We start from the raw sequence: 230686 nt of genomic DNA, 5'->3' as shown, positions 1-230686 counted from the left end.
GGAATAAGGTTGAAACAATCGGTCTGAAAATAACAAAAAAGAACCCCGTTTTCAGAGGTTCGCATCCATTGGTTACATGTATGACCTTATAATCGCTCAATCTGCCATGTACGACGGCGATACAACAACTGTCCTTTTAAGGCGATGGATTCTTTCTTCGCATCGAAGTCCTCTTCAAGAACGGACATGTCTTCATAGCGACCCGCTACATAGAATGAGATGACGATTTGGCGATTGAACAAACTGCGTTTCGTATGATCGAAATCGATGATCAGACCTTGAGGTGCCAACTCGAGTAATTCATCAATGACAGGAAGTGGAATCGGAACAAAACTGATGTTACGAATATCACGATCAAGCTTACTTTGCAACATGTTTTGAACGAAACGATTGATTGTCGACCAATCGCGAATATAAAGACTGCTATGTCGATCGTTTGCTTCATTGAAGAACACAATCTCATTATCGAGCGAATCCAAGAACGGCTTCTTGATTCCGCGTTCCATATGACTTAAAAACAAGATTTCTGCAATTTCATGATCGGACAGAGTTTCGAGCGTGTTGTAGTCCGGAAAATCGATCGCTGTGAATGTTGTTTGGTTATTCAAATACTTAGACGAGAACGAAGATAGTTCATGCGCTTCAATATAACGAAAACGCGACCTCGAGGATTGTCTCATCCCTTTGATATCCGTTCGACAAATAATCATCGGTCTCGTCACGGAAAGCGCTTCTGTTACATCCGCCAACGTCACACCATGGAGTGTGAAGCGTTGGACGTCCCGGTCTTGCTTCAAATAAAAGAGTTGTTTTGACATATGGTATCCCCTCAGTTTGACATACTACGATTATAGTAGCAAAAACACATGCTTTCCGCCATCTTGAGACGGTACCAGAGGGTTGAGTTCGATACATTTGGGAAAATAGAAGTATAATTGAGGAAACGAATAGGAAAGGCGGGTTCCACATGTGGGGATTAAAACGGAGTTTTCCTGAGCTCGCTACGCCCCGGTTTATCCTGCGAGAGCTAGAACCGCGTGATGCTAGAGCACTATATACCATTCTATCCACTGAGGAAGTGATGCGATATTATGGGTCGGACCCGTTGCTTGCCGTCTATGAGGCGAAGAACGTGATCGCTTACTTTAAAGATCAATTTCAGCAAGGGAAGGCCATTCGCTGGGCGATATGCGATCGGATGACGAATGAATTGGTTGGAACGATTGGATTCCATAATTGGACGCCCCAATATTATCGCGCCGAAATCGGGTTTGAGGTTTCCCCTCACTATTGGAGACAAGGGGTGGCTTTCGAAGCCGCTTCAGCTGTCATTCAATACGGTTTTGAAGAATTCAAGTTTCATCGAATCTCTGCGTTGGTCGCACCAGGGAATGAAGGGTCGAATCGACTCGTTCAAAAATTGGGATTTATTGAAGAGGGACTTCTACAAGATTATGCATATAGCCATGGTCGATTCATGGATTTGACTATGTATCGGCTACTCAAAACAGAATGGGAAGAAAAGGAGCACTCGATGATATGAAAGCACTCGTATTGTTACATGGGTTGTGCGGTTCTCCAAAGTACTTTGAACAATTGGAACCGTTATTGAATGCCGAAGTCCACACGCTCACATTACCCGGTCATGCTGGGACGGACGTGGGGCCGGAAACGATGGATCATTTTGCGGACTGGGTCATCGAAGAAATTCGTCTTCGAGGCCTTGAGCGTCCCCTTGTATGTGGGCATTCTTTCGGAGGCTACGTGACGACTAACCTCGTGCGTCGCTATGGAACAGAAATATCAGGATTTGTATTGATTCACTCGACGGCTGCCGCGGATACAGAAGCGGCGCGGGAGAAGCGAAACGGTGCCATTCATCAAGTCATCGAAGAAGGGGTCGAGCCGTTTATTGACGGAATGATTCCAAATGTCTTCTCAAGTGATTCCGACCCGGCGCTCGTTCAACAAGCGATTGCAATCGGATATGAGATGACGGTCGAGGGAATCGTGAAGGCGCAACAGGCGATCCGGGATCGTGAAGACGAAGTGGACACCGTCGAAACGACTGACCTCCCCGGCCTATTCATTTACGGCTCAAAAGACCCGAATATGAATGAGGAGCGGGCGTTTTTAGGTGCGTCACGACATACTAAAGCAATCGTTCCGTTCAGTCATATGGGGATGATGGAATCCCCTGAAGAAGAAGCAAAAATCATGAACGAATGGATGCAGGAGGTGGATCATGGAAAAGTATAAGTTAATCGCTATGTCAGGAAGTCTTCGAAAGAAATCTTTTAATACCGCTCTTTTGCATTCGATCATTGAACTGGCTCAAGATGATTTCGACATTGAAGTCGTCTCCATCGAACTTCCACTGTTCAATGATGATTTGATTGATCCAGATGAACCAGAGGTTGTGGCTACTTTGAAGCAAGTCGTTCGGGAAGCTGATGGATTATTGATTGTCACCCCCGAATATAACCATAGCATCCCGGGCGTCCTAAAGAATGCGATCGACTGGCTTTCGCTCGAGCCAGGGACGCCACTTCGGGATAAACCGGTCATGATCGCCGGGGCCTCGCCTGGCATACTTGGAACCGCCAGATGCCAAATCCATCTCCGACAAGTATTTGCCACAAATCGTGCAAATGTTTTACCGGGAAATGAAATTTTCATCACGCATTGTAAAGAAAAGATTGGTGATAGTGGGTTGCACGATGAGAAGTCGATTAATCAAATTAACAAAACATTATCGGAATATCGTAAATGGATAGAATTTTGGAAGCGTAACACAAAAAATTAACTTGAAGTCGCTCATGTTGTTTGATAGAAAGGAATTGTGAAAACAAACACAAGAGGAGCGACACCAAAATGGAAACTTACATCGAACTGTACAATGGCGGCGAATTAGGTGATCGGGCGGTAATGAACGATGGGATGACATTTGGACGAATGACGATTGTTGAATTGTTCTATCAATCCAATCATATTTTTGGTTACGTGAAAGAAGATGGTGAAAAACGTTTCTTCCTTGAACCGATTTCAGAGGACGACACATTTACTGTGGATGGGACGACGTATTCACTCCAACAGTTTATCGCGTTGTTTTAAGTAAAATAGAGGATTGATCGAACGCAAGCGACTCGCTTGCGTTTTTTTGTCATTTTCGTCACGATGAAAAGTGAGGTGATGAGGATGAAACTAGTAGCAATCGAACCGACACCAAGTCCGAATAACTTGAAAATCATTGTGGACCCTCCGTTCGAAGGGAGAGGCATAACGTACGATAAAGCGAGTACAGATGCCCCAGCCATCATTCAAGAAATCATTGGGCTTCGAGGCGTCAAATCCGTTTACGCCGTGTCTGATTTTCTCGCTGTCGAGCGACATCCGAAACATGATTGGCATGACGTCATGAATGAAATCCGACGGGCGTTCGGGGAACAAGTTGAGGAAGTCGAATCCACAAAGATGGATACGGACTATGAACCAGTCCATGTATCCGTCCAGTTCGTGCTCGATGTACCGATGCAATTAAAACTCGTCAAAGGGGACGAAGAAAAACGAATCGGGCTGTCGAAACGATTTGTCGATGCAGCGATGGAAGTTCAAGCACAAGTGAAGAATGTCATTCAAGACCGTCGTTGGGTAGAGCAAGCCCCACGCTATGGTGAATTGGATGAAGTCAGTGTCATCGCGCAAGAAGAATTGGAAGCGGCGTATCCTGAAGAGCGCATCGAACGGATCGTGGCCCGTGCGTTTGGTCGTGAAGCAGATTTTGAGGCAAACGCGAACCATTTGCAGTCGGAAAATTGGAAAGATCGGATGGCATTCCTGGATGAACTCGAAATCCATCATGAGAATATGCCCTATTTCCGTCGTGCCTTGGAAGATTCCGTGATGGCAATTCGTCGACAAGCGGTCGTCATGATCGGGATGTTTGAAGAACGACGTGAGGAATATGTCACATATATTGAACAAGCTTTAGTGGACGCTTCTCCTATTGTACGACGAACAGCTGGGGATACGGTCTCCGATTGGGCATTACCTCAGTCACAACCTTCAATGATTGAGGCGCTGAAAGATAAAAACAAACTCGTACGTTGGCGAGCGGCTCGTTTCTTATTCGATTGTGGAGATGAACGTGCTGTACCTGCCTTGTCAATCGCGGAGGAAGATCGCGAGTTCGAGGTCTCTTTACAAGCGCGACTTGCGAAAGAGCGGATCACGAGCGGCGAGACAGCACTCGGGACGGTATGGCAACAAATTTCGAACCGCTCGAAATGAGGTTTCGTTCGACATGTGTCGAATCATTTTGATTTACAATTTAAGGTAAAGAGGAGCATCTGCATTGCGGATTGCTCCTTTTTTTCACAAAAACACATGCACATTTCCCCAATTGACTAACAATTGATGTAAACGTTTCGACAATAGGTAAAATGTCATTGTTGTGCTGTCGAACGATAGGACATATATCTTGGTTTCAGATTGGTACACTAGATTTATCACAGATGAACAAAGGAGCCATACTTATGATATTGTTTGCAGAAACGCCTGAACTTGTAGCTTATAAGGAAGTAGTAGGAGAAACGATGGTCGTCACGTTTGAATCGATGCACAGTGAGACGTTCTCTGTCACGGCTCAAGTCCGGTCTGATCTCGATATCGCAGATTCATTGTTCATGACCGGTTGGCAACAATACATGGAACAAACTAAAGTTTCGTAAAAAAGGTAAATAATATAAGGGAAATCATTACAAACGTCTGCACATTGTATACACTAGTGCTATAGACGTTTTTTATTTTGTTGAGGAGAGTGGGATCCATGAAGAAAACTTGGTTGCTCGCCGTAGTGACGGCAATCTTATTAGTCGTAGCGGGATGTGGGAAAGAAGAGGCGAAACCGAGTCAAGTAAACAGTGATTCGTCTGAACCACCGGCTCCATTGACGCTCGACACGGAAATGGCATACGATTCAGTAGCCCAAGCATTATCAGCAACAATCAAAATGACGAACCCAAATGAGGAAGCCGTGGATGTGACATTCAATACGTCACAGCGCTATCAGTTGATTATCAAACAAGGTGACAAAATCGTGTTTGATTATGGTAGCGAATTTATGTTCACGGAATCGATTATCGAAGAAAAGTGGGCAGCGGATGAACAAAAGATCTTCGATGAGGTCTTCCTGTTAGATGAATTAGAGGCTGGCGAATATTCGGTCGAAGTGATTGGGCTCGGTCAAGTTGATGGGGCACCTGAAATTGCTGTGACAGATGAGACGACGTTCACGGTTGAATCTGCTGCAACAGAAACTCCGGATGAAGGTACATCAGAAACACCGGAAGAAACACCAGCAACAGAGCCGCAATCGGACGGTGCGTTCAGTGATGTACAAATTGATTTGAATGACACGATGATTCAAGTGAGCGGGTATACGGATGAAGTCGAGTTCGAGTGGTCTGTGTCAGACGGACATAATATTTACGCTCAAGGCGCAGCCGAAGTGACCGGCGGTGGCTTCACGTTTGGGGTATTGCTCGATGAAGCACCGGCGAAAGATCAACCGTTGTTCTTAGAAATGACACCAATCGGTGGAGAGGTCACATCATTTAAAGTTCAATAAAGCCATGGCGGAAACTGTTGTTTCCGTCTTTCTTTTTGAGACGCTAGTTGACGGGGTATAAGGATTATCAGACAATAAAGCAAAATGAGAGCATAGTGGGAGGGCAATCCATGCAACAACATATCATTGAATCAACACATGTCAAACCGACCATCAACCCGAAAGAAGAAATTCGTCAACGCATCGACTTTTTGAAAGCATATGTGAAACGAGCCGGTGCGAAAGGACTCGTCCTAGGTATCTCAGGTGGGCAAGACTCAAGCCTTGCCGGAAAGCTATGTCAACTCGCCATGGAAGAGCTTCGTGAAGAAACGGGTGGCGAGTATACATTTTATGCGATCAGATTGCCATATGGTGAGCAACACGATGAGCATGACGCGCAACTTGCGCTTGAGTTCATTCGTCCGGACAAATCGTTCACTGTCAACATTAAGCCTGCTGTTGACGCATCCGTTGAAGCGTTTAACCGTGCAACGGGTCTCGAATTGAGTGACTTCCATAAAGGGAACACGAAGGCACGTGAGCGGATGAAGGCACAATACGATATCGCGGCAACATTCGGTGCCCTTGTGGTCGGAACGGATCATGCTGCGGAATATGTGACAGGATTTTATACAAAACACGGTGACGGAGCTTGTGACCTCACACCGTTGACCGGTTTGAACAAACGTCAAGGGAAAGCACTTCTCCATGAACTTGAAGCGCATGAGCGTGTGATTTATAAGGTGCCGACGGCTGACCTTGAAGATGGTCGCCCTGGACTTCCTGACGAAGTCGCACTCGGTATGACGTATGATCAGCTTGACGACTATTTGGAAGGGAAGACAATCGACCCAACAATCGCCGAGCGAATCGAGACAATTTTCAAACGTTCACGCCACAAGCATCACATGCCTGCCTCGTTGTACGACGAATGGTGGCAATGAAAAAAGGAGGAGCTGTCTCGAGACAGCTTCTCCTTTGTTGTCTCACGCTTTCTTAAGCGGGACGAACTGAACGATCAGGATGCAGGTAAAGGCGATAAAACTGAGGAGTGGGATGGTGATGAATCCAAAATAGTTGACCCAACGAATCAGGCAGTCGTTCGTACAGAAGGCTTCACCGTTCGGGATACGTTCTAAAATAACGTGATACAGACTGATACACCATCCGGCACCGGCCATAATCCCTACGAACAAACGGTTGACGTCTCGTGCAGTCAACATGATAGTCAAGTAGTAGATGGCTAGTGGATACATAAAGATGCGTTGGAACCAACACAACTTACAAGGTAAAAAGAGCATGATCTCTGAAAAATAAAGGCTGCCGAGCGTCGCGACGGTCGCAACGATAAAGGCGAAATGATGACGTTGCATCAGATTTCCTCCTAACAATCAAATTGATGATTAAACATGATATGATACATTGAAACAAATACTTATTCAGTATACAATCTTTCAAACGATAGAGAAACAGGTGACGTGATGCAAGTTTCGGAAGTAGAAGTGTTAATTATTCTTGCGGAAGAATTGAATATGCGGAAAGCAGCCGAGCGGTTGTTTGTCTCACAACCAGCGCTCAGTCAACGGCTCGTGACCATCGAACATCAGTGGGGAAAGAAGATTTTCGTTCGCTCCACAAGAGGGCTCGCATTGACGCCAGATGGTGAGAAAATCATCGAGTTCGCCAAAAAGATGTACAGCGAAGAACAAGAACTGAGGGGTGAACTGACTGCCAACCAAGGGGAAGTGTACGGGACGTTGAAAATTGCCGTCGCCTCCATCATGGGACAATATTGGTTACCCAAGGTATTGAAGACGTTCGTCGAACGCTATCCGTCTGTCCGTGTCAAATTGGTCACCGGATGGTCGAGCGAAATGATGCGTTATATGCTCGAAGAGAATTTTCATATCGGAATCATTCGAGGGAATCCTGATTGGCGAGGAGAACGGATGAAGTTGTTCTCCGATTCCTTGCATTTGGTCGATCTAAAAATGACCGACCTCTCCCAACTAAAAAACAATGAGCGCTCGTTTATTCAATTCAAGAGTGACTCGACTTATTACCAGGAAATATTAGAGTGGTGGCAGGAACGGTTTTCGAGTCCACCTCTGACGACGCTGGTCGTCGATCAAATCGAGACATGCAAACAGATGGCGTTACACGGAATCGGGTTCGCGATTCTCCCTGAATCGACCATCAAAGATGTGAATGAGATGAATAAGATCCCATTGACGTCGTCGGGTGGTGTGCCACTCGTACGGGACACATGGATGCTTTCGACAGAATCGATGTTGGAGTTGGCGCAAGTTCAAGCGTTTTGGAAGATCGTTGAAGAAATTACGAAGGAGACTGAATGATGAATTGGGCAATTGAAGCGAGAAGACAGCTGCATTTAATTCCGGAAGCCGGATATGAAGAGTTCAAAACACAAGCGACACTTGAGCAATTGATTCGATCGCTCGATTCACCACGTGTTCACATCACACACTGGCGAACAGGTCTTTTCGTCCGGGTAGATGGTCTCGTCGGTGAGAAGACGATTGGATATCGAGCCGATATGGATGGACTGCCCATCACGGAAGAGACGGGGCTAGAATTCGCATCGATTCACGAAGGAATGATGCATGCATGCGGACATGATGTGCACATGTCGATCGCGCTTGGGTTAATTAAACGAGCGGTCGAGGAACCGCTTAACCATCACCTTGTCGTCTTTTTCCAACCGGCCGAAGAGGGCCCGGGAGGAGCCGAACCGATGGCGAAATCAGAATTGTTCTATCACTTCCGGCCGGATGCACTGTTCGGCTTGCATGTCGCGCCTGAATATCCTGTCGGCATGGTCGCTTCAAGACCGGGCGTGTTGTTTGCGAGTGCGCGAGAGCTTCATATCACCATTCATGGAAAAGGGGGGCATGGTGCTTTCCCTCACGCAGGGATTGACGCTGTTATCGTTCAGGCCGCCCTCATCATGCAACTGCAAACGATTGTGTCACGGAACATTGACCCGATGGGAAGTGCGGTCGTCAGTATCGGAAAAGTCGCAGCAGGAACGAAAGAAAATATCATCGCTGATACGGCCAAATTGGATGGGACGGTCCGTGCATTGTCCGACAAAGAAATGGTCGTGCTTGAAAGCCGGATTCGTCAAATCATTGCCGGTGTCGAGATGACGTATAACGTTCAGATTGACCTTGAATTTGGTAATCGCTATCATGAGGTCGTCAATGACGAACGTTACCTCTATCAATTCGAGGAAGCGGTGGAAGAGGTCGGCTATTCTTATAAAACGTGTGTCCCTGCCATGACGGGTGAAGATTTTGGATATATGTTGAAACAGGTCCCTGGATTCATGGTTTGGTTAGGCGTAAACGATATGGGATCAGGACTTCATCAATCGACACTCAACCCGGATGAACGTTCGATTGAAGTAGCCATCGATTTATTCGACCACTACTTCCGTAATGTCATGATTCAATAACACGAAGCGGTCTCGATTGAGTCCGCTTTTAGTGTGCCCGAAAAGGAGTGAACGAGGGTGAAAAAGGGAAACATTTATTCATGTAAAGCGACGATTTTGTGGCGATTGCTCAAATGTGAACATTTTGCGAACTCGAGCATTGAGACATTACAGCGCAATATAAAATCATTATGATGTAAGTATCGAAGGGTATTCATCTGTGATTGTCGTTTCATACATGGGTTCGAAGCGATAGAGAGAGATAGGAGGTAATCAATAGATGTTTCAAGATCCTGTCCTGATGAGTCGAGCATTGACGGCACTCACATTAGGTTTTCATGTGATTTTTGCCACACTCGGCGTCGGGGTTCCACTTTTAATTTTATTGGCAGAATTTTTAGGAATACGTAAAAAAGACCCGAAATACACGCTCATGGCTCGCCGTTGGTCGCGTGGCTATGTCGTGACGGTAGCAGTTGGGGTTGTGACAGGTACGGCCATCGGTCTGCAGCTTTCACTTCTCTGGCCGAATTTGATGCGCGTTGCGGGTCAAACGATTGCGCTCCCGCTTTTCATGGAAACGTTCGCCTTTTTCTTTGAAGCGATTTTCCTTGGTATTTACTTGTACACGTGGGATCGATTTAAAAATCCGTGGCACCACATGCTTCTCGGGATACCGGTTGCAGTCGGTGCATTGTTCTCAGGGTTCTTTATCACAACGGTAAACAGTTTTATGAACCAGCCTGTAGGGTTTGATATTGTCGATGGTCGATTGGCAAATGTCAGCCCACTCGAGGCGATGTTCAGTCCGGCCATGCCGACTAAAATGGCACACGTGTTGACTTCAGCTATTTTAACATCCGCGTTCATTCTAGCTGCGATTGCAGCCGTTCAGTTGTTACGTCAACGTCGAAATCAACTCGACAAGATGTCGATTGAATATCACAAGAAAGGTCTCCGTCTGACGATGACGGTCGCTTTGATCTTTGCGATTGCGACAGCGCTCGTCGGTGACTTCTCAGGTAAATATTTGGCTCAGTATCAACCAGATAAATTAGCCGCGGCAGAATGGCATTTCGAAACCTCCTCCGAGGCTGAATTGATTTTGGGGGGATGGTTAGAAGATGATGGTCAAGGTGGCTATGAAGTCCGAGGCGCCTTGAAGATTCCTTACGCGCTCTCTATTCTTGCAGGTGGAGTCCCGAACTACGAGGTGACGGGTCTCAATGAGTTTGCGAAAGAAGATCAACCGCCGCTCTTCGTTCACTATCTATTTGATGCGATGGTCGGAATTGGGATGCTTCTCGCACTCATCTCCTTCCTGTTTGTACTCGGCCGCTATATTAAACGTTTGAACCAGTTCAGCAAGCCGATGCTCTTTGCGATTGCAGCCGGTGGACCGCTAGCCATGGCAGCGATTGAGTTTGGGTGGTTCTTCGCTGAATTCGGTCGTCAACCTTGGGCGTTATATGAGTTAATGCGTACGAGTGAGGCAGCTACGACTTCAGCGAACGTCGGTTGGATGCTTGTCGCTTTCGCGATCCTCTACGCGGTACTCGGAACAGTGACTGTGGTTGTCCTATCACGCCTGTTCAAAGAGAATCCGGTAGGGAAAGAACTAAAACAATCCGAGCATCGTGGTGAAGCGATGTTTGCGGATGAAGTGTGATCGGAGGGTATGACATGCAAATTCAAGAATTAGGGATTGCCGTCTTATGGACGTTCCTATACGGCTATCTCATCGTCGCATCGATTGACTTCGGTGCAGGCTTCTTCGCTTTCTATAGCCGCTATACGAAACGTGATCACTTAGTGAACCGACTCGTCAAACGGTATTTGTCACCGACATGGGAAGTGACGAACGTATTCTTCGTTTTCTTCTTTGTCGGGATTGTCGGATTCTTTCCGGACACCGCTTATTACTATGGTACGGCATTGCTCGTTCCGGCGTCTGTCGTGTTAATTCTGCTTGCGATTCGTGGTAGTTTTTATGCGTTCGCTAACTATGGCTCAAAGGAAAGCACGCTCTATATGTTCCTTTATGGAGCGACGGGATTACTCATCCCAGCTTCGATGTCGACGGTACTGACGGTCAGCCAAGGAGGTTTCATCACGGAAACAGAGAACGGGGTCTTCTTTGACGGAGCGAAGTTGTTCACCAACTTCTACTCCTGGACGGTCGTCATCTTGGCGATTGTCTCCGTCCTCTATATTAGTGCCATGTTCCTCTTGTTCTACGCGGACAAGGCACGTGACCAAAATGCCGTCGAACTCGTTCGGAAATGGGCTCTATTCTGGAGCGTCCCGACGATTATCGCATCGGGTCTCGTCTTCTTTGGATTGAAGTCGCAAGCTGCGTGGCATTACGAAAGCATCCTAGGAGGGAACTGGTGGTGGTTTGCGATGAGCTTCTTGTTCTTCGTCATCGCCGTCTCCTTCGTGTATATGAAACGAAATTACGGGATTGCCTTCTTGATGGTCATGGGACAGTTCTTCATGGCATGGTTCGGATACGGATATTCTCACTTACCTTACATCCTGTATCCGTACATCGACATTAATGGAAGTGTCGTCAACGAGTCGATGGCGGTGGCGCTTGTCATCGTGTTCATCTTAGGATTGCTCCTACTCGTTCCGGCACTCTACCTCTTGCTCCGTTTGTTCTTGTTTGACAACGACTACGTACGAGGGAAACGCTCGAGTGGAAAAGCATAATGGCGAGAACGGGATTTCCTTTATTTAAAGGGAATCCCGTTTTGTATTTTGTATAGAGTTTTGAAGTGGAATCAGTTACACTGAACGAAGAATCAAGAAGTGAACATGTGTAGGAAAGGGATGTAGCATCATGACAGGTGAATTTGCAGTCATCGGATTGGGACGATTTGGTGGGTCGATCGTCCGTGAATTGTCTTCAAATGGATATGACGTCCTCGCCATCGATTCAGATGAGGAGCGTGTCAATGAGTTTATGGGATTGGCAACCCATGCCGTGATCGCCGATACAACAGATGAAAATGTGTTGAAGAGTTTGGGGATTCGTAACTTTGAACATGTCATCGTCGCCATCGGGGAGAATATTCAAGCTTCTATTTTGACGACGTTGATTTTAAAGGAACTTGGTGTTCAAATCATCACGGTGAAAGCAACGAACGATTACCATGAAAAAGTACTTCGTCGAATTGGGGCAGACAATATCGTCCACCCGGAGCGTGACATGGGCGTTCGAATTGCGAATGGATTGATGAGCCAAAGTATCCTCGACTACCTCGAATTATCGAATGAACATTCGATTGTCGAAATAAAAGCATCGGACAAGTTATCTAACAAATCACTCATCGATTTGGACTTGCGGGCGAAGTACGGGGTGAACATCGTGGCGATTCGTCGCGATGACGATGTCCTGATTTCTCCTCAAGCGGATGAGATGATTTTATCGGAAGATATTTTGATTATCATCGGGAAGGATACCGATTTGGATAGACTAGAGCGTACACTTCGTTCGAGATAAAAGAAAAAGACCTTTGGAGCGATACCGCGATCGTTGAATCGATTGATCAACTCGACGGTTTGACTCCAAGAGGTCTTTTTTAAATGAGTTTCATCGCTTTCAAGCCGTACTCGATTCCATCTTCAAGGATGGATTTCGTGACAAAATCCGCCACGTCTTTCGTTTCGGTGCGACCATTGCCCATGGCGATTCCAGTACCTACATACTGAAGCATGGCCAAGTCGTTCAACGCATCTCCGAAAGCGTACGTATTCTCAAGACGGTAGCCATTGGTCTCAATAAAGTGACGGATGCCATCTGCCTTACTGGCCCCTTTGTTGATCACGTCCATTGCATGAGGATGCCAACGGATAAAATCGAACTCACGGTAGGCGTTGATATAATGATGCTCGTCTTCAGGCGTGCAATACAGTAACGTCTGATACACATCTTCTTTTGTATGGAAGTTCGGTTCGAATGAAGGAATCGGCATGTCGAGTTCACCGAGCGATTGTTTGACGATGGCATCATTCGGTCTTGAAGCACCACCACGGTCTTGTCCCAAATAGACGAGAGTATGATCATTTGAAGCGGCGTGCGTCGTCAATCGGCCGAGTGCATCTTTTGAAAGCGTGTTACGATAGACGATTTCACCTTTATGCACGACAATCTGACCATTATAGCAAACAAGACTATCAATCCCGACACGTTCTGGGATATCGGATAGCATGGCCGGTCCTCGTCCCGTCGCGATGAATGTCTCGACGCCGTTTTCTCGCAATGCCTGAATTGCTGAAATCGTGGAAGGCGGTATATAACTACCTTCATGTAAAAGCGTGCCGTCAATGTCGAAGAAAACAACCTTTTGATCTTCCATTTGATTCACCATTCTTTCTCTTTATCTAAAAAATATGTTTTCTGAACCCACTAAAAGGATAACACGAAATAGGGAAACTACCACGAATATCACATCGTTAGTGAAATATTGTCATGATATGAGCTATAATGAAAAAAGAATCTTACGGGCATATTCGAGAATCACTTATGTTTCACATAGATGTATTAATAATTGAAGTAAGGAGAGATTAAATGAAGTTTGTTAAGAACCACCAAACAGCCGTGTTCGCATTGGGCGGACTCGGAGAAATCGGGAAGAACACATATGTTGTTCAATTCCAAGATGAAATCATCGTCATCGATGCGGGAATCATGTTCCCAGAGGATGACTTGCTTGGAATCGACTATGTGATTCCTGATTACTCGTACCTGATTAAAAACAAGGACAAAGTAAAAGGGGTATTCATCACTCACGGTCACGAAGACCACATCGGGGGAATTCCATTCTTATTGAAGCAAGTGCAATTGCCGATTTACGCGACGAAGCTCGCGCTCGGATTGATTAAAGTTAAACTTGAGGAGCATGGGTTGCTTCGTGAGGCGGAACTCCATGAGATTGATGAGGATTCACTCATCAAGTTCCGCAAGACGAGCATCTCGTTCTTCCGCACGACGCACTCGATTCCGAACTCACTCGGTGTCGTCGTCAAGACGCCACAAGGGAACATCGTCCATACGGGTGACTTCAAGTTCGACTTCACTCCGGTAGGTGAGCCGGCAGACCTCGCCAAGATGGCGGAAATCGGAAAAGAAGGCGTGCTTTGTCTCTTGTCCGATTCGACAAATGCAGAAGTGGAAGGCTTCACGATGAGTGAGAGCGTTGTCGGTGGGACGATTAGTGAAACGTTCCGGAAAGCGGATGGTCGAATCATCTTTGCAACATTCGCATCGAACATCTATCGCTTGCAACAAGTGGTCGATGCGTGTGCCGAGACAGGTCGCCATCTCATGATTTTCGGTCGTTCGATGGAGAAAGTCATGACGATTGGACAAGAACTCGGTTTCATCAACGTTCCGAAAGGGATGATCATTGAGGCGAATCAAATGCGTCACTACGACCCGAATGAAATCGCGATTCTTTGTACCGGCTCGCAAGGAGAACCGATGGCAGCACTCAGCCGTATTGCGAATGGTACCCATCGTCAAGTGTCAATCATTCCTGGGGATACGGTCATCTTTTCTTCTTCTCCAATCCCAGGAAATGCCATCTCCGTCGGGAAGACGATTGACCAGTTGTATAAAGCGGGAGCGGATGTTGTCTACGGTAAGTTGACGAACATTCATACATCAGGTCATGGTTCGCAACAAGAGCAGTTATTGATGATTCGTCTGTTGAATCCAAAATTCTTCATGCCGATTCACGGTGAGTACCGCATGTTGAAAAAGCATGCTGAGCTTGCTGAATCGGTAGGAATCCCGAAAGAGAACAGTTTCGTTATGGATAATGGTGAAGTGCTTGCTGTCGACTCGGAGTCGGCTGCGGTCACTGGCAAAATTTCTGCGAACGCTGTGTATATCGATGGGAATGGAATTGGTGATATCGGGAATATAGTATTAAGGGATCGCCGAATTCTGTCTGAAGATGGACTCGTTGTCGTCGTCATCAGCATCGATGGCAAGACGCGCAAACTCGTCTCAGGACCAGATATCATCTCACGTGGATTCGTCTATATGCGTGAATCAGGTAGTCTGATTCGTGACGGCGAACGATTGTTGAAGAAAACCGTCGAACAAGGATTGTCCAATAAGCAGATGAAGTGGTCGGAGATGAAACAACTCGTCTCAGACACCCTCACACCTTATTTGGCCCAAAAGACGCGGAGACACCCGATGGTCCTGCCGATTATTATGGAAGTATGATTTGACGGGCTGTAGGAGACTACGGCTCGTTTTTTTCACCAGCAAATGAGGAGGGGGAGCTTATGGCGAAGAAAAAGGGGAAGAAAGGGTGGCTGAAATGGGGAGCTGCAATCGTAGCGGTCATTTTTCTCATCACGCTCGTATATCATCAAGTCAAACCATTACCTGAAGGCGTGTCGAGACAATCTGAACCATATCTCATCACAGATGACCAAATCGATTTTCTCCACGATTTGACCTATCAAGGGGAAGATACGGAGATTGTCGAACAAGAGATATTTAGTGAAGTTGAACGAGCAATACGTGAGGCAAAGGAATACATCGTCATGGACTTTTTCTTATTCAATCCTTATTCGAATGAAGACCGACAATATCCGGACATCACATCGCGCCTGTCATCGGCATTACTTGAGCAAATGGAGCGATATCCGGACTTGAAAGTCGTTTTTATTACAGACGATATCAATACGACTTATAACGGGCACGTTTCCGACCACTTCGATGTACTGGAGGAGGCAGGGGTAGAAGTCGTGTACACAAATCTCGACGAACTTCGTGACCCAAATATTCTTTACTCCACGTTTTATCGAATGGCGCTTCAATGGTTCGGTGATAGTCAATCCGGCTGGTTGCCGAATCCGATGGCCTCTTCGGCACCGGACATTACGGTTCGTGCTTATTTGAGGTTGCTCAACATCAAAGCGAACCATCGGAAGGTGATGGTCACTGAAAATGAGGGATTTGTACTATCCGCCAATCCACATGACGCTAGCGGATACCACTCGAATGTCGGTGTCCGTTTAAAAGGACCGATTTTAAAAGAAATCGTTGAAGGTGAGCAAGCGGTCGCGACGTTCTCGAAAGGAGATGCACGCCGATTCCCTGATGATGAAGCGTTGTCGAAGATTGAAAATGCGCCGAGCGAGGCACCAATGGAGATTCGTTACGTCACCGAAGGGAAAATTCAAGAGTCAGTGCTCGATGCAATGAATGGGGCGGACGATGGAGATACCATTTGGATTGGAATGTTTTATTTGGCAGACCGGAATATCATTCAAGCAATCGAGGATGCCGCAGGGCGCGGGGTGACTGTGAACTTGATCCTCGATCCGAACACGAATGCGTTCGGTCGATCGAAATCAGGGTTACCGAACTTACCGGTGACGGCAGAACTGAACACCGTCAACCCGGAGCATATCGAGATTCGCTGGTATGATGTCGGTAAGGAACAATATCATCCAAAAATCCTCTATGTGGATGGTGAGGAGAAAACCGTTGTCTTAGGATCGGGGAACTATACGACCCGTAACATGAACGATTACAACCTAGAGGCAGACGTCGAAGTGACAGGAGAAGTGGATACAGCCTTCTTTGATGAGGTGGACGAGTATTTTAATCGTCTATGGAACAATGAGAACGGCGCGTATACGGTAGCATATGATGAGATTCAAACGGATCTCCCGCTCGGAAAGTATATGATGTATTGGCTCCAAAAAGTCACATGGACGATGACCTATTAAAAAACAGCTATCCTCAAAGTTTGGGGATAGCTGTTTTGACGTTAGTTCGTCTCGATTGGATTAAACTCATTCGTGTATTCATATAAGAATTTCCCGGTCTCTTTCAAGACGTCACTTTTACGGTGAAGCGAGAAATGGTCGTACGGCACAGTTTCTGTCTGAATGTTATTCGTATACTCTTCAAGTAACAGCGAACTTGCCGGCTCAATCAAATTGAATTCGCCACCACGTCCAGAGAAGGAGAGTACCTGAACGGACCTCGGCCATGTCTCGAGTTTAGACTGGAAGGCTTGCAGTCCGTCTGAGTTAGGAGACAAATCACGGATGGCAGGGCTTCCGGTATTAATGCCGAAGTTACTGGCAGATAAACCGAAGTTTGCAAGGCGCGTCCCGCCGAACGGGCTATCGAACGTCACAAACTTATCGACAATGTATGTCTCTTGATTCAGGATATAGTTGGCAGCGGCTACGCCACCCATGCTATGGCCAATGATATACATCCGATCGAATGATCGATTTCTCGTTTTTTTATATGTTTCAATGGCTGCATTCAACCACTTTGTCTGATTGTTTAAAGAAGCCTCTGCATCTTCGAACTCGATTCGGACAATCGGACGAGTTGAACTAAAATCATATATTTCACAGTCGGTCTTGCCTTTGACAGTCACGGTACAAAGCGCCCCATCAGTCGCTTGACCACTTTGTTCCATCGCTTGAGAGAAGCGGAGAAACGTCCGGTCTGTCCCGAGTAGTCCATGAACTGCAAACGTAGGGATGAACTCATTCGTTTGAGAAGCTTGACGTATCGCCTCGGATTGACGCTCGTTTGTCAACTCTTGTCGGAAGGTGACGATGATGAGAGCGAGTGAAAGTGAGACAATCAACAGTCCGAGAAGACGTGAACGAATGGATGTCTCTTTTGGGTTGCCAACATTCCGACGATATTTGCGCCAAATGAAGTAAGTCAATACGGCCGCTGCAATCAAAACGATTCCCGTCACGATCCAAGCGTTGACGTTCGGTACATGGGCAACGAGCTTCACGTTATTTTGCCGACCGCCGTAGACTTGCCACTCGACATGTTTCATAGAACGGAGGTCTAGGCCAGTTCCATCCTCAACGAATACGCCGGTCGGAACAGTCAAGTTAAAGCGAATGTCGGCTTGGCGGATATATCGTTCAGCCAATTTTTTGGGGGAGCCGGTTAGTTCAACACCGGGTAAGTCGACCCGATCGAGTCGGAGGTCGAGATTGGTTTGGAGTGTATATGAATCAAACCAAATGCCTTCCTGTTGTTCGATGTCGAACTGAATATCCGGAGGGACTAAAATACCGGCTGGTCCCGTTTTCCATTCCTCTTTAATCTGTTGCAACTCGTCCACATTTTTAAATGTCTTCTTTAAGACCATGCCTTCGTAGTCATCAGGACTCGAATAATCTTCCGTCTCATATCCGTTCGCTTCTGCTTGCTCTTTCCACGTATCCCAGTCGAGTCTGAGATTGAGCAATTTCATGACTGGATGATCACGGAACGCGTAAGTCGTTTCAAGCGAAACAGATTGGTCATAGTGGACGGTCGCATCATAATTGATTCGCACACATCCACCGATTAAAAGAAATAAAAATGGGAATAGTAACAACAGTGCCCTTTTTCTCGAACTAAACATGTTAAATCGGTTCGCCGTATGTTTCTAACGGGTTCGACATATTGATCCGGTCATAGAACATGATCCCGTCTAAATGATCGAGCTCGTGCTGACATACGACAGCGCGCATTCCGCGCAGACGAAGCTTAATCGGCTTCCCGTCGCGATCGAACCCTTCTAACGTGATTCGACGAAAACGAGGTACATTTCCTTTGACCACGCGATCGACCGATAGACAGCCTTAGCCGCCATTCAAAAATGTCTGTTCGACGGAATGACTTGTAATTTTAGGATTGAAGATGGAGAGTTTAAACGTCTCTTCCTCTTCTTGTAGCAATACTGTGAAGAAACGGCGATTTACACCGAGTTGAGGTGCGGCGATTCCGACACCACCTCGTAACTCGTATTTCTCGCTCATCTCTGGGTCTTGACTATTGACAAGAAACGTCTCCATCTCGTCGAGTAACGCCAAATCTTCTGTTGTTGGCGGAATCGAAACTTCGGCTGAACGCGCGCGAAGTCGCTCGTCTCCTTCGCGGATGACATCTTTCATGGTTAACATACACAACTTCCTTTCTATCGAACTTATATGATTGATTATATCATATTTAAACAGGAAGGAATGTGGATGGTACAGAAGGTGAAATGAAAATAATACAGTGGTGAAAAGGATGTCATATCCCTTGAATGTAAGCGTTTTATTTCGGTAAGCATATTTTTTGTTTTTTTGAAACAACCCGTTTTATACTAACAAGGAAACGTCAGGAGAGGATAACTTTTCTGAATCACGTTAATACAGATTGCTTTTTTGGACAGATACACGTAAGATTTGAGATAGTGATTGATCACAAAAAAGACAATTGTCTCATAGTTGAAAGGATGAGGTGAAACGAATGAACAACGTTCAGGTACTTCAAAACGTGGAAGAAAACTTCCAAACGTTCCGTATTCTCGACGAGAAGGGTGAGGTCGTCAACCAAGACGCAATGCCTGACCTAACGGACGAGCAACTTCAGGAACTCATGCGCCGCATGGTCTATACTCGAATCTGGGACCAACGCGCCATCTCACTTAACCGTCAAGGTCGCTTAGGATTCTACGCGCCAGTGGCAGGTCAAGAGGCGACGATGATCGGGACGCAATACGCGCTCGACAAAGAGGACTGGATCCTTCCAGGATACCGTGATATCCCACAGCTCGTATTCCACGGACTTCCGCTTTATCAAGCGTTCTTGTTCTCACGTGGACACGTGGCAGGAAACCGCATCCCTGAAGGTGTCAACGTATTGATGCCACAAATCATCATCGGTGCACAAATCATTCAAACTGCGGGTGTGGCAATGGGCCTCAAACGCAACGGCAACAAAAATGTCGCCATTACTTACACAGGTGACGGTGGCTCATCACAAGGTGACTTCTACGAAGGATTGAACTTTGCAGGTGCATTCAAATCACCAGCAATCTTCGTCGTTCAAAACAACCGTTTCGCTATCTCAACTCCTGTTGAAAAGCAAACTGCAGCTAAAACGATCGCGCAAAAAGCTGTTGCAGCTGGAATCAACGGAATTCAAGTAGATGGAATGGACGTTCTTGCAGTGCTCGCAGCGACTCAACAAGCTCGCGTCGACGCACTCGAGGGAACACCGACACTTATCGAGTCACTCACTTACCGTTACGGACCACATACGCTCGCTGGGGATGACCCAACACGTTACCGTACAAAAGAACTCGACACAGAGTATCAAGAAAAAGATCCACTCGTACGTTTCCGTCTCTTCCTTGAGAACAAGAAACTCTGGAACGAAGACATGGAGAACGAAGTGATCGAGCAAGCGAAAGCTGACGTGAAAGAAGCAATCAGCCAAGCAGACAAAGAACAAAAACAAAAAGTTTCGGACTTCATCAACAACATGTTCGAAGAACTTCCTTCAAACTTGAAAGAACAGCTTGAAGAATATACTGCAAAGGAGTCGAAGTAAGTTATGGCTCAAATGACAATGATCCAAGCGATTACTGATGCGATGCGCGTTGAAATGAAACGCGACGAGAAAGTACTTCTTTTCGGAGAAGACGTTGGTAAAAACGGTGGGGTATTCCGCGCGACGGAAGGTCTCCAAGACGAGCTCGGCGAAGACCGTGTCTTCGACACGCCACTCGCTGAATCAGGGATTGGTGGTCTTGCGATCGGTCTAGGTCTTACTGGATTCCGTCCGATTATGGAAGTTCAATTCTTCGGATTCGTATTCGAAGTTTTCGACTCAATCGCAGCTCAAATGGCACGTATGCGTTACCGTTCAGGCGGCGCTTACAGCCAACCAATCACAATCCGTTCACCATTCGGTGGTGGAGTTAAGACACCTGAGCTTCACGCGGACAGCCTTGAAGGCTTGATGGCTCAGACACCTGGTCTTAAAGTTGTTATTCCATCAACTCCTTACGATGCAAAAGGTTTGTTGATCGCGTCAATCCGTGACAACGACCCAGTCGTGTTCCTCGAGCACATGAAATTGTATCGTTCATTCCGTGGCGAAGTACCTGAAGGTGATTACACAATCGAACTCGGTAAAGCAGATGTGAAACGTGAAGGTACAGACGTTTCAATCATCACTTACGGTGCGATGGTGCATACTTCACTTAAAGCAGCGAAAGAACTTGAAAAAGAAAACATCAACGTTGAAGTAATCGACCTCATGACAGTGAGCCCGCTTGATATCGACACAATCGTAGAGTCTGTTAAGAAAACAGGTCGTGCGATCGTCGTTCAAGAAGCACAACGTCAAGCAGGTATCGCAGCGAACGTTGTAACTGAAATTCAAGAGCGCGCAATTCTTCACCTCGAAGCACCAGTTCTTCGAGTAACTGCACCAGACACAGTCTTCGCATTCGCACAAGGTGAAGACATGTGGTTACCTGACCATAAAGATGTCGTTGCAAAAGTTAAGGAAGTTGTGAACTTCTAAGATCGTGTCGAATAAACGATGAGGGAGAATTGTCTCCCTTGTCGTGTTTACATGATGAAATGATGGGAGGAAAAACCAGTGGCAGTATTTGAATTTAAATTACCAGATATCGGTGAAGGTATTCACGAAGGTGAAATCGTCAAGTGGTTCGTAAAAGCAGGGGATACGGTCAAAGAGGACGATGTTCTTTTAGAAGTACAAAACGACAAAGCAGTCGTTGAAATCCCAGCTCCAGTCGACGGTACAGTCAAAGAAGTTAAAGTTTCTGAAGGTACAGTTGCAGTAGTCGGCGACGTCCTCATTACGTTTGACATCGAAGGCGATGCACCAGCAGGTGAAGAAGAAACACCTGAACAACCGAAAGCAGAAGAGAAGACAGAAGACGTAAAAGAAGATGTGAAAGAAGACGCGCCACGCGACGTTCAACTTCACAAATCTGAGCGTGTTATCGCTATGCCATCTGTCCGTAAATATGCACGTGAAAAAGGTGTCGACATCCGTGAAGTAAACGGTTCTGGCGACAACGGCCGTGTATTGAAAGAAGACATCGATGCATTCGCGAACGGCGAAGCACCGTCTGCAGAAGCTACAACAGAGAAAACAGAATCTGTAGCACCAGCAGCTGCTGCGAAAACGGAAATCAAGCCTTACGAGTCAGCGACTCCTGAACTTGAAACACGTGAGAAAATCCGTGGAATCCGTAAAGCCATCTCGAAAGCTATGGTTAACTCGAAACACACTGCACCACACGTTACACTCATGGACGAAGTCGACGTTACAAAACTCGTTGCACTCCGTAAAGATTTCAAACAAGTCGCGGCTGACCAAGGCGTGAAACTCACGTACTTGCCATTCGTCGTGAAAGCATTGACTGCTGCAGCGAAAGCATTCCCAACAATCAACGCTTCAATCGATGACGTGAACGAAGAAATCGTCTACAAAAACTACTACAACATCGGGATTGCAGCTGACACGGACAACGGACTCGTTGTACCAGTCGTAAAAGATGCAGACCGTAAATCAATCTATGCACTTGCTACAAACATTAACGAACTTGCAGGTAAAGCTCGTGAAGGTAAGCTCGCTGGGGAAGACATGAAAGGCGGATCGATCACAATCACAAACATCGGTTCAGCTGGTGGACAATGGTTCACACCTGTCATCAACCACCCAGAAGTTGCGATTCTCGGTATCGGCCGTATCGCTGAGAAAGCTGTCGTGAAGAACGGTGAAATCGTTGCTGCGCCAGTACTTGCACTTTCATTCAGCTTTGACCACCGCCTCATCGACGGTGCGACTGCACAAAACGCTCTTAACATGGTGAAACGCTTGCTCGAAGACCCAGCACTTCTAATGATGGAGGGATAAGAACATGGTAGTAGGAGAATTCGCACAAGAAACTGATTTGCTTGTCATCGGTGCCGGTCCTGGTGGATACGTTGCCGCAATCCGTGGCGCACAGCTCGGAATGAAAGTAACTATCGTTGAGAAAGGCAACTTCGGTGGTGTCTGCTTGAACGTCGGATGTATCCCATCGAAAGCGTTGATCACAGCAGGACACAACTTCCAACACGCTAAAGGTCATGATTCAATGGGAATCACGTCTGACAACGTGTCAGTGGACTTCACAAAAGTTCAAGATTGGAAACAGTCAGTCGTTAACAAATTGACTGGCGGTGTTAAAGGTCTCCTCAAAGGAAACAAAATCGAGATCGTTCAAGGTGAAGCGTTCTTCGCGTCTGAAGACACAGTTCGTGTCATCACTGAAGACAGCTCAACTCCTTACAAATTTAAAAAAGCGATTGTCGCGACTGGTTCTACACCAATCGAGATTCCATCGTTCAAATGGTCTAAACGCGTCCTTTCTTCAACTGGCGCTTTGGCACTTCCTGAAGTACCGAAGAAACTCGTCGTTATCGGCGGTGGATACATCGGTATGGAGCTCGGTACTGCATACGCTAACTTCGATACAGAAGTTGTCGTTGTAGAGGGCGCTAGCGACATCTTGTCTGGTTTCGAACCACAAATGACGCAAATCGTTAAGAAGAAAAAAAAGCAAAAAGGGAACGTCACAATCCACACGAATGCACTTGCTAAAGGTGTTGAAGAAACGGAAGACGGCGTAACCGTTAAGTTTGAAGTAAACGGTGAAGAACAATCTGTTGAAGCGGACTATGTCCTCGTCACAGTTGGTCGTCGTCCAAACACAGGTGACATCGGTCTTGAGAACGCGGACGTTAAAATCAGCGACCGCGGAATCATCGAAATCGATGACCAGTGTAAAACATCGAACGAAAACATCTATGCAATCGGTGATATCGTTCCTGGACCACCACTTGCACACAAAGCATCTTACGAAGCGAAAATCGCAGCGGAAGCAGCAGCAGGTAAGCCAGCTTACCTCGACTACTCTGCAATCCCTGCAGTCGTCTTCACAGATCCTGAGCTCGCAACGGTTGGTTACACAGAGCCACTCGCAAAAGAAGAAGGACTCGAAATCACAGTTTCGAAATTCCCATTCGCAGCGAACGGTCGTGCACTTGCACTTGACGAGCCGGACGGCTTCATGAAGCTCATCACACGCAAAGAGGACGGTCTCTTGATCGGTGCTCAAATCGCGGGTACTGGCGCTTCAGATATGATTGCTGAGCTTGGTCTTGCAATCGAGGCTGGTATGACTGCTGAAGATATCGCACTTACAATCCACGCTCACCCATCACTCGGTGAGATGGCAATGGAAGCTGCTGAAATCGCAATGGGTATGCCAATCCACGTCGTAAAATAAGAATACTCATAAAAGCTCTCTCACTTTTCGTGAGAGAGCTTTTTCATGTAGGTGACGACACGCTCGACTTCCTTGAATCCAATTTTCTCGTGAAAGCGTTGACTATCCTCGTTTTCAAGCTCGGTATCTGATGCCAGTTCGATACAACCATGACGCGCCGCGAAGGTCGACGCAGCATCGACCAAACGAGAGGCAACACCTCGATGACGCTCTGATTCAATGACATAGATTCCTTCCATATAGGCGGTCGGTGACGTGCTAGAACCTGGCACGTAGTCATGTCGGAAACTGAGCTGACAAAAACCAACTGCCTCCCCATGTTCATTTGATGCGATGAAATAATGCATCTTTTTTTAGGCGAGACCGAGTTTGACTTCCATTCGTAATTCTTCAATAGGGGCATCTGGCCATAGGTCGTGCATGAACTGGACAAGAGTTTCTACGTTTAACTCCGTTGCATAATCAATCTTCATTGTCATTCTCTCCTTAGGTTTCATACTAGTAGTATAAAGGAAAATACATGTGAAGAGAGAAGGGAGGGAATCCTGATGGCATTCGATGAGGAGTTATTATACACCGTATCCGAGACGAGTCGTGTCCGATTTACCGGTATTGAAACAGAAGCCGCTCGTTATGATTTTGGTTTCGTCTATACACAGCAATTCATGGGCAAGGTGTTAGTCGTCTGTATGCAAACGGGTCAATCGGCCCTTCTTGATTTGCATGCGCTAGAAGAGCCACGTCAATTGTATCCGATGCTTGGCATTAACTTGAACGACACGGAACACGTCGCCGAATTTTTACGACTTAGCTTGGTCGAAAAAACACAAGCATCTGAAGAAAATGATACTTGAAAAAATGTAAGCGTTTTCTTATAATAGGCACTAGGGGAAGCAATTCGATCATCTACAGCCACCTTTTCTGAGATGACATAAAAAATGAGCCGGTCACGATGACCGGCTCATTTTTTATTTAGCGAATCGCTTTTGTTTGTTGGATGACTTTAATCATTTGCAGTGACTCATCTTCAAGACCTTGAACCGGAAGGCCCGCTTCAATGTTGGCCATAATGTACTCGAGTGTCGAAGTCGTAATCAATTCACCTGGAATGATGATCGGAATCCCTGGCGGATACACCATAATGAATTCCGCTGAAATACGGCCGACTGCGTTTTCGAGAGGAATCGTTTCCGTCTCTTCATAAAACGCATCACGAGGGCTGAGCGCAAGAGGTGGAATCTCTGGGAGCATGATCGATAGTGAATCGTTACCAGACTTCTGATAAACGGAGACGACGTCTCGCATCGCTTCAATCAATGCTTGAATCGTGGACTCATCATCCGCTGATGTGACGATAAAGAGCACATTCAATAAATCGGACATCTCGACTTCGATACGGTGTTTGTCCCGAAGAAATTTCTCGACTTCAAATCCTGTTATTCCAAGTTCGCGCACGGATACGAGTACTTTCGTTTCGTCGAGCGCGTATGTCGATTCAGAATGCAATTCGGCATGACCGTATACCGACAAGTTCGGCATGTGGTTGATTGCTGTACGAGCCGTTCTCGCAAGCTCAAGTGCACGTTCATTCATCATGTGTCCCTTTGTCGCTAACTGTCGACGTGCCGCGTCGAGAGAAGCGAGGAGCAAGTAGGACGTCGAAGTCGTTGTAATCATGGAAAGCATCGCATGAATTCGTTCTGGCGAGACGAGACCGCGGCGTACGTTCAAAATCGAACTGCCTGTCATTGAACCACCAAGCTTGTGTACACTCGTCGCCGCCACATCTGCTCCCGCTTGCATCGCCGAGAGTGGGAGTTTATCGTGAAAAGGGAGATGAACGCCGTGTGCCTCATCGACAAGTACAGGAACGTCTTGCTCATGAGCGACAGACACGATACGCTCTAAATCACCTGCGACACCGAAATAAGTCGGATTAATGACGAGAACGGCTTTTGTGTCCGGGTGAAGTTCAAGTGCGCGTTCTACGGCACTAGCTGTGATTCCGTGGGCGATGCCGTATGTTTCGTCAAATTCCGGGTGGATGAAGACCGGATGAGCACCCGTTAAGACGAGCGCGGACATGACGGATTTATGGACGTTCCGTGGCACAATGATTTTTTCATTCTGGCCAACGACACCCATGATCATCGCCATGATGGCACTCGATGTTCCCTGGACAGAGAAAAAGGTCTCGTCAGCACGGAACGCCTCTGCCGCCAAGCGTTCCGCTTCAGCGATTGCCGCTTTTGGATGATGGAGGTCATCGAGTGGGGCAATGTTAATCAAATCAATTTTTAGGGCGTTTTCACCAATAAAGTCACGAAACTCTGGGTCCATCCCTTTTCCGCTTTTATGACCAGGAATGTGGAACGCAATCGGGTTTGAGTCGACATGTTCAAGCAACGTGTCAAATAGTGGCGTTTCGAGCTGAATAGCACCTTTTAATTTCAATCGTAAATCCCCCTTGAATCAGTTTATTTATAAGATGAATAGGATCGTTATGATATATGTTGTTTTTAAAAAAAAAAAAAACAAAAAAACTATAGAGATTTCTGGCTCAACTTGCAATAGTTTTTTTTTTTGTTACAATGGGTGTCGAGGTGAAACAATATGCAAATTAACTATCCGATCAATCCGGATTGGACGACAGACGAATTGATTGAAGTCGTCGAGTTTTATAACGTTGTCGCACAAGCCAATGAAGGTGGAGTCGAACGAGAGGTTTTTTTCGATTCCTATCGTGCCTTCAAGCAAATCGTAACATCTAAGTCGGAGGAGAAACAACTGAACGCGGTTCACGACGAGCAGACGGGCTATTCCACATATCGTACGGTTCAGGCGGCAATGAAGTCCTCGAGTAAAATGATTAAACTGTAAGACCGAGCATGCCCGAGCAAATTCAGGCATGCTTTTTTTTTTTTTTTCCTATAAATCGGGTACAGTTCATTAACACCAAATCAGGTTTAGGGACCTCGGAATTGGGAATATATACATTAAGATAAAAAATTCAAAATAGTCAGACAATTCTCTTTCTTTTTCGAATTTTATCTGATATACTCAATTCAACTCACTAAACCGTAACTTGTAGCCCAACAAAAGGAGTGTGGCATCTTATGAAACAAGTGATTGAGGCATTCAAAAGAAAAGACGCAGAAAAACGGATCCCGGTGCTGCGCTTAGAGATTGATTATGAATTGGCAACCCTCTTCGATGCGATGGCGTCACAAGATGATGCTACAGTTCAGGCTAGCAAGCATCGGTTAGAGAAGTACCGCCAAGAATTATTGCGTCTCGAAGCCTAACCATTACACACACATTCAACCAGTATTCCGAGCGGATACTGGTTTTTGTTTGGTACAATACAGTTGAGGTGATCACAGATGATAGAATGGTTTGCAGTCGACTTAATCAAACAAGCGGGAGAACTGATTCGTCGCGAGATTGATCAAAGTTATGAAGTGGAACGAAAGACGGGAAAAGGGGACTTGGTCACTGAAATCGACCGAGCGGTGGAACAATTGATTGTCCGTCGAATCCAACAAACATTTCCGGAACATCAGATTATGGGGGAAGAAGGGACGACAAATCAGCCAGAACAATTGACTGGTACCGTCTGGTTTGTCGACCCGATTGATGGGACGTTAAAATTTATTCATCAAAAACGTATGTTTGCCATCTCTATCGCGATCATGATAGATGGAGTCGTGGAATATGGATTCGTCTATGACGTCATGGCGGATGAGATGTTCATGGCACGGAAAGGATACGGGGCGACGTTGAATGGTCGGACATTGACGACTCTTCATGAACATCATGTCCGAGACGCATTTTTAAGTATGAATGCGACGTGGGTCACGCCGAACCACCAGATTGCCCCGGAAATACTCGCTCCGATTGTACGAGACTCGATTGGGACGCGAGCCCATGGTGCTGCATCGCTTGAATTAGCCTGGCTTGCCGCCGGTCGCGTGGACGGCTACATCACAATGCGCAATATGCCATGGGATTATGCTGCTGGCAAATTACTCGTAGAAGAAGTAGGGGGACGTGTCGTTTCCTTATATGGTGAGCCGATTCGCTATGACGGAAAAACATCTGTCCTGGCAGGGAGTGACTCATTTGTAAATGACGTCATCAAACATTACGTCATCGCAAAAGGGGTCACGGCTGAAGCAAAACCTGACTTACACATCGTGGAACATGATTCGTATGAAGAAATCCGCGATCTACTCGTCTTGGCGAATCCGAATGAAACGATGGTCCGGGAACAATTCGAGGAAGGGCGTACGTACAAAGCGTTACTCGGTGGTGAGATTGTCGGTGCATATATGCTCGTCTCACACGGAGACGAGCGGGTTGAACTCGTCAATATCGCAGTGAAACCGGAACGCCAAAACCAAACAATCGGTCAACGCATGTTACAAGACGCAGTGAAGCGGGCTGCCTTGATTGGTGGAAAAGAACTGCTCGTCTGTACAGGGAATTCAAGCATCATGCAACTGCGCTTTTACCAACAAGCTGGATTCCGATTCGATTCGGTGGACCGCGATTATTTTCGTAATCACGGGTACGATGACATCGAAGAAGATGGGCTCATTTTACGCGACCGCATCTGCTTGACACGTCCGCTATAAACGCAAGTAAAAGGGTTACTCCGAAATGATACCGGAGTAACCCTTTTTTTATGATTGATGGTCTGAAAGAATGCGGCGACGCAATTGAATACCAAAGTATGTCGCTACGCCACTTAACACGAGGCTGCCCAAGATAATGGCGGCGCTTCCCTCGGCCACCCCGATTCCAATGCCGACGAATCCTGCGACAACGGCCGTTGCGATCAATACAAACATTAGCTGCATGGAGGTTCCTCCTTATTTTCTCTTCTCTTCCCTATTGTATGATAAAAAACACGAGATGAAAACGTTCACAGTCGATTCCACTCGACAAAGGTACTGTGACGTGTGCTATACTCTTAAAGTTGAAGAAAAGTTGAAATTTTTTAAATAAGAGAGGAATAACTACATGAACGTAAGAACAAACCTTCGTAACGTAGCCATCATCGCGCACGTTGACCACGGTAAAACAACGTTAGTCGATGAATTATTGAAACAGTCTGGTACTTTCCGGACGAACGAGGCAGTCGCAGAACGCGCGATGGACTCGAACGATATCGAGCGTGAGCGCGGAATTAAGATTCTCGCAAAAAACACAGCAATCGATTATAAAGAGACTCGCATCAACATCGTAGATACACCAGGTCACGCAGACTTCGGTGGAGAAGTTGAGCGAATCATGCGTATGGTAGACGGCGTTATTCTTGTTGTCGATGCGCGTGAAGGCTGTATGCCACAAACTCGATTCGTATTGAAAAAAGCACTCGACCAAGGACTTCGTCCGATTGTCGTCGTCAACAAAATCGATAAGCCGATGGTTCGTCCACTCGACGTTGTCGATGAAGTTGTTGATCTCTTGATCGACCTTGGCGCAGATGAAGATCAACTTGAATTCCCTGTCGTCTATACATCAGCAGTCAGCGGTTCAAGTTCGTTCGATCCTGACCCAGAAAAACAAGAAGATACAATCACTCACGTGCTCGACACGATTCTCGAAAACACGCCGGCTCCAGTGGACAACTCAGACGAGCCACTTCAATTCCAAGTGACGATGCTCGACTATGACAACTACCTCGGCCGTATCGGCGTAGGTCGCGTCTTCCGTGGGAAAATCAAAGTCGGTGAGCAAGTATCGCTTTGTAAGACAGACGGTACGGTGAAGCAACTTCGTGTCACGAAATTGTTCGGTTACTTCGGCCTCAAGCGCGTCGAAATCGAAGAAGCAAAAGCAGGTGACTTGATCGCTATCGCCGGGATGGAAGATATCAACGTCGGTGAAACGGTAACGCCAGTCGGTAAAGAAGAGCCACTTCCGCTCCTTCGCATCGATGAGCCAACGCTTCAAATGCGTTTCATGACAAACAACTCTCCATTCGCAGGACGTGAAGGCGATTTCGTGACGGCACGTAAAATCGAAGAGCGTTTGATGAAACAACTCGAGACGGACGTTTCACTCCGTGTCGAAAACACAGATTCACCAGACCAATGGATCGTATCAGGACGCGGTGAGCTTCACCTCGGGATCTTGATTGAAAACATGCGTCGTGAAGGTTACGAGCTCCAAGTATCGAAACCACAAGTTATCATCCGCGAAGACGAAAGCGGCACAAAAGTTGAGCCGTTCGAGCGTGTCATCATCGACGTACCTGAAGAGTACACAGGTTCAGTCATGGAATCGATTGGTCTCCGTAAAGGTGAGCTTGCGAACATGAACACGAATGACAACGGTCAGACACGTATGGAATTCCTCGTGCCATCACGTGGTCTTATCGGTTACCGTAACGAATTCTTGTCAGCGACACGTGGATACGGAATCTTGAACCATACGTTCGAAGAGTACCGTCCATATATCGCTGCTGATATCGGTGGTCGTCGTAGCGGTGTTATGGTTTGTATCGAAAACGGGAAGTCGACGGCCTACTCAATCGGTGCCCTTGAAGACCGTGGGACAATCTTTATCGAGCCAGGTACAGATGTGTATGAAGGAATGATCATCGGGGAATGTAACCGTGATGTTGACCTTGCCATTAACGCTGTTAAAGGGAAACAATTGACGAACATGCGTGCTTCTGCAAAAGACTCGACACAAGTCTTGAAACGTCCGCGCGTCTTCTCACTTGAAGAGTCACTCACGTTCTTGAACGATGACGAGTACTGTGAAATTACACCGGAGTCGATCCGTCTCCGTAAGAAAATCTTGAACAAGAACGAACGCGAGAAAGCAGACAAGCGTCGTAAACTTGGTAAAGAATAAGTTATAAGAAAGGGGACGCTTCGGCGTTCCCTTTTGCATGGAATAGTGTAGAATGGATGTGTATGAAATAAAGGGGGACTCTTTGTCTTGAAAGCTTCTCAAACAATCGATATCACACAAATTGACGTTCCGTGGATCGCTTCGATGCTAGGTGTCGGCAGTGACCCGAACGACTTTTCCGTTGGGTTCAATGCACTCGTTGTCACGGTCATCTTACTGACAATCCTTGTCTTTAAACTTGGTTTTGCGAAACAATTGGCATGGTGGAAGTCGCTCATCGTCTATATTCTCCTTTCACTTGGAGCAGGTACGATGGCACTCGTCTTTTTCACATGGCCAATCCCGGAAGTGCTTGCCGTCATGGCAATCGTGTTAGCCATTTATCGTGGCCGCCTCTGGTGGAATCGTCGTCAAGATGCGGAAAAATCATAAAAAATACGGGCGTCTCTTCGGAGGCGCCCGTTTGCATTACCAGTTTCGTTTTTGTCGAAATGTAGGATATAACTTGAATTGTCCAGATGCGGCGCGTTCAGCCGTTCGTTCGCTGATTCGCTCCTGACACTCTTGACACATATACGTTTTCGCCGGTTTGTTACGCAAGCGTTTTGCTTCAAACGACCATGAGTCGATCGTCTCGACTTTATCGCAAAGAGAACATTTTACACGCATCTTTTCACCTTCCTCTATACGATGAGTATAGCATGATTTCAACCGTTAAAAGCAGGGAATTGAACCGGTAAGGGAGAATGGTACAACCATACCCGGTGAAAAGGAGGGGAGTTGAATGGCGAGCAAGGCAACGTTTGAACTGACAGCTGCGCAAGAGCGCTTGTTGAATGACATGCCGTTAACATTTCTCGTTGGTTTTGACGAGGCGAAGCGTTGGCCGATCAGCCATGCCATCAGTTGGGTGCAAGCGTTAGATGCTGTCACGGTCCGGTTCGCATTAACGAGAAATTCCCATATCGTGACCATCTTGACGACTGAAAAGACGGCTGGCCTCATCTTTATCGAAGATGGTCAGTCTTATCATGTTTTACTCTCATCAATTCGAGAGTTCGACCCGGCGGTCAAACCAAGCCTTCATCTTCGTTTTTTTGAAGGACATGTCGAAGAAGTGAGGAACATCTCGTTTTATGGAGCAGCTTACGCACAGCCCGAAATCACGAAAACATACGATATTCGTGCGGCGGAAAAGCTTGACCGTGAAGTGAAAGAAAGTCTTCATTCTTGAATACCATCCTATATTCGAGGGGCGGCAAAGTCTATGAAAAAAACGTATGTACTCGATACGAACGTACTCCTACATGATCCGCTATCCTTATTTCAATTTGAAGAACACGACGTGGTCATTCCAGCCATCGTCCTAGAAGAGTTAGATGGAAAGAAACGAAACATGGATGAGGTCGGGCGGAACGCCCGTGAAACGTCACGTGTCCTCGACCAGCTCCGAACATCGGGAAAACTCCATGACGGGGTCCCGCTTGAAAACGGAGGACGTCTGTTTGTCGAAATCGGTCATGAACACCAGGTCGATATTCCGTTCGATGTCATGACAAACGATAACCGTATCCTACTCGTTGCCTTAAAGTTAATGAAACAATTCGAGCATGACGCAGGTCGAAAGGTCGTCGTCGTCTCAAAAGATATATTGGTCCGTGTCAAAGCGGACGCCATTGGAATTGATGCAGAAGACTATCTGACAGATCATATCGTTGATACGACGGACTTATACGCCGGCTATCGAGAGATTGAAGTCGATCAGTCGCTCATCGATGAATTTTATAAAGTTCGTCAATTGCCGACGACGGCCTTGACGAAACAAGTGCTATATCCGAATTCATTCGTCGTCTTGAAAAGTAATGTGTCGAAAGCGAGTGCGCTTGCTGTGGTCGATTCGCTTCAACCGATTTTACGACCGCTGGCACTCGATGCAGATCATATTTGGGGAATTCATCCGCGAAACGTTCAACAGCGGATGGCCCTCGACCTGTTGCTTCGAGATGACATTCCGTTTGTCACCTTACTTGGGAAAGCCGGTACCGGGAAGACGCTCCTTGCCCTAGCAGCAGGGCTCTCGCTCGTCGAGGATGAACAGCGTTACAATAAGCTCGTCGTCGCTCGTCCGGTCGTGCCGATGGGGAATGATATCGGTTATTTGCCTGGGGAGATGGAAGAGAAGCTTCGCCCATGGATGCAACCGATTTATGATAACCTAGAATTTTTATTCAATGCGAATTCAAAAGACGAGCTCGGCAATATTCTAGCCGGTATGAAATCGATTCAGCTCGAGGCGCTCACCTATATTCGAGGTAGAAGTATGCCGGACCAGTTCATCATCATCGATGAGGCGCAGAACTTAACGAAGCATGAAATCAAAACGATTCTTACTCGCGTTGGAGAGAACTCGAAAATCGTTCTCGTCGGTGACCCGTATCAGATCGACCATCCGTATTTGGATGAATACTCGAACGGCTTGACGTACGCGGTGGAACGCTTCAAAGGACAAAACGTCTTCGGACACGTGCAACTCGTGAAAGGGGAACGTTCATCCCTTGCACGATTGGCGGCTGATTTACTATAAGCGATATACACAAATAACGCCGAGCTTCGTGCTCGGCGTTATTTTGTATCGAGTTGTAGTGACTGGACGTTCGTCCGTTCTAAAAAGGCATTTGAGATCATAATCAATCCCGTGAGGATGAACAGGGCAGAAAATCCGAAGTGTGCCACGATTTGGGATCCAAATAGCGGTCCGAGTAGATTCCCCATGAACTGAGCGGACTGATTGTATGAAAAGATGCGCCCTGTCGCAGAGACCGGCGTATGCTGGCGCAGTAGCGATTGAACGGACGGCATCAAGGCGGCCGTTGCGAACCCGATTCCGAAACGCAACAAGATGAGTTGAGTCGTTGAGGTAACGAATGCTTGCGGAATCAAGAAGAGGCTATAGAGGAGCAGTGCCCAAAACAAGATGCGCTCTGCTCCGTGTCTGTCCGATAACCGTCCGAGACGCTGCGCCGAAACGAGAGCGGCCAGTCCCGGAGCAGAGGCGACAATCCCTGCCATGAAGGCGAGCGCGGTAGTGTTCGGATTCAATTCACGTACGTATAATGTCAAGAGTGGTCCGATAGATTGTGTCGAGAACTGAATGAGGAACGTTGTCACAAACAGACCGACAATCAACTGTGGATGTAGCAGTGAGGCAAAAATCGATTTCATCGACGCGAGTTCTTCGCGTTTCACTGGGACAAAATCTTCTTTTACGAACCAAAGCGTGATGAGGAACGTCAGGAAGAGTGCACTTCCGGTAAAGAGAAAAACGGATCGAAGCCCAATCCAGTCTGCGAGCAGTCCGCCGATGAGGGGACCGAGTAGACCACCAGTGATTCCACCGGTTGACAGGGTACCGAGCGCCCAGCCACTTTTCTCTTTTGGTGTTTGAGATGCGACCAACGTGATGCCGGCTGAAATAAATCCAGACACGGCCCCCATGAGTAAACGCAACCCGACGAGTTGATATACGTCTTGGACGAAGCTGATGAGGAACATGACGATGGCCATCCCAAGACTGGCTCGGATGAGCATCAGCTTTCTTCCTTTTCGGTCAGCCAAGCGTCCCCACATCGGAGAGACGATGGCGGCCACGAGGAACGTGGCGCCGAAGGCGATCGCAGACCAAGTGACGACGTGGTCCGGATCCTTTACCCCGAGTTGTTCGATGAACAATGGGAGGAATGGAAGGACGAGACTCATCGACGCGGCGGTCAAGAAGCTACCGATCCAAACAACCATTAAATTTCGTTTCCATAGAGGTATCGTAAGCGTCACGACCTTTCTTATTCAATTTGTAGTCAACACTCTATATACTACACTTTGTGAAATAAAAAAAACAAAAAAAGAGAAGGTGTGACCCTTCTCATTGATTGCTTAATACGGTGATATGATTGACTTGGCGAATGACCTGATCCTCATACAATACATAGACAGGTCCGTCAGTAAGTACTTTTCCATCTTTTGAAAATTGTAAATATACGCTCGATGCCTCGCTGAGCGATAGAGTCAATATGGTCTCCCCGTAAAAACGGACATGTGTCGCGAGCTCAATCGGTTCGGCATTGTTTAAAAAAGGCGCGAGCGGCATGGCGAACGAGTCGCGTAATGCTGCATCCTTGTCTTGTCGTGACATCGGTTTGTTGTGGTCGATTCGAGTTCCTTGTGACAATCCGTCATCCCATGCTTTCCCCATTTTCGCATAGTATGCCTCACGGTCATTCTCCGTCACCGAGTCCAAATCTTCAATCTTTCGTTTTCGTTCGTCAAAAATCCATACGGTCGGGTCAATCGTCAGACTGTGGCGAACCGCTCAATCAAGTGGAAAAATCATGCTTATATCCCCCTTCATACACATTACACGTTTCATTATAGCGCTCTTTCTCGTAAAATGGAAAAGAGGAAGAATGTCGCGTTCATTCATACTGTACATTGAATTATGATGAAAGATAATGTACAGTTGAGTTATGACAAACAGTCTGTCATCGTACGGAGGAGGGGTCGTAGTGGCGACAAATTTGGCTGCAATCCAACGGGAGCAAGCGCTTCAATTACTCGAGGCGGATGCTGAAAAAATCCGTTGTCTGATTGAAGTGCAGTTAGAAAACCTAAAAATGCCGAAGTGCCCGCTTTATGAAGAGGTGCTTGATACACATATGTTTGGACTATCGCGCCAAATTGATTTTGCGGTTCGTCTTGGACTCATTTCAGACATTGAAGGTAAAGGACTGCTCGATTCATTGGAACAAAAGTTATCTGCCTTGGCAGAAGCTTCAGAATTATGAACCTTATACTCAAACTGTGCAAGTGGCGCTGTTTGAGTATTTTTTTTTAAGGGTTGTCGGATTGTTTTACATAAGGAAGTGAATACATGAAAACACGGTTTCGGTATTTTGATTTTGCGTTGTTTTTGTCAGTGCTCTTGCTCGTCGGGCTAAGCTCCATCATGATTTATAGTGCGAGTGTTTGGAATCGTGGGGATTACGCGAATAGTAGTTTATTCTATCGCCAGCTCGTCTACGTTGGCATTGGAATCTTTGTCTATTTGATTGCGACATTGTTCCGATATGAAATGTTTCGGAAAAAAGGCATTCGCCTCGGTCTTTATGCGCTCTCTGTCATCTTGCTGTTTGTCACGTGGGCGATGCCTCCATTGAATGGGGCGAGAGCTTGGCTCATCATCGGAGGAATGACCATGCAACCGGTCGAGATTGCGAAGTTCGTTCTCATCATACTGCTTGCGAACTACTACCATGAACTATGGAATAATGAGTTGAAAGGACTCCCTGGTCGATTGGCGCGGGCAAATATCACGAAAAAAGGGTTGCGTGCACAAATCGGCGCCTTCTTTTTAGTGCCTGTCCTCTTTTACTTTTCGTTTTATGCGATCGCAATCAATGGACAGCCGGATATGGGGGGGCTATTCGTCCTCGGTTCCATCATGTTGCTCATGTGGTTCGGTGTCGGGGCGCCGCTTCGAATTTTGATTCCAGGGATTTTAGCTGGGGTTGGTACTGTATTCGTATTGTTCACGACCATCTTTTCGGAGAATCAACGAAGTCGGATTGAAGTCGTGTTCAACCCGTTCATGGACCCGGAAGGATATGGACACCAATTGCTCATGTCGATTATCTCAATTGTACATGGTGGATTGACTGGAGTCGGACTTGGGAACAGTTTTCAAAAGTATGGATATTTGCCAGAACCAGAAACCGACTATATCATGTCGATCATTGCGGAGGAGTTAGGATTCCTCGGTGTATTGACGGTTTTAGTCCTACTCTTCTTCATCGCCTTTCGCGCGATCCATATCGCCAATCATGCGGATAGTCACTTTGCGATGTTCGTATCGTTTGGGATTGCATCACAAATCATTATCCAGACGGCCATCAACATCGGTGCGATGTCCGGTTGGTTTCCAGGGACAGGCGTAACCTTGCCACTGGTCAGTTATGGAGGAACATCGCTCATCATGATGATGGGTGTTCTCGGGGTGCTCAGTAGTATCTCGATGCGTAACCGTCATCGAGAAGCGACACGACGAGAAGAAATTCGGGTGAAGTCAGAAGAAAACGTTCAACGCTCATCGCTTCACGTTGTCAGGTAAGGAAACGAACAAACTTCATTAACGGGGGGATTTCATTTGAAACCAATTAAAAAGTTACTTGTTGCAAACCGTGGGGAAATTGCCATTCGCGTATTTCGCGCGGCGACAGAGTTAGGCATTCGAACGGTAGCTGTCTATTCGCAAGAAGATAGCGGCTCCTTACATCGCTTTAAAGCTGATGAAGCCTACTTGATAGGTGTAGACAAAAAACCGATCGATGCGTACCTCGATATCGAAGACGTGATTCGAATCGCTAAGGAGTCAGACAGTGATGCGATTCACCCAGGGTATGGTTTCCTTTCAGAGAACATTGAACTCGCACGACGTTGCCGTGAAGAGGGAATCATCTTTGTCGGACCGCATGAGTCACATTTACATGCGTTCGGGGATAAAGTACGAGCACGTCAGAGTGCGATTGCTGCGGGTCTTCCTGTCATCCCGGGTTCGGATGGACCGCTCACATCATATGAAGATGCTGAAGCATTTGCGAACGAGCACGGATTCCCGCTCATGGTCAAAGCTTCGATGGGTGGCGGAGGACGCGGAATGCGTGTCATTCGAACAGAAGCGGAAATGAAAGATTTGATTGAACGTGCAAAGTCAGAAGCAAAGCAGGCGTTCGGTTCTGACGAAGTGTACATAGAAAAACTCGTCGAACGTCCGAAACACATCGAGGTGCAAATTCTTGGGGATGAGCACGGTCACATCGTTCACTTATTCGAGCGTGACTGTTCGGTTCAGCGCCGTCACCAAAAAGTTGTCGAAGTGGCGCCGTGTGTGACATTGTCTGATGCATCGCGCCAAGCGATTTGTGATGCGGCGGTCCAACTCATGCGACACGTCGGATACGTCAACGCCGGTACAGTCGAGTTCTTGGTGACAGAGGATGAGTCGTTCTACTTCATCGAAGTCAACCCGCGCATTCAAGTGGAACATACGATCACAGAGATGGTGACGGGCTTTGACATCGTTCAAACGCAATTGATGATCGCGCAAGGTGAGTCGCTCCACGGCGATATGATTCAAATGCCGAAACAGGAAGAGATTAAACTTCTCGGTTATGCAATCCAATCACGTGTTACGTCTGAAGACCCAGGCAATAACTTCATGCCGGACACAGGGAAAATCATGGCTTACCGTTCTCCGGGTGGCTTTGGTGTTCGTCTTGACGGTGGGAATGCGTATGTCGGTGCAGAGATTTCACCGTACTACGATTCACTTCTCGTGAAATTGTCCACACATGGCATGACATTCGAACAAGCGGCCTCGAAGATGGTTCGAAACTTGAACGAGTTCCGGATTCGTGGAATCAAGACGAACATTCCGTTCTTGATTAACGTCATGAAGCACCCGAACTTTATCAGTGGAGATTACAACACGTCATTCATCGATGAGACGCCAGAACTGTTCGTCTTCCCGAAACGAAAAGACCGCGGGACGAAACTGCTGAACTATATCGGGGATGTGACAGTGAATGGATTCCCAGGTGTTGGTCTGAAAGACAAGCCGATCAGCCGTTCGGTGCGAATCCCGCACGACCTCCCGGCAGAAGCGAAGCCAGGGACGAAACAAATTCTTACAGAGCTTGGACCGGACGGCCTCGCCGACTGGATCAAACGTCAACCGGAACTGTTGTTGACGGATACGACGATGCGAGATGCGCATCAATCGTTGCTCGCGACGCGCATGCGCACACAGGATATTCTAAATATCGCCGAACCGACAAGCAAACTCATGCCAGAATTGTTCTCGGTCGAGGCATGGGGCGGAGCGACGTTCGACGTCGCCTACCGATTCTTATCCGAAGACCCATGGGTACGTCTCATGAAGCTTCGTGAGAAGATGCCGAACGTCCTAATTCAAATGTTGCTACGCGGTGCGAATGCGGTCGGATATAAAAACTATGCAGACAACGTCATCGAGAAATTCGTACACGAAGCGGCATATGCCGGAGTCGACGTGTTCCGAATCTTTGATAGTCTCAACAACCTTGAGTCGATTCAATTGGCAATCGATGCGACGCTTCCAACTGGGAAAGTGGCAGAGGCAGCCATCTGTTATACGGGAGACTTGTATGATGGTAACCGTCCGAAGTACCATCTTCCGTATTATATCGACCTCGCGAAGAAACTTGAGGCGAGTGGTGCGCATATCTTGGCAATCAAGGATATGGCAGGTCTATTGAAGCCGGAATCAGCCTATGCACTCGTATCGGCATTAAAGGACGCCGTGGACTTACCAATCCACTTGCATACACACGATGCTTCCGGTAACGGGATCTTCACATATGCTCGCGCGACAGATGCCGGTGTCGATATCGTTGACGTTGCCGCGAGTTCGATGTCAGGGATGACATCACAGCCTTCAGGTGGAAGTTTGGTTTATGCGCTCAACCACCACGAACGTCAGCCGAAAGTCGACCCGAAACAATATGAAATCATCAGTGACTACTGGCAAGACGTGCGTCACAACTATGAACCGTTTGAAAGTGATATGCGTGCATCGAATCCATCCGTGTACGAACACGAGATGCCAGGTGGGCAATATTCAAACCTCCAACAGCAGGCGAAAGCGGTCGGACTTGGAGACCGCTGGGCAGAAGTCAAGGCGATGTATGCCCGAGTCAACATGTTGTTCGGGGACATTGTCAAGGTGACGCCGTCATCTAAAGTTGTCGGTGATATGGCGCTCTTCATGGTCCAGCATAACTTGACGGAAGAAGATGTGATGACACGAGGACATCAGTTGGACTTCCCAGACTCGGTCGTCGAAATGATGCGTGGTGAATTAGGAACGCCTCCAGGTGGATTCCCGAAAGATGTGCAACAAGTCATCTTGAAAGGGGAAGAGCCATTAAACGTTCGTCCTGGTAAATTGATCAAACCGTATGACTTTGAATCGGCACGCCAAGAACTATTCGAAAAATTCGAGCGACCGGTGACGGACTTTGAACTTCTTGCTCATGCGCTTTATCCGAAAGTGTACGAAGACTATATCAAACATACAACGACATACGGGGACGTCTCAGTGCTCGACACGTTGACATTCTTCTACGGATTAAACGTCGGTGAGACAATCCAAGTTGAAATCGAGACTGGAAAAACGTTAATCATCAAGCTCGTACAAGTGAGTGCAGCGAATGAAGATGGCATCCGTCTCGTCTCGTATGAGATGAACGGGGTACCACGTGAAATCGAGATTAAAGATGTCAATGTCAAATCGGCAACGACAAGCCGTCCGAAAGTCGATCGTTCGAACGCCAAACAAGTCGGTGCATCGATGCCGGGGTCTGTCTTGAAAGTATTGGTCGAACCAGGAAGTCGAGTTCATCGTGGGGAGCAGTTACTCGTCACAGAAGCGATGAAGATGGAAACGACGATTCAAGCGGCACAAGATGGTGAGATTAAGGCCATTCATATTAAAGAAGGCGACACAATACAAAGTGACGACTTGTTGATTGAATTTGTATAATCAAAAGAAGCATAGCGCGCTATGCTTCTTTTTTGTAGATGGGAGTGGAGATCATGAGACGAGTATGTTGGTTTCGTTCGGATTTTAGACTGACCGATAATCATATGTTACACCGTGTATTGAAAGATATGGAGGAAGGCGATGACCTAGATTTCGTCTTTTGGTTGAATCCGAAATACTGTGACCCGTTCGAGGTACGGCATGACTATTTCTTCTCGACGATGCGAGCGTTCATGTATGATTTAGATGCGAAAGGGTTAGGGCTTCGCGTCCTTGTCGCAGAGACGGAGGATGCGTTCGTGAAACAGCTCGGGGAGATGGATGTGCTCTATTTTAATGCGGAGTACGTGGAACCGTTCAAACAGCGGGATGACCGTGTGATTGAAGCACTTGGTGAAGAAGTAAAAGTTGTGCGACTTCTGGATCGTCACCTGTTTCATCCCGATGCGTTCCGTACAAAAAGTGGCGATCCCTATAAAGTTTTAACCCCGTTCAAAAAAGCGGCGTATGCCGAACAGCCGCCCGCACCGTATGAGGTTGATGTCGATCGTTTATCTCAGTACATCCGTTCAAAGAATGAACAACCGAGTGAACTGAAAGATCTATTCAAACGATGTAATCGTGAATGGAAAGGGCTAGGGGAAACGGAAGCGAAGAAACGATTGACCCACTTCGTCAATGATCGCATGGTCGATTATGACGAGAAGCGTGACATTCCGAGCATCGCCGGGACGAGTCGACTATCTCCTTATTTACGGACAGGTGTGTTGTCGATTCGCACCATCACCGAACAAGTGTTGTCGGCGAGACGATCAAAGGGGCGTGACACGTATTACGATGAGCTGTTATGGCGTGAATTTTATTACATGGTCATGTCAAAGTTCCACGGATTGAAAGATCAACCGTTCAATGATAAATACAAGTCACTTGAATGGGAGGACAATGAAAAGCAGTTCGAAAAGTGGTGTAACGGGGAAACGGGGTATCCAATCGTCGACGCGGCGATGCGTCAGTTGAACGAGACCGGGTGGATGCACAACCGCCTACGCATGATTGTCGCATCTTTCCTATCGAAACATCTCCTTCTCGATTGGCGAAAAGGGGAACGGTATTTCGAGCAAAAGCTGATCGATTATGAGGCAGCGTCGAATATCGGGGGATGGCAATGGGCGGCCTCAGTCGGGACGGACGCTGTTCCGTATTTCCGTATTTTCAATCCGACGACGCAATCCGAGCGATTTGACCCTGATGGGACGTTCATCCGGAAGTATGTGCCGGAGCTGAAACATATAACAGATAAATCGATTCACTTTCCGGACCCGTCAGAGCGAGACAACTATGCCATGCCAATCGTCGATCATAAAGAAGCGAGAGAGCGTGCCCTCGAACGATTTAAAGCATTGTAAACTAAAAAGCGCCGCGGCGCTTTTTAGTTTGGTTATCCGTTCATGTTTTTCAATTGTGCCCCGTCTTGTCGCGCTGTCGACCGATACGCGTGATAAGAGAGGTATGACAGGATACCGAAGTAGCATGTGATCAAGAATGCGTGAAGGAGCGGAACGTAAGTCGCGTGTCCCCCAAGAACGATCCAAGCACCTGTACCGACTTGAAGTAGGATGAAGAAAAGAGACGCCCACATACCGCGCTCAATCAATCGGTTCATTTCTTTTCGGGCAAGATAGAGTACATACAACGTGTACAAAACGAGAATACCCGCCATGATGCGATGTCCCATCTGCACATACGACTCGAACGTCCAGACGTTCTGCTCACAAATCGGCCAACCGACACATGCGTATGTAGCACCGAGGTGACGGACGTAGGCTCCTGTGTACACGACGATCATCGTATAAATTGAAAGACCGTAAAGATGAGATCTTAATCGTCTCGATACGACTTGATGTTCCCGGTCACCTTCGAATAACAGAATCGTCAAAATGAGTAACGATGCGAACGACACGAGAGAAATTCCAAAATGAAGGGCCAGGATGGCATCCGACTGTTGCCAAATGACCGCGCCCGCTCCAATGATTGATTGGATGAGCATAAAGATAAATGCGAGAAACGCAAAGATTTTCACATCGACCCGATGTTTGACCGCGATGAACGTCCAAATAGCGAGCGCAATGATGAGAAGACCTTCAATACCGGAGACTACCCGGTGACTGTATTCAATCATCGTTTCAACACTGGGATTGGTTGGGATTAATTTTCCATGACAGAGTGGCCAGTCCGTCCCACAACCATCTCCTGAATCCGTCTTCGTCACGGTTCCACCCATGATGAGGACAAGCATCATCCCGAGGGTGAAAAAACCTGAGAAAAACGCGAGTTTTTTATGCATGTAATACCACCTGCTTCTAATCGAAATCCGTTAAAAAATGTACCTTGTTTATTTATATTTTTTTCGCCATACTTATTATACGGCTTTCTGTTCAAAAAACGAAATGGAAAAGCTTGCAATCGTTATCAAAAACGTTATTCTAATATTAGTAAAGCACATAAGGTGTGACAAATATCACACTATTGACACAAAAAACTCGCTATTTTACAAGCATAAAGGGCAATTTTATAAAAAAATATGGTATCTTTGTAGAGAGTTAAGTGTATTTTGTTCATATTGTGTTTTTTCTGTGAAGAGAATGCGAGGATTTCGTGATTATGTGGGGGGGTCAGTATGACAAAAGTCAACCCAGGGATGACGGTAGATGTAGAGTATACAGAATCAACGTCATTCCGAGATTACGTCGCCTTAGCGAAAATGGGAATTGTTCGCGCCAACCTGTTGTTGGTGTTTGCAGGATTCTTCGTGGCAGCGACGTACCAGAGCGATACGCCAGTCCTTTACTTGTTTGAAGTTTGGCCACAGCTCTTATTAACGATGTTAGGAAGCGCACTCGTGATTTCGGGGAGTTGTTACCTAAACAACTTTGTGGACCGAGATATCGATTACTTAATGGATCGTACGGACAATCGACCGAGTGTAACCGGCAAGATTTCAGGAGAGAAGATTTTACTCCTTGGATTGACACAACTTGCAATCGGAACACTACTATTGCTCCTTGTATCGTACGTCGCCGCAGTATTCGGTTTAATCGGGGCATTTTTTTATGTCGTGATTTATACGATGTGGCTGAAGCGTACGAGTACGCTCAATACAGTCGTCGGTAGTATTTCGGGAGCCGTTCCACCGCTCATCGGTTGGGCAGCACTAGATCCGGCACTTCATATTGATGCGTGGCTCATGTTCCTTGTCATGTTCTTATGGCAACCACCTCACTTCCTGGCGCTCGCCATGCGACGGACGGAAGAGTATCGAGCGGCAGGCATTCCGATGCTTCCGGTCGTGAACGGATTTGCCATTACGAAACGGCAAATCATCTGGTGGATTGCGACGCTGATTCCGGCATCGCTCTTATTTATGCACTATGGTCTTGTTTACTTGACAGTCGCAGCCGGTTTAGGGGGCTACTGGTTGTATCTCGGATTGAAAGGATTCAACGCCGAGGACGAAATCAAGTGGGCAAACAAAATGTTCTTCTATTCATTAATTTATTTAGTCGTGTGGATTATCGCGCTGATTTTGACAGCACTCTGGTGATCGCACTCACTATATAGAAAACCATTACACATCATTTTGGGAGAAAGTGGGGATTGTTGTGAAATCATTTAAGAAGCTTCTGTTTGGCATCGTCCCGATGATGATGTTCGCAGTCCTGTTATCAGGTTGCGGTCAAGAGGGATTGTCTGCATTGAAGCCGATGGGAGAAGGGGCTGAGCTTCAGCTCCGCATCATTCTCATCAGTTTGGCGATCATGCTCTTCGTACTCATCATCGTATCGGTCATTTACGTGTACGTGCTCATGAAGTTCCGTCGGAAAGATGAATCGATTCCGAAGCAAGTTGAAGGTAGCAGTACACTCGAGATGATTTGGACAGTCGTTCCGATTATCCTTCTCATCATTCTCGCTGTTCCGACAATCACGACGACTGTCGAACTCGCGAAAGAAAAAAAAAAGAAAAAAGAAGAAGAAATCAACGTTACAGCTAACTTGTACTGGTGGGAATTTGAATATCCAGAAGCAGGTGTTGTGACAGGGCAAGAGCTCGTCATTCCAGTCGGAAAACGAGTCGGCATCAACTTGACGTCTAAAGATGTCATTCACTCATTCTGGGTACCGGCTTTATCTGGTAAGACAGATACGAACCCAGGACTTGATAACGAAATGTGGTTACATGCAAATGAACCAGGTACTTACTACGGGAAATGTGCTGAGCTTTGCGGTCCGTCACATGCCCTTATGGACTTTAAAGTCATCGCGCTCGAGCAAGAAGAATATGATCAATGGCTCGCTGACATGAAAGCTAAGCAAGACGAGAACGGTGAGAATCTCGTCGCAGACAACACAAACTTGACTACAGGTGAGCAAGTGTATGTCGAAAGCTGCTTGAGCTGTCACGGCGGCGGTAAAGTGGCACCAAGTTTAACGAACTTCGGTGATCGTGAATGGCTCGCAGGTTACCTCGAAAACAACGAGGACAACTTGAAAGAGTGGATCCGTGACCCGCAAGAGAAGAAACAAGGGGCTCTTATGCCAGGATTCAATGAAGGTCAAATCAGCAACGAAGAATTAGATGCACTCGTTGACTTCTTGTATGAGCAGAAGATTGACTAACGGGAAAAGGGGGATTTCACGTGGCACAGACCACTGCAATGCAGCAATCGCGTAAATACAATGGCATCATGGATTGGATTACGACGGTTAAAAACAAAAAAATCGGTATTTTGTATTTGTTCTCAGGAATCTTCTTCCTCCTTCTCGGTGGAATTGAAGCATTACTGATTCGTTGGCAACTCGTCAAACCAATGAACGATTTCGTCAGCGGTGAGACATTTAACCAGTTGATTACGATGCACGGGACGACGATGATCTTCCTAGCGGCCATGCCGATGCTATTCGGTTTTATGAACGCCGTCGTACCACTTCAAATCGGGGCACGCGACGTTGCGTTCCCATTCATTAACTCATTAGGTTTTTGTTTTTTTTTCTTCGGTGGAGTCATGCTTAACTTGAGCTGGTTCTTCGGAGCAGCACCAAACGCAGGGTGGACGGCTTACGCTCCACTTTCAACACAACCGGAAGCGACAGGGGTAGACTTCTACGCTCTCGGTCTTCAGATTTCAGGTTTCGGTTCATTGATGGCCGGGATTAACTTCCTCGTTACCATCTTGAACATGCGTGCGCCAGGAATGAAACTAATGCGTATGCCACTCTTCACATGGACGACTTTCGTTGCATCGGCATTGATCGTCTTCGCATTCCCACCACTTACGGTCGGATTGTTCATGTTGATGTTCGAGCGACTCTTCGGAGCTGCTTATTTTGACCCGGCACTTGGCGGGAACGTTGTCATCTGGGAACACCTTTTCTGGATCTTCGGTCACCCGGAAGTATACATCTTGATCTTACCGGCATTCGGTATTTTCTCGGAAATCATTCCGACATTTGCGCGTAAACGTCTCTTCGGTTACACGACGATGGTCTTCGCGACAATGCTTATCGGTTTCCTTGGATTCATGGTTTGGGTTCACCACATGTTCACAGTCGGTCTTGGTCCAGTTGCCAACTCGATCTTCGCTGTTGCAACGATGGCGATTGCCGTACCAACTGGTGTTAAAATCTTTAACTGGCTCTTCACACTGTGGGGCGGTCAAATTAAATTCAACGTGGCCATGCTTTACTCTGTCGCGTTCATTCCTTCATTCCTCGTTGGTGGGATGACAGGGGTTATGCTTTCAGTCGCACCGGCTGACTATCAGTACCACGACAGCTACTTCGTTGTCGCTCACTTCCACTACGTTATCGTAGGTGGGGTTGTATACGGTCTCTTCGCAGGACTTTACTACTGGTTCCCACTCATGTTCGGAAAAGCCCTTTCTGAAAAGCTTGGATACTGGCAGTTCTGGTTGTTCTTTATCGGGTTCCACTTGACGTTCTTCCCGCAACACTTCCTCGGATTGTTCGGTATGCCACGTCGAGTCTTCACATACCTCGATGGTCAAGGTTGGGATACACTCAACATGCTCTCGACAATCGGTGCATTCTTCATGGGTGTGTCAACGATTGTCTTGCTCATCGCTGTTGTGAAAGCCTTCTTGTCAAAAGACCGCGTCAAACCAGACCACTGGGGAGACGGACGTACGCTTGAGTGGACACTTCCTGTTCCGACTCCAGAGTACAACTTTGCACAAACACCACTCGTCAAAGGACTTGATACGTTCTGGCTCGAGAAAATGGCAGGCAACAAACGCGTGTCAGTCGCTGAGGAAGTTTCGGACATTCACATGCCGAATAACTCGCTCATTCCGTTCTTCATGTCACTCGGCCTCTTTATCGCAGGACTCGGTGCCATCTTCCAGATGGATAACACGGTCGTCGGTTGGTCATTGATTGGATTTGGATTAGCGATGACGTTCGTCTCGATGTTCCTACGTTCTTGGATTGACGATCACGGCTACTACATTCCGAAGTCACAAGTCGAAGCAGACTTGAAAGCGATTCGTGAGAAAGGAGAACAATAAATGGCACATGCAGTTGAAAAACACCCAGTGACCGGTATCCCGGCCAATCCAGAGAAAGCAACACTGGAAGGGAAAAATAAATATGTGGCCTTCTGGTTCTTCCTTGGTGGAGAGACAGTCCTCTTCGCCTCGCTCTTTGGAACATACGTTGGTCTCTTGAACTCTGGTGCGCCAGAGGAATTACGTTCGTATAACATTTTCGAAATGGAGCTCGTCTTCATCATGACGATGCTCCTCCTCACAAGTTCACTTACAAGTGTCCTTGCGATGATGAACATGAAGGCAAACAATCCAGGGCGTATGAAGCTTTGGTTGATTGTGACGCTCCTTCTTGGTGCCGGATTCCTTGGTGCTGAGATTTACGAGTTCATTCACTACTACCACATCGGTCACACGTTCACGTCGAGCGCATTCGGTTCAGCCTTCTATACGTTGGTTGGTTTCCACGGCGCGCACGTAACGTTCGGTCTTCTTTGGATCACGACGCTCTTGATTCGTAACTGGAACCGTCCGATTGATGTATACAATGCACCAAAGTTTTATGTATCGAGTCTATATTGGCACTTTATCGACGTTGTTTGGGTCTTCATCTTCTCAATCGTCTACCTCTTAGGGATGGTGAACAAAAAAGGAAAAACGAGTAATGAACGAATCTCACAAGCAGTTAGAGCTTGAAGTAAAAGCAGAGTCGAAACGTGAGTATCAGCTTCAACTAATCAGTTTCGCGATGATGATTTTACTCACATTCGTGGCATTCGGCGCCGTCTATGCGGAATTGATGCCGGTGTGGGCAGCAGGTGGTTTTTTAATCATCTTGGCGGTCATCCAAGTCTTCCTACAGTTATATATCTTCATGCATATGAATAACCGTGGGAACACGTGGATCGTTGGCATGATGTGGCTAGGTATATTTGTTGCCATCATCACGGTCGCTGCACTCCGCTTACTCATTTGGTAATTGTGACAAAGGATTGAACATCTGTGGAAACACGGATGATTCGGTCCTTTTTCCTTTATTTCAAAAATGAATGAATAGTAATCTTGAAGTGAACGGTTTCAAAGGTTAGGGAGAGAAAGAAAAGGGGTGAACGGATGCTCTGGAATACGTCGGAGCTGCTCAATCAATTTGATTGGCTCACGTTATGGAGTCCGCTGTTCGGATTGCTCATGGTCGGGATTTATGTGTTATACGCCGTCGTGACAGAGAGAATGGCGAAGCGAGGATATGCCTCGACCACGTTATTACAAAAGTTTAGTATGTTGTTTGCGATTGTCTTGTATTACATCGGTTTTGGAAGTCCAATCGATGTCATGGCACATATCATTTTATCGGTGCATATGTTCCAAATGGTGCTCGTCTATATTTTGGCACCGGCACTCGTCGTTTACGGTCTACCGTAAAGGGTGTTTGAAAAAGTACTTAGCTTCAAATGGATTGGGCCGATGTTCAAGTTTTTGACGAAGCCACTGATCGCGCTCATTTTATTCAACGCATTGTTCTCGATTTACCATATGCCGGTCGTATTCGACTACGTCTTGACGAACTACGGCGTTCACCGTATTTTCCACGGTGCCCTTGTCGTCTTTAGTTTGACGATGTGGTATCCGGTCATCGTTCCACTCGTTTCAGACGAAGAGGAAGGCATGTCCGATTTGAAACGAATGGTGTACATTATCGCCAACGGGGTCTTACTGACACCTGCCTGTGCGCTCATCATCTTTAGTCAAACGACGCTCTATAATGCATACACGGACCCACAGACGTTTGCGACGGTCCTTGGATACTGTCTCCCGAATGGTGACGTTTCCGGAATTGATTTAGAGGCGTTGATGGGAGCGACGAACAGTGCGCTCGAAGATCAACGTTTCGGTGGGGTCCTCATGAAACTCGGTCAAGAGATCGTGTACGGCTTCTTCTTCGGCTGGACGTTCTTCGGCTGGGTGCGTCGGACGAAGTCACTTGCTCTTGATGAAGGCATGTCATTTACTCCGCAAGAAACAAATGAAAAAAATTAAACAGAACATAAAGGGGAAACATTGATGAACTATCTTGCCTTAATTAGTGTGTCATTCATCGTCATCAGTGCGATTCTTGTCGCCATCGGATGGGTGATTATCGCAAAAGACCGAAGCAACATCGAAAAACATAAAAAGGTGATGACGGCCGCAGCGATTGCAGCGACGACGTTCTTTATCCTTTACGTCTCGCGTACCATTTTTGTCGGTAACACGGCATTTGGGGGACCGGATTCAGTGAAGCCGTTCTATCTTGGTTTTATGATTTTCCATATTCTTCTCGCAACCACAGGTGGTATCCTCGGATTGATTACGCTCTATCTCGGTTATAAAAACAAAATCGAGAAGCACCGGAAAATCGGTCCAAAAGCGTCAGTCGTCTGGTTCTTCACGGCCATTACGGGGGTGACGGTTTACATTCTTCTCTATGTGGCATATGACCCAGGTGAAACGACGAACGTATTCCGCGCGATAATCGGAGGATGATCCATAGAGAGGGAGAGCTGTATGAAACGGAATAGCTATTTGACGGTCGGTTTGACCGTCTTGACGCTTGTCGTCATCGGAGTAGCCGTGTATTTTGTTTTCTTCAATCAAGACGACCTACCCGTCATTCAAGAGCCAACCCCGTTCACATTAACGAACGCATTAAATGAAGAGACCTATAATTCCGACAACGGAAAAGTGAAGATTGTGACGTTCTTCTATACGAACTGTCCAGATATTTGTCCGCTCACGTTACGTGATTTTATGAAACTCGAAAAAAAAATGAAAAAAGAGAACTTATACGGCTCGGACGTAGAACTCGTCGCGATCACGGTTGACCCGGAGGTGGACACCGTGCCCGTTCTGAAAAATTACGGGGAAGCATTCCAAGCAGAGCCGACTGGATGGAAGATGTTGACGGGAGACCAGGTAGACATTGACCGAATCACACGTCAGCTACAGTTCTATTATTCGAAGGCGAACAGCGGACTCGTGACGCATGCGACGACGATGTACGTCATCGACCGCCATCATGATGTCCGTGCTGTCGCGCAGATGGCGACGGCAGGGGATGAACCGGTCGATATCGAATCTATCATGGAGGACGTTAAAGTGCTCGCGAATGAAAAGGAGTGATCACCATGAACGATACGATGGCTGTGATTGGGAATGACTATTCATACGGAGACGTGACGATTGCGGAACGGGCGATTGAAGATTTGATCGCGTGTAGCGCAATCGAATTCGGCTTGAAAGAAGTGAAAGTCGTCTCTCGCTCGAAAGACCACTATGATTATCAAATCATTGCACCATTAACACTCGTCGAGGCAGAGCGATTGTACCGCTATGTTCGAGACCAATTCGATTTATTGCTCGGTCAAGTCGATGTGACATTGACCGTCATTGCGGCATGATATAAGGGAGGACCCGTAAAGGGCCTCCTTTTTTATATGCTCGACGCTACGTTTCTTATGACTATATCTTCCAGAAGCGAACTTTGCTATACTAAATAGCGGAGTCGAACTAACGTTCGCTTTTTTAGAAATGGAGGAGGACTAATTATGCAGAACCAAGCCTTAGTCGTTATTGACATTCAAAAAGACATCACGAAAAATTACAAAGCAATCATCGACAACATCAATAAAGCGATTGATTGGGCGGTCGAAAAGAAGTTACATATTGTCTATATCCGTCATGAGAATTTATCAGCAGGGACGAGAACGTTGAAAACAGGAACGCGAGGAGCGGAATTAGCACCAGATTTGAAGCTCGCGTCCGACCACGTGTTCACAAAGTACAAGGGCAACGCCTTGACGAGCGAAGCGTTTGTGACGTTCATTGCCAAGCATCACATCGATACGTTTTATATCACTGGGGCTGATGCGACCGCCTGTGTGAAGTCGACTTGCTACAATCTGCGGAAATCTGACTATGCGGTTAGCGTCTTGTCGGATTGCATTACGAGAAACGATTTGAAAAAACTAGAAGATATGATTATGTATTATAAGAGTAAAGGTTGCGTGATCATCGAATCAAAGGACTTGTCGGCGTAAGTTGCCTAACAACGTTTAACTCGCCCATAAGAAAAACCCCTTCGCTTATGCAAGGGGTTTGACTTCTAATGTTTCTGCGAGTGCTTTTAGACGGCGCTCACAGTCGCGGACGATTTCTTCTGGGAAGACTTCATCGTATTCAACACCGTGTGGATAATAATGCTTTCCTAAAATCGGTGTAAGCATTTTGACAACAGCGTGACGATCTTCGATTTGACCTTCGATCGCGTATACAGGTAAGCGAAGATAGAATGTTTCGCCAGTCGATTGTTTCTCATATTTCATGTCATACGTGGCACGCTCGTAATCCCAAGCACCTTCACGGATGAAATGATGATGATCCATGATCGTCTCGAGCAAACCAAAACGGATTTCTTTTCCCTCGATGTGGAACTGCTCAAATTTCATCATAATCCCCCTTTTCGAATAAACCTCATATGTCATCATACCATATTCAAAAACGTTCTTGGAATAACGTGTGTTCAAATTGTGAAAAAAAGATGAACGATTAATCAGCCGAGTGAATTTAAGTATTCCTCGATTTTTTGAGGGAGTTTCACGCCAAGAGGTAGCAGTCCTTCTGATCCGAAAAAGACGTTGAATTCCAAAATGTAAAATCCTTCTTCCGTCACGATAACGTCAAACGCTGCGTGATTGATAGATAACGTGTTGGCAATCGATTGAACTTCTTTGATGACGTCTTCCGGGATGTCTTCGTACGAGAAGTTAGCCCCTTGAGCGACATTGTTTAAAAAAGCCTCGCTGACACGCCAATAGGCACCGACTACCTCTTCTCCAATCACGATGATGCGTAAGTCGCGATCATTCGGGATGAACTCTTGGACATAGAACGTATCATGATTCTCGACGTATTCTAACCAGTCTTGGTCATTTTTGATTAACCATACCCCTTGACCCATTGAGGATTTGGCTTTTTTGGCGACGAACGGGTAGTGGAATTCTTCCAACACGCGTTCAATCGTGTATGGGTTCTTTCCATAAATCAATGTCTTCGGAATCCGGTGCGGATATGTCGCTTTAAAGGCGCGCGTCATCTCGATCTTGTCGTGCCCGAGGTGATAAGTCGCAGGTGATGGGAAGATTGCTTTATTCATCCCGTAGATGATGGAATTGACCATCCAATACTCAGGGAACAGGACGAGGTCGGCAGCGCGAACCTTATCGAGCTGATCGAAATAATATTCGGGTTTCGCATAATCCGTCTTGATCCCGGCCGATCGGATCATATTAAAAGAAACTTTTTTCATACGTAGACGCATAGGTTGCGTCTGTTCACTTCCTTTCTACATGGAACGCCTTTCGGTCAACTTCAATTATAGTGTGGATTGCTTACATAGGGAAACAATTGTGGTAAAATCATGGCAGAAAGGGTGAGGGGTATGATAATCACTGAACAGACGATTGCCCTGCTCGATCAAACAGAAGAATTGACCGATTTGATTGAAGCAAGCGAATCGTTTCAAACATATATTCAAACGAAAGCGGCACGTCTCGCATCACAAGAAGCAAAGGAAATCGAGCGTGAGTTCTTGAAGATGAAAGAGGACTATGAGTATGTCCAGCGATTCGGAAAGCATCATCCGGACCAAAACCGCATCAAAAAAGAGATGCATCTCATCAAACGTCGTCTCGATGTTCAGCCGGAAATAACTGCGTTCAAAAAAGCGGAACGAAGCTTGGATAAGTTGTTAGGGGAAGTGAGTGAACTATTGGCTCATTCAGTCTCTCCTAAAATCAAGGTCCCGACCGGTAATCCATTCTTTGATGAAGGTGGATGTTCTGGTGGAGGTAGCTGCGGAGGAGGCGGAAGTTGTGGATGCGCCGTCTAAGTTGAATGAACGGATTGGCTTCGTCGTATACGTGAATTCCTTAAAACAAGTGAAAGCGTTAAGACGTTATGCGAATCTTTACTTTGTCTCAAAACGAGAAAAGTATGCGTTTCTTTATACTGACCTCGAAGGTCATGAAGCCGTACTCGAACAAGTGAAAACATTGCCGTTTGTGGAAGCGGTCGTTCGAAGCGAACGCCCATTCATTTCCGAAACGTACGAGACAAAATCGAAATAAACAAAAAGATGAAGGTGGCATCACCTTCATCTTTTCTGCTGGAGGGAAAGACATGCGTGTCATATCTGGAGAACGAAAAGGGACCCGTTTAAAAGCGGTCCCAGGAACGGCGACACGGCCGACGACCGATAAAGTGAAGGAATCGTTATTCAACATTATCGGACCTTATTTTTCAGGCGGGAAAGCACTAGACCTTTACGCGGGCAGCGGTGGGCTCGGAATCGAGGCGTTATCACGAGGTTGTGACGAAGCTATTTTTGTCGATCGTCAACCGAAAGCCGTCCAAACGATTCAAGAGAACTTGCGAGCGACCCATTATGAAGTAAAAGGGAGAGTATATCGTCAAGACGCCAAGGCGGTACTCGAACAACTCAAGGTTCAACAGGAACAATTCAAGCTCATCTTTATGGATCCTCCTTATCATGCGGAAGAACACGTGGCGTTCTTACAGCTGATCGATGAATCAGATTTGTTGATCGATATCGGCGTAGTCGTCTGTGAACACGGTAGTGACGTGACATTACCGGAGCGGGTGGGACGATTTGAACGAATTAAAGAACAGCGATACTCAGATGTCATCACCATCAGTTTCTATGAGTACGCATCGGAGGAGTGACACGATGAAACGGATTGCGATTTGTCCGGGTAGCTTTGACCCAATCACAAACGGACATCTAGATATTATTGAACGAGCGGCGGCCATTTTTGACGAAGTCATCGTGGCTGTCCTTGAAAATTCAAGCAAAGCCCCATTATTTGATGTGGAGGAAAGACTTGGACTGATTCGAGATGTGACGACACATCTGCCAAACGTGTCGGCTGACGCGTTCGGGGGATTGCTTGTCGAGTATGCCGCAGAGCGGGAAGCGGCGACGATCGTCCGTGGGCTCCGTGCAGTCTCAGATTTCGAATACGAGCTTCAAATCGAATCAATTAACAAAAAGTTGAATGAGAACGTCGAGACGTTGTTCATGATGACGAATAGTCAATATTCGTTCCTCAGCTCGTCGATTGTCAAAGAAGTGGCGAAATATGGTGCATCGGTCAGTGAACTCGTACCGGAACAGGTTGAAATTGCCTTGCGTAAAAAGTATCAAGTGAGTTCGGGACAATGAAATCGTTAAAAATCGGTCTCGGTCTACTCGTTACAGTGCTTCTCTTCCTGTTCGTCCCACTTCCTTACTATATCTCTTCACCCGGAGCGGCGACCTCAATTGAAGAGTTCCTGACCGTCCAAGGTGGCGAAAAAGAGGATGGGGAACTGATGATGGTGACAATCTCCCAACGCCGTGCGACTCCGTTTTGGTTAGTTGAAAGTTGGGTAACCCCGTTCACGGAAGCGAATTTATCCAGTCGTTATTTATACGATGGGGAGAGTGAGGCAGACTATGAACGTCGCCAACAATTATTGATGGACTCTTCTCAACAAGCAGCAATCCAATACGCCTATCAATTAGCAGATCAAGACGTGACGGTTGATTTCGAGGGAATTTATGTATCTGCTCCGATTCCTGGGTCCCTTGCGGCCAATGTGTTGAAGCCGGGTGATGTCATCACGGCCATCGATGGGATGTCCTTTGCCACTCGCGTCGACTTTTTGAATCGCATATCGGAATTTGAGGCGGGCAATGAAGTGGAGTTGACGATTGAACGAGACGGCGAAGAACGTGTCGTGCAAACGCTCATTCAGCCGATCGATCAAAGCGGGGATCGTGTCGGAATTGGAATCTATGAACCACTTCCCGTTCAAGAAATCACGGCTGATCCTGAAGTCGATGTCGCTTTGACGAATGTCGGCGGTCCATCTGCAGGATTGATGTTCACGTTAGAAATTTATGATCAATTGACGCCAGGTGACTTGGCAAATGGAAAACGGATTGCCGGAACCGGAACGGTCGATGAGGAAGGGAATGTCGGACCTATCGGAGGTGCATGGCAGAAAATTGTCGCCGCCGACGAGGAAAGAGCGGAAGTCTTCTTTGTGCCGGCCGGTTCAAATTATGAAGAGGCGCTGGAATCACGAGACCGCCTAAACAGTGACATTGAAGTCGTCCCTGTAAAGACGGTCGAGGATGCGATTCGTTATTTAGAAGAGATGAACTGAGGGCGTTGCCGGTGCTCGATCAATGCATCATCTTGAAGCGGGAGTCGATATGCTTCGGTGACACGAGCTTCAAAATCGAGCCGGGCATCGAACTTACTGACGAGTTGTACGTCTTCCTTCACATCTCGTAACGCATGTCGTCCGAGATCGTTGAAGGCGAGCGGTCTCACGTAAGGGACTTCATCAAAGCGTGTCGGTGCCTCGACTTTTAACCAGTGAAGCAGTACGGCGACGAACGCCCGCTGAATGGCGGTACGCGTGTAGCGACGTGTTGACACGACAGCAAGTGCACGTTCGAATGAAGGCTCGACTCCCGCCTGCTTAAGACGAGGTGCGAGAGAAGCATCAATTCCTACGAGCTCCGTCAATGTGTGGAGTGGCAAGGTTCTCAGTTTGAATTGTAAGACGGGCCAATAGTGTTCCCAATGTGTCATCGGTTGTGTCCGAAACATCGCTTCAGTCGATGCCGGAACGGCACGAACTTCACCGGTGTCTAGGTAATGAGCCCGAATACCCGTTGCCGACATGACGTCCATTAATGAAGGATCATGATAATCAGCCCCGAGCCGTTTGACTGTATGTAACTGAATCATCTTTGCTGCTTTGGCGTAATGATAGCCCAAAATGTTGTTTGGTCGCGTCAAATCAAATGAGGGATAAACGGTCCGGAAAGCTCGACTCGAAGCTTGAGCGGACGAGTGTCCTTCATGTAATGCTTCTTGAAGCGCCTCTTTGTAACGTGACGTCTCTTCGACATGTGAACGGGCTGCATGGAGGATTGCATCTATATCCCCGCTCTCACTCCCGAACGATAGCGTCTGGCAACGGAGCTGTTCAGCAATCGAGACGGAGGCTTTAGCGAAACGGTCGGCGCGTTGGACCCCATATTGGGTCGGTAGCTCGATGACAAGATCGATCGCACCGCTCTCGACGGCAGCCTTAGCCCGTTTCCACTTGTCGAACGAGGCGGGTTCGCCCCGTTGAGTGAACTGGGCACTCATGATGGCAATCATGACATCAGCTCCGGTTTCGTGACGTGCAGTTTGCGCTTGATAATAGTGCCCGTTGTGAAACGGGTTGTACTCTGCAATAATGGCCGTCTTTTGCATGATTTACTCCTTTGCATTGTCGTATGGATTGGTGTAAGATGAGTAAGTACGCTTTGGCAAAGCGCCGTCGTCAACTGATTATAAAATAAAGAAAAAACATTGACAAAACAAGTTGGCCTATCTATAATTCATATTGTTGCAATTGAGGTGATTCGGATGAAATGGTCTATTGCACAGCTACTTAAGCTCCGAAACCAGGGTGACGGTTTTACAATCGATGAGATGGTAGAACTACCAGAGCTAACTCAGCTCCATCCGGATATCCGTTCGATTCGCCCGGTGCATGTGCACGGGGATGCATCGTTCACATCTAATCAAGTTACATTCAATCTGAAGATTCAAGGTGACCTGACGTTGCCAGATGCGCGAACGTTAGAAGATGTCACTTATGAATTCGATATTGAATCGCTCGAGCCTTTCTTTTTGGAGAATGGGCGTTATACGGAGCAATTCGATGACGTGAATTTGCCAGAAGGAAATACAATCAGTCTTGTACCGATTGTAAAAGAGCTCATCATGTTAGACGTCCCGATGCAAGTTTATGGGAACGAAACAGACAAAACTCAGGTTGAAGGAGAAGGCTGGACGCTCACTGACGAACAGCCCGAAAAAAAAACAAAAATTGACCCGCGTTTCGCGGGACTAGCCGAACTGTTCTCGAAAAAAGAGAACGAGGAAGGTTAACTTATCAAGGAGGTGGACAACGATGGCAGTACCATTCCGTAGAACGTCGAAAACTCGCAAACGTCTTCGTCGTACTCACTTCAAACTCAACGTACCTGGTATGAACGAGTGCCCGAACTGTGGCGAAATGAAACTTTCACACCGTGTTTGCAAATCTTGCGGACATTACAACGGTAAAGAAGTAACAAGCAAATAATGCTTGAAGGAGTGACCTGTTCTCAGGTTACTCCTTTTTTTTTTGTCATTTTTGGGTCATGGTGAAAAGATGTGGTAAACTTTTTGTGCGAAAATAGTTCGAATAGGAGGAGGGCCATGATGAACTCCATCAAACGAATTGGTATCATCGGAAACGGAGCGGTCGGATTATTGTTGGCATCTGTGCTCGCAGACGATTACGACGTGACGCTCTACGGAAGAAGCGGGTCATCTGATCCACTTTTCATCACACGTATCGGTGTGACGGAAGGGACGGCACGTGTGTCGTTACGGTCAAGTCAGACGCTTCAGGAAACGGACGAGGATCTTTTTTTTGTCTTAACGAAAGCCCATCAAGTCGAGGAAGCGACGGCCCGACTCTCGGGTAAGGTGCCCGTCTTTATTTGTTCGAATGGGATTGCCCATCTGGAATATGCGAAACGTCGAGGGTTTCATTTAGGTGTCGTCGAGCATGGGGTGACGAAGCGTGGTCATGAGGTTGAGCATCGTGGACTCGGACGGATTCGAATTGGAAGTACGTCGGGGCTCCATCCTCTATCATTTCAAGAGAGCCCACTTCACATCGTGTGGGAAGAAGATATTGAACAAGTCGTCATTGAAAAATTGTTTGCTAATGCCATCATCAATCCCATCACGGCATTATGCCGGGTCCCGAATGGAGCCCTCGCCGGCTCACCATATCGCGAAATCGCACAATCGATTTACGATGAGTTGGTGCCTTTGTTTGCGCAGCAAGTCTCATTTTCCTACATCGAGACGATTATCGAACGTACCGCACAGAATCGCTCCTCGATGTTGCGCGATCTTGAAGAAGGTCGGCCGACAGAGGTGGATGCGATTTTGAAACCGGTGATTGAGAAAGCCGAACAGATGCAGATTTCTCTCACTGTCATTCCGCTATTACATAAACTGATTCTAGGAGCGAGCGCATCGTGTTAGTGTATATCGTTTCATTTCCACTCATCTTATGGTTTATGGTGTATATGATACTTAGAAAAATTATGCCGAAATCAATCAACTCATTCAAACTCGCATGCGATGCCGGGGTCATCCTTTGGTTTTACGCTTGCAGTATTTTACTTGAGGCCATCGTCGGGACGGATATGTTGCTATTATTGCTCGCAGCCTGCTGTGCGATTTTCCCCATCAACGCGATTTGGCAGCGGATTCGTTATGAGGAAGTGTTGTTCACGAAGATGTTCGTCCATGGTTGGCGGTTACTCTTCTTGCTACTTGTTCCGACCCACGCCATTTTATTCGCAATCGGTGTAGCCCAAGGCATGATTCGTTGATTGATTGAAAGGAAGTTGTTATACGTGAAGGTAGAAGCATTTGATGCTCTATATGCATCCACATCACCGATGATTCAAATCGATCATGAATATGGTCGCTGGCTCGATTATCGAGGGATGAATGAAATCGAAAAACGTGCCGAGGAGGTCTCAGGGCGCACCTATGAGCATCTGTCGGAGCTCGTCGAGATAATAAAGGGACAACAAGAACAGTTCGGGGAACTTTCGGAAGAGTTGGAAGCGAATCTGGAGTTACTCGCTCAGCGAAAAGCGTACGTGATGGTGACGGGGCAACAGGTCGGCGTATATGGAGGACCTTTGTTTGCCGTATACAAACTGTTAGCGGTCATCAAACGGGCGAAACAGGCTGAAGCGAAATTAGGGAAACCGGTCCTTCCTGTCTTCTGGATGGCGACGGAAGATCATGACTTTGCTGAAATCAACCATGTCTTCACGACACAGGCGTTTTCAAGGACGTTGAAAAAAGATGCCTTGTCATCGTTACCGCTTGCAGGAAAAGCATCGATAGGGGACTTAGAGTTCGAACGGGTAAAGCTCGAACTTGTTCAAATGGCGCAACGTCTTCTACTGAACGAAACAGAGACACCGTATACTTCACATTTGTATCATGAGCTGATTGACCTCATTCAAGTGAGTCGTTCGTTCGCTCACTTTTTCGGTGGAATGATGCGGCGATTCGTCGGATCTGACTTTTTATTGTTTGACCCGCACGCGAAAGACGTACGGGCTCTCGAACGACCGATGTTCCGAAGTCTCATCGAGCATCATGACAAGCTCCATGAAGCGCTCGGTCATGCATATGAAGAAGGGATGCCATCGGTCGACTTGAACAGAGACGCGGCCCATCTGTTTTATCACGATGGGACACGAGAGCTGCTCACGAAGGTCGATGGGGTGTTCACGACAAAGCGAGGACATCGCTTCACTGAAGACGAACTGCTCACAGAGATAGAGGCGCATCCGGAACGTTTCTCAAATAACGTGGTCTCCCGTCCGCTCATGCAGGATTTCCTGTTCCCGACTGTTGGGTATGTGGCAGGTCCCGGTGAAATTGCCTACTGGCTCCAGCTTCGACCGCTCTTCCACGAGATGAGATGGAAGATGCCGCTTCTCTTGCCACGTCTTGGTGGGTTGATCGTGTCAAGAAATGATGAGAAGAAGCTTCGTCAAGAAAGCGTGACATTGGAGCAGTATATGAAGCGACCGCTCCCGGATCATGCATTTGACGATGAAGCGTTTGAAGAAAAGCTATATGCGTATCGGACGCTCACAGAGGCCGTCAGTCATGAGGCAGGGAAACAAGGAAGACGATTTGAGGCGAAGTCGAGACATGTGCTCGAGCGATTGGCGGATGAGATGCGTGCTGAATCGAAGCGAGAACAATATCGCTTGAATGCACGAAGGATTCATCTGTCGACCCGGCTGTTCCCGATGGATGCCCCTCAAGAGCGCATCATCTCGATGGTTCCGATATTAAATCGTCACGGACTAGACGTGTTCAAACGATTGAAACAGGTTTATGAACAATCTGATACGGAGCGATGTTTGTTCTATGTATAATCTTTTTTTGAGAGCTCTTGACATTTGTCGAGAGCTTTTTTTTGTTGTTACCTTTTTTTTTCCTCTTTTCACTAAAAACCTGTACGGACCTTGACATTTTTATGATAAAGTAAGTGTAATAAAACAGTTGAAATATGTAGGTTGAGAGGGTTTTTTGAATGTTTGAGCATAAAACGGTTTTAAAAATGGAGTCCATTGAGGGATTGAACATCAAACCAGATGGGGTATATGTCGATTGTACGTTAGGTGGAGCGGGTCATAGTGAAGAAATCGCAAAGCGTCTAACGACGGGTCAACTATATGCGTTCGACCAAGATGACGTCGCGCTCGCACATGCGAAAGAGCGATTGGCTCCTTATGAAGGCCGTGTGACGTTTATAAAGAGCAATTTCGTTCACTTGAAGGAAGAACTTGCCCAACGTGGTGTGACAAAAGTGGACGGTGTACTATTCGACCTAGGCGTTTCTTCGCCACAGCTAGATGAGGCGGAGCGCGGGTTCAGTTACAACTATGACGCACCGCTCGATATGAGAATGGACCGGTCACGGGACTTTTCAGCCTATCATGTTGTGAACGAATGGTCGTTCGGAGAACTTGCTCGTATTTTCTTTACATACGGGGAGGAAAAGTTTTCAAAGCAAATCGCACGAAAGATTGAGCAAGCCCGTGCCGATAAACCGATTGAGACGACATTCGAGCTTGTCGACTTGATTAAAGAAGCGATTCCTGCACCAGCTAGACGAAAAGGCGGACACCCGGCGAAGCGGACGTTCCAAGCGATTCGAATCGCCGTCAATGACGAGTTGAACGTATTCGACCGCGCCGTTCAAGATGCGATTGATTTACTTGCATTGAATGGACGCATCTGTGTCATCACGTTCCATTCGTTAGAAGACCGCATTTGTAAACAAGTGTTCAAAGAGCGAAGCCAGCATCCACCATTACCACCGGGGTTGCCGGTCATTCCGAAAGAATTTGAACCGGAACTCAAACTCATCACGCGTAAGCCGATCGTGGCGAGTGAGGGAGAACTTGAAGATAACCGTCGTTCACGCTCTGCTAAGTTGAGAGTGAAAGAAAAACAAAAATAACCGAGAGTGTAGGAGGGATACCTGATGCCAGAAGCTGCCCGTAAGGCGTTGCAGCCTCAAGTAACACCGAATCGAAATCCGATTCCGCAAGAACGACCAATACCTGCTCCAAAACGACGCACGTTGACCTTGTTTGAATCGATCCTGTATCCAGTGATGATTGGTTCAGTGGTCATGTTCGGTGGCATCACGGTGTCGAAGCACAATGAAGCGTATAATATTATGCGTGATACAGCAACCGTCAATCAGCAGGTCGACGGGGTTGCAAAAGAAAACGAAGAACTAAAGTATGAAATCGCCCAATTAAGCTCGCCCGAAAGAATTTATGCGATTGCCGAGAAGCTCGGAATGAAATTCAATGAAAAGAATGTCAAGGTGATTGATTGATGAATTCTTTAAAAAAGAATAAAAAAAGAGTGGCGTGGGTAGCGATTGTCTGCTTCACCCCGCTCTTTTTATTTTTTGTCGGATGGTTCCTTTATTTATCCGTCACCCATACGTACAAAGGGGAGAACATGCTCGCATTCGCGGAAGAGCAACGGTGGAAAGCGGTTAGTACGTTAGAAGCGGAACGGGGCGAGGTGTATGATCGCTTCGGTCAACCGATTGCCATCAACATTCCATCATACCGGCTCGTTGCCGTTTTGAAACTCGGTGGTGAGCGGGTCAAAGGGAAGACGCTTATGCCTGATGAGTTCGCCGAAGCGGCGAAGCAATTGTCGACCGTGCTGCCTATGACAGAAGCCGATTTATTGAAACGGCTTGAACAAAATGCCGACCTTGGACAGATCGAGTTCGGTGTTCCCGGTCGTGACTTGACAAAAAAACAAAAAGAAGAGATCGAAGCATTCGACCTAAACGGCATCACGTTTGTCGAGGAACCGAAGCGCTATTACCCGAACAAAGTATTTGCTTCCTCGGTAATCGGATATGCTCAGAAAATTGACCAGAACGGTCGTATCGAACTCGTCGGTGAATTAGGGATTGAAAAGTCTCTGAATGATATTTTAAGTGAATCGTACGGTCTGTATCGATTTGAGAAAGATTTGGCAGGTCGTGAACTCATATCGAGTGACGAGCAGTTGAAGATTGAACCGGAAGACGGGGCGGACGTCCAATTGACAATCGACCACAGAATCCAACAGTTGCTCGAAACGAAGATGAATGAGTTGTATGAGGAGTATGAGCCGAAACATGCGACGGCCATCATCATGGACCCGAAAACGGGAGAGATCATCGCACTATCGGACCGACCATCGTTTGATCCGAACACACGCGAGATTTCTTCGTACAGTAACTTCTCTGTTTCGTCTCGATTCGAACCTGGATCGACGATGAAGATCTTTACGCTCGCGGCAGCCATCAACGAAGGCGTGTACAATCCGAATGAGCTGTATGAATCCGGTTCATACAAATATGGCAAGACGGTCTTCAATGATTACAACATTACGGGATGGGGTACCATTCCTATGGTAGAAGGCGTCTGGCATTCGTCGAACGTCGCATTCTCGATTTTAGCGAACGAACGACTTGGTCTCAGTCGATATGAAGATTACTTTAAAGCTTTCAAGTTTGATCAACGGACAGGAATCGATTTGCCTGGAGAGGTCAATAGTCAATTCGATTTCGAAAGTCCGATGAACGTCTTGATTACGGCATGGGGACAATCGACAGCGGTGACACCGATGCAAATTTTGCAAGCGACATCGGCCATCGCAACGGATGGGACGATGAAGCAACCGCACCTCATCAAGAAAATCGTCAACAGCGAGACCGGCGAAACCATTCGGACGACCAATCCGAAAGAAGTCGGTCAACCGATCACGGAAGAGACAGCCAAAAAGACACGTGAAGCGCTCGACGGTGTCGTCAATAGCGATGTGGGAACCGGGCAACTGTATGCGTTAGACAACTATCGCGTCGTCGGAAAGACCGGTACCGCTCAAATCGCCGAGAACGGAAAATATTTGAGTGGACAGTATATTCACTCGTTCGTCGGGATGGCTCCGGAAGACGATCCGGAACTTGTCATGTATATCGCGGTGGACAGACCGAACAGTGACTCGTCTACGACCGGGCCACGAATCATGGCGCCACTTTTCAAAGACGTGATGGATGTCGCATTACGTTACCGGAGTGTCGAGCCTGAAAAACAAGAAAAAGCAGTCGAAGCCTCGACGAAGACAACGTCTTCGTATATCGGTCAAAACCGTGAAGAGGCAGTGAACGCATCGACGGAGAATTCCTTCAATCCGATCGTGTTAGGTGATGGAGACGAAGTGATTGCGCAGAGTCCTGTGAAAGGACAATCTTATGTCGTCGGTGAACGATTGTTGCTAAAAACGAGCGAGTCGTTTACGATGCCTACATTAAAAGGTTGGTCGTTGCGTGACGTAAAACGTTTAGCGACCCTATATCAATTAAATTTAGAAATCGACGGTACCGGATTTGTCACATCGCAATCGATTGGCAAAGGGAAACCGGTCAAAACAGGTGCCTCCTTGAAAGTGAAATTGGAGACCCCGTCGAATTAACGCACGAGATGAAGAGGGCTGCGGCTCTCTTTTCCTATGTAAGAGGAGGAAGTTTGTATGGAACAAATGACAGTTCAAAAATTGGCATCATGGTTTGGCATGGATCTAAATGACGAACGTCTCGTCGAACGGGTCGCCACAGATTCAAGAGATGCAAACGAGGCGGGCCTCTTCGTCCCAATCGTTGGGGCGCGAGTCGACGGTCATGATTACATCGAGGCGGCCGTTGAAAAGGGTGCGATTGTCACGTTCTGGGAAGAAGGTCGTCCTCAACCAGACAACCTGGTTGTCATCCCTGTGAAATCGACGATTGAGGCATTGCAAACGGCAGCGGCGCGATATTTAGAAGAAATCAATCCGCTCGTCGTCGCCATTACAGGCTCGAATGGGAAGACGTCGACAAAAGACATGGTCGCTGTCGTGCTCGAGGAGAAGTTCAAGACGCATAAGACGGCCGGTAACTTCAACTCGGACGTCGGCTTGCCACTTACCGTTCTCAGAATGCCACGGGATACGGAAGTAGCCGTCCTAGAGATGGGAATGAACGGATTCGGTCAAATCGAGACGCTGTCAAAACTCGCCAAGCCTGATGTGGCGTTTGTGACGAATATCGGGGAGTCCCACGGTGAACAAGTCGGCGGACGGACAGGTATCGCCAAGGCGAAACTTGAGATCAAGGCCGGTCTCAAAGCAGACGGTCGCTTGATCGTCGATGCGGATGAGCCACTTCTTTCCGGTCAAGGCTATCGCGTCGGATACGATGAAACGGCGGATGGGAAAATTGAAGTGATCGAAACGACATTTGACGCATCGATCTTTAAATACAACGGTGACTTGTATGAACTAAAGGTGCTCGGTGCCCATCAGATTCGAAACGCAGCCTATGCAATCGCGTGTGGACTTGCGTTCGGTCTCGATCATGCGATGATTCAACGTGGCCTAGACCGAATCAAGTTGACATCGATGCGGATGGAAAAACAGATGTTCGGCGAAGCTCACCTCATTAACGATGCCTACAACGCAAGTCCGACGTCGATGATTGCAGCGATTGAGACGGTCAAGTCGCTTGAAGGATTCTCGAAGCGTGTGCTCGTCCTTGGAGATATGTACGAGTTAGGAATGGATGAACAACTGCAACACGAACAAGTCGGTGGCGCGGTGACATCTCCCGTGACCGATTGTATTCTCGTCGGAGACAAGGCAAAATGGATCGCGGATGGGATTCAAGATTCACGAGTGAGCGTTAAAATGGTCCCGACGGTTGAGGAAGCGAAGGCGCTCCTTCATCATTATCAACGACCGGATACTGTGGTATTGTTAAAGGCATCTCGAGGACTGGCGCTTGAGCGTCTTGTTCAATAAATAGAGTAGTGAGGTAGCAACATGTTAATTAGTTTAATCGTATTAATCAGTTCATTATTAAGTGTCTTGATCGTGATGCCGCGAGCCATCCCAGCATTGCGTCAATTAAAGTTCGGACAAGAGATTCGTGATGAAGGTCCAGGTTGGCACCAGAAGAAGTCAGGTACACCGACGATGGGTGGGATCGTCATCCTGCTCGCCATCCTTGTCGGATTCATCGTATCCGTCATTTTTGGCGAAGCGGTCGCTGGATTCGGGTCTCTTCTATTCGTTACGATGGCATTTGGTGTCATCGGTTTCTTAGATGACTACATCAAAGTCGTCAACAAACGAAACCTCGGATTGACGTCCCTTCAGAAGTTGATTGGTCAAATCGTGGTATCGGTATTGTTTGCATGGTTCTTGTCACTCGGGGGAGACCTCGATACATCGATCTCGATTCCATTCACGTCGATTTCATTCGATACAGGATGGTTCTATATCGCCATCGTCATCTTCTGGCTCGTTGGATTCTCAAACGCCGTCAACTTGACAGATGGATTAGACGGACTCGTCTCCTTCTCGGCCATCCCGACGTTCACATTCTTTGGGATTTACGCCCTTACACAAGATGAACTTGGGATTGCTTGGTTCGCGTTTGCGGTCGTCGGTGCCTTGATCGGGTTCCTAGTCTTCAATAAGTATCCGGCTAAAATCTTCATGGGTGACACCGGTTCGCTCGCACTAGGCGGAGCCGTCGCTGGACTCGCTTTGATGTTGAAGCTCGAATTGCTTCTCGTCTTTGTCGGAATCATTTTCGTCATCGAGACATTGAGCGTCATCTTGCAAGTCATCTCGTTTAAAACGACGGGGAAACGACTCTTCAAGATGAGTCCGATCCATCACCACTTCGAAATGGTCGGGTGGTCAGAATGGCGCATCGTACTCACGTTCGGAGGCATCAGTTTAATTACAGCAGGTTTATCATTACTACTCATGTAAAAGGGTGAGACAGATGGAAAAGCAATGGCACGGTAAAAAAGTTCTTGTCCTCGGTGCTGCGAAGAGCGGCATTGCAGCGGCGACATATCTGCATCATGCAGGAGCAGATGTGACGATCAATACGGGGAATATCCCTCCGGAAGACGAACAGGAAAAAATTCAGGCGCTTGGGATTCAATCGGTATTTAACGAACATCCCCTCGCTCTGTTGAATGAGACAGAGTTGATTGTCAAAAATCCAGGCATCCCGTATCAGATTCCATTGCTTCAAGAAGCGATGTCTCGAAACATCCCAATCTATACCGAAGTGGAACTTGCTTATTTGGCAACGGAGGCGGAATTTGTTGCCATCACCGGCTCAAATGGGAAAACGACGACCACGACACTCGTCTATGAATTGCTCAAAGGTGGGGAACGTCCGGTGCATCTTGCGGGAAACATCGGATTCCCGGCGATTGAAGTGGCATCTCAGGCGAAGATGGGCGATTTGATTGTGATTGAATTGTCGAGTTTTCAATTGATGGGGATTGAGTCATTCCATCCCCGCTCGGCGGCACTACTCAATCTATCGGAAGCCCATCTGGACTATCATGGGGATTTTGATGCGTATGCGGATGCAAAAGGAAACCTGTTCCGTCAAATGAAGAATGCAGACCAAATCGTCGTGAAAGTGACGGATCCGGAAGTGATGAAACGCGTCCCGGGAGAGATTGAACCAACTACGTTCAGCTTTGACCGTGGTGATGCTTCTGTCGTCGATGGATGGGTCACAGTTCGTGGTGAAAAAATCATGCAAGTAAATGAGTTGGCACTAGGTGGGGCGCACAACGTGGAAAATGTATTGGCTGCACTACTCTTAGTGGAACCATTTGCTATTCCACGTACGCATATCGAACGTGTGTTACGAAACTTCGGTGGCGTTGCGCATCGGACCGAGAGTCTCGGTGATGTGCTTGGACGTGCTGTTTACAATGATTCGAAAGCGACGAACAACGTAGCAGCGGAAGCGGCGTTACGGGGGTTTGACGCCCCAATCGTTTGGCTTTGTGGTGGTCTCGAACGCGGTGCGGACTTATCTTCGCTCGCCTCTGCTCTCTCAAAAGTAAAAACTGTCGTCGCGTATGGTGAGACGGCTGAACGATTTAAAGAGCTCGGCGAGTCCCAACAGATTCCATCATTCACGGTCGAGACGTTGGCAGACGCCGTTCCGCTCGCGTTTGAGAAATCCGAGACGGGAGACGTCATCTTACTCTCACCCGCCTGTGCTAGCTGGGATCAATTTAAAACGTTTGAAGAACGAGGCGAGCAGTTCGTTCAACTCGTCCGTTCATATGAGGAGGCGAACCGATGAAAATCATGATTTCTGGTGGTGGTACCGGTGGTCATATTTATCCGGCACTCGCATTGATTGAAACGCTACAAAAACGTCACCCGGATTTACAGGTACAATACATTGGAACGGAGAATGGATTAGAAGCCGATCTCGTACCGCGAGCCGGTGTCCCGTTCAAGTCGATTCAAATCGCAGGTCTGAAGCGTTCGCTTTCACTCGAGAATCTGAAGACCGCCTACTGGTTTTTGAAAGCCGTTCGGGCATTGAAGAAAGACATGGCGGCGTTTAAGCCGGACGTCGTGATTGGCACGGGTGGTTTCGTATCCGGTCCCGTCGTTTATACGGCACAACAGCTTGGGATTCCCACGATTCTGCATGAACAAAACAGTATCCCGGGATTAACAAACAAATTCTTATCGAAGAAAGCCGATCGGGTCGCCCTCTCGTTCAAAGGATCGGATGTCCATTTTCCGGGCGCGAACGTTCGCTTGATTGGAAACCCGCGTGGTAGCGAAGTATTGCAGACGGAAGTCGATGAGGCGTCTATCCGCGAACAGTATCGTTTAGATGACCGTCCGATTGTCTTGGTTTATGGTGGAAGCCGCGGAGCCGAGGCCATTAACCGAGCGGTCGTGGAAGCAATCCCAGCGCTCTCAGAATTGCCGATCAACGTCCTTTACGTCACAGGGAAAGTGCATTTCGATGCGGTGTCGAAACAGGCACCATCCTCTGACAATGTACACATTCATCCGTACGTGTACGATATGCCATCTCTACTCGCTTGTACGTCACTCGTCATCTCACGAGCTGGCGCTTCAACGATTTCAGAATTGACCGCACTTGGCTTACCGAGCATTTTGGTCCCAAGTCCGTACGTGACAGCTGACCAAAAAAAGAAAAATGCTTCGGCCCTCGTCGAGAACGGGGCGGCCCTCCTTGTCAAAGAAGAAGCATTGACGGGTGTTTCGCTCGTAGAGACGATTCGTCAAGCACTCGAACAGCGTGAAGAGATGGCGAACGCATCGCGTGCGCTCGGTTTCCCGAACGCGTCAGATGCATTGGCCGACCTGGTAGAAGAAGTCATTCAATAAAGGAGTAGAACCCGATGGAACCAAGCCAACAAACGGTACGCAGTCTCGAAGACCGTATTCCATACATGAAAAAACAACGGCGTAAAAAAGCGAACCGTCGGATGTTCTCTGTACTCTCACTGTTTGGAATTCTCATCTTACTCGTGGTCTACATGCAGACTTCGATGTCGAACGTGAAAGAAGTGAAGGTATCGGGTCTATACTGGTTAGAAGAAACGTACGTGTTTCAGGATATGGAGCTCGATTCATCGACGAAGTTTGTCAGTCTTTCCCCAAACAAGATGAGTGAACAGATGGAAAAGTTGCCTGGTATCAAACGGGTAGAGATCGATCGTTCTTGGTATAACAAGGTTCATATCTCTGTGACAGAAGAGAAAATGATTGCTTATGCGAAAGCCGAAAAAGGAGATGTCGTCGTGTTAGCCGACGGTTCACTCCATCCGACCGGAGCCATCACCGATCCGCAAAAGCTAAAGGACGGACCGCTCTTGCGAGAGTTCAACACGGAAGCAGAACTTGAAAAGATTGCAAGTGAACTCGAACGGGTGGATGATGCGACTCGGGCCCGTATGTCAGAAGTGATTTTATCAAAACGAAAAGATGAGCCGACGCGATACGAGATTTTTATGAACGACGGCAATACGTTACTCACACCGACATTGAAGTTAAGTGAGACCGTATCGAAGTACGGAGAAATTTATGAAAACATCCCGAAAGGTGAGCGTGGGACCGTCGTCATGGATGGTGGGTATTACTTTGTTCCATACGAGAAAACGAATGAATAATCAGTTATATTACAGTCCTTAGACACATAAGGGCTGTTTTTTTGTCGTTTGTAAACGAATTGATAACGCGAAACCGCTTAAATTGTAGGATTCTACCTTTTCTCACTATCTTATTTGTTGTAAACTTAGACGTGAGATATCTTGTCGAAACCAACAATTTTTTTGGATATCTGTATACGTGTCAGGCAATTGGAACAGGAAAATTATAGAGCGGAGGTGTTTCCCTTTTGGAAGCGAATGGTTATGTGGCCGCATTAGATATTGGAACGTCAGAGATTAAGCTCGTCGTCGGTGAATTGCTCGGCGGAACGCTTAATATTTTGGCAGAAGGGTGTGCACCGTCTGCGGGTGTAAAACGTGGCGCTGTCGTAGACATCGATAAAACAGTCCAAGCGATCAAACAGGCCGTTGAGCATGCTGAGACATCGCTAGGTGATCAAATTCGATCTGTATACGTTGCCATCGAAGGAGAGCATATCCAAATTGCCCCATGTCACGGAATTGCATCCGTGAAGCGGGAAGATCAAGAAATTACCGACGCAGACGTTATGGAAGTCATCAACTCGGCACAAGTAATGCGATTACCGGACGAGATGAGTGTCATCGATGTGATCCCATCTTCATTCACGGTTGATCAACAAACAGGTGTTGTCGATCCACGGGGTATGTTAGGCTATCGACTTGAGATGCATGGGAAAATGGTGACCGGGTCGAAGACCATTTTACATAGTATTCGTCGTTCGATTGAACGGGCTGGATTACAACTCGAAGGTTTTATTCTAGGAAACCTTGCACTCGGCATGAGTGCAGCTTCTGTAGATGAAATCGATTTAGGAATCGGGCTCGTCGATGTCGGACATGAAAAGACGACGGTCTCCGTATTTTATCGGGGAGATCTCGTCTACTCGTATATCCTCCCGGTCGGTGGAGATCATATGACAAGAGACTTGGTCTATAAACTCAATTGTAAATATCAAGACGCCAAAGTGGCGAAAGAAGAATATGGTCTCGCTCTTGAAGAAATGGCTGATGAGACAGAAGGTTTCTCCTACACGAACATCAATGGGGAAGTGGCGTTCGAACCACAGTCAGAAATTAGCTACGTTTTAGAAGCGAGAATAGAGGAAATGTTTACCCTAATGTTGAAAAAAGTACAAAAAGTAGGTGTTCCGATGCTGAATGGCGGATACTTACTTTGCGGTGGGGCAGCTGCTCTACCGGGTATTCAGGAGTTGGCGACTCGCATTATGGGCCAAAAGACGAGATTGTATCAACCGTCGTCGATTGGTGTCAGACATCCAAAATACGCGACAGCCGTCGGTGTATTGAAATATGTCTTGATGAGTGATCATCACGTTTCGAAATCTCAACTTGAAAAACCGGAAGTTCGCCAGGAAACACTTCACACGAAGCCGGAAGCGACCGATATTCATGTAGGAGAGAACGAATACGAGAGCGAAAAAAAAACGAAAAAAGGATTTAGACGTTTGATGGAAAAATTATTTGGCGTTTAAGCTGACGATGTAATACAACTTGGAAAATACGTAGGGGGATACCTGAATGATGTACTTTGATGAGGCGATTGACGCCGTAGCAAAAATTAAAGTAATTGGAGTCGGTGGCGGCGGGTCAAACGCCGTTAACCGCATGATTGAACATGGGGTACAAGGAGTCGAGTTCATCGCAGTCAACACGGATGCACAAGCGTTGAACATGTCGAAAGCCGACGTGAAGCTTCAACTTGGTGCAAAATTGACACGCGGTCTCGGTGCAGGTGCGAACCCGGATATCGGTAAAAAGGCGGCTGAAGAAAGCCGTGAACAGTTGATTGAAGCACTTGACGGTGCAGATATGGTATTCGTCACAGCTGGAATGGGTGGCGGAACGGGAACAGGTGCTGCTCCGGTCATCGCCGAGATTTCAAAAGAAATCGGCGCACTCACGGTCGGTGTCGTGACAAAACCGTTCATGTTTGAAGGACGGAAACGTATGCAACACGCACAGCACGGTATTCAAGCGTTCAAAGAAAAAGTAGATACCCTCATTGTGATTCCGAACGATAAGCTTCTTGAAATCGTGGAACGCAACACACCGATGATCGAAGCGTTCCGTGAAGCGGATAACGTCCTTCGTCAAGGTGTACAGGGAATCACAGACTTGATCGCCATCCCGGGTCTCATTAACCTCGACTTCGCGGACGTGAAAACGATCATGACGGAGAAAGGGTCTGCCCTTATGGGTGTCGGTGTCGCGACAGGTGAAAACCGTGCCGTTGAAGCAGCGAAGAAAGCAATTTCGTCACCACTTCTCGAATCTTCAATCGAAGGAGCGAAAGGTGTCTTGATGAACATCACTGGTGGACTTAGCCTTAGCTTGTTTGAAGTGACGGAGGCGGCTCAAATCGTTCAAAGTGCGGCTGATGAAGAAGTGAACTTGATCTTCGGTTCGGTCATCAACGAAAACTTGAACGATGAAATCATCGTTACCGTGATCGCAACTGAATTCGCTGAAGAAGCACAAGGAACGAACCCGTTCCTTCAGCAGACGAAAAAACAGCCTGAGGTTGAGAACAAGGAACCCCAACCAAAAGCAAATGAAGCGGCTCAACAAGACGAAGGGAACTTCCATCGCCCAGTGTATGGAGGAGACGTCCCAGACGAGACGATCAACATCCCTGCGTTTGTGAGACAACGCCGTAACTAAACAACTAGGGGTGCCGGTACTCGGCATCCCTTTTTCTAAAAGGAGAGACCGATGCAACTGCTACATACTTGGGAAACCGAAACAAACCGTTATCATGCTTACGCGACGACACGAACGGACGGACACAATGCTGGAAACGTCGGATTACATGTGGGCGATGAAATTGACCGAGTCGTCGAAAATCGGCAACAGTTCTTTCAACAAGCCGGGCTCTCGTTAGAGGACTCCGTGTGGGCGGATCAAGTACATGGTACGACTGTCCAAGTCGTCGATTCGTCGGACAAAGGTAAGGGGGCATTCCGATATGAAGAGGCGATTCCGAAAACAGATGGGCTTCTCACAACCGAAGACGCGTTACCGTTAGCCCTCGTCTTTGCTGATTGTGTACCGCTCTTCTTCTGTGCGAAAGATCATGGGGTCATCGGCATCGCTCATGCCGGGTGGAAGGGAACGGTCGGAAACATCGTTAAGACCATGATGCAGACGTTTGCTGAGCAAGGAATCGAGGCGACCGATGTAGACATGCTCGTCGGTCCCTCCATCTCAGGAAGTGACTATGAGGTCGATGGTCGTGTTCTCCAGGCCGTCCGGGATGTTTCGCCGATTGCATATGAACGGTCAGTGCGAAACGAGTCGGGTGAGCACGCGCTCTTGTCCCTCCAAACCGTCAATGAAGTATTGGCAAAAGAACATGACACTGAGGTCATGCAATCGAATTTAACAACTGGCGCGGACAGCCCGTTTTTCTCCTATCGAGATGGAGAGACGAAACGTCGGTTTGCGGCAGTCATTGTCAAGGAGCGGAAATCGTGAGTATTTCAGATAATGTAAAACAAGTTCAATCCATCATTTCATCACACGTTCAAGAAGTTGAGCCGACACTCATCGCTGTCACGAAATCCGTAGGCGTAGATGTGGCCAACGCTCTCTACGCAGAAGGAATTCGTGATTTCGGAGAAAACCGCCCGGATTCACTGCTCGAGAAAGTTGAAGGGATGCCGAAGGATGCAAGATTTCATTTTATCGGTACGTTACAGACACGAAAAGTGAGACAAATCATTGATTACGTCGCGGCCATCCACTCTCTAGACCGGTTGTCTCTCGCAGCAGAGATTGACAAGCGCGCGAACGGGACAATCGATTGTTTCGTTCAAGTGAACACGTCAGGAGAAGATTCAAAACATGGTCTTGAAATAGAGGAAGTCGTGCCCTTCATCGAGAACTGTAAACAGTATCCTCATATTCGAATCATCGGGCTGATGACGATGGCACCGTTCACTGAAGAAGATTCCGTCCTTCGTGAAACGTTCCGCCGTCTCCGTCATCTACGTGATGAAGTGAAGGCAAATGCGTATGACCACGCACCATGCACGGAGCTGTCGATGGGGATGTCAAACGATTATCCAATCGCGATTGAAGAAGGCGCATCGTTTGTTCGTATTGGTACCGTACTTGTGCAATAATATATCTTAAGGAGGAATCCGTTATGTCAATCAAAAACAAAATGAAAGATTTCTTTGGACTCGAAGAAGATCCGAACAGCACATATGAAGAAGAAGAGTATACTGTGGCAAATGCAGCAGCTCCTTCTACAACCGAAACATCTGTCGTCAGACAGGATGATCGTCCAAAATCAGCGAATAATCTCGTGGAAATAAATTCGAAAAAGAAAGACCGTTCAAAAGTCGTATTGGCTGAGCCGCGTGTGTTCGCTGAGGCGCAAGACATTAGCGATCATTTGAAAGAAAACCGTGCTGTCATCGTCAACCTTCAGCGCATGTCAAAAGAGCAATCGCGTCAAGTCGTCAACTTCCTCTCAGGTGTCGTATACGCCCTTGAGGGATCGATGACTTCGATTGGACATAACACGATTCTGTGTACTCCGAACAACGTCGAATTGACTGGTTCAATCTCAAACTTGATCTCGGAGGATGAACTTCACAGTAAAGGGTGGTAACTGAATGGAAAACGTAATCCCTGCCTTAGGCAACACGTTGAGCGATCTACTTGGCATCTATAGTTGGGTCCTCATCGGCTATATCTTATTATCATGGTTCCCGAACGCACGCGAATCTAAATTTGGTCAAATCTTATCGTTTTTGTGTGAACCGTTCTTGGCGCCGTTTCGCCGGATCATCCCACCGATTGGTGGTATGCTTGATATCTCCCCAATCGTTGCGCTGTTCGTGCTTCGTATGGCCCAAGCCGGAATCGCTGCGATCTTTGGGTGACGTATGAGCGTCTATGACCATTATCGACCAAGTGAACGCGCGTTCGTTGAACAAGTGCTCGACTGGGTACAACAAGTGGAGAATAGCTATGTGTTGAAATTGACGGATTTTCTAGACCCACGTGAACAGCAAATCGTCAAACAACTCGTCGGTAAACAACTTGTCATTCATGATGATGGCGGATTTGAAGGCGCGGAACGACGTCGTCTGATTTTAGCGCCGGATTACTATGAACTCAATCCAGATGATTTTGAGATTGAGATCCGTCGAATCGAGTACCCAACAAAATTCGTGGACTTGACGCATCGACAAGTGACAGGAACATTGCTGAACGCTGGACTGAAACGTCAAAAGTTCGGAGATGTCGTTCTTGACGATGAGATTGTACAATTTGCGACGACGCGTGAAGCGGTCGGGTTCATTGAAATGAATCTTGAACGTGTCGGAAAAGCGAGAGTTCGCATTTCTTCCGTGCCAAAAGACGAGGTTCTTGTCGTCCCTGCGACCGAATGGATCGAAGGGTTCGGCATCGTCTCTTCCTTACGATTTGATACGGTCGCAAGCGAGGTGCTTAAAAACTCTCGGCAAAAAGCGCAGGCGCTCGTCAAACATGGCGACTGTAAAGTGAATCATAAAGTCATTGAAGACGCGAGCTTCATCCTTGAACCGGATGATCTACTATCCGTCCGTGGATATGGTCGCATCAAATTGATGGAGATTCTCGGATCGACCAAACGTGAAAAAATTAAAATCCAGTATGGCACCATACGTTGAAATTAGGAGGAAAGTCGAATGGCGTTGACACCGATTGATATTCATAATAAAGAATTCTCTTCCCGTTTTCGTGGGTACGACATCGATGAGGTCAATGAATTTTTAGATCAAATCATTAAAGAGTTTGAACTATTGATTCGTGAGAATCGACGGTATGAAGAACTTGTCAACGATATGCAAGCCCGCATTGACTACTTCTCCTCGATGGAAGATACGTTGAACAAATCGATTATCGTCGCGCAGGAAGCGGCGGAAGAAGTGAAGAACAATGCTCAAAAAGAAGCGAGTCTCATCTTGAAACAAGCGGAACGTGAAGCGTTCGCTCGTGAAGAGGAAGCGGCGCGCAAAGAGCAACTTGCTGAACGAGAAGTCGTTCAAATGCTCAAGAAAGTAGAGTTGTATCGGACACGCTTCCGCGTCCTCGTCGATGCGCAAATGGAACTTCTCAACAGTACGGAATGGGAAACGATTGTCGGGGAACCGCCTGTGCAGACGGTTCTTGACGATAGAACAGAACTTGCGTATAATGACGACGAAGTCACACGTAATGAAGAACAACACGGATAAATGATCAACACGTTGAGTAGGACGCGTCGATCGAGTCATACCTACGAAGCGACTTAGGGACGGTGAGAGCCTAGGAGAAAGACTTGAATCGGTATCCCCTATGAGTCGTCACGCTGAACTGAAGTAAGCGTGACCGCCTGACCTCGTTATCGGTTACCGAGAGCGGTCTCATGATGATGAGACTAGTAGGGTGGTACCGCGAGTCAACCAACTCGTCCCTATCAGGGATGGGTTGGTTTTTTTTGTTTTCTAAAAAATGTTGATGGAGGAGTTTCGATGAACTACAAAGACACGCTATTAATGCCAAACACAGAATTCGCGATGCGTGGGAATTTACCAAAGCGCGAGCCAGCGATGCAAACAGAATGGGAAGATATGGACCTTTACAACAAGGTACAAGAAAAAAATGCTGGGAAACCACAATATATCTTACATGATGGACCTCCATATGCGAACGGTGACATCCACATGGGACACGCGATGAACAAAGTATTGAAAGACATCATCGTTCGTTTCAAAGGGATGAACGGCTATCAGTCTCCAATGATTCCAGGATGGGACACGCACGGTCTTCCAATCGAGAACGCCCTTCAAAAAGCAGGCGTCAATCGTAAGGAAATGACAGTCGCGGAATTCCGTGAAAAGTGTGCAGAGTATGCGATGGAGCAAGTGAACTCGCAACGCGAACAATTCAAACGTCTCGGTCTTCTCGCAGACTTTGAGAACCCATACATCACGCTCCTTCCTGAATACGAAGCGGCACAGATTCGTTTGTTCGGGTCGATGGCTGAGAAGGGTTATATCAACAAAGGGAAAAAACCGGTTTACTGGTCACCATCTTCCGAGTCGGCACTCGCGGAAGCAGAGATTGAATATTACGATAAAAAATCACCGGCTATCTACGTGGCGTTCCGTGTCGTGGACGGTAAAGATACGTTGACGTCAGACGATCACTTCGTCATCTGGACGACGACGCCTTGGACAATCCCGGCGAACCTTGGAATCGCGGTAAGTGATGAGTTGACTTACACGCGTATCGAACATGAAGGAAAAGGCTATATCGTCGCGGAAACGCTCGTTGAAGAAGTGACGGCAGCGCTCGGATGGACGGATTACACAGTGAGTGGGTCTTGGAACGGACGTGACTTCGAGTACATGACGGCCCAACATCCATTGTATGACCGGACGTCACTCGTCATCCTTGGCGACCACGTCACTGCGGATGCGACTGGACTTGTACACACAGCACCTGGACACGGGGAAGATGACTATCGCGTCGGACAGGCTTACGGATTAGACGTCCTTTGCCCGGTGGATGACCGTGGCTATATGACAGACGAAGCCCCTGGTTTCGAAGGTCTCTTCTACGAAGATGCGAACAAACAAATTGGTATGAAGCTTGAAGAGAACGGCTACTTGCTCAACTTGAAGTTCATCAAACACTCGTACCCGCATGACTGGCGTACGAAGAAGCCGGTCATCTTCCGTGCGACACCACAATGGTTCGCGTCCATCAAAGATTTCCGTGAAGACATGCTCCGTGAGATCGAGGAAGTGAACTGGGTCCCTGAATGGGGAATGACACGTCTCTACAACATGGTCCGTGACCGTGGAGATTGGGTCATCAGCCGTCAGCGTGCCTGGGGAGTTCCAATCCCAATCTTCTATGCGGAAGATGGAACGGAAATCATCACGAACGAGACAATCGACCATATCGCCAACTTATTCCGTGAGCACGGTTCAAACGTTTGGTATGAGCGTGAAGCGAAAGACCTTCTCCCTGCAGGGTTCACTCACCCGAACAGTCCGAACGGTGAATTCCGTAAAGAGCTCGACATCATGGACGTCTGGTTCGATTCAGGTTCTTCACACGCTGGTGTATTAGAAGAACGCGAAAACCTTCGTCGTCCGGCTGACCTTTACCTTGAAGGATCGGACCAATATCGTGGTTGGTTCAACTCGTCACTCTCGACGGCCGTTGCGACGACTGGGAAAGCACCGTACCGGAATGTCTTGAGTCACGGATTCGTCCTCGATGGGGACGGACGCAAAATGTCGAAATCGCTCGGTAACACGATTGCACCGAACGATCTTGTGAAGCAGTATGGCGCAGAGATCGTACGCCTTTGGGTCGCATCCGTCGATTACCAGTCGGACGTACGTGCGTCACACGATAACTTCAAACAGGTGTCAGAAGTTTACCGGAAGATGCGTAACACGATTCGCTTCTTACTCGGGAACTTGAACGGGTTCGAGCCATCGATGCGTGTCGCATTCGACGATATGCCGGAAGCGGACCGCTTCATGGCGACGAAGCTCAAACAATTGCAGACAAAAGTTGTCAAAGCATATGATGAGTTTGACTTTATGGCCGTGTATCACCTCGTTCATAACTTCTGTGTCAACGAGTTGTCATCGTTCTACCTCGACTTCACAAAAGATATCCTATATATCGAACGTGAAGACGATCTCCGTCGTCGTGCCGTTCAGACGGTCATGTACGATGCCGTCGTCCTCTTGACGAAACTATTGGCTCCAATCCTTCCACACACTGCCGATGAGGCATGGAAAGAAGTGCCTGGAAAGTCAGAAGCAAGCATCTTCTTGACGGATTTAGAAGAAGTGAGCGCGCTCACAGGAGACGAAACGGCATTACTCGAGAAGTGGTCGAAGTTCCTCGTCTTCCGCGACGACGTCCTCAAAGCGATTGAAATCGCACGTGGAGAAAAGTTGATCGGGAAACCGCTCGAAGCGAAGTTGATTCTCGCACCAAAAGCAGAGACTGCCGACTTGTTGAACACGATCGACAATGTCAGCCAACTGCTTCAAGTATCGCAAGTGGAGTGGGCTGAGACGGCAGACGTCGATTATGCGACGACGAAAATCACAGTCATGAAAGCGGATGGAGCCGCTTGTGCACGTTGTTGGACATACTCGACAGAGCTTGGACAAAACGAAGAGCATCCAGAGCTTTGCCCACGCTGTGCATCAGTAATCGGTTAAGACGAACCGGAGTGGCGTCCCCACTCCGGTTTCTTAACGGCTTGAAAGGAGACGCATATGAAACGATATTATGGATTGGCGCTCATCTTGATTTTGATCGATCAACTCACAAAATGGGTAGTCGTTCAAACGATGACAATTGGTCAATCGATTGAAGTCATCCCGAACTTGTTATACTGGACGTCCTACCGCAATAAAGGAGCGGCTTGGGGGATGTTAGAAGGACAGATGGCGTTCTTCTTTATCATCACCATACTCGTCGTTGCCGGACTCGTTTACTTCTTGCACAAAGAGGTGAACGGCTATCAACTCCTCGGATATAGTGTCGGATTACTGTTGGCCGGTGCCATCGGTAACTTTATTGATCGCTTGTTCCGTGGCGAAGTCGTCGACTTTGTCGATACGTATCCGTTCGGATACAACTTCCCGATTTTTAACGTGGCTGATATGGCACTCACGTTTGGTGTCATCTTGATGGTCATCGGGATTTTATTTGAAGAAAAATTAAACAAAGAAAGGGGACAATCGTAATGGAATCGTATACTTTTGTCGCCGATGAAAAGGCAAGGATTGATAAGTGGGTCAGTGACCGTGGTGAATGGTCACGCTCTCAAGTACAGGAATGGATCAAGACGGGAGCCCTCCTCGTCAACGGTAGTGCCGTGAAAGCGAACTACAAGCTTCAAGTGGGGGATGAAGTGGAAGTGAACGTGCCGGAAGCGGTCGAACTCGAAGTGTTGCCTGAAGACATCCCGCTCGAGATCGTCTTTGAAGACGAGGACGTCATCGTCGTCAACAAGGCACGCGGGATGGTCGTTCACCCTGCAGCCGGACACACGTCAGGGACGCTCGTCAATGCGCTACTTTATCATTGTGATGACCTCTCGGGTATCAACGGTGTCAAACGTCCAGGAATCGTCCATCGGATTGATAAGGACACGACGGGTCTTCTAATGGTCGCCAAAAATGACTTGGCCCATGAATCGCTGGCGAGCCAGTTGAAGGACAAGACCATCAAACGCGAGTATATCGCGCTCGTCCATGGCGAACTCGTCCACGAACTTGGAACGATTGAAGCACCGATTGGTCGCGATACGAATGATCGTCAGCGAATGACCGTGACGGACCGGAACGCAAAAGAAGCCGTGACGCACTTCCGTTTACTCGAACGTTATAAAGACTTCACGCTCGTGGAGTGTAAATTAGAGACTGGACGCACGCATCAGATTCGCGTTCATATGCGTTATATCGGTCATCCGCTCGCCGGTGACCCGAAATATGGTCCACGCCGCACGATTGATTTGGCCGGTCAAGCGCTCCATGCGGCAACACTCGGATTCCACCATCCACGTACGAAAGAATGGATGGAGTTTGAGGCACCATTACCAGAAGACTTTAATGCGGAACTCGCAAAATTAGATAAAATCGAGAAAACTCGTTGACTTCTGTCACGTTCCGATTTATAGTCTAGGAAGCATAACACCTTTAAACCCAGTCCAGAGAGGCTGTGAAAGGATTGTGACCGCGGTCACATGTACGTCAATTCAACCCCGGCATTCGTATGCCGTTTTTGATGAAGACTCCCTTTCCAGCCGGATGAGGGAGTCTTCTTTTTTAGTGAAGCTTGGAAGGAGGAATCACGTGAAACAATCAGTCATTTTAGATGAGTCAGCAATCCGTCGTGCTTTGACCCGAATCGCACACGAAATCATCGAGCGAAACAAAGGAATCGATGACGTCGTCCTCGTCGGAATCAAGACGAGAGGTGAGACGCTCGCTGACCGACTCGCTCGCCGAATCGAGGAGATTGAAGGCAAGCCGGTCGCACTCGGCAATCTCGACATCACCTTGTATCGCGACGATCTATCGAAGAAGTCGTTAGACCCTGAAGTCAAAGCGACGGAACTACCCCATGATATCAATGGAAAGACCGTCGTCCTCGTCGATGATGTCCTTTACACAGGTCGTACAGTTCGTGCCGCAATGGACGCGCTTGTCGACCATGGTCGTCCGGATTACATCCAACTTGCTGTCTTGATTGACCGAGGCCATCGGGAACTCCCGATTCGACCAGATTTTATCGGAAAGAACGTTCCGACGTCCAAGTCCGAGCAAGTCGTTGTGAGACTCAGTGAAGTCGACACGGCGGATGAAGTCACGATCCATCAGCAATAAACTCATACCTTTAAGGTGGTCCAGAGAGGCCAGGAAGGAGAATTCAATATGAAACAACCTGTTCTACACATCCACGAGCGTCCAGCTCACTTTCCACAATGGCTATTATTCAGCCTTCAACACGTCTTCGCCATGTTCGGAGCGACGATTTTAGTCCCGATTTTGACAGGATTAAATACATCGGTCGCCCTCGTCGCTTCCGGTGTGGCCACGCTCTCATTCTTAGCGATTACCCGCTTCAAAGTCCCAACATACTTAGGTTCAAGTTTTGCCTACATCGCCCCGATCATAGCGGTCAGCCAGCAATGGGGTGTCGAAGCCGCACTCTTCGGCGGAATCGTCGCCGGGTCTGTGTACGGTGTCGTCTCCTTGATTATCTATAAGACAGGCGTCAACTGGTTGCTCCGACTGCTCCCACCGGTCGTCGTCGGACCGGTCATCATGGTCATCGGACTCTCGCTCGCACCGGTCGCCATCGACATGTCGATGAATCAAGATGGTGCCTATAACGGGACGTTCATGACGATTGCCCTGCTTACACTTGGAATCACGATGCTTGCCATGACGAAACTGAAAGGTGTTTGGGGAGCGGTCCCAATCCTCTTTGGAATCGTGGGAGGATACGCAGTCGCAGCGGCATTCGGCATCATCGATTATTCGCCGATTCAACAAGCCAGCCTGTTCCAACTTCCTGACTTCACGATGGTGTTCGTCAACTACATGCCGATGTGGCAAGTCGGTGCCCTTCTCGCCATCGTTCCGGTCGCACTCGTCACGATGACGGAGCACATCGGAGATCAGATGGTCACGTCAAAAATTATCGGACGAGAAACGATGAAAGATCCAGGTCTCCATCGCACGCTACTTGGAGACGGAGTGGGAAAAGCCGTCGCCTCTGCACTCGGTGGACCACCATGTACGACTTACGGTGAGAACAACGGCGTCATGGCCATCACACGAGTCTACAGTGTCTACGTCATCGCTGGCGCAGCACTCATGGCCATCAGCTTCGGATTCCTCGGTCATATCGAAGCGTTCATCTCGACCATCCCGAACCCGGTCAAAGGTGGAATCTCGATCCTCTTGTTCGGTGTCATCGCCTCGAACGGATTACGGACGATGGTGGAGAGCAAAGTCGACTTGGCAGAAAAACGCAACTTGATCATCTCGTCGGTCATCCTCGTCATCGGACTCGGAGGTGCGATGGTTCAAATCGGGAGCTTCCCGGTACAAGGCATGGCACTCGCGACGGTCGTCGGCATTTTGTTGAACGCCATCTTACCGCATGAAGAAGACGACACAGCAGTCGAAGTCAGCACAACTGAAGAAACGAAACAAGCAAGTAACTTTTAATTCGATCCCGTGAGGTCGGCAAAGTGAAGGCTCGTTTATTTGGGTGTACCCTGCCCAGATAAAGGCGTCCCTTCACATCGGTGAAGAGACGCCTTTTCTCTTTGCCTCTAATAAAAGGAGGAGACGAACATGAATACGATGCAAACAAACGTGAAACCGGTCAAACACTTCGTCAGTTTGGACACACTTTCCCTTGAAGAGATCATGGGCATGATTGAAGAATCATTGCGCTACAAGCAAGGAGATCTTCCTCCACTGTTTGACGGGAAGACCGTAGCGAACCTGTTCTTTGAAAACTCGACACGTACGAAAAACTCGTTTCAAATGGCCGAACGCCACTTGAACATGCAGGAGATTCCGTTCGATGTGACGACGTCATCGGTCACGAAAGGCGAGACGCTATACGATACGTGTAAAACGCTCGAAGCCATCGGTGTGGATGCACTCGTCATTCGACATCCGGAAGCGGGCTATTATCACGAACTCATCGAAAAGTTGAATATCCCGGTGTTGAACGGAGGGGACGGGAGCGGGGAACATCCATCTCAATCGTTGCTCGACCTCGTTACCATCTTTGAAGAGTTCGGAACGTTCCAAGGATTGAACGTCGCCATCTGTGGTGACCTCGTCCATAGTCGGGTCGCTCGCTCAAACGCAAGCGTCTTGAAGCGCCTCGGAGCAAACGTGGTCGGTTGTAGTCCTGCCTCTTGGTGGGACGATTCGATGGGGCTAGAGCGAAAAGAACTCGATGACATCATAGGCGAATGTGACGTCATCATGTTGCTCCGTGTACAACACGAGCGCCATATCATGGGAGACGTCTTCTCGAAAGAAGAGTATCACACACAGTTCGGTTTGACGGTCGAACGCGTCGAGCGAATGAAGGCAGGCGCCATCATCATGCACCCGGCTCCGGTCAATCGGGATGTGGAGATTGCGGGAAGTCTGATCGAGCATGAACGGTCACGCATCTTCCCGCAAATGAAGAATGGGGTGTATGCCCGGATGAGCATCTTAAATCGAGCATTAGGAGGACAACAATGATACTTCAAAACGCGACATGGTATGACAAGGGAACGAAGCGTACGACATCCATTCAAGTGAAAGACGGAAAGATAAAATCACTCGACTATAAAGGGGAGACCGAGGGACAAGAAGTCCTCGATGCATCAGGCTATCTGCTCGCACCAGGACTCGTCGATGTCCACGTCCACTTGCGTGAACCAGGGGGCGAGGCGAAAGAGACGATTCAGACAGGAACGATGGCGGCAGCGGCAGGCGGATTTACGACCATCTGCTCGATGCCGAACACGAGACCGGTTCCTGACAATCGCGAAACAATGGACGTCCTCCTTCAAAAAATCGAACAAGATGCGGTCGTACGTGTATTACCTTACGCCGCCATCACGAAACGACAACTCGGGGAAGAACAGGTCGACATGGAATCGCTCGCAGATGCTTTCGCCTTCACGGATGATGGGGTCGGTGTCCAATCGGCGGCGATGATGCGACAAGCCATGCGTGAAGCGAAACGATTGAACAAAGCGGTCGTCGCCCACTGTGAGGACAATACGTTAAAGGCCGGGTCGGTCCACGAGGGCAAATTCAGTGAGGCGCATGGCATTCAAGGAATTCCGAGCCTTGCGGAAAGCATCCATATCGCTCGCGACGTTTTGATTGCTGAAGAGACAGGGTGTCATTATCATGTCTGTCACGTCTCATCCCGCCAATCGGTTCGTGTCATTCGGGATGCGAAACGAGCCGGCATCCACGTGACCGCTGAAGTGACGCCGCATCATCTCGTCTTGAGCGAGGACGATATCCCTGGACTCGATGCAAACTTCAAGATGAACCCACCGCTACGAAACGAGGATGATCGACAGGCCCTCCTTGAGGGATTGTTTGACGGGACGATCGATATGATCGCAACGGACCATGCCCCCCATACAGTAGAAGAAAAAGCACAAGGGATAGAGCGGGCTCCGTTTGGGATTACCGGTTTCGAGACGGCCCTTCCACTTCTGTACACGACGTTTGTAAAAACTGGCGTCATGGAGGAGCATCAGTTGCTCGACTGGATGACGAAACGTCCGAGCGACGTATTTGGTTTATCAAGAGGGGACCTGAAAGTTGGAGCGGATGCGGACCTGATTCTCATCGACACGAAAACGTCTCGGACGGTCGATCCTACGACATTTTACTCAAAAGGAAAGAATACACCGTTCGCAGGGAAAGAGCTTGTCGGATGGCCGGTCATGACGATGGTCGGTGGCGAAATTGTATATAAGGGGCGATTTGATGAAACGAACATTATGGCTTGAAGATGGAATGAAATTTATCGGTAAAGGATTTGGGGCACCGGCTGATACGATGGGGGAAGTCGTTTTCCAGACAGGAATGACAGGATACCAAGAAATCTTATCGGATCCATCATACTGCGACCAAATGATTGTATTGACGAACCCATTGATCGGGAACTATGGCATCAATCGTGAGGATTTTGAAACGACGATTCCGATGGCAAAAGCGTTGATTGTAAAAGAAGTATGCGATACGCCTTCGAACTTCCGTTCAACGGCGACACTCGATGCGACACTCACCCGCTTCGGCATTCCGGGGCTCTCGGATATCGATACACGGATGTTGACACGTCATTTACGAGCGAAAGGAGTCATGCGCGGTGTCCTCATCGATGGAGAGTTGACGTGGGACGAGGTACGGGTCCGCTTTGATGAAGAATCGCCGAACGATCAAGTCGCACGCGTATCGACGAAGCGGACATATGTGAGTACGGGAACCGGCCCTCGCATTGCTTTGATCGACTTCGGGGCAAAGCTTGGAATCATGCGCGAGTTGATGAAACGAGATTGTGAGGTCGTCGTCTTCCCGCACGATGTGACAGCAGAGGACGTATTACGGTATGAGCCGGACGGCATCATGTTGTCAAATGGACCAGGAGATCCTAAAGACGTTCCGACGGCACTGCCGCTCATCGAGCAACTGATGCCGACGACACCGATGTTCGGGATTTGTCTCGGTCACCAACTGATTGCTCTCGCAAACGGTGCGAACACATTCAAGCTTCCGTTCGGACATCGTGGCGCGAATCATCCGGTGCTCGAGCTTGAGACCGGTGCCGTGACCATCACCTCTCAAAACCATGGATATGCGGTTGAGGAAACGTCACTGCTCGATACACCGCTCATCGTCACACACCGTGCGGTCAATGACGGAACGATCGAAGGGGTAAGACATCTCCATCACCCGACCTTCTCGGTACAGTATCATCCGGAGGCAGCACCGGGACCGTTCGACGCCAACGACTTATTTGACCGATTCATGCAACTCGTACAAGAAAACAAACAGAAAGTGGGAATTTGACATGCCAAAACGACCAGATATTCAGAAAATCCTCGTAATCGGATCAGGACCGATTGTAATCGGACAAGCAGCGGAGTTTGATTATGCTGGTACACAGGCATGTCTTGCCTTGAAAGAAGAAGGCTACGAAGTCATCCTCGTCAACTCGAATCCGGCCACCATCATGACAGATCCGACGACGGCGGACCGTGTCTATATCGAACCGCTCGAACCAGAATTCGTCGAGCGAATCATCCGGCAGGAACGTCCGGATGCACTCCTTGCCACGCTTGGCGGGCAGACGGGTTTGAACTTGGCTTTTGAACTCGACAAACGGGGCGTCCTGCGGGATTGTGGCGTGGAACTTCTTGGAACAAAATTGTCTGCGATCGTTCAGGCGGAGGACCGGGAACAGTTCCGTAACTTGATGTTCGAACTCGGTCACGGCGTACCTGAAAGTGAGATTGTCCATACGCTCGAGTCTGCCTGGGGATTTGCGGAACGGATCGGATACCCGATCATCATCCGACCTGCGTACACGCTCGGGGGAACTGGTGGCGGGATTGCCCATGACCGGGAATCGTTCGAGCAAATCGTTGAATCTGGATTAAAGGCGAGTCCTGTTACGCAAGTCTTGTTGGAGAAATCGATTGCCGGGATGAAAGAAGTCGAGTTCGAGGTCATGCGTGACTCGAGTGACCAAGCCATCATTGTCTGTGCGATGGAAAACTTTGACCCGGTTGGAGTCCACACCGGTGACTCGATCGTATTCGCCCCTACGCAGACGCTATCAGATCGGGATTATCAGATGTTACGCAGCGTCTCGCTCGATATCATTCGGGCACTCGGTATTGAGGGTGGGTGTAACATCCAATTCGCACTCGACCCAGACAGTTTCACGTACTATGTCATCGAAGTGAATCCACGTGTTTCACGGAGCTCAGCGCTCGCATCAAAAGCGACAGGCTATCCGATTGCCAAGCTTGCTGCGAAAGTCGCTGTCGGTTACAAGTTGTCAGAACTAAAAAACCCGGTCACAGAGACGAGCTACGCCTCGTTCGAACCGGCGCTCGATTACGTCGTCGCTAAAATCCCACGCTTCGCCTTCGATAAGTTTGAGTCCGCGGATCGCCGCTTAGGCACACAAATGAAGGCAACGGGTGAGGTCATGGCCATCGGTCGGAATTTAGAAGAGGCTCTGCTAAAAGCGGTTCGCTCGCTTGAACTGGGTATGGAAGAACTCCACCTTCCACAACTTCAAGCATTAGACACAGAACATCTCGAGAATGGACTCATTCATCCGACAGACGAGCGTTTGTTCATCGTCTATGAGGCCCTTCGTCGCGGATACACGGTAGAAACGCTAAAAAAAAAAACAAAAATCGATCGATTCTACTTACAGAAATTGAACCGGATCTGGCAGGCAGAGCAACAACTGATCAAGGAGCCGTTGACGTCAGAACGTCTACTGGATGTGAAACGTCTAGGGTTCAGTGATGTGGCAATCGCCCGTATGCTGTCGATGGATACAGAAGCGGTTCGCACGAAACGGAAAGAATGGAGCATTCGTCCCGTCTATAAGATGGTCGATACGTGTGCGGCCGAGTTTGCTTCTGAGACACCATACTTTTATGGGACATATGAAGTGGAGAACGAAGCGGTGAAGACAGACCGGGAGTCCATCCTCGTCCTTGGATCAGGTCCGATTCGAATCGGACAAGGTGTCGAGTTCGACTATGCGACCGTTCACTCAATCGAAACGATTCGAGATGCAGGATATGAAGCCATCATCATCAACAACAACCCGGAAACGGTCTCGACAGACTTCTCCATCTCCGATCGATTGTACTTCGAACCTTTGACGACAGAAGACGTATTAGAGGTCATCGAGAACGAAAACCCGTTAGGTGTCATCGTCCAATTCGGTGGACAGACTGCCATTAACTTGGCGGCATCGTTAGAAGCGAACGGCGTGAAAATTCTTGGGACGACGCTGGAAGATATCGACCGTGCCGAAGACCGAAAGGCGTTCGAAGCCACATTGTCAGCGGAACGATTAGCTCAACCACCAGGAAAGACTGCGACAAACGTGGAAGAGGCCGTCACATGTGCGAATGAGCTCGGCTATCCGGTACTCGTTCGACCATCGTACGTCCTCGGTGGACGGGCGATGGAAATCGTGTATGAACAGTCAGAGCTCGAGCGGTACATGCGACATGCGGTCATCGCCTCGAAAGATCGACCGGTTCTCATCGATCGCTACTTGACAGGAATTGAGATTGAAGTCGATGCCATCTGTGACGGGACGGACGTCTACATCCCAGGGATCATGGAGCATATCGAACGTGCCGGCGTACACTCAGGCGATTCCATTGCCGTCTATCCGCCTCAACGACTCAGTGAAAAACAGAAACAAAAAGTCGTCGATTATACAATCAAGTTAGCGAAAGCGTTCCGCATCAAAGGCCTTCTCAACATCCAGTTTGTCTATGCGGATGACCTGTATGTGATCGAGGTAAACCCACGTGCGAGTCGGACGGTCCCATTCATCTCGAAAGTGACGGGGTTACCGGTCGCACGGATTGCAACACAAACGATTCTTGGGACGAGTTTGAAAGAACTAGGTCTTGGGACAGGCATTCATCCTGAGTCGGACAGTATTTCGGTCAAAGTACCGGTCTTCTCGTTCGCGAAATTGAAAGAGGTAGACCCATCGCTCGGTCCCGAGATGAAGTCGACAGGAGAGGTCATGGCGACAGAAAGGACGCTCGAAAAAGCGCTCTATAAAGGGCTCGTTGCAGCAGGGATGAACATCGCCTTGAAAGGGAACGTGCTCATGACGATTGCCGACCATGACAAAGACGAGGCCATCGCCTTGGCGAAACGATTTGACCGCCTCGGTTTCCGCCTCATGGCAACGAGTGGGACGGCTGATAGTCTTGAAGTGGAACAGATGCGTGTTCGTCGAGTCGGGAAAATTCAAGAAGACGGTGAGACGATGCTCAGTGTGATCGAGCGTGGAGACGTCGACTTGATCATCAATACGACGAGCCGCGACGCACTCGTCACGAAAGACGGGTTCTTGATTCGAAGAACGGCCGCCGAACAGGGCACGCTTTGCCTGACCTCGCTCGATACGGTCGAAGCCTTGTTACAAGTCATTGAAAGCCTGTCGTTCCAGACGGTCAGCATCCCGGCATTCACAACGTTCGGGGTGATGGTATGAGACATGACGTGACGATTGTGAGCAACCGGCAAATCGCCAAAGCGACGATGGAAATGAAAGTACGTTGCCCTGGGGTGGAGGTCGCCCCTGGGACGTTCTTTCACATCAAGACGTCCGGTCTGTTACGTCGGCCGTTATCGGTGGCGAACGTCGAGGGGGACGAAATCACCTTCTTATACAAAGTGATTGGGGAAGGGACAACTGAGCTGGCAGGGAAACGAGTGGGGGACACGCTAGACGTCCTTGGTCCGCTCGGGAACGGTTTTCTACTGGCGCAACATGGAAAGCGAGTCGTCCTGGTCGGAGGTGGGATTGGGGTCCCACCGCTTTACTACGTCAGACGTCGACTACATGAGATGGGGATTGAAACGATTGCAATTCTCGGGTTTGATTCAAAAGAAAGCGTCTTTTATGAAGAAGCCTTTCGTGAACTTGGTGAGACGATCATCACGACAGTAGACGGTACTCACGGGGAGCTTGGCTTCGTCACTGGCCCCCTCGCACGCATCCAAGCCGATGTGTTGTTCAGTTGTGGTCCGGAAGCGATGTTAAAAGCAGTCGCCGCTTCACCAATTCCTGAACGATATCTCTCGATCGAGAATCGGATGGGTTGTGGCATAGGTGCTTGTTTTGCCTGTGTCTGTCAAGCGCCGGACGGCTATGTGAAAGTCTGTAGTGACGGTCCGGTATTCAATGTGGAAGAGGTGCTGTTATGAGATTGAATGTCGAGTTACCAGGTCTTCGTTTAAAAAATCCAATCATTCCGGCTTCCGGATGTTTCGGATTTGGGGAGGAATTCGCGAAGTTGTACGACCTCTCGATTTTGGGAGGCATCATGATCAAGGCAGCGACGGAGGAGTCGAGATTCGGTAATCCGACCCCACGTGTTGCCGAAACGGCACAGGGTATGCTCAACGCGATCGGTCTTCAAAATCCGGGAGTCGATGCGATCATCGAAGAAAAGTTACCATTTCTCTCGACGTTCGACACGGAAATCATCGCCAACGTTGCCGGTTCGACGCCAGATGAATACGTGGAAGTCGCCCGTCGAATCAGTGCCGACCCGACGATTAAAGCCATTGAATTGAACATCTCGTGTCCGAACGTGAAATGTGGAGGCATGCAGTTTGGGACGGACCCGGTGATGGCCGCAGAACTTACACGACTCGTCAAAGCGGCTTCAAGTAAGCCGGTCTATGTCAAACTGTCTCCGAACGTCACGTCAATCACCGACATGGCGCGAGCCGTCGAAGCAGCCGGGGCGGACGGCTTGACGATGATCAACACACTCGTAGGGATGCGAATCAATATCGAGACAGGTCGACCGATTTTAGCGAACCGAATCGGTGGGTTATCCGGTCCAGCCATCAAACCGGTAGCGGTCCGGATGGTGTATGAAGTCGCACAAGCGGTCGACATTCCTATCATCGCCATGGGCGGGGTTCGGACGGTCGACGATGTGCTCGAGTTTATTTACGCGGGGGCTTCTGCCGTTGCCGTCGGGACGGCGAACTTTGAAAATCCATACGTCTGTCAGGAAATCATTGAAGCGTTACCGGCACGACTTGATTCACTCGGAATCGAACATATTTTGGATGTGAGGGGGAAGGCCTATGCGCAACTTGTATCTCGCCCTTGACGTTGAAACGCGGGACGAAGCGTTTCATTTGTTAAAACGATTTTCAAACCGACCGGCTGTCAAAGTCGGGATGGAACTCTTTTATCGGGAAGGCGCACGCTTTGTCGAAGAATTGGTCGACGAGGGTTATCCGGTCTTTCTAGATGTGAAAGTACACGATATCCCGGAGACGGCACGCCGTACGATGCGACAAATCGGAAAGCTCGGGGTGGCTGTGACGAATGTCCACACATTAGGCGGCGAAAAGATGATGCGTTATGCGTTAGACGGGTTACGTCAGGCAAACGATACGACTCGATTGATCGGGGTCACACAGTTGACGTCGACAGATGAACGAATGATGCAGACAGAGCTCGGGATTGCTGGACGACTCGATCTAGCCGTTCTCAGACAAGCGACACTTGCGAAGCAGGCAGGACTTGACGGAGTAGTCGCATCCGTTCAAGAAGCGAAAACGATTCATCAAAAACTAGGGAACACGTTCATGACGGTCACACCTGGCATCCGACTCGGTGCAACCGAGGATGATCAAGTCCGTATCGCGACGCCACAGGAAGCGAGATTGGCGGGCGTTCACTCAATTGTCGTCGGCCGACCGATTACACGTGCGACTGATCCGATGGCCATGTACGACCAATTTATGAAGGAATGGGGACAAATGAATGAAACAAATCGCTGAGGCACTTTTACAGATTGAAGCCGTCACACTATCACCGACTGAGCCGTATACATGGTCGAGCGGATTGAAGAGTCCGATCTACTGCGACAATCGACTCACACTCAGTTATCCGAAAGTGCGTCAAGTCATCGTCGATGGATTGGTGAAGTCAGTGAATCCGACCGATGTCGATGTGATCGCAGGGACGGCCACGGCAGGTATCCCTCACGGGGCATTGCTCGCTGACCGACTCGGGCTTCCATTCATTTATGTCCGTTCGAATGCAAAAGGGCATGGGAAAGGCAATCAAATTGAAGGAAGACTCGAGGCAGGCGCTCGAGTACTCGTCATCGAGGATTTATTGTCGACCGGGATGTCGAGTATCGATGCGGCGAAGGCGATTCGTCAGGCGGGTGGTGACGTCATTGGGATTCAAGCCATCTTCTCGTACGGATTACCGGTTCTTCAGAAGAATCTAAGCGATGCAGATCTGACGGCAACATCGTTGACAACGTTCTCAGAATTGATTGAAGTGGCAGAGAGTACGGGCGTTCTAAACCGTTCGGAGCTCGATTCGCTTCGCGACTGGCAAGAAGATCCTCGTGCCTGGAGCGACCTCGTCACCTCTTAAGAATCCACCTTCGGGCGGATTCTTTTTCGATTCGGCATATGTCATACTTCATGGTAAAATAACGGAAGTGATTCGAAAAGGAGAGGCATATGGCGTATTCAAGAAGCAAAGAGAAGACATGGAACGCACGATTTCGTGCAATTCCAAAACATCGTAAAGTCGCCTTCGGTCTCGTCTTGATAATCATCCCAGCGCTCTTTTTAGTGAATTTATTTGTGTTCAGCCATTTATTAGCGCTAGGAGACCAGTATGAAGACCGATATCAAATGAAGAAATTGCGACTCGAAACAGACCATGGGAATGTGGAATTCGTTCGTAGTCCAAATGAAAAGGTACAGATTGAAGTGATGCAGACTAATTCGAAAGAACGCCGCATCAAAGTCAAGTCAGTCGGGGATACCATCTACGTCGTCGAGCGATATGGATGGTTCAGCTATTTCGGAAGTCGAGCGAGCGATGAACCGTCGCGCTACAAAATTAAAGTCGCTTTGCCGAGCTCGATGACATCGGTTCATCTGGGAGCGGAGCAGGTGACAGGACAAGGATTGAATGCGAAGACGATTGTTATGGATGTGAATGCCGTCAATTTGAAACAGATTGATAGTGATCGTCTACGGATTGAATCGAAAAGCGATACGACTATCGAATCGGCACGACTTGTGAACGGTGACATTCGCTCTTATCGTCATGCGACCGTCAGCGATGTTGTCGTCAATCAAGCGATGACCATCCAAACGGAAGCTGGGACGCTTAGTTACGCGCCGAAACATGCGACAGGACAAGTGAACGTGACGACGACCGGAAAAGTCTCGAGTAGCGACCGTTACGAAGAAGTCGAACCGGGTGTGTATCAATTGTCGACATCGAATCGACCGGTGGTGGAACTGATTTCTGAGACAGGAAAGGTCGAACTCAAATGAATGGACAACGATACATCCCGAAAATCGGGTTACGTACGTTAAAAACTGGAATTGCCGTCGCCATCACCGTTGCCATCTCGTGGTATATCTTCGGGATTTATTCAGGGATGGGAGCCATCGCAGCAGTTGTGGCGATGCAACCGACCGTCAAGCGATCGTCTAAAATCGTATTCAGTCGCATATTCGGAACGGTCGTCGGTCTTATGTGCGGGCTCTTCATCGTCTATTTGTTCGGTGTCAATCCGCTCTCGATTGGATTAGCCGTCATCGTTTCGCTCACGCTTAACACGACGTTCGATAAAACCCACATGTCGACGTATGCGGCATTTGCCATCGTCATGATGCTCGAAAGTCCTACATCGGACTTCTTCCATTATGCGTGGACCCGTTCTCTATTAACGGCGGTTGGTGTATTTGTTTCACTCGGTGTCAATTACGCGTTCATGCCTCCTCGTTATGAGGACCGGTTATTGAACGAGGTACGTAAGACTTCTTCTTACTTGTTCCATCACTGGCGAGAACTCGTCGGTTCCCCGGCAGAGCTGCTAGAAACGCGAGCCCGCATCCTTGGCCATCAGGAGCTTCATATGATGCTCCAAGAGGACATGAAAGTGACGAACGTCAAATTGAAATATATGACGATCAAACAATACCGTTTGTTGATTCACCTTGAAGACAAGCTGGTCTTGTTGCTAGAGAGCCTCGCCGAGCATCGAGAAGCTTTCCTGTTGATGAGCGAGGAAGAGCGTCAGGCATTTGAGTCAGAATTTTTATATTTACTAGCGCATCATCACGACATTCTCTATACATGTGACAAGCCCTATTCGCTCTTCAAACTTCCACATGAAGATTTATCCGTTTCAGAAATTTTACACGGGCATTTGCTCGACTATCATGAACAGCTCGAGGCGTTTAAGCATGATCCGAAAATCTGAACTCTATACGTAGAAGACCCGCCATGATCATGACGGGTCTTCATGTTTACGATTGTTTCAATGACTTCATCAATTGCTCATTCGGAGTCACGTAGACGGTCTGTTGATCTGTATAGATGACAAATCCCGGTTTCGCACCGCTCGGTTTTTTCACGAAACGGGCGCGTGTGTAATCGACAGGTACGCCACTTGATGCACGTGCCTTCGAGAAGTAGGCGGCGACTGATGCGGCTTCTAGTAATGTCGTCTCGTCTGGTTCCGTCGAGCGGATAATCACGTGAGACCCAGGAATATCTTTGACATGAAGCCAAATCTCATCACGTCGTGCGAACTTGAACGTCAGATGGTCGTTTTGCGTATTGTTCTTCCCGACAAAGAATTCTGTTCCGGTCGAGGACGTGTACGCTTCAAGCGAAATTTTCGGATTCACTTTTTTCTTTTGACGTTTTTGACGGATGTAGCCTTCTTCTGCAAGTTCCTCGCGAATCTCAAGAAGGTCTGACGGGGAAGCGACGTCGAGTTGGGCGATGAGCGTCTCTAAATATTCGATTTCTGCATCGTTCAACTCCATCTGTTTCTTCACTTCGACTTTGGCTACTTTTAGTTTGTTGTATTTCTTATAGTATTGCTGCGCATTCTCATTCGGTGTTTTGAGTGGGTCGAGCGGAATGGAGAGGATTGCACCGTTCTCGTCATAATAATCGACGACTTCGGCGACGCGCATCCCTTTTTCGAGTTGGAATAGATACGTCGTCAACAGCTCGCCGTATTTTTGTAACTCATCCGCCCGCTCCGTCGCCTTCATGTCGTCTAAGAGACGACGCCGTTTTAATTGATTCTTTTCGAGTTCTGATTTAAGGAGACGTTCGACATCGTGCGCTTGTTGTCTCACACGGTCACGGTTCGCTTTTTCATAGTAGAAACGGTCGAGCACTTCTTTACTCGATTCATACGTTTCCTCGGTTTCGATGTCCCCGGCTGTCAATGCAATCGGAGCGAATCGTTCTTTACCATTCGCAAGTTGTTGGAAAACGTAGGGACCATCGAGTTGACGAAGGACGTTCTCAAATGCTTGCTGTAAGGAATCTCGATTCGGCGTTTTTGCGAGATGAACCACTTCCTGTGCGATTTGCGGACTGACACCGGCGAACGTGGAGACTATCTGTTTATCGAGCTTGCCGGCATTCCAATCGATTCGTTTCAATCCTTCTGTCATCTCGGTCAATGGATCGAACTTATGTTGTTCCGGAGGAAGGAGATAGTCACTACCCGGCATGATGGTCCGATACGTGTTTTGAGAAGGAGGTAGATGCTTGATTGCATCTAATATTTTGCCTTCTTCCGTCGTCAAGACGACGTTCGAGTGGCGCCCCATCAATTCGATGTATACTTTCTTCGATTCTTCATCGCCGAGCTCGTTACGAGAGCGGACCGATATGACGATGACACGGTCCCTTCCGATTTGTTCGACCGCCGTGATGAATCCACCTTCCACATGTTTGCGGAGCATCATGCAAAACATCGGCGGTTCTTGTGGGTTTTTAATCGGTGTATCCGTCAACTGAAGACGGGCATACATCGCGTTTGCTGATATCAAGAGTTGCGCGTTCTTACGATTCGAGCGAATTTGAAGCATCAAATCGAGCGAATACGGTTGATGTACCTTGTTGATTCGCCCTCCGACGAGCGATTGTAATTCTTGTACGACACGATATGTCATTAATCCATCATAAGCCAATGATCTCATCACCTTTGTTCATTTTCTGTCTCTACGTTATCAGAAAAACAGAAAATATGGTACGATGGAGTAGGAAATCCGAACTTCTTCTTGCCGGGACAATTGATTGACTGCTATTATAATTAAATGTGATGTTAGAAGATGGAGGGCTTGCAGTGAATTTTAAAGAACGAGGATTATTAATCGTTTTGTCTGGACCGAGCGGTGTCGGAAAAGGGACCGTTTGCCGTGCTCTTCGCGAGGAAGAGGACAACAACCTTCAATATTCGGTGTCGGCGACGACCCGAAAACCACGTGAAGGGGAAGTTGAAGGAGTGCATTACTTCTTCAAATCGAGAGAAGAGTTCGAACGGATGATCGAACAAAAAGAACTGCTTGAACATGCCGAATTTGTCGGTAACTATTACGGGACGCCTGTAGAGTGGGTGCGTGAAACGCTCGAAAGCGGCCAAGATGTCATTCTTGAAATTGAGGTGCAAGGGGCGTTCCAAGTGAAGGAACTTCTCCCAGAAGCCGTCTTTTTATTCTTGGCACCACCAAGTCTTCAAGAACTTCGCAATCGTCTCATCGGACGAGGCACGGAGTCAGAAGAAGTCATTAAGCAACGCCTGCTCGTCGCGCGTGAAGAAATCGAGTTGATGGACGCCTACGATTATGTCGTCACGAACGACGAGGTCGACAAAGCCATCGATCGAATTAAAGCGATCGTGACAGCCGAGCATTGTAAACGTGAACGTGTTGAAACACTCTATAAAAAAGCCATGATGGAGGTCATTTAATGTTATACCCTTCGATTGATGCCTTACAACGTACTATCCCGTCAAAATACACGATCGTTACGGTCGCTGCAAAACGGGCGCGTCAGATTCAAGATGGAAAAGCACCGAAAGTCGCCGAGCCAAAATCATATAAGCCGGTCGGTCAAGCGTTAGAAGAACTATTTTCGGGTGATACGACAATCATCGTGAACGAAAAAAACAACGGATGAAGTGTGACCCAAGTCGTTTGCGACTTGGGTCTCATTGTCTATAAGGGGGAGTTTGGGAATGGTGAAGGATCGTACTATTTTATTATGTGTGAGTGGTGGCATCGCCGCCTACAAGGCGTGTGCGCTCACATCGAAATTGGTTCAAGCCGGAGCGAATGTTCGCGTCGCGATGACGAAATCGGCGGAACAATTCGTAGGTCAGACGACCTTCCAGGCGCTCAGTCGCAACCCGGTCTATACGGACGTTTTCGAAGAGCATGACCCGACAAAGATTGCTCATATCGATGTCGTCGACTCGAGCGATTTGATTGTCGTGGCTCCGGCGACGGCAAATACGATCGCAAAATTGGCGAACGGGATTGCGGATGACTTCATTACGACGTCCGTTTTGGCTGCGAAATGCCCGGTCATCATCTCACCGGCGATGAATGTGAACATGCTCGAACATCCTGCCACTCAGCGGAACATCGAGACGTTAAAATCATACGGCTATCAGTTGATTGAACCCGGTGTCGGCAACTTGGCTTGCGGATGGATTGGCGGGGGACGTCTGCCTGAACCGGAAGACTTAGTTCGCATCATCGAAAGCCAATTCGTTCCGAAACTATATCTTGGAAAAGATGTCTTGATCACGGCTGGCCCGACTGTCGAACGCATCGACCCCGTCCGTTACTTATCCAATGATTCGTCAGGGAAAATGGGCGTCGCACTCGCTGAGGTGGCTCGGGACATGGGTGCCCGTGTCACGCTCGTCCACGGGCCGCTCCAAGTTCCTGTCCCGGAAGGCGTGACAGCGGTTCCCGTCAAGTCAAGTGAGGAGATGCTGCGCGAAGTGACAAGCCGTTTTGAGGATTCAGACCTCGTCGTGAAATCAGCGGCAGTTGCGGATTATCGTCCAAAAACGATTCATTCGAAAAAAAATAAAAAAGTCCACGGTCCACTTACGATTGAACTTGAAGAAACGACAGACATTTTAAAATCACTCGGTGAAAAGAAGACCCATCAAGTGTTGGTCGGATTTGCTGCTGAGACGGAACGACTCGAGGAGCACGCGGCAGCTAAAATGAAGCGAAAAAACGTCGATTACCTTGTGGCGAACGATGTGTCTGGCAGTGACGTCGGATTCGGGGCGGACGACAATGAAGTCGTCTTGTTCCAAGCTGACGGGACGTCACTTAGACTTCCGAAACAATCGAAGAAAGCGTTGGCGTTCGAGTTGCTCACACATTTTAAGGAAGCGGTCCAATGATTGCACATGTACATGTCGATGCACCGGTGATCACGATTGACCGTCCGTTTGATTATGAAGTACCTGAACAATTTGAAGCATTGATTGAACCGGGCATGCGCGTCTCCGTCCCATTCGGCTCACGACGTCTCCTCGGAATCGTTGTTGGTACGTCAGATGGGACGAGGGAAGGATTGAAACCGTTAGAAGCGCTGTTAGATGAGGAATCTTCACTCACTGACGAACTGCTCGCTTTATCCATCCATGTGAAAGAGACGACACTTTGCTTTCGTTCATCCGCCTTGCTTGCGATGCTTCCGGCCGCGCTCAAGGTCAGTTATGACAAAGAAATCAAAGAAGGACAAGTCCCTGATGGGGTCCGTCTCGGAACGCATTTATCGGAGTATCCGAAAGAAGTTCAGTCAGTCATTCTAGGACTCGCTAAAAAAGGGGAGCTGACCTTAGCACCCGTCTTAAAAGAAAAGAAGACCGTTAAGACAGACGTCGTCGTCGAACTCCTCGATGCGACAGTCGTCTCGAAACGTGCGAAAAAACAACTAGAAGCGGTCCGCCAACTTGAGGAGACCCCACGCATGTATTGGTCGGCACTTCGCCAAATTGGGCTGACTCGCCCACAACTGCAGAAACTTGCGGAACTCGGAGCGGTTCGATTGACCGAGGTCGAGTTGAATCGTGACCCGTACGCGACAATCGAGCAAGTCGAGGAATCGGTTCAATTGAACGACAGTCAAGCCAACGCGGTTCGGGCCATTCATGAGGCTGACGCGGGTGAGACGTTACTCGTCCACGGTGTGACGGGAAGCGGGAAGACCGAAGTCTATTTAGAATCAATCGGACAAGTCATCGATGAAGGGAAACAAGCCATCTTACTCGTTCCCGAAATCAGTTTGACTCCGATGATGGTCAAACGCTTCAAACGTCGTTTCGGCGATCGGGTCGCCGTGTTGCATAGCGCTCTGTCTAAAGGTGAGAAGTACGACGAGTGGCGTAAGATTAAACGAAATGAAGTCGACGTCGTCGTTGGTGCCCGTTCTGCAATCTTTGCCCCGCTCGACCGACTCGGTCTCATCATCTTAGATGAAGAGCACGAGACGACGTACAAGCAAGAGGAAAATCCTCGTTATCATGCGCGCGATGTTGCCATCTGGCGGTCCCGCTATCATGGGTGTCCCGTCGTGTTGGGCAGTGCGACCCCTTCACTTGAATCGTAAACTCGGGCACAAAAAGGCGTCTATCACTATTTGCATTTGAAAGAACGGTATGGTGGAGAGATGCCACCGGTCCACATTATCGATATGCGACGTGAATTGGCGAAAGGCAATACGACGATGTTCTCGGAAGAATTGTTCCAAGGGATTCTCGACCGGATCGAGAAAAAAGAGCAGTGCGTCATTTTATTGAACCGTCGTGGATTCACGACGTTCGTCATGTGCCGGGACTGCGGGGAAGGCATGACATGTCCGCATTGTGCCGTCAATTTGACATATCATCAATATGGAGATCGGTTGAAGTGTCACTACTGCGGTTATGAGGTCAGTATGCCGTCGACGTGTCCATCCTGCAATAGTAAGAAAATCAAACAGTTCGGGTCGGGCACACAAAAAATCGAGACGGAACTGTTGAACAGGATTCCAGAAGCGCGCATCATCCGAATGGACCAGGATACGACGTCTCGAAAAGGTTCACATGAGCAGTTGTTGCGTCGTTTCGAAGAAGGGGAGGCCGACATCTTACTTGGCACGCAGATGATTGCCAAGGGGCTCGATTTCCCAAACGTCACACTCGTCGGGGTACTCGCGGCGGATGCGACACTCGGGATGCCTGATTTTCGGGCGACCGAACGCACCTTCCAACTCGTCACCCAAGTGGCAGGAAGAGCCGGGCGCGGAAAACTTCCGGGTGAGGCGTTCGTTCAAACGTATAACCCGGACCATTATGTGATCGAGACTGCGAGTGAACATGATTATGAGACATTTTTTTTCAAAGAGATGGGACTCAGACAAGTCGGGAACCATCCGCCTTACTGGTTTTTGACGCTCGTCACGTTTTCGGCGGAAAATCCCCTTGTCGCCAAGGCAGAGGCAGAATTGTTCGCATCAGACTTTTTACAAGCGCACGTGGAGAACAGCCGCCTGAATGGACCGATGCCCGCGCCGTTATCGAAGTTGAAGAACGCCTATCGTTATCAAGTATTCATTAAAACAAAACAACCCGAAGCACTCTATGTGGAGCTGGCACGATTACAGCAAGCGAGAGCCAAAGCAATCAGCAAGAAAGAATATCAAATGAGTATCGATGTGAACCCATACGTATTCATGTGAGGTGGAGAGACATGTATAAAGTAGTAGAAGTACCTAATGACATTTTGCGCGTAACGTGCGAACCGGTGAAAAAGTTTGATAAAAAATTGCGTCAGACTGTCGACCGATTGTTTGATACGATGTATGAGTATGACGGAGTTGGTGTCGCGGCACCGCAAGTCAATTTGAACCAGCGGCTCGCGGTCGTCCATACCGATGATGAGACGGGACCGCTCGTCTTGATCAACCCGGAAATCATTGAAACATCCGGTCGAGAAGTTGGACTAGAGGGATGTTTGAGCATCCCAGGCGAATTCGGATTCGTGGAACGACACGAGTCGATCGTCGTCAAGAATCAAGATTTGAAAGGGCGGACACATACGATTCAAGCGAGCGGCTTTTTCGCTCGTGCGATTCAACATGAGATGGATCATTTGGATGGCGTCTTGTTCACAGACAAGCTCGCCGTCCCGAACCCTGGAAAAGACAAACGCATCGTCTTCATGGGGACGCCGACGTTCGCCGTATCGGTACTTGAGCGACTGCTTGAAGAAGGATACAATGTCGTAGGTGTCGTATCGCAACCGGATAAACCGGTCGGGCGAAAACGTGAACTTAAGCCGACTCCAGTAAAAGAGTGTGCGCTTCGTCACGGTATTCCCGTGTTGCAGCCTGAAAAAGTGCGCACAGACTATGCAGAAATTTTAGAGCTGAAGCCTGATTTGATTGTGACGGCGGCGTACGGACAAATCGTGCCGACCGCCTTACTAGAAGCCCCGCCTCACGGAGCCATCAACGTACATGCCTCCCTCCTTCCGAAATATCGCGGAGGTGCCCCGATCCATCAAGCCATTCTTGATGGGGAGTCGGAGACAGGTGTGACGATCATGTACATGGTCGACAAGTTAGATGCAGGGGACATGATTGCCAATACCATCGTACCTATTGAAGAGACGGATACAGTCGGGTCTTTATTTGATAAACTGGCTGTAGCAGGAAGCGATCTTCTCATCCGTACGCTTCCGGCCTTCTTGGAAGGGTGGATTGAGGCGGTGCCTCAAGACGAGCGAGACGTGACGTTTGCTCCGAACATCAGCCGTGAGCGTGAACAGATTGATTGGACGAAGCATGGCGAGTCCATCTACAACCATATTCGAGGAATGAATCCATTCCCGACGGCCTATTCAACGCTTGAAGGCGAACGAGTGAAATTGAAAATGGGAGAAAAAACGACAGGAACGGGACAGTCGGGAGAAGTCATTCGTCTGGAAGAAGACGGATTTGTCGTGGCGACAGGGAACGACGTAGCAATCAAAGTGACCGATTTGCAACCCGCAGGTAAGAAACGGATGGATGGTGCAACCTTCATGCGTGGCGCCGGACAAAAGCTACGGATTGGCGACCGATTAGGAGGAACTCATGAACGTACGTGAAGCAGCGCTTGATACGCTGATGAAAATTGAACAAGGCGGCGCGTATTCGACGATTGCCGTCAATGATACATTGAAACAAAAAAAAGTTGCCCCAAAAGATGTCGGTCTCTATACCGAACTCGTATATGGGACGCTCAGTCGCAAAGGGACGCTCGATTATATTTTGAAAGACCGCATCCGTTCGCCGAAGAAGCTAGACAAGTTTGTCCTCCCGCTTCTTCGGATGAGCGTTTATCAACTCTTCTATCTTGATAAAGTACCCGACCGGGCCGTCCTACACGAGGCGGTAGAAATCAAGAAAAAACGAGGTCATCACCTCGGAACGAGCAAATTCGTAAACGGGGTGTTACGAAATGTGCTTCGGGAAGGGTTTCCGGACTTTAGTGGCTTGACCGATGCAGAACGAATCGCCATCGAGCACAGTCATCCGGAATGGCTCGTATCAGATTGGATTGAGTTATATGGTGTGGAAACGGCAGAAGCGATTTGCCGATTAAACAATGAACCTGCTCCTGTTACGATTCGGGTCAACCGAAAGCGTATTTCAGTGGATGAGATGATGAACCGGTTGGCTGACGCTGGCGTCATGACGTCACGTTCTGAACTATCTGCTGATGGACTTGTCGTAGAGTCTGGCAATGTTCATGCGACCCCGTTTATCGAGGAAGGTCTTCTATCGATTCAAGATGAGAGCTCCATGATTGTCGCGGATGCACTCAACGTGTCGAAAGACGATGTCATCCTAGACGCATGTGCCGCGCCAGGCGGCAAGGCGATGCATACGGCAGAGCGAATGCAAGGTGGATCGCTCACCGCGCTTGACCTTCATCCACATAAAGCAAAATTGATTGATCAACAAGCCAAACGTCTACACATCAATGGAGTGACCGCACTTGCCCTTGATGCTCGTTTAGCAGGTGAACGGTTTGAAGAAGAAAGTTTTGACCGGATTCTTTTAGATGTCCCTTGTTCGGGCCTTGGCGTCATTCGTCGAAAGCCGGATATTAAATGGACGAAGGACAAAGCTCAACTCGAAAACTTACCAAAGATACAAAGACAAATCATTGATGCCGTATTGCCACTGCTCAAACCAGGTGGTACGCTAGTTTACTCGACATGTACAATCGACCCGTCTGAAAATGAGACGCAGGCTGACTATATTCTGTTGAAAGGGTTGATGTGGGACGAAACGCTCAAAGGTCGTCTCCCACAATCTGTTCGTCCGATGATGGAATCGGACCGTGCTGAACTAAAATTATTACCGACGACATTCGGGACCGACGGCTTCTATATCGCCGCATTTAAGAAAGAGGTATAAAACATGAATCCAAAAGCAGTAGAAAAGAATCCACTCGTAGGCGCAAAACCGTCACTCTATTCGTTGACGTTTCCAGAACTTGAGGCATGGGTGATCGAGGCAGGAGAAAAGGCATTCCGTGCGAAACAATTATATGATTGGATGTATGTCAAACGGGTCACGACTTTTGATGATATGACCAACGTTCCGAAAGCGCTTCGCGACAAATTAGAGGCATCGTTCCAATTGACGACGTTAAAAGAATTGGTCAAGCAGGAATCCCAAGACGGCACAATCAAGTTCTTGTTTGAACTTCAGGACGGGTACTCAATTGAAACGGTACTCATGCGTCACGAATACGGAAACTCGATTTGTGTCACGACACAAGTCGGTTGCCGGATCGGATGTACGTTCTGTGCCTCGACACTCGGCGGCTTGAAACGAAACTTAGAAGCCGGGGAAATCACAGCTCAAGTGCTCGACGTACAACGTGCATTAGACGCGACAGGAGAGCGCGTCGACTCTATCGTCGTCATGGGAATCGGCGAACCGTTCGATAACTACGATGAGTTAATGCGTTTCTTACGTACTGTCAACCATGACAATGGACTCAACATCGGAGCACGACACATCACGGTATCGACGAGTGGGATTGTTCCGAAGATTTACAAGTTTGCCGATGAAGGTATGCGAATCAACTTCGCCATTTCACTTCACGCACCGACGACGGAATTGCGTACCAAGCTCATGCCGATCAACCGTGCCTTTGACTTGGACAAGTTGATGGATGCGGTCCGTTATTACACAGAGAAGAGCGGACGTCGCATCACGTTTGAATATGGACTCTTTGGTGGTGTCAACGATACGGAAGAATATGCCCATCTCTTGGCAGACCTGTTAAAAGGAATCAAATGTCACGTCAACTTGATTCCCGTCAACCATGTACTCGAACGTGACTATGTACGGACACCGCGAGCTCAAATATTTGCCTTCGAAAAAGTGCTCAAAGACCGCAATGTGAATGTGACAATCCGTCGCGAGCAAGGGTCGGACATCGATGCCGCTTGTGGACAGCTTCGAGCGAAGGAGCGCGAACAAGAAACGAGGTAATCAGAAAGATGGAATTAGCATTTCGAACAGATCGTGGACAAGTACGCACACAAAATGAAGATGCAGTTTTAATCTTAGGTGATGCCATAACCGGGATTGCCCTGGTTGCAGACGGAATGGGTGGGCATGCAGCGGGAGAGGTTGCGAGTCAAATCGTGATTGAAGAATTTAGACGGGCGTTCCCGTCTCTCCCGACAACCCCTGTCGAAATCGAACGATGGTTCCGCCACCACATCGATTTGGCGAACGATCAAGTGTTGCAATTTGCGAAGCAGTCCAATCTTGTCATGATGGGAACGACTGTGGCAGCTGTTTGTTGGAATGAAGAGACGGTGGTCATCGTCCATATCGGAGATAGTCGCGTCTATGCGCTCCAGGCGAATGAGTTAAGACGTCTTACGGAGGACCATTCTTACGTCAATGTGCTCAAACAACTCGGTGAATTGACGGAAGAAGAGATGCGGGTTCATCCGAAACGAAATGTCATCACCCGGGCAATCGGTTCAAGCGAACAAGTCGAACCTGACGTGCAAGTGCTCGCTGACCCTGAGTTTGATGTGATTTTAATTTGTACGGATGGATTGACGACACACATGACCGATGTGGCGATTCAACACGTATTACAACAAACGGCATCCGCCGAACAAAAAGCGGAGCAACTCATTGCAGAAGCCAATCAATTGGGAGGGAGCGACAATATCACGGTCGCCCTCGTTCAATTCACAGATAGAAAGAGAGGATGAATCCGATGCGAAGCGGAGAACGAATCAACGATCGTTATCGGATCGAACAACAAATCGGCAGCGGAGGCATGGCAAATGTCTACCGGGCTCATGACGAGATCTTAAACCGAACCGTCGCCATCAAGGTGTTGCGATCTGAATTCTCACATAACGAACAATTTATACGTCGGTTCGAGCGAGAAGCCCATGCGGCTACGAGTCTGAACCATCCAAACATCGTGGCGATCTATGACGTCGGCGATGAAGAAGATTTGTACTATATCGTCATGGAACACGTCGATGGGGTGACGTTAAAACAATACTTGCAAGAGGAATACATATCTGTCGATGAAGCGCTACGCATCATGGGACAGATTTGTGATGCGATTGACCATGCCCATGCGAATCGAATCATTCACCGTGATATCAAGCCGCAGAACATGATGATTGATCAGCACGGTAACGTGAAGGTGACTGATTTTGGGATTGCCGTGGCGATGTCGAATGCGACGTTGACGCATACGATGTCTGTGCTGGGCTCGGTCCATTATTTCTCACCTGAGCAAGCACGCGGTAAATTTGCTGATGAAAAGTCAGATATTTATTCGCTCGGTGCCGTACTGTACGAATTGTTGACAGGTCGTGTCCCGTTCATTGGCGAGACACCGGTCGCCGTTGCGCTTCAACATTTGCAAGATGACCCGATTCGACCGATGGACTTGAATCCGAATATTCCACAGGCACTCGAAAACTGCGTCATGCAAGCATTGTCGAAGTCACCAGGTGCCCGTCATGTTTCGGTCGCAGCCTTTAAGAAAGACTGCATGACGGCATTAAGCCGTGAACGCGCCAATGAGCCGAGACGTGTTCCGGCCAGTCAGGATGAGTTCGATCAAACGCTCGTCATGGCTCCGGTCATGCCTGAAGAAAAACCAGAGACACCGGTTCAGACCCCGGTCACAGCGTCTAGCGAGCAAGAACCTGAAGCGGTGACTCCGGTCAAAAAGAAGAAACGCAAATGGTGGATTTGGATTTTACTCGTGTTGCTCCTGATTGGGGGGAGCATTGCGGCATACGTGGTCGCCGATGAAATGTCACGAGCCGTCGTTCCGGATGTCGTTGGAATGAGTATCGGAGATGCCACGTCTGAACTTGAGAATGCCGATTTCGTCGTCGAAGTGACGGAGCGGGCGAGCGATGACGTCGAAGAAGGCGAGGTCATTTCGCAAAACCCACAAGAAGGGCGTAAACCAAAACGAGGCACGACGGTGACCATCGTCGTTTCGGCCGGGAAAGAAACCGTCGAAATGCCAAATGTGGAAGGATTGTCCCAAACAGCAGCTGAACGCATGTTAAAAGATTTGGCGTTCAGTGACCTTGAAATCAAAACAGAAGCTTCGGAAACAGTCGCTAGCGGAGATGTGATTTCGCAATCGCTCGACCCAGGCGAGGAGGTCGTTCCTTCAGAAGTGACGGTGACGCTCGTCGTGTCGACAGGAAGCAACAAAGTCGAACTGTCGAATCTCGCGGGATATACGTTTGACGAGGCATCGACTTATGCCGATCAAAACAAGTTAAAAATCGTGAGACGGGATGAGTTTTCGACAAGTGTTCCTAAAGGTCAAATCATCCGTCAACTTCCAACGGCGGGTACGGCAGTCGATCCGGGAACGGAACTTACGGTCATCGTATCGGAAGGGGTTGAACCGACGGACGTCTCCATCGAACGTGAAGTGAGCGTCGAAGTCGAGCAACCGGAAAAAGACAAGAAACCGAAAGCCGTGGAGGTCGTGATTCGTACGGTCGATGCGCGTGGTGAAATTGAAGTGTTACGGGATAAAATCACAGAGACGACAACATACTCGTATACGCTCGTCATTGCTCCGGACGAAGTCGGGACCGCAACGATTGAAGTCGATGGTGAGATCGTCCGAACGGATTCAGTCACATATGCACAGGCCAAAGAGGCACAATAAAGAGGTGACGGTGTCGTCACCTCTTTTTTAAGGGAGGTAGTCATATTGAAAGGAACGATTATTCGTTTACAAGGCGGGTTTTATGATGTGATGACCGAGTCGAATCAAGAGATTCGGTGTCGGGCGAGAGGGAATTTTCGGAAACGAAACATCTCACCTGTCGTCGGCGATGACGTTGTCATTCAAGATCAAGAAGATGGGACAGGCTATATTTTAGAGGTGGAGGAACGTCAAAACCATCTCGTCCGCCCACCAATCGCCAACATCGATCAGGCATTTCTACTTTTTTCTGTGAAAGAACCGGCGTTTTCTTATCATTTGCTTGACCGATTCCTCGTATTGATCGAATCCAAACAGATTCATCCAATCATCGTGTTAACGAAGATGGACCTACTCAGTGAAGAAGAGACCGGACCGATTCAAGAAGCGGTCGCCCGCTATCGTGCCATCGGATATGACGTGATTGAAACGTCGACGGAGCTTTCGGATGGGGTCGATCAAGTACGGGGACTCTTCAAAGAGAAGACGAGCGTGTTTGCCGGTCAAACAGGTGTCGGGAAGAGTTCGCTTTTAAACGCAGTCGCGCCTGAACTCGAATTGGCCACAGGGAAAATTTCCAAATCACTCGGTCGTGGGAAACATACGACGCGTCACGTCACGCTCATTCAATTGGCCGACGGGCTTGTGGCGGATACGCCAGGATTTTCTAGTCTCGAGTTTCCTCAAGAACTCGAGGCGGATGAACTAAGATGGTGCTTCCCAGAATTTGTGGAACGTCACGACGATTGCAAGTTCCGGGGATGCGTCCATATCAATGAACCGGGCTGTGCCATTAAACAAGCCTTAGAAGATGGCAAAATTGCTTCAACTCGTTATGAGAATTATGTTACCTTTATGGAGGAGTTAAACGATCGTAAACGGAGGTATTGACAGATGATTAAAATCGCACCATCAATTTTAGCAGCCGACTTTGCCAATTTGGAGGCTGAAGTGAAAGCCGTTCAAGATGCGGGGGCGGATTATATCCATTTTGACGTGATGGATGGGCAGTTCGTGCCGAACATCTCGATTGGACTACCAGTCCTCGCAAAATTGCGCAAAAAATCAGACATGGTTCTCGATGTGCATTTGATGATTGATCAACCGGAACGCTATGTCGAAGATTTCGTCAAGGCGGGGGCAGACATTGTGACTGTTCACGTGGAAGCAACGAACCATTTACATCGAGTCTTGCAGCAAATCAAAGCGGCAGGGGCGAAATGTGGGGTCGTCTTGAACCCGCACACACCGCTCTCTACGATTGAACATATCCTTCAAGATGTCGATATGGTATTGCTCATGACCGTCAATCCAGGGTTTGGTGGACAAGCGTTCATTGAATCCGTCGTACCGAAAATCTCGGCGCTCAGTCAGCTTCGCAAAGACCGTCAGCTCGATTTTGAAATTGAGATTGATGGTGGTGTCAACGAAGAGACGGCGAAACGTTGCATTGATGCAGGGGCAGATGTCCTAGTTGCCGGTTCGGCCATTTACAATCAACCGGATTATAAAGCAGCCATCGATAGCATTCGTGGCGCATCTCGTGTATAATCGACGGTAGAACAACAAGATAGAGTCGCAAGGGGTGTCACATGATGTGGCTGAGAGGCATACGCTAACCCTTTGAACCTGTTCCGTTCACACGGACGTAGGGATGTGGCGAAAATGCACGTTGCGAATCCAAGCAGCATGGCGTTTACGTCATGCTGCTTTTTGTCGTTCACACAATAAAGGAGGAAGAAAGATGAAATCACGTTTTAAATTACAAGCACTCATCGAAATTTCATTGTTCGCAGCGCTTGGGCTAGTTTTTGATTTACTCATCCCATATCGTTTGCCACAAGGGGGATCAATCAGTCTGGCGATGCTCCCGATCTTTGTGATGGCGTTTCGTCACGGATTGAAAGGGGGACTTGCGACTGGTGCGCTCGTCGGGACGCTTCAACTCTTGTTCGGAGCCTATATCTTTACGCCAGTTCAGTTCTTGCTCGATTATACGGTTGCGTACGGACTTGTCGGCGTGGCCGGTGTCTTTGCCGGACGTGTGAAACAGACCGCTGGTCAAGGCGCGACGAAGACGCTCGCTACCTATTTGGTGCTCGGCGCATTGATCGGGTCGGCGTTGCGTTATGCGGCTCACGTCATCTCAGGGATTGTCTTTTTCGCTGAGTATGCGGAGGGTCCGGTCGTGGCTTATTCACTTGGCTATAACGCAACTTATATGGTTCCGTCGTTTGTCATCTCAGCCATCGTATTAGTCTTACTCTTCACGACAGCTCCGCGATTCACGCGTGTCGCGACACGGGACATTCGTCAATGAACATCTTGATCGTCGCGGCGAGTCCGGAACCTATTCCGGACTTACCGCGTGATGCCGATTTTGTCATCGGTGTCGATGGCGGATATCAGAGATTATTAGATGAAGGGATTGATGTCGACGTCGTGGTCGGGGACTTTGATTCGTTTGTCGGAACACCTCCTGAGGAAGCGCTACGTTATCCATCTGAAAAGGATGTGACCGACCTCGAGATTGCGCTTCAGTTGGCAATCGATCAAGGGGCGACCCAGATGGACGTGTACGGGGCACTCGGTGGTCGAGTTGATATGACGTTCGCGAACGTCGGTCTACTCGAATCGTATCCGGGGATGGTTCTTCATGGGACGGGTCAAACGATTTTTTTCGCTCGGCCAGGAAGTTATGAGATTAAAAAACTAGATGAACATTACTTGTCTTTCATGCCTTGGAAAACCGCTACGATTTCAATTGATGGGGTCAAATATCCACTCGAGCGTCATCCGGTCCATAGCGCGCAAGCGTTGACCATTTCAAATGAATGGAGCGAAGAGCTTGCCTTGTTGACGGTTCATGAAGGAATGGCCCTCGTTATGCTCGTCAAAAAATAAACAAAAAAAAATCCCATCGGCGAATGCCGCTGGGATTTATTCGTTCGTGTATAAGTATTATACGCGTTCAACGAGACCTGATTTAAGTGCGCGAGCTGAAACCCAAACGCGTTTCGGTTTACCGTCAACGAGAATACGAACTTTTTGTACGTTTACACCCCAAGTACGTTTTGTCTTGTTGAGTGCGTGCGAACGGTTGTTACCTGATTTAGGTGATTTACCTGTTACGTAGCATTTACGTGCCATGCGTTTCCCCTCCTTTTTTATGTGGGTTCGTCCTAATAGACACTCGTTTATATTAGCACGGCTTTTTTCCCGATGCAACTAGAAAATCATACAATGACAAGAAAAAAACTTGACATTACTCTCAAGGATTTGAATAATGAATGAGGTTATCGCGTTAATTGACCGAGATTCTGGAGCAGGTTCTTTTAATAACTAGGTACTTATTGTAGAATGTACATTAGGAATCATTCCGAATAAAGGAGGCTACTCCATATGGCAATTGAAATGAAGACAACATATGGCAATATTGACATCACAAGTGACGTCATCGCGACACTCGCAGGTGGTGCGGCGATGGAATGCTTCGGTGTGGTCGGCATGGCTTCACAGGCACAATTGAAAGACGGCATTGCTGAATTGTTAAAACGTGAAAATTACGCGCGTGGTGTCGTCGTACGTCAAGAGGATGAGGACGTACATATCGACATGCACATCATTGTAAGCTACGGGACGAAAGTATCTGAAGTCGCATACAACGTGCAAAGCCGAGTGAAATATACGCTCGGAGAAACTTTAGGATTAAACGTTTCGTCGGTAAATATATTCGTTCAAGGCGTTCGTCTGACGAATGACTGACGAAAACGGAGGAGGATTTGGTGTGGGTTTAAATCGTTTAGATGGCGTGGCGCTCTCAAACATGATCGCAAACGGAGCGGCCAACTTGAGCCAAAACGCAGATTATGTAGATTCGCTTAACGTCTTCCCGGTTCCAGACGGAGACACGGGAACGAACATGAACTTGACGATGACGTCAGGTGCGAAAGAAGTAGCAGCCATGAACTCATCTGATATCGCAGAGGTATCATCAAAGTTCGCTCGTGGACTCCTGATGGGAGCACGTGGAAACTCAGGCGTTATTTTAAGCCAATTGTTCCGCGGCTTCGGGAAAGCCGTTGAAGGTAAGACGGAACTCACGACAGTTGATTTTGCAGAAGCGCTCAAACGCGGTGTCGACACGGCATACAAGGCGGTTATGAAACCGGTTGAAGGAACGATTTTAACGGTTGCTCGTGAAGCGGCTGATGAAGCGCTCCTTGCGTCTGAGTCGACAAGTGATTTCACAGAGTTCATGAAACGTGTCATCGTCGAAGCAAAAGCTTCGTTAGACCGTACACCGGACTTGTTACCGGTGTTAAAAGAAGTCGGGGTCGTCGACTCAGGTGGTCAAGGACTTCTCGTCATTTACGAAGGATTCCTTGCGAGTCTTGAAGGAAAAGAACTCGAAAAACCACATACTCCGGTGATGGATGCATTGATTGAAGCAGAACACCATGCGCATGCGGCGCAAGGATTCATGTCAACAGAAGATATCGAATTCGGTTACTGTACGGAAATCATGGTCCGTTTCCAAGAGGACAAGTTGAAAGATGCACCGTTCAACGAAGATGCATTCCGAAACGAGTTGTCTGAACTCGGGGACTCTCTTCTTGTCGTCGCGGACGAGGAGCTCTTGAAAGTCCACGTTCACGTCGAGACGCCAGGTGAGGTCATCACGAAAGGTCAGCGCTTCGGTGAACTTGTCGCAGTCAAAATTGAGAACATGCGTCAACAACACTCGACGATTCTTGAAGAAGAACACGGTGCCAACCAACACGGTGTTCAACAAGCGGAGAAGCCGAAAGCACCATTTGCCATCGTAACGGTCGCAATGGGTGAAGGCGTCAGCGAACTGTTCCGTTCACTCGGGGCGGCCCACGTCATCGAAGGTGGTCAGACGATGAACCCGTCGACGGAAGATATCGTCAAGGCGATTGAATCGGCACATGCGGAACACGTCTTCATCTTCCCGAACAACTCCAACATCATCATGGCGGCTGAACAAGCGGCGTCTGTCGCACCGTGCGGCGTGTCGGTCATTCCGACGAAGACCGTCCCACAAGGTCTTGCGGCAGCCATCGCATTCAATCCTGAAGCGGATGTCGAGATGAATGAACAAGCGATGAAAGCGGCAGCGGCGACAGTGAAGTCCGGTCAAGTAACGTACGCTGTTCGTGATACGAGCATCGATGGAATAGAAATCAAAAAAGATGAGCACATGGCGATTGCTGAGAAGAAAATCGTTTCTTCGTCTCCATCGAGCTTAGAAGCGGCTAAACGATTAGTCGATGCGCTCATCGACGCAGACGACGAAATCGTCACGATCTTAACAGGAGAAGGCTCTTCTGCATCGGACGTAGAAGCGTTGACGTCATATATCGAATCGGTGAACGACGAGATTGAAATTGAAGTTCACGACGGTAAACAACCGCTTTACTCTTATATTTTTAGTGTGGAATAAGCTGTTTCGAATCCCTACCTTCTGTATAATGAAGGTAGGGATTTTTGAAAGGGGGAAAAATTGATGAAATATCGTAGTGTGTTTGACATTATTGGCCCGGTCATGGTCGGACCGTCGAGTTCGCATACAGCAGGTGCTGCCCGCATCGGCTTGATGGCTGGTAAGTTGTTCGGGAGAACGCCGCGTACCGCGCACATCACATTTTATGGGTCGTTTGCTGACACGTATCGGGGACACGGTACGGATGTGGCCATCGTCGGTGGAATCATGGGATTCGATACATTCGATCTGAGAATCCCACAAGCGTTAGAAATCGCCCGTGAAAAAGGGATCGAGGTCATTTTTGAGACGAGTGATCTGTTGACGGATCACCCGAATACGGCCCGGGTCTTACTCGAAGATGAATTGGGCACATTTGAGATTGTCGGGATCTCAATCGGCGGGGGAACGATTGAAATTACCGAACTGAACGGATTCCCGTTGAAACTGACAGGTGGGGGGCCTGCACTCGTCGTCTTGCACCATGATCGATTCGGAGCCATCGCGGCTGTGACCGGTGTGTTGGCGAATCACCAATTAAACATTGGTCATATGGAAGTGAGCCGCCATGAAAAAGGGATGCAGGCGTTGATGGCGATTGAGATTGATGAGACCATTCCTGCGGAAGTGTTAGCAGAGCTGGAACGGTTACCGCAAATCGAACGGATAGCTATTTTTGGGGAATGAGGAGAATGTGTGATGTTTAAATCAGTAGAGGAATTAGTGACGATTGCAACAGAACGGAATATCCCGATTTCTGAAGTGATGATTGAGCAAGAGATGCACGTCAGACGCGCCAGTCGCGAGGACATCATCGGGATGATGGACCGAAATCTTGAGGTGATGGAAGAAGCGGTCGAACGTGCACTCCAAGGTGTCACGTCGGTTACGGGATTGACGGGTAATGATGCCGTACTCATGCAAGAGTATATTCGTTCGGGCAAGTCGCTCGCTGGGGATCTCATTTTAGATGCGGTGTCGAAAGCGATCGGGACGAACGAAGTGAACGCGGCGATGGGACGAATCTGTGCGACACCGACAGCGGGGAGCGCGGGCGTCGTACCGGGAACATTGTTTGCGGTAAAAGATCGCCTTGAAATGGACCGCGACGCGATGATCCGTTACTTGTTCACGTCAGGTGCGTTCGGATTCGTTGTGGCGAACAACGCCTCGATTTCAGGGGCGGCTGGTGGATGTCAGGCCGAGGTCGGGTCGGCGACGGGCATGGCAGCCGCGGCCATCGTTGAAGCAGCTGGCGGGACACCGGACCAGTCGGCTACGGCATTTGCGATAGCCCTAAAAAATATGCTCGGTCTCGTCTGTGATCCTGTGGCGGGGCTGGTGGAAGTTCCATGCGTCAAGCGAAACGCCATGGGCGGTGCCAACGCTATTGTCGCAGCAGATATGGCGCTCGCGGGGATTACCTCACGTATTCCTTGTGACGAGGTCATCTCGGCGATGCATGAAGTGGGCCAAATGATGCCGACGGCCTTAAAAGAAACCGCTAAAGGTGGACTTGCCAATACACCGACGGCTCGTCGCCTCGAACGAAATATATTTGGAGCGAAAGAAGATGCAAAACAATGATCAACTGACGACGCTGAAAGGGGTCGGGCCAGAGATGGCCAAAAAGTTAGAAGTGATGGGACTTGTTCGAATCGAGGACGTGCTTGAGCACGTCCCGTTTCGTTATGAGAATTATAATAGTGGGACGGTGACGACGGCTGTGCACGGCGACCTCGTCAAATGGAGCGGGACAGTCCAAGGCGAACCGCTCGTTCGTTACTATAGTAAAGGGAAAAATCGTCTCCAGTTCCGGTTGTTACTCGAAGACCGATACGCCGTCCAAGTGACGATGTTCAACCGTGCCTTCTATAAAGAAAAATTGGTGATTGGGGAGACGGTGACGGTCAAAGGGAAATGGGACATGAACCGGATGACGATCAGCGCGACCGACCTTGAATTTGGTGCCCCGTCAGGCGGACTGCAACCGATTTATTCATTGCGTGCCGGACTGACACAAAAGAATTTCAGTCGAATCGTTAAACTCGCTTTTGAGCAGGTGAACGATCTGCCCGAACAGGTCCCGCATACTATTCGCGACCGATATCGATTAGTTGACCGGATGACGATGCTTCGTGGGATGCATTTCCCGGATACGGTTGAGACCTATAAACTGGCGAGACGAAGCTATGTCTATGAAGAGTGTCTCATGTATCAGTTAAAATTACAGGCGTTTCGTAAAATGGAGCGGTCAGGAAACGGTCGGGCCCTTCACCTCGATAAGCATCAATTGAATGAATTCGTCAAACGGCTCGCATTCCCGTTAACAGGAGCCCAGACACGGGTCATCCGTGAAATCGTATCTGACCTTGAAAAACCAGAACGGATGAACCGATTGTTACAAGGGGATGTCGGGAGCGGGAAGACCGTCGTTGCCGCGATTGCCTTGTATGCGACTGTAACGGCAGGGTATCAAGGGGCCTTGATGGTGCCAACAGAAATCCTTGCCGAACAACATGCGACATCGTTACAGGAATTATTTGAACCGTTTGGCATCACGATTGCCCTCCTGACGAGCTCAGTGAAAGGGAAGGCGCGCGAAGCGCTTCTGACGGCAATTCGATCGGGTAACGTCGACATCATCGTCGGGACGCACGCGCTCATCCAAGGACCGGTCGAATTTTCGAATCTACATTTGGCGATCACGGACGAACAGCACCGGTTTGGTGTCGAACAGCGGAAGAAGCTACGAGACAAGGCCGAATTCGCCGACGTATTATATATGACCGCGACGCCGATTCCGAGGACGCTTGCCATCAGTGCGTTCGGAGAGATGGATGTCTCCACGATTGATGAGATGCCAAAAGGACGAAAGCCGATTGAAACGTATTGGGCGAAACATGATCAAATCGATCGTGTGCATGCAATGGTCGATCGGGAACTCGCACTCGGCCGTCAAGCGTATGTGATTGCACCTCTCATCGAGGAGTCGGATACATTAGAAGTGGAGAGTGCGACGGCACTGTATGAGCTATTGAAAGAACGCTTCTCGAACTATGGCGTTGGCCTGATGCATGGAAAGCTAACGAGTACAGAAAAAGACGAGATTATGAAATCATTCGCAGATAATGCGACACAGATTCTCGTCTCCACAACAGTCGTCGAGGTAGGGGTGAACGTCCCGAACGCCTCTCTAATCATCATTCATGATGCCGAACGTTTCGGTCTCGCGCAATTACACCAGTTGAGAGGGCGTGTCGGTCGTGGTGCGCATCAATCGTTCTGTATCCTCGTCGGGGACCCAAAGTCAGATGTCGGGAAAGTTCGACTGAAAACGATGACGGAGACGAACGATGGGTTCGTATTGGCGGAGAAAGATTTAGAGTTACGTGGGGCTGGTGATTTCTTCGGGACCGCACAAAGTGGTCTCCCAAGTTTCCGAGTCGCCGATCCTGTTCTCGATTTGAAAGTGATGGAAGTGGCCATGCAAGATGCCGTGAAACTTCTTGGAAGCGACGCCTTTTGGCATGACGCCCAATATGAAGGATTACGTGGCTATTTGAAACAACTCGACCTTCTCGTTGGGGAAAGGTTAGAATAGTACTTGAAAATGACGACTAAAGAATATATACTGCTATTAGTACCAGGTATTAAGTTCTTTAGCGATTAGTTTAGGAGGGAACTGAATGCGGGTACCTAAGAAAGAGCGGCAACGCTTGTTACAAGAAACGATTGAGCATAACCCGTTCATCAAAGACGAAGAACTGTCAAAACAGTTTTCTGTCAGCATCCAGACGATTCGACTCGACCGGATGGAATTAAAAATTCCGGAAGTGAGGGAACGGATCAAACATGTGGCTTCCGAACATCTCGATGAAGTCAAATCGCTTTCAATGAGCGAGGTCATCGGTGATATGATTGACTTGAAGCTAGATGACTCGGCGATCTCAGTCCTCGATATAGAAAAAGAACACGTCTTTAGCCGCAACGAGATTGCCCGTGGACATGTCTTGTTCGCGCAAGCCAACTCGTTAGCGGTGGCGCTCATCAATGATGAATTGGCGTTGACCACTAAAGCGGATATTCGCTTCAGTCGCCAAGTCCATCTTGGAGAGCGAGTCGTTGCCAAGGCTCGTGTGATGAAACTAAGAGGGGACGGGAGAACGGACGTCACAGTTGAAAGTTATGTCGGTGAGGAGTGCGTCTTTGATGGCGACTTCACGATTTACCGACGTGGTGAGGAGGAGCAAGCATGAAGTTAGCGATTGATGCAATGGGTGGCGATCACGCACCGAAGGCGATTGTAGAAGGTGTGAAACGGTTCATCGCGCAATATCCGAATGAACCGATGGAACTCTTTTTAGTTGGTGATGAGGTGAAAATTGCCTCATACGGTCTTGATGATCCTCGTGTGACGGTTGTCCCAGCCAGTGAAATCATCACAGGTGAAGACGAACCGGTACGGGCGGTGCGCCGTAAAAAGGATAGCTCGCTCGTCGTGGCAGCTCAGCTTGTCAAAGAAGGAAAAGCGGATGCTCTCGTGTCTGCCGGGAATACCGGCGCATTGATGGCGGCGTCTCTTTTCATCATCGGGCGAATCCCAGGAATCGAGCGTCCGGCATTATCTCCGACGTTCCCTACATATACTGGTAGTGGTGTCGTCGTACTGGATGTCGGAGCGAATCCGGATGCAAAAGCTGAACACCTCGTGGATTATGCGATTATGGGTTCGCTGTATGCGGAACATGTCCGTGGCATCAAGACACCGCGTGTCGCTCTTCTCAATATCGGGACGGAAGCCGGTAAAGGAAATGCGCTGACAAAAGAAGCGTTCCCCCTCCTTGAACAGGCACCTGTCCATTTTGTTGGGAATGTCGAGGCGCGTGAAGCGATGTCAGGTGATGTGGATGTCATCGTGACCGAAGGATTTGCCGGAAACATCTTGTTAAAGGGTGTGGAGGGCTCCTCTTCGATGCTCATGAAGATGATGAAAGAACAATTCACGAGTGACCTTGTATCCAAACTCGCCGCTCTCATCTTAAAACCGAAATTGAGACGATTAAAAGAAACGTTGGATTATCGCGAACACGGGGGAGCCGGATTATTCGGGATCAATGCACCGGTCATCAAGGCGCATGGGTCGAGCGATGCACTCGCCATCATGAGTGCGTTGAAACAGGCGAAAATCATGGTAGATCACGATGTCGTTGAAAAAATCAAGCGTGCCAAAGCGATAGACTAAGCGAAAGCAGGTGAAGATATGGGGAAAGTAGCATGGGTGTTTCCAGGGCAAGGTTCCCAAGCCGTTGGGATGGGACAAACCTTTTTAGATCATCCTGAAACGCTTCAAGCAATCGGACGTCGACTCGGATTTGACCTTCTTGAAGTCATGTCATCCGGGTCGAAGGAAGACCTACAAGAAACGGAAATTGCACAGCCGGCCATCGTGGCGCACGCTTCGCTCCTCGCGCAAGCCTATGCGAAGAGCGGTGCGGCACCAGATGTCGTCATCGGGCATAGTGTCGGTGAATATGCGGCGCTCGTCAGTGCGGGTGTCATCGATATTGAAGAAGCGACCGTTCTCGTCCGGGCGCGTGGACAGTTGATGTCTGAAGTGAAGGATGGAACGATGGCAGCAGTCGTCGGGATGACCGATCTTCAAGAAGCGCTTAAAATCACTGAAAAAATCAGTGCGAGTGGGAATTTAGTTCAAATCGCCAACTTGAATTGTCCTGGTCAATTCGTGATTTCAGGGCATGTCGACGCGGTCGAACAAGCAAGCGTGGAATTGAAGGCTGCCGGTGCGAAGCGGGTATTGCCGTTAAACGTATCTGGAGCGTTCCATAGTTCCTACATGATGCCGGCAGCAACACGTTTCCAAGACGTTCTTGCCTCGTCGCCATTTAAATCGGCTTCCATCGACTTGATTTCGAACGTGGACGCGGCGGTACATCGTGACCCTGAACAGTTGAAGGCGTTATTGACGAAACAACTGTATTCGTCTGTCCGTTTTGAAGAATGTGTGCGCAAGGCGATTGCAGACGGCGTAGACACGTTCATCGAGTTCGGCCCATCTTCACCGCTTTCAGGATTGATTAAACGAATCGACTCGAACGTTTCGATTCAAAAGGCGACCACGTTGGAAGAAGTCGCCTCGTTAGGAGGAGAAGTACGTGCATGATCAAGTGGCGATCGTGACAGGGGCGTCCCGGGGAATCGGGGCGGCCATCGCGAAACGTTTAGGGGAAGACGGCTTTCGGGTCGTCGTGAACTACTCGGGTAGTGAACAAAAGGCGAATGATGTCGTGGCCATGATCACGGATGCAGGCGGCGAAGCCATCGCCGTGAAAGCAGATGTATCCAATGCTGACGATGTCAAAGCGCTCGTCAAGACGACAGTCGATACGTTCGGACGCGTCGATTGTCTCGTCAACAATGCAGGGATCACGCGTGACGGGTTACTCATGCGAATGAAAGAAGCCGATTTCGAAGATGTGCTGTCGACGAACTTGAAAGGCGCCTTTCTGACATCGCAAGCCGTCACGAGACCTTTGCTCAAGTCGAAAGCAGGTCGAATTATCAACATCGCCTCGGTTGTCGGGATTACCGGCAATGCAGGACAAGCGAACTATGCGGCTGCAAAAGCAGGGTTGATCGGATTGACAAAATCAGTGGCGCGCGAACTCGCGGGACGTCACGTGACTGTCAATGCCGTCTGTCCAGGGTTCATTCAAACGGATATGACCGATGCCTTGACAGATGCGCAACGAGAGGCTACACTCGAGCAGATTCCGTTCAACCGTTTCGGACAGGTGGAGGATGTGGCGAACCTTGTCTCCTTCCTCGCTTCGGAACAAGCCGCTTATGTGACCGGACAGACGATTGCCGTCGATGGCGGCATGACGATGGCGTAAAAGAGAACTTTACCAACAGACTGACATTTAATATACTTACCTTTGGAGGGATTTTATCATGACAAAAGAACAAATTTTAGTAGACGTACAAGAAGCAGTTGCTGAGAAACTCGGGAAAGACGTATCTGAGATCACAGCAGACAAATCGTTCAAGGATGACCTTGGTGCGGATTCACTTGAAGTAATGGAAATGGTGATGGACCTCGAAGACAAATTCGACATCACGATCGAAGACGAAGACGCTGAGAAGCTTGCGACTGTTGGCGACGTAGTGGCTTACATCGAAACAAAATTGTAATCAAGCCATCCCACCGCTCGGTTCCGGGCGGTGGGCTTGTGCTTATTCATGGAGGGAACTATGACAAAAGACAAACGACGGTTTGACCGTCAAGGGTCGGCGCAACGGCGTCGGCGTCAGGAGATGGAACGAGCACGCATCTTGGAACTATTTAAATCATTGGAAGAACGGTTGAACGTTCAATTTTCGAATCACGACTTGTTGATGCAGGCGTTCACACACTCATCTTATGTGAATGAGCAACGCGGGTTACGAAAAGACAATGAACGTTTAGAATTTTTAGGGGATGCTGTTTTAGAACTGACCGTATCTCGCTTCCTTTATGAGACTTATCCGGAGCGCTCCGAGGGGGAATTGACGAAATTACGAGCGGCGATCGTATGCGAACCGTCACTCGTGAATTTTGCGGAAGCTTATGCTTTCTCTGACTTCATCTTGCTTGGGAAAGGTGAAGAGTTAACCGGTGGACGAAAACGTCCGGCACTGCTTGCCGATGTGTTCGAATCCTATATCGGTGCTCTTTATTTGGACCAAGGAATTGAGGCCGTCGAACGATTCCTCGCCGAAGCGGTTTTTCCGAAAGTCTTAGCGGGAGTATTCGAAGAACAGACCGATTTCAAAAGCCAGTTACAGGAGAGCGTCCAACGGGAAGGGCTCGGACCTGTATCGTATGAGATCATTGAGGAACGTGGGCCGGCGCATAGCCGGGAATTCGTCGCACATGCACGCCTCAGCGACGACATCGTCGGTGAAGGGGTAGGACGTTCGAAAAAAGAAGCCGAGCAATTGGCTGCAAAAGAAGCGCTTATTGCCTTTAATCGGCGCTACGCAGATTTATAAACGAAAGGAGTGGACCGCTTGGGGGTCCACTCCTTTTCATGTCAATTGACCGAGTTCTTCGACGATACCATCGACTTCCGACAAAGAGAGCGAAGAGCGTGTCATCACGTACTCGTAAATCTCTTTCACCGCTGACGGATCAGCCGCATTATATTCTTCCGCTTTGATCGCACCGCGGTTAATAATGTTCATTTTATCCAAAATGGCTTCAATCATCTGTTCATTCGTCATCTGTATTCCCCTTTCTACAGTTCTTTTTAGAATAGCATGATTCGGGCATTTTGACGAACTGTTAACTGTGGTAAAATATACAGATGAATGCTTACTGCGGATAGGATGGTCACGATGCACTTAAAACGAATCGAACTCGCTGGCTTTAAATCATTTGCCAAGCGAATTGAATTAGATTTCCGTCCCGGCGTCACGGCTGTAGTAGGGCCGAACGGGAGCGGGAAATCCAATATATCGGACGCTGTTCGCTGGGTACTCGGAGAACAGTCGGCCAAATCACTTCGTGGTGCCAAGATGGAAGATGTCATCTTTGCCGGAAGTGAAGGAGAGAATCACCGAAATGTCGCCGAGGTCACCCTCGTTCTCGATAATCGAGACGAACAGTTGCGTCTCCCATATGAAGAAGTGAGTGTGACCCGTCGCGTGACCCGAAGTGGGGACAGCGACTATATTATGAATAAAAAACCATGTCGGTTAAAAGATGTGATTGATTTATTTATGGATACAGGTCTTTCACGAGATGCATTCGCCATCATCGGTCAAGGGCGGGTCGAACAAGTCATTTCTGGGAAACCGGAAGATCGACGTGCCGTCATCGAAGAGGCAGCCGGTGTATTGAAATAACGTCAGCGGAAAAAACAGGCTGAACGCAAGTTACAGGACACCGAATTAAACTTGTCCCGGGTCGATGACATTTTATTCGAGTTGGCGGACCGAGTCGAACCGCTCCGTGAACAAGCGGCGCTCGCTCGGGAGTACAAAGTCGCCAAAGCGAGACATGATGAACTCGAAACAGGAATCATGGGCGCAGAAATTCAGTTGCTCCAACAGGAGATTGAGCAAGTGTCCGCACGTCACGTGGAATCTGTTCAACAGTTATCTGACTGTGACCGTTCGTTACGTGACCTCACGGAGGAACGTAGCGGGCTCGAAGTGAAGCTCGCCGAGTTACGCGAAGAATTGACAGAGCTGAACCAAAAAGAACGGGAGCATTCGACCTATGTCGAGCGTTTGACGGGTGACATCAAGCTCGCAAAAGCACAAGAAGAACACGGTGCCGAGATGAAAGAACGACTCATCCGACAACGTGAAGAAGTACGTGCAGAGATGACCGAGCTTGAAGCGCGATTGAAGGTCGTTCATGAAAAAATTGACCAAAAAGGAAACACGTTGAAACAAACGACTGCGACGAGAGAGTCACTTCAACAACAGTTGAAAGCCGCCTCTCGTGATTTCAATGCTGAAATCGAAGCGTTACAAAGTGAGGCGTTCGAACTCGCGACAACGAAAGCGACAATCGGTAACCAACAAAAGCGGGAACAACGGGATATCGATGTCGCCGTCGAGTCGAAAGAACGCCTTCTACGCGAGAACAAACATCGTCTCGATGATCGTTCCTCACAGGAAGCGACACTTTTGGCGACTCGAGAGCAGTATGAAGCGGTACAAAGTCGCTTTGAAAAACTGAGTCAAAAAGAGACGCAACTTCGGGACGAAGAGACGGCAATTCGTGAAAAACGTACACGAGCCGAATCGTCTTTCTACGACCTCGAACGCCGCCGTCAGAAGACGGAAGACCGAATCGAGATGCTCGAACGGATGAAGCAATCGTATGAAGGCTATTTCCATGCGGTCAAATTCGTCTTAAAAGACCGTTCATCAGGTGTCCTTGGTGCTGTCGCGGAACTGATCCGTGTCCGTCCTTCGTATGAAGCGGCCATCGAAACGGCACTTGGGCAGACACAGCAGCATGTGGTCGTACAAGATGAGACGGTGGGACGCCGTGAAATTGACAAATTACGAAAAGCCAACGCAGGACGAGCGACATTCTTGCCGTTGACGACGATCAAACCGAGATTCGTGCCGAGTGAGGTGTTAGATCGACTCGACTCGATGAACGGATTTGTCGGTGTGGCGTCGGAACTCGTCGAAACAGATGCATCATACGAGACGTTGAAAAAGTCGTTGCTCGGTTCCGTGCTTGTGGCGGAGACACTTGAAGTCGCGAACCGTATCGCCCAATCGACGGGATATCGTTTCCGTGTCGTCACGTTAGAAGGGGATATCGTCAACGTTGGCGGATCCATGACGGGTGGTAGTCGCAAGCAAGGCGTGGCCCTGTTCACTCAGTCGCGCGAATTAGATGATTTGAAACATGGTCTCACTCAAGGCCTCGCCATGTTGCATGAGCAAAAAACACGTCTTCAAGAGTACACAGAACAGTTGGAGGACATTACGCAGCAGTTGTCTGAACTTCGGGATGAGAAACGTTCCGTTGAAACGAGCCTCCGTGAAGTCGAATCGGCCTACCGTACTGCGGAACGTGCCTCCCTCGATGCCAAGTCACAACTGGAACTGTTCGATCATGAAATGATGCGCTATGAGCGGACGATCGAGACCTCGACTGCTGAATTAGAGCGATTGACGATTGAATTGGCCGACACGGACCGCGCCCAAGCTGACATTCGTTCACGCCTCGAATCGCTTCGGGCAGAGCAGGCGAAAAGTGCTGAGAGCACGGGTCAACTGGAATCGTTGCTGCGTCAAAACGAGCTCGATCTTCAGCGGCACACGCTCGAAGAAGAGCGGGTCCAATATGAATTGGACCGTCTGATGACCGACCAAAGTCGTTTGCAGGAACGTAGCGATCAGATGGAGCGTGAATTGACGCGGCTCGAGAGTGGAGAAGTCGTGTCATCTGCAGAACTCGAGGCGACGCTTGCTACTGCCAAACTGGATTTCAAAGAAATTCAAGAGCGGCTTCAAGGAGCGTCAACAACACTCAAGACGAACGAAGAGGCGTATCGGATCATACGTCAACGGGTCGATCAGGCAACGGAGGCAAGACGTCAAGCTGAAGCTGTCGTTCGAAAACTTGAAACGGCGAAACAAGAGTTCGAGCTGAAACGACAATGGAAGCTCGATGTGTTAGAAGAGAACGGACTCGTCGCAGAACTATTGCCGGCACTCGAAATCCCGTTAGAAGAGGCGAAAGAGGAGTTTAAGTTGCTCGTTCGTCAAATCGAAGAAATCGGACCGGTCAATCTAAATGCGATCGAAGAGTTTGATAGTGTCCACGAACGGTTCACGTTCCTGTCTGAACAGCGGGATGACCTCGTCAGTGCAAAAGAAGATTTATATGAGATCATCGCCGAGATGGACCGCGAAGTGACACGCCTCTTCAAAGAGACGTATACGAGCGTCCGGGCGCATTTCAAACAGACGTTCACCGAGCTTTTTGGTGGCGGGGAAGCGGATTTGAAATTGGTAGACGAATCGGATTTGTTGAACACAGGAATCGAAATCGTCGCCAAACCACCGGGTAAAAAGTTACAGACACTCAGTCTGTTATCTGGTGGAGAGCGTGCGCTGACGGCCATCGCTTTATTGTTTGCGATTTTGAAGACGCGTCCGGTACCGTTTTGTGTTCTCGATGAGGTCGAGGCGGCCCTTGACGAGGCGAACGTGCATCGTTTCGGAGAATACATTCGGACGTTGTCAATCGATACGCAGTTCGTCATCATCACGCACCGTAAAGGGACGATGGAAGCGGCGGATACACTATATGGCGTCACGATGCAACAGAACGGGGTATCCGAGGTATTATCGGTCGAACTGTCTGAAGCAAAACGTGTCGTTGAAATGGATGAAGAGATGGAGGAATCACGTTGAGCTTTTTCAAGAAATTAAAAGAGAAGTTGACGACATCTACCCAAGAGGTGTCACAAAAGTTTACAGAGGGGTTGACGAAGACGCGTGACGGCTTTGCAAGTGCCGTCAACGACCTCGTCTATCGCTTCCGCGAAGTGGATGAAGATTTCTTCGATGAACTCGAAGATTTACTCATTCAAGCGGATGTCGGCGTCACGACGACGATGGATCTCGTCGAAGATTTGAAAGAAGAAGTGAAGCGACGTAATCTGAAGGACCCGGTCGCGGTGCGTGACGCACTCGTCGAAGTCGTGGCGAACCGCCTCCAAGAGGATGAATCGGACCGTGAACTGAATATGCAAGACGGACTTACGGTCATCTTGTTTGTCGGCGTCAATGGTGTCGGAAAGACGACGACCATCGGCAAGCTGGCGCACCAGTTGAAATCTGAAGGGCGTTCCGTCATGCTCGCGGCAGGGGATACGTTCCGTGCCGGCGCCATCGAGCAACTTCAAGTATGGGGAGAACGTGTCGGGGTTCCCGTCATTCGTCAAACGGAAGGGTCTGACCCGGCTGCCGTCGTCTTTGACGCCGTTCAAGCCGCCAAGTCTCGTCACATGGACGTCTTGATTTGTGATACGGCGGGACGTCTCCAAAATAAGGTCAATCTAATGAAAGAACTTGAAAAAGTAAAACGAGTCATTGAGCGGGAAGTTCCGAACGGACCGCACGAAGTGTTACTCGCATTAGACGCGACGACGGGTCAAAACGCCATGGTTCAAGCGAAAGCGTTCAAAGAAGCGACGAACGTGAGCGGAATCGTCTTAACGAAGCTCGATGGGACGGCCAAAGGCGGAATCGTCCTAGCGATTCGGAACGAACTCGATATCCCGGTCAAGTATGTCGGACTTGGAGAGAAGATTGACGATTTACAGGAGTTTGATCCAGAACAGTTCGTCCTTGGACTGTTCGGCGATGTTTTTGAGGACAAGACACAGGATGCCTCGATGGAAAAAGAGGACACAAACGAGGACCTCGCCTAAGTTTTAATGTTAAGAAAAAAACTTGACAAGTAGTAGGCACGGCTGTACTATAGGTAGTTGTAAAGGGATTTCACTTAACATGTGGAGGTGAAAGGTATGACGCTCGAAAAAACGAATCGCATGAACTATCTCATCGATTTCTATCAAGCGCTCCTCACACCGAAACAGCGCAACTATATGTCTCTTTATTACCTAGATGACTACTCGCTCGGAGAGATTGCGGAAGAGTTTGAAGTCAGCCGTCAAGCGGTCTACGATAACATAAAGCGCACAGAAACGATGCTTGAACAGTACGAGGAAAAGCTAGCCCTATTCGAAAAGTTCGAACAGCGCCAGCAACTTCTTCAGACCCTCAAACGTCAAGTCGAGCTCACCGATGACGTGAGCGCCACGATTTCTGCGCTTGAGAATTTAGAGTAGGGGGCTGAAGCATGGCATTTGAAGGATTATCAGAACGATTGCAAACGACACTTTCAAAAATGCGCGGTAAAGGGAAAATCTCGGAGGCCGATGTCAAAGAGATGATGCGTGAGGTTCGCCTCGCCCTCCTCGAAGCCGACGTCAACTTTAAAGTCGTCAAGCAATTCGTCAATGACGTGAAGGAACGCGCGGTTGGTCAGGATGTCATGAAATCATTGACGCCAGGTCAACAAGTCGTCAAAATCGTTCACGAAGAGTTGTCGAACTTGATGGGAAGCGATGTCGTCCCAATCTCATTCAGTCAGAAACCACCGACAGTCGTCATGATGGTCGGTCTGCAAGGGGCAGGGAAAACGACAACGACCGGGAAGCTAGCGAACTTGATTCGCAAAAAGCATAACCGAAGTCCACTTCTCGTCGCGGCGGACATCTACCGTCCTGCGGCAATCAAGCAGCTCGAGACACTCGGAAAACAACTCGATTTACCAGTCTTCTCACTTGGTGATCAAGTGAAGCCGGAAGAGATTGTGACGAAGGCACTCGAGTACGCAAAAACAAATCATCACGATTTCGTGTTGATCGATACGGCCGGTCGCCTTCATATCGATGAGACGCTTATGGGCGAGCTCGAAAATGTGAAGACGATTGCCAAACCAAATGAGATCTTCCTCGTCGTCGATTCGATGACGGGTCAAGATGCGGTCAATGTGGCCGACAGTTTCAATGAGAAACTCGGAATCACCGGGGTCGTGCTCACAAAGCTCGACGGAGATACACGAGGTGGGGCAGCCCTTTCGATTAAGGCAGTCACGGGAGCGCCGATTAAATTCGTCGGTCTCGGAGAAAAGTTGGATGCCCTCGAACCATTCCACCCGGAACGCATGGCGTCACGGATCCTCGGAATGGGGGACGTGCTCTCGCTCATTGAAAAAGCCGAGACACAGATGGACCAAGACGCAGCGAAGGAGCTTGAAAGCAAAATTCGTGACGCGTCATTCACGTTCGATGATTTCATTGAACAGTTGGCCCAAGTGAAAAACATGGGACCAATTGATGAATTACTTTCGATGTTACCTGGTGCAGGTAAGATGAAAGGGTTGAAGAACGTCCAAATCGACGAGAAACAACTCGATCACGTCGAAGCGATCATTCGCTCGATGACGAAACATGAGCGCGCCAATCCGGAAGTGCTCAACGCGAGTCGTCGTAAGCGGATCTCAAAAGGGAGCGGTCGCTCGATTCAAGAAGTGAACCGTCTCATCAAACAGTTCGATGACATGAAGAAGATGATGAAACAAATGTCAGGACAAATGAAAGAAAAGAAAAAAGGTCTCGGCCTTCCATTCTTCTAACAAAATCTTTTGTAAATAGAACGAAAAAGCTGTATACTATAAAAGTTGTCAATTCTTAAACACATGATGGAGGTATATTACCATGGCAGTTAAAATTCGTCTTAAGCGCATAGGCGCAAAAAAATCACCTTTCTACCGTATCGTTGTAGCAGACTCACGTTCACCACGTGACGGTCGCTTCATCGAGCAAGTTGGTCACTACAACCCGGTTGCAAAACCAGAAGCAGAAGTTCGCATCAACGAAGAACTCGCTCTCAAATGGTTGGCAGACGGCGCGAAGCCATCTGACACAGTACGCAACTTGTTCTCTAAAGCAGGGATCATGGAGAAATACCACAACGCGAAAAACGCGAAGTAATGATGTGGCCGACCTTTTCTGAGGTCGGCCTATTTTGTTGAGGAGGGAAAAAGATGGACTGGTTATATGTAGGGAAAATCGCCAATACGCACGGCCTGAAAGGGGAAGTGAAGATTTTGGCGGCGACAGACTTTCCAGAAAAAAGATTTAAAAAAGGAAACACGTTGTTTCTTGATGTCGACGGAACGAAACAGGAAATGACGATCACGACGTATCGTCCTCATAAGCAGTTTCACCTCGTCACATTCAAAGGGTTTGACAATATCAATCTCATTGAAAAATATAAAGGGCTGAAACTATATGTCCACGCCGAACACGTCCACGACTTGGACGAACACGAATTTTATTATCATGAAATCATCGGCTGTGAGGCTGTTGTGGATGGGGAAGTTATTGGTGTCGTCGACGACATCTTTGAAACGAATGGAGCGAACGACGTATGGGTCATCAAACGACCAGGAAAGTCGGACGCGCTCATCCCTTATATCGAATCGGTCGTTCAAGAGATTGATGTCGATTCGAAGCGTGTCGTCATCACGCCGATCCCTGGAATGATTGACGATGAAGATTGATGTATTGACGTTGTTCCCGGAGATGTTTCATGCGCTCGATCACTCCATCGTCGGTCGAGCGAAGGCGCTCGGACAGGTGGAGATGTCGTTCCTCAACTTTCGGGACTTTTCAACGAACAAGCATCATAAAGTCGATGATTATCCGTACGGCGGTGGAGCGGGCATGTTGCTCACGCCGCAGCCGATCTTTGATGCATTTCATTCCCTTGAGGCGAAGAGCCCAAGGGTCATTCTCACGACGCCTACCGGAAAACCGTTCAATCAACGAATGGCCGAAGAATGGGCCAAGGAGGAACATCTGGTCTTTCTGTGTGGACATTATGAAGGGTTCGACCAACGGATCCATGATGAACTGGCGACCGACGAGGTGTCGATCGGTGATTTCGTTTTGACAGGTGGAGAGCTCGCGACGATGGTCATGATTGATGCGACCGTAAGGCTCATTCCGGATGTACTTGGCGATCAGGCGAGCCATGAAGATGACTCGTTCTCGACTGGTCTCTTGGAATACCCTCACTATACACGACCGGCTGATTTTCGTGGATTGACCGTGCCGGAAGTGCTCTTGTCGGGAAATCACGCCCGGATCGAGGCATGGCGCCGAGAGCAATCGCTCGAACGCACGTATCGACGACGTCCGGATTTGCTCGAACATGTCGAGTTGACGGATGTCGATAAAAAGTTTCTGCAATCGTTGCGCGATTGAGAAATATATGCTATGTTTGAGCATGTGGGTTAAACCCATCGATTACCGATGTTCCGCTATTGGATGCTTGGGCATATGAAGATATGAACATTGAAGAAAAAGGAGATATGATTCATGAACACACAAAAACTGTTCCGTGAAATCACAGAAGAACAATTCAAATCGGACGTACCTGCTTTCCGTCCTGGTGACACAGTACGTGTCCACGTTAAAGTTGTAGAGGGAACGCGTGAGCGTATCCAGATCTTCGAAGGTGTTGTAATCAAGCGTAAAGGTGGCGGCATCAGCGAAACATTCACAGTCCGTAAGATTTCTTACGGCGTAGGTGTTGAGCGTGCATTCCCGCTTCACTCACCACGCGTTGCACAAATCGAAGTCGTACGCTACGGTAAAGTTCGCCGTGCGAAACTTTACTACCTCCGTAACCTTCGCGGTAAAGCAGCACGTATTAAAGAAATCCGTCGTTAAGATGGGAATTAAGCTTGTCGCTTGCGACAAGCTTCTTTTTTTCTAGTACAATAAGTTCAAATGGATAGAGGAGTGAGTGAAGTTGAAAGAAGTGTTTAGTTGGCTAAAAGCCATCGTGGTCGCTCTTGTCATCGCGTTCGTCATCCGGACGTTCATCTTCGTTCCTGTCATCGTTGAAGGAGAGTCGATGATGCCGACACTCCACAATGCGGATCGGATGATCGTCAGTAAAATTTCGAACTATGTTGGGGAGCTAGACCGAGGTGATATCGTCGTATTCCATGCGACTGAATCAAAAGACTATATTAAACGTGTCATCGCCATCCCAGGCGACACGCTCGAATATCGAGATGATGTGCTTTATATTAATGGTGAAGCGGTAGAAGAGCCGTATTTAGACGAGTTTCGTGCCCAGATGAACGGGTTCCCGTTGACGGAGAACTTCACACTCGAACAAGTGACGGGTGAGTCGGTCGTTCCAGAGGAATCATACTTCGTCATGGGAGACAATCGTCAAAACTCGAAAGACAGCCGTGAGATCGGATTTGTGTCGAAAGAGGAGATTGTCGGCAAGACGAACTTCATCTTCTGGCCACTCGATGATGTTGGCACGGTAGAAGATTAAGGTGGTGCTTTTTTGGCAATTCAATGGTTTCCTGGCCACATGGCCAAAGCAAGAAGACAAGTAACTGAAAAATTAAAGCTAATCGATGTCGTCATCGAACTCGTAGATGCACGAGTGCCTCAGTCGAGTCGCAACCCGATGGTCGATGAGATTACAGCGGGAAAACCCCGTCTCATCGTCTTGAACAAAGCAGACATGGCCGACCCCGTCGTGACGGAGGCGTGGTTACGTGCCTTGAAACGCGAAGAAGTCGAGGTTGTCGCTGTCGACGCGAAACATAGCAAAGGCTTGAAACAGCTCATCACGGGTGCTCAGAAGTTGATGAAAGAAAAGCATGACCGGATGCGTGAGAAGGGGCGGAACCCCGGACCGATCCGTGCGCTCATCATCGGAATCCCGAACGTCGGGAAGTCGACGCTCATCAACCGTCTCGCCGGACGAAACATCGCCATCACGGGCGACCGTCCTGGTGTGACGAAGCGTCAACAGTGGATCAAGATGAAAGGCGGCGAGATGGAGCTGTTGGACACGCCGGGGATTCTCTGGCCGAAATTTGAGGACCAACTTGTCGGATATCGTCTAGCCGCGACCGGCGCTATCAAAGACGAGATTCTCAACTTGGATGATATCGCCTTGTATACGGTTCGCGAGTTGCATGCTCGTTATCCTGAACAATTAAAGGAACGATTCAAACTTGAAACGTTACCCGAGGACAGCGTTGAGCTCCTTGAGTTGATCGGGAAAAAGCGTGGTCTCATCAGTGGCGGTTAAGACGATTTCGAAAAAGCGAGCGAACTACTTTTGAATGAACTACGACATGAAAAAATCGGACGGATCTCGCTTGAAACACCGGCTGATCACGAAATGGCGTAAAGCCCTGTGCACACAGGGCTTTTTTGAATAGGAGGAAGACCGTGACGATTCAACAGATTAAACAACAACTAGAGGACATCCGATATGAAGAATGGGTACAAATCTTCCCGACCTTGTCACGAGACCCTCGAGCGGGCGTGCAAACGTTGCTTCGGCAAAAACAGCGTCAATTCGAGCGAGAACGGGCGTTACAGGTCGATTTCGAACGTCGCATGACGTATGAACATGAATGGAAGGCGCGAGGCTTCACTCGAATTGTCGGAGTCGATGAGGTCGGACGGGGACCGCTCGCGGGACCGGTCGTGGCTGCGGCAGTCTTGTTACCGGATGGGTTCTATCTCGCGGGATTGAATGATTCGAAAAAAATGTCCAAAACGGCGAGGGATGCAGCATACGCACACATCATCGAGGTCGCGGAGGTCGGTGTCGGCATCGTCGAGCCGAAGACGATTGATGTCATCAATATATACGAATCGACGAAACTAGCGATGACAGAGGCGATTCATCAAGTCGGAGAAGTAGACGCCCTATTGATTGACGCCATGAAACTCGAGCTCGACATCCCTCAACAGTCATTGATTAAAGGGGACACGCTCAGTGTGTCGATAGCCGCGGCAAGTGTCGTCGCTAAGGTGGTAAGGGACCGGATGATGGAAGAATATGATTTGACGTATCCTGGATAAAGATTTGCGAAAAACGCAGGATATGGAACAGAGGCTCATTTAGAAGGGTTAAGACGCCTTGGGGTGACTCCGATTCATCGCCGTACGTTTGCCCCCATCAAGCATATGTGAAAGGAGTGGTCGCGTTGCGGATCGATCATCAAGGGGTGATGCCGTTCAAAGTGACGGAACAGACGTCACGCCCGCTATTACTAGGGAACACAGTCGTTGGAAAGGTGTTGCAGCTCTTACCTGGCAACGAGGCGGTTATGCAACTACCCCAAGGGATTTTCCGGGTCGGTGTCAATGCGAACGTGAAAGAGAACGTCACGTATAAGCTGGTCGTCACGGACGTTGAACCGAAGCTCGTCTTGAAGGTCGTCACGCAAGCGACAGAATCGCTCATGGCAGCCAAGTCGCCTCTGCAGGCGTTAGGAGAACAGCTCGGACGCCTGATGCGAGAACCGATGCTGACGCCGGACTCCGTGAAGGCGGCCGGCAAAACCGCGTTAGAAAGCGGCGCAGGTCAGGATGTAAAAGCGCTCGTCGGGGAGCTATTCAAAGCGAAAGGTGAGCCGAAGTTCGAGCAGTTCGTGCGTGCGCAGGAAGCGTTCAACGCGAGCCAAAGCCCGCCGTTCGTCGCTCAAGCATTTCACATACCGCAATTGGGTCCGTTTGAAAACGTTCAACTTCGTCTAGAGGCCCCGAAACGAGAGACGATGGACCCGGATCATGCGCGGATCGTCTTGTTTCTTGAAACGCCGCGATATGGTGAGACCGGGATTGATGTGTTGATTCAAAAGCGTTACGTGTCCGTACGTGTATTCAATGAGCAACACGATTTGGCTCCATACGTCCGTACATACGAACCACTTTTGAAAGAAGGTTTAAAAAAGGTGTCATTCGAACTGTCTTCATTTTCGTATGAAGCGAAGCGTGAACACGTTCCGGCAACGTTTGCACCGCTCGGAAAGGTGGACCTCCAAATATGAAAGACCAGAAGAAAGCGATGGCGCTCTCCTATGAGCAGTCGATGGATGCGCCCCATGTCGTAGCAAAAGGAACGGGTATCGTGGCCGAGCGGATGCTTGAAGTTGCTTTAGCGAACGGCATTCCTATCCATGAAGACCCAGCGCTCCTCTCGTTACTGTCGGCCTTGAACATTGAAGAGCAGATTCCAGAGGACGTCTATCAAGTCATTGCCGAACTTTTTGTGTTTCTTTATCAGATGGAACAGGATAAAATTTGATTTGTCTAGGGATATATGTGAAAAAAAGATGAAAACTTAAAGCAAGAACGATAGACAGCGCTTTCAGTTTTTCGTTACAATAGACGTGCCGATATTAAAGGGGACTAAGGGGGAAAACATATGAATATCCATGAGTATCAGGCGAAAGAATTGTTAAGAGAGTTTGGGGTAGCCGTTCCGACGGGTTATCCGGCCTTTACTGTTGAAGAAGCTGTTGCAGCTGCTGCGAAGCTTGAAGGTGAAGTGAAGGTAGTAAAAGCTCAAATCCACGCAGGTGGCCGCGGTAAAGCGGGTGGTGTTAAACTTGCGAAGACAGATGAAGAAGTGAAGCAATATGCTTCAGAGATTCTCGGGAAAACGCTCGTGACACACCAAACAGGTCCGGAAGGAAAAGTTGTCCAGCGTCTCTATATCGAAGAAGGTTCTGCGATTGACCAAGAATTTTACTTAGGACTCGTGCTTGACCGTTCGATCGGCCGAATTGTCATCATGGGTTCATCTGAAGGTGGAATGGACATCGAAGAAGTCGCTGAACATACACCAGAGAAGATTCATAAAGAGATCGTCGACCCGGTCGTTGGCTTACGTCCATTCCAGGCGCGTCGTCTCGCATTCAAAATGGAAGTCCCGACGAAACTTGTCAATAAGTTCAGTGACATGGTCATGAAGCTGTATAAAGTGTACGTCGAGACAGATTGCACAATCGCGGAAATCAACCCGCTCGTCACGACGAAAGACGGTAACGTCATTGCGCTCGATGCGAAGTTGAACTTCGATAGCAACGCGCTCTATCGTCACTCGGACGTCCTTGCTCTTCGTGATACGACGGAAGAAGACCCACGTGAAGTAGAAGCGTCAAAACACGACCTCAGCTACATCGCACTCGACGGAAACATCGGTTGTCTCGTCAACGGTGCCGGTCTTGCGATGGCAACGATGGATATCATCAAACATTACGGCGCTGAACCCGCTAATTTCCTCGACGTAGGTGGCGGTAAGACGAAAGAAAAAGTAACAGAAGCATTCAAGTTGATTTTGTCTGATGACCAGGTCAAAGGGATCTTCGTTAACATTTTCGGTGGGATCATGAAATGTGACATCATCGCAGAGGGGATTGTCGCTGCGACGAAAGAAATCGGACTCGACTTACCACTCGTCGTTCGCTTAGAAGGAACGAACGTTGATGCCGGGAAGCGCATTCTCGATGAATCTGGACTTGCGATCACGACGGCCAGCTCGATGGCTGACGAAGCAGAAAAAATCGCAGCACTTGTTCGATAAGGGGGAAACGACATGAGTATTTGGGCGGATAAAGATACGAAAGTAATCATTCAAGGGATTACAGGGAAGCAAGGTCTGTTCCACGGTGAACAGATGCTCGCATATAACACGAAATTAGTCGGTGGTGTCACACCTGGTAAAGGTGGCACGACGGTCCTCGACAACGTTCCAGTCTTCAACACCGTCTCTGAAGCGGTCGAAGCAACTGGTGCCAATGCATCGATCATCTATGTTCCACCTGCTTTCGCAGCGGATTCAATCATGGAAGCGGCAGACAGCGGCATCGAGCTCATCATCTGTATCACAGAAGGAATCCCAGTTGTGGACATGATTCAAGTGAAGCGCTATCTCGAGGACAAACCGGCTCGTTTAATCGGACCGAACTGTCCTGGTATCATCACACCTGGAGAAGCGAAACTTGGCATCATGCCTGGCTACATTCATACGAAAGGGCACGTCGGAATCGTATCACGTTCTGGGACGCTCACGTATGAGGCGGTTCATCAGTTGACGACAGCAGGTATCGGACAATCGACAGCTGTTGGAATCGGGGGAGACCCGGTCAACGGAACGAACTTCATCGATACGCTTAAAGCGTTCAACGAAGATGAGGACACGAAAGCGGTCATCATGATCGGGGAAATCGGTGGAACGGCTGAAGAAGAGGCAGCTGAATGGGTAAAAGCCAACATGACGAAACCAGTCATCGGTTTCATCGGCGGCCAGACGGCTCCTGAAGGCAAGCGCATGGGACATGCGGGCGCAATCATCTCAGGTGGTAAAGGGACGGCTGCTGAGAAGATCAAGACATTGAACGCGAATGGAATCGAAGTCGCTGAAACACCAGCGGTTATCGGTGAAACGTTGATTCGTGTCTTGAAACAGCAAGGATTATACGAAGCATGTGTCACGGGTCAACCGACGACATGAGAATCTTGAGGGATGCTTGCATCCCTCATTTTTTTAAAGGAGAGTTTGTGATGAATCAAACAATAGCTCGGTTTGCTGCAGCACGAATGCCAGTTGAGTTTGTGCATCATTATTTAAACGGGACACTCGGAGCACATCGCACACAATTTTCTGAACATGTCTGGAGACGGGCTGAACGAGCCTGGCACGCATCGGAGTCGTATAAACATTTCGTCACATGGGAAGACGACTTGTTTCCGAAACGGTTACTCGACATCCCCAACCCACCATATTGCTTGTTTTATCATGGAGATTTAGAGGTACTACAAGAAAGAACGACTGCGATGGTCGGAAGTCGTGAGTTGAATCGTATCAGTCAATCGCTCGTGAATCACTATCACTCTTTAATAGAAGAAACTGTATCTGTTTCAGGTGGCGCCCTCGGAATCGACGGGCTCGTCCACGCCCATGCCCTTCGCGCTCGTCGACCGACCGTGGCGGTACTGGGAGCTGGACTGAACCGGCTCTATCCGGAGGCGAACCGGGACATGCTTTTACAGATTCCACAAGAGGGAGTCTTACTTAGTGAATATGTACCAAACACGCCGATTCAAAAATTTCAATTTTTGGAAAGAAATCGTTTGGTCAGTGGTCTTGGCGATGCGTTGGTCGTTATACAGGCGAGACGAAAGAGTGGGACGATGAATACGGTCGGACATGCTCTAGAGCAAGGGAAAACGGTATTTGCGGTGCCAGGTTCACCCCTTGATCCACTCGCGGAGGGACCGAACCGGTTGATTGAAGAAGGTGCGATTCCATTGACGAATTCCGATCAAATTATTCGAGATCTCAAGATTGTACGTTGACAAACCAGTGAGAACATGAATATTATGGTAGGGATTTAAATGACCTCTAAAAGGGGAGCAGATGTATGGCAAAATATCTGGTGATCGTCGAATCACCTGCGAAAGCAAAAACAATTAAACGTTATTTAGGTCCGAATTATATGGTCAAAGCTTCGATGGGGCACGTGATTGACTTGCCTAAAAGTCAACTCGGTGTAGACGTCGAACACGACTTTGAACCGAAGTATATTACCATCCGTGGTAAAGGACCGGTATTGAAAGAATTGAAGACAGCAGCGAAAAAAGCGACAAAAATCTTTCTCGCGGCCGACCCCGATAGAGAAGGGGAAGCGATTGCTTGGCATTTAGCACGCGCACTCGGTGTCGATGAAACGACAGAATGTCGTGTCGTCTTTAACGAAATTACGAAAGATGCGATTAAAGAATCGTTTAAACATCCACGTAAGATCAATCACGATCTTGTCGATGCACAACAAGCCCGACGTATTTTAGATCGTCTTGTCGGATACGGGATGAGCCCATTATTATGAAAAAAAAACAAAAAAGGATTGTCTGCAGGGCGAGTTCAATCGGTAGCCGTGAAGATGATTATCGACCGTGAGCGCGAAATTAACGCGTTCGACCCGGAAGAGTATTGGACGATTAAACTTGATTTAAATCATGATGGGGAAACGTTCGAGACTTCATTTTACGGAAAAGATGGGAAGAAGATGGAATTGAAGTCTGAAGAAGACGCGCAATCTGTCCTCGATACCATCGATGATACGTTTAAAGTCATTGATGTAACGAAGAAAGAACGGAAGCGGAACGCTTCGCTACCGTTCACGACAAGTTCATTGCAGCAGGATGCTGCCCGTAAATTGAATTTCCGTGCGAAGAAGACAATGATGCTCGCGCAGCAATTATATGAAGGAAAAGATCTCGGTAAAAAAGAGGGTACAGTCGGTTTGATTACGTATATGCGTACCGACTCGACACGTATCTCTGATTTGGCGAAGACGGAGGCGAAGGAATATATCGAATCGACATTCGGTGAAGAGTATGTCGCCTCACAGAAACAAAAAGAAAAGAAATCAGCGAATGCCCAAGACGCGCACGAAGCGATTCGTCCGACTTCAGCATTGCGCGACCCAGCTTCCTTGAAGCCATATCTGTCACGTGACCAGTTGCGACTGTATAAGTTGATTTGGGAACGATTGATTGCGAGCCAAATGGCGCCAGCTGTTCTTGATACGGTCAAAATCGACGTCGAGTCGAACGGGATGATTTTCCGTGCGAACGGGTCGACAGTCAAATTCCCTGGTTTCATGAAAGTGTATATCGAGTCGAAAGACGATGACATTGAGGACACGAACCAAGAGAAGGAAGGATTATTGCCACCTCTCGAAGTGGATGATACCGTGACGTTTGAAACGATTGAGCCGAAACAACACTTCACACAACCGCCACCTCGTTATACAGAGGCGCGACTCGTTCGAGCGATGGAAGAACTCGGGATTGGTCGTCCGTCGACGTACGCGCCGACACTCGACACGATCCAACGACGCGGTTATGTCGTTCTCGAAGAGAAAAAGTTTTTACCGACTGAACTTGGAGAACTCGTCATCGAGATGATTGATGAGTATTTCAACGACTTCATCACGGTCCAGTTCACGGCCGACATGGAGACCCTTCTTGATTCGATCGAGCATAAGGAAGTCGAGTGGACGGAAGTCGTCGCTCCGATTTATCGTTCTTTCGAGAAACGATTGAAGCGTGCTGAAGAAGAAATCGAGAAAATCGAAGTGAAAGATGAACCTGCCGGAATTGATTGTGAAGTCTGTGGGTCACCAATGGTCATCAAGATGGGACGCTACGGCAAGTTCATGGCGTGCTCGAACTTCCCGAACTGTACGAACACGAAACCGGTACAAGTCGAAATCGGTGTCCCGTGTCCGAACTGTAAGGATGGACAAATCGTAGAACGTCGTAGTAAAAAAGGTCGTCTATTCTATGGTTGCTCGAACTATCCGGAATGTGAATTCGTCTCATGGGATAAACCGGTTGCGAAACCGTGTCCAGTATGCGACAGTTAGATGGTCGAGAAAAAAATTAAAGACGGCGTGAAATATCAATGTACGAACTGTACCCACACCGAGGTACATCAGCAAGAGGAGGATTAATGTTGCAACAACGTGTAACTGTAATCGGAGCTGGATTGGCCGGCTCCGAAGCGGCTTGGCAACTCGCTAAGCGCGGTATTCAAGTAGATTTGTATGAAATGAGACCGGTTCGTCAAACACCGGCGCACCACACGGATCAATTTGCAGAACTCGTCTGTTCGAACTCGCTACGTGCGAACGGTCTTCAAAATGCCGTAGGTGTCTTGAAAGAAGAAATGCGTACGCTTGACTCGCTCATCTTAAAGGCGGCGGACACGGCAAGTGTACCTGCTGGGGGTGCCCTTGCCGTCGATCGTCATGAGTTTGCCGGATTCATCACCGAGAAGCTAAAGAACCACGAGAATGTCACAGTGCACAACGAAGAGCTCAAAGAGATTCCTGAAGGGATCGTCATCGTGGCGACTGGCCCTTTGACCTCCCCTGACCTCTCTGCATCACTCAAGGCATTCACAGGAGAAGATTATCTCTACTTCTATGACGCGGCAGCACCAATTCTAGATGGTGATACGATTGATCGGGATAAAGTCTATTTGAAGTCGCGTTACGACAAAGGTGAAGCCGCTTACTTGAACTGTCCGATGACAGAAGAAGAGTTTGACGTTTTTTACGAAGAGCTGATCAAGGCAGAAGTCGTTCCGCTAAAAGAGTTTGAAAAAGAGATTTACTTTGAAGGATGCATGCCGTTTGAAGTCATGGCCGAGCGTGGGAAAAAGACGCTTCTTTTCGGACCGATGAAGCCGGTCGGATTAGAAGACCCGAAGACAGGAAAACGTCCATATGCCGTCGTTCAGCTTCGTCAAGACAACTCGGCGGGCACACTGTATAACTTGGTAGGCTTCCAAACACATTTGAAGTGGGGCGAACAGAAGCGCATCATCCGTCTCATCCCGGGACTCGAGAATGCGGACATCGTCCGTTACGGTGTCATGCACCGTAACACGTTCATCAACTCACCGAGCTTACTCAAGCCGACGTATCAGGCGCGTACACGTGACACGCTCTTCTTCGCCGGTCAGATGACAGGGGTAGAAGGATATGTGGAGTCGGCAGCGTCCGGGCTTCTAGCTGGAATCAATGCGGCGAAGATGATCGCAGGTGAAGAACTCGTCGTTCTCCCGCGTGAGACGATGCTTGGTTCGATGGCGCATTATATCACGACAGCCGACGGGAAGCATTTCCAACCGATGAATGCAAACTTCGGATTGGTACCATCACTAGAAGACGCTCCGAAAAAGATGAAGAAACAAGAACGGTACGAGCGTTACGCGAACCGTGCGTTAGAAACGATACAACAGTATAAAGATCTTTGAACAGGAGAGCCATTTTTTGGTTTTTTTGTTTTGAAGTAAAATTTCAATTGTGTATTTTGTTTCATACTTTGAAAATTTTCAGATTATTGAACGGCTATCTATTGTCACCTTACATTCTGTATGCTATGCTAATTTCGATTTGACGAGAACATGCGTTTTTACGAGTCATCGAGGAGGCGATAAAATGGGATTTTTAGAGGATCGACAATCCTTTTTACGCTACTGCCAAATTGAACGTCGACTGTCTCCTCATACGAAACGCTCTTACGAGCAAACGCTCGACCAGTACGCCGCATATTGCCAATCGACGCATCAAGATCCCTACGATGCTCAGACGGCGCGGCGTTATTTATATGTCCTTTATGAGAAACAATTGGCCGCGTCTACGGTGTCCCAAAAAGTATCTTGTTTCAAGCAATTCGGGAAGTTTATGGCAAGAGAACAAGGTGGAGAACCGTTGTTCCACGACCAAAACTCACCGAAAAAGAGACAGTCCTTGCCGACCTTTGCCGTCCCGACGGAAGTCGAGCAACTGTTGGAGACTGCCTCGAGGCAGGAAGATCCTTTTTTACAGGCGAGGGACGTCGCCATCGTAGAAGTGCTCTATGGGACGGGAATCCGCGTCGCAGAACTGTGTGGGATGAACCTTTCCTCGTTCGATGAGGTTTTATCCTTTGTCCATGTGATGGGAAAAGGGAAGAAAGAACGATATGTCCCAATCGGACAATATGCCGTACATGCTTTGCAGCGTTATATCGAACTACGCAAAGGTGTCGGGCTCCCGACAGAAACCGCATTATTTTTGAGTCAAAAAGGGAATCGGATGACAACAGACCAAATCCGCTATGTCATGAAACGTTTGAGAAAAGACAGTGGGGTACATAAACCACTTACCCCGCACTCGTTGCGACACAGCTTTGCGACGGACTTGTTAGAACGGGGAGCGGACTTGCGTGCCGTCCAAGAGTTGCTTGGGCATGAGTCCTTGTCGACGACCGGGCGGTATACCCATGTATCGACCGAACGACTTCGGTCGATTTATCAAGCGACACATCCAAGAAAGTAGGAGGTTACGATATGTTTCATGCAACAACGATTTTTGTAGTTCGACACAATGGCCAATGTGCGATGAGTGGAGATGGCCAAGTCACATTCGGGAATGCCGTCATCATGAAAAACAAGGCGAAGAAAGTCAGACGCCTTTATGGCGGGAAAGTCGTTGCCGGTTTTGCAGGTAGCGTAGCCGATGCTTTCACATTGTTTGAAAAGTTTGAATCGAAACTTGAAATGTATAACGGTAACTTGCCGCGAGCAGCGGTAGAACTTGCGAAAGAATGGCGTGGGGATAAGATGTTGCGTCAACTCGAGGCACTATTGATTGTGATGGATGCCGATCATCTTTTGCTCGTCTCTGGGAATGGAGAAGTGATTGAGCCGGACGATGGAATTCTTGCAATCGGATCCGGTGGGAACTATGCCTTAGCGGCAGGTCGCGCACTCGTACGCCATTCTGCTGAAAAGTCTGCTGAAGAAATCGCGCGTGCCGCTCTTGAAATCGCTGGTGAGCTTTGCGTGTATACAAATGATCAAGTCATTGTAGAAACGATTGGAGGCGCTGCTGAATGAACCGAGAGTTGACACCTAGACAAATCGTAACGGAGTTAGACCGTTTTGTAATCGGACAAAAGGATGCCAAGCGAGCAGTTTCGATTGCTCTACGAAATCGCTATCGTCGTCAAAAGTTAAGTGCAGACCTTCGCGATGAGGTTACACCAAAAAATATTTTGATGATCGGACCGACCGGGGTCGGAAAGACCGAAATTGCTCGACGGTTAGCTAAGCTTGTCGGTGCACCGTTTGTGAAGGTAGAAGCAACGAAATTTACGGAAGTTGGTTACGTCGGTCGTGACGTTGAATCGATGGTACGTGATCTCGTTGAGGCATCGGTTCGTCTTGTAAAAGAAGAGAAAAAAGAAGATGTGAAGGAGCCAGCGGAACGTGCGGCGACGGAACGCCTTTTAGATGCGCTACAAGGAAAAGCAAAAGCGACACCTACTGCATCGAATCCGTTCGAAGCGTTGTTCGGCGGACAGACACAACAGCCAGAAACCACGTCGGACACATCCAATAATGACCGTTCGCAACTTCGACGCTTGCTCGAACTCGGTGAACTCGAAGAACGCGTGATTGAAGTGGAATTAGAAGAAAAGCAGACGATGGATTTGTTTCAGGGTCAAGGGATGGAAGGTTTGTCGAATCTTCAGGATATGCTCGGTCAAATCGTTCCAAAGAAACGGAAACAACGTAAGCTGACGGTTCGTGAAGCAAGACCGCTTCTCATTGCTGAAGAAGCAGAGAACTTGCTGGACTTGAACGAAGTCCACGATGAAGCCGTGCGGCGCAGTGAACAGATGGGTATCATCTTCGTGGATGAAATCGATAAGATCGCCACAAAATCACAAGATCACGCCGGAGTATCCCGTGAAGGGGTGCAGCGTGACATTCTTCCGATTGTAGAAGGATCTACGGTCGTCACGAAGTATGGACCGGTTAAAACGGATCATGTTCTTTTCATCGCGGCCGGTGCATTCCATATGGCTAAGCCGTCTGACCTGATTCCAGAGCTACAAGGACGCTTCCCAATTCGTGTTGAATTGAGCAGCTTGACGGAAGAAGACTTCGTCAAGATTTTGACGGAACCGTCGCAGGCACTCATTAAACAATATACGGCCTTGTTAGAATCTGAAGAAATCACGGTCCGTTTCACGCATGAGGCCATTGAAGAAATTGCGAAAATTGCGACACATGTCAATCGTGAGACCGATGACATCGGTGCACGTCGCCTCTATACTATAATGGAGCGCGTTTTAGAAGATTTATCATTTGAAGCGGCAGATATGCCACAAACAACCGTAGAAATCACACCCGCTTACGTACAAGCAAAAGTCGGTTCCATCGCCGACGATCGTGATTTGAGCCAATATATATTATAAGATTCTGTATGCACATACAGGGAGGAAATAGAGAATATGAACTTACTAGAAAAAACACGCCAATTAAACACAATGCTTCAACAAGAGGCAAGTGCGCACGTTGACTTTAAAGAAATGGCGGACAAAATGCGTGAAGTTCTTGAGTCCAACACGTTTATCGTGAGCCGTCGGGGACGACTTCTCGGTTTTGCAATCAAACAACAGATTGAGAATGACCGGATGAAAGCATTCTTAGTCGATCGACAGTTCCCGGAGCCATATGCTTCGAACTTGTTCAATGTGAAAGAAACGACAGCGAACATCGATATCGATAGTGAATATACAGCGTTCCCAGTCGAGAACCACGATCTATTCCTCAACTCCATGACGACGATTGTTCCAATCATCGGTGGAGGAGAACGTTTAGGTACGCTCGTACTCGGTCGATTGGCGAATGAATTCACAGAAGATGACCTCGTTCTAGCGGAGTACTCTGCAACTGTAGTTGGAATGGAGATCCTTCGTGAGAAGGCTGCGGAAGCAGAAACGTCGGCACGCAAGAAAGCGGTCGTCCAGATGGCGATTAACTCGTTATCGTATTCAGAGCTTGAGGCAATCGAACATATCTTCGAAGAGCTTGGTGGAAACGAAGGATTACTAGTTGCTTCCAAAATTGCCGACAGAGTGGGAATCACGCGTTCGGTCATCGTCAACGCACTTCGGAAATTAGAAAGTGCAGGGGTCATTGAATCACGTTCTTTAGGAATGAAAGGAACATATATCAAGATATTAAATGACAACTTCTTGTTTGAATTGCAAAAACTGAAATCAAACTGAAATACAACTTTCGATGTGTAATTTCCATTGAAAACACTTTTAAAAGGGACTTTATTCCTAAAAAACCGCTTTCCTTGATAAGGAGGCGGTTTTTTTTAGTACAAAAGTAATTATTTTCACCTTTTGACGAGATTTCGACAAAAAGATATTAAGCCATTTAACTATGTTTTAAAAAATATCTTTCAGAACTGTTACAGATTTGTTTCAATGAAATAGTAGATTTTCCAAATGAGGTATATTTAGTAGTCATTATATGAAAGTGAGTGAACGCCGTGAATTGGATTGGTAGTGACTATCAATTACTAAAGCAAGCCATCAACCATTCAGTCCTTAACCAAAAGGTCATCAGTCATAACCTTTCAAACATTGATACGCCGAATTTCAAAGCCAAACAGGCTGTGTTTGAGCAGACGCTTCAGAGTGAGATGCGACTCAAGCTGCAAGGTGGTCGTCCGAGTGACTCGACCCAGTCGAAGGTCATCGATCGAGCTGGTGGCGCCATGAGGAGTGATGGCAACAACGTCGACTTGGATTATGAAATGAGTGAGCTGGCACGAAACCAACTCCAGTATGAGGCGATGATGGAGCAATTGAATCGTAGGCTCGGGGGATTAAAATCTGTTATTCGGGGAGGTCGTTAATCAATGGGAATGTTTGATAGTTTTCATATTTCAGCTTCAGCGTTGACGTCACAACGGCTACGAATGGATACCGTGTCGGCGAACATCGCAAACGCTCAGACGACTCGCGGGAGACTCGTGGACGGAGAGTGGCAACCATACACACGAAAGATGACCGTGTTGCAAGAAGCGCCATTCCGGAAACAAATGGATGCCGTTAATGGAGGGGTGCAGGTATCTCAAATCATCGAAGACGATGCACCGTATAAATTGGCTTATAACCCGAATCATCCCGATGCGGATGAGCGAGGGTACGTACAAATGCCGAACGTCGATCTCTTGAAAGAAATGGTCGATTTGATGGGTGCGACTCGTTCGTACGAAGCAAACATTGCAGCGATGAACGCCTCGAAGGCGATGCTCGTAAAAGCGATGGAGATTGGTAAAGGATAAGGAGTGTTAACGGATGCAAATTAATCCAATTCAATTGATGAGCCCAGAACTCACGCCATCACTGAATAAAACGAACCCATCTCAATTTGGGTCATACTTGAATGAAGCGATGAACGCATTGAATGAGACACAACAAGCGACTAGTCAAGCCCGTAAAGATTTGGCGGTCGGGAAAGCTGACCTTCATCAGGTGATGATTCAAAGTGAAGAGTCGTCGATTGCGATGCAACTTGCCATCGAGGTGAGGAACAAGGCTGTTGAGGCCTATCAAGAAATGATGCGAATGCAAGTTTAATTGTAGAGGATGACAAGTTGCGATGAATGAACAATTAAAAGAACGATTCAAATCCATGACCGGTGCATTAAAGGCGATGCCAGCGAAACGTAAACTCGTATGGGGCATCTCGATCGCGGTCATACTAATCGCGGCCATCATACTCACATTCTTCCTTTCAAGGCCAAACATGGCACCTCTCTATACAAACTTGTCTGCTCAAGAAGCGGGCGAAGTGACAGAGAAGTTGACAGCAGACGGGGTACAGTCGGAAATCAAGGCGACTTCGAACGGTGTGAGCGTGTATGTGCCGACTGAAATGGTCGATCAGTTGAAAGTGAGTTTGGCTGCTGCCGGAATTCCAAAGTCCGGCTCGATTGATTATAGTTTCTTCAGCGAAAACGCAGGGTTCGGAACGACAGACCGTGAGATGGCTGTCATCGAACGTAGTGCGATGCAGACGGAGCTAGAGCGACTCATCACACAGATTGAAGGAATCAATCAAGCGAAAGTAATCATCTCACTTCCTGAGAAGTCTGTCTTCTTGGCAGAAGATCAAGGTGAGCCTACCGCGTCCATCGTCTTGAACATCGGAGCGGGGACGAATTTAGAACCAAACACAGTAAAAGGTCTCTATCATTTGATTAGTAAGAGTGTCCCGAACTTGAAACCGGAAAACATTTCAATTATGGACCAATACTTCACGTATTATGATCTCGACCAGACTGTTGTTGCTGGAGGTTCCTCGTCAGATCCATTGGCGTTGAAGAGAAAAGTCGAAAAAGACGTACGTCAACAAATCCAACAGATGCTCTCGGTTCTACTCGGCGAACGGAGCGTACTCGTTTCCGTCACAGCAGACATCGACACGACACAAACGGCTGAAGAACAGAATCTTGTCACGCCGGTCGATGAAGAAAACATGGAAGGCATCGTCACGTCTGCCGAGCGGATTGCTGAAGCATACACTGGCGGAACAGGTACGGCGACAGAAGCGACGGGAACTGGTGAGAACGACACAATCAACTTCCCGGCAGCGACTGGCGATGGCACAGAAGAAAGTGAAAAGAATCATGAAATCATCAATTACGAGGTCAACCGCATCACGAAGCAGATTCAAAACGCACCATATACGATTCGTGACCTCGGAGTCCAACTCATCGTTGAACCACCAGATGGCGCAACAAGTATCGATCCGCAGTTAGAAGGCGACCTCGAGACGATGATGTATTCCATTATTCGGACGTCGTTAGCGAAGACGGATGAAGCCATCACGGATGCTGAACTCGAACAGAAAGTTGTCGTCGTGTCGAGACCGTTCGCTGAAGTGGAAGAGGTTGCAGCAACAGAGCAACCGACACCTTGGTGGATGTATGCGGCAGCGGCGGGTGCAATCGTAATTCTTGCCTTGATCTTCTTCGCGATGCGTAGACGGAAGCAAGAGGTTGTGGAAGAGACGAACGAATGGGAAGTTCCATATGAAGATGAAGTACCTGACCTAGACCTCGAAGAGCGAGGCGAAGGTGCAGTGAAGAAGAAACAGTTAGAAAAATTAGCTGAAAGTAATCCAGAAGAGTTTGCTAAACTGCTTCGTACTTGGATGTCTGAGGAGTGAGTAACGTGAACTATGCAAAACAAACGAATCGCGAAAAAGCAGCGATGCTCATGATTTCCCTGGGACCTGAAGTGGCAGCGAACGTCTACAAACATCTTTCAGAAGAAGAGATGGAACAACTGACGCTTCAAATTTCAGCGTTAAAAAAAGTGTCCCCGGAAGAAAAGGATAGTATTCTCGGTGAGTTCCATGAACTCGCCATGGCACAAAGTTATATCACTCAGGGTGGAATCGGGTTTGCGAAAACTGTCCTTGAAAAAGCAGTTGGTGAAGACAAGGCGATGGCATTGATTCATCGTCTGACTTCCACCTTACAGGTCAGACCGTTCGAGTTTGCACGAAAAGCAGACCCGAAACAGTTATTGAACTTTATCCAAAACGAGCACCCACAGACGATTGCGTTAATCTTAGCGCATTTAGAACCCGTCAAGTCAGGGCAAATCCTCTCGGAACTTCCACCTGAGATTCAATCGGAAGTCGCAAAACGGATTGCGACGATGGATCGACTCAATCCAGACGTCATCCATGAAGTGGAACAAATCCTTGAGAAGAACTTGTCGCAGACGGATATGCAAGATTATGCCCAATCTGGTGGAATCGAAGCAGTCGTCGAAGTCTTGAACGGTGTAGACCGGACGACCGAACGTACCATTCTCGATGCGCTCGAAATCGAAGACCCGGAGCTTGAAGAAGAAATCAAAAAGCGGATGTTCGTCTTCGAAGATATCGTTACGCTCGATTCTCGTGCGATTCAACGAATCATTCGCGAAGTGGCGAACGACGACTTGTTACTTGCGCTCAAGGTCTCTTCGGAGGAAGTCAAACAAATTATCTTCAAAAACATGTCACAACGTATGGTCGAAACGTTCAAAGAAGATATGGAATTCATGGGACCGGTACGGTTGCGTGACGTCGAAGAGGCACAGAGCCGAATCGTCGGAATCATTCGTCGCCTAGAGGACGTCGGTGAGATTGTAATCAGTCGAGGTGGAGGAGATGACATCGTTGTCTAATGTGATCAAACGCCAACGTGCAACATCGAATATTCCGCAACGGATTGAATCCAAGCGCTTAGAAACACCCATTATAGAACCGAATGACGGAATCAATCATCACGATGTCATTCAGTCGCGCTATGAGAAGTTGAAGCAGGACGAAGAAGCTTTTCAACAGTTTCAGTTGACCGAAGTCGAACAGTTGGAGCGGTTGAAACAACAGGTGTTCGAGGAGGCGCGTTCAGAAGGGTATCAGGAAGGTCTCCTTCAAGGTAGACAGGACGGATTGGCTGAGTTCGAGGACATCACCACACGATTAAATTCCGTTTCGACCGAACTTGAACTCATATTTGAAGAAAAATGGAGACAAGCGGAAGAACAACTCATTGAGCTGGCAATCTCGGTCAGTGCACATGTGACAACGGAACTTGTTCGGAAAGATGAAGAACTCTTTGCGACGATGATCCGTGATCAAATGTCACATTGGATCGATGCCGAAGCAATCACAATCTTTGTTCATCCGACACGTCTTGCCTCGATTCAGCAATTCGAAGCGATGTGGCGGACAGAAGAGACACCCCCTTTGAAATATCGTGGGGACGGATCATTGGATGAAACGGCAGTCCGAATCGAGTCGCCACATCGTGGGAATGAAGTCGATTTAACGTATAGTTTCGAACGGATTCAAGCTAAAATCGAGGAGGTTTTAGCGGATGGTGCTTATTGAGCAGGTTCTTGACTCAATCAAGCAGTCTTCGGACGGCAAGTTCACACGAAAAATTGGTCGAGTTTGCCGTGTCATCGGATTGATGATTGAGTCGAATGGGCCGAGTGCATTTGTCGGAGAACGCTGTTTGATTGTCCTTCCGTCGAATGAAACGGTTGAAGCAGAGGTTGTCGGATTCAATGAAGAGCGTGTTCTGCTCATGCCATACGGTGAAACTACGCAAATTGCGCCAGGGTGTCTTGTAAAGGGAACGGGAAAAATGCTTCAAGTTCCTGTAGGGGAAGAGTTGATCGGTCAAGTGCTCGATGGTTTGGGACGTCCACTTTCAGGTGAGCGTCTTGTGACCGGTAAGCGTTATGACGTTCAACGTAAACCTCCGAATCCTTTGAATCGACCAAGGATTTTAGATGCGCTGTCGACCGGTGTACGCATGATTGATGGACTGTTGACTGTAGGAAAAGGACAACGGGTCGGTTTGTTTGCTGGTTCCGGTGTAGGGAAGTCGACCTTGCTCGGGATGATTGCCAAACGATCTTCGGCAGATATTAACGTCATCGCCTTGATTGGAGAACGGGGTCGGGAAGTAAAAGAGTTCATCGAAAAAGAACTCGGACCAGAAGGCATGGCTCGTTCCGTCGTGATTGTAGCGACAAGCGACCAACCCCCGCTTGTCCGGTTGAAGGGAGCTTACACGGCGACCGCGATTGCCGAGTACTTCCGGGACCAAGGGAAAGAAGTGGTCTTGATGATGGACTCGGTGACACGTTTTGCGATGGCACAGCGTGAGATTGGTCTTGCGACGGGCGAACCCCCAACATCGAAAGGGTACACCCCATCCGTATTCGCCATGTTACCTCAACTATTAGAGCGAAGTGGAACAGCGGCGACAGGTTCAATCACTGCGTTCTATACGGTCCTCGTCGACGGGGATGATATGAATGAACCGATTGCCGACGCGGTGCGGGGGATTTTAGACGGACACTTTGTGATGGACCGGGCGCTCGCAAACCGTGGGCAATTCCCGGCAATCCATGTACTGAAATCCATCAGTCGGGTCATGAACCAAATCGCTTCCCCTTCACACAGAGATGCAGCTCAAACGTTCCGCAGTTGGCTCGCGACCTATATTGACGCGGAAGATTTAATCAATATCGGAGCGTATAAAAAAGGCACCAATCCTTCAATTGATACCGCTGTGGAGAAATATCCATACTTGTTGACGTTTTTGAAACAATCGATCGAAGAAGATGCTGCTTTCGAACAGACGATGACCCACTTGTCACATATTGCACGAGGTGAATCATGAATAGACTCATATTAGAACGAATCATGCCGATAACGGAACATGAAAAAGAAGATGCCGCCATAGAAGTCAGAGGATTTAAGGCAAGACTTGAGACAGAGATGGAGAAGCTATATGACCTTCTTCTCATGTATGAGTCGCTCATCAAACACCAAGACGAACAATCTGGAAACATCGACCTTCTCATGTCGCAGTATCGAGAAAAGACGCGAGAGCAAGTGAAACGTCAAATCGAAACGCAACAGCTCGTCGTACAACAGGCCCGCAATCGCTATCATGCGTCGCAAGAACGATTGCTCGGTAAAGTGGTGGAAGAAAAGAAATACGTGACGCTCCATGAAAAGGTCAGCATGCAAGAGATGACGGTAGCTAAACTTACAGAGCAACAAATGATGGATGAACTTGCTGTGATTCATCATGGGAAAGGGAAGTAGCATGGCAAAAGAGAACAATAAACGAGGCAAGCAAATGATTGTGGCGTTGGTCCTCATTCCAGCAATCTTCATCTTAGTCGGTGGGATTGTCGTCATGAACTATGCGATGGACCGTCCGCTCTTATCCGTTCCCTTATTAGAAATGAACGAGGACGAGAAAACGGAAAAATCAAAAAAAACGGAGACGCAGGTGAATGTGACGGGAATCGATTCGGACGCAGCGAACCGATTAAAAGCGGCGAACAGTGAGATTGAAAAACTTCGCAACGAAAATGTTGAATTGACGAACGAAGTAAAGGCTAGACAAGAAGAAATCACCGATTTGATTCGTGAACGAGATCGACTCGTCTCGGAACTAGAGGCAGCGTCAAAAGAAGAGGAGACCTCATCTGATGTCGCCAGCGTTTATGAAGAAATGTCAGCCAAACAGGCGGCAGCTATTATGGGTGAACTCGAAAGCCCTCAAGTTGCTGAGCTGTTGAAGGAGCTATCACCTAAGCAACAGGCAGACATCTTAGGACGAATGAATGCGCAACAGGCTGCGGTTGTGACGCAGCTTCTCCAATGAACACAAGAAGGGAGGGCCAACATTGAATATCGCTTTATTGATGCAAGCCATTCAAGGATCGATGGCTCGTACTGGAGCAGTGGAGGGAGAATCACAGGGAGCAGGTGGATTTTTAAGCCTCCTTTCTGCGATGCTTGCCCCAATGCAAGGCTCAGGGGAGCAGGCAGAACTTCCTCAACTTGAAGAAGGTGTGCTTCCTGAAGGATTAGTCGATTTGGAAAAAGTGGCACAGGAACTCGAAACATGGTTTCAAAAGCCTGATACATTGAAGTGGCTAAAATCACTGCCACAAGATGCGTATCGGACGTTTATGGATGCATATGTAAGTTTACTCGGTCAATTGTCTAATCCTTCGCCTGAGACTGAAATCCCGTCTTCGGTTTTACCGGCGATTGTACAGACAACGACTACGCCGAAAGTCCATACTACGAAGCAAATAGAGGGAAATGCTCAGACGACCAACATTGCACTGACTCAACAAGTTCCAAACCAAGAACTTGCCAAACAGGTTCAAACGATGCAACGGATCATCACACAGTATAAAGGACCAATCGAAGGTACATTAAAAGAAGTTCCCGTCTTGCCAAATGTTGAAACCGTAAAAATCGCAAAACCAGCGCTACAGCCAAATAACGTAGACTGGATGCCGAAAGGGATGAACTGGTCAAGACCACAGATTGACGTGGACACGGTCATGTATGCTTCGAAAGGATCCCTTCCTGAAAATTTACAAGCTCGGATTGAAGCGGCTTTGCAAAAGGCACCGTTCAAAAGTGGGGCGGATGGTTCAAAAGTCTTCACTGTAAGATTGTATCCGGAGCAGTTAGGGGAACTCGTCGTCAAGCTAGAGCGGAAGAATGGAGAACTTGTCGTCAAGATGTTTGCCAGCAATCAAGAGGCGAAGCAACTGATCCAGTCACAGGTTCAACAGTTGCAACAAACGTTGACACCCCATTCGCAAAACGTTCGGATCGAGGTCAACTTGACACAGCAAGCGCTCGATTCAAAATCAGCCTTGTCAGATGGTTCCGAGCAACCGGAACAAGAACAACCACAAGAACAGCCTAAAGGAGGGTCTGAAGATGACGAGCATCCAACCGAAGACGAATGATTATACATTGCCAGATCAGTCGCTCCCAAAAGCGACAAATCAATACGATAAAGACATGTTTATGAAGTTGCTTCTCGCTCAAATCGCGAACCAGGACCCGATGTCACCGATGGAAGATAAAGAATTCATCGCACAAATGGCACAGTTCTCATCGCTCGAACAAATGCAAACGATTTCGAAACAACTCGATTCTGTTCTCGTTGACCGTCACATGTCTTCGATTTCTGAATACAGTAGCATGATTGGGAAAACAATCAACTTTACAACCGAAACGAGTGAAGAGACGACGAAAGGCACAGGTCGTGTCGTTTCCATTTCTCGTAACGACTTAACCGGATATATGGCCGATCTTGAAGACGGAACATCCGTCAGCGTGTACGATATCACATCGATCAAATAAGCATAGGAGGAATGCATTATGTTAAGAGCAATGTACTCAGGAATCAGTGGATTGAAGAACTTCCAATCGAAGCTAGACGTCGTCGGGAACAACATCGCCAACGTCAATACGTTTGGTTATAAAAAAGGGCGCGTTACCTTTAAAGATCTCGTTAGCCAGCAAGTCGGGAGTGCGTCGGCTGGGAATGCGACAACAGGTGGTATTAACCCGAAGGAAGTCGGTCTCGGGGGCACCATGGCGACGGTCGATAACGTATATAACCAAGGCGCAATGCAAAACACGGGACGTGCCCTTGATGTCGGGATTTCAGGGGAAGGATTCTATGCGACGATGGTCAATGGTCAAATCCAATACACTCGAGCAGGGAACTTCTATACGGACAATCAAGGAAACTTGGTGACGGGCGACGGTACGTATCTCATTGGATCACGGACTAGTACTTTGCCAGCATCTGGAACTCCAGGAGTGGCTGCGACTCCAGTTGCAGGGGACTTCACTGGACCAGGAGCAGATTTGGCATTCTATGCAGCGGATGATACTACTGCAAAAGCACCTGAGTATGGACGAATTAAAATCCCAACAGATGCTCGTTCACTTTCAATCAGTAAAGACGGACAAGTTAGTTTTGTTGATGGTGCGGGTGAATTACAAATCGCTGGGTATATCGTGACGTCGAACTTCTCGAACAACGCCGGTTTATCAAAAGTCGGTGCCAACAACTTCGTACAATCGCAAAACTCCGGTGCTCCACAGTTTGGCGTACCAGGTTCTGACGGTCGTGGTGAACTTGTCTCAGGCGCACTCGAAATGTCAAACGTTGACCTTTCAGAAGAGTTCACAGAAATGATCGTGGCACAGCGTGGATTCCAGGCGAACACACGCATTATCACAACATCGGACGAGATCCTTCAAGAGCTCGTCAACTTGAAACGCTGATGATTCGCGTCACGGCATTTCGCGGTGAGGAGTTCGTGCTGAACGCTTTGCTCATCGAAACGGTGAAGGCAGAGCCCGACACGATCATCCAATTGTTTAATGGCAAAACGTATCTCGTAAAAGAAACGAAAGATCAAATCATTGAACGAACTGAAGCCTTTTACCGCTCAATCGGTTTAGTCGGAACGATGTTCACAAGAGGTGAAGAAGATGAGTGAAGAAGAAAAGAAAAAAGGTGGCGGCCTAAAAGTCGTAATCATCCTGCTTGTCGTCCTGCTCGTCATGGGCGGTGCCGGATTCATGACTTACAAATATGTCTTTGGTGATAACGTCACTGCTAAAACGAAACCTGTCACAGCTGAAGAGTTGGCAGAACGGAGTTTCATGACTGATGACATGACGACCAACATTCAAGATGAGCGTTTCATTAACGTTCAATTTACGATTGTCACAGATTCGGCTGAAACGAAAGAGAATTTAGAACTACGCAAGTTCCAAGTTCACAACGTCATTTTGGGTGATTTATCCGGGATGACGAAAGCCCAATTGGCAACAAAAGAAGATATGCAAAAGTTCGAACAAACATTACGAGAACAACTTAACGGACTGCTTGAAGAAGGTGAAGTCCAACGCGTCTATATGACGAAGAAAATTATTCAGTGAGGTGGCATCATGGGAGAAGTACTGTCTCAACAAGAAATTGATGCCTTACTATCTGCTTTAAGCAGTGGGGATGTCGAAGCGGACTCCTTTCTCGCGCAAGAGGAAGAGAAGAAAGTTCGACAATACGACTTCAAGCGAGCCGTTCGATTTTCAAAAGACCAAATTCGCAGCTTAACTCGGATTCACGAACATTTCACGCGTATGCTCACGACATTTTTTTTTTCTCAACTTCGCACATATGTTCAGTTTTCGGTCAACTCGGTCGAACAATTACCGTACGATGAATTCATTCATTCCATTCCGAGCATGACGATGATCAACTTGATTGAGGCGCCACCGTTAAACGGACGATTCATCATCGAAGTCAATCCGAACATCTCATACGCGATGCTAGACCGGTTACTCGGAGGTCCTGGTGTCGAGATGGATAAAATCGAATCGTTCACCGAAATTGAGATGCGGATTTTGACGCAATTGTACAAACGAGCCTTTTCGACTTATGGAGATGCTTGGGAATCGATTGCTGAGATTAAAGCAGAAATGTCAGCTGTTGAAGTGAATCCGCAGTTCCTGCAACTCGTTTCACCAAACGAAACGGTCGTCTTGATTTCGATTGGTGTGACGATTGGTGAAGTGAGCGGAACCATCAACGTTTGTCTTCCATTCGTGACAATCGAACCGGTATTGTCCAAACTATCGAGTCATTATTGGATGCAAGAAGCGAATCGACGGAATGCAAGTCAATCGAGTAAAGAGCCACTTAAAGCTCAATTGATGAACTCGACAGTCGAAGTTGTATCCTTACTCGGTGGGACGACAATCACGTTTGGAGATTTGTTGCATCTAGAAGTCGGAGATTGTTTGGCACTCGATCAATTAGCAAAAGAACCTCTGTCCGTCATGGTGGGGGAAAATAAAGTATTTAAAGGGCAAGTCGGTGTGAGCGGGAAGCGAATGGCGGTTCAAGTGCTTCACCGTGTGAAGGAGGAAGAGCAATGAGTGAGATGCTGTCACAAGATGAAATTGATGCGTTATTACGTGGGACAAGCGACAATACGCCGACGCCAGAAGTCGAAGCAAAAGAAGAACATTTAGATTCGATGGAGAGCGACGCACTCGGAGAAATTGGGAATATTTCATTCGGGAACTCGGCAACAGCCTTGTCAACATTATTACAACAGAAAGTGGAAATTACGACACCGGTTGTCAGTGAAGTGAGAATTGAAGCGTTACGCGAACGCTATCCCACTCCTCACGTGGCACTTCGAGTTGGCTATACAGAAGGAATCCAAGGGGAAAATGTTCTCGTATTGACTCGCGAAGATGCGGCAATCATCTCTGACCTCATGTTAGGTGGAAGTGGAGAGAATGTTGATCCGGAGAGCCTTGATGAGATTCGTTTATCAGCTGTTCAAGAAGCGATGAATCAAATGATGGGTGCGGCAGCAACGTCTTTATCGACGGTATTTTCGAAGAAAATTGACATCTCGCCACCTCTTGTCGAAGTGTTTGATGCAACAAAGAATCAGACAATCATCGATCGCCTTGAACTATGGGAGACGATGGTACTCATTGAGTTCAATCTCAAAGTAGGCACGTTGATTGATTCAACGATTGTCCAGATTGCACCAATTCAGTTTGGAAAGCAGTTAGTCGACGAGTTGATGAAAGCGACTGGAGAGGTCCAAGCGGCATCAGAACCGGTAAAAGAGCAGCCGAGAGCGGAAGCACCGAAACCACAGCCACAAGCACAACAAACAGCACAGTCCGTTGCCCCACAACCAAACAAGCAAAAATCTATGCCGGAAGTAGCTGTGAGCCAGGCGGAATTCATGCCACTCCAATCACCGGCGTCACAAGAAACGGCCCCAGCGAATCTTGGGTTGCTGTATGATGTCCCGTTAAACGTGACAGTAGAGTTAAAAAAAAAGAAAAAATCCGTTCGGGAAGTACTTGAGTTATCACAAGGCTCCATCATTGAACTCGACAAATTAGCAGGTGAGCCGGTAGACATTTATGTCAACCAACAGCGAATCGCTAGAGGAGAAGTCGTCGTCATTGAAGAAAACTTTGGGGTACGTGTAACAGAAATTATTCAACCGCATGAGCGGATCGGAATCGTTTAAGGAGGAATTTAGAATGAGTGCAAAAGTATTAGTAGTAGATGACGCAGCGTTCATGCGTATGATGATTAAGGACATTTTGACAAAGAACGGGTACGACGTAGTAGGTGAGGCGGAAAACGGAGCGGACGCTGTCGCGAAATATCGTGAACTCACACCGGATCTCGTCACACTTGACATCACGATGCCTGAGATGGATGGACTCGCAGCATTGAAAGAAATTCGTAGCTTCGACTCGAATGCGAAAATCATCATGTGTTCAGCGATGGGACAACAAGCGATGGTCATCGATGCCATTCAAGCTGGTGCAAAAGACTTTATCGTCAAGCCTTTCAATGCAGAGCGTGTCATCGAAGCAGTTTCTAAAACGGTCGCACAATGAAGAAATGGTGGTTGATTATTCTTCTCGTGGTTGGGCTCTTCGGTCCAACCACGGTTGAGGCCGCCACCGTAGACCAACAATTCGAGCAACAACAGACAGATGAACAGGAAAGTAACGTTCCAACGACAGCGTCAACCATTGGCAATGGCGTGAAAGTCGTGTTAAGTCTCGTGGTCGTGGTCGGCGGATTTATCGTTTTGATGCGTTGGCTCGGTTCCAAAACACAAGGCGTGAAAGCGACTCAACATATGAAACATCTCGGAGGCGTCCCTCTTGGGAAAGACCGCTCTGTTCAGCTCGTGAAGCTCGGTGACCAGGTATATGTACTCGGTGTCGGCGATTCGATTCAACTGATCGATCGACTTGATGCGGACACGATGGAGGAAGAGCAAACGGAAACCTTGTCACTCCGAACGTCTAATTCGAATGCATTTTTAGACACCTTTAAGAAACAACTCGCTCAGCTAGAAGAAGTGAGGAAGAAATCATGACAACGTTTGAGCAATTGATCAATTTAGAAACACCGGACAGTACATCGACATCCATCAAGCTATTGATTTTGTTAACATTGCTGACGCTCGCACCATCCTTTTTAATCTTGATGACTTGCTTTACCCGTGTCGTGGTCGTCTTGTCATTCATTCGACCGGCGCTCGGTACACAGCAAACGCCACCGAACCAATTGATTGTCGGATTGGCACTGTTCATCACACTGTTCGTCATGTCTCCAGTTCTCTCTGACTTAAATGAGAACGCATTAAAACCATACCTCGATGACAAGATCTCACAAAATGAGGCGTTCGATGAGGCAAGTGGGACGATGAAAGAGTTCATGTCGAAATATACAAGACAAGAAGATTTACAACTGTTCTTAAAGTATGGGAATTACGAGCAGCCGGAGACACTAGATGATGTACCTCTCCTCGCTTTGGTTCCTGCTTATGCGATCAGTGAGTTGAAGACCGCTTTCCAAATCGGCTTCATGATTTTCTTACCGTTTTTAATCATTGATATGGTAGTCGCGAGTGTCCTCATGTCGATGGGGATGATGATGCTTCCTCCAGTCATGATTGCACTGCCGTTTAAATTATTATTGTTTGTATTGGTCGATGGCTGGCACTTGATTGTGGAATCATTGCTTAGAAGTATGTAGGGGGAACGGACATGACACAAGAAATGGTCATCTATTTGGCGACAGAGAGTGTGTGGACCTTATTAAAAATATCAATGCCACTTCTACTCATCTCACTGATCGTCGGTCTCGTGATCTCGATTTTACAGGCCACGACTCAAATTCAAGAACAAACGTTATCGTTCGTTCCGAAAATTATCTCGGTCTTCATCGGTCTCGTCATTTTTGGACCGTGGATGCTTCAACAGATTGAAGGGTTCACGCGTTTGATTTTTGAGTTGATGGTCGAGGTTGCTTCGAAATGAATGCAGTCGACTTCATCAGTATGTATGGATTAACGTTCGCGCGACTGTCTGGCTTTTTTGTCAGTGTCCCGTTGTTCTCGACGAGACAATTACCGGTCATGCACCGCGTCGCGTTCAGTGCGTTTTTAGCATACTATGCAATGTTCACATTGACCGAGCCAATTCAAATGACCAATGCGTTTGTCCTGCAAGTCGTCTATGAAGTCATGATCGGACTTTTACTCGGACTGTTGATCAACATCCTATTTTTTGCACCGCAAATTGCCGGTGGGGTCATCGATTTACAGCTCGGATTAGCGATGGCATCCGCATATGATCCGATGTTTGGCGGTCAATCACCATTGATTGGACGATTTTATTATATTTTTACGCTATTCATTTTGTTGACGAGCAACCTGCATCTTCTGCTGATTGACGGCATTTATTATAGCTTTCAAATCTATCCGCCTGGCCAACCGATGATCAATTTTACTGAAGCTTCATTGATGATGGCTGTAAAAGTCGTCACGATGACAATGATGGTCGCGTTGCAATTAGCGTTGCCGATGATGGCTTCCTTACTGCTTGTGGACTTAGCTCTCGGTTTTTTAGCGAAGTCAGCACCGCAATTCAATATCTTTGCCATCGGATTTTCATTTAAACTTATCGCTGGTTTTGCCGTCATGGTTTTATTGATGGGACTGACATTGACAGGAATCAGCCAGTTCATCCCGCTATTACAAGAAGTGATGCACGACTTTATGCTCATATTAGGAGACGCCTCATGAAGAAGCCTCTATATCCTTTATCGGTCAATCTACAGTTTTTTGCAGGTGAAAAGACAGAAAAAGCGACGCCACGTAAACGGGAAGACTCCCGAAAGAAGGGGCAGGTCGCCAAGTCAGCCGATTTGACTGGAGCGTTCGCACTTTTTGCGATGTTTCTCATGTTATCTTTTTTCGGTCCCGTGATTGGGCAGCAATTGCTTTCTTTAATCAGCGATTTACTCAGCCCAGAGTATTTATTGTTTAACGTGACGGGCGGCATGTCGGATATGATCGTCGACTTAATGCTCCGTGTCGGTTTGATTTTGGCTCCGTTCTTTATCGTCGCCGTCGTGTTTGGGATTCTCATCAATTACCTACAAATCGGAACGTTATTTTCTTTAGAAGCCATTCAACCAAAGCTTGAGCGGATCGACCCGATCAAGGGGGTCAAACGCATCGTCAGTATGAAAGCGGTCGTCGAATTTTTAAAGTCCTTATTCAAATTGTTAATCATCCTGACAACCGCTGTCGCTGTCCTTTGGAAAAATCAGAAAGAACTGTCTCGGATGGCCGTCGAACAAGTTCGTGAATCGATTGTCGCACTCGCGAGTATCACAATCGAACTTGGTCTTTGGGTAAGTGTCGCCTTGCTCGCACTTGCACTACTCGATTTATTCTACCAACGATTTGATTTCGAGAAATCGATCCGAATGTCTAAGCAAGATATAAAAAATGAGTACAAAAATACGGAAGGTGACCCACTCATCAAATCTAAAATCAAACAGCAACAACGGGAAATGGCGATGCGACGGATGATGCAAGAGATACCGAATGCCGATGTCGTCATCACGAACCCGACCCATTACGCGGTCGTCATTCGATATGATGACACGAAAGATTTTGCGCCGCTCGTGGTCGCCAAAGGGGTCGACCGGGTCGCCTTTCATATTCGAGATGTCGCAAAAGAACATGACGTGGCCATTGTTGAAAATAAACCACTCGCGCGAGCGCTCTATGCGCAAATCGACATCGGTGAGGTGGTAGACGAATCGTTTTATCAAGCCATTGCGGAAGTACTGGCATTCGTCTATCAAATGAAGCAACCGTCTTGAGGAGGAGTATGTGTTGGCAGTAAAAGCGAAAGACTTTGCAATTTTGATTGGTGTGTTGATGATTGTCATCATGCTGATCATCCCGCTACCGGGGTTTTTATTAGACTTTTTAATCATCGTAAATATTTTGATCGCCATCATGATTCTACTTGTGGCGATGAATGCCCGGGAAGCACTTGACTTCTCCGTATTCCCTTCTCTCTTATTGATTGTGACGTTGTTTCGTCTTGGTTTGAACGTATCGACGACCCGTTCGATTCTATCTAAAGGTTATGGTGGGGAAGTCATCGAGACGTTCGGTGATTTCGTCATCGGTGGAAATGTCCTTGTCGGATTTGTCGTCTTTCTGATTCTTGTCATCATTCAATTCGTCGTCATCACGAAAGGAGCAGAGCGTGTATCGGAAGTATCTGCTCGCTTCACACTCGATGCGATGCCGGGGAAACAGATGGCCATCGATGCCGATTTGAACTCTGGTTTAATTGACGACAAAGAAGCCCAGATGCGTCGCCGTAAAATTCAAAGCGAGGCGGACTTCTATGGATCAATGGACGGGGCATCGAAGTTCGTTAAAGGAGATGCCATCGCTGGTATTATCATCGTTACGATCAACTTGATCTTCGGGATTATCATCGGTGTCGTTCAAATGGGATTACCAGTTGGAGAAGCGTTCCAAACGTTCTCACTCATGACAATCGGGGATGGCTTGGTCAGTCAAATCCCAGCACTTTTGATTTCGACCGCGACCGGGATCATCGTGACCCGTGCCGTCTCGGATGGAAACTTAGGGGAAGACGTAATCGACCAGCTCGGTCAAAACCCATCACTCCTTTATATCGCCGGGTCGATTGTCTTCATGCTTGGTTTTGTATCACCGCCCCTACTTCCTGTGACGATGATCATTGCCGGAACGGCATTCTTCGGCGCCTACACGATGCGTCGAAATATCCGTCAGGCAATGGAAGAGCCGATGCTCGAAGAGGAACCATCGACAGCGCCGACAGAATCAGTCGTCTCGCTGTTGCAGATTGACTCGATTGAATTTGAATTCGGATATGGCTTGATTCCGCTTGCTGATGAGTCTCAAGGCGGTGACTTGTTAGACCGCGTTGTCATGATTCGTCGTCAACTCGCACTCGAGCTTGGCTTCATCTTACCGACGGTCCGGATTCGCGATCACTTGCAGTTATCACCGAACGCATACCGAATCAAAGTCAAAGGGAACGTCGTTGCAGAGGGAGAGCTATTGCTGGATCATTACTTGGCGATGAGCCCGGGCATCGAAGACCCTGAGGTATATGGAATTGAAACAACGGAACCAGCATTCGGTCTTCCTGCCCTTTGGATTGATGAAGAAACACGAACTCGGGCAGAAATGAGCGGGTATACCGTCGTTGATCCGCCTTCTGTTGTCGCGACTCACTTGACCGAGACGTTGAAGAAACATGCGGCAGATTTACTCGGTCGGGAAGAGACGAAACAACTCGTCGAGCACCTGAAAGAGACGCATCCGGTTCTCGTAGAGGACGTGACGCCGTCAGTCCTTTCGATTGGCGAAATTCAGAAAGTGTTGCGCCACTTACTCCAAGAAAGTGTTTCCATTCGAAACTTGCCGCTTCTGTTCGAGACGATGGCAGACTACGGAAAAGTGACGAAAGATGCGGAAATCTTAGGAGAGTATTGCCGTCAAGGCTTGTCCCGTCAATTGACCGATCAAGTCAAACCACCTGAAGGTCCCCTTTACGTCGTGACACTCGGCGGACAGACGGAACAGACGGTGCAAGATGCGGTTCAGAAAACGGAGTTCGGGAACTATTTGGCGCTCGACCCAGAGCAAGCTCGAGAGATTATCGAGCGCACTGGCGAACAACTGTCAATGTTTGAACGATATGGGGCATCGGCTGTGATTTTATGTTCCCCAACGATTCGTCTGTTCGTTCGTCAATTACTCGAACGGTATTATCCAGATGTGCCGGTATTGGCTTATAACGAATTACTCAGTTCCGTCGAAGTGAAAAGTATTGGGGTGATTTAACATGCAGATTAAAAAGTTTACGGCGAAGACCATGGCTGATGCGATGGCGAAAGTGAAACAAGAGCTCGGAGACGAAGCGGTCATCCTCAACTCACGACAAGTGAAGACAGGATGGTTCGGTCTCTTTGCGTCAAAGCAAGTGGAGGTCATCGCAGCCCTCGAAAAAGAGCAAGTCGTCACAAAGCCACGACAGCCTGTCCCTGTTCGGACAGCACCAACACCACCTGTCGTGACGCAGACGCCACCACGTGTGATCGGAGGAGCGGGACCGAGACTACACGCCTCGTTGCAACACGTCGAATCGCTGCTCTCGACTGAATCCTTTGCGGATGAGTCGTGGGAGGAAACGCTGAACGAACTATACTACACGACAAAATCTGTAGAAGAAGCTGAACGTTTCGTTTACGAACAAGTCAAATCGTCGTTCATTGAACCGCCTGAAGCTAAACGATATGTTATGGTCGTTGGACCGACGGGGGTCGGCAAGACGACCACACTCGCCAAACTTGCGGCGCACTTTAAACTGACGGAAGGCAAAACGGTCGGATTGATCACGACCGACACGTACCGAATCGCTGCCATCGAACAGTTGAAGACGTATGCTGAAATCATGAGTATTCCGGTGGAAGTGGCATATGACTTTCATGACTTCAAGCGTGCCAAGCAATTGTTTGCTCGTAAAGACATCGTGCTAATCGACACGGCGGGACGAAATTTCCGCGATCCGGCTTACGTCGAACAGTTTCATGAACATCACGACTTCACTGAAACAAGCCTTTCGCTCGTTTTGAGTTTGACATCCAAAACGAAGGACATGGATATGATCTATTCGCAATTCGAGTCATTGCCTCTTAGCTCACTCATTTTTACGAAGGCGGACGAGACAAGTGATATCCACGCGATGTACCGCATGGTGAAAAAGAGCGGTCTTCCGGTCGCCTGGATGACAGACGGCCAAGAAGTGCCGGACGATCTGATTCGGGGGCATGCGGACGCACTGACGAAACGACTGTTTGAGAAAGAAGGGTGGGCAAGATGGACCAAGCAAGGCGTCTAAGAGCTATCAATGCTGCCCATCCGACGACAATCGCCTTTGCTAGTGGGAAAGGTGGGGTCGGAAAGACGAACGTCTGTGTAAACACGGCCATCGCCCTAGCTGAACTCGGAAAACGAGTGTTGATTGTCGACTTTGACATCGGAATGGCCAATGTGCACATCTTGATGAATGCCATGAAGTCCAGAACGATGATCGAGACCGTCAAAGCTCGTATTCCATTGGCTGCAGCTGTTCAGAAAAATGTATATGGTGTCGATATATTACATGGAGGGAGTGGGCAGGATCAACTCGTCCATCTCTCAGATGATGACATGCAATTTCTCATGCGAGAACTCGAAGTATTGACCGAATATGATTATGTCCTGTTCGATATGGGGGCTGGAGCGACGGACACTTCACTCCAATTCATCGCGGGTTGCGATGAGATGTTCTTGATTTTGACTCCAGAACCTACCTCGCTAATGGACGGTTATGCATATACGAAACTGGTGCACCATCAGTACCCGGACTTACCGCTTGGCGTCATCGTTAACCGAGCCCAGTCCGGTGAGGAAGCCCTTCAATGTTTCGAACGGATGGAAGTCGCATGTAAACAGTTTTTAAATAAAACGATTCGATTCCTTGGCTTTCTACCAGACGACTCATCTGTCAGAAAGGCAGTCATCGCCCAAGTCCCGTTTTATCAATACAACCGAAAGAGTGATATTAGCTGGCGCCTCGAACGAATTTTGACAACGCTTACGGGTACGCCTCCGAAACCACGTCACTTGATGGACCGTTTGATGGGGAACTTACGAAAACAGTGGAACCGAGTATAACGACAGGGAGGCAAATGAGATGGACGTGAATGAATACTTAGGGTTGTTTTTAGATGAATCCCAAGAACATATCCAATCGATCAACACACAGTTACTTAAATTAGAACAATCGGGTGGGGCGGATGTTGTACAGGAGATCTTCCGGTCGGCACACACGCTAAAAGGGATGTCTTCGACGATGGGGTACGAACGCGTTGCCAACTTGACACATGAGATGGAGAGCGCGCTCGACCTCGAACGTGGCGGGAAAAAGGAAAGTAACCAACTCTTGTTGGATACGATGTTCATCGCCATGGAACAGATGGAAGACATGATTGCGGACATCGAAAGCGGAGGACAAGGCGCAAACGTGGATGTATCAGAAACGGTCGCCGCATTCCAATCCTTCATCGGTGGGAAAGAAGTCGCAGTCGAAAAAACTTCAGAGACGAGCACGTTTGAGATTGATTTATATACGAACTCGGTCATCGAGCAAGCCAAACAGACAGGCTTTGAGGCGTATCAAATCACAGTCAAACTGTCTGACGCGGTCGTCTTGAAAGCGGCCCGTGCGTATATGGTATTCGATCGCCTTCAAGAACTAGGTGAGGTCGTCAGCACACATCCGGAGACAGAAGAAATCGAACAAGAGCAATTTGACTTGTCGTTCGACGTCTTATTCTTGTCACAAGAGACGGCAGAAGTGATTGAACATGCCATCGCTCAAGTATCGGAAGTGGAGCGCGTCGAAGTCAATGCGTTTACAGAAACAGCGGTCAGTGAGCCAGAAGTCGCTGTGACAGCGGAGACGATTGCACCTGAACCTGTCGTTCAAGCTACCTCGGACAAGGAAGAAGCGAAAGATACGAAAGAGCAAGTAGCCGCTAAAACACAAGCAAAAACGATTCGCGTCAACTTAGAACGAATTGATCGTCTGATGAACTTGTTTGAAGAGTTCATTATCGACCGTGGACGCCTTGAGCGCCTGGCGGACGAAGTCGGTCAACCAGAATTGAATGAAACGGTCGAAAAAATCAAGCGGGGAACGAACGAGTTACAATCACTCGTCTTGACCCTCCGGATGATGCCAATCGAACAAGTGTTCAATCGCTTCCCACGAATGGTGCGTTCGGTCGCAAAAGAGATTCATAAAAAAGTCCAGTTGGACATTTCAGGTGCTGAAACAGAACTCGATCGCACGGTCATCGATGAAATTGGCGATCCGCTCGTCCACTTGATCCGTAACGCCATCGATCACGGCATCGAACGTCCGGAAGTACGTCTTCAAGCCGGAAAACCGGAGCAGGGCATGCTTGCACTCCGTGCGTATCACGGCGGAAACCGAGTCTTCATTGAAATCGAGGACGATGGTGCCGGCATCAACGTCGACAAGGTTCGTTCGAAAGCGTTGGAGCGCGGCGTGATCACAGATGAAGAAGCGACGACGATGTCTGAGAACGAATTGGCGATGCTGATCTTTGCTCCGGGCTTCTCGACGGCAGACGTGGTCACTGACTTGTCAGGACGCGGTGTCGGACTGGATGTCGTCAAAAATAAAATCGAGTCACTCGGTGGGGTCGTTTCTCTAGAGACGGTTGGGGGACAAGGCACGAAGTTCCAGGTCAGCTTACCGCTCACCCTCTCTATCATCTCGGCGATGCTCGTTCAAGTGGGAGAGGAATCGTATGCGATTCCATTGACATCGATCCTTGAGACGACATTACTTGATGAAGCGGACATTTTGACAGCACACCGTGAGCGAGTCTTCGACTTCCGTGGTCAACTGGTCCCACTCGTCTACATGAAAGAAATGTTTGGCATCGAATCAGAGACGAAGTCGCAATTCCCGGTCGTCGTCGTTCGAAAAGGCAACAAACTCGTCGGCGTCGTCGTCAACGATTTGATCGGTCAACAAGAAATTGTCATGAAACCGCTCGGTACGTATCTTGAAGGGATTCCAGCTATCTCTGGTGCGACCATTCTTGGTGACGGTCGCGTCGCCCTTATCGTAGATAGTAACGATCTCTTTTAAGGAGGAATATTGATGGAACAGAAATGGGTAGTCTTTTCACTTGAAGAAAATACGTATGGGATCGACGTACAGTCGGTCCGTTCAATCGAGCGACTTCAGCCGATCACACGAGTGCCGAACGCACCGTCACATGTGAAAGGGGTCATCAACCTTCGTGGTGTCGTCACGCCGGTCATCGACCTTCGCTTGCGACTCGGCTACGAAGAAATCGAACCAACGGATGAGACACGCATCCTGATCGCCTCGTTGAATCAAGGAGATGCCGGATTTATCGTCGACCGTGCGAATGAGGTCGTGGAAAGCGACGAAGTACGAATCGAACCGATTCCGGAATCGAGCCGCGATATGCTCTCGGCACATCTGACAGCCATCGCAAAAGGAGAAGATAAACTCTTCTCTTTACTCGATGCGAATGCGTTGTTTGAGGAACAGTATGCTGAGTGAGTTTGAACAAGACCTGTTAAAGGAACTGGGAAATATAGGGTCTGGACATGCAGCGACTGCCTTGTCGGCAATGCTTTCGAAACCGGTGAACATTACCGTGTCTTCTGCCGAAATGGAACCGATCACCTATTTACCAGAGCGAGTCGGCGGTCCGGAACGACATGTTGCCTCGGTCTTGTTGGAATTAGATGGTGATATTCGTGGAATGATCCTCATTTTGTTCGCCGTGGAAGATGCCGAGCAAATGGTTTCGACCTTGATTGGGATGCCATATTCATTTGATTCTTTTGATGAGCTCGGCCAATCGGCTTGGGAAGAGGTCGGGAATATTATGAGCGGTGCTTATGCGCGAGCGCTAGGTGACTGGTTACAGACACCGATTATGATTCAAGTGCCGGCAACGGCCATCGATATGGCAGGTTCGATTGTTGAATTTGTCGTCACGTCTGTACAACCTGAGGAAGACGCGGCGCTCTATATCGACACGACATTTATGATTGATCAAAAAGTAAGTGCAGGACATGTGTTGTTCCTACCAACACATGGGTCGCTCAAACGGATTCAAGAACGGTTGCTTGGCAATGGCTGATGTATTAAAAATCGGCATTGCCGAATGGAAGCAGACGACCGCACCAAATCGGTTACGTACAGCCGGACTCGGGTCATGTGTGGGTGTCATTTTATATGACACCCGCCTCCAATTGGCAGCGATGGCACATGTCATGTTGCCGGACTCGACGATTGCTCGTAAGAACCAGACGATTGAAGTAGGAAAATACGCAGATACAGCCATTGATACACTCGTGCATTCATTGAAACGAGAAGGGGCCACACGGCTTCAAGCAAAGATGGCAGGCGGCGCTCAGATGTTTCAGTTTAAATATGAGAACGAGGCGATGCGAATCGGTGAGCGAAACGCCGAGGCCATCCGCCAAGCATTAAAAGTCCATCGTATTCCGCTCGTGGCAGAAGATTGTGGCGGACATAACGGGCGGACAATCGAGTTTGATGTCGCAACATCTGTCTTATCGATTCGGACGGTGAGCGTGGGTACGAAAGAACTATAAGGGGGGATCGACATGACGACTCATCTTACACAGTTGTGGGATCGCTGGAATATGGACCGTGATATGGATACAGCAAACGAATTACTAGCACATTACGAGTTTCTCATCCACTACCACGTACAACGGATGATCGTGACGCTTCCAAAGAGCGTCGAACGCGACGAATTGAAAAGTTTGGGTTACATGGGATTGTACGATGCCCTTATGAAATATGATCCAGAGCACAATAATAAATTTGATACGTATGCTGCGTTTCGGATTCGTGGAGCCATTATCGACGGTTTACGAAAAGTGGATTGGTTACCTCGGTCGGTTCGAGAAAAAGAAAAAAAAATCGATCAGGTGGCGGAACAGCTTGAACAGTCGTTACATCGTGCTCCAACGAAGAGCGAGTTAGCTTCGGCATGCGACTTACCGATTGCAGAAATCGAACGAACGATGGCGGAAGGGTACTTTGCCAATATGTTGTCGATTGATGAGGCCGTGACGTTGCAAGAAGAAGGAAAAGTCATGTCTGTCACGTATTTCGACCCGGATTCTGAAAAGCCAGAAGATACGTTGTTGCAACGCGAATTGATTGATGTGCTGGCAGCAGAAGTCGACCATTTATCCGAAAAAGAACGACTCGTCGTCTCTTTGTTTTACTTTGACGAACTGACGTTGACGGAGATTGGGGAAGTGCTCGAACTGTCAACATCACGGATTTCGCAAATTCATTCCAAAGCGTTGAAGACATTAAAACACGCGCTCGGTCGGTCCTATTTAGAAGAAAAGACATCGTAAGGAGATGAACAAGTGTATATTGTATATGTGATCACAGCTTGTTTGGTTGCTTACGGTTTTTTATTCGGCTACCGACAAGTCCAAGCGCTTCAGGAACGAGTCGAACGGCTCGAACGAGAGAAGCAAGAGACCGAAACGTTGCTTCTTTCATTCATGGAGTCGATGAACGACCTCGTTGTTCAAGAACCCGTTGAACGTTCGAACGTGGTTCAACAGGAAGAAGCTTCATCGCTCCCTGTCAATGAGTCCGTCCAAACGGTCGTAGAGGCGACAGAAGAGACGACCCCGTCCGCGTCAATCGACGTGGACGATGTCTTGTTGCGACATTCCGTGCGGGACGCTGCCCGTATCCTCGGAAAAGGCGAGGGCGAGCTTGCGCTTTATGCGAAACTTCGTAAAAAGTGAGAGTTGCCGGATTTCGTGACATATGCTATAGTAATTCTCGGTGTTAAACACATCACACACGTCTCGGGATGATATTCCTCGGTGCCGAAAGGTCGGAATACAACAATGAACGAGGCGGAGGACTTTTTTAAACCACAAGGAGGAAATTTATCATGGCAGTAATTTCAATGAAGCAATTGCTTGAAGCTGGTGTACACTTCGGTCACCAAACACGCCGTTGGAACCCAAAAATGGCGAAATACATCTTCACAGAGCGTAACGGGATCTACATCATCGACCTTCAAAAGACGGTCAAAAAAGTAGACGAAGCTTACAACTTTGTTCGTGAACTCGCGGCAGAAGGCGGAAACGTCCTCTTCGTTGGTACGAAAAAACAAGCTCAAGATACAATCAAAGAGGAAGCAATCCGTTCTGGAATGTTCTTCATTAACGAGCGTTGGTTGGGTGGAACACTCACTAACTTCAAAACAATCAAAAAGCGTATCAACCGCTTGAAGCAACTCGAAAAAATGGAAGAAGACGGCACGTTCGAAGTACTTCCTAAGAAAGAAGTCATCATCTTGAAGAAAGAAATGACTCGTCTTGAGAAGTTCCTCGGCGGAATCAAGGATATGCCTGGTGTGCCTGACGCCCTCTTCATCGTTGACCCACGTAAAGAGCGTATCGCAATTGCGGAAGCTCACAAATTGAACATCCCAATCGTTGCGATTGTCGACACAAACTGTGACCCAGACGAAATCGACTACGTAATCCCAGCGAACGACGATGCAATTCGTGCAGTTAAATTGCTCACTTCTAAGATGGCAGATGCAATCATCGAAGCGAAGCAAGGTGAAGAAGAAGTTGCTGAAGAAGCTGTAGCGACAGAAGCTGAAGCTACAGAAGCTGAGTAATCAGTGAGACAATAGGTGATAAAGGGAAAGCCTTTTATCACCTTTTTTTAGGACATGTAATCAAAAAGCCCTGTGCTTTTTCTTAAAATTCGTTAGTTTTACAAGGAGGAATTTCCGATGGCAGTTACAGCAGCAATGGTAAAAGAACTTCGTGAAAAAACAGGAGCAGGAATGCTTGATTGCAAAAAAGCACTCGTTGAAACAGACGGTGACATGCAAGCAGCAATCGACATCCTTCGCGAAAAAGGAATCGCTAAAGCAGCAGCAAAAGGTGATCGTATCGCCGCTGAAGGTTTGACAGCAGTAGCAGTTGAAGGCAACAAAGCTGTGCTCGTCGAAATCAACTCAGAAACAGACTTCGTTGCGAAGAACGAGAAGTTCCAAACACTCGTAAACAACGTAGCAAAAGCAGTACTCGCATCAGGCGCAACAACTGCAGAAGCTGCACTCGCGGCTGAGTACGAAGCAGGTAAAACACTTGAAACGTACATTCAAGAAGAAGCTTCGACAATCGGAGAGAAAATCTCACTCCGTCGTGTAGCTGTTCTTGAAAAAGCTGACGATGCAGTATTCGGTACGTACCTCCACATGGGTGGTCGCATCGGGTCAGTCGTTGTAATCGACGGCACATCTGACGAAACAGTTGCTAAAGACGTTGCAATGCACGTTGCTGCAGCACGTCCACTTTACGCGACACGCGATGAAGTATCAGCTGAAGAAATCGACCGCGAGAAGAAAGTCTTGACTGAGCAAGCACTTAACGAAGGCAAGCCTGCTAACATCGTTGAGAAGATGATTGCTGGTCGTATGAACAAGTACTTCGAGGAAATCTGCCTCGTTGACCAAACGTTCGTAAAAGACAGCGACTTCAAAGTTGGTAAGTACGTAGAAACAAAAGGCGGAAAAATCAACTCGTTCGTACGCTTCGAAGTAGGAGAAGGTATGGAGAAACGTGAAGAGAACTTTGCTGAAGAAGTTATAAAACAACTTAAAAAATAATCTGTGTCACAATCAGTGATGCAACTAAAAATGGGAACACGTCTGTATAACCTTGAGTTAGTTCGTTAAGGGAGCGTGTTCCCTTTTTTCAAGCAAGAGGAGGCAAAGTTATGGAACCGAAATATAAACGAATTGTGTTAAAATTGAGTGGAGAAGCGCTCGCTGGAGATCAAGGTTACGGGATCGACCCTAACATTGTAAACTCAATCTCAAGTCAAATTAAAGAATTGATCGAGATGGGTGTAGAAGTCGCCGTTGTTGTAGGTGCCGGAAACATTTGGCGTGGAAAGACGGGTAGTGAACTCGGGATGGATCGGGCAAACGCAGATTACATGGGTATGCTCGCAACTGTATTGAACTCACTTGCTCTTCAAGATAGCCTTGAAACGTACGGTGTCCAAACGCGCGTCCAAACATCAATTGAAATGCGACAAGTTGCTGAACCATACATTCGTCGTCGCGCAATGCGTCATCTTGAAAAAGGACGCGTCGTTATCTTTGCGGCCGGCACAGGAAACCCATATTTCTCAACGGACACGACAGCTGCCCTCCGTGCGGCTGAAATCGAAGCTGATGTCATCTTAATGGGTAAAAACAATGTGGACGGCGTCTATTCAGCTGATCCGAAATTGGACGCGACGGCAGTGAAGTACGATACGTTGTCTTATCTTGACGTCTTAAAGGATGGACTTCAAGTCATGGACTCGACAGCAACGTCACTTTGTATGGACAACCACATTCCATTGATTGTATTCTCATTGCTTGAAGAAGGTAACATTAAACGTGTCGTTCTCGGGGAACATATCGGGACGGTAGTAGGAGGAGTCAATTCATGAGTGTCAAAGAAGTATTGAAAAAAGCTGAAGAAAAAATGGAAAAAGCGCATTCTTCACTTAAACGTGATTTTGGAACGCTTCGCACTGGCCGTGCCAGCGCATCGATTTTGGATCCTGTCCAAGTTGATTACTATGGTGTCCCAACACCACTCAATCAAGTGGCAAACATCAATACACCAGAAGCGCGCCTACTTTTGATTCAACCATGGGATAAGTCAATGGTTTCTGAAGTAGAGAAAGCGATTCAAAAGGCAGACCTCGGCTTGTCTCCATCATCTGACGGTACGGTCATTCGTTTGGCGATTCCTGCATTGACGGAAGAACGTCGTAAAGAATTAGTTAAAGTCACGAAAAAATACGCAGAAGAAGCGAAAGTCGCTGTCCGTAATGTTCGTCGTGACGCAAATGAAAACTTGAAGAAACTCGAGAAAGATGGCGAGTTAACAGAAGACGATCTCCGCGGATATGCAGATGACGTTCAAACGTTGACGGATTCGTATATCAAGAAGATTGATGAATCTGCAAAAATTAAAGAAAAAGAAATCATGGAAGTGTAATCACGGAAGTGGTATACCAAAAAGCTGTGTGGGGACCCTTTTTCTGAGAGGGTCCTTCTTTCATACAATCAGGAGGATAACAGAATGTTTAAATGGGTGAATCCTAAAACGAAAATCGAGGCGGAGTTAAGTGTTCCTGAGAACGTAGCCATCATTATGGATGGAAATGGACGCTGGGCCAAAAAACGTGGTCTCCCTCGCATCATGGGTCACCGGGAAGGGATGAAGTCCATCCGGGAAGCGGTACGAACAGCACAAGAACTCGGGATTCGGTCTCTGACGCTTTATGCGTTCTCTACAGAGAATTGGACTCGTCCGGAAGAGGAAGTCTCATTCTTGATGAAACTGCCGAAACAGTTTTTGGAGACCGATTTGAAAGAACTCCACGAACAGAATGTACGAGTGCTCGTTGCGGGAGATACGTCGAAACTCCCACGAGAGACACGAGAAGCCGTTAACGAGGCGAGAGAACGGACCGTTGCGAACACAGGGTTGAATCTTGTCTTCGCACTCAACTATGGGGGACGGGATGAGCTCGTTCAAGCGATGCGCAGCATTGCAGGAGACGTTCAGTCCGGTTTGGTTCAGCCAGACGATATCGATGACCGTATGATTGGTGAACGACTCATGACACACGTTCAAGACGTGGATCTCGTTATTCGGACGAGCGGGGAACAACGACTCTCTAACTTTTTATTATGGCAAAGCGCATATGCTGAACTTCATTTCACAGAAGTATTGTGGCCGGAATTTAAGCGTGAGCATTTTGTAGAAGCGATTGAATCATACAACGCGCGCACGCGACGTTTTGGTGGGGTGTAACATGAAGACACGTATTATTACAGGACTATGGGCAGGAGCCATCTTCATCACGGTAATTGCGCTTGGAGGAAATGCATTTGTTTCATTGATGGGGATTTTAGCACTCATCGGATTGAGTGAATTCACGTTGATGCGACAGCATAAGCTGTTGGCGTTTCCGTTCTTGGTCACAGCGCTCCTCGTGGCGTTCCCATTCCTCTTATTATTGATTGAGAATCAGGTTGTCACGGATGAACTTCCGTTCTCGATTGAACAATGGCTCGTCTTAGGGCTCGTGTTGTTGCTGTTTTGGAAAATGGTCACGAAAAATCGATTCACGTATGATGACGCTAGTTTTTACTTCGTCTCAGCGGTCTATTTGGTCGTCGGTTTCTCTAGTTTTGCGTTAGTCCGGCTCTCTGAGGACGGTCTATCGAAAGTGTTGCTAATCTTGTTTATGATTTGGGCGACGGACTCGGGAGCATATTTTACCGGAAAGGCATTCGGGAAAGCCAAATTATGGCCATCGATTAGTCCGAACAAGACGATTGAAGGGGCGATTGGGGGCATTGTGTCTGCGATTGTACTCGGTATCATCTTCGTCTGGATTAATCCGATCTTGCCGATAATTGAGGTCGTCATTTTAGCGATTGTCGTGGCGGTAGTCGGACAGCTCGGAGATTTGGTGCAGTCTGCTTATAAGCGCCAGTATGGAGTCAAAGATTCGGGTCACCTGTTACCAGGACATGGTGGCATTTTAGACCGGTTTGATAGTATGATTGCGGTCTTTACCGTCATTTGGGTGTTTAATCTGCTTTAAAAAGGAGTGTCGAAATGAAGCGAATTAGCTTAATTGGTGGGACTGGTTCGATTGGCGTTCAAACTTGTGACGTCATCGAACAGCACCCCGACCTGTTTGAACTTGAGGCGTATGCGTTCGGAACGAACGTCGATGTCGCCACGGAATGGATCAATCGACTTAGACCAAAATATGTGTCGGCAACGAGTATCGAAGTACTCGAGCAGTTGAAGCCACGTCTTACATATGAACCTCTCTATTTTATTGGACCGGAGGGGCTGAAGGAGTGTGCAACGGCAGAACGGGCTGACATCGTCGTGACGGCAGTCGTTGGAGCAGTTGGACTCGAACCGACGCTTGCGGCGATTCAAGCAGGGAAAGATATTGCACTCGCCAACAAGGAAACACTCGTTACCGCAGGACATCTTGTCAAAGCGGCCGTGAAAGAACATGGGGTCAACCTATTGCCTGTCGACAGTGAACACTCCGCGATTTATCAATGTTTGAACGGGGAACGAAGAGAAGATGTATCAAAGATTATTCTAACGGCTTCAGGCGGTAGTTTCCGTGATCGTTCACGTGATGAGCTGGCTGATGTGACTGTTGAAGACGCACTGAATCATCCGAACTGGACAATGGGAGCAAAAATCACAATCGATTCGGCGACGATGTTCAACAAAGGCTTAGAAGTCATCGAGGCACACTGGCTGTTCGATATCGATTATAATGATATTGAAGTCATCTTGCATCGAGAATCGATTATTCATTCGATGGTCGAATTTAAAGATGCTGCCGTGATGGCCCAGCTTGGAAACCCGGATATGCGCGGTCCGATCCTTTATGCGCTATCGGGACCGAAGCGGCTTGAAATCGAGGGGAATAAGCGGTTAAACTTGAAGGAAATCGGAAAGCTGCATTTTGAAGAGGCTGATTTCAATCGTTACCCGGCACTCCGGTTAGCGTTCGAAGCAGGAAGAGCCGGTGGTTCCATGCCGACCGTCTTGAATGCAGCCAATGAAGTGGCAGTGGACCTATTCTTGAACGGTCAGATCACGTTTTTAGAGATTGAACGACTCGTCGAAGAAGCGATGGCTCGACATGAGGTCATTGCCGAGCCGACGCTCGCGCAAATTCTAGAAGTTGACCAAGCAGTACGTCAACAGATTCAGCAAGGAATTGAAGGTGGGGAATAAATCATGACGACTTTTATCGCCATCGTTTTGATGTTTGGCGTTCTCATTTCGGTACACGAATGGGGACACCTCGTCATGGCGAAACGGGCAGGCATTCTCTGTCACGAGTTTGCAATCGAATTCGGTCCAAAAATTGTTTCATTCCGTAAAAATGAAACGCTCTATACCATTCGTCTTTTACCAATCGGTGGCTACGTCAAAATGGCCGGAGAAGATTTTGAACCGATTGAAGTCCGAGCGGGTCAGCATGTCGGACTTCGTCTCACTGAACAGGGGACGGTCGATCGTGTCTACTTCCAACCGGACACGGCTACAGATGTCCATGTCGTCGGAACCGTCGATAAGTTCGATTCGACACATGAGTTGAAAGTTCAACTTCTCATCGATGAGGAAGTGCGGGTCTATTCATTAGAGCGAGACACACTCCTTGTCGACCAAGGGATGGAAATTCAAATTGCACCGTATGATCGAACGTTTGGGGCCCAGTCGGTTTGGAAGCGTGTCTTGGCCATCGCAGCCGGTCCGGCGATGAACTTTGTCTTGGCGTTCATCTTGCTCATCATTGTTGGGCTCGTTCAAGGAACCCCAACGAACGATGGTCAAATTGGTACGGTTCAACCGGATTCAGCCGCTGATGAGGCTGGTTTGATGAGTGGGGATGAAATCGTCTCGATTGAAGGCGAGCCGATTACCGATTGGCTCGACTTGCGATCTGCTTTAGAAGACCGCGCGGACACCCCTACGGAAGTCACGTATGTCCGTGATGGAGAGGAAGCAACTGTCACCCTTACACCACAAGCAGTCGAACAAAACGGAGAGACGGTCGGGATTCTTGGTGTCACGAACGCGCTCGAACGATCACCGGTCAAAGCCGTGACGACGGGGGCGGAAACGACATGGACGATGTCGACGCTGATCTTCTCTGCGGTCGGTGATTTGGTGACAGGACAAGTCGGTGTCGATCAACTAGCAGGTCCGGTCGGGATTGTACGGATGACAGATGAAGTAGCGGCGAGCGGTTTGATCATGCTGTTGAATTGGACAGCGCTTCTCTCCGTCAACCTTGCCATCTTCAACTTGCTCCCATTGCCAGCGTTAGACGGAGGACGTTTGATTTTCCTCTTGTTCGAAGCGGTACGCGGACGTCAAATCGATCCGAAAAAGGAAGGATTCGTCCACTTTATCGGATTCGCACTCTTGATGATTTTAATGTTGATTGTCACTTGGAACGACATTCAATCATTCTTTAAATAAGCTGTTTGTAGAGAAGGGAAACGTTGAACTGTATGAAACAATCTAGATTGCTCATGCCTACATTGAGAGAAGTGCCGGCTGACGCGGAAGCGGTCAGCCATCAACTCCTCGTCCGTGGAGGATTCATCCGTCAAAATGCGGCAGGAATTTATTCTTATCTTCCACTCGGACATAAAGTGTTACACAACATCCAAACGATCATCCGTGAAGAGATGAATCGTGCCGGAGCTCAAGAGCTATTGATGCCTGCCATCCAACCGGCAGAACTTTGGGAAGAGACAGGACGATGGGGTATTTACGGTCCTGAGTTGATGCGCTTGACGGACCGTCATGACCGTCGCTTCGCACTCGGTGCGACACACGAAGAATTGATTACATCGATCGTCCGAGACGAGCTCAACTCGTATAAAAAACTACCGATGAACTTGTACCAGATTCAAACGAAGTATCGTGATGAGCGTCGACCACGTTTTGGATTGCTGCGCGGACGCGAATTCTTGATGAAAGACGCCTATTCATTCCACGCGACACAAGAAGACTTAGATGAAGAATATACCAACATGTATAATGCCTACTCACGTATCTTCGACCGTACAGGACTGAAGTATCGTCCGGTCGTCGCAGACTCTGGGGCAATCGGCGGGAAAGACACGCATGAATTCCAAGCGCTTGCGGATATTGGTGAAGATACAATTGTCTACACGGACACGTCGAACTATGCGGCGAACATCGAGATGGCCGAAACGCTCGACCGTTATGAGATGCAACAAGCTGACGTAAATCCCCTCGAAAAAGTGAACACGGAAGAAAATCGTACGATTGAGGACGTGGCGGCATTCTTGAATGTGGATCCGAAGACGACAATCAAATCTGTCTTGTTTAACGTGGATGGCGAAACTGTCATGGCAATCGTTCGTGGCGACCACGAAGCGAATGAAGTCAAAGTGAAGAACGCACTCGGTGGACTCGACATTCAACTTGAAGAAGAAGCGAAAATCGTTGAGTTGTTCAACTGTGCACCAGGTACACTCGGACCGATTAACGCTCCGGTCAAAGTCGTTGCCGACTATGCGGTCAAATACTTAGTGGATGCTGTCTGTGGTGCTAACGAGGCGAACACACACTATACGGGTGTAAATGCTGCGCGCGACCTTGCCGAGATGACATACCACGATTTACGTTTCGTTGTCGAAGGCGATTTGGCACCGGATGAGTCCGGTCCGGTTCGTTTTGCTCGTGGGATTGAAGTGGGACAAGTATTTAAACTCGGAACACGATATTCAGAAGCGATGGGTGCGACATTCCTCAACGAAGAGGGTCGTGCCGAACCACTCATCATGGGTTGCTACGGCATTGGGGTGTCACGCACACTTTCAGCCATCGTCGAACAACATCACGACGACCGTGGAATCATTTGGCCACGTAACGTAGCGCCGTTCGATCTCCATTTGATTGCAATCAACGCAAAAGATGAGACGCAAGTCGAGTTGGCGAACCGTCTTTATGAAGAGCTCGGTCAAACATACGATATCTTGTTCGATGACCGGAAAGAACGTGCGGGCGTCAAGTTTGCCGATGCAGATTTGATCGGACTCCCGATTCGCGTGAACGTCGGGAAAAAAGCTGGCGAAGGCATCGTTGAAGTGAAAGTACGTGCAACAGGTGAAGTGATTGAAACATCAATCGGTGAATTGAAAGAAGTCATCGCTTCAAAATTTAGCGAAGTTCATTAATGGATGAAGGTGACAGCGGAAGCGGTCACCTTCATTTGTCGAATTGGCATAAAGGGGGAAAGACGGACCCGTGGAAGCAAATCAAAAGATGCAATTATTATTAAGTGACCTTGGGATCACGACCGAGACGGACCTGTTTGATCAGGCCGAACTCTCACGACTCGTCGTCAATAAGAAGCGACGGACGTGGACGTTCTATTTTTCATTTCCAGCAGTATTGCCATACGACGTGCATCAATTGTTCATGAGTCGACTAGAAAGCCGTTATGCAACGTTTGCGGATGAGGTGTACGCTCGATTCTCGACAGTAGCGGGTGGGAGCGAGCAAGACTATATCGACTATTGGCCACGAATCGTCAGCGAGTTGAGCCAAGTATCTGGCGCGATGCGCAGTTATTTCGGCTCCGTTTCGCCACGATTCGAGCAGAACAAACTTATGATTCCGGTGCGTTCCGCACCTGAGGCGAGTTATGTGGACAAAGAGCTCTGTCAAGAAGTACAGGCGCTCTATAGTGCCTAAGGGTTCACAAAAAAACCGTGTCAGGCTCAATTTTCGGAAGACGCTGAGGCAAATCAAGCCCTTCGCGAACAGGTCGTTCAAGAAGATATCGAACAAGCGAAAATGGCACTGGCTGCCCAATTCGCCAAGGCAACAGAAACGAACGACGAACCGATTACAGAAATCCGGATGGGTGCGCTCATTAAAGATGAGATTGTCCCAATCAAGACGATTATCGAGGAAGAACGACGTGTCGCGATTCGTGGACTCGTCTTCTCAGCAGAGCGCAAAGAGTTGAAGAGTGGTAAGAAACTATTCACGTTCAAGATGACGGATTACACAGACTCATTGATTGTGAAGGTATTTGCACGCGATGACGATGACGACCGTATGCTAAGTGCCGTCAAAAAAGGGATGTGGATTCAAACGGCCGGTCGGGTTGAAGATGATTCGTTTATGCGCGAACTATGTATGATGGCATCTCAACTTCAAGAAGTAAAAGTAGAACCACCACGTGACGAATGGGAAGGTGAGAAACGCGTCGAACTTCACGCGCATACGCAGATGAGCCAAATGGATGCCGTCACAAATGTCTCGTCGCTCGTCGCTCGTGCCGCAAAATGGGGACACCGTGCCATTGCCATTACCGACCATGCTGGAGTTCAGGCGTTCCCGGAAGCCTATTAAGCCGGGAAGAAAAATGATATCAAAGTGTTATACGGAGTCGAGGCGAACGTCGTCAACGATGGTGTCCCTGTCGCTTATCATGCGACCGATGTGGCATTGGATGATGCGACATACGTCGTCTTCGACGTCGAGACAACGGGACTTTCTGCCGTCTACAATAAAATCATCGAACTCGCTGGGGTTAAAATCAAGGACGGAGAAATCATTGACCGGTTTGAAGCGTTCGCCGACCCGAAACATGCCTTGTCAGCGACCACCATCGAATTGACAGGGATCACGGATGACATGGTTCAAGGTCAACCGGACCCGGAAGTGATCACGAAACAGTTCGTCGAGTGGTGTGGCGACAGCATTCTCGTTGCCCATAACGCGTCATTCGACATGGGCTTCCTCGAGGCGACACTCCGTAGTGGTGGGCATGAACCGGACGATTACCCGGTCATCGACACGCTCGAACTTGCTCGAACGTTGATGCCGACGTTGAAGAATCATCGACTCAATACACTCGCGAAGCGATTCGATATCGAACTGACACAACATCACCGTGCCATTTACGATGCGGAAGCAACGGCGTATTTGCTCATGAAGTTACTCGATCTCGCTAAGCAGATGTTCGAAATGACGACACATCGCTCGTTGAACGCGAAAGTCGGCAGTGACGTGTCGAAGATTCGTCCGTTCCATGCGACCATCTACGCGAAAAACAAAAAGCCAGGACTTCGTCATTTATACGAGCTCATCTCCTTATCTCACATCGATTACTTGTATCGGATGGCACGCATGCCACGTTCCGAGCTTGTGAAACGGCGAGAAGGATTATTGATTGGTTCGGCTTGTGATAACGGGGAGATTTTTGACGCCGCCTTGAACAAGTCGGATGATGAACTCGAGAAGATGATGTCATTTTATGACTTTATCGAGATTCATCCCCCGGCACTCTACCACCATTTGATTGATAAAGAGATTGTGACGAATGAATTAGAACTCCGCGAAATCATTAAGCGCATCATTCGTGTCGCCGAGAAGGCCGAGTTACCGGTTTGTGCGACAGGGAATGTGCACTATCTAGATCGGTCGGACCGGTCTTATCGCGAAATCTTGATTCGTACACAAGGTGGGGCAAACTTCATCAATACGCGTAAGGAATTACCACATGCGCACTTCCGGACGACAAAAGAAATGATGGAAGAGTTCAAGTTTTTAGGTGTCGATTTAGCGCGTGAAATCGTCATCACGAATCCGAATGCAATCGCTGATCAGATTGAGTCCATTCAAATCATCCCGGATGATTTGTACACACCTAAAATTGAAGGGGCAGATGATGAGGTTCGGAATATGAGCTACGACATGGCTCGCTCCATCTATGGAGACGAGTTGCCTGAAATCGTGGAGGCGCGTCTTGAGAAAGAGCTCAAATCGATTATCGGTCACGGGTTCGCCGTCATTTATTTGATTTCGCATAAACTCGTTAAAAAATCACTCGATGATGGATATCTGGTCGGTTCGCGGGGGTCGGTCGGGTCGAGTCTCGTCGCAACGATGACGGAAATCACCGAAGTCAACCCGCTACCGCCTCACTACGTCTGTCCGAACTGTCAGCACTCACATTTCTTTAATGATGGATCAGTCGGTTCGGGGTATGACTTGCCAGACAAGGAGTGTCCGGAGTGCGGAAAAAAGTACAAAAAAGACGGTCATGATATTCCGTTCGAGACATTCCTTGGTTTCAAAGGGGACAAAGTACCGGATATCGACTTGAACTTCTCAGGTGAATATCAACCGCATGCCCACGCCTATACAAAAGTACTGTTCGGAGAAGAATACGTCTATCGTGCCGGGACAATCGGCACGATTGCCGACAAAACGGCTTATGGATACGTGAAAGGCTATGCGACCGAGAACGATAAGATTTATCGGAACGCCGAAGTCGACCGTCTCGTTTCTGGGGTCACCGGTGTAAAAAGGACGACGGGGCAACACCCAGGGGGTATCATCGTCGTACCGGACTATATGGACATCGCGGATATCTCCCCGATTCAATATCCGGCGGATGACAATTCGTCTGAATGGAAGACGACTCACTTCGACTTCCACTCCATCCATGACAACTTATTGAAACTTGATATTCTCGGGCATGATGACCCGACCGTCATCCGGATGTTACAGGATTTGTCTGGTATCGATCCAAAGACGATTCCGACAGATGACCCGACAGTCATGAAGATTTTTTCTTCACCAGAAGTGCTTGGGGTGACACCAGAACAGATTGAATCGAAAACCGGGACGCTCGGGATTCCAGAATTCGGGACGAAATTCGTTCGTCAGATGCTTGAAGAGACAAAACCGTCGACGTTCTCGGAGCTCGTTCAAATTTCCGGTCTATCCCACGGAACAGACGTCTGGCTCGGGAACGCGAACGAATTGATTTATAACGGGACGTGCGAACTGAAGGATGTGATTGGTTGTCGAGATGACATCATGGTCTATCTGATTTACGCGGGCCTCGAACCGTCATTCGCCTTTAAAATCATGGAATCCGTCCGGAAAGGGAAAGGGCTTACGGAAGAGATGGAGTCCGAGATGCGAGAGAATGACGTGCCGGAATGGTATATCTCGTCTTGTAAGAAAATCAAGTACATGTTCCCGAAAGCACACGCGACTGCCTACGTGTTAATGGCGGTCCGGATTGCATACTTTAAAGTACATCATCCGATTCTGTACTACGCGACGTACTTTACCGTTCGAGCGGGAGATTTTGACTTATCCGCGATGATCAAAGGTCCCCAGGCCGTTCGTAAGGCGATGTCAAATATTCGAGAAAAAGGGTTCGATGCGACAGCGAAGGATAAAGGGCTACACACGGTCCTCGAACTTGCGCTCGAAATGCTCGAGCGGGGAATGAAGTTCCAAAACATCGACTTGTATCGGTCGAGTGCGACAGAGTTCTTGATTGAAGACAATACGCTGATTCCACCTTTCAACGCGGTCGATGGACTGGGAACGAATGCGGCAAAAGCGATTGTTGAAGCAAGGGAAGAAGGACAGTTCCTTTCGAAAGAAGATTTGCGGAAACGTGCGAAACTTTCGAAAACGGTCATCGAGACACTCGATACGATGAAATGTCTCGAAGGTCTGCCTGATGAGAACCAACTCTCATTCTTTGATTTTGGGGTGTAAGTTGCGATTTATCGGGAAAATATGATATATTAGTATCGAACAAAGTTGGATACTACGACGGAAAGGAGTAGGGAACCCTACTCCTTTCTTGTATGTAAAAGCCAGAAGGAGGGATGAGAGTGTCCAAAATAACAGAAGTCGTTGAATCGATTGCGTTGCCGATCGTAGAACGAGAAAACATGGAATTGGTCGATGTGGAATTTGTTAAAGAAGGTCCAGACTGGTTCTTGCGCGTCTATATCGATAAGCCGGGGGGCGTCGATTTGGACGATTGCGTCAATATCAATGAACAGCTCTCGGAAAAACTAAACGAAACCGATCCGATTGAACAGGCTTATTATCTTGATGTCTCGAGTCCTGGTGCGGAGCGTCCGCTGAAAAAGCCGAGCGATTTTGAACGTGCGGTAGGCAAAAATGTCTACATGAAAACGTTCGCTCCGATCGATGGTGCCAAAGAGTTTGAAGGAATTTTGACGGCATATGATGGGGAAACGGTCGTGATCGAGACACGCATCAAAAAAAGAAAAAAAGCGGTATCGCTACCGGTTGACAAAATTGCACAAGCCCGCTTAGCGGTCACGTTTAGTTAAGGAGAGGGAAGAAGATGGGTCCACAATTACTCACTACAATCGATCAGATTGCCAAAGAAAAAGGAATCGACAAAAATATCATTATCGATGCACTCGAACAAGCGCTCATATCTGCGTATCGCCGCAACGTGGCGAACCCGAACGAGCACGTGAAAGTCGAGTTTGATCAGGTGACGGGGGATATCCGTGTCTACGCTTTGTTAGAAGTCGTAGAGCGCCTCACGCAACCGGACCAACAGCTCTCACTCGAAGAAGCACATGAAATCGATCCGAACTATGAGCTCGGCGATTTCCATAAAGAAGAAGTCACACCGAGTGATTTCGGACGTGTCGCGGCGATGACGGCAAAACAAGTCGTCACACAGAAGATGCGTGAAGCGGAACGCGAACGCATCTACAACCACTTCGCTGACAAAGAAGATGAAATCATGACAGGGATCGTGGAGCGTTTTGACCCACGCAACCTTTATATCGGTCTCGAAAACAACATTGAAGCTGTATTGACACCGAATGAACAGATGCCGAACGAGTCATACCAAATTCATGATCGCATCAAAGTATACGTGACAAAAGTAGATTCAACGACGAAAGGTTCAGGTGCAGCGATTCAAGTTTCGCGTACGCATCCGGGACTTTTGCGCCGTTTGTTCGAACTCGAAGTTCCAGAGATTTCAAACGGAACAGTGGACGTGATGTCAGTATCACGCGAAGCGGGTGACCGTTCGAAAATCGCTGTACATTCGGATATCGTCGACCCAGTCGGCGCTTGTGTCGGACCGAAAGGACAACGTGTTCAAACGATCGTCGACGAATTGAACGGCGAGAAAATTGATATCGTCCGTTGGTCTGAAGACCCGAAAGAGTTCGTTCGTAACGCACTCAGCCCGGCTCAGGTCGTTGCGGTATATGTCAACGAGCCAGCAAAATCGACGACAGTCGTCGTACCGGACTATCAATTGTCACTCGCGATCGGGAAACGTGGTCAAAACGCCCGTCTCGCTGCGAAATTGACAGGATGGAAAATCGATATCAAGAGTGAAACGGATGCCGAAGCACTTGATTTGTTCGATACGTTTGCTGAAAAAGTTGAATCAGAACCAGAAATTGTTCAAAATGAAGTAGAACAAGACTTATCAGATGCTACAGTTGAAACGACTGCGGTGAAAGAAGAGGAATGAGCATGAAGCAAAAGAAACTTCCTTTGCGTAAGTGTGTGGTCACACAAGAAATGCTCCCGAAAAAAGAATTGATTCGTGTCGTTCGGACGCCTGAAGGTGACGTGGTCATCGATCAGACGGGTAAAGTGAACGGTCGTGGCGCATACTTATCAAAAGATATCGAAGTCGTCCGAAAAGAAGAGAAAAAACGGACGCTCGACCATCACTTGAAAGTAAAGACGAGCGACGACTTGTATGAACAGTTGAAAGCTGTCGCAGGTGGCGAATCATGAGCCAGTGGGAATCATTGTTAGGCCTTGCTGCTCGAGCGAGGAAAGTAACGATGGGAGAAGAGTTTGTATTAAAGGATGTACGAGCGGGTCGTGCCAAGCTCGTCATTCTAGCCGGAGATGCAGGAGCCTCGACGAAAAAACGAGTCACTGACAAATGTGCGTCTTATCAAGTGCCATTGATTGAAGTGAGCGATCGCTATACAATCGGGGCCGCACTCGGTAAAGACATGCGTGTCGTCGTATCGGTGACAGAATCCGGATTTGCGAACAAGCTTAAGCAACTTCTCTCTTAACTATTAACGGAGGTGGATGCTTTGGGAAAACGCGTCTATGAATTTGCAAAAGAACAGAATGTAACGAGTAAACAAGTCATAACTCAATTAGAAAAATTGAACAAACCGGTGAAAAACCATATGGCCGTCCTCGATGAGGAAACGGTAAAACAATTGGACCGTGTGTTCAATCCTGAAAAATATCGTGCTGAAAAACAAGCGGAAGCGAAAGCGACGTCAACATCGAATGAGCCGAAGCAAGAGAAAAAAGAAGCACAATCGCCACGTCCACAAGCGGGACAACAGAACCGTGGCGGTCAAAATAATCGCGGTGGACAAAATCGTAACGACAACCGAAACAACGACCCACGCAATAAAAAACGTGGAAAAGGGAAAGGCAAAGGCAAGCCGGTAAAAGCGGCTGTGCCACAAGAAGCCGATCCAAACTCGAAGACAAGTCAGCGTAAAGCAGCGCGTCTCGCGCAAGAGGCAGAGATGGGCAACGTCATCAAGTATGACGATGTACTCAGCGTGTCTGACCTTGCTTCAAAAATGAACAAAAAGCCAAACGAAATCATCATGAAGTTGATGGGTCTCGGTGTCATGGCAACCATCAACCAAACGCTTGATGATGAAACGGTTGAATTACTCGCTGCAGAATTCGGCTTTGAGGTTGAAAAAGAAGTTGTTGTCGATGAGACAGACTTTGAAACAGTTGAGATCGACTTCTCACAATATGACCTTGAAGAACGTCCAGCTGTCGTTACCATCATGGGTCACGTCGACCACGGGAAAACGACACTTCTTGACTCGATTCGTAACACGAAAGTCGTCGCAGGAGAAGCGGGCGGAATCACGCAGCACATCGGTGCTTACCAAGTTGAAGTCAACGATAAGAAAATCACATTCCTCGATACACCAGGTCACGCAGCCTTCACAACGATGCGCGCCCGCGGTGCCGAAGTGACAGATATCGCGATCATCGTCGTTGCGGCTGACGATGGCGTCATGCCACAAACAGAGGAAGCAATCTCGCACGCCAAGGCAGCGAACGTTCCAATCATCGTGGCAGTCAACAAAATGGACAAAGAAGGGGCAAACCCTGACCGTGTCAAACAAGAGTTGACAGAGTTCGGTCTCATCCCTGAAGAGTGGGGTGGCGAAACAATCTTCGTTCCGATTTCTGCCATCAAAGGCGAAGGGATCGATGAATTGCTCGAGATGATTCTCCTCGTTTCTGAAGTCGAAGAATATAAATCGACACCAGACATGCCAGCTCGTGGTTCAGTCATCGAGGCGAAACTCGACAAAGGACGTGGACCGGTCGCGACACTTCTCGTTCAACACGGTACACTTCGAATCGGAGATTCAATCGTCGTCGGTAGCACGTTCGGTCGTGTCCGTGCGATGGTCAACGATATCGGTCGCCGTGTGAAACAAGTCGGACCATCTACACCGATTGAAATCACTGGTTTGAACGACGTTCCACAAGCGGGTGACCAGTTCATCGTCTTCGAAGATGAGAAGAAAGCACGTGCAATCGGGGAAAAACGTTACCAACGTTACCTTGAGTCACAGCGTCGTGAGTCGGCGAAAGTAAGTCTTGATGATTTGTTCAGCCGCATTCAAGAAGGTGAAGTGAAAGACTTGAACGTCATCATCAAAGCAGACGTTCAAGGGTCAGCCGAAGCATTGGCTGGTTCACTCCGCAAGATTGATGTCGAAGGCGTCAAAGTTAACATCGTTCACCAAGGTGTCGGTGCAATCACGGAAGGTGACGTCATCCTCGCTTCAGCTGCGAATGCTGTCATCATCGGATTCAACGTCCGTCCTGATGGAAACGCACGTTCGATGGCGGAACAAGAGAACGTTGAAATGCGTCTCCACCGCATCATCTACAATGCAATCGAAGAAATCGAGAGCGCGATGAAAGGGATGCTTGACCCAGAGTTCGTGGAAGAAATCACAGGTCAAGTCGAAGTCCGTGACGTCTTCAAAGTTTCGAAAGTCGGTGCGATTGCAGGTTGTTATGTGACAGAAGGTAAAATCACACGTGACGCCGGTGTCCGTGTCATTCGTAACGGAATCGTGATTTACGAAGGTAAACTCGATACGCTTCGTCGTTTCAAAGATGACGTGAAAGAAGTTGCGACTGGTTATGAGTGTGGGATTAAAGTAGAGAAATTTGATGACATCAAAGTAGACGATGTCATTGAAGCGTTCGTCATGAAAGAAGTCGAACGTAAATAATGTGAGGAGGGATCACGTATGAAAATTCGTGCCCAACGTGTTGCCGAGCAAATGCGTAAAGAAATAACAGATGTCTTGTTACGGGAAGTCAGTGAACCGCGTACAAAAAACGCTACGATTACGAGCGTTGATGTGACAGGTGACTTACAGCAAGCAACAGTCTATTATACGGTGCTTGGTGATGAGGAAGATGTGAAAGCAGAAACGCAAGCTGGTCTCGATAAGGCGAAAGGGTTTATCCGTCGCGAAATCGGGAATCGCATCCGTCTTCGTAAAACACCAGAGATCTCGTTTGAATATGATTCTTCAGTCGCATATGGTAGCCATATCGATTCGTTGATTCGTGATTTGAACAAAGATCAATAATTTGAAAGGGGAGACGTCGTTCTCCCTTTTTTTATATGGAGGGATGAAATTGGAACCGAACGGAGTGCTCGTACTCGATAAAGATGCTGGCATGACGAGTCATGACTGCGTATTTAAATTACGAAAATTGTTCCAGACGAAAAAGATCGGTCACACAGGTACGCTTGACCCGGAAGTGACAGGCGTATTGCCCATCTGTTTAGGGCGCGCCACGAAGCTGTCACGTTTTATCACAGATGAAGGGAAGCGTTATGTGGCCGAGGTGACGATTGGTACCGCCACGATGACCGAGGACGCGCATGGCGAGGTCGTCGCGCAGAAGTCAGTCACACCGAACGATTTGGATGCAACCCAGATTGACGAGGCGATGCGCCAATTGACAGGGAGGATTGAACAAATCCCGCCGTACTACTCGGCGGTCAAAGTAAATGGGAAGAAGTTGTACGAGTATGCTCGGAAAGGGCAGACCGTCGAACGACCTCGGCGGACGGTCGAGATTCATCGTCTGGAGCGGACGAGTGAATTGATATTCGAAGCGGATGTCTGTCGATTCCGAATGGAAATCGACTGTGGGAAAGGGACGTATATTCGAACGCTCGCCGTTCAGATTGGGGAGAAACTCGGTTACCCTGCCCATATGAGCGAACTCAGACGGACGAGCTCAGGAACGTTTGATGAAGCGACCGCGGTAACACTCGGAACGCTTCAAACACTTGAAACGGTCGAGGAGCGAATGGCGCATGTCATTCCTCTCGAAGATGTGATCAAACGCTGGCCAATGATCACCATTCCAAAGAATCGGGAACGTTATATTCGCAACGGCGGGAAGCTGAACGGCGTTTCGCTCGAATTTGAGTTATTTACTGTCTATAATGAAGAAGGAATCCCTCTTGCTTTATATCGAAGACAAGAAGGAACGACAGACGCTACAGTCGAGGTCATGTTGGCTATCGACTAAGGGGGAATTTGACAGTATGGAAACAAAACATCTCACTTATCCAGAAACACCCGACGTGTATCCATCCATTATGGTACTCGGTTTCTTCGACGGTGTTCATAAAGGGCATCAAGCTGTAATCAATCATGCCAAACGGGTGGCAGCGGAGCACAACCTGCCGGTGACGGTCGTCACGTTCGATCCTCATCCGAAACAAGTACTCTCCAATAAACCGGATGCGGTCCGCTATATTACACCGCTGTCCCGGAAACTGAAGCGCATCGAAGCGCTCGGGGTAGAGCGTTGCCTCGTCTTGACATTCACAAAAGAATTGGCCAATTTGTCCCCGCAACAGTTTGTCGATGATTATTTGATCGGTGCCGGAGCCGTGCACGTGACAGCTGGTTTTGATTACTCGTATGGAAAGTTTGGAGAAGGGACGATGGAGACACTTCCGTACCATGCGCGTGACCAATTCACGACGTCTGTCGTCACAGAGCAGACGATGGATGGGGAAAAAGTGTCATCTACCCGCATCCGTAAACTCTTGGCAGAGGGACAGGTCGATGCCGCACATGAACTCCTCGGTACGCCATACGTGATCTGTGGCGAAGTCATTCACGGTGATGCGAGAGGGCGTACAATCGGTTTCCCGACTGCGAACGTGTTGATGGACGCTTCGTACGTCATGCCACGATTGGGCGTATACGCGACTCGAGTCACGCTACCGGACGGACGGATGTTCCACGCGATGACGAATGTTGGACGTCGTCCGACGTTTTATGAGACGGGATCGGTCTCTGTTGAGAGCCATCTCTTCGACTTCTCCGAGGATTTATATGGACAAGTCATCGAAATCGAGTGGATCCAATATATTCGGAATGAACGCGCGTTCGATGGGTTGGATGCATTGGTCGCTCAACTAAAAGAAGATGAGGTGGCAGCTCGTTCAATCCTATCTTGACTTTCAAGAGTGGGTACGCTATCCTTGTCAAGTACGCAAAGTACACCGCTTCGCTTGGCTGGTCGATTCACCAACGTCGGCTCGGCAACGCGGCAATTTTTCATTAAATGGAGGTGGAGAGGCAATGGCACTCTCAAAAGAACGTAAAAACGAAATTATCGCGGAATTCGCGACAAAACAAGGTGACACAGGTTCACCGGAAGTACAAGTGGCTGTGTTGACTGAACAAATCAACACATTGAACGACCACCTTCGTACACACAAGAAAGACCACCACTCACGTCGCGGTCTCTTGAAAATGGTTGGACGTCGTCGTAACTTGCTTACGTACCTTCGTAACAAGGACGTTACACGTTACCGTGAATTGATTCAACGCCTCGGTCTCCGTCGTTAATCGATTGAGACTGTTTAACGGGCTGGGACAACGTCCTAGTCCGTTTCTTCTTTTTTAAGGAAAATGATTAGACATTCGTTGGAATGAGTTACATAATAAACTAGATAAGGTTTGAGAGGAGAATGTACATGTTAGGTACGAAACAAGTATTCTCTACAGAGTGGGGCGGACGCCCACTGTCTGTAGAGGTCGGCCAACTTGCGAAGCAAGCAAACGGCTCGGCACTCGTGCGTTATGGAGATACGGTTGTCCTTGCGACAGTGACGGCTTCAAAAGCACCAAAGGATTTAGACTTCTTCCCATTGACGGTCAACTATGAGGAGAAACTTTACTCGGTCGGTAAAATCCCAGGTGGTTTCCTTCGCCGTGAAGGTCGCCCGGGTGAAAACGCGATTTTGACATCACGTCTCATCGATCGCCCGATTCGTCCGCTCTTCCCAGACGGATTCCGTCATGACATTCAAGTCATGATTTACGTCATGTCAAACGACCCGGATTGCTCGGCTGAAATGGCGGGTATGCTAGGAACATCGATCGCGCTCTCGATTTCAGATGTACCGTTTGACGGTCCAATCGCTGGCGTGACAGTTGGACGTGTAGACGGTGAATTCGTCATCAACCCGACGACGGCTCAGTTGGAGAAAACGGACCTTGAACTTCAAGTTGCAGGGACATCGACAGCCATCAACATGGTTGAAGCAGGTGCGAACGAAGTGCCTGAGGACATCATGCTCGAGTCGATCTTGTTTGGACATGAAGAAATCAAGCGTTTGATCGCATTCCAACAAGAAATCGTAGAAGCCGTCGGAAAACCTAAATTCGAATACACGGTCTCGAAATACGATGAGGCGCTTACTGCTGAACTCGAAGCAGCTCGTCCTGAAATCGTAGAAGCGGTTCAAGTGGAAGAGAAACATGCTCGTGACGAAGCCATCAACGAAGTGATTGCGAAATATGTTGCGATGTATGAAGAACGTCTTGCTGACGAGCCATCGAAACTCGGTGAAGTTTCAGGGATTTTGAACAAGTTCGTCAAAGATGAAGTCCGTCGTTTGATCACGGTCGAAAAAGTCCGCCCAGACGGACGTCGTCCAGACGTGATTCGTCCGCTCGCGTCAGAAGTCGGATTACTCCCACGCGCACACGGTGTCGGTCTCTTCACACGTGGTCAAACACAGGTCATGTCGGTCGCGACTCTCGGTGTCATCGGTGATGCGCAAATCATCGACGGAATCGGTCTAGAAGAGAACAAACGCTTCATGCACCACTATAACTTCCCGCCGTTCTCAGTCGGTGAAGCACGTCCTGTCCGTGCACCAGGTCGTCGTGAAATCGGTCACGGGGCACTCGGTGAACGTGCACTTCTTCCAATTATTCCGAAAGAAGCAGACTTCCCGTATACGATTCGTCTCGTTTCAGAAGTACTCGAATCAAACGGTTCAAGTTCACAAGCTTCGATTTGTGGGTCGACACTCGCATTGATGGATGCAGGTGTGCCAATCAAAGCGCCAGTCGCTGGGATTGCCATGGGTCTTATCATGGAAGGTGAGCATTACACGGTCTTGACAGATATTCAAGGACTTGAAGACCACCTTGGGGATATGGACTTCAAAGTAGCTGGAACGAAAGACGGGATCACTGCCCTTCAAATGGATATCAAGATTGCCGGAATCACGCGTGAAATTCTAGAAGAAGCGCTTGAACAGGCACGTGTCGGTCGTTTGCACATTCTTGACCACATGCTTGAGACGTTGGATACACCACGTACACAATTGTCGAAATACGCACCGAAGATTGTGACGATGACAATCAATCCGGATAAAATCCGCGACGTCATCGGACCAGGTGGGAAGATGATCAACAGCATTATCGACCAAACGGGCGTCAAGATCGACATCGAACAAGATGGTACGGTCTTCATCGCCTCGACGGACCAAGAAGGAATCGATCTTGCCATGTCTATGATCGGTGACATTGTCCGTGAAGTCGTCGTCGGTGAAGTATACGATGCTACCGTACGTCGCATCGAGAAATTCGGCGCATTCGTCGAGTTATTCAAAGGGAAAGATGCACTCGTACACGTATCCGAATTCAGCCTTGAGCGTGTCGCAAACGTCGAGGATGTTGTGAAGCTTGGCGATTCGATTCAAGTCAAAGTCACTGAAATCGATGACAAAGGTCGTGTCAACGCATCACGAAAAGCGCTCATCTTAGAAGGATTGTCTCCTGAAGAGCGTGAGGCATACGAAGCGAAACGGAAGGCAGCACGTGAAAGCCGTCCACCTCGCGAAAGCCGTCCGCCACGTCGTGACGGGGACCGTCGTCCACCGCGCTCGACAAATTAATTATTCTGGCCATCGTCTTGGTGCGATGGCCTTTTTCATAGGAGTGAGAATATGGAATGGATGACACTAGAGAACGGTGTTCGAATCATCATCGAACCAATCGATGGTTCACTCAGCACCTCAACCGGGGTATTCATTAAAGCCGGAACACGTACAGAAACTTTTGAGAACATCGGCATCAGCCATTTGATTGAACATATGCTGTTCAAGGACACCGCATCAAAAAGCGCAAAAGAGATTGCTTCCTTTTTTTATGAGCTCGGTGGAAGCGTCAACGCATTCACCTCGAAAGACCATACATGCTTTTATGTGAAGACGCTCGATGAACACGCGATCATGGCGCTCGACGTACTGACAGATATGCTGTTTGAGTCGGTGCTCGATGCACAGGAGTTGGAAAAAGAAAAGCGTGTCGTTGTGGAAGAAATTAAAATGTATGAGGACACGCCGGAAGATCTCGTTCATGAACTATTGGCCATTGCGGCGTATCGTGACGATATCCTCGCTCAACCTATTTTAGGGACGGAGGAGAGTGTCAATCGATTGACACGTGACCAGCTCGTCGAATACTTACAGGAACAGTATACGGCCGAGCAAATTGTCGTCTCGATTGCAGGTCATGTTTCTGAAGAATTGATTGAGGCGGTAAAACGTAGGTTTGCTCACATCCCTTCTAGGGAATCGTCGAAAGAAATCAATCAACCGGAACTGTTCCATGACACATTGTCGAAACAAAAAGAAACGGAGCAAGCCCACCTCTGCTGGAACTACGAAGCGATTCCCGCGACGGATGACCGTTTGCCTCACTTGGCATTGATGAACAACGCAATCGGCGCGACGATGTCTTCGCGTTTATTCCAGTCCATCCGTGAAGAAGAAGGGTTAGCTTATTCCATTTACTCTTACTACACGACGTTTTCCGATCACGGTACGTTTACCATTTATGTCGGTACGTCACCGGATACGTTAGAACAAGTCGAAGTCATCCTTGAGAGAGAGATGAAGCGACTTGTCGCAGAAGGTTTGACTGCTGAGGAAGTAGACAAAGGCAAGCGACAATTGAAAGGGTCGATCGCCCTCGGGAATGAAAGTTCGAGTGCCCGCATGAACCGGAACGGACGGAACTTGCTATTGCTCGACGAAGTCGAGCCGATTGAACAAGTGATTGAGAAAGTAGAACGGATTGAACGCGATGAGGTCAATGCATTGATTCGTGAGGTGTTGAACCATCGCCCGGCGAAGTCATATGTCCTCCCAAACGAAGCGTGACTTGAAACCGAATTGTAAGTTCTCTACACTGATTAAGAGGTATTCTTTAGTTTGGATAGGATACAGGTGAAAGAAGGGAAAGACTTGAACTTAACGGATTTAGTGAAGACGATACAACTAATTAATCAACCAAATCTAGAAGGCATCGTCGTGACGCATGTGACGACGGACTCGCGAGAAGTTGTGCCGGGAACGCTGTTTGTCGCCATCAAAGGCTATACGGTCGATGGGCATGAATATGCGGCACAAGCGGTAGCGCGAGGCGCGGTGGCAGTCGTTAGCGAACGACCGCTCGACCTGTCAGTGCCAAACTTGATTGTGCGTGACAGCTCGCGTTCAATCGGGTTGTTGGCTTCGGCCTTTTATGCGTATCCATCTGAACAGATGCGACTGTTCGGGATCACGGGAACGAATGGGAAAACGACGACGACGACGATTTTACGAGACGTCCTCGATGTCCTCGGTCATTCGACCGGTTTGATTGGGACCGTTGAAGTACGCATCAACGATAAAATCGTTCCAAGTAAAAATACGACGCCTCAAAGTTCAGAACTTCAACAGTTGTTGGCACAAATGCGTGATGAGGGCGTGACGGACGTGATGATGGAAGTGTCCTCACATGGTCTTGAGCTCGGACGTGTCATCGGAACTGATTTTGACATCGTGGGCTTCACGAACTTGACACACGATCACCTAGATTTTCATGGAACGTTTGAAAACTATGCACGTGCAAAAGGGTTATTGTTCGCTCAACTCGGTCAAATGGCCTCACGTGGAAAAGTAGCCGTCTTGAACGCGGACGATGCACAAACGCCTCTTTATGAGACGATGACCGGTGCGAAAGTAATAACATATGGGATTGATGCGCAAGCAGACTTGATGGCAACGGACATTGAACAGACGTTGTCTCAGACCAGCTTTACATTGAATTACCAAGGCGCAAAACTTCCGGTAACGGTCCAGTTCATCGGTCGTTTCAACGTGTACAATCTATTGTTGGCGACGGGTTGTCTTCTCGCTGCCGGTTACTCGCTTGAGCGAATTGCAAAAGCACTTGAGATGATTCATCCGGCCAAGGGACGGATGCAACGTTTAGACGTCCCAGGTTACAACGTATATGCGGACTATGCTCATACACCGGATGGCATCGAACAGTGTCTGAAGTCGCTCGTCGGCGTACCAAAAGAAAAGATTATTTTTTTGTTTGTTACAGGTGGAAACCGTGACGTCACAAAACGTCCGGCAATGGGCGAGATGGCTTCGTCTTATGCCGGTACCGTCATCATCACGACAGATGATCCACGATTCGAAGCGTATGAGTCCATTACAAAAGGGATTGCGGCCGGGATGACCCATGACAACTTTGTTGAAATCGGGGATCGAGAAGAAGCGGTCCGTTATGCGGCCCGTTTAGCGAAACCGGACAACATCATCGTGCTAGCAGGGAAAGGGCACGAAAAGTACCAAATTATCGGAAATGAAAAATTGCCGCTCGACGAAGAGGCGATTGTACGAGCGACCATTTTGAATACGGAGGAAGCATGATTTATGGCAGTACAACCAATTACGTTGACAGAAAAAGAACATGACGACTTCGTCAAAACACACGTCCGTGGAGATTTGTTGCAACTATCGAGTTGGGGAGATGTGAAGCGCCAAAATGGCTGGACTTCAGAACGTGTCGCGGTTGCGCGAGACGGCGTGACGTCCGGTGTCGCTTTACTTTTGTTTAAACGTGTCCCGAAATTACCATACACATTGTGTTATGCCCCACGCGGATTTGTCGTGGACTACGAAGATTTGGCATCGCTGCAGGCGCTCGTGAAAGAAGCAACACGTGTCGCGGTGGCACATAAAGCCATCGTCGTAAAAATCGATCCAAACATTGATCGCGATGAGATGCCAGGGCTATTGACCGAAATGGCTGCCATCGGGTTTAAACATAAGGGATATGGCGGTGGATTTGATTACGCCCAACCTCGTTTTACCATGGAAACGGATTTGCGCCCGAGTGAGAAAGATATTTTTGCGAAATTCCATCATAAGTTCCGCTACAACGTCCGCCTCGCGGAGAAAAAGGGAATTGTTTGCAAGGAGGTCGGTCGTGACGGACTCAAAACGTTCGCCGATTTGATGAAAGTAACAGGGGAACGTGACGGATTCGCTACGCGAGGGCTCGATTATTTTGAGAACCTATACGATTGTCTGCAACCGAACGATGCCCGTCTCTTCTTGACAACCCTCGAACCGAAAATCGCACTCGAACAGCAACAGACAACGCTAGAAAAAGCGAAGAAAGAGTTGGCGAAGATTGAACGGGGTCTTGAGAAAGAAACGATTGAGAAGAAGCGTAACAGTCTTTTGAACCGCAAGGAACAGACGGAAGCGCAAATTCAGAAAGCGGAGCAAGCCCTCCCTGAGCTGGTCGAACTTGATCAGACCTATCCGAACGGGCTCGTCTTATCAGGTGGTCTGTTGACACTCGCAGGACGGCGCTCTTATTACTTATACGGAGCCTCGTCAAATGAATTCCGTGAATTTATGCCGAACCACTTGATGCAGTGGACGATGATGCAGGCGGCCAAAGAGAGTGGCGCCGAGCGATACGATTTCGGCGGGGTATCAGGAAGTACGGACCCGGATGATGAGTATGCTGGTCTATACGCATTCAAATCGGGATGGGGAAGCGACATGATTGAAAAGGTCGGGGAATTCGACCTCGTCTTGAATCGTCCTTTGTATATGGCTCTCGAAAAAGGATTGCCACTCTTAAAAGGACTGCGTAAACGGTTAAGAAGATGAGGTGGACAGGCGTGTTATCTCTTGCAATGATCGCCTTTCTGATTGGCATTACGCTCGCTTACTTTTATATGCAACCGGAACCGGTGCCTTGGGTAGACGAGCCGACGTTCGAAGCGGATATGTGTGTGCGGGACGTGGAGAAAGAGGATGCGATCTTGGCAAGGACGAAGATTGATTTTGACCGGTTGCATCCGTTAGTCGCCAATCGAGGAGAATCGTTCATTCGATTAGCCCATTCTTGTCTAGACCTTGAAGTGCGCCTCACTTCAGGATACCGTTCTGCCAAGGAACAGAATGCGCTTTATGCGCAAGGGCGGTCTGAACCCGGGCAAGTAGTGACCAATGCGAAGGCGGGTCAGAGCTATCATAACTACGGTCTTGCTGTCGATTTCGTTATCATCCATAACAACAAGACCGACTATGACCTGAATACGGATCGTAATCGGAATGACATTCCTGACTGGCAAGAACTAGGGGAGTTAGGAAAGGCGCTCGGCTTTGAATGGGGCGGAGAATGGAACTCATTCCCGGACTATCCTCACCTCCAAATGGACTTCGGCTTGTCGATTCGTCAACTTGTTGCAGGGAAAAGACCTGACGAAAAAGAGACGGCACCGCTTGCTGATGCACTAAAACCTCTATTAGATTAGACGGAAATGTTGGCAATGAAGCCGTTTTCCGCTACAATATTCAGTAGCGATAAGGGGACGAAACAGAATATGAATCATTTAGGAGGTTTTAATTAGTGTCAAAAAAGAAGACAGAGAATATTAGCGTCTTTGCGCTTGGAGGCGTAGGCGAAATCGGGAAGAACATGTACGTCGTGGAACTAGACGACGACATCTTCGTCATCGATGCCGGTCTAATGTTTCCAGGCGATGAGATGCTCGGGATTGATATCGTCATCCCAGACATCACATACTTAAAAGAAAATAAAGATCGTGTACGGGCGATTTTCATCACCCATGGTCACGAAGACCATATCGGTGGACTCAGCTACGTCCTACGCGACTTGAAGCACGTCCCAGTATACGGGACGAAATTGACCCTCGGGTTGATTGAATTGAAATTAAAAGAGGCCGGTTTGTTGAAAGAAGTCGACCTTCGCATGATTGATGCCAAAACGAAATTGACTATCGCTGATCATTTCATCACGTTTTTCCGCGTCAATCACTCGATTCCCGACTGTGTCGGCGTCTGTATTCAAACGTCTCAAGGTGCGATCGTCCATACCGGAGATTTCAAGTTTGATTACACGCCTGTCGATGGTAAACAATCCGACTTCAATAAGTTAGCGGCAATCGGACAACGTGGTGTACTTGCACTTCTTTCCGACTCGACGAACGCCGAGCGACCGGGGCAAACCGGTTCAGAGTCAATCGTCGGAGCTGAATTGAACGATGTCATCTATCAAGCGGAAGGTCGGGTTATCGTGGCATCATTCGCCTCGAACGTCCATCGCTTGCAACAAGTATTTGCAGCAGCAGAAGCGAATGATCGTAAAGTCGCGGTCGTCGGTCGTAGTATGGTCAACATCGTCGAAGTTGCGCAAAAATTAAACTACTTGCGCTTCAAGGCGAAGACTCTCGTTGAGTTGTCCCAAGTTAACCGTCTACCGGATAACAAGGTCGTCATTTTAACAACAGGTTCGCAAGGGGAGCCGATGGCGGCGTTGACTCGCATGGCACGTAATGCCCACAAGCAAGTCAACATTCGATTGAATGACACGGTCGTCATTGCGGCGACACCGATTCCAGGGAATGAGAAGTCGGTTTCTAAAACGATTGACTTATTGTTCCGTTCGGGTGCGAACGTCATTTATAATCAGCGAAAAGTCCACGTATCTGGACACGGTTCAGCGGAAGAATTGAAGTTGATGCTCAACCTTGTCAAACCGAAGTACTTCTTACCGATTCACGGCGAATATCGTATGCAGATGGCACACTCGAAACTCGCAGAACAAGTGGGTGTCAAACCGAACAACATCTTCATCGTTGAAAAAGGTGACGTCGTTGAGTTCACAGGTCGAAAAGCCCGCATGAGCCGAAAAGTCCCTGCAGGTAACGTCTTGATTGACGGAATCGGTGTTGGGGACGTTGGAAACATCGTCTTACGGGACCGTCGTTTGTTGTCACAAGATGGAGTTGTCCTCTGCGTGGTTACGTTGAATCGGAAACAGAAGAAATTGATTTCAGGACCTGAACTCATCTCACGTGGTTTCGTGTACATGCGCGAATCGGAGGAAATGATTTCAGAGGCAAACCGTATTGTCACGAAACAGATTGAAAAGAGTCTGCAGGCTGGCAGTGATTGGACCGAATTGAAATCAAATATCCGCGAGCGACTTAGCGTCTTCTTATTCGAGCAGACGAAACGTCGTCCGATGATCTTGCCGATCATCATGGAGATTTAATGGAATGAGAGTGAGGCAAAAGTCATCTGACTTTTGCCTTCTTTTTTTAGGAGGAACAAATGTGGCTCAAAAAACAAGAAAGACTCCCGTAAAGCGAAAGCGCCCAGCGACGCGAAATACGAGGAACCGTAAAAAACAACCGATTGCGCCACGTACATATGGGTGGGGCTTCTTTGTCCTCGCCATCGTCGCATTCGTATTTGCCTTTTTTGATTTAGGGTGGATCGGTAAACAGTTATCTGATTTATCCGTCTATCTTTTTGGAGGATGGGGTGCGCTCACTTACTTGATGATGGCTGTGTGGTTATGGATTCTTCTCACTCCGATGAAACCGATGCGACGAGCGGGATTATTCGCAATGCTCGCCTCATTCTTACTATTCGGGGACTTACTTTGGGGAGAGGCAAGGGGCGGCATCAATGCCACTTTCTATAACTTGAACCAATATTTATTCTCAGACTTCGGGATTGTCTTTTTAGGGATCGTCTGCTTCCTCGTCGGTGTCTCGTTTTATGCCCCGACTATTTGGGGGACACTCTTTCATCGCATGCAGGAATCCGTCACAGCAGTCAGAAACGAATGGCGAGCCAGACCGAAAGTGGAGAAGCAGCAAGAGGCGAAACGAACGCGCAAGGCCTCACCTCGTCCAAAATTAACGGAAGCGCAATCGGACCCGGAAGTAGAGTCAGACGTGGTCACGATGCAAGACATTCCAATCGTCGGATTTAGTGAGAAAGTCGTAGCAGAAAAAAGAGAGACGGAAGATCAACCTCGAACGGATTCTTCGGAAGTCGATTCCACAATCACGACCGAGGAGATGATGATGACTGCGGCCCAAGATGTCTCGGATACATACGAGCTTCCGCCATTCTCGAATTTGAAAGAGCCCGTCATTACGGATTTGTCTGGTGAGAATGCACGATTGAAAGAAAATGCATCCAAACTTGTAAAGACGCTTAAGTCATTCGGGGTCGGTGTCAAAGTGTTAAAGATTCACCTTGGTCCAACCGTCACAAAATATGAACTACAACCGGATATCGGTGTGAAAGTCAGTCGCATCACCTCATTAAGTGATGATTTGGCATTGGCGCTCGCTGCAAAAGATATTCGGATTGAAGCTCCGATTCCGGGTAAAGCCGCTATTGGTATTGAAGTGCCGAACCAGGAGGTCGCACCGGTATGCTTACGTGAAGTACTGGAAGCGGAGCCGGTGAAACAAGATGACTCGAAGTTGCTCGTCGCACTCGGTCGGAGTATCAGTGGCGAGACGGTTGGGATCTCTCTCAATAAAATGCCGCATTTGCTTGTTGCAGGATCGACCGGATCAGGTAAATCTGTCTGTATCAACGGCATGATCGTGTCACTCTTGATGCGTTCTCGTCCGGATGAGGTCCGACTCATGATGATTGATCCGAAGATGGTCGAGTTGAACGTCTATAACGGAGTGCCACACCTGTTGACACCGGTCGTCACGGATCCGAAAAAAGCCGCCCAGGCACTGAAGCAGGTCGTCGCAGAAATGGAACGGCGGTATGAACTGTTTAGTCGATATGGAGTTCGCAATATCGAAGGTTACAATGAACTCGTCGATCAGTCGGATGACGAGGATGCGAAACGTTTACCGTTCATCGTCGTAATCGTCGATGAATTGGCGGACTTGATGATGGTGGCATCAAATGATGTCGAAGATGCTATCATGCGACTTGCACAAATGGCAAGAGCTGCTGGTATTCATATGGTCCTCGCGACACAGCGCCCATCTGTCGACGTCATCACAGGAGTCATCAAGGCGAACATTCCGTCCCGCATCGCCTTTGCCGTCTCTTCTCAAACCGATTCAAGGACCATCCTTGATGGTGGCGGAGCGGAAAAGTTGCTTGGACGCGGTGACATGTTGATGCTTGCAAACGGAATGAACAAGCCGGTCCGTGTACAAGGTGCATTCGTCTCCGATCAAGAAGTCGAGACGGTCGTCAATCATGTCATCGCGCAACAACGTGCGCAATATGTGGAAGCGATGATGCCAAAAGAAGAGGAAGTGACGACGATTGATTCGGATGATTCATTGTTCGGAGAAGTCGTGCAATTCGTCATGACACAAGAAACGGCATCAACTTCGATGATTCAACGCAGATTCCGAATCGGGTATAATCGTGCCGCCCGTTTGATTGACTCACTTGAGGAAGCCGGGTATGTCGGTCCATCAGAAGGTTCGAAACCGAGGAAAGTACTCATTCAAGAGCAAACAGAATAATAAAAAAACGAACGATTATATATCAGTATATATAATCGTTCGTTTTTTAATGCTATTTATACGATATAGAAATATTCGCTCTATCCTTAGATGTTCGCTATAATATAAATGTAATATAGCACATATGTCCTATATACTGAATTAGTACATACTTTTAAAAACCACTGAAACGCTTACATTTTTTAATAACGTTTACATTTTACAAAAGTTTTTCAATGGGGATGAAAATGAGTAAATTGGACTCAAAGGTACGGTTCGGCATGTTCCGAAAAAATATTTCCCTGATTCCGAACAAAAACTATTGCGTTCTAATTCTCGAATCCCTATACTTAATATTGGCAAGGACATTCATACGTCAGATGTCTGAGCACTGGTAAGTAAATTAAAGGTGGTGAGGCCAATGTCGATTAAGCTCGATCATCGATTGCTCTATCTTCGAGTGATTGAGAAAATTAAGCAAGATATCGACGCTGGTGTCTATCGTGAAGGGGAGAAGTTACCTTCAGAATTTGAACTTTCGAAGCAACTTGGAGTCAGTCGAGCGACACTTCGCGAAGCGCTCCGGATTCTCGAAGATGAGAAATTTGTCGTGCGAAAGCATGGGGTAGGAACATTTATCAGTTCTAAACCGCCATTCACGTCAGGAATTGAGGAATTGTTCAGTGTCACTGACATGATCACACGAGCAAAGATGACACCAGGAACGAAAGTATTGGTGGCCGAGAAAGTGTTGGCAACAGAGAGAGAAGCCGAGCGTCTCAAGATTGAGCCGAACTCACCGATTTATCGAATTGTACGAATTCGATATGCGGACGACACACCGGTTGTGTATTGTGTCGATAAAGTGCCGGCCCATCTCGTCTCGAATCCTGAGGCATTGACTGAAGGGAAATCTTTGTTAGATTCTCTCGAAAAAGAGGTAGGACGTCGAGTCGCTTATGCGATCACGCACATCGAACCGAGTGTCAGCGCTGAAATCTCGTCACAACTTCAGACGGACCAACCGTTACTCGCTTTAAAACAATTGCATTATGATGAGAGTGATTTACCATTACTCGATTCGGCCAACTTTTTCCGTGCTGATCGATTCGACTTCCATGTCGTACGTAAACGAGTTTAAACGAGCAGTTTCTGGACGGAAGAGTTATTTTTGGGGAATAGCGTGAAAGCGCTTTCTTATACCGGTGTAAAGACTACTGATAACAAGACAACAAAAATTGTTATGAACCGAAAGGGGAAACACGAAAAAGATGAACAAAAAGAAAACGATTCTCTCAGCTTTAGCAGCAGGACTCACACTCTCTACAGTACTCGCAGCATGCGGTGGAGATGACAACGAAGGCTCATCTTCAAACGGTGAAGGCGGAGAAGGTAGCGACTTCAAAGTTGCAATGGTCACGGATACTGGTGGTGTTGATGACAAGTCATTCAACCAATCAGCTTAAGAAGGTTTGAAAAAGTTTGGGGAAGAAAATAGCTTAACTGAAAACGAAGGATACAAATATCTTCAATCAGCAAAACAAGCAGACTATCAGCCTAACTTGCAACAATTGGCACGTGATCAATTTGATTTGATCTACGGAATCGGTTTCTTGATGGCAGAGGATATCGGAAAAGTTGCAGAACAATTCCCTGATAACAACTTTGCAATCGTTGACTCGGTTGTAGATGCACCGAACGTTGCTTCAATCACGTTTAAGGAACAAGAAGGTTCATTCCTCGTAGGTGTAGTAGCTGGTCTTACAACGACGACTGATAAAGTTGGTTTCATCGGTGGAGTAGAATCAGACTTGATCAAGAAGTTTGAAAATGGATTTAAAGCTGGTGTCATGGCTGTAAACCCTGATGCGACAATCGACGTAAAATATGCTGAAGACTTCAACTCAGCTGAAAAAGGAACTGCAATTGCGTCAGGTATGTATGGATCAGGATCTGATATCATCTATCATGCAGCTGGTGGTACAGGTGTAGGTGTATAAACTGAAGCGAAAAACCGTAAGAAAAACGGTGAAGAAGTTTGGGTCATCGGGGTTGACCGTGACCAGTACGAAGAAGGTCTTCCAGAGAACGTTACTCTTACGTCAATGGTTAAACGTGTAGATACAGCGACACTCGAAGTGTCGAAAATGGCAATGGACGGTAAGTTCCCAGCTGGTGAAGTGGTTGAATTCTCACTTAAAGATGAAGGTGTAGGAATCGCACCAACTTCTGAAGAAAACGTTGCTGCAGACGTGCTCACTAAAGTTGATGAGTATCGTCAACAAATCATCGATGGTGATGTTGTTGCACCAGCAACTGACGCTGAGTTCGAAGAGTTCATGAAAAACGTAAAATAATTTGTTTGAGTTGAGGGGGGACCCATGTGGTCTCCCTTTACTTAAAGTTAGGGGTGAACTTCCTTGGAATATGTAATTGAAATGCTAAATATTCGAAAAGAGTTCGGTACGTTCGTTGCGAACGACAATATCACGCTCCAATTGCGTAAAGGAGAAATCCATGCACTTTTAGGAGAAAACGGGGCCGGGAAATCGACGCTCATGAACGTGTTGTTTGGTCTCTATCAGCCTGAAGGCGGAGAGATTCGCGTACACGGAAAGAAAGTGAATATTGAAAATCCGAACATCGCCAACGAACTTGGGATCGGAATGGTCCATCAACACTTTATGTTGGTTGAAAAATTCACGGTCACTGAAAATATCATTCTTGGTCTTGAGCCAAAGAGTGGCATCACAATCGATCGCGCCACTGCTCGGAAGAAGGTCATGGAGATTTCGGAGCAATACGGACTTAGAATTGATCCGGATGCGAAGATTGAAGATATTTCAGTCGGCATGCAACAACGTGTTGAAATCTTGAAGACGCTCTATCGTGGAGCAGATATTCTGATTTTTTATGAACCGACGGCAGTGTTGACACCACAAGAGATTCAAGAACTTATCCAAATTATGAAACGTCTGATTGCTGAAGGTAAGTCGATCATCTTGATTACGCACAAGCTGAAGGAAATCATGCAAGTTGCGGACCGCTGTACTGTCATTCGTCGTGGACGCTACATTGGAACGGTAGAGGTCGACGAGACGGTAAATGAAGACAGTTTAGCTGAAATGATGGTTGGTCGCGAAGTAAACTTTGATGCAGAATATTCGAAAGCCGATCCACAACAAGTCGTTCTGGACGTTCAAAACCTCGTCGTCAAAGATGGTCGCGGTTTGAAAGTCGTTGAAGGATTGGATTTACAGATTCGTGCTGGAGAAGTACTTGGAATTGCCGGGATTGACGGGAATGGTCAGACGGAGTTGATTGAAGCCATTTCAGGTTTGAAAAAGCCGGAGTCTGGTAAAGTGTTGCTCAACGGAAAAGATGTCACCGGACACACGCCGCGTAAGATGACCGAGGCAGGGATCGGACACATCCCGCAAGATCGTCATAAACACGGACTTGTTCTTGACTACTCGATTCGTGACAACATGGTACTTCAAACGTACTATAAAGAACCGTTCTCGAAACGAGGTCTCATGAACTATAAAGCTGTGGCTGAGAAGGCGAAGGCGTTGATTGAGAAGTTTGACGTCCGAACTCCATCAATTGATGTTCCAGCGCGTGCTCTCTCGGGAGGGAACCAACAGAAAGCAATCATTGCACGTGAAGTCGATCGCTCACCAGATTTACTCATCGCCGCTCAACCGACTCGTGGTCTTGACGTAGGTGCGATTGAATTTATTCACGAGCAGCTTATTAAAGAACGTGAAAAAGGACGCGCCGTCTTACTCATCTCGTTTGAACTTGATGAGATTTTACACGTATCCGACCGTATCGCTGTTAACTACGAAGGAAAAATTGTAGGGATTCGTGATCCGAAAGAGACGACGGAGCAAGAGCTAGGCTTCTTGATGGCCGGCGGTAAGAGAGGGGACGAAACAGAATGAAAAAATTAAGTTTAAACCAACTTCTCATTCCATTCCTATCCATCATTTTAGGACTACTCGTCGGTGCTATCGTCATGTTGATTGGTGGATACGACCCGGTTCAAGGGTTTATCTCGTTATTTGAGGGCATGTTCGGTAGTCCGTATGCCGTCGGTGAAACATTGCGTGCTGCAGCCCCACTTATTTTCTCAGGTCTTGCGGTTGCGTTCGCCTTCCGTACAGGGCTATTCAACATCGGGGTAGAAGGACAAGTGTTAATTGGGTGGGTCGCAGCCGTCTATGTAGGAATTAACTTCGACTTGCCGATGTTTATCCATTTACCGCTCGCACTTCTAGCGGCAATGGTTGCAGCAGCAATTTGGGCGTTCGTTCCTGGGTTCTTGAAAGCGAAGTTTTATGTTCATGAAGTCATTACGTCTATCATGATGAACTATATTGCCTTATACACGACAAACGCGATTTTACGTAACGTCATCGGCGTAACGAACGAGCGTACGGAGTCAATCAACGATTCAGCGTCACTTGCTTCGCCATGGCTCCAAGAGTTGACGACGTATTCACGTCTTCACTGGGGTGTGCTTGTCGCTGTGCTTGCAGCAATCGTGTACTACTACATCCTTCAACGTACGACACTCGGTTATGAGTTACGTGCCGTCGGGTTTAACAAACATGCGTCACAGTATGCAGGGATGAGCGTCAACCGTAACATCGTGCTATCGTTCGTCATCTCCGGTATGTTCGCTGGTCTCGCTGGAGCGATGGAAGGTCTTGGAACGTTCGGCAGTATGACCCTCTCGGCATCGTTCACTGGTGTCGGATTTGATGGGATTGCCGTCGCCCTACTCGGTGCGAACACCGCGATTGGGGTCATTCTAGCAGCGATTCTCTTCGCAGGGTTGAATATCGGCGGATTGGCGATGCAACTTGGTGCGAACGTACCGTCAGAGCTCGTCAAAGTTATCATCGCAGCCATCGTCATCTTTGTAGCGTCTGGATATGCGATTAACTATGCCATTGAGAAACTTAAAGGAAATCGTAAGAAAAGAGTGGAGAAAAAATGAACTTCTTAGAAGTCCTTTATATCGTCGTTCCGGTTGCGCTTGCCTATGCGACTCCACTCATTATCGCAGCACTTGGTGGAATCTTTAGTGAACGTTCTGGTGTCGTCAACATCGCCCTTGAAGGAATCATGGTCATCGGTGCCGCGACAGGAATCATCACGACGCTCACCTTGACTGATTTAGGTGTCGGAGCCTCTAGTCCATGGATTGCCTTACTTGTTGCCATGGTAGTCGGTGCATTGTTCTCCCTCTTCTTGGCTGTTCCTGCCATCCTTTGGCGTGCGGACCAGACGGTTCTCGGGGTGGCCATCAACATGCTCGCCATCGGTCTCGCCATCTTCGTCGTGCGTGTTCTTTACAACAAAGGACAGACGGACTTTATCGAGTACCGGATCGCAAAAGAGAATGTACCCTTCTTATCAGATATTCCCGTGTTAAAGATGTTCTTTATTAACGTTCAGTACACGTCGTTCGTTGCAATCGCCTTGGCGTTCGTCGTCTGGTTCGTCATCTTCAAGACACCGTTTGGACTTCGTCTTCGTTCGGTCGGTGAACATCCGATGGCCGCTGATACGATGGGAATCAACGTCACGAAAATGCGCTTCATGGGCGTCATGCTATCTGGTGCGTTTGGTGGTCTTGCCGGAGCGGTCTATGCTGTAACGGTCACTACGAACTTCAGTGGAACGACAATCGTTGGTCAAGGGTTCTTGGCGATTGCCGCAATGATTTTCGGTAAATGGAATCCGCTCGGTGCGCTTGGTGCCGGATTATTCTTTGGATTCGCTCAAGCCCTTTCGATTATCGGAAGCAACTTACCGGTCATCAACAACGTGCCGCAGCTCTTGCTCTTGATTGCGCCATACGCGCTCACGATTCTTGCTCTCGCTGGACTCGTTGGTCGTGCGGATGCGCCGAAGTCGGTCGGTATCCCATATATTAAAGGGAAACGTTAATTCGAGATAGGACATATGTCCATTTCATCCAGGTTGTTTGGTGCTTAAGCCAAACAACCTTTTTTGATATACTTGCCTAGAGATGTCATGATTAGACTAGGTTACATGCGAGAAACATAAAAAAAGACATATCGGTCAGAGGACCGATATGTCTTTCACGATTATTCGAATTTTAAAGCGTCTCCGTCGAACGACTCGTCCGCTACTTTGATCGAGTCTGTCGGACAACCCTCGAATGCATCCATCATGTCTTCGTATAACTCATCTGGGATTTCAACAGTACCTGTGTTGTCATCCATTAAGTTGAACGCAAGACCTTCATCATCATAATCGTAAATATCTGGTGCTGCCGCGCCGCAAGCTCCGCATGCGATACATGTATCTTTATCGACGATTGTAAATTTTGCCATGATAATAACCCTCCAAACGGTTCGTTTCTCTTAGAAATCATTCTACTGACTATGAGTAATTGTAGTCTACATACCCAATTATTTCAATGAGGAAACGAGCGTCTTTTTGGTAGGATAATGATTTTTTTAAGGAAGTGACGATTTGGTTCATTTAGCGGATGGAGTTCTACTGCTGGCCATTAAACGATTAAATGGAGAACGGAGTGAGCGAAGTCTCTACCATGTCCTGAATGGAAAGCGTTCGGCCACAACGCTACAGGACGCATTTTTTTACGAGTTGGAGCCTCTTTTTGGACAGTTTCCGCAGACGGCTTATTCATACGAGTCTGTGCTAAAACAACTTGAAAAACGAGGATGGCTCGATCGTAAACGATTTAGATTGACAGAGGCGGGAGAATTACTAGCTTCACCTGAATCGGTTGAGCAACTATTCAAGCGGTTGGGCGGGGAACGCCGTGATTATAACGCGACCACATGGAAACGCTTGAGTTTGTTCGTGCAGACGTTCATGTCAAAAGAACACGCCCGTACATTTTATCCTGTACAAGCCGATCGTCCAGCAGAGCAATGGGTCAAGCAGTTGTTACATCTTGATCGGGATTGGAAAGCGCTCATGCGAACGTTTCATCAAGAGATTGAACAAGCACTTGAACAAATCGGGGACCCGTATGCGACGGCCGTCGTCTATCGATTCACAGGAGCGTTTGAGACGGGTTTGACATATGAACAAATCGCCAGCCTGCTTCATGTTGATGCCGAAACGGCTCGTTTGTATTTTTTGGCCGGATGGAACGAACTGTTGATGGTCTTGCCGGATGATGCCAAACTACGGGGGTTTACGTACGGCTTATCGACGGACCGGATGACTTATTCAGCACGTGAGTCATATGAATTGTTCTTAAAGGGGTACACGTTCCAACAGGTTCAAGCGAAACGGTGTTTACGTACGAGTACGATTGAAGACCATGTCGTCGAGATGGCGATGTATTTAGAAGTCTTCCCGCTCGAACAATTTGTACCGATGGAGGATGTGGTCACGATTGAAGAGTTGCGGCATCCGGATAGCTGGGCTTTGAAACCGATATTTGAGAAAATGGGGCGTGTCAGTTATTTTCAAATTCGACTCGTCTTCGCCAGACTGAAACGAGGTGAGAGTTTTGTATGAAGCGACATTAAAACGAGTGTTCGGGTATGAATCGTTTCGTCCTGGGCAACACGACATCATACATGCCGTGATCGAAGGGCAGGATGTATTGGCCGTCATGCCGACGGGGGCGGGGAAATCGCTGACGTTCCAACTCCCTTCTTATATTAAAAATCAAGGGCTCACGGTGATTGTTTCGCCGTTACTCTCACTCATTGAGGACCAGATGCTTCATATACGAGAACGGGGAGAGCGTGGTGTCGCTCGTTTGACGTCGATGGAATCGGCTGAAGAGAAGCAGGACATCATCAACCATTTGAAACGTTACCGTTTTTTATATCTTTCACCCGAACAATTGGCCGTTCCTTATGTAACGCGTGCTCTGGCGAATGTGAAAATTCAAATGCTCGTCATTGACGAGGCGCACTGTATCTCACAATGGGGGCATGAGTTCCGTCCTGAGTATGCGCGTTTAGGTGAGTTGCGAAAACAGATTGGGAGCCCCCAGTGTATGGCGGTCACGGCGACGGCGCCAGAAGGCGTGAAACAGGACATCATTGAAAAGCTGGCACTGTTCTCACCTGAACAATTCGTCCACTCTGCCAATCGTCCGGAAATCCGATTGTTGGTTGAACGGTTGGAAAAGGAGAAGAAACTTGAGCGATTGAAAGAGTTGATTCAAGCGATTCCCAAACCTGCAGTCGTTTACACGGCGACCCGTCGCGAGGCAGAGGCGTTAGCCTTTGAGCTAGAGGATGCATTGTTTTACCATGGAGGCATGTCTACGGAAGACAGGCGACTCGTGCAGTCCCAGTTTTTACGGGACGAAGTGTCGGTCATGGTATGCACGAGTGCGTTCGGGATGGGTGTGAACAAAGACAACGTCCGTTCTGTCGTTCATTTTCAGTTGCCGGCAACAGTTGAGGCATACATGCAGGAAATCGGACGAGCGGGGCGTGACGGACAACCCGCATTCGCGGTCCTTCTATATGCTGATGGCGACGAACGCATCCAACAATTTTTAATCGACGGACAGTACCCGAAAGACGAGGACATGCGACTAGCCTACTTTGAACGTGAGAACGGGACGTCGCTCGCGCAACTACCAAGGTTGTTACGGATGAACGAAGAAGACCCGAAGTTTCTCCTGCTGAAGCAATTGTTGACAGAACGTTCGCTTCAAGAAGCCCTCGATTGGGTAAAAGAAAGAAAGCGAGATCGGTATCGTCAACTCGGGCAAATGATGGATTATGCCCTCATCCGAACATGCCGACGCGATTACTTGCTCCGTTATTTCTCCGAACAAACGGTCGACCAAGAAGAATGCTGTGATGTTTGTGGGCCGATTCCGTTCCCGGATACACCGCAAATAGTCCGAAAAAATGTGACAGAATGGAAAATTCGGTTGACGCAAATCTTTTCCTTTGAATAATATCATAGTAAAATGATAAAAAAGGTAAAGGAGGGCATACGTTGCGACATCGGAATCAGGCGGATTCTTTACGCGAGCAATTGGCGGACACGTTGCCGTCTCGAGCTGAGAGGCAAGAGGGCGAACGGAAGAGGAAGTTAAATGATAACTGGATGAAGCGCCCGTTGGCGATGACATTAACCTTCGCCATGCTAGCGATTATTCTCATTTTCATATATATCGGGCGACACGCCATATTTTAAACGAGGTGCGAACAGAGTTCGCATCTTTTTTTATTCTTAAAAAATTCTCGATTGCACAATAAAAGGGGTAAACCTCTTGCGTTGAGGATATACTTATATCATAAGAACGAGTAAGAGAGGAGGGCGGAGATGCCGAAATACTCCATCAAGACCGTGGCGACCTTGACAGGCGTCAATCCGACGACGATTCGCGCTTGGGAACGTCGCTATCAGTTTATCGTGCCGAGCCGAACAGAATCCGGTCACCGCCTGTATTCAGATCAGGATGTTGAAAAAATCAAATGGGTCGTGGACAAGCAGAAAGAAGGGCTTTCTGTCTCACAAGCCATTCAACAACTTCATCAAGCGCCTGAGCCAGAACCGACAACGATCAAACTGTACGATGAGGAGTTGAAAGACGGGCTACTCCATGCGTTGCTCTCATTTGATGAGCGGACAGCCCATGATTTGATCAACCGTGCGTTTAATAAGATCAGTTTTGAAAAAGTGACAAAGGATGTAATTGGACCACTGCTCATGGAAATCGGTTCACGATGGGAGAATGGCTCGATTACCATCGCCCACGAGCATTTCGCCACGGCATTTTTACGAGCGCGACTTTCGACGTTGTCCCTTCAAATGCCGATGAACCCGTTCCTGCCACGTATCACGTGTGTCTGTGCACCTGAGGAGATGCATGAGATCGGATTATTGTTTGTCACGCTCTATTTGCGTCAACATGGATACGACGTCATCTTTTTGGGAGCGGGTTTCCCGAAAGAAGATTTGAGTAAAGCGTTACATGATATCGACACTTCTTGTCTCATCTTCGCATGTACGTTGACTGAGCATATTCCGAACTTGTTAGAGGCGATGGATTATATTCAAAACGAGCATCCTGACTTAAAAATCGGTGCCGGTGGATATGCGGTCAGTCTGGAGAGAGGTCGATTCAATGGGTCATTTCTTGGCGACACTCCTGAAGAGTGGACAAAATGGTTATCAACTATTTGACACGGGATGAAAACGGGAGTAGCTTATGATTAGGATTGACTATTCACTGGAGGTTTTCGAATGAGATTTGAAAAACAAACAAAAGAACATCTTCGTGTATATGTGACTGCGAATGAGCTCTCGTTACGTGGAATCGCCATCGATACGATCGTGGGGGAAAACGGTCAGCAGCTGTGGAAAGAACTACTTGAAACAGCAGAAAGTGAGTACGGATTTTCACCGCAAGGAGCGGTTGATTTGAATGTGACAATGTTCCCTCGCGATGGGCTCGTCATCGATGTTCAAAAAGGTGAAGCGATTGCTGAGCTCGATGTCGAGCAGGTCGAGATTCGATTAACGATTGATGTAATCCATCATTTGATTTATCAGTTCGAGGACATTGAAGATGTGATCAACGCTTCGATTCGTCTTTTCCCGCATATACATGAAACCGAGCAGGGTGGCACGCTTTATCATTACAATGGTCATTACTACCTTCACTTCGTTGAGGTTCTTCCTTCGCAGGTAGAAGAACGACTCGCGGCCATTTTGTCCGAGTACGGCAAGACGACTACGGTCAGTCCGTACGTCATGATGGAATACGGAAAGACGATTCAAACTGAACAAGCCGTGAAAGAGCTGTACGATGCATTCGCATGAGTACGGCTTTTTTACTTTTCTGTTCCTATTGTTTTTAGGGTGTCCGTGTTATGATTAGACTTGAATTTTCAGTAGCTAGTTGAAGGAGAGATTGGAATGAAAGTCGCTGTTTTATATGGTGGAGTGTCAGGAGAACGAGAGGTATCTCTCACGAGCGGGCAAGGGATGATAGAAGCGTTGACGGAACGTGGTCATGAGGTCACGGCCATTGACTTTCATCCGAAACGGGCGAACGAGCTGTTAACATTGGATGTCGACGTCGTCGTCAGTGCGTTGCACGGGAAGTATGGTGAAGATGGTCGTGTGCAATCGTTATTAGAAATGGCTGGAATTCCTTATACGGGATCAGGTGTGTTGGCATCTGCTCTGGCGATGGATAAAGCGAGAGCAAAAATCATCTTCGCGGCATCCGGTATCCGAGTCGCTCGTGACGTCTTAATCGAGTCACGGGAATCAATCGATGCAAAAGTCGCTGAGTGGGGAATGGAGTTCCCATGTGTCGTCAAACCAGCGCAAGAAGGATCATCGAATGGTCTGACGATTGCAATGGACGAAACGATGTTACGTGAAGGAATTGAAAAGGCGTTTGCTTGTGATTCAGCGGTACTTGTCGAGCAGTACATCAAAGGGAAAGAGCTGACAGTTCCCGTCATCGGGAACTTTGGGAAAGAAGAGGCTCTTCCTGTCATTGAAATCATTCCAAAAAATGAATTTTACGACTATGAATCGAAGTATACGGAAGGTGGTTCGATTCATGTCTGTCCGGCTGAAATCTCGGTCGAGCTGACAGTGGAGGTTCAACAGGCGGCAGTCCTTGCGCATCGCGCGCTCGGTTGTTCAGGATATTCGCGCTCTGACTTCCTCGTTTCAGAAGAGGGAAAAGCCTACATTCTAGAGACGAATACTCTGCCGGGCATGACGCCGCTTAGCCTGTTTCCGGATAGTGCCAAGACAGTCGGAATCTCGTACGGTGAGCTTTTGGAACGCTTTATCGAGCTCGCACTTGAGCGCGTAGCGAAGTAAGACATCTGGATTACGCCATCCATCAAGAAAACGCTTTCATTATTTTTGAAAAGCCCTTTCAAATTGAACGCGTATCAGCTATACTTTTAAACGAATACGAGGTTAATTCTTGGGGGAGAATTGACAATTTAGGGGAGGAAACCTTCATGATTACGGATCAAGAAAAAGGTCAACAAAAACGAAAAAACATCTTGGAATCGACACAAGAGGTAATTCACGAAGCTTTAGATAAACTCGGCTATCCAGATGAGATGTACGAGTTATTAAAAGAACCGCTTCGCATGCTGACCGTTCGGATCCCTGTTCGCATGGACGATGGCTCAACGAAGATCTTCACAGGCTATCGCGCTCAACATAATGATGCGGTCGGACCGACTAAAGGGGGAATTCGGTTCCACCCGAGCGTAACGGAAGTAGAAGTCAAAGCATTATCAGTATGGATGAGTCTAAAAGCAGGAATCGTAGACTTGCCTTACGGTGGTGGGAAAGGCGGAATCGTCTGTGACCCACGCGAGATGAGTTTCCGTGAAATCGAACGTTTGAGTCGCGGATATGTCCGTGCCATCAGTCAAATTGTTGGACCTACAAAAGATATCCCGGCTCCGGACGTGTTCACAAACTCACAAATCATGGCATGGATGATGGATGAATACAGTCGCATCGATGAATTCAACTCACCTGGATTCATCACAGGAAAACCGCTCGTTCTTGGCGGGTCGCATGGTCGTGAGACAGCGACGGCAAAAGGAGTGGCCATCATGATTCGTGAAGCGGCACTTCGTCGCGGAATCGAATTGAAAGGTGCGCGGGTCGTCGTCCAAGGATTCGGGAACGCGGGAAGTTTCCTTTCTAAATTCATGTACGATGCAGGGGCGAAAGTGATTGCGGTCAGTGACGCTTACGGAGCTATCCATGATGAGAATGGTCTCGATATCCCGTATTTGTTAGATCGTCGCGATTCATTCGGTACGATTTCGACATTATTTAAAAACACGATCTCGAACAAAGAAATGTTAGAGCTCGATTGTGATATTTTAGTCCCAGCTGCGATTGAGAATCAAATTACAGAAGACAATGCGGACGCGATTAAAGCATCGATTGTGGTCGAGGCAGCCAACGGTCCGACGACGAACGAAGCAACGAAAATTTTGACTGAACGTGGAATTCTCCTCGTGCCGGACGTGTTGGCGTCAAGTGGTGGGGTCACGGTTTCGTACTTCGAATGGGTACAAAACAACCAAGGTTACTATTGGACGGAAGAAGAAGTTGAGGAAAAACTTGAAAAAGTACTCGTTCACTCGTTCAATACGGTATACAATACATCTTCAGCCCGTAAAGTCGATATGCGTCTCGCCGCCTACATGGTCGGTGTACGCAAAATGGCGGAAGCCTCACGTTTCCGTGGCTGGGTCTAATTAAAAAAAGTTCGGTCAACTCAAGTTGACCGAACTTTTTTATACGTTAATGCGGTTCGCAATCGTATCGGCAATCGCCTTGCCGTGGAATCTACCGTTCTCAATGAAGATCTTGTTCGCATCGTTTCCGGCTGCGACCACGCCCGCAATGAAGAGGTGTTCGACATTTGTTTCAAACGTTTCTTCATCGTATGTCGGGACACCACTCTCTTCATCGATCACAATGCCTGCATTCTCGAACAGATGGTGGTCGGGCTGATAACCGGTCATCGCGAAGACATGATCTGCATAGACATGCTTCTCTTCACCGTGTTGCCGGTAGTAGACGCCATCATCGGTGATGCGTTCGATTGTCGCCTCAAACTCCATTCGAACTTTCTCATGACGGACGAGTGAATCGAAGTTTGGAAGAACCCATGGTTTGACGGAAGGGCTATACGAATCGCCTCGATAGAGTACCGTCACAAAGGCACCAGCCTTTTCGAGTTCGATTGCCGCATCGACAGCGGAATTATTCCCGCCGATGATCGTGACGTGTTGTCGATAATAAGGATGTGCCTCGTTGAAATAGTGATGGACGTGCGGCAACGTTTCGCCAGGTACGTCAAGCAGACGAGGACGTCCATAATAGCCTGTTGCTAAAATCACATAGTCCGCTTCGCGAATGGTTTCGCCACGTCGTTCATGTCTTGATGTCACAACGAATCGGTCACTTTTTTTATCGACCGACTCGACCGTTTCGAACGGGTGGACGTTTAAACCGGTACGTGTGACGACTTCTCGATAATAGACGAGTGCATCTTGACGACGTGGCTTCAAATCCTTACATATGAACGGAATGTCTCCGATCTCGAGCAAGCTCGCGGAAGAGAAGAACGTTTGATGCGTCGGATACCGATAGATGGCGTCGACGATATTTCCGCGCTCAATCACCGTACAAGAGACTCCGATCTTCTCCAGTTCGATGGCGGCCGAGAGACCGCATGGCCCGGCACCTACAATAATCGCTTGTTTGTTCACTGAATATCACCTCTTTGCTCATTGTAGGGAAGGGGGCGCAGTTGCGCAAGGTTATTGCTGGAAGCTAAAGCTATGTTCCATGACTGACTGGGATGAGCCGGACTCGAGTTCGACGAGGAGTCGTAAACGAGCTTTTTGTGAATTCAATCCGTTTGAAAAAATGACACCCATCTCTTTCAGTTGTTTGCCACCCCCGTCGTAACCGTAAACATCTTGAACGATTCCGTTGAAGCAACGGCTGACAATCACGACGGGAATCTCTTTGACTAAATGTTCTAGTGCGGACAAGAGGGTCGGCGGAACGTTTCCTTGCCCTAACACTTCAAGGACGAGTCCGTCGTACCCAAGCGTGATTACAGATTCAAGTAAATCTGGTTCCATTCCTGCGACGACTTTCAACACGGCTACACGTTTTGAGATGGACAGAATCATTTTCGGTTGTCTCGTTGCTGGTTGACTATAGATGAGTACATGGTCCTTTGTGACCATACCCACGTTACCGAAGTGCACAGACTTGAATGTGTCGACTGAAGACGTGTGCGTTTTGGTCACGTTGAATGCCGAATGAATCTCACCGTTGAAAACGACAAGCACGCCTTTTCCACGAGCCGCTTCGCTTTTTGCGACGCGAAGCGCTGTGATCAAATTAAATTCTCCGTCCGAACCGACCTCGTTCGAGGACCGCATCGCTCCTGTCAACACGATTGGGACAGGCGCACCGAGCGTGATTTGTAAGAAGTAAGCCGTCTCTTCTAATGTATCGGTACCGTGCGTGATGACGACTCCGTCATACGTGTCTTGTGTCAGTTCACGTTGGATGAACTGTGCCAATTCAAGCATCTTCTCTGGAGTCATGTGAGGTGACGGGATATTTGAAAAGTGCTTTGTTGTAATGTGAGCAATATCCGTCGCTTTCGGAAGGGTGGCGTCGATTGGATTGACATCGCTCGGTTCGACGTGTCCTGTGCCGGATTGTGACATGGCGATAGTACCGCCGGTGTGGATCAGTAATAAATGATTCATAAGTGTCCTCCTAATTATTTTTATGAAGATTTCCATTTTCTAGGCGTTCTCTACTTTTTCTTTCAGACAATTCAGTGTATGCTAGGGAGAGAAAGGAGAGATGCATCATGATCGCAATCGCCTTGTCTGCGGTTGCACCTGGGCTCGCCCTTCTTTCCTACTTCTATCTACGCCATGAGTTGGAGGCAGAACCGCTCGGATATGTGATTCGTTCTTTCGTGGCCGGAGCCGTTCTCGTGTTCCCGATCATGTTTATCCAATATGCGTTCGTTGAAGAGGGAGTGCTTACTGGACCGTTTTGGCAGGCGTATGTCGCCACTGCCCTGCTTGAAGAGTTTTTTAAATGGTTTATGATTTATTATACAATATATATACATAAAGTCTTTGATGATTACTACGACGGGATTCTCTATGCGGTCGCCTGCTCATTAGGCTTTGCGACTTTAGAGAATTTTTTATACTTATGGGTGTACGATTCATTAGAAATTGCGATTTGGCGAGCAATCCTGCCTGTGAGCGGGCACGCTTTGTTCGCGGTCGTGATGGGGTACTGCTTAGGACGAGCGAAGCATTCGATTCGAGAACGGCTCTGGCTGTTCATGGCAATCTTTTCTGCGACGGTCATCCACGGAACGTTTGATTTGATTTTGATACTCGAACCGAATCAAAAGCTTCCTGCCGTGCTTTATATCGTCATTTTATGGACCGTGGCACTTTTACTCGTGCGAGCGGCAAACTTGTCCAATCGTCGACAATTTAAATAAAGGGGAAGAATCAGTATGTTAAAAGAAGGTCAAGAACTGAGAATCGAAGTGGAAGGGCGTGCAGAGGGGAAAACGAAAATTGCAGCCATAACCGATCAAGTCGTATGGATTGAGTCGCCGAGTGACATGATGACGCTCAAAACATTTTTTTTACATGAAGAGGAGGCCATGCGGGTCTTTTTCTTCCAAGGAGACAATCAGCTGTTCGCATTCGACACGAAAGTCGTGAAGCGAATCAGCGATGCCCAAATGACATTACGCTATGCGTTCAATTTGCCAGATGAGAAAAAAATCAAACGGATTCAGCGTCGTGAATATTTACGTGTTCCAGAAATGATTGACGTGACCGTTCTTGCAACCGATGAGGAAAGTTTCGAATCGTTCGAAACAACATCTCTTGACATATCTGCTGGGGGGATGAAAATCATCGCCAACCGCGCTCCAATCGAAGTAGATGAGTCCCTGATTGTCGTGTTTCGAATTGAGGATGAGCATGGCTCGCCCCAGAACTTCCGTCTTAAGAGCCGTCTTGTGCGCATACATAAACAGGAAGTGAAAGAAGAACTGTCTCTGGCATTTGAAGATTTGACCCCTCGTGACCAAGAGACGATTTTACGATACTGCTTCCGTGTTCAGCTTGAAGCGCGAAAGCGGACAGGGTCTGTATTTTCTTCAAGATAAAAAACTGTTATGATGTTCTCGGGATTATTGACCGAGAGGAGGAGGGTATCGGGAACACTCGATACCCGTTTTGTATGAAAAAATCATTACAAATTGCTTTAGACGGACCAGCGGGTGCTGGGAAAAGTACGATTGCCAAGTCGCTTGCGAAACAATTAGGGTATGTGTACATCGATACAGGTGCAATCTATCGGGCGGTAACGTATCGCGCCTTGAACGAAGGGATTGCGCTCGAAGATGGACCAGCACTTGCTCAGATGATCGAGGACATGTCATTACGACTCGTCCCATCGGAAGAGGGACAACGCGTATTTGACGGTGAGGAAGAAGTGACGTCTGTCATTCGCTCGAGTGAAGTGACGAATAACGTCAGTTTCGTCGCACGTCAACCTGAAGTGCGTGATGCCTTGATGGACCTTCAACGTGATTTGGCTAAAGAAGGCGGTGTCGTCATGGACGGCCGCGATATCGGAACACATGTCTTGCCGAATGCCGATTTAAAAGTGTTTATGACCGCTTCGGTCGAAGAACGTGCCCGTCGTCGCCATGAAGAAAATATCTCGAAAGGCATCCCGAGCGACTATGAACAACTGATCGAAGAGATTGCGCTTCGTGACAAACGCGATTCTGAGCGTGAAGTGGCACCTCTCCGTCAAGCTGAAGATGCCCATTTCCTCGATACGACGACGTTGTCCATTGACGGAGTGGTTCAAGCAATTGAACGATTAATTGAAGAGGTGAAAGCATGAGCAAGCCATTAAACAATGGACCGTTCGGCATGTATCGATTGGCGAGAGGCGTCGTGAACGTCATTCAACGCTTCTCGTTTCAGGTCGAATTCATCGGTCGGGAGAATGTTCCGATGGACGGGTCGATCCTTGTCTGTTCGAACCATCAGTCAAATTGGGACCCGGTGCTTCTCGCATGTGCGATTCCAAAGCAGCGTCCGCTCCGATTTTTTGCGAAGAAAGAACTTTTTAGTGTCCCGGTACTGAAGCATATTTTGAAGCGTGCAGGTCAGATTCCAGTATCTCGTGGGGAAGGTGACCGACAAGCGCTTCGTGTCGTGCTTCAAAAGTTGAAAGAGGATGAAGTCATCTCTATCTTTCCGGAAGGAACGCGTTCAAAAGACGGTACGCTTGGAAAGGCGCAAGCCGGTGTCGGTTTTTTTGCGATGCGTTCGGATGCACACATTTTACCGATTGCCATCATTGGCAAGTATAAGTTTCGCGCAAAACTCCGTGTTGTTATCGGGAAGCCGATCGACTTGTCAGAATTGAAAGCACGTAAGGCGAGTGCGCAAGAAGCGGCCGACTTGATCATGGATACGATTTCCGAACTCTACTTGAAGCACTCGTAAACGAAGTAAAAAACGGATTGTGGAATTGAGGTTTAAACTTCTTTCAATAGAGGTACAATCTTCATAACGCCTTGACAAATTCTCGGAATTATAAGAGATTTATACTAGGTGTAAGCGCCTTTGGCGCTCCTTTTTGTACTCATCGTGAGGGGGTAGTGTTGGAATGGTCGAAGAAATGAAAGATATGCCTGATTTTGAAATTAATCGTGGTCAAATTGTGACCGGAACAGTCGTCAAAATCGAGGATAAGCAAGCGCTGATCGATATCGGTTATAAAACCGAAGCGATTTTGCCAATTAGCGAAGTATCAAGCATGCATCTAGACGATTTAAACGAATCACTCCAAGTGAACGACGAGATTCGTGTCAAAGTGAAAAAGGTCACGGACGAAGAAGTAGTCGTTTCGAAAAAAGACGTCGATGCCGAAGCAGCATGGGATCGCATCGTTGAAAAATTCGAATCAGGTGAAGTGTTTGAAGTGATGGTGAAAGATAAGGTCAAAGGTGGTCTTGTCGTCGATATTGGAATCCGTGGATTTATCCCTGCATCCCTTGTCGAAAGTCACTTCGTCGAAGACTTCTCGTCATACTTGAATAACCCAATTACCGTAAAAGTCGTCGAGAAAGACCGCGAAAAAAATCGCGTCATCTTGTCACATAAAGCAGTTGTCGAAGAAGAGATGAGCGCGAAGAAATCAGAAACGCTCGAATCGCTTGAAGTCGGACAAGTAATCGAAGGAACAGTCCAACGATTAACTGATTTTGGGGCGTTCGTCGATATCGGTGGCGTGGACGGTCTCGTTCACATCTCGGAAATGGCACATAGCCGCGTCGAGAAGCCGAGCGACGTCGTAACTGAAGGCGACCGCGTGAAAGTGAAAGTGCTCGGGCTCGAATTAGATAATGAAAAAGTGAAACTTTCCATTAAAGAGACACAACCTGGTCCGTGGGAAACCATTGAAGGGAAGATCCAGCCGGGAGATGTCATCGAAGGAACTGTCAAACGTCTCGTGACGTTCGGTGCGTTTGTCGAAGTCGCACCACAAGTGGAAGGTCTGCTTCACATCTCGCAAATTGCGAACCGTCACATCGCGACGCCGTCTGAAGTCTTGTCAGAAGGCCAAGAAGTGAAGGTGAAGGTGCTAGATGTTCATCTCGATGATAAGAAAATCTCATTGTCGATGCGTGCGCTCGAATCATCTGAACCGACTCGTCAAGATGATGATCAAGCGTTACTTGATGAATATAGCGACCAAGGAGGATTCTCTGTCTCAGAATTGACAGGTGATGATTCTTCGGACGACTCTAAATAAGATGATCGTTCAAGCGGGAGTCATGCTCCCGCTTCTTTTTGTATGGTCACTTAATTTTGCCTGTGATATGATAGGTAAGTTGCGTTTCGAAATGATGAAATGATGAAATTTTGATAGAAAGTTAGTGAGGTGTTGTTATGGGAATTCCAGTAGTGGCCATCGTTGGCCGTCCGAATATCGGAAAATCCACAATTTTTAACCGTATCATCGGTGATCGTGTCTCGATCGTCGATGATAAACCGGGTGTCACACGTGACCGTATTTACGGAACAGGAGAGTGGCTCAACCGTAAGTTCCATTTAATCGATACAGGTGGGATCGAAGTAGGGGACGAGCCGTTGCTCGTTCAAATGCGTCATCAGGCGGAACTCGCCATCGATGAAGCAGACGTCATCATCTTCATGGTGAATGGACGTGAAGGGATCACGGCGGCTGATGAAGAGGTTGCGAACTTGTTGTTCCGTTCGAATAAACCGATCGTTCTTGCCGTCAACAAAGTCGATAACTTTGAAATGCGAGATCTCATGTATGAGTTTTATTCCCTCGGATTCGGAGATCCGTTCCCGATTTCGGGTACGCACGGGTTAGGACTCGGTGACTTGTTAGACCAAGTATTTGAACTCGCTCCAGAAAAAGACGAGTACGAATACAACGAAGACGTGATTCAGTTCTCATTGATCGGTCGCCCGAACGTAGGGAAATCAAGCTTGACGAACTCAATCCTCGGTGAAGAGCGTGTCATCGTTTCAAACATTGCAGGTACGACTCGCGATGCGATTGATACACCGTTCACACGTGACGGACAAGAGTACGTCATCATCGATACGGCAGGTATGCGTAAACGCGGAAAAGTATATGAATCGACAGAGCGTTATAGTGTCATGCGCGCACAAAAGGCGATTGAACGCTCGAACGTGGTTCTCGTCGTCCTCGACGGGGAAGAAGGAATCATCGAGCAGGACAAGCGTGTCGCAGGTCTCGCGCATGAAGCCGGGAAGGCGATTGTCATCGTCGTCAATAAATGGAATGCCGTCGAAAAAGATGATAAGACGATGAAGAAGATGGAAGAGAAGATTCGTCAAGAATTCTTATTCCTCGACTATGCGCCGGTTGTCTTCTTATCAGCGCTCACGTCAAAACGCTTGCAGACATTGTTGCCTGTCATCAAACAAGTGGCAGAAACACATCGCCGTCGTATCTCGACGAGCGTATTGAACGATGTCATCGTCGATGCAGTCGCGATGAACCCGACACCGACGGATAAAGGACAACGATTGAAGATCAACTACGCAACTCAAGTGGCCATCGAGCCGCCGACGTTCGTCTTGTTTGTCAACGATCCTGAGTTGTTGCATTTTTCGTATAAACGTTATTTAGAGAATCAAATCCGTAAAGCATTTGACTTCACCGGGACACCGATTCACATCGTGGCTCGTCAGAAAAACTAATAACGGGGGTGCCACTTATGGCAAACGTAGCTGTCATCGGAGCGGGGAGCTGGGGAACGGCCATCTCGCTCGTGTTAGCGGATAATGGCCATGATGTCCTGCTCTATGGACGTGAACAAGAACATGTGGATGAAATCAATTCGTCACATACGAACTCGTTTTATTTGAAAGACGCGCCATTACCTGAATCAATTCGTGCGACGACGAACTTGAAAGAAGCGTTAGATGGTCGAAGTATCGTCTTTCTCGTCGTCCCGAGTTCGGCGATTCGTCCTGTCTCAAAGGAATTGAACACATTGTTGACGGAACCTGTCACCATCGTTCATGCCGCAAAGGGGATCGAACCAAAAACGCATAAGCGCCTTTCAGAAATCATCGCCGAAGAAATCGATCCTTCTAAGCGTCGGGCAATCGGTGTATTAACTGGACCAACTCATGCTGAAGAGGTTGCGGTCCGTAAACCGACGACCATCACAATCGCATGTGCCGACCTTGATGTCGCGGATGAAGTGCAGGAGCTCCTCACAAACGATCAGTTCCGCGTGTACTTGAATTCTGATGTCGTTGGAGCCGAGTACGATGGAGCACTGAAAAATATCATCGCCCTAGCGGCGGGTATGACGGATGGGCTTGGTTATGGGGACAACGCGAAAGCTGCCCTCATGACTCGTGGGATTGTCGAAATTGCTCGACTTGGCGTGAAGCTTGGAGCGAACCCTGCCTCGTTCTCAGGATTGACAGGGATCGGAGACTTGATTGTGACGGCGACGTCACAACATAGCCGTAACTGGCGAGCTGGTAACGCCATCGGTCGTGGTGAAAAATTAGAAGACGTTCTCGGGAACATGGGAATGGTCGTCGAAGGCGTCCGTGCCTGTGAAGCAGCCCATTCCCTCGCCAAAGAAGCGGGTGTGGAGATGCCGATCACAGAGGCTCTCTATAACGTGTTGTTTGAAGGGAAGAGTCCTCATGATGAAGTGAAAAAATTGATGAGACGCCCGCAAAAACACGAGATGGAACAAGTTTTTCATTTTGAAGAATAGACAGATTGAGAGAGGAGCTGACGTTTTCGTTCAGTTCCTCGCTTTTTTTTGTTTTTCTTGAAGTCTGGAGAACATAGAGAAAGTAGGGGGATAGACGTGACACCGTCACTCATCAAAATGTGGATATCATTCGCAGGGATCGGAGCTTTCGCCATCGCTGCATTAATGGTCGCACTCAGTCATACGAAACTGAGCGGTTGGTTCGCCACGCTCGTCAGACTGATTGCTTTCATCATTTTCTTATTTGGGACTGTAATCATGATTTTTGTCGTCGTCTCAGGACCGACTGGAGGATAAACGAAAAGAAAAAAAAGATTGTCGCTATCAGTCTGGTTTTGACGACACTGTTAGCAGGGTGTATGTTTCCTGAATCAGAGCGGGCCAACAATATCCCGTACGAAGATCAATTGAATACGGTACAAAGTGCGGTCGATGCCTATCGTGAGCAATCTGGGGTATTGCCAATCAAAACGAAACCAGCAGAAACGCCTCTCATGGAGCGTTACCCAGTTGAATTCGCTCGTCTCGTGCCTGGCTATTTAGCGGACCCACCGGCGAATAGTTTCGAAGGTGGCGGGTTGTTCCAATATATCCTCGTCGATGTCGAGACGGAACCGACCGTGAAGCTGATCGACTTGCGTGTGTCTGAGCGGTTGCAACAACTTCAAACGAACATCAACGCATTTCGGGCAAAAGAAGGCAAGTTCCCATTTGACGGATCATTAGGTAAGAATCAGTTCACGCTCGATTATGATAAAATCTTTGTCACAGAAGAGCCGTTCATTCCAAGTCCTTATTCGGATCGTGAACTTCCGATCTATGTGGATGGCACGGGCCAACTGTTTGTAGACTATCGAGAAGATGTGAAGGAAGCGCTTCAAAAGACGGATGAGTCGCCGGAAATTGGCGAAGATATTCGTTATTTGCTCTATAAAGATGCTCCATTCGCCCCAGCTTATTCGCAAGGATACACAATTGATGAACAAGGAGAAGTCGTTTTTTTTAACAACTGAACCTGTTTTGACAGTGAATGTCGAAAAAAAAAACAAAAAATGTTGTCATATCAACGTTTGTACGATATGATTAATCCCGTAAACTCCCTGTGAGAGGAGGTGAATCGTGATGAACAAAACTGAATTGATCCAAGCTGTTACTGAGAAAGCCGATGTTTCTAAAAAAGAAGCAACGAAAATCGTAGAAGCTACGTTTGAATCAATCACTGAAGCACTCCAAAACGGTGAGAAAATTCAATTGATCGGTTTTGGTACTTTTGAAGTTCGTGAGCGTGCTGCCCGTAAAGGTCGTAACCCACGTACAAAAGAAGATATCGAAATCCCAGCGAGCAAAGTTCCTGCATTCAAAGCAGGTAAAGCGCTCAAAGATGCGGTCAAGTAATCTGCAATACATAAGTCGCCGAAAGGCGGCTTTTTTTGTTGGGTTTACGAGTTCGAATGACGTGAATGTGACAAAAATGTGCTATACTATGTCAGAATGACAATGAAGTGGACGAGGGGGGATAGCATGGAACAGTTGACAAATGAATTCGTTGTCACAGACCTTGCTCGTCAAATCGAAACACGTATGAATCATCCCTATTTGACGAAACACGAGGTTGTACCAGCCGTCGACATGTTATTGCTTCGTTGGATGGTCGAGATGATTGATTTGGAATCGATTGAGCATCGACAACTCGTGATGGCAACCTATTTCGCACATCAAGCGCTTGATTTACACGACCAAGTAAACAGCAGCCCGAAGGGGTCTTTGGCACGCCAATTAAAAGTGCTCGCCGGGGACTTTGCATCGGCTCAGTTTTATAAAATCTTGACGGACTTTCCATCATCATACAGTGATCGATTCGGTCAGTCTGTACAGCGGGTCAATGCGGCGAAGTGCACCTTATTGCTTGAGAAGAACGTTTCAATGAACGTTTGGCTCGAAGCGAACGTCGGATTGATTCAAACACTTTCCGAACTGATTGAACAACCTTATTTGACAACGAGCGGGAAACGAATGATTGAAATGAAAGCGACAGCGCTTAAACAAGACCAAAAAGAGCAACTCACGAAGTTGCTCGCGCATGCGGTCGCTTAGAACGGAAAGGATGTTACGCGTTGCAACCGATAAAAAAAGAGCAAAAAGTATACGAAGTATTTCAGTCCATTTCTCCGAGCTACGATACGATGAACTCGATTATCAGCTTCCGACTTCATAAATGGTGGCGACGGACAACAATGAAAAAAATGAACGTCTTTCCGGGGGCTAAATGTTTAGACGTTTGTTGCGGGACGGCTGACTGGACGATTCAATTGGCAGATGCTGCTGGAAACACGGGTGTTGTGAAAGGACTCGATTTTTCAGAGAACATGCTAAAAGTGGGAGAGGAAAAGGTCAAATCTTGGCCGAACATCGAATTGCTTCATGGAAATGCGATGGCTCTTCCGTTTGGTGACAACTCCTTTGACTATGTCACAATCGGATTTGGACTCCGAAACGTTCCAGACTACATGACGGTCTTGCGTGAAATGCACCGCGTCTTGAAACCAGGTGGAACAGTCGTTTGTCTCGAAACGAGCCAACCGACAGCACCGCTTTTTAAAGAGTTGTACCGTTTTTACTTTGGAACGGTCATGCCGCTTTTCGGTAAGGTATTTGCCGGTTCATACGATCAGTATAAGTGGTTGCAGGAGTCGACCGATCAGTTCCCAGACCGTTTGACTCTCAAGCGGATGTTCGAAGATGCCGGGTTTGAACAAGTCGAAGTGAAGACATTCTCCGGAGGTGCATGTGCCATGCATCTAGGAAAGAAGTGGTGAACCATGTCTTTGAAGCGACTTTATCGTCATATGAACCGAGAGATTGATCAAATCGATCAATTCTTATCTACTCGAGTCAGGACGGACCACCCTGTCATTGAATCGGCATCGCGCCAATTACTCGATGCTGGTGGCAAGCGCATCCGACCCGCCTTCGTCTTACTGAGCGCCGGGTTCGGTGAGACGAAAGATATCCGTTTGACGAAAGTTGCCTCAAGTCTTGAGTTGATTCATATGGCATCACTCGTCCATGACGATGTCATCGACGACGCGATGCTCCGTCGTGGCAAACCAACCGTGATGGAACGATATGATGAAACAGTAGCGATGTATACAGGGAATACGTTATTCGGAGAAGCGATTCGTCTCGTATCCGAAATTGATTCACCAGAAGTGATGCGCATCATGGCAGATACGATGGAACGAATCTGTGTCGGTGAAATCAATCAAATCCAAGATCAATTTGAGTGGGGGCAATCACCGAAGCGCTATTTAGATCGGATTGCGCGAAAGACCGCTCTGTTGATTGAAACGAGTTGTGCGGCAGGAGCTGTCATCTCTGGAGCGTCTCCACAAATCGTGAGGCAATTAAGTCTGTTTGGATATGACATCGGTATGGCTTTTCAAATGACGGATGACTTGCTTGATTTTACCGCTAAGAGTTTTCAGCTCGGTAAACCGGTCGGGGAAGATTTGAAGCACGGTCATAAAACGTTACCGCTCCTATATTCATCTGAGGATTCCGACTTTTATGAACGCCTCCGTCAAGTGAACGCCTCGACGGATACGGAAGTGACGAAATCTCTCGTCCGGGAAGTGCAACGAAACGGAACGTTAGAACGCAGTCAACGGACGATTGATCGTTACGTCAACCGTGCCATCCGCCGACTAGACGGGTTGCCGGATGTTCCAGACAAGCGGTCGTTAATTGAAATTGCGCAATATATTGGGAAACGCAAATGGTAAATGCCCCATGTAAACCCTTTCAAAAATGTGTTGGACCGTGTACACTAAATACGTACAACGTACACATTTATAGACTTAGGGGGATTTGGGGAATGGAAAAGACATTTTTAATGGTTAAACCTGATGGGGTAAAACGTGGATTGATTGGGGAAATCATCTCACGCTTCGAAAACAAAGGATATACGTTGAACCGTCTCGAAATGGTGACACCGTCAGTTGAGGTCGCAGAGGCACACTACGCAGAGCATAAAGAAAAGCCGTTCTTTGGTGAATTGGTCGAGTTTTTGACTTCTGGTCCTGTCGTTGCGATGGAATGGGAAGGGGAAGACATCGTGGCCGTCTCTCGTTTAATGATCGGGAAGACGAAACCAGTGGATGCTCAACCAGGAACCATTCGCGGTGATTTTGCATCGACGATGTCACAAAACGTGATTCATGGTTCTGATAGTGTGGATAGCGCGGAACGTGAACTCTCACTTTGGTTCGCTGAAGTGGCTTCACACGTTTCATGACTTTTCGAGGGACGGGGAAACCTGTCCCTTTTTGTTTTTCTTTGAATCGCCTGAGGTCACAAGAATGCGGAAATGAGAAAGAATTGAGGTTGAAATTGGTGATGAATGATTATGCCATCTTTGTAAAAAAGTTTTATATCAAGTCGGGTATTGACTTGAACTTATATAAAGAGGCGCAGATGAAGCGCCGTATGGTCGCACTACGCGAAAAGAAGGGGTATGCATCGTTTTTAGAGTATTTGAAGGCGATGGATACAGATCGTCAACTTTATGAAGAGTTTCTCGACCGGATGACAATCAATGTGAGTGAATTTTATCGCAACCCGATTCGTTGGCAACAGCTTGAAGAGGATATCCTCCCGCATCTGATTCGCTCGAGTCAAGGGAAGCTTCGCGTATGGAGTGCTGCCTGTTCAACCGGAGAAGAGCCATACTCACTTGCCATGTTGTTGTCGAAACATCTTGCCCCATCTCAATTTTCAATTATGGCTACGGACTTAGATGAAATCGTCATCGAAAAAGCGAAGCAAGGAAAGTACCATGAACGGGCGCTCATCGATTTGCCTGAGGAGTTTCAGAAACGCTACTTTACCCGTCGTGGCGACGACTATTATATTTCAGATGAAATCAAGCAGCTGGTGACGTTTAAAAAGCATAACTTGTTAGCGGATGTGTACGAACGCAATTTTGATTTGATCGTCTGTCGAAATGTCTTGATTTACTTCACTGAAGAGGCGAAAGAGAAGGTATATACGTCGTTCCAACGGGCGTTACGTCCAGGTGGGATGCTATTTGTCGGTGGGACGGAACAAATTTTCCAACCGAAACGTTACGGCTATGCAATGAAGCAAAGTATCTTTTATGAAAAAATGGATGGATGAGGTGAACGGATGCGTTATTTGACAGCTGGTGAATCACATGGTCCCGGTCTGACGGTCATCATTGAAGGGGCCCCGGCCGGACTCTCTATAGATATTTCTCAAATCAATGCAGAGTTAAAAAAACGTCAATCGGGTTACGGTAGAGGGCGCCGCATGCAAATCGAGTCCGACCAGGTAGAAGTTCGCTCGGGCATACGGCATGGCGTGACCACAGGTGCACCCATCACATTTTGGATTGAGAATAAAGACCATACGCATTGGAAACACGTCATGCAGGCTGAACCGATTGAGAGCGATATCGAAGTGAAACGCCGCGTCTCTCGACCGAGACCTGGACATGCTGACCTGGTCGGTGGGATGAAATACGACCATCGAGACTTACGTGACGTATTGGAGCGCTCAAGCGCACGAGAAACAGCGGCTCGTGTAGCGGTCGGGGCTTTCTGTAAGCAACTCCTTCAACAAATCGGGGTATCCCTCTTTAGTTATGTCAAAGTGATTGGTGGGGAACGGGCGGAGTCGTGCACATTTGATTCGCTTCAAGAAGCACAAGCGGTCGTTGATGCCTCACCGGTACGTACGTTAGATGAAGAGGCCGCGTTGCGGATGATGCGTCGAATCGATGAGGCCAAGGCAAATGGAGACTCGATTGGTGGAATCGTGTGTACAGAAGTACATGGTGTTGTACCGGGACTTGGCTCGTATGTGCAGTATGACCGTAAACTGGATGCGAAAATCGCACAAGCGGTCATGAGTGTCAACGCATTTAAAGGTGTTGAATTCGGTGAAGGGTTTGAAATGGCGTATCGTCCGGGTTCTGAAGTGATGGACCCGATCGCATACGGGGATGATGGGTATACGCGACTCAGTAACCATCTCGGTGGATTTGAGGGGGGCATGACTACGGGGATGCCAATCCTTTGTTCAGCCGTCATGAAACCCATTCCTACGCTCTATAAACCCTTACAATCGGTCGATATCGATACGAAAGAGGCGTTTTTAGCTCAAATCGAGCGGAGTGACTCGTGCGCTGTGCCTGCCGCTTCCCTCGTCGTTGAGGCAGTCATCGCATTTGAAGTCGCGAAGGAAGTTTGTGAGACGTTCGGGCACGACACGATGGAACGAATCAAACATCGGGTCGATGAGTATCGGGAGGAGTTGCGAGTATGGTAACGATTTCAATCTCAGCATCGACCCCATACGAAGTCGTCTTGGACAATCAGGATCGTTGGATCGATTCAGTTGATTGGTCCAGTTATTCGATGCTATGGGTCGTTACGGATAAACATGTCGAGTCTCTTTACGGAGAGTCGTTCCGTTCTACGTTGAATCTGACCCATTCCCACGTCGTTTCGTCCGTCGTCGAAGCAGGTGATGCGTCGAAATCGCTATCTCAGCTCGAGCAGCTTGTCGCAGAAGGGTTGCGCCACGGATGTGACCGCCAAACACTGATTGTCGCCTTTGGCGGTGGAATGATCGGCGACTTGGCTGGTTTTCTAGCAAGTGTCTACATGCGAGGCGTTCCATACATACAAGTGCCAACGACGATTTTGGCTCACGATTCGGCTGTCGGAGGCAAAGTGGCAGTCAATCAACCCTTTGCGAAAAATGCAATCGGTTCATTCTATCAACCGTCAGGCGTCTATTACAACGTCAGTCGACTGAATACCTTGCCCGTCCAGGAAGTGCGAAGCGGTCTCGGTGAGTTATTGAAACATGCGTACTTATCACGTTACGTCCTCGAATCTTCTTTCGAGGACGACTTGTTTTTGGACTTGAACGAGAATGAGCGATTGGATTGGGTGTCGTGGCTTGCCCGTGGGATTCGAGTGAAACAAACCATTGTCGAGACGGACGAGCGAGAACAAGGCATTCGTGCTTGGCTTAACTTCGGGCATACGTTCGGTCATGCCCTTGAATCGGTGGAAGCCTATCGTATCCCACATGGGGAAGCGGTTTTACATGGGATGGTGTTCGCTTTCCTCGTGTCAGGAGATGAAGTTCGAGCGAAGCGATTGTTCAATTGGATGCGTTCGAACGACGTCACGCCAATCGATTGGCAACCATTCGAACACTACGTGGAAAAAATGATGCTGGATAAAAAGAACCGACATGGTGTAATTCGTTTTGTGTTACTTCGTGAAACGATCACTGTGGAGTCGGTACAGCTCGAACATCTTCGACATACGTTTGAACAGATGAAAGGATGGTGGGAACGATGAGTTTAAACGGTTCTATCCGTGTACCGAGTGATAAATCCATCACACATCGGGCACTGTTATTCGGGATGATGGCGAACGGGACGACGCACGTGCGGAATCCACTCCTCGGTGCCGATTGTCGTTCGACGCTCGAGGTGATTCGATCACTTGGAGCCGACGTGACAGAACTGCAAGACGAACTAGTCATTAAGGGGACTGCGTCTCCGCGCTCGGCACGTCTAGACTGTGGGAATTCAGGTACGACGATGCGCCTACTGATCGGTCTCTTGTCCAGCTATAATGGGTCGTTTGAACTCGTAGGCGATGAATCGTTATCCCGGCGTCCGATGCGACGCGTTACTGAGCCTTTACGAAACATGGGCGCACACGTGACAGGGGATATGGCGCCTCTCGTCATCGAAGGAACGACGCTTCGATCCATTGACTATACGTTACCGGTCGCAAGCGCCCAAGTGAAGTCGGCCGTCCTGCTCGCGGGCTTACATGCCTCGGGTACAACGATTGTTCGAGAACCGATGTTGTCACGTGACCATACCGAGCGCATGTTGCCCCTGTTTGGTGCGAAGCTATCGATTGTAAACGAGGAAGGGTTACGCGTCATCCGTGTCGAACCCTCGTCATTGACAGGATGTACGGTCGACGTACCGGCAGACCCGTCATCGGCTGCATTTTTCTGGGCAGGGGCGGCCATGGTGGCAGATAGTTCAGTTATGACGAAGGACGTCTGTTTGAATGAGACACGGATTGGATTTTTACGTACGCTCGAACGGATGGGTGCGAATGTCGTCATTTCGAACGAACGATTGGTCGGTGAAGAACGAGTCGGAGACGTCACGGTCACGACGAGTGAGCTAACCGGCACAGTCGTCGAAAAGGATTTAATTCCTTCACAGATTGATGAATTACCACTGTTCGCACTCGTCGCATCTCAAGCGAATTCACCGTCCATCGTGAAAGACGCAGCGGAACTGCGCGTGAAAGAAACTGACCGGATTGACGTGGTCGTCTCGGAACTACGGAAGTTAGGTGTGGACATCGTCGGCACTGAGGACGGATTCAACGTCAATCCGAGTCGCCTTCATGGAGGAGATGTCTCGACTTACGGAGACCATCGCTTGTCCATGATGTTACAGATTGCGTCACTCATGACCGATGAAGCCGTTCACATCGAGGGGATCGAGGCATCCGATGTCAGTTATCCTCGATTCCGTGAAGATTTACAACGGGTTCAACGTAAGATAGAATAACGACAAACCGAAGCCCAGGAGGACGAACCATGCTAGATGAATCAGCTTTAACACATATAATCGAGATGCTTGAGTCAGGTGAGACGGAACATGCACTCATGCATCTAGAAGAACTTGAGAAGAAAGGGTCGGATGATGACCGTTTAGCCATCGCCGACCTCTATTTAGAGTTAGGTCTTGCCGACCGGGCGACAGCTGTTCTCTCAAAGCTATACGTCGACTATGAGGGAGACCCGAATGTCGCCTTATCACTGGCGGAAGCGTATTTAGATAGTGACCGTGAAGAGGAAGCGATTGCCGTGCTTGAAAAAATCAAATCGGATGACGCAGATACGCAAGTGAGGAGCCTCGTCCTCCTCGCTGACCTGTATCAATCGCAAGGATTGGATGAAGTGGCAGTGAAGAAACTGATGGAGGCGCTCGAGAAAAATCCGGATGAACCTTTACTCATCTATGGATTGGCTGAATTGTATGCCTCGACCGGTTCATTTGAACAAGCCATTCCACTTTATGCGCGTCTTCCGAAGATGAAGTTGCCGGCTGAAATCGACTATCAAGCGGATTACGCGGAGGCCCTCACGATGGTCGGATCGTTTGAAGAGGCGCTCGAGGAATACGAGCGGGCCACACATCGCGATTTGAACACCGTCTTCGGTCATGCGATGACGGCTCATCGGATCGGACGTGAGGAAGTTGCGATCAAGCAGTTCAAAGAGCTTCAGGCGATGGACCCAGACTTCACGTCGCTCTACTTGCCTTATACCGAGGCACTCGATGCAATCGGGCAAACGGAAGAGGCCATTGAGATTGTCAATCAAGGCATCACGCGCGACGATTATAATGATGAACTGCGGCACGTTAAAGCAAGGCTGCTTCTCAAACTCGGAAATCGGGACGGTGCCATTAAAGAACTACGTGAGGCGCTCGTGTTAAATCCAGAGTCGTTACAAGCGACCGAATTGCTCTTGTCGATTTTATTTGAAGCAGGAGAATTCGATGATGTTCTCGAAACCATCGATGCACTCGAAGATCATACGACGTCGCCGCTCATGACATGGTACAAGGCGAAGGCGAAATATGAGCTCGAAGCGTACGACGAAGCGGTCAGTCTGTATGCCTCAATTGAGCCGATGATGAAAGAGGACGTGT

The 230686-nt window shown here is 48.1% G+C and carries 230 protein-coding genes, 8 pseudogenes and 1 riboswitch (1 of these 239 only partly in view); of the genes and pseudogenes, 217 read left to right on the top strand and 21 right to left on the bottom strand.

The genetic code is table 11. The features are described 5' to 3' along the window. Window positions 1–86: 86 nt before the first annotated feature. Complete coding sequence (locus BBB58_RS11810) at window positions 87–818, bottom strand: hypothetical protein (RefSeq protein WP_074037395.1); 732 nt, start codon at window positions 816–818, stop codon at window positions 87–89. Window positions 819–967: 149 nt separating this feature from the next. Between BBB58_RS11810 and BBB58_RS11805 the strand changes: the two genes are divergently transcribed. From BBB58_RS11805 to nadE, 8 genes are all read left to right on the top strand, one after another. After that, window positions 968–1543, top strand: coding sequence for a GNAT family N-acetyltransferase (locus tag BBB58_RS11805; protein ID WP_015881239.1), 576 nt, complete (start codon window positions 968–970; stop codon window positions 1541–1543). Continuing rightward, entirely contained in the window at window positions 1540–2259 is a 720-nt protein-coding gene (locus BBB58_RS11800) for an alpha/beta fold hydrolase (RefSeq protein ID WP_074037393.1), read from the top strand. The genes BBB58_RS11805 and BBB58_RS11800 overlap by 4 nt, the downstream gene beginning before the upstream one ends. After that, window positions 2246–2806 carry an NADPH-dependent FMN reductase gene (locus tag BBB58_RS11795; RefSeq protein WP_074037392.1) on the top strand — a complete coding sequence of 187 codons (561 nt, stop codon included), beginning with the start codon at window positions 2246–2248 and terminating at the stop codon, window positions 2804–2806. Before BBB58_RS11800 ends, BBB58_RS11795 begins: the two co-directional genes overlap by 14 nt. Before the next feature lie 68 nt (window positions 2807–2874). After that, entirely contained in the window at window positions 2875–3114 is a 240-nt protein-coding gene (locus BBB58_RS11790; protein WP_015881242.1) for a hypothetical protein, read from the top strand. 84 nt (window positions 3115–3198) lie between these two features. Next, entirely contained in the window at window positions 3199–4290 is a 1092-nt protein-coding gene (locus BBB58_RS11785) for a virulence factor (protein WP_074037949.1), read from the top strand. A gap of 245 nt (window positions 4291–4535) precedes the next feature. Beyond that, window positions 4536–4730 (top strand): hypothetical protein, encoded by a 195-nt coding sequence (locus tag BBB58_RS11780; RefSeq protein WP_074037391.1) that lies wholly within the window; start codon window positions 4536–4538, stop codon window positions 4728–4730. Window positions 4731–4828: 98 nt separating this feature from the next. Further along, a complete protein-coding gene (locus tag BBB58_RS11775; RefSeq protein ID WP_074037389.1) occupies window positions 4829–5629 on the top strand; it encodes a BsuPI-related putative proteinase inhibitor in 801 nt (266 codons plus the stop codon). 110 nt (window positions 5630–5739) lie between these two features. Then, window positions 5740–6555, top strand: coding sequence for an NAD(+) synthase (gene nadE / locus BBB58_RS11770; protein ID WP_074037388.1), 816 nt, complete (start codon window positions 5740–5742; stop codon window positions 6553–6555). 42 nt (window positions 6556–6597) lie between these two features. Here nadE and BBB58_RS11765 read toward each other — a convergent pair whose 3' ends face one another. After that, a complete protein-coding gene (locus tag BBB58_RS11765; RefSeq protein ID WP_074037387.1) occupies window positions 6598–6984 on the bottom strand; it encodes a disulfide bond formation protein B in 387 nt (128 codons plus the stop codon). A 108-nt stretch (window positions 6985–7092) separates the two neighbouring features. Here BBB58_RS11765 and ccpC point away from each other — a divergent pair, with 108 nt between their 5' ends. The 5 genes from ccpC (at window position 7093) to BBB58_RS11740 (ending at window position 12576) form a co-directional block, all read left to right on the top strand. After that, window positions 7093–7968, top strand: coding sequence for a transcriptional regulator CcpC (ccpC, locus tag BBB58_RS11760; protein WP_074037386.1), 876 nt, complete (start codon window positions 7093–7095; stop codon window positions 7966–7968). Then, on the top strand, window positions 7968–9089 hold the full coding sequence (locus tag BBB58_RS11755) for an N-acetyldiaminopimelate deacetylase (protein WP_074037384.1): 1122 nt from the start codon (window positions 7968–7970) through the stop codon (window positions 9087–9089). The genes ccpC and BBB58_RS11755 overlap by 1 nt, the downstream gene beginning before the upstream one ends. Before the next feature lie 259 nt (window positions 9090–9348). Then, a complete protein-coding gene (locus tag BBB58_RS11750) occupies window positions 9349–10737 on the top strand; it encodes a cytochrome ubiquinol oxidase subunit I (protein WP_074037383.1) in 1389 nt (462 codons plus the stop codon). Between the two features lie 14 nt (window positions 10738–10751). Continuing rightward, a complete protein-coding gene (locus BBB58_RS11745; RefSeq protein WP_015881251.1) occupies window positions 10752–11783 on the top strand; it encodes a cytochrome d ubiquinol oxidase subunit II in 1032 nt (343 codons plus the stop codon). Between the two features lie 130 nt (window positions 11784–11913). Further along, window positions 11914–12576, top strand: a complete 663-nt coding sequence (locus tag BBB58_RS11740; RefSeq protein WP_015881252.1) for a potassium channel family protein — start codon at window positions 11914–11916, stop codon at window positions 12574–12576. A 79-nt stretch (window positions 12577–12655) separates the two neighbouring features. On the opposite strand, the gene BBB58_RS11735 is transcribed toward BBB58_RS11740, so the two are convergent. Further along, window positions 12656–13444 (bottom strand): Cof-type HAD-IIB family hydrolase, encoded by a 789-nt coding sequence (locus BBB58_RS11735; protein ID WP_208606714.1) that lies wholly within the window; start codon window positions 13442–13444, stop codon window positions 12656–12658. A 200-nt stretch (window positions 13445–13644) separates the two neighbouring features. On the opposite strand from BBB58_RS11735, the gene rnjA reads away from it, so the two are divergent. Continuing rightward, complete coding sequence (gene rnjA / locus BBB58_RS11730; RefSeq protein ID WP_015881254.1) at window positions 13645–15312, top strand: ribonuclease J1; 1668 nt, start codon at window positions 13645–13647, stop codon at window positions 15310–15312. A 62-nt stretch (window positions 15313–15374) separates the two neighbouring features. Beyond that, window positions 15375–16832: a phospholipase D family protein gene (locus BBB58_RS11725; protein WP_074037382.1), complete on the top strand. Its 1458-nt coding sequence runs from the start codon at window positions 15375–15377 to the stop codon at window positions 16830–16832. Window positions 16833–16873: 41 nt separating this feature from the next. Here the strand turns inward: BBB58_RS11725 and BBB58_RS11720 are convergent, their stop codons facing one another. Together BBB58_RS11720 and def are read right to left on the bottom strand one after the other, a co-directional pair. Then, window positions 16874–18499, bottom strand: coding sequence for an alpha/beta hydrolase (locus BBB58_RS11720; RefSeq protein WP_074037380.1), 1626 nt, complete (start codon window positions 18497–18499; stop codon window positions 16874–16876). 1 nt (window position 18500) lies between these two features. After that, window positions 18501–19040 (bottom strand): annotated as a pseudogene (gene def, locus BBB58_RS11715) (peptide deformylase). 331 nt (window positions 19041–19371) lie between these two features. Here def and pdhA point away from each other — a divergent pair. The 4 genes from pdhA (at window position 19372) to lpdA (ending at window position 24223) form a co-directional block, all read left to right on the top strand. Further along, window positions 19372–20457 (top strand): pyruvate dehydrogenase (acetyl-transferring) E1 component subunit alpha, encoded by a 1086-nt coding sequence (gene pdhA / locus BBB58_RS11710; protein WP_074037379.1) that lies wholly within the window; start codon window positions 19372–19374, stop codon window positions 20455–20457. A gap of 3 nt (window positions 20458–20460) precedes the next feature. Continuing rightward, complete coding sequence (locus BBB58_RS11705) at window positions 20461–21438, top strand: alpha-ketoacid dehydrogenase subunit beta (protein WP_074037378.1); 978 nt, start codon at window positions 20461–20463, stop codon at window positions 21436–21438. A 78-nt stretch (window positions 21439–21516) separates the two neighbouring features. Then, window positions 21517–22806 carry a dihydrolipoamide acetyltransferase family protein gene (locus BBB58_RS11700; RefSeq protein ID WP_015881260.1) on the top strand — a complete coding sequence of 430 codons (1290 nt, stop codon included), beginning with the start codon at window positions 21517–21519 and terminating at the stop codon, window positions 22804–22806. A gap of 4 nt (window positions 22807–22810) precedes the next feature. Beyond that, the gene (gene lpdA / locus BBB58_RS11695; protein ID WP_074037376.1) at window positions 22811–24223 is read left to right on the top strand and encodes a dihydrolipoyl dehydrogenase; all 1413 of its coding nucleotides are present in this window, start codon (window positions 22811–22813) and stop codon (window positions 24221–24223) included. Between the two features lie 20 nt (window positions 24224–24243). Here lpdA and BBB58_RS11690 read toward each other — a convergent pair whose 3' ends face one another. After that, window positions 24244–24570: a GNAT family N-acetyltransferase gene (locus BBB58_RS11690; RefSeq protein WP_244150743.1), complete on the bottom strand. Its 327-nt coding sequence runs from the start codon at window positions 24568–24570 to the stop codon at window positions 24244–24246. A 201-nt stretch (window positions 24571–24771) separates the two neighbouring features. Here BBB58_RS11690 and BBB58_RS11685 point away from each other — a divergent pair, with 201 nt between their 5' ends. Beyond that, complete coding sequence (locus tag BBB58_RS11685; RefSeq protein ID WP_074037375.1) at window positions 24772–25077, top strand: DUF3055 domain-containing protein; 306 nt, start codon at window positions 24772–24774, stop codon at window positions 25075–25077. A 118-nt stretch (window positions 25078–25195) separates the two neighbouring features. Here the strand turns inward: BBB58_RS11685 and BBB58_RS11680 are convergent, their stop codons facing one another. Continuing rightward, window positions 25196–26677, bottom strand: coding sequence for an aminotransferase class I/II-fold pyridoxal phosphate-dependent enzyme (locus BBB58_RS11680; RefSeq protein WP_074037373.1), 1482 nt, complete (start codon window positions 26675–26677; stop codon window positions 25196–25198). 159 nt (window positions 26678–26836) lie between these two features. Here BBB58_RS11680 and BBB58_RS11675 point away from each other — a divergent pair, with 159 nt between their 5' ends. The 3 genes from BBB58_RS11675 (at window position 26837) to BBB58_RS11665 (ending at window position 28860) form a co-directional block, all read left to right on the top strand. Beyond that, window positions 26837–27103, top strand: a complete 267-nt coding sequence (locus BBB58_RS11675; RefSeq protein WP_074037372.1) for a UPF0223 family protein — start codon at window positions 26837–26839, stop codon at window positions 27101–27103. Window positions 27104–27339: 236 nt separating this feature from the next. Next, a complete protein-coding gene (locus BBB58_RS11670; RefSeq protein ID WP_015881266.1) occupies window positions 27340–27528 on the top strand; it encodes a YkzI domain-containing protein in 189 nt (62 codons plus the stop codon). 78 nt (window positions 27529–27606) lie between these two features. Next, window positions 27607–28860 (top strand): inositol monophosphatase family protein, encoded by a 1254-nt coding sequence (locus BBB58_RS11665; protein ID WP_074037370.1) that lies wholly within the window; start codon window positions 27607–27609, stop codon window positions 28858–28860. A 48-nt stretch (window positions 28861–28908) separates the two neighbouring features. On the opposite strand, the gene BBB58_RS15195 is transcribed toward BBB58_RS11665, so the two are convergent. After that, entirely contained in the window at window positions 28909–29085 is a 177-nt protein-coding gene (locus tag BBB58_RS15195; protein ID WP_159562038.1) for a DUF5325 family protein, read from the bottom strand. Between the two features lie 163 nt (window positions 29086–29248). Here BBB58_RS15195 and typA point away from each other — a divergent pair, with 163 nt between their 5' ends. Then, window positions 29249–31093, top strand: a complete 1845-nt coding sequence (typA, locus tag BBB58_RS11660) for a translational GTPase TypA (RefSeq protein WP_074037369.1) — start codon at window positions 29249–29251, stop codon at window positions 31091–31093. A gap of 87 nt (window positions 31094–31180) precedes the next feature. Continuing rightward, window positions 31181–31525: a YlaH-like family protein gene (locus BBB58_RS11655; RefSeq protein ID WP_074037367.1), complete on the top strand. Its 345-nt coding sequence runs from the start codon at window positions 31181–31183 to the stop codon at window positions 31523–31525. Between the two features lie 36 nt (window positions 31526–31561). On the opposite strand, the gene BBB58_RS11650 is transcribed toward BBB58_RS11655, so the two are convergent. Next, the gene (locus BBB58_RS11650) at window positions 31562–31762 is read right to left on the bottom strand and encodes a YlaI family protein (protein ID WP_015881271.1); all 201 of its coding nucleotides are present in this window, start codon (window positions 31760–31762) and stop codon (window positions 31562–31564) included. 115 nt (window positions 31763–31877) lie between these two features. Between BBB58_RS11650 and BBB58_RS11645 the strand changes: the two genes are divergently transcribed. Further along, window positions 31878–32327, top strand: a complete 450-nt coding sequence (locus BBB58_RS11645; RefSeq protein WP_074037365.1) for a PNPOx family protein — start codon at window positions 31878–31880, stop codon at window positions 32325–32327. A 33-nt stretch (window positions 32328–32360) separates the two neighbouring features. Continuing rightward, window positions 32361–33677, top strand: coding sequence for a PhoH family protein (locus tag BBB58_RS11640; protein ID WP_074037364.1), 1317 nt, complete (start codon window positions 32361–32363; stop codon window positions 33675–33677). 38 nt (window positions 33678–33715) lie between these two features. Here BBB58_RS11640 and BBB58_RS11635 read toward each other — a convergent pair whose 3' ends face one another. Both BBB58_RS11635 and BBB58_RS11630 read right to left on the bottom strand, forming a co-directional pair. After that, window positions 33716–34888, bottom strand: a complete 1173-nt coding sequence (locus BBB58_RS11635; protein WP_244150742.1) for a multidrug efflux MFS transporter — start codon at window positions 34886–34888, stop codon at window positions 33716–33718. A gap of 124 nt (window positions 34889–35012) precedes the next feature. Further along, window positions 35013–35378, bottom strand: a complete 366-nt coding sequence (locus BBB58_RS11630) for a hypothetical protein (protein WP_244150741.1) — start codon at window positions 35376–35378, stop codon at window positions 35013–35015. Between the two features lie 274 nt (window positions 35379–35652). Here BBB58_RS11630 and BBB58_RS11625 point away from each other — a divergent pair, with 274 nt between their 5' ends. From BBB58_RS11625 to BBB58_RS11610, 4 genes are all read left to right on the top strand, one after another. After that, a complete protein-coding gene (locus tag BBB58_RS11625) occupies window positions 35653–35931 on the top strand; it encodes an Fpa/YlaN family protein (protein WP_015881276.1) in 279 nt (92 codons plus the stop codon). 86 nt (window positions 35932–36017) lie between these two features. Continuing rightward, window positions 36018–37253: an FtsW/RodA/SpoVE family cell cycle protein gene (locus BBB58_RS11620; protein ID WP_074037362.1), complete on the top strand. Its 1236-nt coding sequence runs from the start codon at window positions 36018–36020 to the stop codon at window positions 37251–37253. A 36-nt stretch (window positions 37254–37289) separates the two neighbouring features. Continuing rightward, window positions 37290–40724 (top strand): pyruvate carboxylase, encoded by a 3435-nt coding sequence (locus BBB58_RS11615; protein ID WP_074037361.1) that lies wholly within the window; start codon window positions 37290–37292, stop codon window positions 40722–40724. 53 nt (window positions 40725–40777) lie between these two features. Next, window positions 40778–42130, top strand: a complete 1353-nt coding sequence (locus BBB58_RS11610; RefSeq protein ID WP_074037359.1) for a cryptochrome/photolyase family protein — start codon at window positions 40778–40780, stop codon at window positions 42128–42130. 32 nt (window positions 42131–42162) lie between these two features. On the opposite strand, the gene BBB58_RS11605 is transcribed toward BBB58_RS11610, so the two are convergent. Continuing rightward, window positions 42163–43068 carry a COX15/CtaA family protein gene (locus BBB58_RS11605; RefSeq protein WP_074037358.1) on the bottom strand — a complete coding sequence of 302 codons (906 nt, stop codon included), beginning with the start codon at window positions 43066–43068 and terminating at the stop codon, window positions 42163–42165. 333 nt (window positions 43069–43401) lie between these two features. Here BBB58_RS11605 and cyoE point away from each other — a divergent pair, with 333 nt between their 5' ends. The 10 genes and pseudogenes from cyoE to BBB58_RS11555 all read left to right on the top strand — a co-directional run bounded on the left by cyoE (window position 43402) and on the right by BBB58_RS11555 (window position 51362). Continuing rightward, entirely contained in the window at window positions 43402–44325 is a 924-nt protein-coding gene (gene cyoE / locus BBB58_RS11600; protein WP_074037356.1) for a heme o synthase, read from the top strand. A gap of 97 nt (window positions 44326–44422) precedes the next feature. Next, complete coding sequence (gene coxB, locus BBB58_RS11595) at window positions 44423–45400, top strand: cytochrome c oxidase subunit II (protein WP_074037946.1); 978 nt, start codon at window positions 44423–44425, stop codon at window positions 45398–45400. Between the two features lie 38 nt (window positions 45401–45438). Then, entirely contained in the window at window positions 45439–47307 is a 1869-nt protein-coding gene (gene ctaD / locus BBB58_RS11590; protein WP_074037945.1) for a cytochrome c oxidase subunit I, read from the top strand. After that, a complete protein-coding gene (locus BBB58_RS11585) occupies window positions 47308–47982 on the top strand; it encodes a cytochrome (ubi)quinol oxidase subunit III (RefSeq protein WP_074037355.1) in 675 nt (224 codons plus the stop codon). Further along, complete coding sequence (locus tag BBB58_RS11580; RefSeq protein WP_015881285.1) at window positions 47951–48265, top strand: cytochrome C oxidase subunit IV family protein; 315 nt, start codon at window positions 47951–47953, stop codon at window positions 48263–48265. The genes BBB58_RS11585 and BBB58_RS11580 overlap by 32 nt, the downstream gene beginning before the upstream one ends. Before the next feature lie 134 nt (window positions 48266–48399). Next, window positions 48400–49323 (top strand): annotated as a pseudogene (locus tag BBB58_RS11575) (cytochrome c oxidase assembly protein). 24 nt (window positions 49324–49347) lie between these two features. After that, window positions 49348–49809 carry a DUF420 domain-containing protein gene (locus BBB58_RS11570; protein WP_015881287.1) on the top strand — a complete coding sequence of 154 codons (462 nt, stop codon included), beginning with the start codon at window positions 49348–49350 and terminating at the stop codon, window positions 49807–49809. Window positions 49810–49830: 21 nt separating this feature from the next. Continuing rightward, the gene (locus BBB58_RS11565; RefSeq protein WP_074037353.1) at window positions 49831–50445 is read left to right on the top strand and encodes an SCO family protein; all 615 of its coding nucleotides are present in this window, start codon (window positions 49831–49833) and stop codon (window positions 50443–50445) included. 5 nt (window positions 50446–50450) lie between these two features. Continuing rightward, complete coding sequence (locus tag BBB58_RS11560; RefSeq protein WP_074037351.1) at window positions 50451–50723, top strand: hypothetical protein; 273 nt, start codon at window positions 50451–50453, stop codon at window positions 50721–50723. Between the two features lie 147 nt (window positions 50724–50870). After that, entirely contained in the window at window positions 50871–51362 is a 492-nt protein-coding gene (locus BBB58_RS11555; RefSeq protein ID WP_074037350.1) for a cysteine hydrolase family protein, read from the top strand. A gap of 45 nt (window positions 51363–51407) precedes the next feature. Here BBB58_RS11555 and BBB58_RS11550 read toward each other — a convergent pair whose 3' ends face one another. Next, on the bottom strand, window positions 51408–51770 hold the full coding sequence (locus BBB58_RS11550) for a YugN family protein (RefSeq protein ID WP_015881291.1): 363 nt from the start codon (window positions 51768–51770) through the stop codon (window positions 51408–51410). Between the two features lie 104 nt (window positions 51771–51874). Beyond that, complete coding sequence (locus BBB58_RS11545; protein ID WP_236548910.1) at window positions 51875–52609, bottom strand: ATP-grasp domain-containing protein; 735 nt, start codon at window positions 52607–52609, stop codon at window positions 51875–51877. Between the two features lie 153 nt (window positions 52610–52762). On the opposite strand from BBB58_RS11545, the gene BBB58_RS11540 reads away from it, so the two are divergent. Genes BBB58_RS11540 through BBB58_RS11520 form a run of 5 tightly spaced genes read left to right on the top strand, consistent with a single transcriptional unit; the run spans window position 52763 to window position 55554 of the window. Beyond that, window positions 52763–53212 (top strand): YlbF/YmcA family competence regulator, encoded by a 450-nt coding sequence (locus BBB58_RS11540; protein WP_074037348.1) that lies wholly within the window; start codon window positions 52763–52765, stop codon window positions 53210–53212. Beyond that, window positions 53196–53450 (top strand): YlbG family protein, encoded by a 255-nt coding sequence (locus BBB58_RS11535; RefSeq protein WP_244150739.1) that lies wholly within the window; start codon window positions 53196–53198, stop codon window positions 53448–53450. The genes BBB58_RS11540 and BBB58_RS11535 overlap by 17 nt, the downstream gene beginning before the upstream one ends. A 52-nt stretch (window positions 53451–53502) precedes the next feature. After that, a complete protein-coding gene (rsmD, locus tag BBB58_RS11530) occupies window positions 53503–54066 on the top strand; it encodes a 16S rRNA (guanine(966)-N(2))-methyltransferase RsmD (RefSeq protein WP_074037347.1) in 564 nt (187 codons plus the stop codon). A 4-nt stretch (window positions 54067–54070) separates the two neighbouring features. Continuing rightward, window positions 54071–54565 (top strand): pantetheine-phosphate adenylyltransferase, encoded by a 495-nt coding sequence (gene coaD / locus BBB58_RS11525; protein WP_074037345.1) that lies wholly within the window; start codon window positions 54071–54073, stop codon window positions 54563–54565. Further along, the gene (locus BBB58_RS11520) at window positions 54562–55554 is read left to right on the top strand and encodes a SepM family pheromone-processing serine protease (RefSeq protein ID WP_074037343.1); all 993 of its coding nucleotides are present in this window, start codon (window positions 54562–54564) and stop codon (window positions 55552–55554) included. The genes coaD and BBB58_RS11520 overlap by 4 nt, the downstream gene beginning before the upstream one ends. On the opposite strand, the gene BBB58_RS11515 is transcribed toward BBB58_RS11520, so the two are convergent. Continuing rightward, window positions 55533–56663: a tRNA(Met) cytidine acetate ligase gene (locus BBB58_RS11515; RefSeq protein ID WP_074037342.1), complete on the bottom strand. Its 1131-nt coding sequence runs from the start codon at window positions 56661–56663 to the stop codon at window positions 55533–55535. The two genes, BBB58_RS11520 and BBB58_RS11515, sit on opposite strands and share 22 nt — an antisense overlap. Before the next feature lie 156 nt (window positions 56664–56819). Between BBB58_RS11515 and BBB58_RS11510 the strand changes: the two genes are divergently transcribed. From BBB58_RS11510 to BBB58_RS11335, 36 genes are all read left to right on the top strand, one after another. Continuing rightward, window positions 56820–57347: a YceD family protein gene (locus BBB58_RS11510; RefSeq protein ID WP_074037341.1), complete on the top strand. Its 528-nt coding sequence runs from the start codon at window positions 56820–56822 to the stop codon at window positions 57345–57347. Between the two features lie 22 nt (window positions 57348–57369). Next, window positions 57370–57543: a 50S ribosomal protein L32 gene (rpmF, locus tag BBB58_RS11505; protein ID WP_015881300.1), complete on the top strand. Its 174-nt coding sequence runs from the start codon at window positions 57370–57372 to the stop codon at window positions 57541–57543. 119 nt (window positions 57544–57662) lie between these two features. Then, window positions 57663–58502 carry a ketopantoate reductase family protein gene (locus BBB58_RS11500; protein WP_244150738.1) on the top strand — a complete coding sequence of 280 codons (840 nt, stop codon included), beginning with the start codon at window positions 57663–57665 and terminating at the stop codon, window positions 58500–58502. Continuing rightward, complete coding sequence (locus BBB58_RS11495; protein ID WP_015881302.1) at window positions 58496–58855, top strand: DUF3397 domain-containing protein; 360 nt, start codon at window positions 58496–58498, stop codon at window positions 58853–58855. The genes BBB58_RS11500 and BBB58_RS11495 overlap by 7 nt, the downstream gene beginning before the upstream one ends. Window positions 58856–58879: 24 nt before the next feature. After that, window positions 58880–60436, top strand: coding sequence for a bacillithiol biosynthesis cysteine-adding enzyme BshC (gene bshC, locus BBB58_RS11490; RefSeq protein ID WP_084543095.1), 1557 nt, complete (start codon window positions 58880–58882; stop codon window positions 60434–60436). Window positions 60437–60594: 158 nt separating this feature from the next. Beyond that, window positions 60595–61527, top strand: coding sequence for a 16S rRNA (cytosine(1402)-N(4))-methyltransferase RsmH (rsmH, locus tag BBB58_RS11485; protein WP_074037338.1), 933 nt, complete (start codon window positions 60595–60597; stop codon window positions 61525–61527). A gap of 24 nt (window positions 61528–61551) precedes the next feature. Beyond that, on the top strand, window positions 61552–61914 hold the full coding sequence (gene ftsL, locus BBB58_RS11480) for a cell division protein FtsL (RefSeq protein WP_074037336.1): 363 nt from the start codon (window positions 61552–61554) through the stop codon (window positions 61912–61914). Continuing rightward, on the top strand, window positions 61914–64061 hold the full coding sequence (locus BBB58_RS11475) for a penicillin-binding protein (RefSeq protein ID WP_074037334.1): 2148 nt from the start codon (window positions 61914–61916) through the stop codon (window positions 64059–64061). The genes ftsL and BBB58_RS11475 overlap by 1 nt, the downstream gene beginning before the upstream one ends. A 57-nt stretch (window positions 64062–64118) precedes the next feature. Next, on the top strand, window positions 64119–65423 hold the full coding sequence (locus tag BBB58_RS11470) for a UDP-N-acetylmuramoyl-tripeptide--D-alanyl-D-alanine ligase (protein WP_074037333.1): 1305 nt from the start codon (window positions 64119–64121) through the stop codon (window positions 65421–65423). 21 nt (window positions 65424–65444) lie between these two features. Continuing rightward, entirely contained in the window at window positions 65445–66404 is a 960-nt protein-coding gene (mraY, locus tag BBB58_RS11465) for a phospho-N-acetylmuramoyl-pentapeptide-transferase (RefSeq protein WP_074037332.1), read from the top strand. Between the two features lie 13 nt (window positions 66405–66417). Beyond that, window positions 66418–67755: a UDP-N-acetylmuramoyl-L-alanine--D-glutamate ligase gene (gene murD / locus BBB58_RS11460; protein WP_074037330.1), complete on the top strand. Its 1338-nt coding sequence runs from the start codon at window positions 66418–66420 to the stop codon at window positions 67753–67755. Further along, a complete protein-coding gene (gene murG, locus BBB58_RS11455; RefSeq protein WP_074037329.1) occupies window positions 67752–68828 on the top strand; it encodes an undecaprenyldiphospho-muramoylpentapeptide beta-N-acetylglucosaminyltransferase in 1077 nt (358 codons plus the stop codon). Before murD ends, murG begins: the two co-directional genes overlap by 4 nt. A gap of 14 nt (window positions 68829–68842) precedes the next feature. After that, the gene (locus BBB58_RS11450; RefSeq protein WP_074037328.1) at window positions 68843–69613 is read left to right on the top strand and encodes a cell division protein FtsQ/DivIB; all 771 of its coding nucleotides are present in this window, start codon (window positions 68843–68845) and stop codon (window positions 69611–69613) included. Window positions 69614–69840: 227 nt separating this feature from the next. Then, a complete protein-coding gene (gene ftsA / locus BBB58_RS11445) occupies window positions 69841–71127 on the top strand; it encodes a cell division protein FtsA (RefSeq protein ID WP_074037326.1) in 1287 nt (428 codons plus the stop codon). A gap of 46 nt (window positions 71128–71173) precedes the next feature. Continuing rightward, window positions 71174–72316 (top strand): cell division protein FtsZ, encoded by a 1143-nt coding sequence (gene ftsZ, locus BBB58_RS11440; protein ID WP_074037325.1) that lies wholly within the window; start codon window positions 71174–71176, stop codon window positions 72314–72316. 51 nt (window positions 72317–72367) lie between these two features. Continuing rightward, complete coding sequence (gene pgeF / locus BBB58_RS11435; RefSeq protein ID WP_074037323.1) at window positions 72368–73129, top strand: peptidoglycan editing factor PgeF; 762 nt, start codon at window positions 72368–72370, stop codon at window positions 73127–73129. Continuing rightward, window positions 73126–73779: a YggS family pyridoxal phosphate-dependent enzyme gene (locus BBB58_RS11430; protein WP_074037322.1), complete on the top strand. Its 654-nt coding sequence runs from the start codon at window positions 73126–73128 to the stop codon at window positions 73777–73779. Before pgeF ends, BBB58_RS11430 begins: the two co-directional genes overlap by 4 nt. A gap of 23 nt (window positions 73780–73802) precedes the next feature. Next, window positions 73803–74273, top strand: coding sequence for a cell division protein SepF (locus tag BBB58_RS11425; RefSeq protein WP_074037320.1), 471 nt, complete (start codon window positions 73803–73805; stop codon window positions 74271–74273). Window positions 74274–74277: 4 nt separating this feature from the next. After that, window positions 74278–74547 carry a YggT family protein gene (locus BBB58_RS11420; protein WP_015881317.1) on the top strand — a complete coding sequence of 90 codons (270 nt, stop codon included), beginning with the start codon at window positions 74278–74280 and terminating at the stop codon, window positions 74545–74547. Window positions 74548–74550: 3 nt separating this feature from the next. Beyond that, complete coding sequence (locus tag BBB58_RS11415) at window positions 74551–75321, top strand: YlmH family RNA-binding protein (protein ID WP_074037319.1); 771 nt, start codon at window positions 74551–74553, stop codon at window positions 75319–75321. 18 nt (window positions 75322–75339) lie between these two features. After that, window positions 75340–75888 (top strand): DivIVA domain-containing protein, encoded by a 549-nt coding sequence (locus tag BBB58_RS11410; protein WP_074037318.1) that lies wholly within the window; start codon window positions 75340–75342, stop codon window positions 75886–75888. 276 nt (window positions 75889–76164) lie between these two features. After that, a complete protein-coding gene (gene ileS, locus BBB58_RS11405; protein WP_074037316.1) occupies window positions 76165–78891 on the top strand; it encodes an isoleucine--tRNA ligase in 2727 nt (908 codons plus the stop codon). A 57-nt stretch (window positions 78892–78948) separates the two neighbouring features. Next, window positions 78949–79422: a signal peptidase II gene (gene lspA / locus BBB58_RS11400; RefSeq protein WP_074037315.1), complete on the top strand. Its 474-nt coding sequence runs from the start codon at window positions 78949–78951 to the stop codon at window positions 79420–79422. Further along, on the top strand, window positions 79422–80333 hold the full coding sequence (locus tag BBB58_RS11395; RefSeq protein WP_074037313.1) for an RluA family pseudouridine synthase: 912 nt from the start codon (window positions 79422–79424) through the stop codon (window positions 80331–80333). The genes lspA and BBB58_RS11395 overlap by 1 nt, the downstream gene beginning before the upstream one ends. 199 nt (window positions 80334–80532) lie before the next feature. Beyond that, a complete protein-coding gene (pyrR, locus tag BBB58_RS11390; RefSeq protein WP_015881323.1) occupies window positions 80533–81066 on the top strand; it encodes a bifunctional pyr operon transcriptional regulator/uracil phosphoribosyltransferase PyrR in 534 nt (177 codons plus the stop codon). 48 nt (window positions 81067–81114) lie between these two features. Beyond that, window positions 81115–82419, top strand: a complete 1305-nt coding sequence (locus tag BBB58_RS11385) for a uracil-xanthine permease family protein (RefSeq protein ID WP_074037312.1) — start codon at window positions 81115–81117, stop codon at window positions 82417–82419. Window positions 82420–82548: 129 nt separating this feature from the next. Next, entirely contained in the window at window positions 82549–83463 is a 915-nt protein-coding gene (locus tag BBB58_RS11380; RefSeq protein ID WP_084543094.1) for an aspartate carbamoyltransferase catalytic subunit, read from the top strand. Next, on the top strand, window positions 83460–84740 hold the full coding sequence (gene pyrC, locus BBB58_RS11375) for a dihydroorotase (RefSeq protein WP_074037311.1): 1281 nt from the start codon (window positions 83460–83462) through the stop codon (window positions 84738–84740). Before BBB58_RS11380 ends, pyrC begins: the two co-directional genes overlap by 4 nt. Continuing rightward, entirely contained in the window at window positions 84718–85800 is a 1083-nt protein-coding gene (locus BBB58_RS11370; protein ID WP_074037309.1) for a carbamoyl phosphate synthase small subunit, read from the top strand. Before pyrC ends, BBB58_RS11370 begins: the two co-directional genes overlap by 23 nt. Window position 85801: 1 nt before the next feature. Beyond that, window positions 85802–89005 (top strand): carbamoyl-phosphate synthase large subunit, encoded by a 3204-nt coding sequence (gene carB, locus BBB58_RS11365; RefSeq protein WP_074037308.1) that lies wholly within the window; start codon window positions 85802–85804, stop codon window positions 89003–89005. Further along, the gene (locus BBB58_RS11360; RefSeq protein WP_074037307.1) at window positions 89002–89721 is read left to right on the top strand and encodes a dihydroorotate dehydrogenase electron transfer subunit; all 720 of its coding nucleotides are present in this window, start codon (window positions 89002–89004) and stop codon (window positions 89719–89721) included. Before carB ends, BBB58_RS11360 begins: the two co-directional genes overlap by 4 nt. Further along, on the top strand, window positions 89718–90644 hold the full coding sequence (locus BBB58_RS11355; RefSeq protein ID WP_074037305.1) for a dihydroorotate dehydrogenase: 927 nt from the start codon (window positions 89718–89720) through the stop codon (window positions 90642–90644). The genes BBB58_RS11360 and BBB58_RS11355 overlap by 4 nt, the downstream gene beginning before the upstream one ends. Then, window positions 90619–91323, top strand: coding sequence for an orotidine-5'-phosphate decarboxylase (gene pyrF, locus BBB58_RS11350; protein WP_074037304.1), 705 nt, complete (start codon window positions 90619–90621; stop codon window positions 91321–91323). Before BBB58_RS11355 ends, pyrF begins: the two co-directional genes overlap by 26 nt. Then, the gene (pyrE, locus tag BBB58_RS11345; RefSeq protein ID WP_074037302.1) at window positions 91307–91933 is read left to right on the top strand and encodes an orotate phosphoribosyltransferase; all 627 of its coding nucleotides are present in this window, start codon (window positions 91307–91309) and stop codon (window positions 91931–91933) included. The genes pyrF and pyrE overlap by 17 nt, the downstream gene beginning before the upstream one ends. Window positions 91934–92022: 89 nt before the next feature. Continuing rightward, window positions 92023–92853 carry a hypothetical protein gene (locus tag BBB58_RS11340; protein ID WP_074037301.1) on the top strand — a complete coding sequence of 277 codons (831 nt, stop codon included), beginning with the start codon at window positions 92023–92025 and terminating at the stop codon, window positions 92851–92853. Next, window positions 92850–93788: an FUSC family protein gene (locus BBB58_RS11335; RefSeq protein WP_074037299.1), complete on the top strand. Its 939-nt coding sequence runs from the start codon at window positions 92850–92852 to the stop codon at window positions 93786–93788. Before BBB58_RS11340 ends, BBB58_RS11335 begins: the two co-directional genes overlap by 4 nt. 46 nt (window positions 93789–93834) lie before the next feature. On the opposite strand, the gene BBB58_RS11330 is transcribed toward BBB58_RS11335, so the two are convergent. Then, on the bottom strand, window positions 93835–95526 hold the full coding sequence (locus tag BBB58_RS11330) for an Rqc2 family fibronectin-binding protein (protein WP_074037298.1): 1692 nt from the start codon (window positions 95524–95526) through the stop codon (window positions 93835–93837). 131 nt (window positions 95527–95657) lie between these two features. Here BBB58_RS11330 and gmk point away from each other — a divergent pair, with 131 nt between their 5' ends. The 13 genes and pseudogenes from gmk (at window position 95658) to BBB58_RS11265 (ending at window position 109544) form a co-directional block, all read left to right on the top strand. Further along, on the top strand, window positions 95658–96305 hold the full coding sequence (gene gmk / locus BBB58_RS11325) for a guanylate kinase (protein WP_074037296.1): 648 nt from the start codon (window positions 95658–95660) through the stop codon (window positions 96303–96305). Continuing rightward, entirely contained in the window at window positions 96305–96514 is a 210-nt protein-coding gene (gene rpoZ / locus BBB58_RS11320; protein WP_015881337.1) for a DNA-directed RNA polymerase subunit omega, read from the top strand. Before gmk ends, rpoZ begins: the two co-directional genes overlap by 1 nt. A 58-nt stretch (window positions 96515–96572) precedes the next feature. Next, a complete protein-coding gene (coaBC, locus tag BBB58_RS11315) occupies window positions 96573–97763 on the top strand; it encodes a bifunctional phosphopantothenoylcysteine decarboxylase/phosphopantothenate--cysteine ligase CoaBC (RefSeq protein WP_074037294.1) in 1191 nt (396 codons plus the stop codon). Continuing rightward, window positions 97760–100084: pseudogene (priA, locus tag BBB58_RS11310) on the top strand (primosomal protein N'). Before coaBC ends, priA begins: the two are co-directional and overlap by 4 nt. An 11-nt stretch (window positions 100085–100095) precedes the next feature. Then, a complete protein-coding gene (gene fmt, locus BBB58_RS11305; protein WP_074037293.1) occupies window positions 100096–101496 on the top strand; it encodes a methionyl-tRNA formyltransferase in 1401 nt (466 codons plus the stop codon). Beyond that, a complete protein-coding gene (gene rsmB, locus BBB58_RS11300; RefSeq protein WP_074037292.1) occupies window positions 101483–102814 on the top strand; it encodes a 16S rRNA (cytosine(967)-C(5))-methyltransferase RsmB in 1332 nt (443 codons plus the stop codon). The genes fmt and rsmB overlap by 14 nt, the downstream gene beginning before the upstream one ends. Before the next feature lie 3 nt (window positions 102815–102817). Then, the gene (gene rlmN, locus BBB58_RS11295; protein ID WP_015881342.1) at window positions 102818–103903 is read left to right on the top strand and encodes a dual-specificity RNA methyltransferase RlmN; all 1086 of its coding nucleotides are present in this window, start codon (window positions 102818–102820) and stop codon (window positions 103901–103903) included. 8 nt (window positions 103904–103911) lie between these two features. Then, entirely contained in the window at window positions 103912–104646 is a 735-nt protein-coding gene (locus BBB58_RS11290; protein ID WP_074037291.1) for a Stp1/IreP family PP2C-type Ser/Thr phosphatase, read from the top strand. A 5-nt stretch (window positions 104647–104651) separates the two neighbouring features. Further along, complete coding sequence (pknB, locus tag BBB58_RS11285) at window positions 104652–106601, top strand: Stk1 family PASTA domain-containing Ser/Thr kinase (protein WP_074037289.1); 1950 nt, start codon at window positions 104652–104654, stop codon at window positions 106599–106601. A gap of 42 nt (window positions 106602–106643) precedes the next feature. Beyond that, window positions 106644–107531 carry a ribosome small subunit-dependent GTPase A gene (gene rsgA, locus BBB58_RS11280; protein ID WP_074037288.1) on the top strand — a complete coding sequence of 296 codons (888 nt, stop codon included), beginning with the start codon at window positions 106644–106646 and terminating at the stop codon, window positions 107529–107531. 3 nt (window positions 107532–107534) lie between these two features. Next, the gene (gene rpe, locus BBB58_RS11275; RefSeq protein WP_074037287.1) at window positions 107535–108191 is read left to right on the top strand and encodes a ribulose-phosphate 3-epimerase; all 657 of its coding nucleotides are present in this window, start codon (window positions 107535–107537) and stop codon (window positions 108189–108191) included. Between the two features lie 20 nt (window positions 108192–108211). Next, window positions 108212–108312: riboswitch (TPP riboswitch) on the top strand. A gap of 72 nt (window positions 108313–108384) precedes the next feature. Then, window positions 108385–108960 carry an energy-coupled thiamine transporter ThiT gene (thiT, locus tag BBB58_RS11270; protein ID WP_074037286.1) on the top strand — a complete coding sequence of 192 codons (576 nt, stop codon included), beginning with the start codon at window positions 108385–108387 and terminating at the stop codon, window positions 108958–108960. Beyond that, window positions 108957–109544: a thiamine diphosphokinase gene (locus BBB58_RS11265; protein WP_074037285.1), complete on the top strand. Its 588-nt coding sequence runs from the start codon at window positions 108957–108959 to the stop codon at window positions 109542–109544. Before thiT ends, BBB58_RS11265 begins: the two co-directional genes overlap by 4 nt. A 57-nt stretch (window positions 109545–109601) precedes the next feature. Here the strand turns inward: BBB58_RS11265 and rpmB are convergent, their stop codons facing one another. Then, complete coding sequence (rpmB, locus tag BBB58_RS11260; RefSeq protein ID WP_015881349.1) at window positions 109602–109790, bottom strand: 50S ribosomal protein L28; 189 nt, start codon at window positions 109788–109790, stop codon at window positions 109602–109604. Window positions 109791–110042: 252 nt separating this feature from the next. Here rpmB and BBB58_RS11255 point away from each other — a divergent pair, with 252 nt between their 5' ends. From BBB58_RS11255 to rnc, 11 genes are all read left to right on the top strand, one after another. Then, window positions 110043–110405, top strand: coding sequence for an Asp23/Gls24 family envelope stress response protein (locus tag BBB58_RS11255; protein WP_015881350.1), 363 nt, complete (start codon window positions 110043–110045; stop codon window positions 110403–110405). A gap of 22 nt (window positions 110406–110427) precedes the next feature. Continuing rightward, window positions 110428–112107 (top strand): DAK2 domain-containing protein, encoded by a 1680-nt coding sequence (locus BBB58_RS11250; RefSeq protein WP_208606713.1) that lies wholly within the window; start codon window positions 110428–110430, stop codon window positions 112105–112107. Between the two features lie 63 nt (window positions 112108–112170). Further along, window positions 112171–112833, top strand: coding sequence for an L-serine ammonia-lyase, iron-sulfur-dependent subunit beta (gene sdaAB / locus BBB58_RS11245; RefSeq protein ID WP_074037282.1), 663 nt, complete (start codon window positions 112171–112173; stop codon window positions 112831–112833). Between the two features lie 12 nt (window positions 112834–112845). Beyond that, window positions 112846–113733: an L-serine ammonia-lyase, iron-sulfur-dependent, subunit alpha gene (sdaAA, locus tag BBB58_RS11240; protein ID WP_074037281.1), complete on the top strand. Its 888-nt coding sequence runs from the start codon at window positions 112846–112848 to the stop codon at window positions 113731–113733. Beyond that, entirely contained in the window at window positions 113720–115750 is a 2031-nt protein-coding gene (recG, locus tag BBB58_RS11235; RefSeq protein ID WP_074037279.1) for an ATP-dependent DNA helicase RecG, read from the top strand. The genes sdaAA and recG overlap by 14 nt, the downstream gene beginning before the upstream one ends. Window positions 115751–115835: 85 nt before the next feature. Further along, on the top strand, window positions 115836–116405 hold the full coding sequence (gene fapR / locus BBB58_RS11230) for a transcription factor FapR (protein ID WP_015881355.1): 570 nt from the start codon (window positions 115836–115838) through the stop codon (window positions 116403–116405). Beyond that, a complete protein-coding gene (gene plsX / locus BBB58_RS11225) occupies window positions 116402–117391 on the top strand; it encodes a phosphate acyltransferase PlsX (protein ID WP_074037278.1) in 990 nt (329 codons plus the stop codon). The genes fapR and plsX overlap by 4 nt, the downstream gene beginning before the upstream one ends. A gap of 18 nt (window positions 117392–117409) precedes the next feature. Continuing rightward, the gene (gene fabD / locus BBB58_RS11220) at window positions 117410–118330 is read left to right on the top strand and encodes an ACP S-malonyltransferase (RefSeq protein ID WP_074037277.1); all 921 of its coding nucleotides are present in this window, start codon (window positions 117410–117412) and stop codon (window positions 118328–118330) included. Further along, window positions 118323–119063 carry a 3-oxoacyl-[acyl-carrier-protein] reductase gene (fabG, locus tag BBB58_RS11215; RefSeq protein WP_074037275.1) on the top strand — a complete coding sequence of 247 codons (741 nt, stop codon included), beginning with the start codon at window positions 118323–118325 and terminating at the stop codon, window positions 119061–119063. The genes fabD and fabG overlap by 8 nt, the downstream gene beginning before the upstream one ends. 58 nt (window positions 119064–119121) lie before the next feature. Next, window positions 119122–119361, top strand: a complete 240-nt coding sequence (gene acpP, locus BBB58_RS11210; protein ID WP_074037274.1) for an acyl carrier protein — start codon at window positions 119122–119124, stop codon at window positions 119359–119361. A gap of 123 nt (window positions 119362–119484) precedes the next feature. Then, on the top strand, window positions 119485–120201 hold the full coding sequence (gene rnc / locus BBB58_RS11205) for a ribonuclease III (RefSeq protein ID WP_074037940.1): 717 nt from the start codon (window positions 119485–119487) through the stop codon (window positions 120199–120201). A 36-nt stretch (window positions 120202–120237) separates the two neighbouring features. Here rnc and BBB58_RS11200 read toward each other — a convergent pair whose 3' ends face one another. Continuing rightward, a complete protein-coding gene (locus BBB58_RS11200) occupies window positions 120238–120432 on the bottom strand; it encodes a DUF1128 family protein (protein ID WP_015881361.1) in 195 nt (64 codons plus the stop codon). Window positions 120433–120546: 114 nt separating this feature from the next. Here BBB58_RS11200 and BBB58_RS15465 point away from each other — a divergent pair, with 114 nt between their 5' ends. The 85 genes and pseudogenes from BBB58_RS15465 to BBB58_RS10780 all read left to right on the top strand — a co-directional run bounded on the left by BBB58_RS15465 (window position 120547) and on the right by BBB58_RS10780 (window position 204944). Further along, window positions 120547–121056 (top strand): AAA family ATPase, encoded by a 510-nt coding sequence (locus tag BBB58_RS15465; protein ID WP_244150737.1) that lies wholly within the window; start codon window positions 120547–120549, stop codon window positions 121054–121056. A gap of 51 nt (window positions 121057–121107) precedes the next feature. Then, complete coding sequence (smc, locus tag BBB58_RS11195) at window positions 121108–124104, top strand: chromosome segregation protein SMC (RefSeq protein ID WP_244150736.1); 2997 nt, start codon at window positions 121108–121110, stop codon at window positions 124102–124104. Beyond that, a complete protein-coding gene (gene ftsY / locus BBB58_RS11190) occupies window positions 124101–125126 on the top strand; it encodes a signal recognition particle-docking protein FtsY (protein ID WP_074037272.1) in 1026 nt (341 codons plus the stop codon). Before smc ends, ftsY begins: the two co-directional genes overlap by 4 nt. A gap of 96 nt (window positions 125127–125222) precedes the next feature. Continuing rightward, window positions 125223–125546, top strand: a complete 324-nt coding sequence (locus tag BBB58_RS11185) for a putative DNA-binding protein (RefSeq protein WP_015881364.1) — start codon at window positions 125223–125225, stop codon at window positions 125544–125546. An 11-nt stretch (window positions 125547–125557) separates the two neighbouring features. Next, a complete protein-coding gene (gene ffh, locus BBB58_RS11180) occupies window positions 125558–126898 on the top strand; it encodes a signal recognition particle protein (RefSeq protein WP_074037270.1) in 1341 nt (446 codons plus the stop codon). Window positions 126899–126980: 82 nt separating this feature from the next. Continuing rightward, window positions 126981–127256 carry a 30S ribosomal protein S16 gene (rpsP, locus tag BBB58_RS11175; protein ID WP_074037269.1) on the top strand — a complete coding sequence of 92 codons (276 nt, stop codon included), beginning with the start codon at window positions 126981–126983 and terminating at the stop codon, window positions 127254–127256. Between the two features lie 53 nt (window positions 127257–127309). Further along, the gene (gene rimM / locus BBB58_RS11170; protein ID WP_074037267.1) at window positions 127310–127828 is read left to right on the top strand and encodes a ribosome maturation factor RimM; all 519 of its coding nucleotides are present in this window, start codon (window positions 127310–127312) and stop codon (window positions 127826–127828) included. After that, complete coding sequence (gene trmD, locus BBB58_RS11165; protein WP_074037266.1) at window positions 127818–128534, top strand: tRNA (guanosine(37)-N1)-methyltransferase TrmD; 717 nt, start codon at window positions 127818–127820, stop codon at window positions 128532–128534. The genes rimM and trmD overlap by 11 nt, the downstream gene beginning before the upstream one ends. A 114-nt stretch (window positions 128535–128648) precedes the next feature. Beyond that, the gene (rplS, locus tag BBB58_RS11160) at window positions 128649–129002 is read left to right on the top strand and encodes a 50S ribosomal protein L19 (protein WP_015881369.1); all 354 of its coding nucleotides are present in this window, start codon (window positions 128649–128651) and stop codon (window positions 129000–129002) included. Window positions 129003–129084: 82 nt separating this feature from the next. Further along, window positions 129085–129627: a signal peptidase I gene (gene lepB / locus BBB58_RS11155; protein ID WP_015881370.1), complete on the top strand. Its 543-nt coding sequence runs from the start codon at window positions 129085–129087 to the stop codon at window positions 129625–129627. A 12-nt stretch (window positions 129628–129639) separates the two neighbouring features. Further along, window positions 129640–130500: pseudogene (ylqF, locus tag BBB58_RS11150) on the top strand (ribosome biogenesis GTPase YlqF). 41 nt (window positions 130501–130541) lie between these two features. Continuing rightward, a pseudogene (rnhB, locus tag BBB58_RS11145) lies at window positions 130542–131294 on the top strand (ribonuclease HII). Between the two features lie 14 nt (window positions 131295–131308). Then, window positions 131309–132154, top strand: coding sequence for a hypothetical protein (locus tag BBB58_RS11140; RefSeq protein WP_074037265.1), 846 nt, complete (start codon window positions 131309–131311; stop codon window positions 132152–132154). Then, the gene (locus tag BBB58_RS11135) at window positions 132151–132411 is read left to right on the top strand and encodes an EscU/YscU/HrcU family type III secretion system export apparatus switch protein (RefSeq protein WP_074037264.1); all 261 of its coding nucleotides are present in this window, start codon (window positions 132151–132153) and stop codon (window positions 132409–132411) included. Before BBB58_RS11140 ends, BBB58_RS11135 begins: the two co-directional genes overlap by 4 nt. A gap of 120 nt (window positions 132412–132531) precedes the next feature. Further along, window positions 132532–133692: an ADP-forming succinate--CoA ligase subunit beta gene (gene sucC / locus BBB58_RS11130; RefSeq protein WP_074037262.1), complete on the top strand. Its 1161-nt coding sequence runs from the start codon at window positions 132532–132534 to the stop codon at window positions 133690–133692. A gap of 12 nt (window positions 133693–133704) precedes the next feature. Continuing rightward, window positions 133705–134622, top strand: coding sequence for a succinate--CoA ligase subunit alpha (gene sucD / locus BBB58_RS11125; RefSeq protein WP_015881376.1), 918 nt, complete (start codon window positions 133705–133707; stop codon window positions 134620–134622). A gap of 50 nt (window positions 134623–134672) precedes the next feature. Then, complete coding sequence (gene dprA, locus BBB58_RS11120; protein ID WP_074037261.1) at window positions 134673–135467, top strand: DNA-processing protein DprA; 795 nt, start codon at window positions 134673–134675, stop codon at window positions 135465–135467. Between the two features lie 65 nt (window positions 135468–135532). Next, window positions 135533–137629: pseudogene (gene topA / locus BBB58_RS11115) on the top strand (type I DNA topoisomerase). Beyond that, the gene (trmFO, locus tag BBB58_RS11110) at window positions 137629–138939 is read left to right on the top strand and encodes an FADH(2)-oxidizing methylenetetrahydrofolate--tRNA-(uracil(54)-C(5))-methyltransferase TrmFO (protein ID WP_015881379.1); all 1311 of its coding nucleotides are present in this window, start codon (window positions 137629–137631) and stop codon (window positions 138937–138939) included. Before topA ends, trmFO begins: the two are co-directional and overlap by 1 nt. A 184-nt stretch (window positions 138940–139123) precedes the next feature. Continuing rightward, window positions 139124–140005 (top strand): tyrosine-type recombinase/integrase, encoded by an 882-nt coding sequence (locus BBB58_RS11105; RefSeq protein ID WP_074037259.1) that lies wholly within the window; start codon window positions 139124–139126, stop codon window positions 140003–140005. A gap of 11 nt (window positions 140006–140016) precedes the next feature. Next, window positions 140017–140565, top strand: a complete 549-nt coding sequence (gene hslV, locus BBB58_RS11100; protein WP_074037257.1) for an ATP-dependent protease subunit HslV — start codon at window positions 140017–140019, stop codon at window positions 140563–140565. After that, window positions 140562–141932, top strand: a complete 1371-nt coding sequence (hslU, locus tag BBB58_RS11095; RefSeq protein ID WP_074037255.1) for an ATP-dependent protease ATPase subunit HslU — start codon at window positions 140562–140564, stop codon at window positions 141930–141932. The genes hslV and hslU overlap by 4 nt, the downstream gene beginning before the upstream one ends. A 36-nt stretch (window positions 141933–141968) precedes the next feature. Further along, window positions 141969–142748 carry a GTP-sensing pleiotropic transcriptional regulator CodY gene (gene codY, locus BBB58_RS11090; RefSeq protein ID WP_074037253.1) on the top strand — a complete coding sequence of 260 codons (780 nt, stop codon included), beginning with the start codon at window positions 141969–141971 and terminating at the stop codon, window positions 142746–142748. A gap of 272 nt (window positions 142749–143020) precedes the next feature. Next, the gene (flgB, locus tag BBB58_RS11085; protein WP_074037939.1) at window positions 143021–143389 is read left to right on the top strand and encodes a flagellar basal body rod protein FlgB; all 369 of its coding nucleotides are present in this window, start codon (window positions 143021–143023) and stop codon (window positions 143387–143389) included. A 3-nt stretch (window positions 143390–143392) separates the two neighbouring features. Further along, the gene (flgC, locus tag BBB58_RS11080; protein WP_074037252.1) at window positions 143393–143821 is read left to right on the top strand and encodes a flagellar basal body rod protein FlgC; all 429 of its coding nucleotides are present in this window, start codon (window positions 143393–143395) and stop codon (window positions 143819–143821) included. Between the two features lie 13 nt (window positions 143822–143834). Continuing rightward, a complete protein-coding gene (gene fliE / locus BBB58_RS11075; RefSeq protein WP_074037250.1) occupies window positions 143835–144116 on the top strand; it encodes a flagellar hook-basal body complex protein FliE in 282 nt (93 codons plus the stop codon). 22 nt (window positions 144117–144138) lie between these two features. Continuing rightward, window positions 144139–145710, top strand: coding sequence for a flagellar basal-body MS-ring/collar protein FliF (fliF, locus tag BBB58_RS11070; protein WP_074037249.1), 1572 nt, complete (start codon window positions 144139–144141; stop codon window positions 145708–145710). A 5-nt stretch (window positions 145711–145715) separates the two neighbouring features. Beyond that, on the top strand, window positions 145716–146723 hold the full coding sequence (gene fliG / locus BBB58_RS11065; protein ID WP_074037248.1) for a flagellar motor switch protein FliG: 1008 nt from the start codon (window positions 145716–145718) through the stop codon (window positions 146721–146723). After that, entirely contained in the window at window positions 146707–147432 is a 726-nt protein-coding gene (locus BBB58_RS11060; protein WP_074037247.1) for a FliH/SctL family protein, read from the top strand. The genes fliG and BBB58_RS11060 overlap by 17 nt, the downstream gene beginning before the upstream one ends. Beyond that, a complete protein-coding gene (fliI, locus tag BBB58_RS11055) occupies window positions 147419–148738 on the top strand; it encodes a flagellar protein export ATPase FliI (RefSeq protein WP_074037246.1) in 1320 nt (439 codons plus the stop codon). The genes BBB58_RS11060 and fliI overlap by 14 nt, the downstream gene beginning before the upstream one ends. After that, a complete protein-coding gene (locus BBB58_RS11050) occupies window positions 148735–149169 on the top strand; it encodes a flagellar FliJ family protein (protein WP_074037245.1) in 435 nt (144 codons plus the stop codon). The genes fliI and BBB58_RS11050 overlap by 4 nt, the downstream gene beginning before the upstream one ends. Window position 149170: 1 nt before the next feature. Continuing rightward, window positions 149171–149737 (top strand): MotE family protein, encoded by a 567-nt coding sequence (locus BBB58_RS11045; RefSeq protein ID WP_074037244.1) that lies wholly within the window; start codon window positions 149171–149173, stop codon window positions 149735–149737. 22 nt (window positions 149738–149759) lie between these two features. Then, entirely contained in the window at window positions 149760–150848 is a 1089-nt protein-coding gene (locus BBB58_RS11040) for a flagellar hook-length control protein FliK (protein WP_074037243.1), read from the top strand. Next, window positions 150820–151248: a flagellar hook capping FlgD N-terminal domain-containing protein gene (locus tag BBB58_RS11035; RefSeq protein WP_074037242.1), complete on the top strand. Its 429-nt coding sequence runs from the start codon at window positions 150820–150822 to the stop codon at window positions 151246–151248. Before BBB58_RS11040 ends, BBB58_RS11035 begins: the two co-directional genes overlap by 29 nt. 18 nt (window positions 151249–151266) lie before the next feature. Then, on the top strand, window positions 151267–152184 hold the full coding sequence (flgG, locus tag BBB58_RS11030; RefSeq protein ID WP_074037241.1) for a flagellar basal body rod protein FlgG: 918 nt from the start codon (window positions 151267–151269) through the stop codon (window positions 152182–152184). Further along, a complete protein-coding gene (locus tag BBB58_RS11025; RefSeq protein WP_031421671.1) occupies window positions 152184–152402 on the top strand; it encodes a flagellar FlbD family protein in 219 nt (72 codons plus the stop codon). Before flgG ends, BBB58_RS11025 begins: the two co-directional genes overlap by 1 nt. Beyond that, entirely contained in the window at window positions 152395–152847 is a 453-nt protein-coding gene (locus tag BBB58_RS11020; protein WP_015881397.1) for a flagellar basal body-associated FliL family protein, read from the top strand. Before BBB58_RS11025 ends, BBB58_RS11020 begins: the two co-directional genes overlap by 8 nt. A gap of 9 nt (window positions 152848–152856) precedes the next feature. Then, window positions 152857–153846: a flagellar motor switch protein FliM gene (gene fliM / locus BBB58_RS11015; RefSeq protein ID WP_074037240.1), complete on the top strand. Its 990-nt coding sequence runs from the start codon at window positions 152857–152859 to the stop codon at window positions 153844–153846. Next, window positions 153843–154973, top strand: a complete 1131-nt coding sequence (fliY, locus tag BBB58_RS11010; protein WP_074037239.1) for a flagellar motor switch phosphatase FliY — start codon at window positions 153843–153845, stop codon at window positions 154971–154973. Before fliM ends, fliY begins: the two co-directional genes overlap by 4 nt. Window positions 154974–154986: 13 nt before the next feature. After that, window positions 154987–155352 carry a response regulator gene (locus BBB58_RS11005; RefSeq protein WP_015881400.1) on the top strand — a complete coding sequence of 122 codons (366 nt, stop codon included), beginning with the start codon at window positions 154987–154989 and terminating at the stop codon, window positions 155350–155352. Further along, window positions 155349–155843, top strand: a complete 495-nt coding sequence (locus BBB58_RS11000; RefSeq protein WP_074037238.1) for a flagellar biosynthetic protein FliO — start codon at window positions 155349–155351, stop codon at window positions 155841–155843. Before BBB58_RS11005 ends, BBB58_RS11000 begins: the two co-directional genes overlap by 4 nt. Beyond that, window positions 155840–156505 carry a flagellar type III secretion system pore protein FliP gene (fliP, locus tag BBB58_RS10995; RefSeq protein ID WP_074037237.1) on the top strand — a complete coding sequence of 222 codons (666 nt, stop codon included), beginning with the start codon at window positions 155840–155842 and terminating at the stop codon, window positions 156503–156505. The genes BBB58_RS11000 and fliP overlap by 4 nt, the downstream gene beginning before the upstream one ends. An 11-nt stretch (window positions 156506–156516) precedes the next feature. Further along, on the top strand, window positions 156517–156789 hold the full coding sequence (gene fliQ / locus BBB58_RS10990) for a flagellar biosynthesis protein FliQ (protein ID WP_015881403.1): 273 nt from the start codon (window positions 156517–156519) through the stop codon (window positions 156787–156789). Beyond that, window positions 156786–157556, top strand: coding sequence for a flagellar biosynthetic protein FliR (gene fliR / locus BBB58_RS10985; protein ID WP_074037236.1), 771 nt, complete (start codon window positions 156786–156788; stop codon window positions 157554–157556). Before fliQ ends, fliR begins: the two co-directional genes overlap by 4 nt. Further along, complete coding sequence (flhB, locus tag BBB58_RS10980) at window positions 157553–158647, top strand: flagellar biosynthesis protein FlhB (protein ID WP_074037235.1); 1095 nt, start codon at window positions 157553–157555, stop codon at window positions 158645–158647. The genes fliR and flhB overlap by 4 nt, the downstream gene beginning before the upstream one ends. Window positions 158648–158660: 13 nt before the next feature. After that, window positions 158661–160682, top strand: coding sequence for a flagellar biosynthesis protein FlhA (gene flhA, locus BBB58_RS10975; RefSeq protein WP_074037234.1), 2022 nt, complete (start codon window positions 158661–158663; stop codon window positions 160680–160682). Between the two features lies 1 nt (window position 160683). Next, window positions 160684–161739, top strand: a complete 1056-nt coding sequence (locus BBB58_RS10970; RefSeq protein WP_074037233.1) for a flagellar biosynthesis protein FlhF — start codon at window positions 160684–160686, stop codon at window positions 161737–161739. Next, on the top strand, window positions 161718–162557 hold the full coding sequence (locus BBB58_RS10965) for a MinD/ParA family protein (RefSeq protein ID WP_074037232.1): 840 nt from the start codon (window positions 161718–161720) through the stop codon (window positions 162555–162557). The genes BBB58_RS10970 and BBB58_RS10965 overlap by 22 nt, the downstream gene beginning before the upstream one ends. A gap of 19 nt (window positions 162558–162576) precedes the next feature. Then, a complete protein-coding gene (locus tag BBB58_RS10960) occupies window positions 162577–164568 on the top strand; it encodes a chemotaxis protein CheA (RefSeq protein WP_074037231.1) in 1992 nt (663 codons plus the stop codon). A gap of 12 nt (window positions 164569–164580) precedes the next feature. After that, window positions 164581–165012 carry a chemotaxis protein CheW gene (locus BBB58_RS10955; protein ID WP_015881410.1) on the top strand — a complete coding sequence of 144 codons (432 nt, stop codon included), beginning with the start codon at window positions 164581–164583 and terminating at the stop codon, window positions 165010–165012. Beyond that, on the top strand, window positions 165002–165601 hold the full coding sequence (locus BBB58_RS10950; RefSeq protein ID WP_015881411.1) for a chemotaxis protein CheC: 600 nt from the start codon (window positions 165002–165004) through the stop codon (window positions 165599–165601). Before BBB58_RS10955 ends, BBB58_RS10950 begins: the two co-directional genes overlap by 11 nt. Then, window positions 165594–166079, top strand: a complete 486-nt coding sequence (locus BBB58_RS10945) for a chemotaxis protein CheD (RefSeq protein ID WP_031421691.1) — start codon at window positions 165594–165596, stop codon at window positions 166077–166079. Before BBB58_RS10950 ends, BBB58_RS10945 begins: the two co-directional genes overlap by 8 nt. Window positions 166080–166091: 12 nt before the next feature. Then, complete coding sequence (locus BBB58_RS10940; RefSeq protein ID WP_074037230.1) at window positions 166092–166862, top strand: FliA/WhiG family RNA polymerase sigma factor; 771 nt, start codon at window positions 166092–166094, stop codon at window positions 166860–166862. Window positions 166863–166874: 12 nt separating this feature from the next. Next, window positions 166875–167267 (top strand): hypothetical protein, encoded by a 393-nt coding sequence (locus BBB58_RS10935; RefSeq protein WP_074037229.1) that lies wholly within the window; start codon window positions 166875–166877, stop codon window positions 167265–167267. A gap of 152 nt (window positions 167268–167419) precedes the next feature. Beyond that, complete coding sequence (gene rpsB, locus BBB58_RS10930) at window positions 167420–168160, top strand: 30S ribosomal protein S2 (protein ID WP_074037228.1); 741 nt, start codon at window positions 167420–167422, stop codon at window positions 168158–168160. Window positions 168161–168277: 117 nt separating this feature from the next. Then, on the top strand, window positions 168278–169159 hold the full coding sequence (gene tsf / locus BBB58_RS10925; protein ID WP_074037227.1) for a translation elongation factor Ts: 882 nt from the start codon (window positions 168278–168280) through the stop codon (window positions 169157–169159). A gap of 110 nt (window positions 169160–169269) precedes the next feature. Further along, window positions 169270–169995, top strand: a complete 726-nt coding sequence (gene pyrH, locus BBB58_RS10920) for a UMP kinase (protein ID WP_015881417.1) — start codon at window positions 169270–169272, stop codon at window positions 169993–169995. Beyond that, window positions 169992–170552, top strand: coding sequence for a ribosome recycling factor (gene frr, locus BBB58_RS10915; protein WP_074037226.1), 561 nt, complete (start codon window positions 169992–169994; stop codon window positions 170550–170552). The genes pyrH and frr overlap by 4 nt, the downstream gene beginning before the upstream one ends. Before the next feature lie 84 nt (window positions 170553–170636). Further along, window positions 170637–171374 carry an undecaprenyl pyrophosphate synthase gene (uppS, locus tag BBB58_RS10910; protein ID WP_074037225.1) on the top strand — a complete coding sequence of 246 codons (738 nt, stop codon included), beginning with the start codon at window positions 170637–170639 and terminating at the stop codon, window positions 171372–171374. A gap of 1 nt (window position 171375) precedes the next feature. Next, window positions 171376–172173 (top strand): phosphatidate cytidylyltransferase, encoded by a 798-nt coding sequence (locus tag BBB58_RS10905; protein ID WP_074037224.1) that lies wholly within the window; start codon window positions 171376–171378, stop codon window positions 172171–172173. 14 nt (window positions 172174–172187) lie between these two features. Further along, entirely contained in the window at window positions 172188–173345 is a 1158-nt protein-coding gene (gene dxr / locus BBB58_RS10900; RefSeq protein ID WP_074037223.1) for a 1-deoxy-D-xylulose-5-phosphate reductoisomerase, read from the top strand. A 3-nt stretch (window positions 173346–173348) separates the two neighbouring features. After that, a complete protein-coding gene (gene rseP, locus BBB58_RS10895) occupies window positions 173349–174599 on the top strand; it encodes an RIP metalloprotease RseP (protein WP_074037222.1) in 1251 nt (416 codons plus the stop codon). Window positions 174600–174631: 32 nt separating this feature from the next. Continuing rightward, window positions 174632–176332 (top strand): proline--tRNA ligase, encoded by a 1701-nt coding sequence (locus BBB58_RS10890; RefSeq protein WP_074037221.1) that lies wholly within the window; start codon window positions 174632–174634, stop codon window positions 176330–176332. A 70-nt stretch (window positions 176333–176402) separates the two neighbouring features. Beyond that, window positions 176403–180695, top strand: a pseudogene (locus tag BBB58_RS10885) (PolC-type DNA polymerase III). Window positions 180696–180814: 119 nt separating this feature from the next. Further along, window positions 180815–181285 (top strand): ribosome maturation factor RimP, encoded by a 471-nt coding sequence (gene rimP, locus BBB58_RS10880; RefSeq protein ID WP_074037220.1) that lies wholly within the window; start codon window positions 180815–180817, stop codon window positions 181283–181285. Window positions 181286–181299: 14 nt separating this feature from the next. Beyond that, on the top strand, window positions 181300–182463 hold the full coding sequence (gene nusA, locus BBB58_RS10875) for a transcription termination factor NusA (RefSeq protein WP_074037219.1): 1164 nt from the start codon (window positions 181300–181302) through the stop codon (window positions 182461–182463). Beyond that, window positions 182460–182735, top strand: coding sequence for an RNase P modulator RnpM (rnpM, locus tag BBB58_RS10870; RefSeq protein ID WP_208606710.1), 276 nt, complete (start codon window positions 182460–182462; stop codon window positions 182733–182735). Before nusA ends, rnpM begins: the two co-directional genes overlap by 4 nt. Beyond that, window positions 182732–183028, top strand: a complete 297-nt coding sequence (locus BBB58_RS10865) for a YlxQ family RNA-binding protein (protein ID WP_015881428.1) — start codon at window positions 182732–182734, stop codon at window positions 183026–183028. The genes rnpM and BBB58_RS10865 overlap by 4 nt, the downstream gene beginning before the upstream one ends. 21 nt (window positions 183029–183049) lie before the next feature. After that, window positions 183050–185257, top strand: coding sequence for a translation initiation factor IF-2 (infB, locus tag BBB58_RS10860; RefSeq protein ID WP_074037217.1), 2208 nt, complete (start codon window positions 183050–183052; stop codon window positions 185255–185257). An 18-nt stretch (window positions 185258–185275) separates the two neighbouring features. Continuing rightward, window positions 185276–185623, top strand: a complete 348-nt coding sequence (gene rbfA, locus BBB58_RS10855; protein ID WP_074037216.1) for a 30S ribosome-binding factor RbfA — start codon at window positions 185276–185278, stop codon at window positions 185621–185623. 43 nt (window positions 185624–185666) lie between these two features. Further along, window positions 185667–186581, top strand: coding sequence for a tRNA pseudouridine(55) synthase TruB (truB, locus tag BBB58_RS10850; RefSeq protein ID WP_244150735.1), 915 nt, complete (start codon window positions 185667–185669; stop codon window positions 186579–186581). Between the two features lie 16 nt (window positions 186582–186597). Continuing rightward, window positions 186598–187524, top strand: a complete 927-nt coding sequence (locus BBB58_RS10845) for a bifunctional riboflavin kinase/FAD synthetase (protein ID WP_074037214.1) — start codon at window positions 186598–186600, stop codon at window positions 187522–187524. Between the two features lie 124 nt (window positions 187525–187648). Further along, a complete protein-coding gene (gene rpsO / locus BBB58_RS10840) occupies window positions 187649–187918 on the top strand; it encodes a 30S ribosomal protein S15 (RefSeq protein WP_074037213.1) in 270 nt (89 codons plus the stop codon). A gap of 128 nt (window positions 187919–188046) precedes the next feature. Then, the gene (gene pnp, locus BBB58_RS10835; protein WP_074037212.1) at window positions 188047–190263 is read left to right on the top strand and encodes a polyribonucleotide nucleotidyltransferase; all 2217 of its coding nucleotides are present in this window, start codon (window positions 188047–188049) and stop codon (window positions 190261–190263) included. Window positions 190264–190314: 51 nt separating this feature from the next. After that, window positions 190315–191532, top strand: a complete 1218-nt coding sequence (locus BBB58_RS10830) for a M16 family metallopeptidase (protein WP_074037211.1) — start codon at window positions 190315–190317, stop codon at window positions 191530–191532. Between the two features lie 51 nt (window positions 191533–191583). Next, the gene (locus BBB58_RS10825) at window positions 191584–193077 is read left to right on the top strand and encodes a UDP-N-acetylmuramoyl-L-alanyl-D-glutamate--2,6-diaminopimelate ligase (RefSeq protein WP_244150734.1); all 1494 of its coding nucleotides are present in this window, start codon (window positions 191584–191586) and stop codon (window positions 193075–193077) included. 3 nt (window positions 193078–193080) lie between these two features. Beyond that, window positions 193081–194334: a lipid II:glycine glycyltransferase FemX gene (locus BBB58_RS10820; protein ID WP_074037210.1), complete on the top strand. Its 1254-nt coding sequence runs from the start codon at window positions 193081–193083 to the stop codon at window positions 194332–194334. 11 nt (window positions 194335–194345) lie between these two features. Next, window positions 194346–194984: a M15 family metallopeptidase gene (locus tag BBB58_RS10815; RefSeq protein WP_244150733.1), complete on the top strand. Its 639-nt coding sequence runs from the start codon at window positions 194346–194348 to the stop codon at window positions 194982–194984. Between the two features lie 95 nt (window positions 194985–195079). Continuing rightward, a complete protein-coding gene (locus BBB58_RS10810; protein ID WP_015881439.1) occupies window positions 195080–196747 on the top strand; it encodes a ribonuclease J in 1668 nt (555 codons plus the stop codon). A 61-nt stretch (window positions 196748–196808) separates the two neighbouring features. Then, window positions 196809–199001 (top strand): FtsK/SpoIIIE family DNA translocase, encoded by a 2193-nt coding sequence (locus tag BBB58_RS10805; RefSeq protein ID WP_074037208.1) that lies wholly within the window; start codon window positions 196809–196811, stop codon window positions 198999–199001. A 400-nt stretch (window positions 199002–199401) separates the two neighbouring features. Next, entirely contained in the window at window positions 199402–200121 is a 720-nt protein-coding gene (locus BBB58_RS10800) for a GntR family transcriptional regulator (protein WP_074037207.1), read from the top strand. Between the two features lie 130 nt (window positions 200122–200251). Then, window positions 200252–201337: pseudogene (locus tag BBB58_RS10795) on the top strand (BMP family lipoprotein). Between the two features lie 63 nt (window positions 201338–201400). Next, on the top strand, window positions 201401–202927 hold the full coding sequence (locus tag BBB58_RS10790) for an ABC transporter ATP-binding protein (protein WP_074037206.1): 1527 nt from the start codon (window positions 201401–201403) through the stop codon (window positions 202925–202927). Next, window positions 202924–203988 carry an ABC transporter permease gene (locus BBB58_RS10785; protein ID WP_074037205.1) on the top strand — a complete coding sequence of 355 codons (1065 nt, stop codon included), beginning with the start codon at window positions 202924–202926 and terminating at the stop codon, window positions 203986–203988. The genes BBB58_RS10790 and BBB58_RS10785 overlap by 4 nt, the downstream gene beginning before the upstream one ends. Beyond that, window positions 203985–204944 carry an ABC transporter permease gene (locus BBB58_RS10780; protein ID WP_015881445.1) on the top strand — a complete coding sequence of 320 codons (960 nt, stop codon included), beginning with the start codon at window positions 203985–203987 and terminating at the stop codon, window positions 204942–204944. The genes BBB58_RS10785 and BBB58_RS10780 overlap by 4 nt, the downstream gene beginning before the upstream one ends. 161 nt (window positions 204945–205105) lie before the next feature. Here BBB58_RS10780 and BBB58_RS10775 read toward each other — a convergent pair whose 3' ends face one another. Further along, window positions 205106–205354: a ferredoxin gene (locus BBB58_RS10775; RefSeq protein WP_015881446.1), complete on the bottom strand. Its 249-nt coding sequence runs from the start codon at window positions 205352–205354 to the stop codon at window positions 205106–205108. Between the two features lie 142 nt (window positions 205355–205496). Here BBB58_RS10775 and BBB58_RS10770 point away from each other — a divergent pair, with 142 nt between their 5' ends. The 7 genes from BBB58_RS10770 to BBB58_RS10740 all read left to right on the top strand — a co-directional run bounded on the left by BBB58_RS10770 (window position 205497) and on the right by BBB58_RS10740 (window position 212242). Then, the gene (locus tag BBB58_RS10770; protein ID WP_074037204.1) at window positions 205497–206519 is read left to right on the top strand and encodes a YpbB family protein; all 1023 of its coding nucleotides are present in this window, start codon (window positions 205497–205499) and stop codon (window positions 206517–206519) included. Continuing rightward, window positions 206503–207930: a RecQ family ATP-dependent DNA helicase gene (locus BBB58_RS10765; protein WP_244150732.1), complete on the top strand. Its 1428-nt coding sequence runs from the start codon at window positions 206503–206505 to the stop codon at window positions 207928–207930. Before BBB58_RS10770 ends, BBB58_RS10765 begins: the two co-directional genes overlap by 17 nt. Before the next feature lie 41 nt (window positions 207931–207971). Beyond that, the gene (locus BBB58_RS10760; protein WP_015881449.1) at window positions 207972–208172 is read left to right on the top strand and encodes a hypothetical protein; all 201 of its coding nucleotides are present in this window, start codon (window positions 207972–207974) and stop codon (window positions 208170–208172) included. Between the two features lie 129 nt (window positions 208173–208301). After that, window positions 208302–209165, top strand: coding sequence for a MerR family transcriptional regulator (locus BBB58_RS10755; RefSeq protein WP_074037202.1), 864 nt, complete (start codon window positions 208302–208304; stop codon window positions 209163–209165). 60 nt (window positions 209166–209225) lie between these two features. Then, a complete protein-coding gene (locus BBB58_RS10750; protein ID WP_074037201.1) occupies window positions 209226–209804 on the top strand; it encodes an adaptor protein MecA in 579 nt (192 codons plus the stop codon). Window positions 209805–209900: 96 nt separating this feature from the next. Continuing rightward, window positions 209901–210827: a D-alanine--D-alanine ligase gene (locus tag BBB58_RS10745; RefSeq protein ID WP_074037200.1), complete on the top strand. Its 927-nt coding sequence runs from the start codon at window positions 209901–209903 to the stop codon at window positions 210825–210827. 146 nt (window positions 210828–210973) lie between these two features. Beyond that, window positions 210974–212242 carry a Glu/Leu/Phe/Val family dehydrogenase gene (locus tag BBB58_RS10740; RefSeq protein ID WP_074037199.1) on the top strand — a complete coding sequence of 423 codons (1269 nt, stop codon included), beginning with the start codon at window positions 210974–210976 and terminating at the stop codon, window positions 212240–212242. A gap of 39 nt (window positions 212243–212281) precedes the next feature. On the opposite strand, the gene BBB58_RS10735 is transcribed toward BBB58_RS10740, so the two are convergent. Then, complete coding sequence (locus tag BBB58_RS10735; RefSeq protein ID WP_074037198.1) at window positions 212282–213262, bottom strand: YpdA family putative bacillithiol disulfide reductase; 981 nt, start codon at window positions 213260–213262, stop codon at window positions 212282–212284. Between the two features lie 51 nt (window positions 213263–213313). Beyond that, window positions 213314–214285 carry an asparaginase gene (locus BBB58_RS10730; protein WP_074037197.1) on the bottom strand — a complete coding sequence of 324 codons (972 nt, stop codon included), beginning with the start codon at window positions 214283–214285 and terminating at the stop codon, window positions 213314–213316. A 107-nt stretch (window positions 214286–214392) separates the two neighbouring features. On the opposite strand from BBB58_RS10730, the gene prsW reads away from it, so the two are divergent. The 19 genes from prsW to BBB58_RS10635 form a co-directional block, all read left to right on the top strand. Beyond that, window positions 214393–215049, top strand: coding sequence for a glutamic-type intramembrane protease PrsW (prsW, locus tag BBB58_RS10725; protein WP_074037196.1), 657 nt, complete (start codon window positions 214393–214395; stop codon window positions 215047–215049). A 15-nt stretch (window positions 215050–215064) separates the two neighbouring features. Further along, on the top strand, window positions 215065–215730 hold the full coding sequence (locus BBB58_RS10720) for a flagellar brake protein (RefSeq protein ID WP_074037195.1): 666 nt from the start codon (window positions 215065–215067) through the stop codon (window positions 215728–215730). Window positions 215731–215804: 74 nt separating this feature from the next. Then, window positions 215805–216479, top strand: coding sequence for a (d)CMP kinase (cmk, locus tag BBB58_RS10715; RefSeq protein ID WP_074037194.1), 675 nt, complete (start codon window positions 215805–215807; stop codon window positions 216477–216479). Then, window positions 216476–217090: a lysophospholipid acyltransferase family protein gene (locus tag BBB58_RS10710; protein ID WP_074037193.1), complete on the top strand. Its 615-nt coding sequence runs from the start codon at window positions 216476–216478 to the stop codon at window positions 217088–217090. The genes cmk and BBB58_RS10710 overlap by 4 nt, the downstream gene beginning before the upstream one ends. Before the next feature lie 163 nt (window positions 217091–217253). Then, window positions 217254–218402 (top strand): 30S ribosomal protein S1, encoded by a 1149-nt coding sequence (gene rpsA / locus BBB58_RS10705; protein ID WP_074037192.1) that lies wholly within the window; start codon window positions 217254–217256, stop codon window positions 218400–218402. Window positions 218403–218539: 137 nt separating this feature from the next. Further along, window positions 218540–219850: a ribosome biogenesis GTPase Der gene (der, locus tag BBB58_RS10700; RefSeq protein WP_074037191.1), complete on the top strand. Its 1311-nt coding sequence runs from the start codon at window positions 218540–218542 to the stop codon at window positions 219848–219850. Window positions 219851–219867: 17 nt separating this feature from the next. Beyond that, entirely contained in the window at window positions 219868–220893 is a 1026-nt protein-coding gene (locus BBB58_RS10695) for an NAD(P)H-dependent glycerol-3-phosphate dehydrogenase (protein ID WP_074037190.1), read from the top strand. Window positions 220894–220989: 96 nt separating this feature from the next. After that, window positions 220990–221190: a DUF2768 domain-containing protein gene (locus tag BBB58_RS10690; protein ID WP_015881463.1), complete on the top strand. Its 201-nt coding sequence runs from the start codon at window positions 220990–220992 to the stop codon at window positions 221188–221190. Between the two features lie 62 nt (window positions 221191–221252). After that, window positions 221253–221906, top strand: coding sequence for a YphF family lipoprotein (locus BBB58_RS10685; RefSeq protein WP_074037189.1), 654 nt, complete (start codon window positions 221253–221255; stop codon window positions 221904–221906). A gap of 109 nt (window positions 221907–222015) precedes the next feature. Then, window positions 222016–222288, top strand: coding sequence for a non-specific DNA-binding protein Hbs (hbs, locus tag BBB58_RS10680; RefSeq protein WP_015881465.1), 273 nt, complete (start codon window positions 222016–222018; stop codon window positions 222286–222288). A gap of 126 nt (window positions 222289–222414) precedes the next feature. Further along, the gene (locus tag BBB58_RS10675) at window positions 222415–222987 is read left to right on the top strand and encodes a heptaprenyl diphosphate synthase component 1 (protein ID WP_074037188.1); all 573 of its coding nucleotides are present in this window, start codon (window positions 222415–222417) and stop codon (window positions 222985–222987) included. 20 nt (window positions 222988–223007) lie between these two features. Then, entirely contained in the window at window positions 223008–223709 is a 702-nt protein-coding gene (locus tag BBB58_RS10670; protein ID WP_074037187.1) for a demethylmenaquinone methyltransferase, read from the top strand. Window positions 223710–223712: 3 nt separating this feature from the next. Further along, on the top strand, window positions 223713–224675 hold the full coding sequence (locus BBB58_RS10665; protein WP_074037186.1) for a polyprenyl synthetase family protein: 963 nt from the start codon (window positions 223713–223715) through the stop codon (window positions 224673–224675). A 92-nt stretch (window positions 224676–224767) separates the two neighbouring features. Continuing rightward, complete coding sequence (gene ndk / locus BBB58_RS10660) at window positions 224768–225187, top strand: nucleoside-diphosphate kinase (protein WP_015881469.1); 420 nt, start codon at window positions 224768–224770, stop codon at window positions 225185–225187. 101 nt (window positions 225188–225288) lie between these two features. Further along, window positions 225289–226068, top strand: coding sequence for a CheR family methyltransferase (locus tag BBB58_RS10655; protein WP_074037185.1), 780 nt, complete (start codon window positions 225289–225291; stop codon window positions 226066–226068). 9 nt (window positions 226069–226077) lie between these two features. Then, window positions 226078–227241, top strand: a complete 1164-nt coding sequence (gene aroC, locus BBB58_RS10650) for a chorismate synthase (protein WP_074037184.1) — start codon at window positions 226078–226080, stop codon at window positions 227239–227241. Then, window positions 227235–228290, top strand: coding sequence for a 3-dehydroquinate synthase (locus BBB58_RS10645; RefSeq protein WP_074037183.1), 1056 nt, complete (start codon window positions 227235–227237; stop codon window positions 228288–228290). Before aroC ends, BBB58_RS10645 begins: the two co-directional genes overlap by 7 nt. Continuing rightward, entirely contained in the window at window positions 228287–229537 is a 1251-nt protein-coding gene (aroA, locus tag BBB58_RS10640) for a 3-phosphoshikimate 1-carboxyvinyltransferase (protein ID WP_074037182.1), read from the top strand. The genes BBB58_RS10645 and aroA overlap by 4 nt, the downstream gene beginning before the upstream one ends. Before the next feature lie 29 nt (window positions 229538–229566). Further along, on the top strand, window positions 229567–230686 hold the 5' portion of the coding sequence (locus BBB58_RS10635; RefSeq protein ID WP_074037181.1) for a tetratricopeptide repeat protein. Its footprint extends 155 nt past the window's final position; the window shows 1120 of its 1275 coding nt (coding positions 1–1120); the start codon lies at window positions 229567–229569; its stop codon lies off the right edge, out of view.

It is taken from the genome of Exiguobacterium profundum, assembly GCF_001909285.1.
Classification (GTDB): Bacteria; Bacillota; Bacilli; order Exiguobacteriales; family Exiguobacteriaceae; genus Exiguobacterium; species Exiguobacterium profundum.
This window is presented reverse-complemented; position numbering and strand designations above follow the sequence as displayed.

Coding starts and splice junctions, on each gene's coding strand:
- BBB58_RS11810 (WP_074037395.1), bottom strand. CDS start 818: ATGTCAAAACAACTCTTTTATTTGAAGCAAGACCGGGACGTCCAACGC.
- BBB58_RS11805 (WP_015881239.1), top strand. CDS start 968: ATGTGGGGATTAAAACGGAGTTTTCCTGAGCTCGCTACGCCCCGGTTT.
- BBB58_RS11800 (WP_074037393.1), top strand. CDS start 1,540: ATGAAAGCACTCGTATTGTTACATGGGTTGTGCGGTTCTCCAAAGTAC.
- BBB58_RS11795 (WP_074037392.1), top strand. CDS start 2,246: ATGGAAAAGTATAAGTTAATCGCTATGTCAGGAAGTCTTCGAAAGAAA.
- BBB58_RS11790 (WP_015881242.1), top strand. CDS start 2,875: ATGGAAACTTACATCGAACTGTACAATGGCGGCGAATTAGGTGATCGG.
- BBB58_RS11785 (WP_074037949.1), top strand. CDS start 3,199: ATGAAACTAGTAGCAATCGAACCGACACCAAGTCCGAATAACTTGAAA.
- BBB58_RS11780 (WP_074037391.1), top strand. CDS start 4,536: ATGATATTGTTTGCAGAAACGCCTGAACTTGTAGCTTATAAGGAAGTA.
- BBB58_RS11775 (WP_074037389.1), top strand. CDS start 4,829: ATGAAGAAAACTTGGTTGCTCGCCGTAGTGACGGCAATCTTATTAGTC.
- nadE (WP_074037388.1), top strand. CDS start 5,740: ATGCAACAACATATCATTGAATCAACACATGTCAAACCGACCATCAAC.
- BBB58_RS11765 (WP_074037387.1), bottom strand. CDS start 6,984: ATGCAACGTCATCATTTCGCCTTTATCGTTGCGACCGTCGCGACGCTC.
- ccpC (WP_074037386.1), top strand. CDS start 7,093: ATGCAAGTTTCGGAAGTAGAAGTGTTAATTATTCTTGCGGAAGAATTG.
- BBB58_RS11755 (WP_074037384.1), top strand. CDS start 7,968: ATGAATTGGGCAATTGAAGCGAGAAGACAGCTGCATTTAATTCCGGAA.
- BBB58_RS11750 (WP_074037383.1), top strand. CDS start 9,349: ATGTTTCAAGATCCTGTCCTGATGAGTCGAGCATTGACGGCACTCACA.
- BBB58_RS11745 (WP_015881251.1), top strand. CDS start 10,752: ATGCAAATTCAAGAATTAGGGATTGCCGTCTTATGGACGTTCCTATAC.
- BBB58_RS11740 (WP_015881252.1), top strand. CDS start 11,914: ATGACAGGTGAATTTGCAGTCATCGGATTGGGACGATTTGGTGGGTCG.
- BBB58_RS11735 (WP_208606714.1), bottom strand. CDS start 13,444: ATGGTGAATCAAATGGAAGATCAAAAGGTTGTTTTCTTCGACATTGAC.
- rnjA (WP_015881254.1), top strand. CDS start 13,645: ATGAAGTTTGTTAAGAACCACCAAACAGCCGTGTTCGCATTGGGCGGA.
- BBB58_RS11725 (WP_074037382.1), top strand. CDS start 15,375: ATGGCGAAGAAAAAGGGGAAGAAAGGGTGGCTGAAATGGGGAGCTGCA.
- BBB58_RS11720 (WP_074037380.1), bottom strand. CDS start 18,499: ATGTTTAGTTCGAGAAAAAGGGCACTGTTGTTACTATTCCCATTTTTA.
- pdhA (WP_074037379.1), top strand. CDS start 19,372: ATGAACAACGTTCAGGTACTTCAAAACGTGGAAGAAAACTTCCAAACG.
- BBB58_RS11705 (WP_074037378.1), top strand. CDS start 20,461: ATGGCTCAAATGACAATGATCCAAGCGATTACTGATGCGATGCGCGTT.
- lpdA (WP_074037376.1), top strand. CDS start 22,811: ATGGTAGTAGGAGAATTCGCACAAGAAACTGATTTGCTTGTCATCGGT.
- BBB58_RS11690 (WP_244150743.1), bottom strand. CDS start 24,570: ATGCATTATTTCATCGCATCAAATGAACATGGGGAGGCAGTTGGTTTT.
- BBB58_RS11685 (WP_074037375.1), top strand. CDS start 24,772: ATGGCATTCGATGAGGAGTTATTATACACCGTATCCGAGACGAGTCGT.
- BBB58_RS11675 (WP_074037372.1), top strand. CDS start 26,837: ATGCAAATTAACTATCCGATCAATCCGGATTGGACGACAGACGAATTG.
- BBB58_RS11670 (WP_015881266.1), top strand. CDS start 27,340: ATGAAACAAGTGATTGAGGCATTCAAAAGAAAAGACGCAGAAAAACGG.
- BBB58_RS11665 (WP_074037370.1), top strand. CDS start 27,607: ATGATAGAATGGTTTGCAGTCGACTTAATCAAACAAGCGGGAGAACTG.
- BBB58_RS15195 (WP_159562038.1), bottom strand. CDS start 29,085: ATGCAGCTAATGTTTGTATTGATCGCAACGGCCGTTGTCGCAGGATTC.
- typA (WP_074037369.1), top strand. CDS start 29,249: ATGAACGTAAGAACAAACCTTCGTAACGTAGCCATCATCGCGCACGTT.
- BBB58_RS11650 (WP_015881271.1), bottom strand. CDS start 31,762: ATGCGTGTAAAATGTTCTCTTTGCGATAAAGTCGAGACGATCGACTCA.
- BBB58_RS11645 (WP_074037365.1), top strand. CDS start 31,878: ATGGCGAGCAAGGCAACGTTTGAACTGACAGCTGCGCAAGAGCGCTTG.
- BBB58_RS11640 (WP_074037364.1), top strand. CDS start 32,361: ATGAAAAAAACGTATGTACTCGATACGAACGTACTCCTACATGATCCG.
- BBB58_RS11635 (WP_244150742.1), bottom strand. CDS start 34,888: ATGGTTGTTTGGATCGGTAGCTTCTTGACCGCCGCGTCGATGAGTCTC.
- BBB58_RS11620 (WP_074037362.1), top strand. CDS start 36,018: ATGAAAACACGGTTTCGGTATTTTGATTTTGCGTTGTTTTTGTCAGTG.
- BBB58_RS11610 (WP_074037359.1), top strand. CDS start 40,778: ATGAGACGAGTATGTTGGTTTCGTTCGGATTTTAGACTGACCGATAAT.
- BBB58_RS11605 (WP_074037358.1), bottom strand. CDS start 43,068: ATGCATAAAAAACTCGCGTTTTTCTCAGGTTTTTTCACCCTCGGGATG.
- cyoE (WP_074037356.1), top strand. CDS start 43,402: ATGACAAAAGTCAACCCAGGGATGACGGTAGATGTAGAGTATACAGAA.
- coxB (WP_074037946.1), top strand. CDS start 44,423: ATGATGATGTTCGCAGTCCTGTTATCAGGTTGCGGTCAAGAGGGATTG.
- ctaD (WP_074037945.1), top strand. CDS start 45,439: ATGCAGCAATCGCGTAAATACAATGGCATCATGGATTGGATTACGACG.
- BBB58_RS11585 (WP_074037355.1), top strand. CDS start 47,308: ATGGCACATGCAGTTGAAAAACACCCAGTGACCGGTATCCCGGCCAAT.
- BBB58_RS11580 (WP_015881285.1), top strand. CDS start 47,951: ATGAACGAATCTCACAAGCAGTTAGAGCTTGAAGTAAAAGCAGAGTCG.
- BBB58_RS11570 (WP_015881287.1), top strand. CDS start 49,348: ATGAACTATCTTGCCTTAATTAGTGTGTCATTCATCGTCATCAGTGCG.
- BBB58_RS11565 (WP_074037353.1), top strand. CDS start 49,831: ATGAAACGGAATAGCTATTTGACGGTCGGTTTGACCGTCTTGACGCTT.
- BBB58_RS11560 (WP_074037351.1), top strand. CDS start 50,451: ATGAACGATACGATGGCTGTGATTGGGAATGACTATTCATACGGAGAC.
- BBB58_RS11555 (WP_074037350.1), top strand. CDS start 50,871: ATGCAGAACCAAGCCTTAGTCGTTATTGACATTCAAAAAGACATCACG.
- BBB58_RS11550 (WP_015881291.1), bottom strand. CDS start 51,770: ATGAAATTTGAGCAGTTCCACATCGAGGGAAAAGAAATCCGTTTTGGT.
- BBB58_RS11545 (WP_236548910.1), bottom strand. CDS start 52,609: ATGATCCGATCGGCCGGGATCAAGACGGATTATGCGAAACCCGAATAT.
- BBB58_RS11540 (WP_074037348.1), top strand. CDS start 52,763: ATGATAATCACTGAACAGACGATTGCCCTGCTCGATCAAACAGAAGAA.
- rsmD (WP_074037347.1), top strand. CDS start 53,503: ATGCGTGTCATATCTGGAGAACGAAAAGGGACCCGTTTAAAAGCGGTC.
- coaD (WP_074037345.1), top strand. CDS start 54,071: ATGAAACGGATTGCGATTTGTCCGGGTAGCTTTGACCCAATCACAAAC.
- BBB58_RS11520 (WP_074037343.1), top strand. CDS start 54,562: ATGAAATCGTTAAAAATCGGTCTCGGTCTACTCGTTACAGTGCTTCTC.
- BBB58_RS11515 (WP_074037342.1), bottom strand. CDS start 56,663: ATGCAAAAGACGGCCATTATTGCAGAGTACAACCCGTTTCACAACGGG.
- BBB58_RS11510 (WP_074037341.1), top strand. CDS start 56,820: ATGAAATGGTCTATTGCACAGCTACTTAAGCTCCGAAACCAGGGTGAC.
- rpmF (WP_015881300.1), top strand. CDS start 57,370: ATGGCAGTACCATTCCGTAGAACGTCGAAAACTCGCAAACGTCTTCGT.
- BBB58_RS11500 (WP_244150738.1), top strand. CDS start 57,663: ATGAACTCCATCAAACGAATTGGTATCATCGGAAACGGAGCGGTCGGA.
- rsmH (WP_074037338.1), top strand. CDS start 60,595: ATGTTTGAGCATAAAACGGTTTTAAAAATGGAGTCCATTGAGGGATTG.
- ftsL (WP_074037336.1), top strand. CDS start 61,552: ATGCCAGAAGCTGCCCGTAAGGCGTTGCAGCCTCAAGTAACACCGAAT.
- BBB58_RS11475 (WP_074037334.1), top strand. CDS start 61,914: ATGAATTCTTTAAAAAAGAATAAAAAAAGAGTGGCGTGGGTAGCGATT.
- BBB58_RS11470 (WP_074037333.1), top strand. CDS start 64,119: ATGGAACAAATGACAGTTCAAAAATTGGCATCATGGTTTGGCATGGAT.
- mraY (WP_074037332.1), top strand. CDS start 65,445: ATGTTAATTAGTTTAATCGTATTAATCAGTTCATTATTAAGTGTCTTG.
- murD (WP_074037330.1), top strand. CDS start 66,418: ATGGAAAAGCAATGGCACGGTAAAAAAGTTCTTGTCCTCGGTGCTGCG.
- murG (WP_074037329.1), top strand. CDS start 67,752: ATGAAAATCATGATTTCTGGTGGTGGTACCGGTGGTCATATTTATCCG.
- BBB58_RS11450 (WP_074037328.1), top strand. CDS start 68,843: ATGGAACCAAGCCAACAAACGGTACGCAGTCTCGAAGACCGTATTCCA.
- ftsZ (WP_074037325.1), top strand. CDS start 71,174: ATGATGTACTTTGATGAGGCGATTGACGCCGTAGCAAAAATTAAAGTA.
- pgeF (WP_074037323.1), top strand. CDS start 72,368: ATGCAACTGCTACATACTTGGGAAACCGAAACAAACCGTTATCATGCT.
- BBB58_RS11425 (WP_074037320.1), top strand. CDS start 73,803: ATGTCAATCAAAAACAAAATGAAAGATTTCTTTGGACTCGAAGAAGAT.
- BBB58_RS11420 (WP_015881317.1), top strand. CDS start 74,278: ATGGAAAACGTAATCCCTGCCTTAGGCAACACGTTGAGCGATCTACTT.
- BBB58_RS11415 (WP_074037319.1), top strand. CDS start 74,551: ATGAGCGTCTATGACCATTATCGACCAAGTGAACGCGCGTTCGTTGAA.
- BBB58_RS11410 (WP_074037318.1), top strand. CDS start 75,340: ATGGCGTTGACACCGATTGATATTCATAATAAAGAATTCTCTTCCCGT.
- ileS (WP_074037316.1), top strand. CDS start 76,165: ATGAACTACAAAGACACGCTATTAATGCCAAACACAGAATTCGCGATG.
- lspA (WP_074037315.1), top strand. CDS start 78,949: ATGAAACGATATTATGGATTGGCGCTCATCTTGATTTTGATCGATCAA.
- BBB58_RS11395 (WP_074037313.1), top strand. CDS start 79,422: ATGGAATCGTATACTTTTGTCGCCGATGAAAAGGCAAGGATTGATAAG.
- BBB58_RS11385 (WP_074037312.1), top strand. CDS start 81,115: ATGAAACAACCTGTTCTACACATCCACGAGCGTCCAGCTCACTTTCCA.
- BBB58_RS11380 (WP_084543094.1), top strand. CDS start 82,549: ATGAATACGATGCAAACAAACGTGAAACCGGTCAAACACTTCGTCAGT.
- pyrC (WP_074037311.1), top strand. CDS start 83,460: ATGATACTTCAAAACGCGACATGGTATGACAAGGGAACGAAGCGTACG.
- BBB58_RS11370 (WP_074037309.1), top strand. CDS start 84,718: ATGAAACGAACATTATGGCTTGAAGATGGAATGAAATTTATCGGTAAA.
- carB (WP_074037308.1), top strand. CDS start 85,802: ATGCCAAAACGACCAGATATTCAGAAAATCCTCGTAATCGGATCAGGA.
- BBB58_RS11360 (WP_074037307.1), top strand. CDS start 89,002: ATGAGACATGACGTGACGATTGTGAGCAACCGGCAAATCGCCAAAGCG.
- BBB58_RS11355 (WP_074037305.1), top strand. CDS start 89,718: ATGAGATTGAATGTCGAGTTACCAGGTCTTCGTTTAAAAAATCCAATC.
- pyrF (WP_074037304.1), top strand. CDS start 90,619: ATGCGCAACTTGTATCTCGCCCTTGACGTTGAAACGCGGGACGAAGCG.
- pyrE (WP_074037302.1), top strand. CDS start 91,307: ATGAAACAAATCGCTGAGGCACTTTTACAGATTGAAGCCGTCACACTA.
- BBB58_RS11340 (WP_074037301.1), top strand. CDS start 92,023: ATGGCGTATTCAAGAAGCAAAGAGAAGACATGGAACGCACGATTTCGT.
- BBB58_RS11335 (WP_074037299.1), top strand. CDS start 92,850: ATGAATGGACAACGATACATCCCGAAAATCGGGTTACGTACGTTAAAA.
- gmk (WP_074037296.1), top strand. CDS start 95,658: ATGTTAGAAGATGGAGGGCTTGCAGTGAATTTTAAAGAACGAGGATTA.
- rpoZ (WP_015881337.1), top strand. CDS start 96,305: ATGTTATACCCTTCGATTGATGCCTTACAACGTACTATCCCGTCAAAA.
- coaBC (WP_074037294.1), top strand. CDS start 96,573: ATGGTGAAGGATCGTACTATTTTATTATGTGTGAGTGGTGGCATCGCC.
- fmt (WP_074037293.1), top strand. CDS start 100,096: ATGTATAAAGTAGTAGAAGTACCTAATGACATTTTGCGCGTAACGTGC.
- rsmB (WP_074037292.1), top strand. CDS start 101,483: ATGAACGTACGTGAAGCAGCGCTTGATACGCTGATGAAAATTGAACAA.
- rlmN (WP_015881342.1), top strand. CDS start 102,818: ATGAATCCAAAAGCAGTAGAAAAGAATCCACTCGTAGGCGCAAAACCG.
- BBB58_RS11290 (WP_074037291.1), top strand. CDS start 103,912: ATGGAATTAGCATTTCGAACAGATCGTGGACAAGTACGCACACAAAAT.
- pknB (WP_074037289.1), top strand. CDS start 104,652: ATGCGAAGCGGAGAACGAATCAACGATCGTTATCGGATCGAACAACAA.
- rpe (WP_074037287.1), top strand. CDS start 107,535: ATGATTAAAATCGCACCATCAATTTTAGCAGCCGACTTTGCCAATTTG.
- thiT (WP_074037286.1), top strand. CDS start 108,385: ATGAAATCACGTTTTAAATTACAAGCACTCATCGAAATTTCATTGTTC.
- BBB58_RS11265 (WP_074037285.1), top strand. CDS start 108,957: ATGAACATCTTGATCGTCGCGGCGAGTCCGGAACCTATTCCGGACTTA.
- rpmB (WP_015881349.1), bottom strand. CDS start 109,790: ATGGCACGTAAATGCTACGTAACAGGTAAATCACCTAAATCAGGTAAC.
- BBB58_RS11255 (WP_015881350.1), top strand. CDS start 110,043: ATGGCAATTGAAATGAAGACAACATATGGCAATATTGACATCACAAGT.
- sdaAB (WP_074037282.1), top strand. CDS start 112,171: ATGAAATATCGTAGTGTGTTTGACATTATTGGCCCGGTCATGGTCGGA.
- sdaAA (WP_074037281.1), top strand. CDS start 112,846: ATGTTTAAATCAGTAGAGGAATTAGTGACGATTGCAACAGAACGGAAT.
- recG (WP_074037279.1), top strand. CDS start 113,720: ATGCAAAACAATGATCAACTGACGACGCTGAAAGGGGTCGGGCCAGAG.
- fapR (WP_015881355.1), top strand. CDS start 115,836: ATGCGGGTACCTAAGAAAGAGCGGCAACGCTTGTTACAAGAAACGATT.
- plsX (WP_074037278.1), top strand. CDS start 116,402: ATGAAGTTAGCGATTGATGCAATGGGTGGCGATCACGCACCGAAGGCG.
- fabD (WP_074037277.1), top strand. CDS start 117,410: ATGGGGAAAGTAGCATGGGTGTTTCCAGGGCAAGGTTCCCAAGCCGTT.
- acpP (WP_074037274.1), top strand. CDS start 119,122: ATGACAAAAGAACAAATTTTAGTAGACGTACAAGAAGCAGTTGCTGAG.
- rnc (WP_074037940.1), top strand. CDS start 119,485: ATGGAACGAGCACGCATCTTGGAACTATTTAAATCATTGGAAGAACGG.
- BBB58_RS11200 (WP_015881361.1), bottom strand. CDS start 120,432: ATGACGAATGAACAGATGATTGAAGCCATTTTGGATAAAATGAACATT.
- BBB58_RS15465 (WP_244150737.1), top strand. CDS start 120,547: ATGCACTTAAAACGAATCGAACTCGCTGGCTTTAAATCATTTGCCAAG.
- BBB58_RS11185 (WP_015881364.1), top strand. CDS start 125,223: ATGACGCTCGAAAAAACGAATCGCATGAACTATCTCATCGATTTCTAT.
- ffh (WP_074037270.1), top strand. CDS start 125,558: ATGGCATTTGAAGGATTATCAGAACGATTGCAAACGACACTTTCAAAA.
- rpsP (WP_074037269.1), top strand. CDS start 126,981: ATGGCAGTTAAAATTCGTCTTAAGCGCATAGGCGCAAAAAAATCACCT.
- rimM (WP_074037267.1), top strand. CDS start 127,310: ATGGACTGGTTATATGTAGGGAAAATCGCCAATACGCACGGCCTGAAA.
- trmD (WP_074037266.1), top strand. CDS start 127,818: ATGAAGATTGATGTATTGACGTTGTTCCCGGAGATGTTTCATGCGCTC.
- rplS (WP_015881369.1), top strand. CDS start 128,649: ATGAACACACAAAAACTGTTCCGTGAAATCACAGAAGAACAATTCAAA.
- BBB58_RS11135 (WP_074037264.1), top strand. CDS start 132,151: ATGAAAGACCAGAAGAAAGCGATGGCGCTCTCCTATGAGCAGTCGATG.
- sucC (WP_074037262.1), top strand. CDS start 132,532: ATGAATATCCATGAGTATCAGGCGAAAGAATTGTTAAGAGAGTTTGGG.
- sucD (WP_015881376.1), top strand. CDS start 133,705: ATGAGTATTTGGGCGGATAAAGATACGAAAGTAATCATTCAAGGGATT.
- dprA (WP_074037261.1), top strand. CDS start 134,673: ATGAATCAAACAATAGCTCGGTTTGCTGCAGCACGAATGCCAGTTGAG.
- trmFO (WP_015881379.1), top strand. CDS start 137,629: ATGTTGCAACAACGTGTAACTGTAATCGGAGCTGGATTGGCCGGCTCC.
- BBB58_RS11105 (WP_074037259.1), top strand. CDS start 139,124: ATGGGATTTTTAGAGGATCGACAATCCTTTTTACGCTACTGCCAAATT.
- hslV (WP_074037257.1), top strand. CDS start 140,017: ATGTTTCATGCAACAACGATTTTTGTAGTTCGACACAATGGCCAATGT.
- hslU (WP_074037255.1), top strand. CDS start 140,562: ATGAACCGAGAGTTGACACCTAGACAAATCGTAACGGAGTTAGACCGT.
- codY (WP_074037253.1), top strand. CDS start 141,969: ATGAACTTACTAGAAAAAACACGCCAATTAAACACAATGCTTCAACAA.
- flgC (WP_074037252.1), top strand. CDS start 143,393: ATGGGAATGTTTGATAGTTTTCATATTTCAGCTTCAGCGTTGACGTCA.
- fliE (WP_074037250.1), top strand. CDS start 143,835: ATGCAAATTAATCCAATTCAATTGATGAGCCCAGAACTCACGCCATCA.
- fliF (WP_074037249.1), top strand. CDS start 144,139: ATGAATGAACAATTAAAAGAACGATTCAAATCCATGACCGGTGCATTA.
- BBB58_RS11060 (WP_074037247.1), top strand. CDS start 146,707: ATGACATCGTTGTCTAATGTGATCAAACGCCAACGTGCAACATCGAAT.
- fliI (WP_074037246.1), top strand. CDS start 147,419: ATGGTGCTTATTGAGCAGGTTCTTGACTCAATCAAGCAGTCTTCGGAC.
- BBB58_RS11050 (WP_074037245.1), top strand. CDS start 148,735: ATGAATAGACTCATATTAGAACGAATCATGCCGATAACGGAACATGAA.
- BBB58_RS11045 (WP_074037244.1), top strand. CDS start 149,171: ATGGCAAAAGAGAACAATAAACGAGGCAAGCAAATGATTGTGGCGTTG.
- BBB58_RS11035 (WP_074037242.1), top strand. CDS start 150,820: ATGACGAGCATCCAACCGAAGACGAATGATTATACATTGCCAGATCAG.
- flgG (WP_074037241.1), top strand. CDS start 151,267: ATGTTAAGAGCAATGTACTCAGGAATCAGTGGATTGAAGAACTTCCAA.
- BBB58_RS11025 (WP_031421671.1), top strand. CDS start 152,184: ATGATTCGCGTCACGGCATTTCGCGGTGAGGAGTTCGTGCTGAACGCT.
- BBB58_RS11020 (WP_015881397.1), top strand. CDS start 152,395: ATGAGTGAAGAAGAAAAGAAAAAAGGTGGCGGCCTAAAAGTCGTAATC.
- fliM (WP_074037240.1), top strand. CDS start 152,857: ATGGGAGAAGTACTGTCTCAACAAGAAATTGATGCCTTACTATCTGCT.
- fliY (WP_074037239.1), top strand. CDS start 153,843: ATGAGTGAGATGCTGTCACAAGATGAAATTGATGCGTTATTACGTGGG.
- BBB58_RS11005 (WP_015881400.1), top strand. CDS start 154,987: ATGAGTGCAAAAGTATTAGTAGTAGATGACGCAGCGTTCATGCGTATG.
- BBB58_RS11000 (WP_074037238.1), top strand. CDS start 155,349: ATGAAGAAATGGTGGTTGATTATTCTTCTCGTGGTTGGGCTCTTCGGT.
- fliP (WP_074037237.1), top strand. CDS start 155,840: ATGACAACGTTTGAGCAATTGATCAATTTAGAAACACCGGACAGTACA.
- fliQ (WP_015881403.1), top strand. CDS start 156,517: ATGACACAAGAAATGGTCATCTATTTGGCGACAGAGAGTGTGTGGACC.
- fliR (WP_074037236.1), top strand. CDS start 156,786: ATGAATGCAGTCGACTTCATCAGTATGTATGGATTAACGTTCGCGCGA.
- flhB (WP_074037235.1), top strand. CDS start 157,553: ATGAAGAAGCCTCTATATCCTTTATCGGTCAATCTACAGTTTTTTGCA.
- BBB58_RS10970 (WP_074037233.1), top strand. CDS start 160,684: ATGCAGATTAAAAAGTTTACGGCGAAGACCATGGCTGATGCGATGGCG.
- BBB58_RS10965 (WP_074037232.1), top strand. CDS start 161,718: ATGGACCAAGCAAGGCGTCTAAGAGCTATCAATGCTGCCCATCCGACG.
- BBB58_RS10960 (WP_074037231.1), top strand. CDS start 162,577: ATGGACGTGAATGAATACTTAGGGTTGTTTTTAGATGAATCCCAAGAA.
- BBB58_RS10955 (WP_015881410.1), top strand. CDS start 164,581: ATGGAACAGAAATGGGTAGTCTTTTCACTTGAAGAAAATACGTATGGG.
- BBB58_RS10950 (WP_015881411.1), top strand. CDS start 165,002: ATGCTGAGTGAGTTTGAACAAGACCTGTTAAAGGAACTGGGAAATATA.
- BBB58_RS10945 (WP_031421691.1), top strand. CDS start 165,594: ATGGCTGATGTATTAAAAATCGGCATTGCCGAATGGAAGCAGACGACC.
- BBB58_RS10940 (WP_074037230.1), top strand. CDS start 166,092: ATGACGACTCATCTTACACAGTTGTGGGATCGCTGGAATATGGACCGT.
- rpsB (WP_074037228.1), top strand. CDS start 167,420: ATGGCAGTAATTTCAATGAAGCAATTGCTTGAAGCTGGTGTACACTTC.
- tsf (WP_074037227.1), top strand. CDS start 168,278: ATGGCAGTTACAGCAGCAATGGTAAAAGAACTTCGTGAAAAAACAGGA.
- pyrH (WP_015881417.1), top strand. CDS start 169,270: ATGGAACCGAAATATAAACGAATTGTGTTAAAATTGAGTGGAGAAGCG.
- frr (WP_074037226.1), top strand. CDS start 169,992: ATGAGTGTCAAAGAAGTATTGAAAAAAGCTGAAGAAAAAATGGAAAAA.
- uppS (WP_074037225.1), top strand. CDS start 170,637: ATGTTTAAATGGGTGAATCCTAAAACGAAAATCGAGGCGGAGTTAAGT.
- BBB58_RS10905 (WP_074037224.1), top strand. CDS start 171,376: ATGAAGACACGTATTATTACAGGACTATGGGCAGGAGCCATCTTCATC.
- dxr (WP_074037223.1), top strand. CDS start 172,188: ATGAAGCGAATTAGCTTAATTGGTGGGACTGGTTCGATTGGCGTTCAA.
- rseP (WP_074037222.1), top strand. CDS start 173,349: ATGACGACTTTTATCGCCATCGTTTTGATGTTTGGCGTTCTCATTTCG.
- BBB58_RS10890 (WP_074037221.1), top strand. CDS start 174,632: ATGAAACAATCTAGATTGCTCATGCCTACATTGAGAGAAGTGCCGGCT.
- nusA (WP_074037219.1), top strand. CDS start 181,300: ATGGGTCCACAATTACTCACTACAATCGATCAGATTGCCAAAGAAAAA.
- rnpM (WP_208606710.1), top strand. CDS start 182,460: ATGAGCATGAAGCAAAAGAAACTTCCTTTGCGTAAGTGTGTGGTCACA.
- BBB58_RS10865 (WP_015881428.1), top strand. CDS start 182,732: ATGAGCCAGTGGGAATCATTGTTAGGCCTTGCTGCTCGAGCGAGGAAA.
- rbfA (WP_074037216.1), top strand. CDS start 185,276: ATGAAAATTCGTGCCCAACGTGTTGCCGAGCAAATGCGTAAAGAAATA.
- truB (WP_244150735.1), top strand. CDS start 185,667: ATGAAATTGGAACCGAACGGAGTGCTCGTACTCGATAAAGATGCTGGC.
- BBB58_RS10845 (WP_074037214.1), top strand. CDS start 186,598: ATGGAAACAAAACATCTCACTTATCCAGAAACACCCGACGTGTATCCA.
- rpsO (WP_074037213.1), top strand. CDS start 187,649: ATGGCACTCTCAAAAGAACGTAAAAACGAAATTATCGCGGAATTCGCG.
- pnp (WP_074037212.1), top strand. CDS start 188,047: ATGTTAGGTACGAAACAAGTATTCTCTACAGAGTGGGGCGGACGCCCA.
- BBB58_RS10830 (WP_074037211.1), top strand. CDS start 190,315: ATGGAATGGATGACACTAGAGAACGGTGTTCGAATCATCATCGAACCA.
- BBB58_RS10820 (WP_074037210.1), top strand. CDS start 193,081: ATGGCAGTACAACCAATTACGTTGACAGAAAAAGAACATGACGACTTC.
- BBB58_RS10800 (WP_074037207.1), top strand. CDS start 199,402: ATGTCGATTAAGCTCGATCATCGATTGCTCTATCTTCGAGTGATTGAG.
- BBB58_RS10785 (WP_074037205.1), top strand. CDS start 202,924: ATGAAAAAATTAAGTTTAAACCAACTTCTCATTCCATTCCTATCCATC.
- BBB58_RS10780 (WP_015881445.1), top strand. CDS start 203,985: ATGAACTTCTTAGAAGTCCTTTATATCGTCGTTCCGGTTGCGCTTGCC.
- BBB58_RS10775 (WP_015881446.1), bottom strand. CDS start 205,354: ATGGCAAAATTTACAATCGTCGATAAAGATACATGTATCGCATGCGGA.
- BBB58_RS10755 (WP_074037202.1), top strand. CDS start 208,302: ATGCCGAAATACTCCATCAAGACCGTGGCGACCTTGACAGGCGTCAAT.
- BBB58_RS10750 (WP_074037201.1), top strand. CDS start 209,226: ATGAGATTTGAAAAACAAACAAAAGAACATCTTCGTGTATATGTGACT.
- BBB58_RS10745 (WP_074037200.1), top strand. CDS start 209,901: ATGAAAGTCGCTGTTTTATATGGTGGAGTGTCAGGAGAACGAGAGGTA.
- BBB58_RS10740 (WP_074037199.1), top strand. CDS start 210,974: ATGATTACGGATCAAGAAAAAGGTCAACAAAAACGAAAAAACATCTTG.
- BBB58_RS10730 (WP_074037197.1), bottom strand. CDS start 214,285: ATGAATCATTTATTACTGATCCACACCGGCGGTACTATCGCCATGTCA.
- prsW (WP_074037196.1), top strand. CDS start 214,393: ATGATCGCAATCGCCTTGTCTGCGGTTGCACCTGGGCTCGCCCTTCTT.
- BBB58_RS10720 (WP_074037195.1), top strand. CDS start 215,065: ATGTTAAAAGAAGGTCAAGAACTGAGAATCGAAGTGGAAGGGCGTGCA.
- cmk (WP_074037194.1), top strand. CDS start 215,805: ATGAAAAAATCATTACAAATTGCTTTAGACGGACCAGCGGGTGCTGGG.
- BBB58_RS10710 (WP_074037193.1), top strand. CDS start 216,476: ATGAGCAAGCCATTAAACAATGGACCGTTCGGCATGTATCGATTGGCG.
- rpsA (WP_074037192.1), top strand. CDS start 217,254: ATGGTCGAAGAAATGAAAGATATGCCTGATTTTGAAATTAATCGTGGT.
- der (WP_074037191.1), top strand. CDS start 218,540: ATGGGAATTCCAGTAGTGGCCATCGTTGGCCGTCCGAATATCGGAAAA.
- BBB58_RS10695 (WP_074037190.1), top strand. CDS start 219,868: ATGGCAAACGTAGCTGTCATCGGAGCGGGGAGCTGGGGAACGGCCATC.
- BBB58_RS10685 (WP_074037189.1), top strand. CDS start 221,253: ATGTTTCCTGAATCAGAGCGGGCCAACAATATCCCGTACGAAGATCAA.
- hbs (WP_015881465.1), top strand. CDS start 222,016: ATGAACAAAACTGAATTGATCCAAGCTGTTACTGAGAAAGCCGATGTT.
- BBB58_RS10675 (WP_074037188.1), top strand. CDS start 222,415: ATGGAACAGTTGACAAATGAATTCGTTGTCACAGACCTTGCTCGTCAA.
- BBB58_RS10665 (WP_074037186.1), top strand. CDS start 223,713: ATGTCTTTGAAGCGACTTTATCGTCATATGAACCGAGAGATTGATCAA.
- ndk (WP_015881469.1), top strand. CDS start 224,768: ATGGAAAAGACATTTTTAATGGTTAAACCTGATGGGGTAAAACGTGGA.
- BBB58_RS10655 (WP_074037185.1), top strand. CDS start 225,289: ATGAATGATTATGCCATCTTTGTAAAAAAGTTTTATATCAAGTCGGGT.
- aroC (WP_074037184.1), top strand. CDS start 226,078: ATGCGTTATTTGACAGCTGGTGAATCACATGGTCCCGGTCTGACGGTC.
- BBB58_RS10645 (WP_074037183.1), top strand. CDS start 227,235: ATGGTAACGATTTCAATCTCAGCATCGACCCCATACGAAGTCGTCTTG.
- aroA (WP_074037182.1), top strand. CDS start 228,287: ATGAGTTTAAACGGTTCTATCCGTGTACCGAGTGATAAATCCATCACA.